This is a genomic window from Streptomyces sp. NPDC102279 (assembly GCF_044766365.1).
Taxonomy (GTDB): Bacteria; Actinomycetota; Actinomycetes; order Streptomycetales; family Streptomycetaceae; genus Streptomyces.
The window spans coordinates 168696-399381 of sequence record NZ_JBIWLU010000002.1; the positions used below are offsets into that span (position 1 = coordinate 168696).

The window sequence follows — 230686 nt, forward strand, 5'->3', positions numbered from 1 at the left end:
ACGCCGCCCCTTTTTTGGTTTTCGGGCGCACCGGGTCCCCCGGGCCCGTTCTTCGCTATTCCGGCGGGTTTAACCGCGGCCCCACCGCGGGGGGGGGGCGGGGGGGGGGCCCCCCCCCGGGCCCCCTCCGCCGTCGTGGTGCGCGCCCCGCAGGGCGCCCGCACCGCTCACCCCTGAACCCGTACCTCCCCCTCGCGCCGCTCGACCTCCCGCCGCACGAGCGGCAGCAGGGTGCGCCCGAACTCCTCGGCGTCCCGCACCGGTCGGTACCCGCGGAGCAGGAACGTCGTGACACCGATGTCGACGTAGTCCAGCAAGGCCCGGGCCACCGTCTCCGGTGTCCCCACCAGGGCTGTCGAGTTCCCCGCGGCACCGGTCGCCGCCGCGGGCGCCGTCCACAGGGCGCGGTCGTGCCTCTCACCCCGCTCCGCCACGGCCAACAGCCTTTGCGAGCCCGCGTTCTCGGGGCGCACCGACTGCCCGAGCGGCAGGGGCGGCCTGCTCCGGTCGAAGAAGCCGCCCGCGGTCCCCTTCCGGCGGAGCCCGTCCAGGATCGAGTACGCCCGCTCCCAGGCCTCGTCCTCGGTCGCCCCGAGCACCGGGCGGAACGAGACACTGATCCGCGGCATGACCGTGCGTCCCGCGGCGCGCGCTCCCGCGTGCACGGCGGCGATCTGCTCGGCGGTCTCGGCCAGGGGCTCACCCCACAGGGCGAACACGTCCGCGTGTCTGCCGCCCACCCGGTACGCGGCCGGCGAGGATCCGCCGAAGTAGAGCGGGACGTGCGGGTGTTGGACCGGCCGCACCTCGGAGCGGAAGTCGTCGAAGCGGTAGAAGCGGCCGTCGTGCCCGAACCCCTCCTCCTCGGTCCACGCCCGCTTCACCACGTCGAGGAACTCGTCCGCACGGGCGTAGCGGTCGTCCTTGGCCGCGTAGTCGCCGTCGCGCCGTTGTTCGGCGTCGTGGCCGCCGGAGATGACGTGCACGGCCAGCCGGCCGCCGCTGAACGCGTCGAGGGTGGCGAAGGTGCGTGCCGCCATGGTGGGGGCGACGCTTCCCGGACGGTGGGCGAGCAGCAGTCCGAGGCGTTCGGTGTGGGCGGCGACGTACGCGGCGACCTGGCCGCCGTCGGGTGAGCTGGAGCTGTGCCCGATCAGGACGCGGTCGAAGCCGGCCTCTTCGTGGACGCGGGCGAACATCCGCGTGAACCCGGGGTCCACGGCCGATCCCTGGCCGCCCTCGGAGTCCCTCGCCCCGATCATTCCGATGAACTCAACCGGCATGGAGGCCACCGTCCTTGGTCGTGCGGGGCGCGGTGCGCTCCTGGTCCGTACCGGCGACCGCCCCGGCCAGCAGGGCTTCCCGGTCCAGCTTGCCGTGCGGGGTGACCGGCAGGCGGTCGAGGTAGTGCAGTCGCTGCGGGAGCATGTGCGCGGGCAGTCGGCCGGCGAGCGCGCTCCGCACCTGGGCGGAGGGCATCGCGGCACGGTCGGCGACCAGGTAGGCGACGAGGGCGGGGGTGCTTCCGCCGTCGTCGAGGAGGCAGGCGGCTCCGTCCACACCGGGAAGCGCCCGCAACTCGGCCTCGATCTCGCCCAGTTCGACGCGGAAGCCCCTCAGCTTGACCTGGCCGTCCATCCGGCCCGCGTAGTACAGCAGGCCGTCGGCGTCGGCGACGGCCCAGTCCCCACTGCGGTAGCGCCGACCCGGGCTCCCGGGTTCTCCGGGGAAGCGCTCGGCGGTCAGCTCGGGCCGCCCCAGGTATCCATGACTCACCCCTGCTCCGCCGATCCACAGCTCCCCCGGTTCTCCGTGTCCGACCAACACGCCTTCAGCGTCGCGCAGTTCGACGTTCAGGTGGGGCAGCGGCCTGCCTATGGGGGTACGGCCCGGGCGGGCGTCGGCGAGGGTCTCGGGGGTCAGCGGGCAGTGCGTGACGTGGACGGTGGTCTCGGTGATGCCGTACATGTTGGTGACCGACGCGAGAGGCGCCGTGTCGGCCGCCCACCAGCGGCGGACGTCCTCGGGGACCATGGCCTCGCCGCCGAGGACGACATGGCGCAGGGCCGGCAGCCGGGTCCCGGTGGCGGACGTCTCGGCGACGAGGTTGCCGAAAGCGGACGGCACCTGGTTGAGAACGGTCACGGCTTCGTGCGCGAGCAGGTGCGCGAAGGCCTCGGGGTCGGCGGCGGTGTCGCGGTCCACGACGACCGCCCGGCCGCCGCCGAGCAGGGCGCCCCAGATCTCCCACACGCTGAAGTCGAAGCTCCAGGAGTGGAACAGCGTCCACACGTCGTCGGCTCCGGTGTCGAAGAGCGGGAGCGCGGCGTCGAGGAGGGCGAGGACCTGCCCGTGCCCGACGACGCACCCCTTGGGGAGACCGGTGGAGCCCGAGGTGTAGATGGTGTAGGCGGTGTCAGGGGGCAGGGCCGGCGCCCCCGGGACGGGCAGGCGGGCGGCGAGGCTCAGCGGCCCGACCTGCGCGAGCGATGATTCCCCCGGCGCCGGGGGCCCCTCCGTGAGCACGAGTGCCGTACCGGAGTCGTCGAGGAAGTGGCGCTGCCGGTCCTGCGGATAGCCAGGGTCGACCGGGAGGTAGGAGGCACCGGCGCCCAGGATGCCGAGCAGCCCGGCCAGCGCGTGCCGGGACCGTCCGGCCCGCACGGCGACCGGCTGCCCCGGGGACACGCGGCCCCGCAGAGCGCGGGTGACGGCGTCGGCCTCCTCGGCGAGACCGCCGTAGGTGACCGATCCCCGGGCGTCGGTGACGGCCGTGCGGCCGGGTGTGCCTGCGGCGATCGCACGGAAGCGGGTGTCCAGCCGGTCGTCGGGGCAGGCTCCGCCCGCCGTGGTGGTGCGGGCTCGTGTGTTCGCCACGGTCGCGGCAGAGCCCGGTGACGCGGGCGCGGAGAGGCGATTCATATGAGCCTCCCATCGGCGGACGCGGATGCGGATGCGCCAACCTCCGGTTCCACGTTCATGCTCGCCTCCACCTTCTCGCCCTCGCTCCCGCACTCGTCCACAGCCTCGTCGACGTCCAGCTCGCGCAGGCGGGAGCGTCCGACGGTCAGGGCGTGCACGAGATAGCTGGCGACGTCGTCCGGCGTGGTGCCGCGCCCGAAGATGCGGTCGACGCCGAGGTCGGCGGTCATGGCGGGGTCGAACCGCGGGCCGCCGACGACCAGGAGGGGCCGGGGGCGTCCGGCGTAGGCGGCGTCCAACTCCGCGCTCAGCTCCCGGACGTTGGCCAGATGGGCGTCGCGCTGGGTGACGGCCTGGGAGACCAGGACGGCGTCCGCGTTCTCCCGGACGGCCCGGTGCACGAGGTCGGGTACGGACACCTGGGCGCCGAGGTTCACGACGCGCATCGAGTGGTAGTACTCCAGGCCCTTCTGGCCCGCGAACCCCTTGATGTTGAGGATCGCGTCGATGCCGACGGTGTGCGCGTCCGTTCCGATGCAGGCGCCGACCACGACGCAGTCGCGCCCCAGGTTCGCGTGCAGGCCCTCGTCGACCTCCTGGGACGACAGCAGCGGGTACTCGCGCTCCATGACGTCCACGGAGTCGAGTTCGACCTGGTGCACGACGGGACCGTAGACCACGCAGAACGTGAACTCGGTTCCCACCGGGCGGGCGTGGACGAGGAGGGGCCGGTCCATGCCCATCTGGCGGGCGAGTTGGAGGGCCGCGCCCTCGACGAGCGCGCCGTGCGGCAGTGGGAGGGTGAACGAGAGCTGCACCATCCCGTCGTCGGTGGTGTCCCCGTAGGGGCGGACCGCGGGCGGCGGTCCGGCGGGCGTGTTCATCGCTGGTGATCTCCTTCACGGTCGTGGACCTGGGACGTTTCGAGAAGCTCGACGGCGGGGTTGCGGTAGCCGGGGGCGCACTCGGCCACCCCGTCCCGGCCGCGGCCTCCGTCGACGGGACGGCGCATGCCGCCGAAGGTGCCGGCGGCGATGGCGTCCAGCAGGCCGTGTTCACCGATCCGCTCCAGCAGGTCGAGGGCCTCTCGCAGCACGACCTCGGCGCGCCGGGTGATGGCGCCACCGGGTGCGGGGTGGAAGTCCTCCTCCAGGGAGCCGGCGGCGTCCATCACGTACCGGACGTTCTGCAGCGCCAGGTCGCGGTCGGACAGGAACGGGGTGACGACGGCCTCGGTCATCATGCCGACGAGCAGGATGTTCTGCCGGGTGAGTGCTCCGGCGAGGTTGAAGAACCCGTTGAGCAGATAGCCGCGGAAGATGTCGCCGGTCATGTGGCGGGTCGGTGGCATCCACTTGAGCGGGGCGTCGGGGAACAGCTCGCGGGCGAGGAGTGCGTGGGCGAGTTCCATGCGGAAGGAGTCGGGCAGTTCGGGGTCGATCTCGAAGGCGTGGCCGAGGCCGAGTTGGGCGTCGGTGAGCCCCGCCTCCTTGCCGAAGTACTCGTTGAGGAGCTGGCTCGCGGTCACCGTGTGGGCCGCGTCCATCGCGTCGGCGGTGGTGAGGTAGTTGTCCTCGCCGGTGTTGATGACGATGCCGGCGCGGGCGTGCAACTGCCGGGAGAAGCGCTGGTCGACGAATGTGCGGACCGGGTTGATGTCGCGGAAGAGGATGCCGTACATGGAGTCGTTGAGCATCATGTCGAGGCGTTCCAGGCCCGCGAGGACGGCGATCTCCGGCATGCACAGGCCGGACGCGTAGTTGGTGAGCCGGATGTAGCGGCCGAGTTCGGCCGACGCCTTGTCCAGGGCGGCCCGCATGAGGCGGAAGTTCTCCTGGGTGGCGTAGGTGCCCGCGTATCCCTCGCGGGTGGCGCCGTGCGGGACGTAGTCGAGCAGGGACTGTCCCGTCGAGCGGATCACCGCGATGACGTCGGCGCCGCCCCGGGCGGCTGCGACCGCCTGCCGGACGTCCTCGTGGATGTCGCCGGTGGCGACGATCAGGTAGATGAGGGGTCCGGTCGGTTCGCCCCACTGCCTGATCAGCCGGTCGCGTTCGTTGCGTCGGCCGTCGATCAGGTCGAGGCCGCCGGCCATGGCGCGCCGGGCGTCGGCGACCGCGCTGTCCGCCGCGGCGCCCTCGGGCAGCCGGAAGGAGACGTCGCGGGCGGTGGCGCGCGAGGCCAGTTCGGTGAGGTCGCGGCAGGATCCGGTGCGCAGCGCGTGCCAGACCGGCAGGGCGACGCCGTGTTCGAGGCCGACCTGGTCGCGTACGGCGTCGACGAGCCGGTTGGCCCAGGGGATGCCCTCGGCGTCGGCGCCGGACAGCCCGGCCAGCCGCAGCGCGGCCCGTTCCACGGCGACGGTGGTGTGGGACCGGGCCATGTCCACGACGGCGCCCCCCGCGCGGGCCGCCAACTCCCTTGCTCGGCTGATCAGTCGGGGGTCGAGGCCCAGTTTTCCGGCGGGGGCCGTGGTGACCCGAGGGGTGTGGCCCGAGTCGGCGGCACCGTCGGAGGAGCTCTTCGTGGCCACGGAGGCGGCGCCATCGGTGGCGGGGGCGCGGGCGGGCACCGCGGAGTCCTCGGACCGGACCGACCGGACCGACCGGGCCGACGGGGCCGTCGGGGTGATCCGGCGGTCGAAGAGGGCGCGTACGCCGGGTTCGGTGCGGATCAGGTCGAGGGCCTGCTCGGCGTGGCCGGGCTGGTAGCCGTTGCCGATGAGCATCGTGACGTCGGCGCGCAGTCCCTCGGCGCCGAGCGCGGCGGCCGGGAAGGAGGTCGCCATGGAGAAGAAGACGACGGTGCCGCCGTCCTGGGTCGCCAGCACGGCGGCGTGCTCGCAGCCGGGCACATCGGTGCAGACCACGGTGATGTCGGCCGGGCCGCCGTGGGCGGCCAGACCGTCGTGGAGTGCCACGGCGTCGCGGGCGTCGGCCCGCAACACCGAGCCGGCCAGGCCGGATTCGGCGAGGGCGGTCGCCTCGGCCGCGTTCGGGACGACTCCCACCAGCCGTCCGGCGCCCGCGCGGCGTGCCGCGGCCAGCGCGAGGCTGCCGGACTTGCCGGCCGCGCCCAGGACGGCCACCGAAGGGGCGCGGCCGGTCCGCGCGGCGTACTCGGCGACGGTGCGGCCGGTCAGGGCGGGCGCCCCGCAGACGTCCAGGACGGCGAGGGACAGTTCGTCGGGCAGGTCGGCGGGCAGGACCGCGGCGACCGACCGTCCGAAGAGGATGGCGTGTCCGCGGGCCGGCACCTGTTCCCCCAGGCCGTCCCAGTCGCGCAGGCCGTCGGTGAGTTCGAGCGGGGTCAGGGTGAGGGAGACCAGGGTCGCCACCCGTTCACCGGGCTTGAGTCCGAGGGGTGTCTCGGGGCCGGCCTCCGCGACGGTGCCGATGAGCATGCCGCCGGAGCCGGTGACAGGGTTGTGCATCTTGCCGCGTTCACTCACGATCGCGCGGACGGCCTCACGGATCGCGTCGCCGTCGCCGTCGTGTTCCTCGTGGAGCTGGCGGTAGGACGCCGCGTCCAGGTTGAGGTACTCGACGTCGATGCGGAGTTCGTCGTCGCGCAGCCGTGGGTCGGGGTCGAGGCGCAGAGCGGCCTGCGGCAGCACCCCCTCCGGGGCGAGCACGCGGTGCAGGCCGAGCGGTGAACCGGGCGTGTGGCAGGGCGTGTTCACTGCTCGTCCCCCGGCTGCCACTGCGCCCAGTGGGCCTGACCGGACGGGGGCAGGGTGTGCAGCGGGTCGTAGTAGTGGTGGGTGCGCTTCAGTGCGTCCGGGGCGTCGTGCTCCACGGAGGTGAGGTAGTTCTTCGACCAGTCGGAGATGCCGAGTTCACGGTCGTACGCGTCGGCCTGGTGCACCCAGCGCTTGCCGACGTAGGGGACGTCGCAGACGAGGCGGGGCGTGGCGAAGCCGGGCAGGTAGCCCATGATGGCGTGCTGGAGCCGCTGGGCCTCGGCGAGCGGCAGCCGCCAGTGCTCGGCGCCGGGGACGAGGTCGCAGAGGTAGAAGTAGTAGGGCATGATCCCGGCGGAGTCGAGCAGGGCGAAACACAGGTCGAGCAGCGCCTCGGGCGTGTGGTTGACGCCGTGCAGCAGCACTCCCTGGTTGCGTACGTCGCGCAGTCCGGCGGAGAGCAGCGCGCGGGAGGCCTCGGCGACGAGCGGGGTGATCTGCTGCGCGGTGTTGGCGTGGGTGTGCATGGCGAGGCCGACGCCGCGTGCTGAGGCCTTGGCGGCGAGTTCGGCCATGCCGTCGAGCACGTCGGGTGCCAGCCAGTGCTGCGGGAGCCCGATGAGTCCCTTGCTGGCGAGCCGGATGTCGCGGACGTTGTCCAGGTCGAGCAGCCGGTCGACGAAGGAACGCAGGCGCGGCCAGGGCACGTTGGCGACGTCTCCGCCGGACACGACGACGTCGCGGACGGTGGGTGTGGCACGCAGGTAGGCGATCATGCGGTCGAGGCGGTCGGCGGGCCGCAGCACGAAGCGGTACTTGTCGACCTGCGGGGTGGAGGTGCCGACGAGGTCCATGCGGGTGCAGTGCCCGCAGTACTGCGGGCAGGTGGTGACGAGTTCGGCGAGCACCTTGGTCGGGTAGCGGTGGGTGAGTCCCTCCACGACCCACATCTCGGCCTCGTGCAGGGAGTCGCGGGAGGCGAGGGGGTGGCTCGGCCAGCGCGGATGCCGGTCGCTGGCCACCGGCAGCATGTAGCGGCGGACGGGGTCGGCGTACCAGTCGGTCGTGCCGGGGGCGGCGGTCGGGGCGATGGTGTTGAGAACCTGCGGGGTGAGCAGGATCGGCATCGTCGCGAACTGCTTCTGGTCGGCGGCGAGATCCTCGTAGAAGGCGTCGTCGAGCCCCGTGCCGGCCAGTTCGCGCAGCTGGCGGACTCCCTTGACGCAGTGGGCGCGCTGCCACTGGGGGTCGCGCCACTGGGCGGAGGTGACGTCCCGCCAGCCCGGGAAGCGCCGCCAGTCGGGCTCGACGGCTTCGTGGCGTCGGTAGCCGTAGGGCTGGGCGAGCGCGTCGGCGGATGCCCGGGTGGGCGGCGCGGTCGGCGGGGGTGCGGTCTTCACGAGGTGCCTCGGTTTCTCCCGGCCGCCGCGGCGGGTGGGGATTCGGGACGGGACACCGCACGGAACGGCCGTGCGGTGCCGCCGGGTTGAGTGGTCTCGGTCAGCGGGTGAGGGCGTAGGCGAGGACGCCGTCGCGGTCCGGGCGGCGCTCGAAGCCGGCGCGTTCCATGACCCGCTGGGAGGGCACGTTGTCCGCGGTGGTCGTGCAGACGACCGTGTCCACGCCGGGCTGCTGGAGCGCCCAGTGGGCGAGCGCGGCGAGTGCCTCCGTCGCGTAGCCGTGGCCGCGGGCGTCCGGGTGCAGGTCGAAGCCGATCTCGGCGGCGGCGTCGTGCGGCGGTCCGTGGAAGCCCATGCCCCCGACGACGAGCCCGTCGGCCTCGCGGACCAGCACGTACATGCCCCAGCCGGAGCGGTGCAGGCCGGCCGTGTGGGCGCCGGCGAGCATGCCCGCGGCCTCCCGCGATCCCTCCCCGGGGGTGCCGCCGAGCCAGGGCAGGTCCGCGGTGCGGCCCTCCCGCAGTTCGAGCGCCTCGGCGGGCAGGACCTCGCGCAGCCGGAGCCGCTCGGCGGCGAGGACGGCCGTCGGGCGGGCGGCGACCTGGCGGCGGCAGGTCTCCTCGTCGCCGGTCCAGCCGGTGGTGCGCCAGCCGTCGGGGAGTTCCCCGGTGGATGGCAGCACGGCGAACGCGTCGTGCGGGTCGAGGGCGATCACATGGGTCACTGCTGCTCCTGTGCTGTGGTGGTGCGGGACACGGGCAGCTCGCTCGCGCGGTGCCGGTGGGTCATGGGGTCGACGGCGTCCAGCGCGTCGAGCAGGCGGTCGAGATGGCCGGCGGGGCCGACGGAGATCCTGAGGTGCCCGGCCAGGCCGAAGCGGCCCGCGTCGCGGACGAGGATGCCGTGGTCGTCCTCAAGAAGCCGTTCGGCGCGGGCGGAATCCCCGACGGGTACGGCGAGGAAGTTGGTCACCGAGGGCAGGGCGTGCCGGCCGCGGGCGGCGAGTGCGGCCCGGAACCCCTCCCGGGCGGCCGTGTTGCCGCGCCGGACGTGCTCCAGGTGCTCACGGTCGGCGAGGGCGGCGACGGCTGCCGCCTGGGCGGCCCGGTTGACGCTGAAGGGCATGGTGCCCTGGACCTCGCGCAGCCGGGCGACGAGGTCCGCGTCGCCGACGGCGTAGCCGATGCGCAGACCGGCGAGGCCGTGCGCCTTGGAGAAGGTACGCAGGGCGAGGACGGGCGCGCCGGAGCCGAGATGGTCGAGGATCTGCGGGGTGCCGGGCGGCGCGAAGTCGAGGTAGGCCTCGTCGACCACGAGGGGCGTACCGGTGGCTGCGGCGCGCTCGACGAGGAGGTCCAGGTCGGCGCGGTTCAGGGTGCCTCCGCTGGGGTTGTGCGGGTTGCACACGTAGGCGATGCCGGCGCCCTCCATGGCGTCGGCCAGGGCCGCGACGCCCGGGGAGGTGCCGTCGAGGGGGACCTCGTGGCAGCCGCGCCGGGCGTTCTCCAGGCAGATCCGGTAGCCGGGGAAGGTGCCGGCGGTCGTCACGCCGGGGCGGCCGAGGTCGCCGAGGCACAGCGCGGTGAGCAGGACCAGTTCGTCGCTGCCGTTGGCCACGGCGACCTGGTCGGGCCTGACGCCCAGCAGGTCGGCGATGGCCCGTGCGGGGGCGGTGCGCGTGGGGTCGGGGTAGGTGCCGGTGTCGTCGACGGCTGCGTGGGCGGCGCGCAGGGCGTGCGGGCTGGGTCCGAACGGGCTCTCGCTGAGGTGCAGCCGCAGGGGCGCGGCCTCCGCGGTGCGCGCGACGGTCGGGGCGGTCATCGTTCGCTGCCGAGGAGGAGGCCGAAGCAGTAACTGCCCGGCTCCGCCTCCAGGGTGAGGAAGCGGTGCTCGGCTCCGGCGGGGACGCGCAGCAGCGCGGGCGAGGTCAGCTCGTGCCGTTCGCCGTCCACGAGGACGTCGATGCGGGCGCCGCCGGGGTTCGGCGAGACCAGGAAGTAGATCTCGTCGACCGCGTGCCGGTGCGGGTCGGCGACCGGCTTGCCGACGAGGTGGGTGATGGGTCCGCCGGCCAGCTCGACGGGCACACCGCCGAACATGTCGGCCGTCAGGTAGAACGGCGCGGGCTCGTGGTGGCCGGCGACCGGCAGGAACCGCGGGATGTCGGTGCGGATCTCGGCGGCCCGGGCGGCACGGTGCACGACGGCGCCGGCCGCCGCGTCCTTGCCGGAGTCGGTGGCGCTCAAGTCCGTTGTGTGGGCGTGGAGTTCGGTGGTGGCCGGCTCGGTGGTCATCAGGAGGCCTTTCGTACGTCGATGGGGGCGGGGTCGGCGGCAGGTCCGGGTCCGGCCGGGACCAGGTCGCGGGCGCGCACGGTGCGCCCCTCGGGTGTGCCGGGGGTTCCGGCGAAGGTGTAGGTGAGTACGTCGAGCGCCCGGTCCAGGACGGCGAGCATGGCGTCGTGGTCGTCGGCGGTACCCCAGAGCACGGCCAACTCCCCCGTTGCGACGCCTGGTTCGACCACCCGGCCGGGCTGCACCCGGGTCTCGTAGGCGTCGACCCCCGGCAGGCCGCGCACCTCGCCGACACCGCTCACGCCGGTGAGCAGTCCGCCCTCGGCGGGCGTCGGCAGCGCGCGGGCGTAGGTCACGCGGTCGTCAGGCACCCAGGCGGGCGGGAGGGGGTGTCCGAGGGCCACTTGTGCGGCGAGGAGCACGGGGTCGAGTCCGCCGGCCAGGTTGCCGAGGCCGCTCTGGAAGCCGCCCAGCCTGCCGTTGACCTCGATCAGCCGGGGGCCGTCCGGGGTCAGTTTCACCTCGGTGTGGGTGATGCCGGTGCGTACGCCGAGCGCCTCGACGGCGTTCGCGGCCAGGGCGAGGACGGCGTCCCGCTCGGAGCCGGTGACCGGGGCCGGCCAGAAGTGGCCGACCTCGCGGAAGGGGGGCGCGAGCGGGAACTTGCCGGTCACCGCCCAGTGGGTGACCCGTCCGTCCTGGACGGCGCTCTCCACGGAGACGTGGTCGCCGAACGGGCCCGCGCCGGCGCCTTCCAGGTACTCCTCCAGGACGAGGGCGTCCTCGCCGCCCTCGGATGCCGAAGCGGTCAGCAGGCGTGCGGTGAGCGCGGCGCCCGCGGCCGCGTCCCGCACGAGGTGGGTGCTGCGACTGCCCTCGCCCCGCACCGGTTTGAGGACGGCGGGCAGGCCGACGGCGGCGAGCGCGGGCACCCACTCCCCCGGGGTACGCAGCAACCGTCCGCGTACCGGGTCCACGCCCCGTTCACGGAGCCTGCGTCGCTGCTCGTGCTTGTCGGTGAGCAGCCGTACGGTCAGCGCGTCGTGGAAGGGCAGACCGAGCCGGGCGGCGAGTTCCGCGGTGGTGCCCAACCGGCGTTCGCTGTAGGTGAGTACGGCGTCGGGGCGGTGTTCGCGCAGGAGGTCGGCGGACGCGTCGAGGGCGTGCGAGTCGCCTTCGCGGACGGGAACGACGGGCGCCAAGTCGGCGAGCAGCGAGGCCAGTTCATCGGTGTGCCGGGAGTGGCACACGGCGAGGACGACGTCGCCGAGCGGTTCGAGCCGGTCCACGATGTCCGCGGGCGCGACGGAGCCGAAGTCGTAGACGACGGCGATGACGGGGCGTGGCATGGCCGTTTCCTCAGACGTCGGCGTGGTCGGGTTCGGGCGCGTACCGGACGCCGGAGAGCGTGGCGGCCAGGGCGGGAGCCTCGTCGGCCACCCCGGAGGCCGCCGGCACCGGCCGGGGTGCGGATGCGGCGCCGAACAGGGCGAGGGCCGGTTCGAGGCCGGCGATCTCGGCGGGGACGGTCCGGGCGGCGGCCCAGTCGGCGCGAGCGAGGCGGTAGCGGTCGCTGACGGCGCGTTCACCGCGTACGGCGTTGACCTGCGTACCGTCGTGGGTGAAGCCGAACTTGCGGCACACGGCCTGGGAGGCGGTGTTTCCCCGGCGGACCACGGAGAAGGCGTCCTGCGCGCCGAGGCCGGTGAACGCGAGCTCCAGGGAGGCGGCCCGCGCGTGTCCGCCCAGCCCGAGACCCTGGTGGCGCAGTCCGAGCCAGGACGTGAGGAGCACCTCCCCGGTCACCGCGAAGTCGCGGGCGCCCAGCGACTGGGACCCGACGACCTCGCCCTCGTGCACCACGACGAGGTACAGGGTCCAGTCATCGGCACTCCAGTCCGCCATCGCCCGCCAGTGACGCTGGAGGACGCGGCGGGCGACCGTGGCCCGGTCCCCGTCGGTCCACTCGGAGAAGAAGGGCATGAAGCCGGGTGTGTGCACGCCCTCGGCGCCCAGGTCGGCGAGCGCGTCGAGGTCCTGCGGGGTGGGATGGCGCAGTTCGACGAGCGGGGTACGCACGGTGATGCCGGTCAGCGGCCAGTTGTGCATGGCGGGTGCCTCCTTGGGGGCTGCGGCTGGATGGGGGGCGCCGGTTACGGGGCGGCGGTCACGGGGGCGGAGCCCTTGCCGCCCGCCGCGACGGACCCGGCATCGGCGGCGACGGGCGTGGTGGCAGCCTGCGTGTCGCCGGACTCGGCGGTCCCGTCCTGCGTATCGGTCTCCGCGGGATCGGGCAGGTCGGCGGCCGACGGCAGGACGCCGCGGAACGCGGTTCCCACCAGGGCCACGGCCGCGCAGACCACGATGAGCGAGACGACCAGGGGCAGGCCGTCGGCCAGCGGCAGAGTGGCGCCCGCGAGAAGGGGGCCGGCCACGGATCCGGTGGACACGGCCACCGACAGCATGGCGTTGACGCGGCCCCGGGTGCGTTCGTCCGCGAGATCGTTCAGCAGGCCGGTGATCACCGGGAAGACCAGGGCCTCACCAACCGACAGCAGCAGCACACCGGCCATCGCGGTGACCGTGGCGGCGATGCCGTGCTGCCGTCCGGCGACCAGCACCAGGGCCCAGGCCGCGGTCCACAGGGCGCCGGTGGTGGCGAGGACGGTGCTGCGCCGGATGCGCTGGATCCGCTCGCCGAGGAGCACCTGGGTGAGCACCGCGACGACGATGTTGACGGCGAAGGTGCCCGAGAGCCCTTCGGGTCCGACGGCGCCGCCGGCCGTCAGATAGCCGGGCAGGCCGGACCTGAGCTGCCCGTACGACACGAGCGAACACAGCGTCAGGGTGGCGAGGAGGACGACGATCGTCCGCTGCCCGAGGACCTCGCGGTAGCCCACGGGGCGCCGTGCGGTGTCGGCGACGGCGGGGGTGCCGGAGCGGGCCGTGGCACGGTCGAGCCGTGGCAGCAGCAGGAAGAAGGCGGCACCGGCGGCCAGGAAGGTGCACCCGTCCGCGAGGTACAGGGCCGCGAACCTCGCCGCGTCGGAACCCGGCCCCGACGCGGCGACCAGGCCGCCCACCAGCACGCCGAGGCCGGTCATCGCGTTGAACACGGCGTAGTCGGCGGAGAAGGCGAGCCCGCGTTCCCGGGCGGTGGCGGCGCCCGCGTACAGGAACCGCAGGACGGTGCCGACGCCGCTGATGCCCAGGCCGTACACGACGGCGGCGGTGAGGGCGGTGGGCGCCGAGGTGGCGAACGCGTACAGCCCGGTGCCCGCGCCCGCCACGCACATCACCAGGGTGACGACGGAGCGGGGTGCGAGCCGGTCGAGGACGGCACCCCAGGCGAGGCCGCCGAAGACCGCGGTGGTGGCCTGGACGGCCAGGGTGGCGGCGGGGATCCAGGCGGCGAGGCCGCGGACCTCCCCCAGATAGATCCAGAGGAAGGGCAGGACCAGGCCGCCGCCGAAGGAGTTGACCGCGTTGACGGCCAGCACCGCGCGGGTCCGTGGGGAGAACTCCCGCACGACCGCGAAGGGGTGGGCGTTCACCGGGCCTCCAGCACGTACAGCCACGAGTGCGGGGTGCCGAACGCGACGGTGCGGACGGGGTGCAGTCCGGCGCCGGCGAACAGTTCCTCGTAGGTCTCCTTGGTGTGCAGCGGTACGCCCATCAGCGCGTGCGCGAGCTCGTAGCCGAGGGAGAACACCGGCAGCGTCGAGGAGCCCTCGGCGTCGGGGCGGAGCATGGTGTCGGCGAGGACGAAGGTGCGGGCGGCGGGGAACGCCTCGCGCAGCCGGGTGAACAGGTGTGGCCGGGTGTCGGGGTCGGCGAGCAGGTCGTGCAGGAGGAAGAAGCTCATCACCGTGTCCACCTCGGCGATGGCGTCGCGGTGGGCCTCGCGGTGACAGACGTCGAGCACGTCGGCCTGTACGGCCCGCACCCGGTCCTCCAGGCCGGCGTCGGCGATGGTGCGTCGGCCCAACTCGGTTGCGGGAGCGCTGATGTCGAGTCCGAGACCGCGGGTGCCGGGCCTGCCGCCGACGATCCGGCTGACCCGGGCGGAGATGCCGCTGCCGAGGTCGGCAAGGGTGTGGAAGTCGATGCCGGCGAGGACGTCGTCCAGGGTGTTCGCCATGAACGAGCGGTCGTTCTGACCCGAGCCGAGGGCGACCATCGCCTCGTCGCGCAGCAGGTCGTCGCCGAACGTGGCCTGGCCGGTGGCCAGTCGGGCGGCGCCCGAGAAGAGGTCGCTGTAACCGCCGACCGCCCAGGTGAAGTAGCCGCGCATCCGGACGGTCTCGCGTCCGGCCTCGGTCAGGACGGCCGTGTCGCCGTCGTCCTCCAGCCGCAGCCAGCCGCACACGGCGGCTGCCCGCAGCACCTCGCGGACGATCCGCTCACGGACGCCGGGGCCCGCCCCACGGACGAACTCCGGGATGTTCAGGCGGGGGTTGTCGGCGAGCCGGTCCAGGACGCCGAGCCGGTCGAGGGTGTGCACCACGGTGGCGGCGACATAGCCGTTGAACGCCTGGTCGACGCCGATCGGGGCCGGTGCGGCCCCGTACCAGTCGGCAGGCAGCTCGGTGGGCGGGGTGTGCAGGAGGGTCATCGTGACTCCGAGTCAGGAAGGAACGTGCGACGGAGAGGGGGACGGAGGGAATGGAGAGGGAGGAGAGAGCGGCTGCTCCGGGGTGAAGTCGGTTCGTGGTCAGGCGGGTTCGGGCTCGGGGAGCGGTGCGGCGGGGACGGGAGCTTCGGCGCCGAGCAGCGCGCGGAGTTCGTCGAGCAGCAGCCGCGGGTCCGCGGTGGCGGAGAGCGGCTCGTAGAGCCCGAGGGACAGGGCCCAGTGGGTCGAGCCGGCGCGGACACAGCAGCGCAGGAGCGGCTCGTCGCGCAGCCGGAGCGGCTGTCGGGCCGCGTCCCGTACGGCGGCCCGCAGCTGCTCCGGACCGGCGTCCGGTTCGGTGGTGAGATACGTGGGCCGGACGGTGGCCGTGGGCAGGGTGCGGGCCCGCCAGCGCCCGGCCGGGTCGCTGAGCACGGTGCGCAGGACGGGGTGGCGGCGCTGGATCTCGTCGAAGGCGGCGGCGATCTCGGCGGGCGCGGGCACCGGCCCCGGAAGCACCGTTTCGACGGTCACGTTGTGGTCGCCGGAGGAGCCGTGCCGCACCAGATCGTAGAACAGCCAGCGCTGTTCGAAGGGGGTGAGGGCACGGGTCGTGGGTCCGTCGGCCGGTCCCGCACCGCCCGGTTCGCGGCGGCGGAAGGGATGTCCGGGCAGCCGGATCCGCCTGCCCTCCCGTCCCAGCGTGGTGTCGACGTCGAAGCCGAGGCGCCACAGCTCGGCGAGCAGCCGGGCGTAGGAGGCCCCGTCGGCCGTGTCGAGCCGGAGTGGGTCGACGTGACCCGTCCCGTCGAGCGCCAACTCAGCCGCTGCTGAGGCCATTTGCGAGCCGATGACCACCACCGGCGTCGTCCGCTGCTCCGAGTCGGCCGGAGCGACGATCGGGGTCCGTTGCGCTCCGGCCGGAGGTGTCGCGTTCTCTGCGGCGGCTCGCAGGGCGGCGGGCAGCGGGAGTTCACCGCGTGCCGCGGCGGCGGCCCAGGCGCCGGCACCGTGGCCGTGCACCGCGTACGGCGTGACACCTCGGGCCCGGAGCCAGGCCACCACGCCGTACTGCACGGCGGCGGCACGGGCCGCGGCGTCGTCCGCGCCCTCCCGGCAGGCGTCCTCGGCCCGCCGCAAGGCATCGGTGATCTCGGGCAGGTCGGGGACCGACGCGGGGGCGGGCGACCCGTAGAGCACGAGCACGGGTCCGGCACCGGGCTCTCGTACCGGAGAGGTGTCGGCCTCGTCCGACTTCCGCAGCAGACGGGCGAGTTCGGCGGTGTCGGTGCCGATGACGGCGTCCCGGCAGGCGAAGCGTTCGCGTCCGGTGTGCAGTGTGCGGGAGAGGTCGTCGGGGGCGGTCCGGGGCTCGTGCTCCAGACGATCGGCGAGCCGCCGGCGCAGTGCGGCGAGGGCCTCGGCGTCGCGGGCGGACAGGGCGAGGACGCGGGGCAGGTCCGCGAGGGTCGCGGGTCGGATCAGGGAGTCGGCCACGACGGGTCACACCCTTTCGAGCTGAGGGACGGGGACCGTGACGGGCGCGGCGCAGCGGTGCTCCTGGACGACCACGTGGGCGTTGGTGCCGCCCACGCCGAAGGAGCTGACCCCGGCCGTACGGGGGCGGCCGGTCTCCTCCGTCCACGGGCGCCCCTCGTCCAGCAGGGACAAGCGGGTTCCCGCGGTGGTCAGTTCCTCGATGGGCTCGCGCACGTTGGGCGTCGCGGGCAGGTGAGCGTGGTGCACGGCGAGTACGGCCTTGATCAGTCCGGCGATGCCTGCGGCGGTGTTGCAGTGCCCCACGGAGGCCTTCACGGACCCCACCGCGACGCCGGGGCCGTCCGGGCCGAGCGCGTCGGCCAGGGCGGTGGCCTCGATGGCGTCGCCGAGGCGGGTGCCGGTGCCGTGTGCCTCGATGAAGCCGACGTCGCGTCCGCTGACACCGGCGTTCGTGAGGGCCTCGCGGATGACCCGGGACTGGCCCTCGACGCCGGGGGCCGAGTAACCGATCCTGGCCCGACCGTCGTTGTTGACGGCGCTTCCCCGGATGACCGCGTACACGGGATCGCCGTCGCGTTCGGCGTCGGCGAGCCGGCGCAGCAGGACCGCTCCGGCGCCGAAGCCGCCCACGGTTCCGGAGGCGCGCCGGTCGAAGGGCCGGCACACACCGTCGTCGGCGTAGAGGAAGCCGGGTCGGTAGCGGTAGCTGCCGTCCGAGGCGGGGTCCAGCGAGACCGCGCCGGCGAGGGCGTAGTCGCTGCTGCCGGTGAGCAGGCTGCGGCAGGCGAGGTGGACCGCGTAGAGGCCGGTGGAACAGGCGGTGTCCAGCAGCAGGGCCTCGCCCCACAGATCGTGGAGGTAGGCGAAGCGGGAGGCGACGAAGGTGGGGTCGGCGTTGACGACGTCGTCCACCCGGGCCTCGGGGTCGGTGTCGACGACCTTGGCGCAGCCGGCGTAGAGGCTGGTGCGGGAGGCGATGTCGGACAGGCGCAGGGAGGCGTCCTCGACGGCGGACCACAGGACCTCGTGGAGGACGCCCTGTTGGGGGTCGCCGTCGCGCAGGTCGTCGGGTCCGAAGCCGAGGAAGTCGGCGTCGTAGCGGGCTCCTTCGGCGGCCATGCCCCAGCGCGCCACCCGCCGCTGCCCGTCGGGCAGTTGGGTGATCACCGGTCCTGGTCCCTCGCTGAAGCAGTCGCGTCCGGAGCGCAGGTTGTCCCAGAAGGACGGGAGGTCGGCGGCGCCCGCGAACCGGGCGGCCATGCCCACGACGGCGATGGCGTCGTCGTCCGCGGTTGCCCTCCGTACCGCGGTGGCCGCGGCGGCCGGACGCGAGGGTGTGTCCTCTCCGCCGAGCAGCCGGGTCTGCGACCGTACGGTGCCGTGCCGCAGCAGGTCGGCGATGGCGGGCTTGGTGCCGGTGGCCCGGCGCAGGGCCGCCTGGAGCCGGACCAGGAGCAGCGAATGTCCGCCGACGTCGAAGAAGTTGTCGTCGAGGCCGAAGGTCCGCTCGCCGAGGAGTTCGCGCCAGGCGCCGTGGACGGCTCGCTGGAGGTCGGTGCCGTCCACCGCCGTCCGGGTGGTGCGGGGTTCGGGGGCGGTGAGGTCCGGGGCCGGCGCGGGGGCCGCCGTGTCCTCGGGCCGGGGCAGTCCGCGCCGGTCGATCTTGCCGTTGGGGGTCAGGGGCAGCTCGTCGAGGACGACGAGATGGGCGGGGACGGCGAAGGCCGGGAGGCAGGCCCGCAGATGGCGCATGACGTCGGGGTGGGCGCCGGGCCGGCCGAGGACGGCGTAACCGACGATCTCCTTCTCGTCCCGCTCGTTGCGGCGGGCGGTCACGAAGGCGGCGGTGACGTCGTGGTGGGCGCGCAACGCGGACTCCACCTCGCCGAGTTCGACGCGCTGGCTGCGGATCTTGATCTGGTTGTCGGCGCGTCCGATGAACTCCAGCTGTCCGTCGGCGGTCCGGCGCACCCGGTCGCCGGTGCGGTAGAGCCTGCGGCCCGGTTCGGCGCTGAACGGGTCGGCCCAGAACCGCTCGGCCGTCCGGGCCGGGTCCCCGAGGTAGCCGAGTGCCACGCCCGTGCCGCCGAGGACGAGTTCGCCCGGCATGTACGGGGGTGCGGGGATGAGGGTGTCCTCGAAGACGACGTGCGCGACGGTGCCGGGGACGGGGCCGCCGATGGGCAGGGTGCGGGCACGGTCCGGCACCTCCTCCACGGGACACCAGGTGGAGGTGAAGGAGTTCTCCGTGGGGCCGTAGCTGTGCAGCAGGGTGCCGGGCCGGGCCCAGCGCAGCGCCTTGCGCAGATGCGGTACGGAGACCAGTTCGCCGCCGAAGTACACCCGGCGCAGGGTCTGGAGCAGGTCGGGCGCGTCCTCGATGAGGCGGTTGAGGAGCGGGGTGGTGACCAGCAGCGTGGTCACGCCGTGGTCGCGGACGGCGGTGCGCAGGGCGGTGGGGTCGAGGACGAGTTCCTTGTCGAGGACGACGAGCCGGGCGCCGTGGGTGAGGGCGCCCCAGATCTCGTAGGTGGCGCCGTCGAAGTTGAGCGGCGACAGGTGGGAGACCGTGTCGTCGGGGCCGAGCGGCAGGAAGTCGGGCCGGTGCATCATGCGTACGACGCCGCCGTGGTGGAGCAGGACGCCCTTGGGCCGGCCGGTGGAGCCGGAGGTGTACAGCACGTTGAAGACGCTGTCGGGGCGGACCGTCACGGCGGGCGGGACGGCCGGGCATGACCTCGCGGCTCGGGCGATGCCCTGCGGGGTGTGCACGGCCAGGCCGTCGGGCGTGCGCCCGGTCTCCGACGGCTCGGCGATCAGCAGTCGGGGACGGGCGTCCTCCAGTACCAGACGGAGCCGGGTGTCGGGGTGGTCGGGGTCGAGCGGCAGATAGGCCGCTCCGGCCATGGCGACGGCCAGCATCGCGGTGACGGTGTGCGGGCCGGGCCGCAGCAGCAGGGCGACCAGGTCTCCCTCACGGACGCCTCCTTCGTCCCTCAGCCAGTGGGCGGCCCGGGCAGCCGTCTCCGCCAACTGACCGTAGGTGAGGGCTACTTCGCCATGTACCACGGCGACGGCGGCGGGATCGCGGCCCGCCTCGCGCAGGACGAGTTCGGGCACGCTCGACGCGGCGACCTCCTCCGTTGCGGACGGGTCACCGGCTCGGGAACCAGCGGGACCCTCCTCGGCCGCGGTGGAGTCCGTGAGGCCCGCGAGCAGTTCGCGGCACCGCGCGCCGGGGCGTTCGGCGGCCGCGAGCAGCTGATCGAGCTGACGCACCATCAACTCGGCGGAGGCAGAGGCGTACAGGGCCGTGTCGTAGTCGATGCGCAGGACCAGGCGCTCGGGGTACTCCAGCGCCGCCAGCGCCACGTCGTACTTGGCCGAGGCGGTGTCGAGGTGCAGGACACGGACGGTCGCGCCGGGCACCGCCTGGGGGGCGGTGGTCCGGGGCTGGTGCAGGAACACGGCCGTGTACGCGGGGCCGGCGCCGGGGGCCGGGGGTCCGCCCGCGGCGAGGGCGTCCATCGAGTCGAGGACCTGGTCGCCCAGGCGTCCGGCGTGCTCGCCGAACTCCTCGTCGGGCACCATCCGGCTCCGGACGGGCAGGACCCGGGTGAACAGGCCCACCGCGTCCACGGCGTCCGGCTCGTCCCGGCCCGCGAACGGCATGCCCAGGACCCCGTCCCGCTCTCCGGACCAGGCGTGCAGCAGCAGCGCCCAGGCGCTCAGCAGGACGGTCGCGGGAGTCACCCCGAACCGGACCGCCATCCGCCGTACGGAGTCCAGGCGTTCGGCGGACAGGGTGCGCTCGGCCCATCCGGGGGCGCCGCGCAGCCGGTCCTCGGCACGGACGAGGTCGGGCAGCGGCCCGAGCGTGACGGGTTCGTCGTCGAGCAGTTCCTCCCAGTACGTGCCCGACGCCCGCTCCTGTGTGTCGGCTCCTGGGGTCGTCCCCGCGGCGGGGCCTTCGGATGCGGGGCCGCCGACGCCGGTCGGCGCGGGGGCGAGCGGCGGTGTCCCGGCGACGCGGGCCCGGTAGGCGGTGAGCACGTCGGCCGCGACGAGGTCCAGCGTGCGGCCGTCCGCGACGATGTGATGAACCGTCAGCACGAGGAGGGCGCCGTCGTCGTGGAGCAGTACCTCGGCGCGCAGCAGGGGTGCGGTGCCGGGGTCCAGGGGGCGCTCTGCGGTCCGTACGGCCTCGCGGTGCGCGGCGTCGGAGCGGCACGAGCCGGTCCGGCGGGCGACGCCGAGCGGGGCCGGCGCCCCGGGCTCGGGGCAGAAGCGCAGCTCACCGTCCTCGCCGTCGAACCGGCCGGCCAGCTCCGTTCGCCGGGCGAGCAGGTCACCGAGGGCGAGACGCAGCGCCGGCACGTCCAGGTCGCCGAGGAACTCCAGCGCCACCGGCACGTTGTAGCGGCCGGACTCCGGTTCGCAGCGGTCGGCCAGCCAGATCTCCGTCTGGGCGGCCGAGGCGGGCCGCCCGATGTCATGGCCGGTCATGAGCTCTCCTCCCCCGTCGCCGCGACGGACACCGCGGGGGAAGGCGTGACCACCGCCGACGGCGCCGGACGCCCCGTCACGGCCGCGGATCCCGCTGTGCCCGGCGTGGCGACGGTTCCGGTGTCCGCGGTGCGCGGGAACGGTTCGCAGGCGTCGGCGGCGAGCGCCTCGGCGAGGGACAGCACGGTGGGGTTGCGGAACAGCACTCGCACCGAGATCCGGCGGCCCAGTGCGGTGCCGAGTTCCCTGACCACCTGAAGGGCACCCAGCGAGTGGCCGCCCACCTGGAAGAAGTGGTCGTCGTCGGTGAATTCGTCGTGCCCGAGCGCCTCGGCCCAGGCGCGGCGCACCAGCGCCGCGGTCCCTGCGGGGTCACCGGTGCCGCGTGTCGCGGATTCGGTCGCCATAGCGGCAGTCGTGTCCTTCCGTCGTTCGTCCTGACAGCGGTCGGCCGTGCCCTCGCGGGCAACGGTGCCGTTGCGTTCTCAGGCGGGTGTCTGCTCGTCGGGCACGAAGGCCCGGTAGGTGTCGTCCACGGAGTCCCACAGCCGGGGGAACAGACTCCGTTCGGCCATGGCGCGTACGCCCGAGGTGGACTGGCCGCGCAGGCTCTTGGGCAGGCCGTCGCGGGTGTCCTGCGCCGGGGCTGTTCCGGCCTCGGGGTGGCCGCCGAGCTGGGACCACACCAGGCGCAGGTGGTGGTGCTTCCAGGCGGCGACGGCCCCGTCGAGCCGCAGGAGCGCCTGGCGGACGAGGGCGAGGTCGGGCGCCCTGTCCTCGCGGTCCGGGACGACGCCCCGGCCCTGGGCGACGACGAGTTGTCTCAGGTCGAGGCCTTCCCGTGTCACGGCGGCCTCGGCTTCCTGCCACAGCGCGGCGGCCGCGCGGCGCAGGTTGCGGGCGCCGGGCGAGTCGAGCCCGGTGGTGTTCTCCGGGAACGTCTCCCGCATCGTCAACAGGCTCTCCTGCGGCAGGAAGTCCAGGAGCACCCGGACGGCCCCGACCGCGACCTCCCCCAACGCGGCCGCTCGCTCCAGGAGTTGCGCGGCAAGAAGGTAGTCGCGGTCGCGCAGCAGGCCGGCCGCGCGGCGCATCTCGAAGTGCATGTCGCACCAGGCGTACTCGGTGATCAGATGCACGGTCTGGAACAGCCGCTGGTCCGGGTGGACGAGCGTATCCTCGGGCAGCAGCGCGGACAGGGCGGCGGTGAGCCGGGTGTCCTGTTCGTAGTTGCTGCCCCGGTCGTACTCGTAGACGAAGAGCCGGTTGCTCTCCTCGGGGTTCATCACCCGGCGGGCCGATCCGGGCCGCCCGGTCTGGACTCGCTTGCTCATCGTGTGGACGCCTCCGGGCGCGGGGTCGGTGCGTGGGCGGGCGGGGAACGGGGCGTCGGCGGTCAGCCGACGAGGGCGCCCTGGCGGTCGGGCGCCGGGAACAGCCGGTTCTCCAGGACCGCCGCGAGGTAGGGGACGCCCTGGGTGTAGCCGGTGCCTGAGCGTTCGCCGATCATGCGGACGGCCAGGCGGTAGTGGGTCTGCTTCCACCGCTGGTGGACGCCTTCCAGCCGGTCGGCGGCGGCCTGGAGCGCGGCGCCCTCCTCGGCCGGCAGCCGCCGTTCGGCGATCAGCTCGTGCCAGGTGCCCTGGACGGTGGGCCGGCCGTTCACGACCCGTTCGCGGACCGCGGGGACGGAGGTGTAGGCGGCGGAGGCGAGCCGGGCGAGGCCGGGGGTCGAGCAGAGGGACTCGAAGGTCTTGTAGCCGGCCGACTGGATGGCGCTGGCGCCCTCGGTGAAGTCCCGGAAGACACGGAAGGCTTCGGGCCGCATGGTCGCCAGCAGCGAGAAGAGGGGCAGCGACTCCTTGAGGATGCCGGCCACGGCGTCGACGAGGTCGGCCGCTTCCCGCACCCGGTTCTCGTCGAGCCGCCGCACCGCCGAGGCGAGGGCCGCCGACATGAAGGTGAACGTCGCCTCGAACGACTGGAGCGTGCGCAGGAACAGGTACTCGTCGTGCAGCACGTAGACCGGCTGGACGCTCGCCGACAGCAGCAGGGACTGGGCCGGGGAGGCCGCCCGCAGGATGTCCGCCGCGAACCGTCCACCGGGTGTGCGCCCCGGGACGGCTGCCGCGGCGGCCGCGTCCACGATCCCCTCGGGCAGCGCGCGCAGCGCGGCCGGTTCCATCACCCGGACGGCCAACCTCACGCGCTTCGAGACCAGTTGGGTCTCGGGTGGCATGCCGTGCGGGTCGGCGGGGGTGTCGGTCAGCGCCCGCTGTTCGAACCGGACCAGGTCGGCGAGGAGAAGCAGCAGGACCTCGTCGCGTGCCTTGCGGGCCGCGCGCCAGTCGGCCGTGGCGGGACGGGCCAGCAGGGAGAGCGCGGTGTAACTGGGGTAGTCGTACCGGTCGTCGTACTTGTCCAGGACGACGTCGAGGAACCCGCGCAGGAAAGCCGTTCCGTCCTGCGGGCGGATGCCGTCCGGCGTCTCCTCGCCGTCCTGCCGCCCGCCACCGGGTGCGGCTTCGGGGTGGACGGGCAGCGCCGCGCGGATCTCGTCGAGCCGGGCGAGCAGGTCACCGGTCAGGAAGTGCTTGCCCACGGACCGCAGGTGCGTGAGGAGCGTGTCGTAGGGGAACGCGACCGGTTCCGCGGCCTTTGCCCAGGTGCCGAGACGCTCCAGGACGGTGGCCACGCCAGGCGATACGACGGTGGACATGCCCGGGGCGAGGTCCGCCGGGGCGGATTCGGCGGAACTCATCGGGAAATCCACAACGCGGGTATCGAGGGTGCGTTCATCACTCGGTGCCGGGGAATTCGAGCGAACATGGAAGGAAGTCCTCATCTCGGTGACGACAGACGATCGGGTCTGCGTGACGACTGACGATCGGGCGTCCACGAGGAATTGCACCTGGCGACCCTGGAACCGACCGCAATCACTTTCCGAGAGAGATCCTGCGCCGTACGCCGGGAACTCCCAAGTCACCGGTATCCGGTCACGTCCACCCGGTCACGGCCCCCCGTTCCCGCCTGCACGGCACCGGGATCCCGTGACATGACACGGGACCGGATCCGTGCACTGCGGAAGGGAATTGCCTCCGGCTCGGCTCGGGCTTTCCCCGGGCCTTTCTCGCGTGCCGGGAGACGCCGTCCCAACACCTCTGGAACGATGGGGGTCATGGACAGAATCAGCAACAGCGAGATTCTCGCGGCGATCGCCGACTCATTGCCCGACTGGCGCAAAGTGGCCCAGCCGCTCGCCGCCCGTTATCGCACCGGGGACGCCGTTTCGGGGGCCGCCTTCGTCGCGGCGGTCGCGCAGGCCTCGGTCGCCGCCGGACACGCCGTACCGGAGATCAGGCTGGGGCCCGGGGCGGTCGACATCAGCCTCTACGGTGTAGACGCGGCGGGCGCCCGGTGGGTCACACCGCAGGACCTCGAACTCGCCCGTGTCATCACGGGAGTTGCCCGCGAGCACGGGCTGGGTGCCGCTCCGGACGAGGTGACCCAGGTGGAGATCGCCCTCGACACCGCGGACGACACGGTGGCCGGCCCCTTCTGGGCCGCGCTGCTCACCGGGGACGCGGGCAACACGGTGCACGACTCGGCCTTCGACCCCACGAACCGCGTCCCCTCCGTGTGGTTCCAGCGGACCGACCCCCACGAAACGCCGCGCCAGCGCTGGCACATGGACCTGTGGCTGGCTCCCGAGTCGGCTCAGCCCCGCATCCGGGCCGCCGTCGCCGCCGGTGGCAGCGTGATCGACGACTCCGGCTCCCCGTCGTACACCGTGCTGGCCGACCCGGAGGGAAACAGGGTGTGTGTCTGCACGGCTGTCGGCCGCGACTGACCTCCAGGCCGCATGACCGCACGGCTTCACGGCTTCACGGCTTCACGGCCTGACGGCCTCTGCCAGGCGAACACCGGTCGTTCACAACGCTGTTGCGTGGGCGAGGTACGGCTCAGCAGAGCCTGGACGTCTCCGTGACCGGGTACGCCTCCAGACCGGGGGTCGCGAGCAGTTCCGCGACACAGGCCGCGGAGGCTCCGACATAGGTGCTCACGAGGTCCACGTCACCGCCCACGCACCAGGTCCGGTCCTCCGGCCACCACAGGTCCGGGATCTCGGGCACCTCGTTGTCCGACCCCCGCTGCGGCGAGTCGGCGTCCGCGAGGGCGCCGGAGAGCAGGATCTCGTCGCGTCCGGGCGTACGGAAGACGGGGACGCCGTCCCAGTCGTAGTGGCCGTACCCCTCCCAGAGCCCGTACCAGCAGCGGTCGGGCGTGCCGGTGTGCCGGGCCAGCACGCCGGTCAGTACCCGGGCCACGTCGGCGGGCACGGGGCCTTCCTGCGGGTGCTCGTCCCAGACTCCGGGGACCGCCGGCGTGTCCTCGTTGCGGTGGACGAGACGGTCCTCGTCCCGCACGCCGATCAAGGTGTGCCAGGACGTCGTCGCGGACACCGGCCGGCCGTACACCGGGGCCACCCGGTCCCAGCGCACCGGTTCCGTGCCGAGGCGGGCCGGGTGGAGGATCCGCGCGTACGCCTCGAAGCCGGGTGCGCTCACCCCCGCCGCCGTGCCGAACCCGCCCGCCCCGGGCGGCCGTTGCTCCAGCCAGTCGGCGGGCGTGAGGTCGTTCCGCTCGACGCGGAGGGTGCCGTAGACGGACGGGGGCGAGGACCGGTGGACGTACATGGGTGCAGTGTGACCCGCGTCCGGTCGCCCGCGCACCTCGTGCGGCCGCGGTCCGGTCACGCGTCGCCGGCGCCGCACGGATGTTCCGCCGGTCGGCCGAGGGACCCGTGGTGCTCCCGTGCCGTCGGCGGAACAGAATGACTCATCACCGAACGAAGGAGTACCCCATGATCTTTATCACCGCCAGGTTCAGCGTCCGCCCTGAGTACGCCGACCGGTGGCCGGAGATCACCGCCGACTTCACCGCCGCCACCCGCGCCGAGCCCGGCTGCCTGTCCGTCGACTGGTCCCGCAGCGTGGAGGATCCGACGGAGTACGTCCTGGTCGAGGCCTTCCGCGACGACGACGCCGGGGCGGCCCATGTCCGGTCGGCCCACTTCAGGGCAGCCCAGCAGACACTCCCGCCCCACCTGTCGGCGACGCCGCGCATCGTGAACATGAAGCTCCCCCAGGACGACTGGTCGCTCCTCGGGGAGATGGCCGTCGAAGGGGACTAGGACCTGCCGGTCAGGGCCCGGACGCTCGAAGTCGGCCGGGCCGTCGTGGAGTTCGGGGGACCCGAATACGGTCCCCCGCTCCGCGGACGGAGGCTGTGCGTTCCGCGTTACCACCGCCCGTACCGCATAGCGGGCGAATGGCACCACAGACCCTTACATCCTGGACGTCCCGGGGCTGAAGTCCGGGTTGCACCATCGGCGCCCGCAGCGATGGGGACGCACCGGATCGTCCGAGAGCGGCCATCGGGCCGTATCTGCGGAACCGCAAACCGTTCGCTCGCGGGGGAACGGACGGGGCCGCCGGGCGGTCAGCCGGCGAAGTCCTCGACGGGCTGGGAGAAGTCGGACCCGAGCTGCGACATCAGGTTCCCGAACTCCTTCTCGCTGATCGCGTCGCGCAGGGTCACGAGGACGGCCCTGACGCCGCTGTCGGCCTCGCTCTTCTTCAGCATGTTGCGCTCGGCGACCCGTCGTACGGTCTCGGCGTAGCTGAAGGCCTCGATGGCCGAGGTGGCTCCCCGGCGGACGGACTCCGCCAGGCCTTCCGGCAGTTCCAGGGCCAGGGCCCGGTCCTCACCCCCGCTCAGCCGGTGGGCGAGCGTCTCCAGCGTGGCGCGCGTCAGGTCGGCCGACTCCTGCCGCGACAGTCCTGTGCGCTCCGACACCGCTTGGACGAATTCCCGCTCCTCCACGCGCTGTCTCCTTCTTCTGCGCCGGTGGTCCGGCGGCACGGCGTCTGGCGGGGGCGGTGCCCCGGAGCCCTCACGGTCTCGCGGACCCGCGGCCCTGGATCCACCCTGACACGCGACCGCCGGGCCCGCGCGGGCAAGCCACGGCCGCCTCACTCCGCGCCGCCGACCGCCCCCGCCGCACCCGGGCGCGCGCACTGTCGACCGCCCCCGCCGGACCTGGGCGCGGGCCCTGTCGACCGAGGCGGCTCACCGGACCCCGAGCTGGGCGAACAGGTGCAGCATGTCGGAGTTGACCCAGTACTCGGCGTACCTGCCGTCACGGGTCCGCAGGGTGTCCGTGCCGGTGAAGGCGACCACCGTGCCCGGGGCCGCCTCGGCGCCCGGGAAGCCGCCCGCGTAGGTACCGCCCGCGGTCCAGCGCACGGAGGTGAAGGCGCCGTCCACCAGGGGAGCGACCTCAATCGCGAAGTGGAGGTCGGGGAATGCCGCGCGGGTCTGTCCGATCCAGGCCGCGAGGCCGTCGGCGCCCCGGACGGCACTGCCGTCGCCACCGTCGAGCAGGGCGGCGTGGAGGCGGAAGTCGGGCGTGACGGCGTCGGGCGCCAGGGTCAGGTCGCCGTTCCACAGGCGCAGCCACACGTCGAGCAGTGCGTGCGCCTCGCCGCGGGTCGAAGTGCCGCTGGGAGGGGTGGTGTTGGTCATGACGGGTCCTCGCGTTCTCTGGTAGGGGGTACGGCGACGGGTTCCGGACTCGTGGATGCGGGCCTTGGGCCTACGGGTTGAGGACGACCTTCCCGGCGACGGTGCCGGACTCGGCGAGCCGCAGGGCCTCGGCTGCGCTGGCCAGGGGCAGTCGGGCGGCGATCTGCGGGGTGACCTCACCGCGCCGGAGGGCGGCGAAGACCTGTGTGAGGTCGGCGCGCAGCCGGGCCCGGAACCTGTTCCTGGCCAGCGCGCGGCCACCCCAGACGTTGAAGAAGTAGGCGTGCCGGCCGTTGGGCAGGGTGTTCCACAGCCATACGCGGCCGAGCAGCTTGAGCACGGGCCACTGCTTGGACCCGGTGTCGTCGCGGGTGGAGGCGCTGCCGTACGAGACGAGCGTGCCGCCGGGCGCGAGGAGCTGCCAGGAGTCGACGGTGCTGCGGCCTCCGACGTGGTCGAAGACGGCGTCGACGCCCCCAGGGGCGATGTCCCGGACGCGCGCAGGGATGTCGTCGGTGCGGTAGTCGACGGGGGTGACGCCGTGCTCTCGGAGGGTGTCGTGGTGGCGGGCCGAGGCCGTGCCGATCACCTTCACGCCCGCGGCCTGGGCCAGCTGGACCAGGACGGAGCCGACACCGCCGTTGGCGCCGTGGACCAGGATGGTCTGCCCGGCCCGGACATGCGCCTTGCGGTGCAGCATCTGCCAGGCGGTGATGCCGTTGACGACGACGGTCTCCGCCTCCGCCGCTCCGATCCCGTCGGGCACCGGCACGAGGTCGGCCGCCTCGACGCGTACGTGGGTGGCCCAGCCGCCGACCTTCAGCAGGGCGGCCACGCGGGTGCCGGTGAGGGCCGGGTCGACGCCCGGGCCCGTCGAGAGGACGGTGCCGACCAGGTCGTAGCCGGGCACGAAGGGGAAGGGCGGCTGGTCGTAGTACCGCCCGCGCCGCATCTGCTGCTCGGCGAAGGACACCCCGGTCGCCTCCATCCCGATCACGACCTCGCCCGGGCCGGCGACGGGGACGGCCCCGTGCCGGATCTCCAGGCCCTCCGGCTCCACTTTGCCCGGCAGGACGACCTCGACGAGTCCTTCGGCGTTCATGACGACCTCCGCTTGGTTCCGCGCTTGTTACTGACCTTCGCTTTAGTTATAGGTTATAACTCGATTGCGTGAGGGTCAAGAGGTTTCGTGACAGGGTCTAACGAACGCGCGCTCCGGCGCCCACTGAGCCGCGTGGCACCCGTCGGCGCTCACCCCGACGGCGGACGACCGGCGGCACGCTCGGGCCGAACACTATGAACACAACGATCACGGCCATGGCTCTCGCCGGGCGGGCTTCCTAGCATCACGGCCGACGGCGCGACGACGCGCCGCCGAGGACAAGGAGCCGCGCCGTGAACAGGTCCAGCACGCCCGTACGCCTCCCCCGCCGGTCCCGGTCACGCGGACCGCGCCGCGCGACCGTGGCCGCCCTGGTCGCCGGTGCGGTCGCCGGAACACTCACCCTCGCTCCGCCGGCCACCGCCGTCACCGCGCCGCCGGCCACCGTCGCCTGCCCGGCCGACCTTGCGGGAAAGGCGACCTGTTACACCGGCCGGGACGGCAACGGCGCCTACTACGCGATGGCCGTCCCCACCGCCTGGAACGGCTCCCTCGTGATGCACGCCCACGGCGGCCCCGACCTCGGCGTGGAGTCCGACCCCGCCCGCAGCGTCGGTGACCTCGAACGGTGGTCCGTGATGGTCGACCAGGGATACGCCTGGGCCGGGTCGTCGTACCGCCGCGGAGGCTACGGAACGCGCATGGCCGCCGCCGACACCGAGAACCTGCGACGCCTGTTCGTCGGTACCTTCGGCACCCCGGAACGGACCTACGTGCACGGCCAGTCCTGGGGCGGGAACGTCGCCGCCAAGGTCGTCGAGACCTACGGCGGCCGGCACGGCCCGTACGACGGCGCGCTGCTCACCAGTGGTGTCCTCGGCGGCGGCTCGCGCGGCTACGACTACCGCGTGGACCTGCGCGTCGTCTATCAGTACTACTGCCGCAACCACCCCCGGCCCACGGAACCGCAGTACCCGCTGTGGCAGGGGCTGCGCGCCGACTCGACGATGACCTCGGCCGGACTGCGCACCCGGCTCCAGGAATGCACCGGCTTCTCGTCCGCGCCCGAGGACCGCACGGCGCTCCAGCAGCGCAATCTCGACGACATCCTGGCTGTCACGCACATCCCCGAGCGGACCCTCGAATCACACCTGCGGTTCGCCACCTTCACCTTCCGCGACATCGTCCGCGACCGGCTCGGTGGCCGGAACCCCTTCACCGACCAGGGTGTGCGGTACACCGGTTCGCACGACGACAAGGCGCTCAACGCCGGTGTCGAACGCTTCGCCGCCGACTCCGGCGCCCGGCGCGACCTGTCCTACGACAGCGACCTGACCGGCGAGGTCTCCCTGCCCGTGCTGACCCTGCACGCGATCGACGACCCGACGGCGTTCGTCGAGCACGAGGCCGCCTACCGGGCCACCCTCCAAGGCGCCCACCGCGCCCACCACTTGGTGCAGACGTTCACCCGGGAGACCGAGCACAGCGAACTCAGTGACGCCGAGTACGCCAACTCCCTTGCCGCACTGGACTCCTGGGTCCGCACCGGGCGGAAGCCCACCGCGCGGTCTGTCAGTTCGAGCTGCGCCGCCTTCGACCGTGTCTACGGCACCGGCTGCTTCTACGCCCCCGACTTCCACCCGGCCCCGTACGCGTCACGCGTCGGGCCACGTCCCGGCGGTCTGGCCTGGCCCGCGATGACCGCTGCCCAGGAGAGGAGCTGGAGCCGGATCGACGGAATCGGGATCGCGCCCTGAGTCCGGCCACGGAACGCGCGGACCGGCTACGCGGCCGGTTCCGCCGTCCAGGTGATCTGGGGCGGCACCACCCGGGCGCAGCGCGGGTGGCCGGACTCGTCGGTCAGACCGAGGCGGGCGACGAGCAGTCCCTCGCGCGCGGCGGCGGCGAGGACGTCGGCGGGAACCGCGTCGAGCATCAGCTTGGCGCGGCGGAACATACTGAAGACGCCCGCCTCGTCGACGGTGCCCCAGGACAGGTAGATGAAGCGGTGGCCCAGCCGGTCCTGCACGTAGGGGCCCTTCACGTCGATGCCGGTCGGTGACGGCGACGTCGTGCAGTCGAGGGACCAGGTCGCGGTCGCGCCGTCGCCCGGCTGGGGGTCGAGCAGCTCGGCCGGTCGGTCGCGGCGCTGGACGGCCACGTGGATGTTGTCGTACGCCGAGACGGCGCGGCCCTCGGGGGCCGGGCACGTGCGGCCGGGCAGCTCGACGGCGTCGATACGGATGCGCATGCGAGCCATCATGCCGCCCAGCGGCCGACGGCCGGGATGCGCGGTGGTCGAGGGAGGCGGGTCGAGGAGTGCCCCGAGGCGCCTTCGGCTCCTCGGGCCTGCCCGACCGGGACGGGACCGGGGGCACCCCACCGTGTCTCGCGGTGTGATGCCCCCGGCCCCCGCGCACCGCGCGGACGCCGCGGCTCAGCCGGACAGGGCCGCCGAGACCACGGCCTTCGCCTCGTCCTGCACCTGACGGAGGTGATCCGTCCCGCGGAAGGACTCCGCGTAGATCTTGTAGACGTCCTCGGTTCCCGACGGGCGGGCCGCGAACCAGGCGTTCTCCGTGGTCACCTTGATGCCGCCGATCGGCGCGCCGTTGCCCGGCGCCTCGGTGAGAACGGCGGTGACGGCTTCACCGGCGAGGGTGTCCGCGGTGATCTGCGCCGGGGACAGCTTGGCGAGGAGGGCCTTCTCCTCGCGGGTCGCGGGGGCGTCGATGCGCTCGTAGGCGGGCTCGCCGAACCGCCCGGTCAGCTCGGCGTAGTGCTCGGAGGGTGTCTTCCCGGTCACGCCGGTGATCTCGGAAGCGAGCAGGGCCAGGATGATCCCGTCCTTGTCGGTGGTCCACACCGAGCCGTCGCGGCGCAGGAAGGACGCGCCGGCCGACTCCTCGCCGCCGAACCCGATGGAGCCGTCGACCAGCCCGTCCACGAACCACTTGAACCCGACGGGTACCTCGATCAGCTCGCGGCCGAGATCGGCGGCGACCCGGTCGATCATGCTGGAGGACACGAGCGTCTTGCCGATCCCCGTGCCGGCCGGCCACTGGTCCCGGTGGGAGTAGAGGTAGCCGATGGCGGTGGCGAGGTAGTGGTTGGGGTTCATGAGCCCGGCGTCCGGGGTGACGATGCCGTGGCGGTCGGCGTCGGCGTCGTTGCCCGTGGCGATCTGGTAGTGGTCGCGCTGAGCGATGAGCGAGGCCATCGCGTACGGCGACGAGCAGTCCATACGGATCTTGCCGTCCCAGTCCAGCGTCATGAAGCGCCAGGTGGGGTCCGTGAGCGGGTTGACCACGGTCAGGTCGAGCCGGTGCTGCTCGGCGATGCGCCCCCAGTAGGCGACCGAGGCCCCGCCGAGCGGGTCGGCGCCGATACGGACCCCGGCCGCGCGGATCGCGTCCAGGTCCACCACGTTCGGCAGGTCGGCCACGTAACTGCCGAGGAAGTCGTAGCGACCGGTGCCCGGGGCGGTCAGCGCCTGGGTGTAGCTGACGCGTCGTACGTCCTTCAGACCGTCCCTGATGAGTTCGTTGGCGCGGTCCTGGATCCAGGAGGTCGCCTCGGAGGCCGCCGGGCCGCCGTTCGGCGGGTTGTACTTGAAGCCGCCGTCACCCGGGGGGTTGTGGGACGGCGTGACCACGACGCCGTCCGCGAGGCCGGTGGTGCGGCCCCGGTTGTGGGTGAGGATGGCGTGCGACACCGCCGGGGTGGGGGTGTAGCCGTCCTCGCTGTCGAGGAGGACCGTCACGCCGTGCGCCGCGAACACCTCCAGGGCGGTGACCTTCGCGGGTTCCGAGAGCGCGTGGCTGTCGACGCCCAGGAAGAGCGGGCCGTCGGTGCCCTGACCGTCGCGGTACTCGCAGATGGCCTGGCTCGTCGCGGCGATGTGGTCCTCGTTGAACGCGGTCGCCAGGGACGAACCGCGGTGTCCGGACGTGCCGAAGGCGACGCGCTGGCCGGGGTCGGCCGGGTCGGGGTGGAGCGCGTAGTACGCGGTGACCAACCGGGCTACGTCGACGAGGTCCTCGGGGCCGGCCGGCTTGCCCGCTCGCTCGTGCTGCATGTGCCCGCACCTCCACATCGGTGGTTCTTCGCTTGTGGTCTCATCTTTCCCCACCGGGGTCCGCGGCGGCACGGTGCCCTCATGGCCGCGGCCGTCGGAGGGGCCCTTCCGCGGTCATTTCAGACGGTCGTCGTCGTCCGGGGGCGGCGAACGGGGTGGCGGGTTCCCTGCGGTCAGGTGCTCCAGCACCTGGACCAGTTCCTGACAGGCCTGTTCCACGGAGCGTCTCGTGTTGCGCTGTTCGGTGATCACCGCGGACAGCAGCAGGGCCGTCAGGGCCATGGACCCGTTGAACGCCTGCAGCTTGATCATGACCGAGGTGTCGCTCAGTTCCAGGAAGGGGCCCGCGTGGTCCGTGGCGGCGACGGTCGCCATGACCGACGCGAACAGGGCGCACACCATGCTGCCCGCCAGCTCGAAGCGCAGCGCAGCCCAGATCAGCAGGGGGTACACCAGGTAGAGCAGGCTGAGGCTGCTGCGGGTGGCGTACGGCACGATGACGCAGACCGCGACCAGCAGGAGCACGGCCTCCTTCCACCGCGACGCGTGCAGCGGCCTGCGGAGGTTGTACGCGATGAGCAGGACCGGGGTGATGATCAGAACGCCCATCGCGTCGCCCACCCACCAGGCCAGCCAGACGGGCCAGAAGTCTCCCGAGGCGAGCTTGCCCGTGGCGACCAGGAGGCCGACGCCCGACGTCGCGCTGATCGCCATGCTGCCGAGGGCGGCGAGGAAGACCAGCGCCACACCGTCCCGCAGACGGCTCAGATCGTTCCGGAAGCGCACCTTGCGCAGCAGGAGGTAGGCGCACACCGGGGCGATCGTGTTGCCGGCGACGATTCCGATCACGGACACCGTGATCGAGGAGAACGCGGAGAGGGACAGGACGACCAGGAGGGCACCGAGGGCGATCCCGAGCCAGCAACGGATCCCGAGGATCAGCAGGGCCGCGACGGCCACTCCGGTGGGCGGCCAGATGGGGGTGAACACCGCTCCTTCGACGGAGAGCCGCCGCACGAGTCCGAGCCGTCCCGCTCCGTAGTAGCAGGCGGCGATCGCCAGCGTCTGGAGCGCCAGGACAGCCGGCCTGCGCAGCTCGCGTGTACCCACCACACGAGCCATCAGACACCTACCCCGCCCTCTCGGCGAGGCGAGCGGCCGTTCGGCGCCGAGGGCTCTCTGCCGATCGGGCCGGACGGGGGAGCGGGGCGCGCCGGACCGACGCGACCGGCGGGTCCCTAGAGGTGCGCGCCTCGTCCGTCGTGGCCGACGACGAGGACGGCCGCGTCGTCCTCGTGCCCCACACGCTCGGCCCCCTTGATGACCGCGGCGGCCAGCGAACCGGCCGACAGGCCCGCCACTGCGGCTACGCCGGCGAGCCGCACCACCTGGTCGAGGCCCTCGTCGACGCTCATCGACGGTCCCTCGACGACCCCGTCGGTGAGCAGCACGAAGACACCGCCGGTGGTGAGCCGGTGCCGGGTCACCGGGTACTGCGTCCCCGGGGCGATGCCGAGCGGGGGTCCCCCTTCGTCCTCGGTGATGCCGGACTTTCCGTCCGCCGTGGCCCAGACGCACGGTATGTGCCCCGCCCGCGCGCTCTCCAGCAGGCCGGTCGTGGGGTCGAGGCGCATGAAGGTGCAGGTCGCGAAGAGGTCGGCGCCGAGCGACAGGATGAGCTCGTTCGTGCGGGCGAGCAGCGCTCCGGGCTGGCTCGTCACCGAGGCGAGGGCTCGCAGGCCGACCCGGACCTGGCCCATGAACGCCGCGGCCTCGATGTTGTGGCCCTGCACGTCGCCTATGGACAGGCCGATCCGGCCGTCGGGCAGCGTGAAGGCGTCGTACCAGTCGCCGCCGACGTTCAGGCCGTAGCAGGCGGGCGCGTACTGCACGGCCAGCTCGAATCCGGGGGCGGAGGGCATGTCTCCCGGAAGCATGCCGCGTTGCAGCGCGATGGCCAGCTCCACCTGCGAGCGCTGGAACTCCGCGCGTTCACGCGCCTGAGCGGTCAGCGACCCGAGCCTGGCCAGCAGCTCGTCGTCGTCGTCCGTCGGGGGCTTGCGGGACATCGACCACCCCGGGAGGAGGAACACAACATGAGAAAAGGTTAAAAACGCTTCTATCGGATGATAACGACCTCGGCGGCGGGACCTGACATCGTGCGTTCCCGGCCGGGGGTCACCCGGAGGCCGCGGGGCTCAGGCGGGGGAAGAGCCGCTGGGCGTTTCGGGTGGTCAGGGCGTGCCAGGTGTCGCCCGCGGGCTGCGCCGCCCCGGCCAGGGAGGCGATCTGCGCGTCCACGCCGAACGCCGGGGTCCAGCAGTAGTCGCTGCCGTACAGCACGCGCTCGCTGCCGAAGGCGGCGGTCAGAGCGGGTGCCTGGTGGGGGAAGGGGGTGCCCGCCAGGTCGTACCAGAGGCGCCCGAGCCGCTCGGGTACGGAGGCGGACTCCGTGGCGCCGGAGGGGAGCATCGCGCGGAACAGCTCCATGCGCTGGGCCAGCAGCGGCAGGGCTCCGCCGCCGTGGGTGATGATCCACGGGATGTCCGGATACCGCGTGAGGACGCCGGCGAACAGCAGGTCGCTCACGGTACGGGCCGAGTCGAAGACGAACTCCAGCATCGGACGGGGCCGGCCGAGCGCGAGGTCCTCGGCGTGCGGCGGGGAGGTGGGGTGGACGAAGACGGGGGTCCGCCTGCGGTCGAGTTCCGCGTACAGCGGCTCGTAGCGCGTGTCGCCGAGGTAGACACCGTGGGCGTTCGTCTCCACCGTCACGCCGTCGGCGCCCAGGTCGTCCATGGCGTGGGCGAGCTCGTCGAGGGCGCCCGCCACGTCGGGAAGGGGCAGCGAGGTTCCACCAGAGCCTGCCAGAAGGCTGCGGCAACGACCGGCTGCTCGCGGTCGCCCTCTCCCTCCGGGACGCGGCGACCCTCTACCGCCGCTGGTCCGTGCCCGTCGGCCACGACTACGACCGCGACGTCGCCGGGGAGCACCGGGCGCTGACCGACGCGGTCGTCGCCCGGGACGCCGCGACGGCCTCGCGCCTCCTTGCCGAGCACATCGACCGCACGTCCGCCTCACTGCGGGCGGTCGTCCAGAACGTGAGCGAACACGCCGGATGATCCGGCACCGCCGACGGCCGCGCCGTCATCTCCCGCACCCCGAGCGGTGGCCGGCCGTCCGGGAGCCGCTCGTCAGGCCTCTCGGCCCGCCGGTCCGGGACCCGGCCGGCGCAGGCCGTCGACGATCAGGTCGAGGATCCGCACGGCCCGCGCCTCACCGCCGCGCGCCGGATCGAGCCGCCACAACACGCTGAGCTGCAGCAGGACGTCCTCGGGATCCAGCCCCTCCTTCAAGGTGCCGTCCGCGGCTCCCGCGTCGAGCAGTGCGGCGATGGCCCGCAGGAAGGGGTCGTAGTACTCGTCGTCGAGGCCGCCGCCGGCCGCGGCGTGGATGACCTCGGCGACGCCGTACTTCAACTGCCCGTACCGGGCGACCTCGTCGAACCACTCCCGCAGCGCCTCCAGCGGCGGGCGTGACGCCGCGAGCGCGGGCGCGAGGTCGATGAGGTGCTGGATGTCGTGCCGGTACAGCTCGACGATCAGCGCCTCCCGGGTCGGGAAGTGCCGGTAGAGCGTGCCGATGCCGACGCCCGCCCGCTTGGCGATGGCGGTCAGGGACGCACCGCCCGCCTCGGCCAGCGCCTCACGGGCGACGGCGAGGATCCGCTGCCGATTGTCGAGCGCGTCCCGCCGGGTCGGCTTCGAGTGCTGCGCGTTCACGAGTGATGGCCGTCCGTCTCGTACGAGTTGATAAGCGGAGGCCCCTCCGGTAGCTTGGATTCGTATCGGAGGGCCCTCCGTTTCATTTTCCCACATCATCGTCGACACCGTGGAGGACATGTCATGGCCGAGTTGGTTCTGGTCACCGGGGGCAGCGGCTACATCGCGGGCTGGTGCGTCGCCGAGCTCCTGGAGCGGGGCTACGACGTTCGGACGACCGTGCGGGATCCGGGGAGGGCGAGGAGCGTCACCGACGCGGTGTCCACCGTCGCCGACCCGGCGGGCCGGCTCTCCTTCGCCGTAGCGGACCTCACCTCCGACGAGGGCTGGGAGGCGGCTCTGAAGGACGTCGACCACGTCCTGCACGTCGCCTCCCCTCTGGGCAACACCTCCGGCGGCGATCCCGACGCCCTGATCGCTCCCGCGCGCGACGGTGCCCTGCGCGTGCTGCGCGCGGCGACCGCGGCCGGCGTGCGGCGTGTGGTGATGACGTCGGCCGCGAACGCCGCGAGCCCCTCGTCGTACGCGACCGAAGGCGTGACCGACGAGACGCTCTGGACCGACCCGGACGATCCGACCCTGATCCCCTACCGGCGCTCCAAGACCCTCGCGGAGCGCGCCGCCTGGGACTTCATGGACGGCTACGACGGTCCGACCGAACTGACCACCGTGCTGCCCGGAGCCGTGTTCGGGCCGGTCCTGACGACGGAGAACATCGGCTCCGTCGGCATCGTCGCGCGGATGCTCTCCGGCGAGATGCGCGGCATCCCGAGGATCGGACTGGAGGTCGTCGACGTCCGTGACCTCGTCGACGTGCACATCAGGGCCATGACGTCCCCGGCGGCCGCGGGCCAACGCTTCCTCGCCACCGGGGAGTTCGTCTGGATGGCGGAGATGGCGCAGACGCTTCGCGAGGAGCTCGGCGCGGCGGCCGGCCGGGTGTCCACGCGCGTCGTCCCGGACTTCGCCGTGCGCCTGGCGGCCCGGTTCAAGGACCGGTCGCTGCGCGACATCACCCCGGCCCTCGGCCGGCGCAACCGCCACAGCACCGAGAAGGCCCGCACCCTCCTCGGCTGGCAGCCCCGTCCGGCCCGTACGACGGTGGTGGACTGCGCCAGGAGTCTCATCGCCCACGGCGCGGTCCGCACCTGAACCGGAGGACGGCCCCTGCCGCCGTCAGACGGTGGCGTGCGGGAGCACGCGGTCCAGCCGGCGCGGGAGCCACCAATTGGCGCGCCCCATCAGGAACATGAGGGACGGGACCAGGACGAGGCGGACGACCGTCGCGTCCAGGATGACGCTGATGGCGAGGCCGAGCGCGAGCATCTTGACCACGACGGTCGGTGAGCCCGTGAAGGAGAGGAACACGACCGTCATGATGAGCGCGGCGCAGGTGATGACCCGCCCCGTCAGCGCGAGCCCGGTGCCGACCGCCCGCTCGTTGTCATGGGTGGCGTGCCACTCCTCGGCGATGCGGGAGAGCAGGAAGATCTCGTAGTCCATCGAGAGTCCGAAGACGATGGCGAACATCATCATCGGCACGTAGGACTCGATCGGGACGGGTTCGCTCATGCCGAGCAGGCTGTCGCCCCAGCCCCACTGGAAGACGGCGACGAGGACGCCGTAGGACGCGCCGGTCGTGAGCACGTTCAGGACGACCGCCTTGAGGGGGATCACCAGACTGCGGAAGACGACCGTCAGGAGCAGGAACGCGGCCACGAGCACGATGCCGATGATGAGCGGCAGGCGTTCGGTGACGGTGTCGCGGAACTCGAGCTGGCCCGCGGTGGTGCCGGTGACGTGGCCGCTGGCTCCGGTGCCCTTGAGTGCCGCGGGGACGGCCGTGTCGGTGAGCGTGGCGAACAGGGCTCCGGTGGCGGCCGATTGGGGCCCCGTGGTGGGGACGACCGTGGCGACGAGCAGTGTGCCGTCGCGGCTCGGCCGCGGCGGGGTGACGCGGGCGACGCCGTCCGTCGTCGCGAGGCCGTCGGTGATCCGGTCAGCGACCCGGTCGGCGGACTCGGTCGCGCGGGCGAGGTCGACGACGAGGGTGAACGGGCCGTTGGCGCCCGGGCCGAAGCCGGGTCCGTCGGCGTCGGCCAGCCAGTCGTAGGCGGTGCGCGTGGTGCTGCCGGCCGGGTCCGCGCCGTCGTCGATGTGTCCGAGGCGCAGGGAGAACAGGGGGACGGCGCACAGTGCCACGAGCAGGAGTCCCGCCGTGAAGAACGTCCAGGGACGGCGGGCCACGGCACGGGCGTAGCGGTGCCAGCCGTCGTGGTCCCCGGCGCTCTCGGCGACCGGCCTGCGGCGTACGCGCAGCAGGTCGACGCGGCGGCCGACGAGGCCCATGGCGGCGGGCACCAGCGTGAGCGCGGCGGCCGCGGTGACGACGACGGCGATGGTGGCGGCGAGGCCGAGCCGCCCGATCATGGTCAGTCCGCAGGCGTACAGGCTGAGCAGGGCGACGGCCACGGTGACCGCGGCGACCAGGACGGCCTTGCCGCTGACGGCGGTGGTCCGCCCGACGGCGGTCTGCGGGTCCTGCCCGTCGATCAGGTACTGCCGGAAGCGTGTGATGAGGAAGAGCGCGTAGTCGATGCCGACACCGAGGCCGATCATCGTGGCGAGGGTGGGTGCCGCGGTGGCGAAGGTGAGGGTGCCGGCCACGATGCCGATGACGCCCATCCCGACGCCGACACTGATCAGGGCGGTGAGCAGCGGCATGAGCGCCGCGGCGACGCTGCCGAAGGCGAGCAGCAGCACGACGAGGGCGGCGCTGACGCCGATGGACTCACTGACGACGTCGTTGGCGGGAGCGCGGACGACATCGTGGAGGTCGCCGCCGTAGGCGACGTCGATTCCGGCGTCCCGAGCCGGGGCCGTCGCCTCGTCGAGGCGGTCGGTGTAGGCGTGGCCGAGGGACTTGAGCTTCTCGTCGAAGGACACCGTGGTGTAGGCGGTGTCCCCGTCGGAGCTGGTCACCAGGGCGGAGACGGCGGTGACGTGGGGCAGGTCCCGGAGGCGGTCGAGTGTCGCGCCGAGCCCGGTGTCGTGGTCGGACACCTTCCCGGAGCCGACGTGGAGGACGACCTTCCCGTTCGGGGCTCCCGCCGCCGGGTCGGACCGCTCCAGCAGGTCCGCGCCGACGCCGGTCTGGCTGCCCGGGAGGGTGACCTCGTCCCCGTAGGACGCCCCGACCGCGTGCCGCCCCGCGAACGCGGCGGCGAGCAACAGCAGCCAGACGGCGATCACCCACACGGGGTGGCGGGCGCAGAAGGCGCCGGTGCGGTGCAGTGCCGACGGACGCGGGGCAGGGGGAAGGGACACTGCGCCTCCAGGAAAAGTGACAGGACTGCCACAACCTAACCCGGAAGATGGCAGCGCCGTCAATTGTCAGTCGTGCCATTTTATTTGCGCTCCGGAAGTTCCCAGGAGTTCCAGGGCGTTCCCGGGAGGTCCGGGAAACGGAGAGGGCGCCGGAGTCCTGAGGACTCCGGCGCCCCGCATACGGCACGACCGCGGTCAGCCGTCGATCCGGCCCCCGCCCGAGGCGCAGTCGGATGTCGCCGACGCCTTCCCCGCCTGCGCCTTGAGACCTCCGGAGGCCACCTCGAAGTCCAGGACGAGACCGTCCTCACCGGCGTGGGCGCCGGCCAGTGCGGCTCCCTCGGGAAGCTTCTCGATGTCGATGGTGCGCGGCTTCAACTTGTCCGCGAACTGGCCGGCGCCCGGCAGCGCGGAGAGCGCCGACACCGGCACGTCCCGGCCGAGGATCTCGACCGTCGCGGGGGCGATGGTGAGGCTGTGCGCCGTGGTGGTCAGCTTCGTCACGACGGTGACGGGCATTCCGGTGCCGCCCGCCGTACCGCTCAGCGTGAGGTGCGTACCGTCGGTTCCGGTCTTCAGCCCGTCCGCCCCGCCGGCCGCGCTCTTCGCGTCGGCGGTCTTGTCGAGGGCCCCGTAGGCGATGGTCGCGGTGGCGGTTCCCCCGGCGGAGGAGCCGCCGGTCGACACGTCCCGCAGGTACACGTCGACGTCCATGTCGGTGCCCTGACGGCGTACACCCTCGGCGCTGACGTGGACGGTCCCGACCGTGCCGGTCAGCGCCTTGAGTCCGGCGAGGGTGTCGTCCAGCTCCACCTGCACTCCCCGCGTCGCGCCGAGGCGGCACGCGGCGGTCTCCGCGGCCCGGCCCCGCACCTTGTGCTCCACGACGAGGTCGGTGGTGACGGCTGCCGCGACGGCGGCGGTCAGACATATCGCGGTGATGACGACGCGACGGCGATGGCTCACGAGCTGGTGGCTCCGATCAGGGAGAGGAAGGTGAACGCCTGCGGGAGCAGGTGGTCGGGTTCGGCGGGGACTCCGGCGGTACGGCGGTCGCGCAGCGTCCGCAGGACGGCACGTGCCGCCGACAGCGCGCAGTTGGCGATCACGGCGGCCTGCAGGTCGGCGTCGGGCGCCCCCTGCGGGAGGCGTTCCAGGACGAGTTCGGTCAGGCGCGCCTCGAACTGCTGGAACTGCCGGGACAGACCCTCACGCGCCTGCTCCCGGATCTCCCCGAGGGGATGCGCGAGCGCGGTCAGACTGCTGGTGGCGAAGTAGGCGACGGCGTCGGTGATCGCCCCGCAGGCCGCTTCGAGGGGTGCCTCGTCGCGCGGCCGGGCCAGGAAGGCCTCCTCGATGCGCGCGTAGAGCTCGACCCCGTCGGGCAGGAGCAGGGCTTCCTTGTTCTCGAAGTAGCGGAAGAACGTCCGTTCCGACACGTTGGCCTCGGCGGCGATGTCGGCCACGGTCGTCTGGGCGAACCCCCGCTCGGCGAAGAGCCGCCCGGCGGCCTCACGCAGTCCGCGCCGGGTCTCGTCCTTCTTCCGCTCCCGCAGACCGGGCCGCTCGCTTCTCTCAGACATGGAGCCACCCTCACCACCGGCGCCTCGTCTGTCAATTGTCAGCTCTGCCATTTCAGCGGGTGGCGCTCCTCGCGAGCGGCCGGTTCAGTGCGCGGGAGCCGCGCCGCCGGGCGCGAGGAGTCCGCCCACCCACCAGTCGTGCGGTGCGCCGTCGACCTTGCTGCGGTTGCGCAGCGTCCCCTCGACGACGAAACCGAGCCGCTCGGCGAGCGCGCGGGACGGTACGTTCCCGACCATCGCCCACCATTCGAGCCGGTGGGCGTCGAGGGCGTCGAAGCCCCAGTCGCACAGGGCCCGCGCCGCTTCCAGGGCATAGCCCTTGCCGCGCTGCTCCTTGTCCGCCCAGTAGCCGAGTTCGTAGACGCCCTCGAAGAGTCTCGTCAGGCAGAACGAACCCACCAGGGCCCCGTTGTCGGAACGGAACGCCCCGAGGATGTGGTCACGGTCCTCGGCCCAGCCCCGCGCCGCGATGACCTCGACATAATTCTCGGCGTCCGCGCGACGGTACGGCGTGGGTGCCGGCGTGTAGTGCTGGATGTCGGCGTCCTGACAGGCCGTGTACACGGCATCCGCGTCCGAGGCGACGAACGCCCTCAGCACGAGCCGCTCGGTCTTCAGCGTCACGGGTTCCATGCGGGGAGTATGGACACCGCCCACCAGGACGAGCCAGCGAATTCGGTGCGGCCCGCCCCTGCCCGACCGCGGCCATGGCCCCGCTGACAGTACGGCGCGGCCCCGTCCGCGGACCGGAACCGCTCCGCGTCGAGGCGCAGGCCCTCCTCGGCTCCCTTCGTTCCCTGGAGTCGACCTGAGGCGCTCGCCGCTCCGGGACCTTAGGGTCGGTTCCATGAGTGACAACAATCAGCGGCTCGCCACCGTCGAGCGGACCGGGGCCGGGCGGTTCGTCGCGACGAACGCGCGCGGCGGGACCATCTCGTTCGGCACGGGAGCCGAAGGCGACGACACGTTCACGCCCGTCGAGCTGCTGCTCGCCGCCATCGGCGGCTGCACCGCGGTCGACGTCGATGTGGCGACGACCCGGCACGCGGAGCCCGAGCAGTTCACCGTCACCGTGACCGGCAACAAGATCACCGACGAGCTGGGGAACCGGCTGACCGACCTCGCGGTCGCCTTCGCCGTGGCGTTCGCCGACGGAGAGTCCGCCGACCGTGCCCGCGCGATCCTCCCCCGCGCGGTCAAGACCTCTCACGACCGGCTCTGCACGGTCAGCCGTACGGTCGAGGTGGGCACACCCGTCACGGCAACGGTCACGGACGTCTGACCTGGCAGGGACGAGGGCGGGGCCGTGGGACGACATGCGGAAGACGATCGCGCGACGGGGTGGAGTGAAGCGTGGTTTTCGGGGAAGACGCCCGTACGTCGGAGCGGGCGGATGCAGGACGGGACGTATGGGCCGATCGGTGAGTGAAGCGGAACAGCGGAAGCAACGGGGTGCGCTGATCGAGGCGTCCGTCGCCTACGACGGCGACTCCGCGTGCATAGCTGAGGCGCGGGCGTTCGCCCGTGCCTTCCTGACGGAGGTGCAGGCCGTAGCCGGACTGCCCGTCTCGGGACGGGTCATGGGCATGGTGCCCCTGGTCGTCAGCGAGCTGGTGACGAACGCCGTCAAGTACGCGGGCGGCCCCTGCCTGCTGTCCCTGGAGGTGGACCAGGGTGCCGTACGGGCCACGGTGTGGGACTCCGATCCGACGCTCCCGGTGGCCCGTGCCGCCGACGTGGGCCGGGTCGGACAGCACGGCCTGGAGATCGTCATGGGTGTGTGCCAGGCCTTCGAGGTCCACCGTGAACCCGTCGGCAAGCGCATCACCGCGGTCGTGGTGCTGGCCGACGCCCCCGGCAGCGACGTGACGCAGCCCGTCGCCTGATCCCGCGCTCCCTACCGCACACCCGGATTCCGACACCCGGATCCCGCACCGCCCGGCGCCGAGGCCGACGACGTGAGCCGAGCCCCTTCACCGGTGACGCATCCCGGTGGAGCGGGCGGCCGTGCGGGTCGCCCGGCGCCGCCACGTGCGAGGCAGCCATGGGACGCCCGGACAGCCGTGACGACATCGTGTCGCGCCTCCGGATGCGACGTGCGGGAGAATGACGAGTTCGGCCATCTCTTCCAGAAAGAAAAACGGGGGTTCTCACGTGCGGCAGGCAGGTGTACTCGACGTCGGGTGTCACAGCGCGTTGCTCACCGTCGCGCGCCGTCGCGGCGGGACCGACATGGAACCGGTGCTGTCCCGCAAGGTACGGCTCCAGCTCCACGAGACCCTCGACGCCCACGGCCGCTTGGACAAGACGGGCGTGCGCAGCGTCCAGCTGGCCGTCGCCGAGACACTCGCCGAGGACGGCGCGAGCCTGCCGGACGTGTACGCGTTCGCCACCTCCGTGATCCGTGACGCGCCCAACCGCGAGGAGGTCCTCGCCCAGGTGGCGCGCGCCACCGGCACCCGGCTGCGGGTGCTGTCCGGCGAGGAGGAGGCCCGGCTGGCGTACGTGGCCGCACGCCACTGGGCGGGCGCGAAGCCCGGCTCGCTGCTGGTCCTCGACATCGGCGGCGGGACGGTGGAGATCGCGTCCGGCACCGCGAGACAGCCCCGCACCACGCTCTCGCTCCCCCTGGGAGCCCGTACCGTCACCCGCGAGTGGAAGCTCGGCGAGGCCGTGTCGTCGAAGCGGCGGCTGGCCGAGGTCCGCGACCACCTGGGCGACCGCCTCGCCGCGGTGACCGACCTGCCGCAGGCCGATCCGGACGGACGCGTCCTGGCCTGTTCCAAGACCTTCACGCAGCTCGCCCGCTACACCAGCGCCGGCCGCCCTCGTCCGCTCGCCCAACAGCGGCTGTCCATCGACGAGGTACGGACCGCGGTGCGTGTCCTCGCCAAGCAGGGGTCCGCGGGCCGCAGCAGGCTGCCCGGCATCTCGCGCCACCGGGCCGGACAGTCCCTGGCCGGTGCCCTGGTCGCCGAGGCCCTGATGGACGCGTGCCGCGCCACGAGCGTGGAGATCTCCCCGTGGTCCACCCGCGAGGGTCTCCTCCTGGAACGCCTCGGTGCCCTGCGCACCAAGGGTTCCACCCGCCGCTGAACCCGGGGGGCCGCCTTCGGTGAGCGCGCCGGTACCCGCACCGGCACGCACGAACCGAGCCGGCAGGCATCACCGGTGGTCCGTCCGGTCGAGGCTGTCCCGGGGTGGCCCGCCCGGCGAGCGGAGCGCTGATCACTCGCCGGGCGGGCCGTTCACCGGCTGGCGCCGTCAGCCGGTCAGCGGGCCGCTCGGCCGGCGTCCACCTTCGCCGGTCGCGGTGCGGGGCGGCGGGGGTTCCGGCCGGTGGCCAGGGCGACGATCAGCGCGGTGAGGGCCACGAGTGCCGTGGCCGCCGAGGCGACACCGGCCGCCCACGGCGGGGCGGCCGCGATGTCCAACGCCTGGGACAGGGACGTCGAGTGGAGCCGGCCTTCGAGCAGTTCGAGGGCGGCGAGAGCCGACGGAACCAGGACGGCTGCGACGAGCAGGGGGACCGCGCCGCGCAGCAGCAGGGCCGCCGCGAGCAGGAGGCACAGCGCGAACACGGCCACGCCGAAGCCCTGGACCGGCAGCGTGGCGCCGTCGTGCCGCAGCGGCAGGTACATCGCGCCGCACACGACGAGGGCGACGGCCGCCACGCGGCGCGGCCAGTCCGGGGGTGCGGCGGTCCTCACGGGATCACGCTCCCGGCGTGCCCTGGGCGCGAGTTCGGCGCGCTCCCGCGGTGCGTCACGCTCCGGTCCGGTCGCGGGCCACTCCCCGGGACCGGCGCTGTCCGCGGCCGACGACGGCGCTGTCGCTGTCGCGGCGGAGTGGTCGTGCTCGGGGTCGCCGACGGCCGGGACGTCCTGGCGGGTGCGCTCGTCGGACAACCGGCCGATGAGTTCGACGAGTTCCTCGACGGGGCGGTGCGCGGCGACGGCGCGGACGGCCTCCTCGGCACAGTGGGACTCGACCGACGGGCTGTGGAGCAGCGCCATCAGGCGGCTGACGTCCTCGACGGGGCGGGACTCGGCCGCCGAGCGGATCACCTCGTCCGCGCTGTCGGGGCTGCGGGGCGGGCTGGCCAGCTCGGCCACGAGCCGGCCGACGTCGTCGACGGGTCGGTTCACCGCCACGGCTCTGAGCGCGTCGACGGCGGCGCGGGCGTGGTCCGGTGACTGTTCCAGCAGCGTGATGAGCTGGATGACCTCCGCCAGGGGCCGATCGGCGACTGCCGCGTGCACGAGGCCCTCGAACGGGTCGGGGCGCTGCGGCGCGGGCGGGGTGTCGTGGGTGTCGAGGGATATGCCGGAACGGTCCGGGGCGGGAGAGGAAAGGGGGGTACTCATCTTCTTTGCTCCAAATGCTTCGCTGCGGCCGCGCAGGCGACGCACGGTGCGACCGCTCTCCGGTCCCCGAACTCCGTTCGCGGCCCGCTGACCATTACTAGGGGCGCCGGTGGCCGCCCGCCACTCGGACGGGGCATCGGTGTGAGGCTCCGGTCACCCGCCCGGCCCGACGTTCCGCAGCCGCCCCAGCCGCCGCCGTGTCCCTCGCGAACGCTCGTGGCCTGCGGAGGGCGGGAACAAACCCGGGCCCACCGACGCTGATTCGGACAGCTGACGAGTACCGGTGGACGGGGTCCCACCTCGGACGGTGGACCGGTCCGACGGGACTGTTCGTGGAAAGGCGTGAGAGCGATGACGAGGTTCGGACAGGGGCGAGCGGACGGGACGAGGGCGGCCGACGCACCGCTGGTGACGTCCTGCGGCCGCAGGATCGCCGTGAAGGAACTGCGGCTGTTCTCCCCGGACCGGCCGGTCGGCCGCGTCACGCTGGACGTGGGTCCCGATCAGGGCGACGAGCACGGGGCATGGGCCTCGCTCACTCCGGCCGAGGCGCGTGAACTGGCCCGCCTCCTCGTGGCACACGCGGCGTTGGTGGAGCCGGCCGGCCCGCCCGACCACGAGGGCGCCCGAACCCACGACGAGGCCTTCGGCAGCGTGCCCGACAGCGTGTCGGCCCGCCCCGGACGGCTGGGCCGCCGGACGTTCTGAGAAACCGGGAGCCGCGGGCGCACCCCTCACGTGAGTGAGGTCGCGGGCGCCGGCGCCGGGAAACGTGATGCGGGTGCCGGGTTCCCCTCCGAGGAGGGGAACCCGGCACCCGCGTCGTCTCATGCGGTGCCGTCAGGCCGTCAGGCCGTCACGGTCACGGTCACGGTCACGGGAACTGTGTGATCTTCGAGGGAACGGTGTCCGTCCCCGACGTGGGTGAACCGGTGTTGTTGACGACGTGGGCGTACTGACCCTTGCCGCCCAGGGAGATCACCAGGATGTCGTGCAGCTTGATCCCTGTCTTGACCGGCACCTGGAAGCCGTGGGCCTGCACGATCGACGGGTCCGAGGTGAAGTTGCAGTAACTTCCCAGGCCCCATGCCTCATGCACGTCGACGGAGTCGGCGACCTTGTAGGCCGCGTATCCGACGATGCCGTCATGGGTGATGGCGGCGGAGTTCGGCACGTCGTACGCCTTCTCGTTCTGGAAGAAGATCGTGCGACCGCGTTCGCCGTTCCACAGCACGTCGTACTTGTTGAAGTGCTCGACGAACAGACCGGTGGTGAGGACGTCGTCGCCGTTGACCACGAGGCCGTAGTCGGCCCGGTTGGTCTCCCAGCCGACGCCTTCGCCGTGGTCGGCGCGCCAGAGCCAGGTGTGGTCGACGACGACGTCGTCGCTGTTGACCACGACGGAGTTGGTGGCGAGGCCGGGGCCGGCACCACCGATGCGCACGAACACGTCCTGCATGGTGGTGGGGTTGGCGGCGTGGTCTGCGGAACTGCCGGCCGGGCCGATCTGCAGCAGCGTGTTGGAGTTGGAGCGGCCGGCGTCGATGAGGAACCCGGCGAGCCTGACTCCGTCGACGTCCGCCACGTGCATGGCATCGACGCCGTTGTCCGGAATGATGGTCGCCAGACCGAGACCGAGGACGACGGTGTTCGCCCGGGTCACGTTGATGGTCTGGTCGAGGTGGTAGACGCCCGGGGTGAAGAGCAGGTTCAGACCCTGGGCGAGAGCGGCGTTGATGGTCGCCGCGGTCGCACCGGACTTGACCACGTAGAACTGGTCCAGCGGAATCGACGAACCGGGCGTGTTGGGCCAGGAGACGCCGCGGGCGTTGGTGCGCTTGGAGGGCACGAACACCTTGTACGCGTTGCCGTCCATGTAGAGGTACGGCTTCTCGCGCGAGACGGGGGTGTTGTCCAGGGTGGTGTACGGGCCGGAGTCGAAGTTGGTGGCCGGGGCTCCCTGCACGCCGGAGAACGCCATGTTCCAGACGCCGTTGGTCCAGCCGCCGACGGAGCTGTCACGGGTGTACCACTGCTGCTGGGAGTACGGGCCGACCGTACCGTCGATCTTGGAGTCGGCGATGTAGCCGCCGGAGGCCCAACCGTAGCCGTTCGGGGCCAGGTTGAGGCCGCCCTGCACGTGGATGCGGCGGAAGGGGGCCGCCTGGGCCACGGCCCAGCGGTCGGTGCCGTTGGAAGGCGTGATCGACAGGTTCTCCGCCGAACGCCAGAAGTTCTGGGTCGCGTTGCCGTTGAACCAGCCCGCGTCGACGGTGATGTCGCCGTTGATGTGGACGTCGTCGGGGTTGAGGCCGAGGCCCGAGACCGACGTGTAGAAGCCGACCTGCGCGTTGATCCCGTTGTAGGTGCCGGGCTTCATCAGGAACTGGTAGCGGCCGGTGCCGAACTGGTTCGACTCCTGCTGCGCGAAGACCTGGTCGAACTTGGCCTGGAGGTTGGGCGTCGAGGGGTCGACGACGATCACGTTGGGGCCGAGGTCGCCGCCGCCCTGCACGGGCCCGCTGCCGCCGCCCGAGCCGGTGTGGACGGCCACCTCCCAGAGCGAGTAGCCGTATCCGGTGCCACGGGTCGTCCCGTTGATCCGCACGTAACGGCCCTGGCCGGAGACGTCGTAGGACGTCGAGCCGGCGGTGCCGTCGGTGACGGACTTGAGCGTGGTCCAGCTCTGCCCGTCCGCGGAGGCCTGGATCTGGAAGGCCTTGCCGTACGCGGCCTCCCAGTTGAGGTCGACGCGGCACAGGTCCTTCGACGATCCGAGGTCGACCTGGATCCACTGCGGGTCGGAGGCCGCGCTGGACCAGCGGGTACCGGTGTTGCCGTCGAACGCGGCCGACGCCGGGGTGCCGGCGTTCTCGGTCGAGGAGGCGCTCGCCGTCTTGCCCTGGGCGGCGTTGGCCGTGTCACAGCCCGCGGGCGGGGTGGTGGTGCCACTGCCGAACACCTGGAACTCCCAGAGGGAGTAGCCGTACTGGGTGGCGCGGTGGACGCCGTACATCCGGACGTAGCGGCCCTGGCCGGTGACGTCGAGGCTGTCGGTGCCGCCGTCGCCGCCGGTCACGCTCTTGATGTCGGTCCAGGTGTTCCCGTCCGGGGAGGTCTGGATCTTGTAGTCGCTGCCGTACGCGGCCTCCCAGTTGAGGGTGACCTTGGTGATGGTGGCCGAGGAGCCGAGGTCGACCTGGAGCCACTGGGTGTCCAGGGCGGCGGAGGACCACCGGGTGGCGGTGTCACCGTCGACGGCGTTGGCGGCGGCGGTGCCCCCGTTCTCGTCGGAGGACGAGGTGGCCGTCTTGCCCTGGGACAGCGGCAGGTCGGCCGCGGCGGCCGGGCTTTGCAGGGGCAGGGTGACGAGCGCGGCCATGGCGGCGAGCGCGACACCCAAGGATCTCAGTTTCATGCCGTGACTCCATGCGGGTGGGGTGACGAGCGGAGCGGACGCACGGGAATGAGGACGCAGGAGCGGGCTCTGCCCCGTGCGACCGGTGAGCGTGAACCAGCCCTGGGAGGCGCTTAGTTCACGGTTTGATTTAAGTAATGAACCATTGGGGTGGCAAGAGCCGTGACGCGAGTTTCTTCAACTCGCTTTCACAGCGGCCTGATCGGTGGACCACCACGAACGGCGTGACCTGGACGGAGACGCCGAGGACGGGCCGGGCACGGCGGGAGTCCCGTCAAGGCTTGAAGGCACGACCGCGCCCGAGGCGCCTCCGCGCATCGCCGCGGTCAGTGGAGAAGCCCGTCAAAGGCGTTCCTTGAACGAGTACTTGACGAATCGTCAGCAGCAGTCGTGTTCCGCCGCGCCGGTGACGGGAGTTGTCGCCGATGTCTCCAGGCGGCAGAAGCAGGACGCCTCGATCCGTACGTCCGCCTGCGCGAGCGCCGTCCGCAGCTGCTGACCCACGATCTGCGCCTCCCCCGTCCTGCCGAGCCTGACCAGGCACTCGTGGAACCCGTGCAGGGCCCAGACGTTGCCGGGGTGCTGGGAGGGGCGGGGCAGCGTGTCGTCGATGCCGAGGTCGGCGCGGTAGACGGCTTCCGCCTCCGCCACCCGTCCCTGTTCGAGCAACAGGGCTCCGTAGGCGTGCCGGGTGGGCTGCATCCAGCCCCATGGCTCGTCGTAGGGCAAGCCGTCGTCCAGGGCGATCGAGCGCTCCAGCGCGGCGAACGCGCCGTCGTGGTCGCCCTCGCGGTAGGCCAGTTCACCGTCGAGCATCGCCGACGCGATCGCGAGGATGTCCGCGCAGGTGTTGTTGAAGAGCATGCGGGTCTCGGGGACCCGGGCGACAGCGTCGCGGAACAGTTCGCGCTCCGTCCGGGCCTCGGCGGTGAGGCCGGTGGCGGACAGGGCGACACCGCGGGCGTAGTGGAGCATCGCGGTGGTCACGCAGTGGAGCCGCGGGTCGGCGGGGAGCGGCAGGCGCAGGATGTCGTCCCAGCGGCCGAACCGGATCAGCACGTGGACCCGCATGGCGAGGAAGCTCTCCAGCCAGTCCGCCATGGGCGGGCTCTGTACGCGCAACAGCTCCTCGGGGATGGAGGCTTCGAGCTGCGCGGCGGTCTCCAGCGCGGTCCTCGCCCGGCCGAGGAACATCGCTCCGTAGATCCGGAAGTGGTAGTTGTGCGAGCGGTACAGGGTGTAGAAGTTCATCGCGCCGCCCCGCGCACGGTACTTCTCGTCCGCGGCGATCGCGGTGCCGTTGTCCGCCACCACCCTTCGGTAGTCGCCGCACAGCACGTCCAGATGTGTGGGCATGTGCTGGAGGTGGCCCGCGTCGGGCACGAGGCCGCGCAGCCGGTCCGCGACGGGCAGCGCGGTCTCGGGCGTGGGTGACATCTCCATCAGGTGGATGTACAGGTGCAGGAGCCCGGGGTGCCGCTCCCCCGCCTCGGTGGCGATTGCCCGTTCCAGCACCGCCCTGGCCTCGGCCGTCCGGGCGCCCTCGGCCGGTTCACCGGTCCGCAGATCCCACAGCTGCCAGGGGGTGAGGTTCATCAGCGCGTCGGCGTACAGGGCGGCGATGTCGAGGTCGTCGGGGGCGCGTTCGTACGCGACGCGCATGCCGTCCGCGTAGGGCGCGTTCCACACCGAGCAGTCCTCGACGGGTTCTGCGCGTGGGTAGCGCAGCTCCAGCGCGCCGATCAGGGCCTGTTCGGCCGGAGTCGCGGCCTCCGCCTTCGCGCGCGCGAACCGCACCGCGGCGTGCGTGCGCTCGACCGTACGGGTCAGGTCGTCGCCGTCGAAGAACTCCCACGGCTTGTTGTAGTTGGGCCCCAGGGCGTAGGCGATGCCCCAGTACGCCATCGCGCAGTCGGGATCGGCCGCCGCGGCGGCCTCGAAGCAGGAGACGGCCTCCTCGTGGTGGAAGGCGTAGGACCACACCAGGCCGCGGTCGAACCACCGTTGGGCCTCGGGTGACGTGGTCGTCACCGGACGGCTGTGGGTGCCGAGGTCGTAGTAGTCCATCCCGCGCTCCTCAGACTGCTGCCGAAAGCGTGCCGTCCTCTCCATCGTGGGGCATCCGGGGAGCGCCCCGCCGCCGAAACGGCGGGACGCCCGCGTGGGTCCAGGGGTCAGGGTGTGATCCGCCACTGCTGGATGTAGCCCACGTCGATGGAGGCGAGGTCCCGGACGCGCAGCTTCCAGGTGCCGTCGACCGGCTGGGCCGAGGCGTCGACCGTGAACGTCTGGTCCACGTTGTCGGCCGAGCCCCCGCTGCGGTTCAGCAGCGAGTACACGGTGCCGTCGGGGCCGACCAGATCGACCGTCAGGTCACCCCGGTAGGTGTGCACGATGTTGACGTAGACCTCCGTGGTGGCCGAGGCGTTGCCCGGGCGGCCCGTGATGGTGACGGGCGACTCGACCGCCGCGCCCAGGTCGGGGATGTCCACGCGGGTGCTGTTGGCGTACACGTACGCGACCCGCCACGTGAAGCTCACCGAGACGGTGGCGCCGGTGCTGTCGGTCACGGTGACGGTGGTGTCGCTGGTCCCGGTGGTGGTGGGGACCCCGGAGACCAGCCCGGCCGCGCTGATCGTCAGGCCGTCCGGCAGGCCGGTGGCGGTGTAGGTCAGGCTCGCGTCGGCGTTGGTGGTGTACGCGTCGACCTGGAGCGAGACGTCCTGGCCGACCCCGGAGGTCTGGTCGGCGATCGGGGCGATGTTGACGCCCAGGGCGATGCGGTCACCGACGTCGATGCCGGCCCAGGCGTCCGCGACGGCGAGGTAGGTGGCGCTGTAGGCGCCGAAGAGATCGGCCGCGGCCTGGAGGGTGGCGACCCTGGCACCCGCGTAGTTGGTCGTCGACGTCATGTACGTGGTCAGCGCGCGGTACCAGATACGGGAGGCGTTCTCGATGCCGACGCCGGTGACCGGCAGCCCGTCGGCGGTCGGGCTGTCGTACGCGACGCCGTTGACGGTCTTCGCGCCGCTCCCCTCGGAGAGCAGGTAGAAGAAGTGGTTCGCGGGGCCCGAGGAGTAGTGGACGTCGATGCCGCCCAGCGAGGAGTCCCAGTAGTCGCGGGAGGACCCGTCCCTGGAGGGCTTGTCCATGTAGCGCAGCGGCGTGCCGTTGCCGCGGATGTCGATCTTCTCGCCGACGAGGTAGTCGGGAACGTCCGCCGCGAGGTTCGAGTGGAACTCCACGGCCGCGGCGAAGATGTCCGACGTCGCTTCGTTCAGGCCACCGGACTCGCCCGAGTACGTCAGGTTGGCGGTGGCGCTGGTGACGCCGTGGCTCATCTCGTGGGCCGCCACGTCCAGTGCCGTCAGCGGGTGGGCGTTGCTCGCGCCGTCGCCGTACGTCATGCAGAAGCAGCTGTCGGACCAGAACGCGTTGACGTAGTTGTTGCCGTAGTGGGCCCGGCTGTACGCGGCGACGCCGTCGTTGCGGATGCCGTTGCGGCCGAAGACGTCCTTGTAGTAGTCCCAGGTCGCGGCGGCACCGTAGGCGACGTCGACGCCGGCGGTCTGCCGGTCGCTCTGGGTGCCGTCGCCCCAGACATCGTTGTCGTCGGTGTACAGCGTCCCGGTGCCGGTCGTCCCCTGGTTGAGGTCGTAGGTGCGGTGTCCCGCCCGGTCCGCGTCGACGAGTTGGTACGTCGAGCCGGAGGGCGTGGTGGAGAGCGGGACCGTGCCGCCGTACTGGCCGGTGCCCGTGCCGGTGTGGACGTCCTCGTAGCGGGAGGCGACCTTGCCGGTGGACGCGTCGGTGACGACGTGCAGGGCGCTGGGCGTGCCGTCGTGCCGGACCCCCTCGACCACGGACTCCCAGGCCAGGACGGGCCGGCCTTCGGCGGCCCATACGACGAGCCGCGGCGACGCGTCGACGACGGAACGTCCGACGGCCGCCTTCCTGCTGACCGAGAGGGCCTTGGCCCTGGCGTCGGCGGCGGACCTGCGGGGCGTCGTGCTCGGGACGGTGATGGTGGAGCGGGTGGCCTCCGACACCGTGGTCCGGTGGCCCTTGAGGTGGACGACCAGATCTCCGCCGAGCACCGGCAGTCCGGCGTACGTCCGCTCGTACCGCGTGTGGGTCGTGCCGTCGGCGTCCCGGACGACGTCCTTGACGACGAGCTTCTCCCGGGCGCCGAGTCCGAGCCGCAGCGCGGTGGCGCCGGCCTCGGCCGTGGCGCTCTTGACGAGGGCCGTGCGCCGGGCGGGCGACAGTGGCACCTGGGCGGCGGCCGCCCGGGGCTCGGCGGTGATCCGCGTCGTGGCGGGGCCCGGGTCCGCCGGGGCGGCGGCCGCCGAGCCGGGCTGGAGGGCGAGTGCGAGTAACGAGCCGGCGGTGGTGAGGGCGAGGGCGGCGGCACGTCTGCGGCGACGCGCGGAACCATGGTTCCCGTTCAAGGTCGTCTCCTTCTGCGGGGGTGGCCCGGGGGACGCCCGGGCTGCCGGGCCGGCAGGTGAGGCCGGTCCGGGGCGGGGGCGGGAAGGAGCGCCGCACGACGGACCGCACGAGGACACACGCGGTTTCGGCGGCGCCTGGAGCGTGAAGGTGCGCGAGCACGGGTGGGGGGATCGTGGTGGGGGCGAGAGATGTGGGGGTGTGAACGAAGCGTGAACGTTCGTCAGCAGAGTGACATCAGGTCGGTCACGTTGTCATGGAGATGACAAGACAACGGCTGGAATTGACCATGGCACGCTGGGCGTTCGTCACCCGCGTCAGACCTTTTCGGCCGCTGTGCGTCCGCTGTGAGCGGGGCCGTTCGTGGTGACGGGTCCGACGACGGGTCCCGGCCGCGGGTGACGGCGGCGGGTCGGCGCCTGGCGCGGAAGTCGCGGTACGCCGCACCGGCCGGTCCGGAGCGCGGTGGCGGGACGCCGGAAGGCTCCTGCCTCAGGGCTGACTGGCGTGCGTGTGACCGTGGGACCACTCGGGTGGGCAGGGCGGCTGCTCCTGATCGGGTTTGCGGTCGCGCAGCCAGTCGTACACGGCGAGAGCGAAGGCGCAGAGGATGGCCAGCGTCCCCGATCCGACGGCGATGGACACGGCGGCTCGGTAGTCGTGGTGCTCCGTGCCGAGCACCATGTAGAAGAGGCCCGGCAGTGCGGCCGTCCCGACGGCGCCGCCCAGGCGCTGCGCCGTCTGCAGAGCGCCGCCGGCCGCGCCCGCCATCCGTACGGGCACGTCCCGCAGGGTCATCGTGACGTTGGGCGAGATCACGCAGCCGCTACCCAGGCCACCGACGAACAGGGCCGGAGCCGCCCACCAGACGGCGCTGTCGGAGGGGCCGAAGCGCAGGATCAGCACGGCACCGCCCAGTCCGAGGGCGACGCCGGCGAGGCCGCAGACCGTCAGCAGCCGCCCGAAGCGCTCCACCAGCCGTCCGGCGATCACCGCCGCCGCGGCCGAACCGATCGCGAACGGCGTCACGGCGAGCCCCGAGCGCAGCGGGGAGAAGCCCTCGCCGTCCTGGAAGTACAGGGCGAACACCAGCCACACCCCGCTGAATCCGACGAAGTACAGGGCCGCGATGACGGCGCCGGCGGCGTAGCCCCGTGTGCTGGTCACCAGGCGGGGATCCAGCAGCGGCTGCCCGCCGCGCGCCGCGAGACGCCGCTCCCAGCGGGCGAACGCCACGAGCAGGATCAGCCCGAGGAGGAAGAGCCACCACAGATTCCGTACGCCGCCCGACTCGGCCATCACCAGCGGCAGCATCATCGCGAGCACCCCGCAGCCGAGCAGCAGCACGCCCGCCAGGTCGAGCCGTTCCCTGCGCCCCCGGGCGACCTTGGGCAGCATGCGCGCTCCCAGCAGGAAGGCGACGGCGCCGACGGGCACGTTCACGTAGAAGATCCAGCGCCAGCCGCCGGGGCCGTCCGCGAGTTTCAGGATGAGCCCGCCGACGACGGGTCCGACCGCGCTGGAGATGCCGACGGTGGCGCCGAAGAGGCCGAAGGCGCGGCCGCGCTCGGCTCCGCGGAACATCTGCTGGATGAGGGCGGAGTTCTGCGGCGCGAGGCAGCCGGCCGCCACACCCTGCGCCAGGCGGGCCACGATGAGCAGGGTGATGGTCGGTGCGGCGCCCGCCGCGGCGCTGCACAGGACGAAGCCGGCGAGCGCCAGCAGGAAGATGCGCCGTCGGCCGATCGCGTCCCCGAGCCGGCCGGCCGTGACGAGGACCAGGGCGAAGGTGAGGGCGTAACCGGAGACCACCCATTGGATGGACGGGGCCGAGGCGTGCAGGTCCCGCTGCATGGAGGGCAGGGCGACGGCGACGATCGTGACGTCGAGCAGGCTCATGAACCCGGCGGCCAGCGTCACCCACAGGGCGTGCCACCGCCGCGGATCGGCTCCCTCGGCCGCCCCCTTCGAACTGTCTCCTCGTCCTCCGTCTGCCTGCGTGTGCAGTGCTCCCACGCCGGGGGCTCCTCTCCGCCGCTCACCCCCATCTTGGGTACGCGCGGCCGTCCGGCAACAGGAACAGCGCGTACGGCCGGTCCCGTCCCCCACCGGCAGGGGGGAACGGCCGCTTTCGCGTCCCCTGCCGGTGGACACAGACCAGTGGGGCCCGTTCCGAGGAACGGGCCCCACCTGGTTCGCCCTCACCACCGCGCCGGCTCTGCCTGGCCCGGCAGGCGTCCTTCGACTCCGCACCGAAGAGTTTCCGCACCGGAGGACGTCCGTGCGGCCGTATACCGGGCGCCGTCGCGCGGGCGGGCGCGGGAAGTCGTCCCGGCGTCAGTGCTTGAAGGCGTCCTTCGTCTTCTCCTTGGCCTGACGCGCGTCGCCCTTCGCCTTCTCGGCGCGGCCCTCGGCGGTCATGCGCTCGTTGCCCACGGCGCGCCCCGCGGTCTCCTTGGTCTTGCCCTTGGCCTGTTCCATCTTCGCCTTGGCCTTCTGGTCGCCAGCCACAACTGCTCACTTCCCCATCAGGATCGACATCAGCTGCTGGAACCTCGGGTGACCGCCCAGGCCGGGATCAAACGTGAAGACCCGGATCACCACCGGCCGGACGGTCACTCTCCGTGTCGCCGTGTCGTTCCGGCGTGCCGGAACGGGTGGGCTGGGCGAGCCTGGGTACGCGGGGCGATGACACACATCGAACCATCCGGGAGGTCGCTGACGACATGGGCAGCCAGAGCGAGGACGACGTCATGGGTGACGAGGTCTACCAGCCGGAAGGCCTCGACGACCGCGAGGACGAGGGCATCCTGGACGCGGAGGACACCCTGGAGGACCGGGGTGCCGACCCCTACGACGAGGGCTGGTCTCCGCCCGAGCGCCCCCTCGGCGTGGAACACCAGGGCACCACGGAGCGTGAACAGCGCGAAGGGGAGACGCTCGACGAGCGGCTCGCCGAGGAGCGCCTGGACCCCGCGCTGGAGGAGCCCGACGCCGACGACGACGGTGTGGGCGATCTGGAGGGCGGGGACGGGGAACCGCTGGACGACGAGGTGGGCACGGATCGCGCCGGCCGCCTCGTGGCGTACGACGGGGACGCCCTGGAGGACGCCGAGAACGACATGCTCGCCGAGGACGTCGGTATCGACGGTGCCGCGGCCTCCGCTGAGGAGGCGGCCGTCCACCTGGTCCCGGACGACGTACCCGGGGACGCGGCGGGCGAGGACCTCCGCCAGGCCCGGGAGGACGAGGTCCGCCGACTGCGTTCCGAGACGGACACCGCTCCCTGACCTGCCCCGGCCGGCCCCGGGGCGCGACACGAGGGCGCGGATCCCTCTGCGGGATCCGCGCCCTCGTCGTACGAAGCCCGGTTGCCGGCGGTGGTCAGTCCTCGCCCCGGACTATGTTCCCCTCGGGGGCGGACCCGTCCTGGCGGGTCGTCCGCTCGGTGGTCGCAGGAACACAGGTCCGCGGACCACTCCCCCGACGGCGCGCCTCGGCCCACTCCGTCTCCGTCCGAACAATGGTCCTGCTCCTGCTCCTGCTGTCCGCGGTCACAACGCTCATCTTCCTTCTGTGTTGGGCCCGTTCGGGACCTGACTTCCCTGCGGCACTGGGCTTTCCCTACCGGGTCCCCGTAGGCGGCGCGGAGAAACCCGGCCGTTCCCCGCGAGAACCGGACACCGGCCGGTTTGCGCGGCCGTCCGCGGGCCAGACGGTGGGTAACGCCGCAGCGCGGCACGGAGCCCCGGAGAGGACGACGACGATGAGGTTCAAGGGCAACGCGAAGGTGAGACAGCTCAAGGGCAAGGTGACCGAGTCCGTCGGGAAGGCCATGGGTGACCCGTCCGTCCGCCGGGCCGGGCGCCGCGAGCAACTGCGGGGCAAGGCACAGGAGATGACGCAGACGGCGACGGACCGCGTGCGCAAGTGGACCAAGCGCTGACCATGGTTCTCCAGCATCCCGCCGACCGCGGCGGCGACGACCGCGGGAGGTTCGAGCGGCTCGCCGAGTCGGCGTCGCGCTTCACCAGTTCGCCGGTCTTCTTCGCGATCTGCGTCGTGCTGGTGTCGCTCACGATCGCCGTGCACTTCGCCGGGCTCTCCCTGGAGTGGCTGCTGCTCGCCGGAGACGCGATGACGACGGTGACGCTGCTGCTCCTCGCCCTCCTGAAGAACTCCGAACTGCGGGGCGAGCGGGCCCTTCAGCGCAAACTGGACGCCATCGCCGCGGCGCTGCTCGAGGCGCAGGAGGGCGCACCTGGCGTGGCGCACAAGAACCTCAGGAGCGTGATCCGCATGGAGGACGAGACCTGAGGAGACCCGCAGGCTTCGCACGAGGGGACCCGCACCGGCATGGTGCGGGTCCCCTCGTGCGAAGTCCTGCTGCCCTCAGCCCTTGTTGGCGCCGAGGGTCAGTCCGCTGACGAACTGGCGCTGGAGCGCGAAGTACACGATCAGCGTCGGGATCGCGGTGAGCAGGGCACCGGCGGCCACCAGGTTGGGGTCGGTGAAGTACTGCCCGGAGAGGTTGTTCAGGGCCGAGGTGATCGGCATGTTCTCACCGGTCGATATGAGGACGATGGCCCAGAAGAAGTCGTTGTAGATCCAGATGGACAGCAAGGTGCCCAGGGCGGCCATCGCCGGCTTGCACAGCGGCAGCACGATCTGCCAGTACATGCGCCACACCGAGGCGCCGTCGACCAGGGCGGCCTCGGTGAGTTCGTCGGGGAGCATGCGCATGTAGTTGCTCAGCACGAACGCGCAGAAACCCGACTGGAAGGCCACGTGGATGAGCACCAGGCCGAGCGCGGAGTCGTAGAGCTTGCCGCTCTCCGTGATGCCGGGCAGGTCGACGAGCAGGTAGATCCGGTACAGCGGGGTGATGATGACCTGCTGGGGCAGCAGGTTGCCCGCGGTGAAGACCAGCAGCAGGAAGACGTTGAGCCGGAAGTCGAAGCGGCTGACGTAGAACGCGACCATCGACGACAGCAGCAGCGTCAGCAGCACGGACGGAACCGCGATGACGAGCGTGTTGACGAAGTAGTGCGTCATGTCGGACTGCTCGAACGCGTTCTTGAAGTTGTCGAGGCTCAGCGTGTCCGGCCAGGAGACGTAGCCCTTGTCGCTGGTCTCCCCGTACGGGCGCAGGGCCGCGAACATCGCCCACAGCAGCGGGGCCAGCCAGGCCAGCGACGTGACGACGAGGAACACGTGCAGCAGGACCCGGGCCGGGCGGACCGGGGGCCGGGGTCGCTGCCGGTCGAGCGCGGCGGTCGGGGTGCTCATGCGCGCCGCTCCTTCCGGAAGGTCGCGATCAGGTACGGGATGATGACCGCGAGGGAGATGACCAGCAGGACGACCGCGATCGCGGACCCGTATCCGATCCGGCTGGACTCACCGATGATGTTGTTGGTGATCAGGATCGACAGCAACTCGGTGCCTTGGGCGCCCTTGTTGAAGACGAAGACCAGGTCGAAGGCGCGCAGGGCCTCGATGATCGTGACGACGAGGACGACGGTGTTGGTCGGCCGCAGCGTCGGGAAGATGACGCTCTTGAACGTCTGCCACTCGTTCGCGCCGTCCAGCGCCGACGCCTCGCGCAGCGACGGGTCGACGCCCTTCAGGCCGGCCAGGTACAGGATCATCATGTAGCCCGTGTGCCGCCAGGACGCGGCGATCAGCACGGCCCACAGGTTGAGGTGCGGGTCGCCGATCCAGTCGATGTAGTGACCCGGCTTGTTGGCCCCCACGAGGCTGTTGATCAGGCCCGTGTCGGGGTTGTAGACGAGTTGCCAGACGAAGCCGGTGACGGCCAGCGAGACGACGACCGGGAGGAAGAACGCCGTCTGGTAGACCCGGCTGAACCGGATCCGCTTGTCGAGCTGCACGGCGAGGAACAGACCCATCGGGGTCGGGACCAGGATGAGCACGGCGAACCAGATGATGTTGTGCTGGACGGCGGGCCAGAACTGCGGGTTGTTGGTGAACAGTTCCCGGAAGTTGTCCAGGCCCACCCACTTGATGGAGTCGAAGCCGATGCCGTCCCAAGTGGTGAAGGCCAGGGCGATCGAGGCGAATGCGGTGACCCAGACGAGGGCCACGTGCAGGACCGTGGGCACGCCCGCCATGAAGGCGAGCGTGATGCGGTCACGGCGAGTCAGCAGACGTCGGCGCCCTCGCGGGGCCCGCTTCTGCTCGTGCGCGGGCCCCGGAGGCGGCACGGCGGCGGCCTCCGGGGTCTTCGTGTCGGTCTCGGCGGTCATGCGGAGGCGAAGATCGTCTTCTTCTGGCGCTCGATCGAGGACAAAAGACTGTCGACGCCCTTGGGGTTCTGGAGGAACTTCTGCAGACCGGGCTGCATCACCGTGGAGGTGAAGTCCGGGCGCGAGTCGCGGTCCATGAACTGGGTGAGGCTCTTGGCACCGCTGATCATCTCGTAGGCCTTCTTCTGCAGCGCGCTGTACGAGGAGGTGTCGGCCTTGGAGGAGGCGGCGACCACGCTGGAGTCGGCCTTGAGGTAGATCTGCTCGGCGGCGGGGGTGCCGAGGTACTCGAGGAGCTTCACGACACCGCTGTGGTTCTTCGGGGACTTGCTGACCATGAAGCCGTCGGTGGGCGCCTCCACGGTGTCCTGGCCGTAGGCCGGGTTCATCTCGGGGAAGGCGAAGAAGTCGAGGTCGTCGAGGTCGGCCTTGTTCGTGAACTGCTGGGCCACGAAGGAGCCGAGGAGATACATGCCCGCCTTCTTCGCCACCATGGTCTGGGCCGCGTCCTGCCAGGTGCGGCCCATGAAGCCGTCCTGGTGGTACGGGAGCAGCTCGGCCCAGTGGTCGAAGACGGCCTTGACCTTGGGGTCGGTCCAGGAGGCCTTGCCGCCCATCAGCGCGACGTGGAAGTCGTAGCCGTTGAGGCGGAAGTTGATCTGGTCGAAGGTGCCCATCGCCGGCCAGGCGTCCTTGTCGGCGAAGGCGATCGGGACGAGGCCGTCCTTCTTCATCTTCTTGCAGAGGGCGACCAACTGGTCCCAGGTGGTGGGGACTTCGTAGCCGTGCTGCTGGAAGACGCTCTTGCGGTAGAAGATCGCCCAGGGGTACGTGTAGAGCGGCACGAAGTAATACTTGCCGTCCTGGCCCTTGCTGAGCTTCTTCATGGCGTCCGGGAAGTTGCCGCCGATCTTGTCCCACACGTCGTCGATGGGCGAGGCGAGCTTCTTGGACGCGAAGAACTGCATGCGGTAGCCGGCGAACCAGTTGAACACGTCGTCCGGGGTGCCCTGGAGGTAGGAGTTGATCTGCTCCTGGAAGGTGTTGTGGTCCTTCGTGTTCACGTCGACCGTGACGCCGGACTGCTTCTTGAACGCCGCGTAGATCTCGGCGAAGGCCTTCTTCGGCACAGCGTCGGAGGCGTTGGAGCCGAGGGTGACCGTCTTGGGGTCGGCCGCGCTGCCGCTGTCACCGCAGGCGCTGAGCAGGGGTATGCCCGCGCCGAGCGCTGCCGCGCCGCCGATTCCTCGCAGCAGCGTGCGGCGACTGGGAGTCGGGGCGGACGGACCCGGGAGATGAAGGTGCATGACGGCTCCTGTGGGCAGGGTTCGGTCAGGGCGGACGACCGGCCCGGAGGCCGGAAAATCGATCAAAAACCAACTCGACCGAACAACGTGGGCGTAATGACAGCCGGATGTCACCATTGTCGTCAAGACCCCGCACCTCACGTGCCCGAAACGTGACCGACACGCCTCGACGTCAACCACGCGGACGGTCAAGGAAGTTGTCGAGTTCCCCAACGAAGATGACCATAAGTCAACAACGGGAGAAGGGAATTGGGCACAGCCCGGTCCCGAGCCGGACTCGCCGATGGCCACCCGGCGGTCACCCGCCCCGAGCCGCCGAACGGCGCCCACGCCCGCCCGCGGCCGGCCACCGGCAGGCGTCCCGCGCTCGCCGGCGCAAACGGAAAAACCCCGATCCTCCGCAAACCGCGCATATTCACGCGAGGGCGGAGGTCCGTGATCTCCGAGGGGGCCTTGTCTCCGGATCATGGTGCGAGGTGACCATACTGGGAAGGCACACCACACCCCACCAGCAAAGTGACTCATGCCGAAGTCCTCCACAGACCGTCCCACCGCGCCGGACACCGTCTGGCTGGCCGCCGGGCGCCTCACCGGCCCCGCCCCGCAGAACGCTGTCCGGGAGCATCTGCGGGAACTGAAGAACAGCGAACGCATCCAGGACTTCCTGGAGACGGAGAGCGCCTCGACGCCCGGTGGCCACGTCTTCGAGGCCCGCTGGTTCGTCGCCGACGGCGTCACGGTGCGGGCGCGGCTCGTCACCGGCGGGCGCGAGGAGGCGGACGGCGACGGGTACTGGACGCTGGCGGCCGAGGCGGAGCAGCCCTGGGACCTGGCGTGGGCCTCCCCCGCCGACGTGTTCTGGCCCGCCGGGAGCGACATCGTCTGGGACCGCGACGCCGCGGCCGGACTCCGTCTGCAGGACATCAGTCCGCTGCCGAAGGACGACGCGGCTCTGCGCCGGCTGATCAAGGACAGCGGACGGCACAGCTGGAGCATCAACGTCGTCGTCCACGAGGCCATGACGCCCGACCGCGACGGGCGGATCCCCCTGGTCCGCCGGCTGCCGCCGGGACTGCGGCACCGTGTCGTGGAGCACCGCGCCACGCCGGAGCAGTACCACGCGGTCAACTGGGCGCTCGGCGACCTCGACACGTCCGTGCCGCGCGGCGGAGCCGTCATCCTGTCGGGCACGCCGGCCCGGCTCGGCTACGACCAGGAGGACTTCAGCGTACGGAGCGTCTTCCTCGACGGCTCCGAACCGACGGAGCTCCTGGACAAGGTTCTGCGCTTCGCCGCGCTGCCCTGGCCGCTGCCGGACGACGCGGCGGCCGCACTCACCGAGCTTCGCGAGGACTGGCGTCTGCTGACGCTGGAGGAGGAGCTGGCCAAGGCGCGCGCGCAGGCGGCCTCCTACGCCGAGGCGCTCGACGTCATGACCAAGTCGCGCGACCTGTACCGCGAGGCGACCGAACTGGCCCACGCCGCGCTCGCCGAGATGGAGGGGTTCCGTGACGCGGCGTCCGCCGTGCGCGCCGCCTCCGAAGGGCAGGAGAAGAACCCTCTGACGAAGACCCTGCAGCGGGTCTCCGGCACGCTGCGCGCCCGGCGCGCGCCCCGGGTCGAGGCACACCTGCAGGAAGCGCGCGACAGCGTGCAGCGGGCCCGCGAGTCCGGCTGAGCGGCCCCGCCCCTCTCCCGGGGGCGGGCCCGGCGCGCCCGGTCCCTCAGCCTCGCCAGATGTTGGCGAACGCGGCCTTCTCGATGGACCGGCGCTGACGGACGGCCTCCAGCTCCATCACCGCGTCGTGCACGGCGACCAGCACGGTCGTGACGCCCTCGTCGACCACCGCCGGGGGGTCCTCGCTCTGCTCGACGGGAATCCCGACGACTTCCGCGAGCGCGAGGAGGACGGGTTCGTCGGCCGCCCAGCGGTGCAGGGCACGGGTGCGCGCCGGCGAGTCCACCAGTTCCATGCGCTCGCCCTTGAGCGACAGCCGGCCCCGCTTCTGCCGAACGAGCTGACCCGACTGTTCGAGGTCGCTCTGATAGGCCGCCGCCAGGTCACGCCCCCGGCGCCACAGCCAGTCCTCGACCCGCTCGTACGGCGCGTCACCGCTGAGGTTCGACGCCGCCGCGTCCAGCAGCCGGTCGTCCGTGGCCGTACCCGGCTTCGGCACGATCAGGTCGCCTTCGAGCACGAGTGCCTCGGCGCCGACGAGATCGATCACCTCGGCCCCGGCGAGGGCCAGCGACAGATCCCCCTGTCCCACCGGACGGTCCGACTCCCTGTCCATCGCGATGACGAACAAGTCCCTGGCCGTGGTCACGAACGGCTCCCCTCGGAGTTCTGCGCCGGCGCGACCCTCACGCATCGGTTCCCGTCACCGGCGCGCCACCGCCCGCGGGCGATCCGGTCGTCCACGGGGGAAAGGCACGTCACAGACGTGATCGTAACGCCAGGGAGGTCCGGGAACGGTGAGCCGCGGGCCGGGCGGGCAGGTCGGCGACGGGCCGTGCGGCAGCGTCCACGTGATCGCGGCTCCGGAGAGGGTGCCGGGCTCGGAGTCCCGGCCGCCGATGACGGTGTCCGGCGGGGCGACGAGGGCCCGCACACACGGCCGGCCCGGCCCACGCGGATGCGTGAACCGGGCCGGGCTGTCTCCCCCGGACGTCCGTCAGCCCTGGCGGGCCTTGAGGCGCGGGTTCTTCTTGTTCACGACGAAGACCACACCGCGCCTGCGGACCACCTGGGCGCCGGGCTTGGACTTCAGCGAGCGAAGCGAATTGCGTACCTTCATGGTCGGACTCTCCTCCTGCCGAACGCGACGGACTCCTGGACTCAGGTCCGGTTCGCCGCGGCGCGACCGTAGCGGCGCTCGAAGCGCTCCACCCGGCCGGCGGTGTCCAGGACCCGTGAGGTCCCGGTGTGGAACGGGTGGCTCGCCGACGAGATCTCCACGTCGATGACGGGGTGGACCGCGCCGTCCTCCCACTCGATCGTCCTGGCCGACTCCGCGGTCGACCGCGTCAGGAACGCGACGTCCGCGGCACGGTCCCGGAAGACGACCGGACGGGATACGGGATGAATGTCGGGCCTCATGGGGTTCCCTCCTCGGTTGCGGCAGGTAGGTCCGTGGATACGGCGGCCACCCCTGCTGGGCGTGGCCGGCGTACGGTCAGCGCTCCTCGCGGAACGTGACGTGCCTGCCCGCCTGCGGGTCGTACTTGCGCAGGACCAGCCGGTCGGGGTCGTTCCCGCGGTTCTTGCGCGTCACGTACGTGGCACCGGTGCCGGCCGTCGACTTCAGCGTGACGACGGGGCGTGCGCTGCTGCGTGCCATGAGGTCCTCCTTCGCCCACCATGCGCGAGCCTTGACTCGCGCATGCCAATCAGTTACGTGAGCTGTAACAGCACACCCCCCGTCCGCATTCCCGGTGCGCGTCGAGGCTCCCTGCAAGGGCGGAACGGGGCACCGGCCGCACACGGTCGCCCTCCCAGTGGGCCTCAGGCTTCGCGCAGGACCCCGGCGACGACCGAGTCCACCATGCGGCGGACGGCCTCCGGGTCGGGCGTCGCGTCCTCCCGGCCCGCGAAGAGGAGGTGGCCGGTCCCGATCAGGGTGAGCGCGAGCGTGTCGGTGTCCGCGTCGGGCGCGATACGGCCCAGGTCGCGCTCGGCGCGCAGGTAGGTGCCGATCATGGCCGCGGCCTCCGTCAGGACGGGCAGCCCCATGGGGGTGGTGAGCCGCAGCCGGGCACGGAGCACGTCCCGGGCGACGACGAGGCCGAGCATGCCGAGGGCGAGAGGACCGAACACCTCGGCCAGCGCGGCGGTGAGGCGGTCGGGCACGGTGCCGGTTCCCGCGGCCGCGCGCAGGGCGCCGGCCTGTTCACCGATGAGGGCGATCCGGTCCCGTACCAACGCGGCGAGGAAGTCGTCGAAGTCGGCGAAGTGCCGGTGCAGCACACCCTTGGCGCAGCCCGCCTCGGCCGTCACGGCCCGGCTGGTGAGCGCGTTCGGCCCGTCGCGCAGCAGGATCCGCTCGGCGGCGGCGAAGAGCTGCTCACGGGCGTCACGCAGGGCCACTCCGGTCGGCATGAACCGTCCACCTTCCTGTGCCGGGCGCCTACGCCCGCTCCGCCGCCGCGCCAGGCGGGTGCGCCCGCGCCGTCGGCGTCCGGGGCGGCCGCCCTGTCCCGCACCGGGCGGGTCCGCACGGTGCCCCCACCCGAGCATTGACGAGTGGGCATGCGCCCACTCATAGTGGGCGCATGCCCACTGTACCGGCGGGAGGGCCGCTCCCGTCACCGCGAGAACCGCATGAGCACCGGCGGACGGCGGAGTCCTTCGGCTCCGACGCCGAGCGCTACGACCGGGCCAGGCCCGCCTATCCCGAGGACCTGGTGCGGCGGATCGTCGCGGGCAGCCCCGGCCCCGACGTGCTCGACGTGGGCTGCGGCACCGGGATCGCCGCCCGGCAGTTCCGTGCCGCCGGATGCGCCGTTCTCGGGGTCGAGCCGGACGGGCGGATGGCCGAGGTCGCCCGCCGGCTCGGCACGGAGGTCGAGGTGTCGACGTTCGAGGCGTGGGAGTCCGCCGGGCGGGAGTTCGACGCCGTCGTCGCCGCGCAGTCCTGGCACTGGGTCGATCCGGTCGCCGGAGCGGCCGGGGCGGCGCGGGTGCTGCGGCCCAGAGGTCGGTTCGCCGCGTTCTGGCATGTGTTCGGTCCGCCGGCCCAGGTGGCGGAGGCGACCGCGGCGGCCTGCCGGAGGGCGATGCCCGACGCGCCCTTCGACTTCGCGGCGATGGCCCGGCCGTCCGCGGACCCCTACCGCCCCCTGCTCGACAGGACCCGGGAGGGGCTCCACGAGATCGGCGGGTTCGGTGCACCCGAAGAGTGGAACTTCGCCTGGCAGCGGTCGTACACCCGGGACGCGTGGCTCGACGTCCTGCCGACACAGGGCGCGCTGACCAGGCTCCCGGCGGACGCCCTCGCGGGCGTCCTGCACGAGGTGGGCACCACGATCGACGCGATGGGAGGCCACTTCACCCTGCGCTACACGACCGTGGCAATATCGGCGGTACGGACGGACGGCTCGGTGAGCTGACCGGCGCCCCGGACCGCCGCGGAGGCCGAACGGCCGTCGCGCGGCCCGATCACCCGCTGTCGCCTTCGTGAGCCCTCTCCGGCCCGTCGGTCTCGACGCGAGGACCGGCATACCGCCGCCCCGGACCGGCGACGACGGCGTGCCGGGCCTGGTGCTGTCAGGAGGGCTCGGTGGCGGTGACGGCGGTCGCGGTCACCGTGTCGTCGCATTCGGCCACCACGCCGTCGTCCAGGGCCACTTGGTGCGCGCCGGCACCGGGAAGGCCCACCACGAGCGTCGGATAGGTGGCGGGGTCGGCCCCGGAGGCACAGTATCCGTCGCCCTCGCCCTGGACCTGCTTGAACGTCAGCTTGATCCAGGCCTTCCCGCCGGGCGCGAGGACCACCCGGGCCGCGGCGCCCGTCGGGGTCACCGCGAGTGGACGCCCCTTGTCCGGGGAGCCGTTGGCCGCTCCCGCCACGGTCGGATGCCCCTGGAGGGAGCACGACGCGCCGGAGGTGTTGGTGAACTCGACGACCGCCGCGCCCGTTCCGGTCCCGTCCGGCCGGACATCGGCCTGGCGCATGGACGTCTCCAGCGCCTCCGCGGCGCAGGGCGAGGCCGCCGGCGCCGAGGACGCGCCGCCCGGACCAGGCTTCCCGGAGGTGGAGCTCGCCGACGGCTCTCCCGACGATCCCGTACCTCCCGTGGGCGCCGAGGAAGCGGCCGACGACGCGGAACCCACCCCGTCGTCGCCCGGCTGGCAGGCCGTCATGAGAAGTACGGCGGCCGACAGGCCCGCCGTCGCCAGAGCGGCCCTGCGGGCAGCCGACCCGTACCGCGTCCCGTTGCGCATGGAGTCCCCCGATGAGTTGGTCGAGCGCCGGTCACTCACCGGCGCCCGTCGCTACAGAGCGCGCAGGGGCCCCCGGAGGTTCGCGTCAGGACGAGGCTGTGACGTGACGGTGACGGGGCGGGCACGGGATTGGCCCGGACAAGGGCGCCCGTGGACCCGGAGTGCCGCCCCGCGCTGTCCGGCCGGGCGCCTCACGAGGCCGTTCCGTCGAACCGGAGGCGGAACGCGATCAGGCCGTCGGTGCTGCCGCCCTCCGCCGTGAGCGACGCCGAGGAACGGCCGAGCCGCCCCGTGAACATCGTGCCCGAGGCCGGCGCGTGTGGGTCACCGCCGGGCGGCTCACCGAGGCCGGAACGGCAGGCGACCGACGAGCGGCCGCCACGGTCTCGTCCTCCGAGGACTCCGTGACCGGCTCCGCCGCCGGCGTCGGCGTGTCCGTCGGCTCCCTCGTCGGCCGAGGGCGTCGCATCGGCCGACGGGGCGGTGGCGGATGCCCGCGGACCGCACGCGGAGCCGCTCACGGCGGCCGTCGAGGCGGCGGCCGGCGGATCGCCCGCACGCCGGCACGCCCGCACGCCCGCACGCCCGCACGCCCGCACGCCCGCACGCCCGCACCCGGACAGCGTCGCGCACGGCAGCCCAGGCAGAGTGCCGAGACCAGTCGCGCCCGGGCTCTCCCGCGCGTTCCTCGTGCATGTGTCATGGCAGGCATGACCTTCTCTCCCCCACACACCGGGATACTCCCCCACGAACACCACAGAAAGGTGGCATTACGGTGCGCCGTAGGCCCGTTACGCAACAGAAGGGAGTTCGTGCCCGATACGTACCTGGCGTCCGTGACGGTCGCGCCAGGGCCCTGGGCAGGAGGCCGGAGCGGCGGCTGGTGCACCATGGTCGGCGACCGGGCCGACGGCGGCCGGTCAACGGGCCGGGAGGGTGGCGATGGGGCGAGATCGGGGCCGGGTCCTCGTCGTCGACGACGACGCGGCGATACGGCGTTCACTGGAGCGCGGTCTGCGACTGGGCGGGTTCACCGTGGATCTCGCCGACGGCGGCAGGCCCGCGCTGGAGGTGGTCCGGCGGACTCCGCCGGACGCGATCGTGCTGGACATCTCGATGCCGGACCTCAGCGGCATCGATGTCTGCAGGACACTGCGCGGCGAGGACAACGACGTACCCGTCCTGATGCTCTCCGCGCTCGACGAGACCGCGGACCGGATCGCGGGGCTGCAGGCGGGCGGCGACGACTACCTGGTGAAGCCGTTCGCCCTCCAGGAACTGGTGCTTCGCCTGGAGGCACTGCTGCGGCGCAGGCCGCCCAAGGACACCGACACCGTGCGGGTCGGCGGCCTGTCGCTGGATCCCGCGGCCCGGCGGGTCAGTCTCGACGGACGCCGACTCGACCTGACCCGGCGGGAGTTCGAGCTGTTGCATGTCCTCGCGCTCAACACCGGCATCGTGCTGGGCCGCGACCAGCTCCTCGACCGGGTCTGGGGCTACGACTTCGACGTGCGCACCGACGCGGTGGACACCTTCGTGAGCTATCTGCGGCGCAAACTGGAGACGGCGGGCCGCGCCCGGATCATCCACACCGTGCGAGGCGTGGGGTTCGTACTGCGCGACGACGGGCCGGAGGCAGGACGATGAGGCTGTCCACCCGCATCGCGCTGGCCGTCGGCCTGACCGTGCCGCTCCTGGTGCTGGCCACCGGCTGGCTGCTGCTGCGGCTGGTCGCGACGGACCTGCACCACCAGCAGGACACCCACCTGAGGCAGAGCGCGGCGGCCGTGGCGAAGGACGCCCGCGGACTGCTGCGCGCGAGCGCCGCCGACCGGTCGGCGGCGGTCGAACGGGCCCGTGAACGGCGGCTGTTCACCTCGGCCCTGGATGTCGGCGTCCGGCTGGTCGGCCCCGAGGAGACGTTCACCGGCGGCCCGCAGCCGGACCAGGCGGTACCGCTGCCCGCCGGCGCGCCGGCGCCGGTCACCCTGCGGGCCGGCGGGGACACCTGGCGGGTCCTGTCGACGCGGGTGTCCGTCGGCCGGGCCGGAGCGCGCGGAACCCTCTGGCTGTTCGCGCCCGACACCGCGAGTGACGCCCAACTCCGCCTGGTGCGCAGGCGCGTGGTGACCGTCGCACTGCTCGCCGCACCGTTGTCCGGACTGCTGGCCGGGGCGGTCGCCGGGCGGGCGAGCCGTCCGCTGCGGCGGCTGCGGGACGGCGCGAACGGCCTGGATCCGCGGACCAGCACGGCCCGCCTGGACCACACGCCGACGCGGATCGTGGAGGTCGACGACCTGGCGCACACCCTCCAGACGGTCCTCAGCCGCTACGACGAGCAGGCCGCACGCACGGCGGAGGCGCTGGCCACGGCGCGTTCATTCGCGTCGGCCGCCGCGCACGAACTGCGCACTCCGCTGATGAGCATGCAGACCAACCTGGAGATCCTGAGCGAGCACCCGCACCTCCCCGCGCCCGACCGCGGAGAGGTCCTCGACGACCTGCGTCGTGAACACGCCCGGCTGCTGGGGCTGTTGCTCATGCTGCGCGAGCTGGGCCGCGGGGACCTGGTCGAGGCGGACGCCTTCGGTCCGGTCGACCTCGCGGACGTCGTCGAGGCGAGCGCTCGGGAGCAGCGGCACCGCCACCCGCTCGCCCACCTCACCGGCGCCTGGCCGCCGGGGCTGCGCGTATACGGCTGGGAGCCGGGGCTGCGGACGGTGGTCGACAACCTCCTCGCCAACGCGCTGGTGCACGGCAGCGTTGACGGGCGGCCCGCGCGGGTAGACGTGATGCTGCGCGCTAGCGGCGGCGACGCCGTTCTCGTCGTCACCGACCAGGGTCCGGGCATCGCGCCCGCGCGCCGGACCGAGGTCTTCGAACGGTTCAAGCGCCGCCCGGACAGCCCCGGTTCGGGCCTCGGCCTGACGCTCGTGGCCCAGCAGATCGACCTGCACCGGGGCGGTGTACGGATCGTCGAGCCGCCCGCCGGCGCCGGTACCCGGATCGAGGTGGTGCTCCCGCTCCTCGACGGCACGGCGGAGACGGAGGCGACGCTCCCCCTCCAGCGGAACTGGATGATCACGACCGCCGGTGGCCGGCCACAAGAATTCCACAAAGAGGACTCCTAGCGTGCCCGGGGAACAGGCAACCGCCCCGGAAGGAAGAGGAGTTCAGCATGCCGAAGACGCCGAGGATGCCGACGGCATCGAGGACCAGGACGACCGTCGTCTCGCTGATGGCCGTCGGAGCGCTGCTCGGCGCGGCCGGCGCCGCGTCGGCCGACGACTCGGGGAAGAAGCCGTCGAGCGCGCCGACCGGTGACGGCGCCCATGCGCTCTGCAAGCGGGCACCGAAGATCGACAAGCGGATCGGCCGGATCCTCGACCGGCTGAACGGGGCCGTCACGGAGCGCGGCTCGGTCGCCCGGCTGGAGAAGCGCGTCGCCAACGCGAAGTCCGCGGGGCACACGGAGATCGAGAAGTACCTCGACAAGCGGCTCACGCACCGCCGCTCGCTCGTGCCGACCCTGGAGAGCCGTCAGAAGGATCTGGCGTCCGTGGTGAAGTGGTGCAAGGCCAACAAGAACGGGGCCGGCGCCTGATGCGCGCCCGGCACCTCGCCCTGGCCGTGGCCACCGCGGCGCTGCTGCTGACCGGGTGCGGCGGCCACACGGACACCTCGGACAGCCCTTCGCCCGCTTCCTCCCCCACGGACCTCGCGCACCTGCGGAAGCTGGTCGACGGCGCGGAGTCGGCGGCGAGTTCCGCGGAGTCGGACATGGCCAAGGACTGACGGGACCGGGAGTCGGGACCGCCGCCCGAACCCGCGTACACGGCTGCCGCGCCCCTTGCTCAGTGACCCTGGGTGAGGGGCGCGGTGCGTGGGGGCGTACGGCTGTCGACGCGCCCCGCTCTGGACGAGGTCCTACATTGGAAGAATCGGTGCTCGGTGGACCGATGAGCACACGGTTCGCGACATGACCTCCTCCGGTGAGAATCAGCCGCCGAATCCCTCCCCCGACGCGGAGGTGCGCAGCCGGACCCACAGCAGAGGTGATTCCGGTGACTGGTGAGGCACCGCTGATCGTCGTCGACGGCGCGGGTGTCGTCGTCAGGTGGAGCCCGCGGGCGCAGGAACTCTGGCGGCGTCCGGCGTCCGAGGCCGTGGGAAGGACAGCCCTGGACATGGTCACGCCCGATGGCGAGGATCCCGACGACCCGGCGGAGCCGGGTCCGGGGCCGTCCGGTGTCCGGGACCACGAGGGCAACCCCGTCGACCTGCGCGTCCGGCCGGTGCCGCTGCCCGACGGAGGCGCGGCCTGGGGGATCTTCGAAGCGTCCGCCGACACCCCGGCCACCGGACCGCGGGGAGAGACGCCCGACACCAGGAACGCCGTGTTCGACGCCCTGCGCGCCAACACCTTGGAGGCGTTCTTCGTCCTCGACGCGGACCTGCGCGTCCTCAACCTCAACAACCCGGCCGTCGTACTGTGCGGCATCACGGCGGACGAGGCCCGCGGCAGGCCGGTCGGCGAGGTGTGCCGGCCCTCGCGTCCGCAGGAGTTCGACGGCATCCTGCGGGAGGTCGTCGCCTCCGACACGCCCGTCACGGGCTACGTCGTACGCCTCGATCCCACGGACGGTACGGGCCCGGAACGGTTCGTGCGGGCCTCCGCCTTCCCGCTCAAGCACGGGCGCGGAGCGGTCGTCTCCCTGACCGAGATCACCGAGCACATGCGCACCGAGCGGCGGATCGAGACGCTCGCCTCGGTGCGGGAGCGGGTCGGGCGGAGCCTCGACGTCGTCGCCACCTGCGAGGAGCTGGTGGACGCCCTGGTGCCGGGGTTCGCCGACATCGCGGTGGTCGAGGTGGTCGACGCGGTGGTGCGGGGCGAGGATCCCCCGCTCAGTCCGCTGGGCCGCGAGGTCCCGCTGCGCCGGGCCGCGTTCCGCAACGCCGGCCCCGACCAGGCGGCTCAGGCCCATCCCCTGGGTGACGTCCGTGCGCTGCCGTCGCCGACTCCGTACTCACAGGCGCTGAGCGATCTCAAACCGCGGGCCGTCGCCCTCGACGAGGACACCCCCTGGCTCGTCGCCGATCCGGAACGGGCCCGTGCCATCCGCGCCTCCGGGGCCCGCACGCTGCTCACCGCACCACTCGCCGTGCGCGGCGCCGTCCTCGGGCTGCTGAGCCTGTACCGGGTACGGCCGAGCGACGCCTTCGACGCGAACGACGTGGCCCTCACGCACGAGCTGGCCACCCACACGGCGCTCAGTCTCGACAACGCGCGCCGCTACACGCACGAGCACACCATCGCGGCGGCGCTGCAACGCCATCTGCTGCCCCCGGACCCGCCCTCGCAGACGGCCATGGAGTTCGCGCAACTGCACCTGCCGGCCGACGCGGGCGCGGGCACCTGGTTCGACGCGTTCAGCCTCCCCGGCGCGCGTACCGCGCTGGCCGTGGGCGAGGTCGCCGGGAACGGCATCGACGCCGCGACCACCATGGGTCAGCTGCGCACGGTCGTCCGCTCGCTCGCCGCGCTCGACCTGGGCCCCGACGAACTGCTCGCCCGCCTGAACGACACCGTCGTACGTCTCGCCTACGAACGGCAGGCACTGCCTTCCGGTGATCCGCTGCACCAGGAGCCGCTCAGGGCCAGCTGCGTGTACGTGGTGCACGATCCTCTGCGCGGGGTGTGCGCCATGGCCTCCGCCGGGCACCCCGCGCCGGTCGTCGCGCATCCCAGCGGAGTGATCCACGTTCCGGAACTTCCGACGGGCCCGCTGCTCGGCAGCCGGGACGGGCCACCCTTCGCAACGGCGTCCGTGCCGATGCGGGACGGCAGCGTTCTCGCCCTGTGGACGCCGTCCTTCCCGGCCTCCGACCACCCGGGCGGACGCCCGTCGAAGCTGCTGCGCGAGGCGCTGACCCGGCTGGACCGGCCCCTGCCCGAGCTGCGCGACGACATCCTCTACCGGCTGCGCGGCACTCCGGGCACGCACGACGTGCTGCTCCTGCTCGCCCGCACCCGTGCGTTCCCCCCGGATCAGGTGGCGACCTGGCCGCTGGATCCCGTACCGGCGGCGGCCGCGACGGCACGGCACCACACCCAGCACCGGCTCAGGCTGTGGCAGGTGAGCGAGGAGACCGCGTTCGCGACCGAACTGATCGTCAGCGAGCTGGTGACCAACGCGGTGCGCTACGGAGCGCCGCCCATCCAGCTCCGGCTCATCAAGGACTCGACGCTCACCTGCGAGGTCAGCGACGCGGGCGGTGCGGCCCCCCGGATCCGGCACGCCCGCACGGTCGACGAGGGCGGGCGCGGTCTGTTCATCTGCCAGGAGATGAGCCACAACTGGGGCATCCGCTACTCGGGGAACGGCAAGACGATCTGGACGGAACAGACGCTCCCCTAGGCCTCTCCGGCCGGCGCGCCCTCGCCCGCGGAGGACGCGCGGCTCACTCCCGGGCGGCCCCCGCGGGCACGCCGTCGTTCGCGCAGTCGACGTCGGCCCAGACCGTGTGCCCCTCGCCGGTCGGGACGTCGCCCCAGCTCTCGGCGAGGGTGTCCACGATCAGCAGTCCTCGGCCTCCGTCGGCCAGGGAGAACGACGGATGCCGCCAGGTGGCGCGCACGAGACCGGCGTTCAGTCCGGTGCCGGCGTCGGCGACCTCGATGTGCACGAGGAGTCCCTCGGCCGTGCGGCTCCGGGTGAAGACCACCCGGACCGGTGGCGTGCCGTGGCCGAGGGCGTTGGCGAGCAGCTCACCGGTGACGAGAAGGATGTCCTCGGCGGCCGTGCGACCCAGACCCCATTCGGTCAGCTTGCGGCGGAGAGCGCCACGCTGCCCGCGCAGAACGGCCGGTCCCGCCGACGGAACCACACATTGCATATACGTAGATTTCATGATGTTTCATCCCTTACGTTCCCTCAAGGGAGATCCGTAGCCGCGGCGCCCGTGGATGGGCCGGAACCGGCGCGGCCACCGAACGTGACGGTGCTCGGGCGGCTCGGGCGGTTCTTCACAGCTGTCCTGCGAGGTCCCGCGCGACTTCGCGTGCGGCGCGTGCTCCGGACGCGAGAGCGCCCTGCACCGAGCCCGTCGTCCGATGGTCCCCGCACACGTAGCGGCCCGCGGACACCCGGGCGGTGCGGGTGAGCGGCTGGGGCGGGGGCATCGCGGGCAGGGCATCGGGAATCGTCCGGACGGTCAGCAGTTCCCAGCCGGCGGTGTCCGTGCCGTACGCCTCGGCGAGCGCGTCGCGCAGCCACACCTCCTGGCCCTCCTGGTCCGGGCCGAGGACCGAGGTGGCGATCAGCGACATCCCGGGGGGCGCGTAGCCGGGAACCACCTCACTGAGGACACAGGTGTTGAGGAAGCGCCGACGGGTGTCCGTCATCAGCGTGGCCTCGGCCAGCGGCGTGCGGGGCGCGGCGTGGTAGTACGTCGTCACGACACGGTAGGCCGGGAGGTCCAGGCCGGGCAGCAGACGGCCGGCGGGACCCGGCCCCGTCGCCACCACCACGGCGCGCGCGGCGAGTTCGGAGCCGGCGTCCAGTTCCACTCCGTCGTCGGTGAGGCGCGCGACCGGCGTGTCGAGGCGCACGGTGTCCGGGGGGAGCGCGTCGGCCAGAAGGCGCGGCACCGCCCCGATGCCCGCGTCCGGCAGGCACAGAGTGCCGCGGAGCATGCTGCGCCAGACGAGGTGGAACACCCTGCCGGAGGTCTCCAGTTGGTCCTCCAGGAAGACTCCGGACAGGAAGGGCCTGAAGAACCGTTCGACGAACTCCTCGGAGAATCCCGCCGACGCCAGCGCGGTGCGGGTGGTGCGGTCCTCGCCGCGCTTCAGGGAGCGCACGGGGGCGAGCATGTCCCGGCCGGACAGGACCGCCAACGCGATCAGGTCGCGGGTTCCCGCGAGCCGCCCCGGGCGCAGGTCGCCCAGCTGCCTGGGGCCGCGGGTCGGGTCGCTGAAGCGCAGCGGCCCGTCCGGGGTGTGGACCAGGACGCCGGGCGTGAAGGGCCGCAGGCGCAGGTCGCGCAGCGGGAACCGGCGCCGGACCTGCGGATAGGACGTGTTGAAGACCTGGAAGCCCCGGTCGATGACGAATCCCTCGTGCGGGTCGGAACGCATCCGGCCGCCGACCCCGTCCGACGCCTCCAGCACCCGGACGTCGAAGCCGTTCCCGGCGAGATCGCGGGCGCACGCCAGACCGGCGAGTCCGCCGCCGACGACCAGGACATCGGGCACACCGCGCTTCGCGGTCATGGACATCATCCTCCGAGCAGCCGGTCCGTCCGCGCGTCGGTGGGCGCGGTGTGGTCCGGGCGCGCTCCGGCGTCCGTACGGCGACGGCCGCGCCCTCCTCGACCGATCTTCCCGTCGGGTCCGCCGGGCGGATGCGGGGCCACGCCGGGGCGGCCGTAACCGCCCCGGACGAGGAGGACGCCGGTGTCGCCCGTTCCGGGGGCGGCACCGGCGCTCACGTCCGGGTCAGTGGCCGGATCCGTAGTGGCCGCCGAGCTGGTCGCGGTAGTGCGGATCACCGAGGTGCTTCTCCTTGTCGAACTCCGGTGCCGACTTGATCTCGTCCTTGGTCCGCGCGACCTGGATGGTCCTGTCCTCGTGGCTGATCGACGTGATCGTCCCGGCGGGCAGCAGGACCTCCTTGCCGAAGATCCAGACGCCGGTGTCGACGACGATGTACTGAGAACCGACCTCGTCGGAGTGCTTGTCGACCTTCCCGATGTGGCCGTCCGTGGCCTCCACCTTGTAGCCGGTGAGGTCCGCGTCAGGCGTGTGACCGGCGGTCGGGCCGTAACCCCAAAGGTTCTCGTTCACGAAGAATTCCTCCAACTCCTGTGCGGGTACGCGCCTCGGTCTCGTGCGGTGCGCGCCCCGGTGACCGGAGTCCGGTCACCCTTTCTCAGCGTGTCGTCCCGCTGGAGAGGACCGGGTGTCCCGTTCCTGAAGGCCGACACCCCTTGTCCGGCGATTTCTCCATTGCGCCACACCGAGGGCGGCCGGCTCGCCGCGGACACGCGTGTTCGCGGGTTTCGCGGGCATCCGGATGCCCTTGGGCCATGAGCCTCCCGGAGGAGAGCTGTCATGTATCTGGCACGTATGCACGGTGGTGGGGCAGCTGACGGGCAGGCGTGGCTGTGGGCTCTGGGAGCTCTCGCGCTCTACTGCCTGATCAGCTACGGACTTCAGTACCGGACACGGGCCCGGCGCGGCTCGCGGCGTCCCGCCCGGGACGCCCTGCACGACCTCAAGGACCGCGAGGAGCCGCAGTCCCCCGGGCAGCACTTCGCCAGCCGCATGATCATGCTGGGCGGCGCCCTCCTGGTCGGGCTGGTCGCCTTCCTGACCTCCGGGGGTCTGCGCGTAGGCGCCGTGGCGGTCACCGCGGTGGTGGCCGTGACGGCCTGGGCCTACTACGACCACCGCGCGGAGTCCCGTTCGCTGGAGCACGGCTGACGTGACCGGCCGCCTCCGCGCCCGCCCTCGCTCGGGGCGTGGGAGGCGGAGGCACGGGCGGGGGGCCGACGATTGCGGCCCCGCCTCGCGGTCCAGGGGGGCGGGACGGCGGGCGGGGCCGAGCGCTCGGGGGTGCCGGGGGGGGAGGCATCCACGAGCTGACCTTCTTGTGCCCTCCCCCTCCCGATTCATGCACACGAATCCCGGGGTCCGTTCGAAGCGTCCGTCGACAGGGGGCCCGACCGGCCGGAACGCCACACTCTGGCCGGATTCGCCGCAGCCGCAGAGCCTTCGGCGAGCCCCGCACGACCGGGCCCGGCACACGGTATCCGCCAATAGCGACGGCTCGGCCGGACCGGCGGGCGCTCGACGGCCTCCCCCGCGTGCCGGTTCCCCGTCGCCCGGTCACCGCAGGGGAGTCCACGAAAACGACAGCCCCCCACGACGCCTCCACATCAAGCACACCAGTCGTCCACTTCCGGCCGCCCGTCACCCCCCGTGCCCGATCGGGGGCAGACGGTGCGTTCGACGCCTGCCTAGCCTCCGGGGCCATGCGATCAACACAGCTGAGACGTCTCGGTCTCGCCTCCGCCCTCGCCCTTGTCGTCGCCCTGTTCGGCCTGGCTCCCACCGCGAGCGCGGCCGACCCGACCCCGGCCGACCTGACGTTCACCAGCGACAGCGCCACGACCACCCCCGGCGGCACGGTGAACCTCTCGATGACGATCACCAACCACCGGACGTACGACGTCTGGTTCGTCTACCAGACGATCGAACCGACCTGGCTGACCACCCAGCGCCCCGACCTGAAGTACTCCTTCAGCGGCTGCAACCTGGCGACGGCCACCGGCAGCGTCCCGTGTTCGGGCACCGGGCCCACGAACCTCGGCCCGAACTACGGGTCCACCATCCCGCCCGGGCAGAGCCGTACCGTCACACTGACCCTTCAGGTCGCCGCCGACTCCGGCTGCAACGGGAACATCGGCTTCTACTCGTACTACTACGCCGAGTTCAGCGACAGCACGAGCACCAGCGGCGGGCCGGCGTACACGCCCGAGACCCGCGTGCTCTGCGCCTGATCCCTCACCCTCAGGGGCGGCCGGTCCGCGCGAGCCGCGCGGACCGGCCGCCCCTCGGCGTCGGTTCACCCGCGGGAGCGGGTGAGGGGGACGGTGACCTAAAACCGATCACTCGCCCTGATGACCGCGGTGGTCTGGACCACTGGCGCCACGCACGGGCGGACTCCGGTGTTCCAGATCCGCCACTCCTCAAGGCGGGTCCAGCGCAGGCGCCCCCGCGGGCTCGTCGCCGCGTGCGCCCCCGCGGTCAATGCATCCTCAACTGGCCTTCTCGTGGCGTCTGTTGGATACCTGCTCTTTTCCGTCATGTTTCGCAGCAGGCGCACGAAAGCTACACAGAGACCTCACTATGTGACGCGACGAGAGCGTTGACGACCGTCATCTGAGGGGGGCGACGGCGTCACGCCAGGGGGTGGTCCGCTCCATGGGAGCCGTACTCACCCCTGCCCGGGGAGGGGACTTCACCGCATGAAGCGGACCATTCGCACGACCGCGCTCACGGTCGGCGCGCTCATTGCCTCGCTCGGCTTACCCGCCGGCACGGCACACGCCGATCCGGTCGCGCCCCGCATCGATCTGCGGGTGCTGATCGTGAGCGACGGCGGACCCGCGACCGACGCCATCGCCGCCGAACTGGACGCCGCCGGAACGCCGTACACCGAGGTCGACCTGGCACAGCCGGGCCGGCCGGTGATCGACGCCGGGTTCCTCGCGGACACGGTCGACGGCATCCCGCGTGCCCGGTTCCAGGCGGTCGTGCTGCCCAACGACAACCCGTTCGCGGCGAACTCCGCCGAGATGGCGGCCCTCGCGGCGTACGAGCAGGCGTACGCCGTCCCGCAGGTCGACGCCTACACCTACGCCCGTCCCGAGGCCGGGCTCCAGTACCCGGTCACCGGTGGCTACTCGGGCAGCCTCGACGGGGTACGGGCCCAGGTCACGCCGGCCGGCAGGGCCGGGCCCTTCGGCTATCTGGACGGGGCGGTGCCGTTCGAGGACAACTCGCCCGACGTGGGCGAGAGTTACGCCTACCTGTCGACGCCGGAGGCGGGGGCCGACTTCACCCCGTACGTCGACGCGCCGATCCCCGGAGGGTCCTCGCGCGGCTCCCTCGTGGGCGAGTACCGGCACGACGGACGCCGCGAGCTGGTCGTCACGTTCGTGTACAACCAGTACCAGCAGCAGTTCCGGCTGCTGGCGCGCGGCATCGTGGAGTGGATGACCCAGGGCGTGCACCTCGGCGCCTCGCGCAACTACTTCGCCGTGCACGTCGACGACGTCCTCGCCGGTGACGACCGCTGGGACACGACGCTGAACTGCACTCCGGGCGACATCGACTGCCCGCGGGGCGAGGGCGTCGCCCACCCGATCCGGATGACGCCGGCGGACGTCGACCACGCCGTCGACTGGCAGAACAGACAGAACTTCACCCTCGACCTCGCGTACAACGGCGCGGGCAGCGTCGACCAGCGCGAGGACAACGACGGCGCCGACCCGCTCGCCGACAAGCTCGTCGCCGACCGCGACCGGTTCCGCTGGATCAACCACACCTTCACGCACGCGTTCCTCGGCTGCGAACAGGACGTCGGTGTGCTGCCCTGGAAATGCGCCACCAACACCGACGGCAGCACCAAGTGGGTCTCACGCACCGCCATCTCCGACGAGATCGCCGCCAACCGTGCCTGGGGACAGACGGCCGGACTGCCGCTGGAAAGCCAGGAGTTGATCACCGGTGAGCACTCCGGTCTGAAGCTGTCTCCGCAGCAGCCCGTCGACAACCCCAACCTGGGGCCGGCGCTCGCCGACAACGGCGTCACCTGGCTCGGCTCCGACAACTCCCGTGAGACCGGCCAGCGTCAGGTCGGCCCCGCCACCACCGTCCCCCGCTACCCGATGAACGTCTTCTACAACGCGGGCAGGGCGGCCGAGCAGGTCGACGAGTACAACTGGATCTACACCGGCCGCGCCCAGGGTGGCAGCGGCATCTGCGAGGACCACCCGGACACCTCGACCTGCCTGACCGCGCCGCTGAGCACCAGCACGGGCTACGCGGGCCACATCGTGCCGCTGGAGACCCGCATCGACCTCGGGCACGTGCTCTCCGACGACCCGAAGCCGCACTTCATCCACCAGTCGAACCTCGCCGAGGAGCGCATCGCCTACCCGGTCCTCGACGGGGTCCTCGACGGCTACAAGGACCTGTTCGCGGACGACACCCCGGTGGTGAACCTGCGGATGAAGGACATCGGCGTCGAGCTGCGCCGCCGCGCCGCGTGGAAGGCCGCCGTCGGCTCCGGCCAGGTCGCCGCCTACCGCGTCGGCGACAGCGTCACCGTGCGGGCACCTGACGGTGTCGCGATCACCGCCACCATGCCCACCGGCACCACCTCGGGCACCGCGGGCTTCGGCACCGCGTACGCGGGCGCCGCCTCGGGATGGACGGCCTCGGCCGGCTCACCCGTCACGCTCGGCCTGCCGTCGGGCACGCCCGCCCCGACCGCGGCAGTCCACGCGAAGCGGCAGCACGCGACCAGCGGCGCGCCGCGCACCCGCGTACCGGCGGGCGTCACCGAACAGGTCCCCCTCGCCCCGGACAACTGAGCGACGCACCGACCGGAGGTCCCGGCCGCACCCTGGGCGGCCGGGACGGGCACCACCACCCCACACCTCGGCCGTGGAGCACACCGATGCACGTTCCCCGCGGCGCGCGAGATCCCAACGCAACGCGCGTCACCCTGCTCACCGAAGGCACCTACCCGCACAGTCACGGCGGCGTCAGCGTCTGGTGCGACCAGCTCGTCGGCGGGATGCCCGACATCGACTTCGACGTCGTCGCCGTGACCGGCACCGGCCGCGAGCCGATCGTGTGGGACATCCCCGCGCACGTCGCGGACGTCGTGGCGGTCCCCATGTGGGGGCCCGCACCCGACGGCCGGCCGCCCCGCGGCCGCCGACGCAACCAACTCGTCGCCGCCTACGAACAGTTCCTGACCTCTCTGCTCGACCCGTGCGCGGAGGAACGGTTCCCCGCGGCGCTGTACGCGATGGCACGGGCCGCGGCGGACGGGATGCTGAGCCCCTTCCTGCGCGGCGACCACGCGATCCGCGTGCTGACCGGGGTGTGGAACCGGCCGGGCCTCGCCGTCCGGGAGGCCCGGCCGACCCTGCACGACGCCCTGACCGCGACCGCCCTGCTGGAACACGCGCTCCGCCCGCTGGCCGCGCCGCTGCCCGAGCGCGGAGTGGCCCACGCGGTGAGTGGCGGCGTCGCCGCGCTGCCGGGCCTCGCCGCCCTCGAACGGCACGGCGTCCCCCTCCTGTTGACCGAGCACGGCGTCTACCTGCGGGAGCGTTATCTCGGCTACCGCACCCGGCCGTACCGCTGGCCGGTGAAGGCCGTCGTCCTCGGCTTCTTCCGGCTGCTCGCGGAGGAGACGTACCGGCGCGCCGCGCTGATCACCCCCGGCAACCGGTACAACCGGCTGTGGGAGGAGCAGGGCGGTGCCGCGCCCGAGGCGATCCGCACGGTGTACAACGGCGTGGACCCTGCGGCCTTCCCGCCGGCCGGTCCCGAGCCGCAGCCCCCGACCCTCAGCTGGGCCGGCCGGGTCGACCCGATCAAGGACCTGGAGACGCTGATCCGCGCGTTCGCCCTCGTCCGTGAGCAACTCCCGGACGCACGGCTGCGGTTGTTCGGCGGCACACCAGGAGGCGGTGAGGCGTACCGGGAACGGTGCGAGGCGCTGGCCGCCGAACTGGGACACGCGGACGCCGTCACCTTCGAGGGCCGGGTCGACGACATCAAGGACGCCTATGCCGCGGGCAACGTCGTGATGCTCTCCAGCATCAGCGAGGGCTTCCCGTTCACCCTGATCGAGGCCATGTCGTGCGGGCGGGCGACGGTGTCCACGGACGTGGGCGGGGTGCGCGAGGCGGTCGGCGACAGCGGGCTCGTCGTACCGCCGCGGGATCCGGGCGCCATGGCGGCCGCCGCGCTGGAACTGCTCGGCGACCCCGCACGCCGGCACTCGATGGGTGAGGCGGCCCGGCTGCGGGTCATCGAGCAGTTCACGCTGCGCCAGACCGTCGACACCTTCCGGTCCATCTATATGGAGCTGTCGGCACTCGGCCGGTACGTCCCAGGTGTCGCCGAGACGGCCGAAGCCCCGCTCGCCGCGGCGGTCCCCACGAGACCGAGGAGCCTGGCCGGATGAGCGGACCGATGGCCCTCGAACCCGGCAGCGTGCAGGGCACCCTGTCCTTACGGATCGCCGGTGACCGCCCCTCCCCGCGCGCGCCCGGCGAGGGCGGCAGCCGGAACGCGGTCGACCTGCTCGCGGCCGAACTGGCCGACGGCATCGGGCCGGCCGTCCACCCGTACGAGGTGGCCGCTCTGCTGGAGTCGGAGGGGCTGACCGCCGAGGTCATCCAGGAGCGGTACGGACACCCGAACCTCTTCTCCCTCGCCTCCGCCCTCTACGAGCGAGTGCCCCGCACGTTCCCGGAGCCGCCCGGGACCGCCGACCCGTGGCGACCCGATCATGTGCGCTGCGCGCTGCGCGGGGCCCTGTTCGCCCTGCCGGGCCTCGCCTATCTCCTCACGGGACGGCTGTGGCACGCCGGCCGTGACCTCGACGTCCTGGTGCTGGCCGGCCTGGTCTCCTGGGCCTGGGGCCAGGCACTGGGGCACCGCGCCTACCTGCGGATGACCACGGGGCGCCGTGAGGCGGGCCGCACGCTCCTCAAGGGAGCGCCGCTCGGCGCGCTCGCCGCGACCGCGGCCGGATCGCTGATCGCCGGATCCGGCACGGCGGTCGCGGTGGCGGCGGCGCAGTCCGTGTATCTCGCGGCGGCCGGGGCGCTGCTGGTGCTGGGCGGGGAGCGGCTGCTGCTGGCCGCGCTGACCCCGCTCGTCGCCGGCGCCCTCGCCCTGCCCTGGTGGGAACCGGGAGACGCGTTGCGGCTGACGCTGCCGCTGCTGTCCGTGCTCGGCGCGGTCGCGGCGGCGGGCTGGGCCCTGCGGGCCGTGCTCACCACCGCCCCGGCCCCCGGCGGCGCCCGCCCCGCACTCCTGCGCTCCGTGCCGTACGGCCTGTTCGGGCTCTCGGCCGGGGTCCTGGTCCTGCTGGAGGGGCGGCAGCATCCGTACGCCGTGATCGTGCTGACGGTCAGCATGGGACCGGCGGAGTGGCTGCTGTACCGGTACCGCGGGATGTCGGTCGCGGCCTTGCGGGCGACCGCGACCCCGGCCGCCTTCCTGCTGCGCTCGACGGGCATCCTCGGGCTCTGCCTGCTCCTCTACGTCCTGCCCCTGCTGCCCGCCGCCCTGCTGACGGGCGCGGAACCGGCCGCACTGCTGCTGCTCGCCGCCACCCTCTGGACCGCACTGCTGCTCCAGGCCTTCGGGGTGGCCTGGCCACCGGCCGCGGTCTGTCTCGCGGCGGCCGGCGGGGCCGCCGCGGCGGGGGTGCTCCGCTCCCCGCCCACCGGCCTCGCGCTCTCCCTGATCTGCGGCGCCGCCGCCCTGTGTCTGACGGCCTGTGCCGTGCGGCTGCTGGGGCGGCCCGCCCCGCACGCCTGACCAGCGGCCCGCGGGACGCCCGGACCACCGCGTGCGCGGGACCGTCACCCAGCACCGGGAACACCTCCGTAACACCGAGCAACCGACCGGAAGGAAACACGAGTTGACCTCCGCACCGCTCGCCGCCGTCACCGGAGCCGAGGGATTCATCGGCTCCCACCTCACCGAGGCACTGGTCGCCTCCGGGCACCGGGTGAGGGCGATGGCCCAGTACAACTCCTTCTCCTCGTACGGCTGGCTGGAGACCCTGAGCCCCGACGTCCTGGAGCACGTCGAGATCGTCCTCGGCGACGTCCGTGACCCGGGCTCGGTCCGCGGGCTCGCCGAAGGCGCGGACTGCGTCTACCACCTGGCCGCGCTGATCGCGATCCCGTACTCCTACCGGGCGCCGCACAGTTACGTGGACACCAACGTGACCGGCACCCTCAACGTCCTGGAGGCCGTGCGCGCACTCGGCACGCCCCGGCTGGTGCACACCTCCACCAGCGAGACCTACGGCACGGCGCAGACCGTGCCGATCACCGAGGACCACCCCATCAACACCCAGTCCCCGTACGCCGCTTCGAAGGCCGGTGGGGACCGGCTCGCGGACAGCTACCACGCGAGCTTCGGCACACCGGTGGTCACACTGCGGCCGTTCAACACCTTCGGTCCGCGTCAGTCGATGCGCGCGGTCATCCCGACCGTCATCGGCCAGGTGGCGGCGGGCGAACACACCATCACCCTCGGCGACCTGCGGCCCACCCGCGACTTCACGTTCGTGCGGGACACCGCGCAGGCGTTCCTCGCGGTGGGCACCGCGCCCGCCGAGCGGGTCGTGGGCCGCACCTTCAACGCCGGTACGGGCGGGGAGATCTCGGTCGGCGACCTGGTCGCCCTGATCGGCAAGGTGATGGACACCGCCCTCGACGTGCGCGAGGACGCACAACGCGTCCGGCCGGCCAACTCCGAGGTGATGCGCCTGGTCGCCGACGCGACCCGGCTCACCGGGGCGACCGGCTGGAGCCCCGCCCACCAGCTCGACCAAGGGCTCGCGCACACCGTGGAGTTCTTCCGCGACCCCGCGAACCTCGCCCGCTACAAGACCGGCATCTACAACATCTGACCCGTCCGGCACGACCACGAAGGAGGAGCCCCATGCACGCAGTGATTCTCGCGGGAGGCAAGGGCGTCCGGCTGCGGCCCTACACGACCGCACTGCCCAAGCCGCTCGTGCCCATCGGCGACCAGCACGCGATCCTGGAGATCGTGCTCCGCCAGCTCGCCACGGCCGGGTTCACCGGCTGCACCATAGCGATAGGTCATCTCGGCGAGATCATCCGCGCCTATGTCGGCGACGGCTCCCAGTGGGGCCTGGCCGTCGACTACGCCACGGAGGAGAGTCCCCTCGGCACCATGGGGCCGCTGCTCACCATGCGGGAACGACTCCCGGAGTCGTTCCTCGTGATGAACGGCGACGTGCTGACCGACCTCGACTTCGCCGACGTCCTTGTCCGGCACCGGAGTTCGGGGGCGCCGCTGACCATCGCGACGTACGAGCGCAAGGTGCACATCGACTTCGGTGTGCTGACCACCGCCGACAGCAAGGTGGTGGCCTTCACGGAGAAGCCGAGCATGGACTACCGCGTCTCGATGGGTGTGTACGGTCTGTCCCGGTCCACGCTCGACGGATACACGCCGGGACTGCCCCTGGGCTTCGACGAGTTGGTCCTCGACCTGCTGCGGAGCCGGAACGAGCCGCACGCCTACGAATTCGACGGGTACTGGCTCGACATCGGCCGCCCGGACGACTACGACCGGGCGAACGCCGAGTTCACCACCCGCAAGTCGCTGCTGCTCAAGGGGGCCTGACCGCCGTATGCGCATTCTCGTCCTGGGCCTCACCGGCTATCTGGGCGGCCATGTCGTCGAGCACCTGCGCGCCCTGCCGGGCGTGCGGGTGTTCGGCGCCGGCCGCTCGCCCGGCGCGGAGTTCGGCGTCGACCTCGCCACCGACGGCCGGGATCGGCTGGCGACGACGCTGGCCGAGGCCGCGCCCGATGCCGTGATCAACTGCGCCGGGGCCACCGGCGGTGACGCCGTGACCCTCGCCGAGGTCAACTCCCGTGGCCCCGCCGTACTCTGCGCGGCGCTGCGCGAGGCGGCGCCGGCCGCACGGCTCGTGCATCTGGGCTCGGCCGCCGAGTACGGCCCCGGCGTCCGTGGCACGGCCGTCACCGAGTCGGCGGCCACCCACCCCATCACCCCCTACGGAGCCACCAAACTCGCCGGGACGGTCACCGTCAGCATGTCCGGGCTGGACGCGGTCGTGCTGCGGGTGGGCAACCCGGTGGGACCCGGCGCGCCGTCGGCCGGCCTTCCGGGCAGGATCGCCGGTCTGCTGCGCGCGGCCGGTCCGGACCCGGACGCGGTGATCCGGCTGGGCGACCTGTCGGCGTACCGCGACTTCGTGGACGTACGGGATGTGGCGCGGGCGGCGGTGGCCGCGGCCAAGGCGCCGGGGCCGCTGCCCCGGATCCTCAACATCGGTGCGGGCAGGGCCGTTCCGGTGCGGGACCTGGTGGGCGGGCTGGCCCGCGCGTCCGGGTTCCGGGGGCGGATCGAGGAGAACGGCGGCGGGTCCGAACGCTCGGGCGCGGTGTCGTGGCAGTGCTCCGACATCACGGCCGCCGGTGAATCGCTCGGCTGGCGACCCGCGTTGGCCCTCGACGACTCGCTGACCGAGCTCTGGGCAGCCGTGTCTGAGGCCGCTCGGGCCGAGCGGCTGAAAGGCGACCGGGTGCGATGAGCCTGCTGATCCCGCTGTACGTGCACCCGAGTGAGGACCCGGGTGCCTGGCATCGTCTGATCACGTCGGCCGACCGTACGTACGGTGTCGTCATCAACCCGGCGGACGGGCCGGGCGCGGGCCCTGACCCGGCGTTCACGGCGGCGACCGGCGCGCTGCGCGCGGCGGGCGCCCGGCTGCTCGGGTATGTCGACACGGACTACGGCGCGCGCGATCCGGACGAGGTGGTGGACGAGGTCCTGCGGCACCGCGACTGGTACGGCACCCAGGGCTGTTTCCTCGACCGGGCGGCCTCGGCCTCCGAAGCGTTGCCCGTCTTCAAGAGGCTGGTGCGGAGCATCCGCCGGCTGGGCGCGGCGCCCGTGGTGCTGAACCCGGGCGTCCATCCCGCCCCGGGGTACGCGCGCCTGGCGGACCTGCTCGTCACCTTCGAGGGCCACTGGTCCACGTACGTCGCGGCGTTCAGCAGACCGGAGTGGACCGCCCGTCATCCGCCCGAGCGGTTCTGCCATCTCGTCTACGGCGTCCCGGAAGCGCTGGTCCCGCTCGCCGTACGCACCGCCCGCGACCGCGGAGCAGCGGTGACCGGCCCGGTCACCGGCGAACTCCCCAACCCGTGGACCCGATTGACCCCGGCACTGAGCACGACGGAGTCCTGAGGGACCCGACGGCCGGCGCCGCACCCGCGCCGCACCCGGTGACGGGCGCTCTCCCGGAGCGGACCGGGTCCCGCATCCCCCTCCTTCATCGAACCGCCTCCTTTCCCGCACTTTGATGGCATGTCTCGGTCAAATCTGCCACGCTTCCGGGAGCCGTCGTCCTGACCCCAGGGCGGCGGGACGGACATCTCACCAAGCGATCGCGCGTACCCGCGCGCGGCCCGCGGCCGTCCACCCGGCGCACCCCAGTCGTCGCGGACGGCCACCGAGCAGGCCGGAATCCGGCCGCCTCAAAGGAGTTTCGTGTGAGACCAACCCCCCGCAAGGCCATCGCGGCACGCGTCCTCGCCGTCGCCGCCCTGGCCGCCGTCTGCCTCCCCAGCACCCCCGTGGCGGCCGCGCCGCACGCGGCCCCGGCGGCGGCAGCCGCCTGCACCCCGGCCCAGGTCGTCACCAACGGCGGCTTCGAGAGCGGAACTTCGCCCTGGACGCAGTCGTCGACGAGCGTGATCACCAGCCGCTCGGGGCAGACCGCCCACGGCGGCAGCAGCTTCGCCTGGCTGGACGGTGTCGGCAGCACCCACACGGACACGCTCTCGCAGAGCGTGACCATCCCGGCCGGGTGCAGCAGCGCCAGCCTAACCTTCTGGTTGCACATCGACACGGCCGAGACGACCGCGTCGACCGCGTACGACAAGCTCACCGCCAAGATCGGCAGTACCACCCTGGCGACGTACTCGAACCTCAACAAGGCCTCGGGGTACGCCCAGAAGTCGTTCGACGTGTCGGCGTTCGCCGGCCAGACCGTGACCGTCGCGTTCACGGGCACCGAGGACTCCAGCCTTCAGACCAGCTTCGTCCTCGACGACATCGCCCTGAACACCTCGGGTGACACCACCCCGCCCGCCGACTCCGCGCGCACCCCCGCGGCCCCCGCCTACACGGTCAGTCTGAGCAGCAACACCAGCGGCACCGTCTGGACCGGTCATGAGAGCGCGACCTTCACCAACGCCTCGTCCACCGCGCTCAGCGAGGTGTACCTGAGGCTGTGGGACAACTACCACGGCACGTGCACCGCGCCGCCGATCACCGTCAGCAACGTCACCGGTGGCACCGCGGGAGCCCTCTCGGTCGCCTGCACGGCCCTCAAGATCACGCTGGCGTCTCCCCTGGCCCAGGGCCAGAGCACGTCGATCGGCTTCGACCTCGGCATCACCGTGCCGAGCGGCGCCGACCGCTTCGGCTACGACGGGGCGTTCAGCTTCATCGGCAACGCCCTGCCGGTGCTCGCGGTGAAGGACGGCGCGGGCTGGCACCTCGACCCGTACACGAACAACGGCGAGTCCTTCTACTCACTGGCGGCCGACTTCAAGGTCACCCTGGACCACCCGACGAGCCTGCTCGTCCCGGCGACGGGCACCTCCGTCGACACCCCCGGCTCCAGCGGACGCACCGTCACCACGGCCACCGCGTCCAAGGTGCGTGACTTCGCCTGGGCGGCGGGACCGTTCACCAAGATCTCGGGCACCTCCCCCGCAGGCACGGCCATCAACGTCTACTCCGTCTCGGGCATCAGCTCCGCCAACGCCCAGTCGATGCTCACCACCGCCAAGTCCGCGGTGGACGCGCACGCGGCGCGCTTCGGGGCCTACCCGTACGGCGAGCTGGACGCCGTGATCGACAACAACTTCTGGTTCGGGGGCATGGAGTACCCCGGGTTCGTCCTCGACCTGGTGAGCACCACGGCGCTGACGCACGAGATCGGTCACCAGTGGTTCTACGGGATCGTCGGCGACGACGAGTACAACAGCCCCTGGCTGGACGAGGCGTTCACGGACTACGCCACCGACCTGGCGCAGAACAAGACCGGCGCCAGTTGCTGGAACAGCGTCTCGTGGGCCTCGTCCGCGGAGAAGATCACGAACTCGATGGCGTACTGGGACGCTCACTCGTCCCGCTACTCCACCGTCATCTACGGCTACGGGAAGTGCGCCCTGCACGACCTGCGGCGTCTCCTCGGTGACACCGCCATGGCCAAACTCCTGAAGGACTACGCCACTTCACACTGGTACGGCGTCTCGACGACGGCCGAGTTCAAGGCTGCCGCGCAGGCCGCCACGACCACGGACCTGACGTCCTTCTGGACGACCCACCGCATCGAGGGCTGACCCTCGCGCCGATCCGTCGCGGTGGCTCCCCCGGGTGTCGCCGCGGCGGGACGGCACGTGCGTCAACTCGCCCCACCCACCTGGGCGTTGCTCAGGATCTTTCCGGCCAGGGCCGTGACCTGGGCGCGCTCGGCGCCGGTCAGTGACGCCGTCAGGGTGGCGATCTCGCCATCCATCTCCGCGGTGCAGCGGCCCGTGAGTTCCCGGCCCGCGTCCGTCAGTTCGACCAGAACGGCACGGCCGTCGTCGGGGGACGGGATCCGCCGGACCAGGCCGCGCTTCTCGGCGCGGGAGACCAGGCCGGTCATCGAGGACTTGTCCAGGCCCAGCAGCCGGGCGAGTTCGAGCATGCCCGGCCTGCGATCGCGCAGGATGCCGAGCAGGCGGACCTGGATCAGGGAGAGGTCGTGCTCGGACGCCATCCGGCCCAGCACGCCCTGCACCAGGAACGACAGTTGGACCAAGGCGTCGACGGTGCCCGACAGTTCGTCGGCCCCCGACTCGCGGGCCGGCTCGCGGGTGTGACTGACGGGCATGGCGGCTTCCCCTGCTGGTCCGGGCACGAGGTGCCGGTGCGGCGTTCAGGACGACGGCCGGGCCGGGCGCCAGGACGGCGTCCACGGAGTTGGCCGCCCCATCAAGTACGCGACCCAAACTACCTTGACTTAGTACGCGCCGCAAACTACTGTCGAAGTAGTACGTGACGCAAACCAAATGACCGAGTCCTCTCGTGCCGGTCTGCCCTCATTCCTGACGTTCCGGCCCCGCCCAGGAGGCACCCCATGCATGCCGCTGTCGTCCACTCCTTCGACACTCCGCCCCGCTTCGACGTCTTCGACACCCCCGAGCCCCACGGTGAGCACGAGGTGCTCGTCGACGTCCTCGCCGCAGGTCTCCACCCTCGCGTCCGCTCCGCCGCCGACGGCTCCCACTACACCTCGGACGGCGTGCTGCCCCTCGTCCCGGGCGTCGACGGCGTCGGCCGCACCGCCCGGGGAGAGCTGCTCTACTTCGTCGCCACGGACGACGCGCCGGGCACCATGGCCGAGCGGGCCGTGGTCGACCGCCGCCGCGCCATCGTCCTGCCGGACGGCACCGACCCCATCGCCGTGGCCGCCGCGATGAACCCGGCCATGTCCTCCTGGATCGCCCTGCGCCGCCGGGTCGCACTCCGGCCGGGCGCCGGTGTCCTGGTGCTGGGCGCTACCGGCAACGCGGGACAGCTCGCCGTCCAGATCGCACGCCACCTCGGCGCGGGCCACGTCGTCGCCGCCGGACGTGACGGCGAGCGGCTCGACCTGGTGTCCCGGCTCGGAGCGGACGAGACCGTCTCCCTGCTGGGCGAGCCCAACGAGGTCGCCGACCGGCTCGCCGCGAGCGCCGCCGACGTGGACGTCGTCGTCGACTACCTGTGGGGACCGGCCGCCGAACAGGCCATGCCCGCCCTTCTCACCGCGCGCGCGGAGCGCGGCAAGGCGCTGACCTGGATCCAGATCGGGTCCATGGCCGGGACGGAGATCACCCTGCCGTCGTTCCTGCTGCGGGCCGCCAATCTCCAGATCATGGGCAGCGGTCAGGGCTCGGTCACCGCCGCCGGGATCGTCGCCGAACTCCCCTCCCTCGCCGCGGAGATCGCGTCGGGCACCTTCGCCGTCGACCCGCTCGTCCTCCCTCTCTCCGAGGTCGAGCGCGCGTGGAGCGCACCGACGGCCCCCGGACAGCGCATCGTGCTGGCCCCGCGCTGACCGCGCCCGGCACCCCCCGGCTCTTCCCGCAAGGCGCGGGGCGGGCATGGGCCGCCCCCTCGGGGGCAGGTTCCGCCACACGGCGGCTCCCGGTCCGGGGGCGCGGCGCCGATCATGGTCGAACGAGCCGCCGGGCTCAGCACGAGGAGACGTCATGCTGCTGGTACCGCCCCCGTTCGACCCCGATCTCGCCGCCGCCCTCGCCGCGGTCGGCCCGTCGATGCCGTCCGGACTGAGCCTGGAGGACATCACCGCCCTGCACGCCGGACCGGACATCGCGGTGCCCGCGTTCGACCTCACACAGGACGGCGCCTTCGTGACCACCGACCGGACGGCGCCGGGCCCCGAAGGCGCCCCCGACGTCTCGCTGTTCGTGGTCACGCCCGCCGCGCCTTCCCAGGACGGACCGCGTCCCGTGATCTACCACGCCCACGGCGGCGGCATGATCCTCGGCAACAACCGGGCCGGGGTGGAGGTCGTCCTGGAGTGGGCGCGGGAGCTGGACGCGGTCGTGGTGTCCGTGGAGTACCGGCTGGCGCCCGAACACCCGTATCCCGCGGGGGTGGAGGACGTCTACGCCGGTCTGCTGTGGACGGCGCGGCACGCGGCGGAGTTCGGCGGCGATCCGGAGCGGATCGTCGTCGCGGGCGCCAGCGCGGGCGGCGGACTGACGGCGGCGCTCGCCCTGCTCAGCCGGGACCGCGGGGGCCCACGGCCGATCGGCCAAGTCCTGATGTACCCGATGCTCGACGACCGCAACGACACCCCCTCCGCGCACCAGATGGCGGGCGTCGGCGCCTGGGACCGTACGGCCAACGAGACGGCCTGGACCGCCGTGCTGGGCGACGCCCGCGGTGGCCCGGACGTCCCCGCCTACGCCGCTCCCGCCCGGGCCACCGATCTCACCGGGCTGCCGCCGGCCTTCCTCGACGTCGGCTCCGCCGAGACCTTCCGGGACGAGGTCGTCGACTACGCGTCACGGATCTGGCAGGCCGGCGGCGTCGCCGAACTGCACGTGTGGCCCGGCGGCTTCCACGGCTTCGACTCCTTCGCCCCGCACACCCCGCTCTCCCGCACCGCCCGCGCCGCGCGCGTCACCTGGCTGCGCAGGCTTCTCGCCCCCTGACCGGCGGGCCGGAGTCCACGCGGGCCCGACGGGTCAGACGGGCAGGAGGCGGCCGACCAGGGCGCTGAGCTGCTCGGCGTTGCGGCACTCGTGCATCTCCACGAGTTCGGCGTAGGCCGGGGCCACCGAGTCACCCGTGCCCCACTGCGAACGCGCCTCGGGATTCAGCCAGTAGACACGGCGGGCCTGCCGGGTGAGCTCCCGGACCGCGGGCAGGTTCGGGTCGCTGTTGTTCGTCCGGGCGTCACCGAGCACGAAGACGGTCGTCCGGGCGCCGACCGCGCCGGAGTACCGCTCGGTGAACTCGCCGAACGGCACTCCGTAGTCACTGCTGTCGTGCCAGCCGGTGAGCGTGGCCTCCGCGCCGATCCGGGCGCTCAGCCCGTCCGGGTCGGCCGCGCCGTGCACGAGCAGCCCCGTGACCTCGTCGACCCGGTTGACGAAGGCGAACACCCGCACCTTGCTGAACTGGTCGTGCAGCGCCTGCACCAGCAGCATCGTGAAGTCGGAGAACCCCGACACCGAGCCCGACACATCGCACAGCAGCACCAGTTCGGGCCGCACGGGACGGCGCCGGCGCAGCACCGGACGCATCGGCACCCCGCCCGTGGACAGGGATCCGCGCAGGGTCCGCCGCAGGTCGATGGTGCCGCGCCGGGCCCTGCGGCGGCGCGCGGCGAGCCGGGTGGCGAGTTTGCGCGCGAGCGGCTGGACGACCCTGCGCAGTTCGGCGAGGCGGTCGCGGCCCGCGAACAGGAAGTCGACGCGGTCGGCGGTCGTGGCCACCGCGCGCCGGGCGATCTCGTCGCGGTCGCGCCGCTCGGCGACCCGGCGTCGCGCCTCCGACGCCACCAGCCGGCGGAACGCCTCGATGCGCCCCCTGATCTCGTCCTCCAGCAGCCGGTCGGTGAACCCCGGCGCTCCGCCCTCCGCGCGGACCGTGTCCCGTACCCGAGCCATCAGCGTCTGCGGACGGAGCCGGTCGAGTGTCTGGTACGACGACCAGCCGTCCGTGGCCGACGTGCCGCCGTATCCGCCGAAGCCGTCGACCGCGTCCATCGCCAGCCGTGCCATGAGCGCGCGGTCGTCGGCGGCCAGCGCGGCGGCGAGCCGGTTCCGGAGGTCGTCACGGTCCGCGGGCGCCGGGGCATCGGGTGCTCCGACGCCCCGGGGGAAGTACACGTCGAAGACGGGGTCGAACACCCGCCGCTGTCCCGCGTTGTGCAGGAGCGTGGCCGCGAGGCCCTCCCGCAGCCGGTCGCGGTCCGCGAGACCGAGCGCCTCGGCCGCCTGCGCGGCGTCCACGGTCTCCCCGGTGCCGATCCGCACGCCGTGCGAACGCAGCGCGCCGACCAGGCCGGTCAGCCGGTCCGCGACACCGGCCGCCGGGTCGGCGGCGGTCACACGGCACCCAGGTCGAGCTTGGCCGCCGCTTTCAGGATGTCGTCCTGGTGCTTGAGGATCACGCCGAGGCTGTCGCGCACGACGTCCTCGTCGAGGGTGTCGGCACCGAGCGCGAGCAACGTGCGGGCCCAGTCGATGGTTTCGGCGACGGACGGGACCTTGCGCAGGTCCATCTCGCGCAGCGCGCCCACGACCCGCACCACCGACTCCGTGAGCGCCCTGTCGAGGCCGGGCACCTTCAGACGGACGATGCGGCGCTCCAACTCCTCGTCGGGGAAGCCGATGTGGAGGAAGAGACAGCGGCGGCGCAGGGCCTCCGACAGTTCGCGGCTCGCGTTCGAGGTGAGCACCACGAAGGGCCGGGTGGTCGCGGCGATGGTGCCCAACTCCGGGACGGTGACCTGGAAGTCGCTGAGGACTTCGAGGAGCAGACCCTCCACCTCGACGTCGGCCTTGTCCGTCTCGTCGATCAGCAGGACCTTCGGGTCGTCGCCGCGGATGGCCGTCAGCAGGGGACGCGGCAGCAGGAACTCCTCGCTGAAGATGTCCGTCCGCGTCTCGTCCCAGCTCTCGTCACGCCCCGCGGTGATACGCAGCAGCTGCTTGGCGTGGTTCCACTCGTACAGCGCCCGGGACTCGTCGACGCCCTCGTAGCACTGGAGGCGCACCAGCCGGGCCCCGGCCACCTGGGCGACGGCCTTGGCGAGTTCCGTCTTGCCGACCCCGGCGGGGCCCTCGACGAGGAGGGGCTTGCCGAGCCGGTCGGCCAGGAAGACCGTCGTGGCGACGGCGGGCGAGGCCAGATAGCCCGTCCCTGCCAGGCGCGCGGAGACGTCGTCGACGGATGTGAACAGCAACGGTGCCTCCAGCGCGCGGACGAGCTCGGACTCACTATCTAAGCGCTTGTTCAGGTCACCTGTCACGTGTGACGACGCCCACGGCCGCACGCCCGGGCCCCGTCGCGCACTGCGCTGTGGAGACGTTTCGAGCACCGTCGAATCGTGTGGCGTCCGGGCGGAGTCGTATGCCATCAAGGAACCGGAGCCGGGCGGCCCACCCGAGGCGAACGGCGCCGAGGGACGCCCGACCCGTGTCCGGAGGAGATCGGTATGCGTGTGCGCAAGCGTGGGATCGCCGCGGTGTTCGTCGCCGCGGCCGCCTTCACCGCCGTCGGCCCGCGGGCCGTCGCGGTCCCGATGCCGTGGGAGACCAGCCGGGTTCCCGCCGTCGCGCCGCAGGGCGACCGGCCGGCGGCCACCGTCGACGGGACCGGCGGGGCCACCCCGTTGTGCGGGAACCCCTGCTACCAGTAGCGGCGCACAGCCCACGCCGCCCGGAACCGGCCCACCTCGTCCCTGCCACGGGGTGAAGCGGGCCGGCGCAGAGGTCTGGCCCGTCACCACGGGGGGAGTGACGGGCCAGACCCTGCGTCCACCGTGCCATGCGCGACCGGTCTCGCGCAGTCCCTTCGACAAGTCCCGTGCCGGACGGTCACCCGTCGTCCGTGCCGTGGCGCCGTCAGCTGCCCGGTCCTCCGCACGGTCCGCGGTGATCGCCTGCGACAATCGGCGGTAGCGCTGGTGTTCGGCAGACCGTGCCGCGACCGTTGGAGGAGCCCGTGCCCCTGCCCTCACGTCCCTTGCGGAAGCTGGGCTTCCTGACCATCGGGCTGTTCGACGGGAACGATCCCGGACAGGGCCACGAGTCGACACTGGAGATCATCGAACTGGGCGAACGGCTCGGCTTCGACAGCGCCTGGCTGCGGCACCGCCACCTCCAGTACGGCATCTCCTCGCCCGTCGCCGTTCTGGCCGCCGCGTCGCAGCGCACCCGCCGTATCGAGCTGGGGACGGCTGTCACCCCGGTGGGCTGGGAGAATCCGCTGCGGCTGGCCGAGGATCTGGCGACCGTGGACGTGCTGTCCGGGGGCCGTCTGAACCCGGGCGTCAGCGTCGGTCCGCCCATGCACTACGAGCAGGTGAAGCACGCACTCCACCCCGACACCGCCGAGTCCGAGGACTTCGGCTACGCGCGGGTGGAGCGGCTGCTGGACTTCGTGCGGGGCAAGCCGGCCACCGACTTCAGCGGGGTGGAGGGCTTCGAGGTGTTCTCCGACCGCGTGCAGCCGCACTCCCCCGGCCTGGGCGGCCGGATGTGGTACGGCGGAGGCAGCCTGCGGTCCGCGCGGTGGGCGGGCGAACACGGCATGAACTTCCTGACGAGCAGCGTCGTGAAGGCCGAGGAGTCCGAGAACTTCGCCGAGGTCCAGCTCAGCCACGTCCGGGCGTTCCGCTCCGCCCATCCGGACGGCGAGCGCGCCCGTGTCTCCCAGGGCCTCGTCGTGATCCCGACGGACGGCGCCACACCGGCGCAACGGGCGACGTACGAGGAGTACGCCCGCAAGCGGCTGCCGCGCACGACGGCGCCGCAGGGTCCGGCCCGCATGATGTTCGCGCCGGACCTCGTCGGGACGTCCGAGCAGATCGCCGAACAGCTCTACGCCCACGTCGCGTTCCAGGAGATCGACGAGGTCGCGTTCGCGCTGCCGTTCACCTTCGCCCACGAGGACTACGTGCAGATCCTCACCGACATCGCCACGAAGCTCGGACCCGCGCTCGGCTGGCGTCCGGCGGCCTGAACCCGGCGCGGACGGCGACCCCTGCTCCGGGTGCGCGGAAGATCGGTTGTTACCGTGCACCCGTGGCTCACTCTTCACGCGACACGGCAGAAGGCGCAGGCTGGGGGAACGCTCAACTCGGGACGTACAAAGGGCTGATGCCCGCCCGGGTGGAGAAGCTCTCCTGGCTGGACCCGAGGACGCTGTGGCCCGCCCGCAACGGCGTGCTGGCCTCGTGGTTCGGGGATCCGACGGGCCGGACCCGGCGGCGCTGGGTGGAGCAGCGCGTGGCCGCGGGCGCGCCCGCCGACGCGATCGTCCGCCGTACGGATTCCGACCACTTCTCGTTCATGGTCATCGGCGACACCGGCGAAGGTGACGATCCCCAATACGCGGTCGTCCCGGGCTTCCTGAGGGCCAGTCAGGGGACGGACTTCGCCGTCCTCGCCAGTGACGTGATCTACCCGGTGGGCAGCACCGAGGACTACGGTACGAAGTTCTTCCGCCCCTACCGGGACTACCCGGCACCCATCTACGCGATACCGGGCAACCACGACTGGTACGAGGACCTGCAGGGCTTCATGCGCGTCTTCTGCGACGCACCGCCACTGGCGCCGGAGGCCCGGCCACGCCCGCCGAGCCGGGCCTGGTTCAGGTCGCTGCTCTGGCATTCGGCGGGCGCGGCCGACGAGCAACGCCTTCTCGAGGCGCAGGCGTTGCGTGCGGAACCGCCCCAACGCGCCGTCCAGCCGGGCCCGTACTGGGCCATCGACGCCGGACCGGTGCGCATCATCGGCATCGACACGGGCCTGCTGGGGACCATCGACGCGGAGCAGGGGCGCTGGCTGCGCGAGGTGTCGCGGGGCGACCGGCCCAAGATCCTGGTGACCGGGTCCCCGCTGTACGTGGACGGCGAACACCACCCGTGCGCCATCGAGGGCGGCGGCACGGTCGACGCCATCGTGCGCGACCCGGAGCACCACTACGTCGCCGCGATCGGCGGCGACATCCACAACTACCAGCGCTATCCGGTACGGGTGGACGGCGGGCGCACGATCCAGTACGTCGTCGCCGGTGGCGGTGGGGCGTTCATGCACGCCACGCACACGGTCCCCCGGGTCTCCGTCGCCGACGTCACCGAGGAGGAGTTCCGCTGCTACCCGCTGCGCGGCGACTCCCTCGCGTTCTACAGCAGGCTGTACGGACGCCGGCTGCGGATGCCCCGTTTCTTCACGCTCACCGAGGCCGAGGCCACGGCGGTGATCGCCGAGCGGCTCGGCATCCCTCCGACCCGCACGCAGGGAGAGCCCGTTCGCGTCACCCGGCGCATCCGCCTCGTCGCCAGTCTGCTCGGCGCCGGCCGACGCCGAGACCGGAACTCGCACTTCCGGCTCCCGGTCCGCAAGACGTACACGCAGCTCTTCTCGCCCGGCTCGGCGACGTACAGCCCGCCGTTCTTCAAGTGCTTCCTGCGGCTGGACGTCACGCCGTCCTCGGTGCATCTGCGCTGCCACTCGGCGACCGGCACCCTCGACCACGAGATCGATCCGCCCGTCGAGGACGAGGTGACCATCCCGCTGCGCTGACATCGCCGCGCCGCGCGGGTCCGGCCGTCACGCGGCCGGACCCGTTCCGCCCCGGGTGCGATCAGTCCCGGAGGCGGTCGATCTGGCGGATCTTGTTGGTCGCGTCGAGTGCGGCGACCTTGTAGGACTCGGCGAGGGTCGGGTAGTTGAACACCGCGTCGACCAGGTAGTCGACCGTGCCGCCGCAGCCCATCACGGACTGGCCGATGTGGATCAGTTCGGTCGCTCCGGTGCCGAAGCAGTGGACACCCAGCAGCTTGCGGTCGTCGGGCGAGACCAGCAGCTTCAGCATGCCGTGCGAGTCGCCGATGATCTGTCCGCGGGCCAGTTCCCGGTACCGGGACACGCCCACCTCGAAGGGCACGCAGTCCTCGGTGAGCTGGTCCTCCGTCTTCCCGATGAAGCTGATCTCCGGAATGGTGTAGATGCCGATCGGCTGGAGGTCGTGCATCCGGTTCACCGGCTCACCACAGGCGTGGTAGGCCGCCGTACGGCCCTGCTCCATCGAGGTCGCGGCGAGCGCCGGGAAGCCGATGACGTCGCCGACGGCGTAGATGTGCGGAACCTCGGTGCGGTAGTGCTCGTCGACGGTGATCCTGCCGCGCCGGTCCGCGGACAACCCCGCCTTGTCCAGGTCGAGTTCGTCGGTGAGGCCCTGCCTGCCGGCCGAGTACATCACGGCGTCGGCGGGTATCTTCTTGCCGCTCTCCAGGACCGTGAGCGTGCCCCGGGCGTGCCGTTCGACGGCGGCGACGGTCTCACCGAACCGGAAGGTGACGGCGAGATCCCGCAGGTGGTACTTGAGCGACTCGATCACCTCGACGTCGCAGAAGTCGAGCATCCCCGAGCGCTTCTCGACGACCGTGACCTTGGATCCGAGGGCTGCGAACATGGAGGCGTACTCCATGCCGATCACACCGGCTCCGACGATGACCATGGAGCGCGGTACCTGCTCCAGGTTCAGCACGTTGTCCGAGTCCATGATCGTCCGCCCGTCGAACTCGACGGTGTCGGGCCGCGCCGGCCGCGTGCCCGTGGCGATGACGATGTGGTCGGCGCTCAACAGCCTCTCGTTGCCGTTCACTTCGACCAGGGCGACGGTGTGGTCGTCCACGAAGCGGCCGGTGCCGGCGAAGAGGGCGACGTGGTTGCGGGAGAGCTGGCTGCGGATGACGTCGACCTCACGGCTGACCACGTGCTCGGTGCGCGCGGTCAGGTCGGCGACGGTGATGTCCTCCTTGAGCCGGTAACTCTGGCCGTACAGATCCCGCTGGCTGAGGCCGCTGAGGTAGAGGACCGCCTCACGCAGCGTCTTGGAGGGGATGGTTCCGGTGTGGATGGAGACCCCGCCGACCATGTCGGGGCGGTCGATGACAGCGACCCGACGGCCGAGCTTGGCTGCGGCGATGGCAGCCTTCTGGCCGCCCGGGCCGGATCCGATGACGAGCATGTCGAAGTCTGGCACCTCCGGAGTCTGTCAGTCGGAGGCCTCTCCTCGAAAGGGCGAACGGAGGATAGTTCAACGGAACACGGACACCGGGGCGGCCTCGGGGGTTCTCCGGGGACGCCACCGATCACTCGGGTCGCTCCCGGCTCCGCCCCGCCCACGACGCCGTACCGGGCACGCCCGCCCCGGGCGCGCCATCATGGCCGGTGACGACCTGGACCCGCTCGTGGAGGCCTGGATGCCGAGGAACGCGTTGCCGTACGTCGACGACCACACGACCGTCGTCGCGGCGGCCCCCGACGTCGTCTGGCGGGCGCTGGGCGAGGTCCTCGACCGGTCCGGCGCGCGCCCCGGCGCCACCGGGTACGCGCGGCTGGTGGGCTGTACCGACCGCACGGCAACGGGCCCACGCCCCCTCGCGGCGGGCTCCGCGCTCCCCGGCTTCCACGTGACCTCGGCGCTCCCGGAGCGCGAACTCGTCCTCGAAGGCGGTCATCGGTTCTCGTCCTACGCCCTGGTCTTCCGCGTCGAGCCCACCGGCGGAGGCCGTTCCGCGCTGACGGCGCAGACCCGGGCCGCGTTCCCCGGCGCCGCGGGCGGCCTCTACCGCCGGCTCGTCGTGGGAACGGGCGGTCACGCGTGGGCGACCCGGCGCCTGCTGGCGTCCGTCCGCCGAAGGGCCGAACGCGGGACCGGTCCCGCGACGTCGTGAACTCCGGCCGTCCGAACCCGCCGGTGCGCAAGGCCTTCTCCGGCCGCCCTTCGCCGAAAAGAGGCCGTGCGGAGAACGAATTCCGGGTGCCCGTGGCACGGCTGCCGGAACAGGGCCCGGCCGTCGCCCGTGTGGGCTACATTCGGGAACCCTCGACATCGGCGCCTCCGGGGGTGAGGCCCTGTCGAGGAGAATCCCGGAGCGGCGAATGCACCAGCCCCACCTTTCTCCAGCGCCGGCCGCACGCATGCAAGGGGGACTCGCCGACAGCCTCTACGCCGCGGCGCGGGACACCCCTGACCTTCCGCAGCTGGCCCGCCGGCCCGACGGCCGCTCGACCGCCTGGACACAGGTGACGGCCGCCGAACTGTGGGACGAAGTCGTCGACGTGGCACGGGGGTTCGTGCGCTCCGGCATCCGGCCCGGGGACCGGGTGGCCATCATGTCGCGCACCCGCTACGAGTGGACGGTCTTCGGCTACGCCCTGTGGGCGGTGGGCGCGGAGATCGTGCCGGTCTACCCGACGTCCTCGCACGACCAGGTCGCGTGGATCCTGCAGGACGCGCACTGCGTCGGCGTGGTGGTCGAGGACGAAGAGGGAGTCATGACCGTCGGCTCCGCGTGTGCGGCGCTGCCCTTCCTGCGCCACGTCTGGCAGTTCGACGCCGGAGCACTGGACCAGCTCGCGGAGCGCGGACGGGCGATCCCGCTGACGGCCGTCGACTCCCTGCGCAGGATCGTGCTGCCCGACTCCACCGCGGTCGTCGCCTACACCTCCGGCACGACCGGACAGCCCAAGGGCTGCGCCCTCACCCACCGCGGCCTGGCCAGTCCCTGCGACACCGTTCTCGAAGGCTGGCGACACACCGCGGCACCCCCCGGAGAGCAGCCGGCCGTCCTCGCCTTCCTGCCCTTCTCGCACGCGTACGGCCTGATGGTCCAGGGCGTCTGTCTGCGTGGCGGCATCCTGATGGGGCACGAGCCCGATCTGCGGGAGGAGTCCCTGTCCGAGGCCATGCTCTCCTTCCGGCCGACCTATCTGTACGCCGTCCCGTTCGTCTTCGAGAAGATCTACAAGAACTTCCTGCGCGCGTCCCAACGGGCGGGCCGCGGGGCGCTGTTCGAGCGGGCCGCACGCACGGCGCAGGATTTCGCCCTGGCCGAGGAACGCCTGCGGCTGGGCACCGGTCCCGGCCCCGGCCTCGATCTGAAGCTCCAGCACTCGCTCTACGAGAGGACGGTCTACCGGCGGCTGCGCGGCGCGCTCGGCGGCCGGGTGTGCGGCGCGGTGTCGGGCGGCTCGCCCCTCAATCGTGAACTCGCCCTGTTCTTCGCCGGAATCGGCATCCTCGTGCACGACGGGTACGGACTCACCGAGACCAGCGGCGGGATCACCGCCCAGCCGGTCGGGCGGGAGAAGTTCGGCACGGTCGGGCGCGCGCATCCGGGCACCCAGATCCGGGTGGACGACGACGGCGAGATCCTGGTGTGGGGGCCCTCCGTGTTCCAGGGCTACGTCAACGACGCCGAGGCGACGCGGGCGGCGTTCCGGAGCGGCTGGCTGGCGACCGGGGACGTCGGCCGGATCGACACCGAGGGCTATGTGACCATCACCGGCCGCAAGAAGGACATCATCATCACCAGTGGGGGGAAGAGCGTTGCTCCCGCCGCCCTGGAGGAGCGGCTGCGCGCCCACCCGCTGATCCACCAGGCCGCCGTCGTGGGCGACAACCGGCCCTGTGTGGGCGCCCTCATCACGCTGGACCCGGAGTTCGTGACGCACTGGCGGGCCTCCCGCGCCAACAGGGACGCGACCGCCAGGGACGCGCGGGAGGAGAACGAGCTGCGCGAGGAGGTCAGACGGGCGGTCGCCGGGGCCAACAGCTCGGTGTCCCGCGCCGAGGCCATCCGCGTCTTCCGTGTCCTGGCCGAGCCGTTCGACCTGGCCAACGGACTGCTGACGCCCTCGCTGAAGCTCCGCCGGGACGCGATCGCCCAGCGGTACGCGGCCGAGATCGAGGCGATGTATCAGACGTCGTCGCGGATCCCGCGGGAGTCCGCGCTCACCGAGCCGTCGATCTGGGAGGAGTCGGACGACGTCTTCCGGTGAAAGGGGCGGGCCATGGTGCGGCCCGGGGTGTACGTGCCTCCCAGGAGAGACTTCAGTGGCGTGACACGGCTCCTGGTCGCCGGCTGTTGCGTGCGGTTCATGCGTCCACTGTGCGCCGGGGCCCGGGGTACAACCAGATCCCTCCTGTGCGCAGGACCACCGGTCCTGGTACCGACTCCACCACCATGACCGGGAATAGACCCGCCGCCCCCGACGGAACCGGTCGACAGGCACGCGGGCGGGCCCGGGCCGACTCCATCATGCCGCACGACGCCCACGCCCGCCGGCGTCAACCGCCCGTGCCGGTATGCACCGCCGCGGGCCGGTCGGCGGTCGGACGGGAGACGACCCAGGCGAGCAGGGCCACCGAGCCGACCGCCGCGAACGCGCACCACGTGGAGACGAACTCCAGCTCCCACAGGGTCCAGCAGACCACCGCGCCCCCTCCCATCAGGACGCCGATCAGCAGCAGGCCGCGGTCACCGGAGAGCAGCAACGCGCCCACGGTGGCGAACAGATAGCCGGCGATGACGAGTTCGGGCCGGCCCAGGCGGACGGCGTACCCCATGGTGTGGCCGCGGATCTCGGCCGTCACGGGGTGGGCGACGAGGGCGTACGTGAGCGCGGCCGCGGTCGCGATGCCGGAGGCGAGCGGCAGCAGGAGACGGCGCCGGGCCCGGGGCGGGGCCGCGCACAGCACACCCACCGGCAGCCACAGCGCCAGCAGGGGCAGGGCGATCACGGCCCAGACGACGGTGGCCGGACCCGTACCGCCGCCCGCGTCCCAGACCCGGGACTCGACGATCTGGTGCGCTCCGAGCAGCAACGGCAGTGCGGCGAGCGGAAGGTCCGCCCTCCTGCGCACGCGGGCCACACAGGCCGCGCCGACCGCGGCGATCCCGGCACCGGCCACCAGATCGGCCGTCGCACTCCAGCACATCGCCGCCATCCCCGGTCCGCCGTCGCATGATCCCGTCCAGGGCTCACGCTAACCCGGCTCCCTCCTGGCATGCTGCCTCCATGCCGACACCCACGCAGCCGAGTCCGCCCGTCGCCGAGGACGGACCTGCCCCGCCGGTCGACGGTCTTCGGGTACGGGCCCGCCGCATCTCCCAGGAGGTGCGCGGCGCCGGGCGCGTGCTGCGCGACGTGTCGTTCGACGTGGCGCCGGGGCGGCTGACCGTGATCGCCGGAAGCAGCGGCGCGGGCAAGACGGTCCTGCTCCAGACGCTCGCGGGGCTGCGTCCGGCCGCCGCGGGCGAGGTCCTGCACGACGGTGCCCGGCCCGGGACGCCCGGACCGGAGTTCGGCTTCGTGCCGCAGGAGGACATCATCCACCGCGAGCTGCCGCTGCGCCGCACGCTCCGGTACGCGGCAGGGCTGCGGATGCCTCCGGGCACATCTGCCGAGGCTGTCGCCGCGGACGTGGACCGGGTCCTGGAGACGCTGGGGCTGACCCACCGGGCGGCGACACCGGTGCGCGCGCTGAGCGGCGGCGAGCGCAAACGGGCCTCCATCGCCGTCGAGTTGCTCACCCGGCCGCGGGTCCTCTTCCTCGACGAGCCGACCTCAGGACTCGACCCGGTCACCGCAGCGGCACTGCTGCGGACCCTGCGCGCACTCGCCGAGGACGGCACCACCGTCGTGCTGACCACGCACGTCCTCGCCGACCTGCTCCGCTGCGACCAGGTCGTGTTCCTCGCGCCGGGCGGACAGGTCGCGTACGCGGGTGAACCGGCCGCTCTGCGCGACGCGTTCGGGGTCGGCACGGTCGAGGAGGTGTACGAGGCGGTGGCCGACGGCGGGCGCGTCGAGGACACCACCCCGGAGGAGACGTCGCGCGCCGAGCCTGCCTCAACTCCCGTACGAGGCAGTCGCGTCGGCGCCCTGCGGCAGTGGGCGCTGCTGACCCGGCGGGGAACCGCGCTGATGCTGCACAGCAGGCTGTCGGTCGCCGTGCTGGCGGGTTCGCCGGTGATGATCGTGGCGATGTTCGCGGTGCTGTTCCGGGCCGGTGCCTTCGATCCGGCGTCACCCGATCCGGGCTCGACCGCGATGATCATGTTCTGGATCGCGTTCGGGGCCTTCTTCTTCGGGCTGACCTACGGCCTGCTCCAGATCTGTGCCGAACTGCCCGTGCTGCGCCGGGAATGGCTGGCGGGGCTGCGGATCGGCCCGTACATCGCCTCGAAGCTGACCACCACACTGCCCGTGCTCGCGGTCGCGGACGCGCTGCTGCTGGTCGTGCTGCGCGCCCTGGACCGGCTGCCGCCGGCGGGCTGGGACACCTACGGCTCGCTGTTCGTGACGAGTGTGCTGGCCTCGGCCGCCGCTCTGGCGCTCGGGCTTCTCGCCTCGGCGGCGGTGTCGGAGCCGGGCCAGGCGACGCTCATGCTGCCCCTGCTGTGTTTTCCCCAGGTGCTGTTCTCGGGGGCGTTCGTGCCGGTCCCCCGGATGACCGGTGCCGGGCAGGCCGTCAGCTGGGCGATGACGAACCGGTGGGCGTTCGAGGCGCTGGGCGGCGGGGTGGGGCTGGAGCGGCTCTGGCGCACCGGCGACTCGCCGCTCGGGCCTCCGCTGCTGGCCTCCTACGGGGACTCGTTCGGCCATCCGGCGACCCGAGGCTGGCTGATCCTGGCCGGCTTCGCGCTGCTGTTCATGACGCTGACGTGGGTGGTACTGGTCCGCAGATGCCGCGAGGGAGCGGTCCGCAGCCGGGACGGCCGGTGAACGCCGCCCCGGGCCGCGTCCGGCCGCGGGCACCCGGCCACCTGGGATGCCTGCCGAATCCGCCAACGGGCCCGGTTCGGGGCGGGGTTGTCCTCTCCTCGCCCCGGCTCCGGCCGCGTCGGCAGGGCTCCGGAATCAGCACCCCACCCGCGCCGCCAGGCCCGTGATCCCCGGCACGCGGTCGCGGTAGGTCTCCGTGACGAACGTCAGGAAGGTCGCGATGTCGGCGGGCTGGGACGACACCCCGACCGAGACGCGGACGGCTCCCGCTGAGGGGAGTCGCAGGAGATCCAAATACTCCTCCAGGGAGCGGGGTCGCCCGCGTGCCGCCGAGCGGAGCCGGCGGAGCGGCAGGGCGAACGCCGCCTCGCCGGCCCCGGGGTTGCAGAAGCAGCCGGTGCGCAGGGAGATGCCCCGCGCCGCGCTGTCCCGGGTGACGACACGCTCGTCGATGACGGCGCCGTCCGCGGCGAGCAGGTTCAGCGCGACCGTGCCGCCGCGGCTCACACCGGCGGTGTCGTCGGGGCCGTACACCCGGACCATCGGGGAGCCGTCGCTGTGCCGCAACGCGCGCAGTCCGGCGAGGAGCCGGCCGGTCAGGGCGGTGACGTGGGCGTGCACCCGGTCCACTCCGACGTCCGCGATCCAGCGCAGTCCCGCCGTCACGTCGGGCACGGAGAGGAAGTTGACCGTGCCGTCCTCGAAGGCCGCCTCGTCGTCCGCGAGGACGTGCCACTGCGCCAGGGCGCTGACCGCGTGGACGGTGCCGCCCGAGAACCAGGGCCGGCGAAGCCGGGAGAGGGCTTCGCGGCGCGCTATCAGGCTGCCGATCCCTGTCGGGTGCCCGAACACCTTGTACCAGCTGACCACGGTGAAGTCCGGGTGGAACGTGGATAGGTCGAGGCGGTTGGCGGGCACGAAGGCGGCCGCGTCGAGCAGGACGTCGTACCCCTCGCCCTGCGCGCGCTCGATCCACTCCAGGGAGTGCTGGACGCCGGTGAAGTTGCTCTGGGCCGGGTAGGCCAGCAGTCCCCGTCGGGCGGCGGCGCCGCTCGTCCCGCGGCGCAGGCCGAGGCGCCGGCGTAACAGGCCGCCGCCGGTGTGCGGCAGGACACCGCGGCCCGGTGCGGACAGGGCGGCGCGCAGCAGCTCCTGGTCCATCTGGAGGCCGCTTCCGCTCACCGGCACGTAGGCCGTCGTGGCGCCGCGCACCCGCGCGTACTCGCGCAGTCCGTTGACGGAGTTGTGGTTGTCGAGCGACATGACCAGGCGGCCGCCGCGGGTGAACGGGTACGCCTCGCCGACCAGGCGCAGGGCGCCCGTCGCGTTGGGGGTGAAGATCACCGCGTACTCGGCGGGGTCGGCGTCGAAGTGGCGCAGGACGGCCCGGCGTGCCTCCGAGAGCAGGAGGCCCGAGGCGCGGGAGGCCGGGCTCTCGGAGTGCGGGTTGCCGAACAGCCCGCCGGTGATGCGCTCCGCGCTGCCCGTGACGAGGGAGCGCGGCGGCAGCCCCGCGCCCGTGTGGTCGAGGTAGGTGTGGCCGCCCTCGTCGAGGTAGCCGAACTCCCGCGCGCGCAGTTCCGCGAAGCTCACGGACGTGTCCGCCGCATCCGGTATGGAGCCCTCGGCGTGTGCCTTTTCCATCGTTGTCCCCCTCCGCCCGGCCGGACCGGCACGTGGACCACCGACCGGCACTTCATGAAGTTTCAACAAAGCTCTGCGTACGGTCCGGTTCGTCCCTGTGCCGGGCCCCCGATCGGTGGTTGGGTGGGCCCCGGCCATGCCATCCAACACGCAGGAGAGCCCCGCAGCCATGAGCAACCCCTACACCTACGAGTACAAGGTCGTCACCTTCCGTGAGTCGCTGATCGGCGACGCGCTGGACAGCGGCAAGCTGGAGAAGGTCCTTAACAAGCACGCCGAGGACGGCTGGGCGCTCAAGGCGATCACCTCCGCCGACGTCAAGGGGCGTATAGGCCCCGGCGCCGTGGAGGGCCTGCTGCTCACCCTGGAGCGGCCGCGCGGCTGACGTCCGCGTCGTGCGCGAAGCACCGAGCCGGGGGATGCTGGAGCCGATGGGACAGCGGATCCGCAGGTGCTACTGAGCCGTCGGAGGCCTTCCGGCACGGAGGGCCTCCGACGGCTGGGCCGACGTCCGGGGCCCGACGAGGGCCCGGCACCCCCCGCGACCGCTGCCGGCCAGACGTCAGGACGGTCACTCGATGCAGAGCGATGGAACACTCACCCCCGATGTGGTCACCAGCAGATCGGTGTCCGGAGCGCCGTGCTGGGTCAGCCTGACCACACGCGACCTGAAGGAAGCCCAGGACTTCTACACCGCGGTCCTCGGCTGGCACTGGTCCTCGGGCACCAGGATGGGTGACGGGTACCGGGTCGCCCGCGCGCACGGCATCCCGGTCGCCGGTGTCTCGGAGGTCGACTTCGTGGCCCGCACGGCGGTCGCCTGGATCCCGTACTTCGCCGTGGCCTCCGCGGACGAGACCGTGGCTCGCAGCCAGGAGCGCGGTGGCACCACCGCCGTGGGCCCGATCTCGCTGTCGCCGGGCCGGGCAGCGCTGCTGGCGGACCGCGACGGCGCGGTCTTCGGCATCTGGGAGGGCCAGCTCGTGACCGGCTGGGAGCGCTGGCGGGAGGCGGCACCGTCGTACGTACGGCTGCACACCCGGGACGCCTTCGACGCGGCCATCTTCTACGGGGAGGTCCTGCGGTGGGCGTCCGCGGCCTCCGGCGGCTGCGAGGTGCACTACGAGGGCAACGAGGTCGTCCTGCGCAGCGGCGAGGACGTGGTGGCCCGGATCTACTCCGGGGCGGTCGGGTCGGCCCCCGACCCCACGGTCCGGCCGCACTGGCAGGTCCACTTCGCGGTGGACGACGTCGAGGCCTGCGTCCGCGCGGCCCGGGCCCACGGCGGCACCGCCCACCAGCAGGGGATCGGCTCCATGGAAGCGATCCTCACCGATCCGGACGGAGCGCGCTTCACCGTGACCTCCCGGGACGCCGGGTGACCCGGCGGAGCGACCGATGACCGGGCTGGACGTCGGTATCACCTGACCGACGGGCCGGCCGCCGACCCGGCGGCCGGCCGGCTCCCGAGAATCCGGACCCGCCACGACGCGACGGATTACTCCGTTCGGGCTCCAATGGAAGATGACGGGATACCACCGGAACGACAGGTGCCGCCGACCCCCGCGGATTCGCGGCGGCCCGATGGAGGTCCGCGATGCCCACTGCTCTCCGGCTCCTGCCCGCCCTCTCCCCCGAACACCGCGAACGGCTCATGGGGGTGGCCCGCGAGGTCTCCTTCCCCGCCGACGGGCCGATCTTCGAGGCGGGCGGCACCGCCGACCGCTTCTGGGTGGTCCGCTCCGGGACGGTGTCCCTGTACCAGCGGGTCGTCGGCGAACGCCGCATCACCGTCGCGCAGCTCGGCCCAGGTGACCTGCTGGGCTGGTCCTGGCTGTTCCGCCCGCACACCTGGGACTTCGGCGCGGAGGCGTTCAGCCCCGTCCGCGCCTACGAGTTCGACGCCGCCGAGGTGCGGGCCCTGTGCGACCAGGACCCGACGCTGGAGCTGTCGCTGACCCGGACGATCGGCGCCATCCTGGCACATCGCCTGGAGACCACCCGGGCGGCCCTCATCGAGCACTACGCGCGCCACGGGGGCAGCAGCTAGGGAGTGCCGCCGCACCGACCGGTCCGATCGAGCCCCCCCCCGGGGGGGGCTGTCGGCCGGGCCGGCACGGGAGCACCTGCCCGGCCTCCACGCGACGGACCGGCCGGGCTGGGATAGGAAGTCCGTATGGACGACACTCTCGACTCCGCGGCCTCCCCCGACTCCTTCGAGCTGCTGCCCGGCGCGGTCCACTCGCCCGTGATCCTGCATATTCCGCATTCCTCCCGGGAGATCCCGACGCCGGTCCGCGCCGGCATCGTCCTCGGCGACGCGGCGCTGGAGGGCGAACTCGACCACATCACGGACGCGCACACCGACGAGCTGGCGGCGGCCGTGGCCGAGGGCGCCGGGCTCACCCCGTGGCGGTTCACCAACCGGCTCTCCCGGCTCGTGGTCGACCCCGAACGCTTCCCGGACGACCGGGAGGAGATGCTGGCGGCCGGGATGGGCGCCGTCTACACCCGGACCACGCACCGGGCGCCGCTGCGGCCCGCGGACACCGATCCAGGGCCCCTGGTCGACCGTTACTTCCACCCGTACGCGCAGGCGATGACCGACGCGGTAGCCGGCCGGCTCGCCGCCACCGGGCGGGCCGTGGTCGTCGACATCCACTCCTATCCGACGGCACGGCTGCCCTACGAGCTGCACGGCGACGGACCGCGCCCGGCGGTCTGCCTGGGGACCGACTCCTTCCACACCCCGCCCGAGCTGGTCGCGCTCGCGGAGAAGGCGTTCGCGGGCCTGGGCGGGGTCGGGATCGACAGCCCCTTCTCGGGCGCGTACGTGCCGCTGCGGTACTACGAGCGGGAGCCGGCGGTCACGGCGCTGATGGTGGAGATCCGCAGGGACACGTACATGACCGAGCCGGGCGGCCGGCTGCGCCCCGGGTTCGCGCGTCTCGTCGCTGCGCTGACCACGCTCGTCGACACCGCGGGCGGGTAGCCCCCGGCGACGGTCACCTCTAGGGTCGCGTCGAACGAACGCTCAGCCGCGGGTCCAGGGAGGGCACGAGATCATGCCGGTCGTCGACGCGTGGATGCAGCACCCCACTCTCCGTCACTCCAACCACGAGATGTTCGCGTCGCTGCGGCGCTGGACCGGTATGGAGGTGCTGGACAAGGAGCTGCCGGTCGAGGTCACCCTGGCCGCGCTGGCGGAGGCCGACGTCGACATCGCCCTGTCCTCGGCCTGGTACGGGCCGCAGGGCGCCCTGACCGACAACGACGAGCTCGCCGCCTTCGTCGCCCGGTCCGGCGGACGGCTGCGCGGCGTCGCGGGCGTCGACCTCACCCGTCCCGTCGCGGCGGTGCGGGAGCTGCGCCGGGCCGTCGGGGAACTCGGCTTCGTGGCCCTGCGGATCGTGCCCTGGCTGTGGCAACTGCCGCCCACCGACCGCCTCTACTACCCGCTGTACGCCGCCTGCGTCGAACTCGGTGTCCCCTTCTGCACCCAGGTCGGGCACACCGGGCCCATGCGCCCCTCCGAGACCGGCCGGCCCATCCCGTACATCGACCAGGTCGCTCTCGACTTCCCCGAACTGACCATCGTCTGCGGGCACATCGGCTATCCCTGGACCACGGAGATGATCGCGGTCGCCGACAAGCATCCGGGCGTGTACATCGACACCAGCGCCTACACCACCCGCCGCCTATCCGCCGGAACTGGTCGACTACCTGCGCGGCCGGGGCCGCCGCAAGGTCCTCTTCGGCTCCAACTACCCCATGATCACGCCCGCTCGGGCACTGGAACACCTCGCCGAGCTGGACCTGGACGAGGAGACCACCGCGCTGTTCCTCTCCGGCAACGCCCGGCGCGTCTTCCGCCTCGGCGGTCATTCGTAGATGCTGGAGCCGCATCAACGTTCGATCATGAGGTGAAGGCGGCTCATTCATGGCTCTGCAGATCAGCGCCACCAACGCGGAGCACCCCGCGCTCCTGCTCGAACTGCCGTGGCAGCTGCCCCTGGAGGAGTGGCCCGAACACCATCTGGTGCCGCTGCCGCGCGGTATCTCCCGGCACGTGGTGCGCTACGCGCGGGCCGGCGAGGAGGTGGTGGCCGTCAAGGAGCTGGCCGAGCGCCCCGCGGTGCGCGAGTACGAACTGCTCCTCGGCCTTGACCGGTTGAGGATCCCCGCCGTCGACCCGCTCGCCGTGGTCACCGGGCGCACCGACGCGGCCGGTGAGCCACTGGAGCCCGTGCTGATCACCCGGCACCTGGGTGGCTCACTGCCGTACCGGTCGATGTTCGAGACGACCATGCGGCCCGCCACCATGCACCGGCTGATGGACGCGCTGGCCGTCCTGCTGGTGCGGCTGCACCTGGCCGGGTTCGCCTGGGGCGACTGCTCGCTGTCGAACACGCTCTTCCGGCGGGACGCGGGCGCGTACGCCGCGTATCTGGTGGACGCCGAGACCGGTGACCTGCATCCCCAGCTCAGCACCGGGCAGCGGGAGTACGACCTCGATCTCGCCCGGGTGAACATCAGCGGGGAACTGCTCGACCTGGAGGCGGCCGGCGCGCTGCACCCCTCGGTGGACCCGATCGAGTTCGGCACGGAGATCTGCGCGCGCTACCGGGGCCTGTGGGAGGAACTGACCCGCACCTCCGTCTATCCGGCGGGCAAGTACCACTACATCGACCGGCGAATCCGCCGGCTGAACGATCTCGGCTTCGACGTCGCCGAGATGCAGATCGCGCACTCCTCGGGCGGCGACCAGGTCACCTTCGTGCCCAAGGTCGTCGACGCCGGCCATCACCAGCGTCAGCTGCTGCGGCTGACCGGCCTCGACACCGAGGAGAACCAGGCCCGGAGGCTTCTGAACGACCTGGAGAGCTGGATGGCGACCCAGGACGACTACGTGCCCGGCGGCCCTCCCGCCGGTTCCGGTCACCGCCCGGGCGGCGGGCCTGCCGGGGCCGCCCGGCCCGAGGTCCTCGCCCACCGCTGGGTCCGGGACGTCTTCCGGCCGACGGTCCGGGCCGTGCCGCCCGAGCTGCGGGGATCGATGGACCCGGCCGAGCTGTACCACGAGATCCTCGAGCACCGCTGGTTCCTGTCCGAGCGCGCCCAGCACGACATCGGCCTGGACACGGCGGTCGCGGACTATGTCGGCACCATCCTCCCGAAGGTCCGTGAACCCCTGTCGCCGCAGGTGGACGCCCTCGGGTCGCCCCCTGCCCACCCGGTTCCTGAGCAAAGGTGACCGATCGTACATACGATTGGGGCTGTGTCCGCCCGGCGTGCCTCGCGGCGTCCGTCGGGCGGCGTCGCAACTGACCTCTCGGGGTGGGAGACCAATGACCCAGGCCGCCAGTCCAGCGCGGACCGTCATTCTGACCGTCGATGACGATCCCGGGGTGTCGCGCGCCGTCGCCCGTGACCTCAGGCGGCGCTACGGCGAGGAGCACCGCATCGTGCGCGCCGAGTCCGGGGACGCCGCCCTCGACGCCCTGCGCGAGCTGAAGCTCCGCGGTGACCAGGTGGCGGTGATCCTCGCCGACTACCGGATGCCGCAGATGGACGGCATCGAGTTCCTCGAACAGGCCATCGACGTGTATCCGGGTGCCCGTCGTGTGCTGCTGACCGCGTACGCGGACACGAACGCGGCGATCGACGCGATCAACGTGATCGACCTCGACCACTACCTGCTCAAGCCCTGGGACCCGCCGGAGGAGAAGCTCTATCCGGTGGTCGACGACCTCCTGGACGCCTGGCGGCTCAGCGACTACAAGCCCGTGGCGTCCTGCAAGGTCGTCGGGCACCGCTGGTCGGCCCGCTCCTCGGGCGTACGGGAGTTCCTGGCCCGCAACCAGGTGCCGTACCGCTGGTACGCCTCCGACACCGCCGAGGGCGAGCGCCTGCTGAAGGCCGCCGGGCAGGACGGGCAGCGGCTGCCCCTGGTGATCACCCCGGACGGCACGCCGCTGGTCGAGCCGGACGACCACGACATCGCGGCGCACGTCGGGCTGGCCACGACACCCACCTCGGAGTTCTACGACCTCGTCGTGATCGGCGGTGGTCCGGCCGGGCTCGGCTCGGCCGTGTACGGGGCGTCCGAGGGCCTGCGGACCGTGCTCGTGGAGCGGTCGGCGACCGGCGGGCAGGCGGGTCAGAGCTCCCGGATCGAGAACTACCTCGGCTTCCCCGACGGCGTCTCCGGCGCCCAGCTCACCGACCGGGCGCGGCGGCAGGCGGCCAAGTTCGGCGCCGAGATCCTCACCGCGCGTGAGGTGACCGGACTGGAGGTGACCGGCGCGTCGCGGACCATCCGCTTCTCCGACGGCTCCTCGATCTCGTCGCACGCGGTGATCCTGGCGACCGGCGTGTCGTACCGGCAGCTGGACGCGCCCGGGCTGCACGACCTGACGGGCTGCGGAGTGTTCTACGGCTCGGCGCTCACCGAGGCGGCGGCCTGCCAGGGCCATGACGTGTACATCGTGGGCGGCGCGAACTCGGCCGGACAGGCCGCGATGTACCTGGCGCGCGGCGCCAAGTCCGTGACCATCCTGGTGCGCGGTCCCTCGCTGGCCGCGTCGATGTCGCACTACCTGATCGAGCAGATCGACAACGCGCCCAACATCACCGTCCGCCCGGGCACGGTCGTCGAGTCCGCGCACGGCGGCGACCACCTGGAGCAGCTCACGCTGCGCGACGTGGAGAGCGGCCACACCGAACTCGTCGACGCGCAGTGGTTGTTCGTGTTCATCGGCGCGGCGCCGCTCACCGGCTGGCTGGACGGCACGGTGCTGCGGGACAGCCGCGGATTCATCATGGCAGGCCCGGACATGACGCCCGACGGCCAGCCGCCGCGCGGCTGGGAACTGGACCGGCCGCCGTACCACCTGGAGACCAACGTGCCCGGCGTGTTCGTGGCCGGCGACGCCCGCGCCGAGTCGGCGAAGCGGGTCGCGTCCGCGGTCGGAGAGGGAGCCATGGCCGTCATGCTCGTCCACCGTTACCTGGAGCAGTCGTGAGCGCGCAGCAGCAGCCGTGCGACGTCGCGGAACTCAGCACGCTCTTCCTCTTCGAGAAGCTCGACGACGACCAGCTCGACCGGCTGTGCCGGGAGGGCCGCGTCGAGTTGTTCGAACCCGGACCGGTCTACGCCGAGGGCGACCCGGCCACCTGCTTCTACGTGCTCCTCGAAGGCACCGTGGTGATGTCCCGGCGCGTCGGCGCCGACGACGTCGAGATCAACCGGACCTCGCAGCGCGGGGTGTACGCGGGGGCGATGCAGGCGTATCTGAGCGGCCGGAACGAGGAGCTGTACAAGGGGTCCCTGCGGGTCACCGAGCCGTCCCGGTTCTTCGTCCTGCCCTCGGAGACGTTCGCCGCCATCCTGCGGGACTGGTTCCCGATGGCCGTCCACCTGCTGGAGGGCATGTTCTTCGGCAGCCAGAACACCCAGCGCGCCATCGGACAGCGCGAGCGGCTCCTGGCCCTCGGCTCGCTGTCCGCGGGGCTCACGCACGAGCTGAACAACCCGGCCGCGGCGGCGGTGCGGGCCACCTCGGCGCTGCGTGACCGGGTGGCGCACATGCGTCAGAAACTCGGCGTCATCGCGTCGGGACCCTACGCCCGGGACACGCTGGAGACGCTCGTCGAGATCCAGGAACGGACCGCCGAGCAGGTCGCCAAGGCCACGCCGCTGACCCCGATGGAGGCGTCCGACCGTGAGGACGCGCTCGCCGACTGGCTCGACGACCACGACATCGCGGGCGGCTGGCAGCTGGCGCCGACGTTCGTGCAGGCGGGGCTCGACACCGACTGGCTCGACCAGGTCGCGGCGGCGGTGGACGGGCCGACCCTCGAAGGCGCGGTGCGCTGGCTGAACTACACGGTCGAGACCGAGCTGCTCATGAACGAGATCGAGGACTCGACCAGCCGTATCTCGCACCTGGTGGACGCGGCCAAGCAGTACTCGCAGATGGACCGCGCGCCCTACCAGGTCGCCGACGTGCACGAACTCCTCGACAGCACCCTGATGATGCTCACCGGCAAGATGGGTTCCGGCATCAAGGTGGCCAAGGAGTACGACCGGTCGCTGCCCCGGATCCCCGCCTATCCCGGCGAGTTGAACCAGGTGTGGACGAACCTCATCGACAACGCCGTCTCGGCGATGGACGGCGAGGGCAAGCTGACGGTGCGCACCGCGCTCGACGGCGACAACGTGCTCGTCGAGTTCCACGACACCGGCTCCGGGGTGCCCGACGAGATCCGTGACCGCATCTTCGACCCGTTCTTCACCACCAAACCGGTGGGTGAGGGTACCGGTCTGGGCCTGGACATCTCCTGGCGGATCGTCGCCAACAAGCACCACGGCAGCCTGTCGGTCCAGTCCGTGCCCGGAGACACCCGCTTCCAGGTCCGCCTCCCCCTGACCGTTTCGGACACCACTGAGGAGTCGCCATGACCACGCCGAACGGAATCGACCCGTCCGTCCCGCCGAGCGGCAGCGGCTGCACCGAGTGCGACGCGTCCGGCGGATGGTGGTTCCATCTGCGGCGCTGCGCCCAGTGCGGTCACGTCGGCTGCTGCGACGACTCCCCGTCCAAGCACGCCACCTCGCACTCTCAGAGCACCGGGCACCCGGTCATCCAGAGCTTCGAGCCCGGCGAGAACTGGTTCTGGGACTACGACACCTCGGAGCTGTACGACTCGGGTCCCGAGCTCGCTCCGCCGGCGAGCCACCCGCTGGACCAGCCCACTCCGGGCCCGGCCGGGCGGGTCCCGGCGAACTGGGCCGAGACCCTGCGCTGAGTCCCGTGCCCGAGGTTCGCCCGTCCGGATGCGCGGCGCGGCGTGGAGGACGATCCTGGAAGTATGTCCGGACGGGCTCCTTTGGTCGTGCATCCGGCCCTGAACACCAGCGGCCGTCAGGTGACCGCGCGCGGCGAGAGCCTCGGCGTGGCGTTCTCGGACGAGGATCTGCTGGAGTTCCTCAGCCGGGCCGGGCTGCCGGACGCCGAGGATCTGCTGGACGATCCGGCCTGGGTCAAGTGGCGTGGCGGTCAGGCGCACTTCTACGGGGGCGGATAGCGGCGGCCGCCGGTCCGGGGCGCCAGCACGGCGAGGGTGCCGTTGGCCTGGCGGAGCGCCAGTTCCAGGGGCAGGGCAGGATGCAGCGCGCCGGTTCCGTCCGGCGGAATGACCCACTCCAGCGGCCCGGCGGACCGGTAGGGCGGCGGTACGGCCACCCAGGTCCCCTTGCCGAGGTGCCGCAGGCCGGCGCCCACCCATCGGCTGGCCGGGTCGGGGGGCAGGAAGAACCCGACGCGGTGGGCCGCGACGTCGAGCAGGGTGGGGCCCGGAGGTATGTCCGGATCACACCACAGGATGTCGAGGGCGACCAGGCCGAGCGGCTCGGGGACGCTGAGCACGTCCCAGTAGCGCCCCGCTTCCAGGAGTACTCCGCCGCTCCCCCGGTCCCACTCGCGTTTGCACACCTTCGGGTCCGTCGCGGCGGCCGCGAGCCACTCCACACTCTGGGTCCACGTCGCGTTCGTCATGGCTCACCCCGGGGTCGTCCGCTCCGTCCTGCGGCAGCGGAGTCGGGCACGGGCCGGGGGCCCGCGATCGCGCCTCAGGCCCTCGGCATATGCATGGTGGTGGACTTCGCCCTGTGGCGGAAGGGGTGGCGCGGCATGGCGTTCCGCTATGGCCGGTTCACGCCGGGGACGAGGGTGCGCGGAGGGAGTGCAGGGACCGGGCGTGCAGGGGGGTCGTGTGCCAGCGCACGGTGAACGTGCGGTCGGGGAGCGAGCAGGTCACGGTCAGGCGGTGCGGGGTCTCCACGAACAGCACGTCGACGCTCAGGGTGTCCGGGCCGGTCCAGCCTCCGCAGACCGCCGTGGGCACCGGTCCCTCTTGGAGGGTCCAGCCGGTTCCCAGCCGCAGGTCGAGTCGCGTGTCGCCCTCCACCAGCGTGACGCGCCGGCCCTGGTCGCCGTCGGCCACGAGCACCTGCGTGAGGGTCGGCACCGCGTCGCAGTGTCCGCCCGCCGGGACGAACGCGGTGTCCGACCAGGCGCCGGCCTGTCCGGCCGGCCCGGGGGCCGCGTCGACCGGCGGGAGGGCGAGCCGGGCGAGGCGCTGCCGCAGTGCCTCGTCGGCCTCACCGTGGTCCCCGGGCGGCAGCGGCGCCGTTCCGAATGCGGGCAGGAGGTGCCGCCACATCAGGTGCAGCAGTTCCTGCAACTGCTCGGTCGCCGCGGTCGTGGCGATCACCGCGTCGTGCTCGGGCAGGACGACGCAGAACTGCCCGTACGCGCCGTCGCCCCGGTAGCCGTGCCGTGACCGCCAGAACTGGAGCCCGTATCCCTGCTGCCAGTCCGAGCGGGCGCCCTCGGGGCTGCCGTCCGCGGTCGCGACGTGCGCGCGGGTCGCCTCGGCGATCCATGAGGCCGGCAGGATCCGCCGCTCCTCCCAGACGCCCTGGCCGAGATACAGCTGCCCGAGGCGGGCGATCGCGTCGGTCGCGGCGTACATCCCGCTGAAGCCGATCTCGCGGCCCACCCTGTTCCGTGTCCAGGCCGTCTCCGCGATGCCGAGCGGGTCGAACAGCCGCGTCCGCAGGTACCCGGTCAGCGACTGGCCGGTCACCCGCTGGACGATGCTCGCGAGTGCGTAGGTGGCCGACTGGTTGTAGGCGAACACCGTCCCGGGTTCGCGGTCCGGCGGGATCAGCAGGAAACCCCGGACGGTCTCCTTCGGGTCGAGGAGGACGGCGTCCCCCCAGGTGTCGACGAGATGCCCGGAGGCCATGGCGGCGACGTGCCGGACGAGCAGCGCGCGGCTGCGCGGATCGGTGATGTCCGCGTCGAACTCGGGGAAGTACGAGAGCACCGTTTCGTCGAGGTCCAACAGGCCCTCGGACGTGGCGAGTCCGGCCGCCGTGGATGTGAAGCTCTTGCTGAGCGAGTAGAGCAGCTGAAGGCGCTCGGGCGTGTACGGGGCCCACCAGCCGGAGGCGACGAGGTGCCCGTGCCGCAGGATCATCAGGCTGTGCGGCTCGATGTCCGGGGCGGACTCGACGGCGTCGAGGAACGCGGCGATGCCTTTGGCGTCGACTCCCTGCTCGGCGGGCGTGCTGACAGGCAGCGGACGGGCACTCATACGGGCGGCCTCCGAACGGCTCGGGCGGTGGAAGACTCGGCCACACGGCGCCCACGAGGAGACACTGTGTGCAGATGGCATCTTTCCCGGGCGCCTCTCCCGTGTCCATGGCCGGCGAGCACGGAGGGCCGGAGCACTCGCCCCGTGAGCGACGACTGACGCGTGTCCCTCTGACGACTGCGCCGGTTCGGCGGGTGCTCGCCGACGCGGGGTTCCGGACTCTCCCGCGACGGCGAAGCCCTGCGTGAACTCCCGCGTGAGCCGGGAGATCGTACGGCGCACGGCCCGGGAGCCGCGGCCTGAATTGTTCGTACGCGCACGCGACTTCGGCGAAGCCGCGAAAAAACAGGCATCTCGACCCGCTCCGCGTTGAACACTCTTCGTCACCTCTCGCGTACTTCCGGGAAAGGTGAGAGCCGGGTGAGCAGCGAGGGATGGCGATGGTGGTCACGGTGCACGACTCCGCGGGCGAGCTGGTCGCCGGGAGATACCTGCTGCTCGAAGTCGTCCTGCGCGAGGAGGGCCGGACCTGCTGGCTCGGCCAGGACTCCGCCCTGTGCCGGCCGGTCGTCCTGACCTGGTCGCGCGTGGCGGCACGGGCCGCGGTGCGCGAGCAGTCCGCCGCAGGATCCGCGGAGGCGGAGACCGGGGACGCTCTACGCGGGGAGACCGGGGAGCGGGTTGCCGACCGCATCCTGCGCGCGGCCCGGCTTCTCGGCGCCGCCTGTCCCGGCCGGGTGGCCGCGGTCCTCGACGTGATCGAGGAGCCCGGCTCCGTGTGGACGGTCACGGAGCGGCCCCCTGGTGTCCCGCTGACCGAGCTCCTCTCGGGCGGCCCCGTCGGGCACGTCCGGGCGGCCCGCATCGGACTCGGCGTCCTCGATGTCCTCGCGGCGGCCCACGGCGAGGGCCTGTCGCACGGGGAACTCGGTCCGGGGCAGGTGTGGACCGACGAGTTCGGCGCGGTCACGGTGACCGGCTTCGGTCAGAGCGGGTCCGACGACGCGCCACGCCTCACCGCGCCCGCGTACGCCTCCCCCGAACAGGCCCGCGGTGAGGGCGGCGCAGCGGCGGCCGACCTGTGGGCGCTGGGCGCGATGATGTACGCGATGGCCGAGGGTCGGCCCGCCGTCCGGGACCGCGGCAGGCTGGACGCGACGCTCCGGGCTGTGGACCGGCTGCCGATCAGGGCGCCGCTGCGCGCCGGTCCGCTCGCGCCAGCCGTCCAGGGCCTGCTGCGCTGGGACCCCGTGGAACGCATTCCGGAAGCCGTCGTGCGGGAGGCTCTGACCCGTTTCCTCCGCCAGGATCTCGAAGAGTCCGAGGCGCCCGGGCCGCCGACCGCGTTCTTCGGTCCCGGTGGTGACGTCCCGGACCGGGAGGGGGACGCGCGACGGACGGGGCGCGCACGGGGAGGTCGGCTAGCCGGCCGGCCCGTGCTGCTGGGCGGGGCGCTGGTCGCCACGGTCGCGGTCCTCGCGGTGCTCGCGGTGGTGGGCGGGCTGCCGGGTGGGGACACCACCGGCGCGTCCGCATCCACGTCCGCGCCCTCGCGCTCCACCGGCGCGCTGCCGCCCGGCCCGGTCCCGACCGCCCCCGTCGCGCCCTCCGGAAGCGCTCCCACGGCCTCACCCTCGCCGTCCGGCAGCGGCGCCGGGAAGCTGCCGGCCGGCTTCTCCACCTATCGCGCGGCCCAGGGCTTCTCCGTCGCCCTTCCCCGGGGATGGAAGCCCGTGGACACCCAGTCGTCCGGCGATCTCTCGTACCGGGTCACCCTCGGCGCGAGCGGCGACCCGCGCACCCTGGCCGTCACGTACAGCACACAGCTCGGTCCGGACCCGGTCGCCGTGTGGAGCGACCTGGAGCCCGCCCTGCGCGCCGGCACGGCCGGATACCGACGGGTGGGCGCCATCCGGGCCGTGAGCTACCGCGGTATGAAGGGCGCCGACATGGAGTGGTACTCGGGGTCGGGGGACGAGCGGCTGCGCACCTTCGGCCGTGGTTTCCTCCTCGGCGGCCACCGGGGCTTCTCGCTGCGCTGGACGACCCCCGCGGCCGACCGGGGCACGGCGGCGGACCGGCGGGCCCTGGACATCGTGCTCACGTCCTTCCGGCCCCCGGTGAGCTGAGACACCGTCATCAGGGTTTCACGTAAATGTCCTCAGTGTTCTTAATGTCCTTCCGGAATCCGGAAGTCGGGTCTTCGCAGCGCCAGCCACAACGCGACCTCCTCGGCGATGGGCTGACCGGTCTCCAGTTCGACGAAGCCGAACTGGCCGCCCTGGTTGCACTCCAGGAACCACCACACACCGTCCGCGTCCTCGGCGAAGTCGAAGGCCGCGTAGGCGAGTCCGGTGAAGACGAGGTAGTCGTGGACCGAGCGGGCGATGCGCTCGGGCACCGCCGCGAGCGGCTCCCAGCCGTTCCCCGTCTCGCCGAACCGGCCGTCCACCTGGCCGGGCTCGGCGGTCTTGCGGGCCGCGAAGATCCGGTTGCCGATAGCGGTGAGCCGGATGTCGGCCCGCTTGGGGATGTAGCGCTGGAGCAGTGCGGGGCCGGCCGCCACGCCGGAGAAGTCCGTGTCCGGTCCGACGAGTGTGGTCGGCAGGGCCACCCGGGGCTCGCCCGGCGGCGGCCCCGAGGCCGACTTCACCACGACGTCCCGGTACTCCAGGACGAACTGCTGGGCCACCCGGGGAGCGGTCGTGATGACCGTGGGCGGCACCGCGAATCCGCTGCTGTGCGCCACCCGCAGCTGCCAGGGCTTGTGCCGCGCCTGTTCGGCGCGGCGCGGGTGGTTCATCCAGCGGGTCGAGGCCGAGTAGAGCATGCCGAACAGGGCCTGCCGCGTCTCGGCGGTGAGCCACGCGGAGGGCTCGGCGGCGTGCGCCGCCGGCTCGCCCGGCCTGCGCACCCAGACGGAGCGCAGGCCTCCCATGCTCAGCACATGGCCGTTGACCGACAGGTAGCCGTCGAAGTCACCGTGGGCGTAGTCGGCGGAGAGCACCGCCTTGCCGGGCAGGTCGGCAGGGTCGAGGCGCACCATGGGCACGCCCCGCTCATGCAGTTTGGCCACCACCATGTCGGCGGTGACGTCCTGCTCGGCCGTGAGAATGAGAACCGTCATGCGCGCGTTTCCGTCAGTCGTCGAAGTGCGTCTGGGAACCGGCCGTCGACGTCGTGGTGCCCGTCGCCAGCAGCAGCGCGCGATCGGTGACGGCCGGGCGGCCGTCGGGCAGCACGTTCAGTTGCAGGGCCGCGTCGAAGTGGTACGGGGGTATTGCGGCCGACTGCCCTGAGGGCAGGGCGTAGTTGAGAGTGAACGGTCGCACGAAAAATCCTCCCGCGGTCGCACGATGGTCGGCACCCACCCGTACGGGACACAGCTGTAAGGAATTCATCACTTTCCGCCACATCGGGGTGAAGGCCATCACATCGCGTCGTTTCTGGCTTACTTGTTTCGGATTTACTTGGGTGTCCGCTTGGTTCCGCTCTACGCGTGGTTACTTGATTCCCACGCAGAGCTTGGGCCAATGCTTCATTCTCCGTGACATCAACGCCCCACCATCCCAGGAGAGTTCCCGGTGACCGTTGCCATCGCCCCGACCGAAGATTTCGTCGTGCGCCCCGACGTTCCGAACCCCGTCGAGCGGGACGCCCGCGACTTCGGCGCCTACGCGCGGACCGGCGGCTGGGCCTTCGGGCTCAAGGTCGCGCGCAGCGTCCGCCCCGGCGGTCAGTCCGCGGACGAGACGCGCAAGGTGTCCGCGAAGGACTTCGCCGAACTCGCCGGATGCTCACCGGAGCGGGTCATGCGCTACTACAAGGCGTGGGACAGGGCCGCCGACGACGGTCTGGTCCCGCACTTCGAGATCCTGCTGCCCGGTGAGGACATCGAGCTGCCGGACGCCGAGGTGTGGTCCTCGTACTACGTCTCCCGCTCCAGTGCGGCCTCGGAGCGCGGCACCGCGATCGCCGAGGCAGCGGAGGCCGAGGGCATCCGTCCCACGAAGGCGCTGGAGGTGGCGGAGAACCCGACCGCGCTGCGGGCGGCCATCCTCGCCGACCCGTCCACGGCCCAGGCGGCCCGGGCCGCGCTGCTGGACCGGGTGAAGGAGGATCCGGCCCTCCAGACCGAGCTGGCCCGCGACATCGCCCGCACGGAAGAGCTGAAGAAGGCGGTCGCCACCGAGAACAGGGCCGCCGACCGCATCGGATACGTGCGCCAGATCGCGGAGAAGGGGCAGATCAGGACGCCGGCCGGGCAGACGCTCGACGCCCCGGCCGAACTCCGCTCCGAGGCCGAACGGCACCTCTCCCTCCTCGACGAGCTCGACGACGGCGAGGACTCGGGCGAGTGGGCCACCGAGGCGTACGACACGATGAAGAACCTCGTCGTCGAGACGGTGGAGGCCGACCCCGAACTGCGCGTCCAGGAGCGGCGGACGAAGTTCTACAGCAGCCTGCAGAAGGCGACGAAGGTCTTCGAGGAGCTGACCTTCGACGACGCCGACGACATCTACGAGGACGACATGGTGCAGCGTCTGGAGGAACTCCAGGAGGCGATCGGCACCGCCATCACGGCGCTGCGCGGGGCGGCGGCCCGGGACTGAGCCGGCCCCGCACGGCCGCCCGGGCGAGGCTCCGGCGCAGCCGTGCGCTCACTCCGGCAGGCCCCGCCGGCGGGTGCCCGACGACCGCCGGGTGTCGAGGAGTTGCCACACCCGTCGGGATGATGGTCCGTCACACACGGTGCCGTGTACGTCAGCCGGCGTCGGGGCCGTAGGAGTCCATGAGGTCGAGCAGGCTCTGCGGGGTGCCCGGGCCGAAGCAGACCTCCAGGTTCGCGGCGGACTCGGCCGCCGCCTGCTCCGAACGCGGGAACAGCGCCTCCTCGTAGGCGGTCAGGGCCTTCTCGGTGTCGTCCGGGTGGGCGGCGATGGCCTGGGCGAGTTCGGCGCCGTCGAGCATCGCGAGGTTGGCGCCCTCACCGGCGAACGGGGACATCAGGTGGGCGGCGTCTCCGAGGAGGGTGACGCCGGGCACCCGGGCCCAGCGCACGCCGACCGGCAGCGCGTGGATCGGCCGGGCGACGAGCGCGCCGTCCGCCTCGGCGACCAGGGACCGCAGGCTGTCGTCCCAGCCCTCGAAGTACTCCAGCAGGTTCCGCTTGGCCGCCTCGGTGTCGGTGAAGTCGACCGGGCCCGAGACCGCCCAGTCCGCGGGGGTCCGCAGGGCGGCGTAGACGTGCAGGGAGCCGTCCGGGTCACGGTGGCCGAGGAAACCCTTGCGGTCGGCGAGCGCGAACAGGAGACCGCCGCCGACCACGGCCGCGCCCTTCGGGTGCCGGGTGTCCGCGTCTTCGAGGTGCATCTCGACGAACGACAGGCCCGCGTAGACCGGGGTGGCGTCGGTGAGCAGCGGCCGCACCCTGGACCAGGCCCCGTCGGCGCCGATCAGGAGGTCCGCGGTGAAGGTGCTCCCGTCGGCGAGCGTCACCTCGTGACGTCCTCCGTCGAGGGTCCGTACGGCGGCGGCCTTGGCGCCCCAGCGGACGGTGCCCTCGGGCAGCGAGCCGAGCAGGACGTCGCGCAGGGCGCCCCGGGAGACCTCCGGGCGCTGCCCGTCCTCTCCGGAGTCCTCGCGCAGGAGCGTGCCGTCCTTGTCGACGATGCGGGTGGCCTCACCGCCGGCGTGGATGATCGCGCGGAACGCGTCGTAGAGCCCCGCCGCGCGCAGCGCGGCCTGTCCGGACTCCTCGTGCATGTCGAGCATGCCGCCCTGGGGGCGGGCGGTCGGCGAGGCGTCGAGGTCGTACACGGCGGCCTCGATGCCCTTGAGGCGCAGGACACGGGCGAGCATGAGGCCGCCGAGTCCGGCGCCGATCACGGCGATGGGGTGGTGGAGGGTCGTCATGGCTTTCTCCTTGCGCTGGGGCGGGCGTCACCGTGGGCGACGCCGCGAAGTGGTCGTGTCCGGAGGCCGGCGGCGGTCACGGGGTGTCGGACGCGGGCGGGGCGCCGGGCACGTCCGACGCTCCCGGGCGGGGTGTGTGCAGGACGCCGTTGATCAGGACCTCCAGACCCCAGTGGAGGCGGGCCTCGCCCGGTCCGGAGAGCAGGTCGGTGCCCAGTTCCGCGATGTGCGGATGCCGTTCGGCGGAGGCGCCGCGTACCGCAGCGGAGAGCGCCGCCCACTCGCCCTCGCTGTCGGCCGGGTCCTTCTCCCCCGCCGCGTGCTCCGCCGCGGTGGCGGTGGCGAACTGGAGCAGCGCGTCGATGCCCCAGGCCGCCCGGGGCCCGGGGACCCCGCCCTCGTCGAGCAGGGACAGCAGCGCCTCGACCAGGTCGAGGTAGCGCTCGCCGCAGGGGCGGGCCACCAGGGCGGACCGGGCGAGCCCCGGGTGCTCGAACAGGACCTCGGTGTAGGAGGTGAGGACTCGAACGAGCCGGTCACGCCAGTCACCGTCACCGCGGACCGGGCTCAGGTCCACCCCGGCGAGGAGGTCGTCGAGCACGGCGGCGTGCAGCTCCCCGGTGTTGCGCACGTAGACGTAGAGCGAGGCCGGGCCGGTGTCGAGTTCCTGAGCCAGGCGGCGCATGGTCACACGCTGGAGGCCTTCGGCACGCATCAGCGCGACGGCGGTCCGGACGATGCCGTCCCTGGTGAGGGCCGGCTTCGCGGGCCGTTCACGACGGCTGGGGCGGGGGGCGTGGTGTGCTGTCACTCCTCCACGGTAACGAACATGTTCGTTGCGAACAAGTTCGGCACGAACATGTTCGCCATTTTTCATGGCGTCGCATCGCAGGCGTGGCATCACACGCGTCGCATCCGCCCGTCGTGACGGCGCAGGCCGTCCTCGCGTACACAGCGCGCCGGTGAGTAGCCGTACTCATGTCCCCGCCCCGGCGCTCCCCGACCATGGGAGCACCTGAGTCAAGGAGCCCGCTCATGCCCGGATCAGCTCTCGCCCCGTCCTCCCGGCACCCGCTCACCCCGGAGCACGCCCGGCGCCGCGCGCTCCCCGCCGTGCTCGTCGGCGTGGTGGTGCTGGGCATGGCCGCCTCCGCGTGGCGTCCGCACGACCTGACGACCTGGCTGCTGGAGACGGTGTGGGTGCTCGTCGGGCTGCCGCTGGTGCTGCTGACCTGGCGCCGCTTCCCGCTGACGAACCTGCTCTGCTGTCTGCTCGCGGCGCACGCGCTGGTGCTCGCGGCGGGCGGCCACTGGACCTACGCGCAGGTACCGCCGGGCGACTGGGTGCGTGACGGACTCGGACTCGACCGCAATCCGTACGACCGGTTCGGGCACCTGATGCAGGGCTTCGTGCCGGCGGTCCTGGTGCGGGAGGTGCTCAGCCGGACGTCACCGCTGCGGGGCAGCCGGTGGCTCGCGCCGCTGACGGTGTGCGCCTGTCTCGCCTTCAGCGCGCTCTTCGAGCTGTTCGAGTGGGCGGCGGCGGTGATCGGCGGGCACGCGGCGGACGACTTCCTGGCGACGCAGGGCGATGTGTGGGACACCCAGTGGGACATGTTCTGTGCCCTGATCGGCGCGGTCGTCTCGGTGCTGGTGCTGAGCCGGCTGCACGACCGGCAGCTCGGCACGCTCCCGGCGACGGAGCGGCCCTCCAGGGCCTGACGTCCGCCGCCGGGTACGGAACGGCCTGCTACCAGCGCCCCTCGACCTGCTCCTTGATCCGTCGCTCGTACAGCTCCTCGACGGCGTCCAGCGTCGCGCGCGACAGTTCGGGGAGCTTCGCCGCCGTCGCGTTGAGACGCGCCTGCTCGGGGGAGCGCGCACCGGGGATCACCGTGGTCACCCCGGGCTGCTGCACGATCCAGCGCAGCGCCAGTTGGGCGGGCGTGTAGCCCTCGGGGGCGAGCGCGGAGAACTCGGCCGCCGCCTCCACGCCTGTGGCGAAGTCGACCCCGGAGAAGGTCTCTCCCTGGTCGAAGGCCTCGCCGTGGCGGTTGTACGTCCGGTGGTCGTCGGCCGCGAAGACGGTGTCCTTGGTGTACTTGCCGGACAGCAGACCGGAGGCGAGCGGAACCCGGGCGATGATCCCGACGCCCGCCTCCCTGGCGGCCGGGAGGACCTCCCGGAGCGGCTTCATCCGGAAGGCGTTGAGGATGATCTGCACGCTCGCCACGTTCGGGCGGGCGATCGCTGTCAGCGCCTCGGCACACGTCTCGACACTCACGCCGTACGCCGCGATCCGCTCCTCCTCGACCAGGGTGTCGAGGGCGTCGTAGACCGCGTCCGAGGAGTACACGGGCGTCGGCGGGCAGTGCAGCTGCACCAGGTCGATCCGGTCGACACCGAGGTTGCGGCGCGAACGGTCGTTCCAGGCACGGAAGTTGTCGAGGACGTAGCTCTCCGGGACCTGGTCGACGCGGCGGCCCATCTTGGTGGCGACCTCGACGTGCAGGTCCGGCCTGGCGCGCAGGAACGTCGCGATGGTCTCCTCGCTGCGCCCGTCGCCGTACACGTCGGCCGTGTCGAAGAACGTCACCCCCGACTCCGCCGCCGCCTCCAGCACGGTGAGGGCGTCCTTCTCGCTCACCTCGCCCCAGTCGGCACCCAGCTGCCAGGTGCCGAGACCGATGACCGAAGCATGCTGACCCGACCTGGGGAATTCGCGCTCGTCCATGGCGTCAGTCTGACACTTCCCCCCGGCCGGACCGGACGCTCCCACTCCGCGCGTCCCGCGCCGGTGGCGCCCTCACCCGGTGGCGGCACGTGCGTACCGCCGCCCGACCCGGCGCCAGATGGCTCGCTGGCTCCTGAGGGTGAGCGCGCCGACCACGATCAACACCGTCACGTTGATGAGGAGTTGGAGGATCGATCCGCGTGCCTCGGCCCAGCTGCCGAAGGCGGCGGAGACACTGAAGTCGGCGGCCGCGGGGATGGTGGTCACGGAGATGAAGACGCCGAGGAGCGCGCTCGTGCGCGCCTCGGTCAGCGACACGATGCCCACGATGCCGGCCAGGGTGGCGACCGCGATGGAGAAGAAGTCGGGTGTGTCGATGAGGCTGGACACGGGCCGCACCCCCTTGGCGAACGCCGTGGACTCCAGGCCGCATCCGCGGATCACCAGCGCGAAGAGGAAGGTCGCCACGATGGCCAGCAGGAACCCGGCCAGCAGCGCGGTCAGCCCCTTGCGGATCCGCGGGCCCGAACGCCGGTCGATGCCCAGCGCGACGCTGACGATGGCCCCGTACTCGGGGCCGACGACCATGGCCGCGACGATGAGGATCTGCGAGTTGGTGACGATCCCGACGGCGCCGATGAGTCCGGCGACCACGAGATAGAGGTAGAAACTCGGCGCGTAGGTGCCCTGCGCCCGGATGCGGGCCTCCACCTCCTCCCAGACCGGTGCCCTGGACAGCGCCCCCAGCGGGTGGGTCCCGGCCTCCCGCGCGGCCCGTCCCGACAGGGCCATGTCGACGGGTTCGATGACGATCGAACCCCGCTCGTCGAGGCGCAGGTCCCGCAGTTTGCGCAGCAGACCGTTCGCGCCCCCGGTCAGCACGTCGCAGGCGAGGGCGTCGCCGTCAGGGTGCCGGGCGATGCCGGGCTGCACGACGAGGTTGAGGACGCACGGGTCGGCCGCGAGGAGCGCGACCACGGCGTCGGTCAGCTCGGCGGGACTCACCATCCGTACGTGGATCATGTCCATGCGCGGACCTCCCCGGACGCGGGCGGACCGAGCAGAACCGCGGTGTCGCCTGCCCCCGGTCGGGGGGTGCGCGTCCCCGTGACCGGGTCGAGCCGTCCGTCGGGTCGCACGAGGAACAGCAGCGCGTGGCCGTCCGGGACGCCCTCGCCGGCCGGGCGGCACACGATCCGGGCGCCCGCCTCGTAGCGGCGGCCCAGTTCCGGTCTGCTCAGTCCCCGTCCGAAGAGCGTGTCGCCGGGGGTGTACGGCGCGACCACGCCGTGACTCGAGCTGGGCGGCCCGAGCCGGTGGACGAACCCGTCGACCGTGCCGCTCAGGTTCGCCGCGGCCAGCGCGTTGAAGTCGTCCTCCTCGGTGAGCAGCAGCACGCCGGTGATCCCTTCGAGTTCGGCGCCCTCGCCGGTGGCGGCGGCGAGCAGTTCACCCGACGCGAGCGGCAGCCCGGCGGCACGGATCAGATCGCGCTGCCGCTCCAGTCCCGCCCACATCAACACGTCGAGTCCCGCCGTCCGCAGGGCCCGTCCGAGGTCCACCGCCCAGGGGTCCCCGCCCACGAGCAGGGGACGGGCGCGCGCGGGCCGCAGCACGCCGAGCCGACGGGCGACGGGGTGGGCGCTCAGCCCGTACAGCGTGACCGTGGTGACGATGACCAGGAACGTGGCGGGCAGGATCTTCTGGGCTCCGCCGACGTGACCGGCGACCAGGGTGGCGGAGAAGGTCGAGGCGGTGGCCGCGGCGACGATGCCGCGGGGGGCCATCCAGCCGATGAACACCCGCTCACCGCGCGGGACGTCCGTCCCGACCGTGGACACGAACGCGACGAGCGGTCTGACCACCAGGACGAGCGCGGCGACGAGGACGAGGGTCGGCAGGACGACGTGCCGCAGGGAGGACGGTGTGACCGTGGCGGAGATGGAGATGAACAGCAGCCCGATGATCAGCGACACCAGGGTCTCCAGGAACGGGCGGCGCGCGGGGAGGTTCACGCCCGGCAGGTTGGCCAGGGCCATGCCCATCACCACCGCGGCGATGAGCCCGGTGTCGTCCCGGATCGCGTCGCAGGCGGCGGCCACTCCCACCGCGGCGGCCAACTGCACGGTGGTGCCGAGCACCTCGCCCAGGTTCAGCCGGCGCAGGAGCAGCCACAGCACTCCGGCCCCGACGGCTCCCCCGGCGAGTCCGATGGCCGAACTCGCCGCGAACTGGCCGACCTTGCCGGCCAGGCCCCTGCCGTCGTCGGCGACGACGGCGTGGAAGACGAGCGCCCCGAGGATGCCTCCGACGGCGTCGATCAGGGATCCCTCCCAGATCAGGATCCGCTGCAGCCGCTCGGTCGGGCGCACGAAGTTGAGCAGGGGGCCGACGACCGTGGGGCCCGAGACGACGAGGATCACGCCGAGCATGACGGCCGCGCTCCTCGACATGCCGAGCAGCGGCACGGCGAGCACGGCCGCGCCGGCCCAGGTGATCAGCGCGCCCAGCCAGATCAGCCGTACGACCACGCGCCGCATGTGCCCGTGCAGTCTGCGGATGTCCAGGCCCAGCCCGGCCTCGTAGAGGATCACCGCGACGGCGAGCGAGACCATCGGCGAGAAGGCTTCGCCCAGCAGGTTGTTCGGGTTGACGACGTCGGTGAGGGCGCCCGCGGCGAAGCCGACCGGCAGCAGGACGATCAGGGCGGGAATGCGGAGCCGGCTCGCCAGCAGCTGGGAGCCGACGGCCAGGACGACGATCAGTCCCAGGCCTTCCAGCACCTGATTGTCCGTCACGGCAGCCTCCTGGCCGGTCGGCTGGACCGGCGGTCGATTCCTCGGGGTCGTGGGACGGCCGGTCAGCTCTCGCCGGACGGCCGGGCGCCGCCCTCGACGTCCGCGTCGGTCTGGGCCTCGAGCAGACCGCGGGTGTCCAGGCGGTACAGCACCACCAGGGCGGGTCCCACCAGGACGGCCGCGACGGCCGTGACGATCAGCAGCCACTGCAGCGACGCCGGCGCGCCGGCAGCCTGCTGGACCGTGAGGGACGTCGGCACCAGGTAGGGCCGCTGAGCGGCGCCCCAGCCGGCGATCACCAGCGCCACGGCGGCCACCGAGGTGAAGCGGGCCCAGCCCGCGGCCCGTCCGGCGACCAGCCAGGCCGTGGCCGCCGCGGCGGCCGCCGCGAGGATGACCAGCAGCAGCCCCAGGCCGTGGGTGAGGCGGTCGTACACGTACGTGGTGTGGTCGCGGGTCTCGGCGAGTCCGATGAGGGCCAGTACGGCGACGGCGGCGAGGCTGCACCAGGCGCGGCGCCGGAAGTACACGACCATGTCGGGGGCGTCGAAGCGGTGGGCGTCCGCCGTGAGGAAGACGGCTCCGAGGAACGCGGTGGCCGCGACGGCGAGGAGCCCGGCGACGACGGAGGTCGTACTGGCCCAGACATGAGCCGAGGCCGTCGTCCCCGGGGCTGCCCTGCCCGTGGCGACCCCGCCGACCGCCGCGCCCAGGAAGAACGGGGTGAGCAGCGAGGCGAGGGCGAACACGGCCCCGAAGAACCGGCGTTGTGCCGGGCGCCGGCTGGGCTTGCGCAGGGCGAACCCGGCTCCGCGCAGCACGAGCCCGACGGCGGCGAGGGCGAGCGGCAGCCACATCGAGCTGAACACCGCCTCGAAGAAGGCGGGGAAGCCGGTCCACATGAGGACGAGGACGAAGATCAGCCAGACGTTGTTGACCTCCCAGACCGGCTCCATCGCGTGGTCGATCAGGCCGCGCGGCCGGCTCCCCCGCCGGGTGCCTCCCGCGGTCAGGTCCCAGAACCCGGCCCCGTAGTCGACGCCGCCGCCGCAGGCGTAGGCCGCTGTCGCGAGGAGCAGGATCCAGGCGGCCACCGTGGCGGTCATCGGGTGTCTCCCCGCTCAGGGCGGGACTTTGGTGGCGCGGCGCCGGCGCCCTGGGTCGCCTCGACCGTCTCCCGGCGGGGCCCGTACGGCGTGTCGAGTTCCGGGTCGTGCCCGGCCCCGGCCCCGGCCCCCGGGTCCGTACCCGCGAGCCGCCACCGCCGGCTCATCTTGAGGATGATCCCCAGGAACGCGCCGAACATGAGCACGTAGACGACCACCACGATCCCGAACATGGTCCACAGCGAGGCGGCCGGGGTGGACGTCACCGCGTCCGAGACCCGCATGTGCTGGTAGACGATCCAGGGCTGGCGGCCCACTTCGGTGGTGATCCATCCGCATTCGACGGTCACCACGCTGGCCACGCCCGCGAGCGCCGCGCAACGGAAGAACCAGACCGAGCGGGGCAGGTCGCGGCGGCGGAGCCAGCACCAGCCGTACCAGAGCGCGAGGAGGATCAGCACACTGCCGATGCCGGCCATGATGTCGAACGTCCAGTGCACGATGGTGGCCTGGGTGGGTGTGGGCCGGTCCGCGGCCGGCACCGTCGTCAGCCCGTTCACCTTGGTGCCGGGGCTTCCGCCCGCCAGGATCGAGTCCAACTGCGGGACCTTGATGCCTCCGGTGACACTGCCGTCGGAGTGGAGCCGGCCGAAGAGGTACTCGGGGACGTGGGTGTCCGTCTTCCAGACCAGTTCCGCGGCGGCGAACTTCACCGGCTGCTTCTGGTAGACCTGCCGGGTGATGTTGTCGCCGAGGAAGAACTGCACCGGGGTGAGGATCGCCGCCACGGTGAACGGCACGCAGAACCCGAGCCGGTGGTACCGGTCCCGGCGCCCCCGCAGCCAGCCGACCGCGTACACGCCTGCCACCACGTAGCCCGCCGTCAGGAACATCGCGACGACGAAGTGCCAGTACTGGGGGCCGAACATCGGGGTGAACACGGCCGAGCGGATGTCGACGTCGGTGGGCCTGCCCTGGGAGTCGAGCCGGAAGCCCTGCGGGGTGTTCATCCACGAGTTCGCGCTGATGATGCCGAAGGCTCCGAGCAGCGCGGCGAGCGGCAGCGGGGTGGCGAGCCAGAAGTGGGGCCACGCCTTGAGGCGCCGCCAGCCGTAGAGGTAGATGGCGATGAGGACGGCCTCCAGGAAGAACGCCCACGCCTCCACTCCGAATCCGAGGCCGAAGACGTCGCCCCAGGTGCCCATCATCTTCGGCCACAGCAGTCCGAACTCGAAGGACAGCACGGTGCCGGTGACGATGCCGACGGCGAACTGCACGGCCATGACCGCGGACCAGCGCCGGGCGAGCAGCAGCGCGACGGGGTCGTTCCTGCGCAGGGCCCGGTGATGCATCACGAGCGTGATGAACGGCAGGGCCACGCCGAGCGGCACGATGATGATGTGGGTGGCCAGGGTAAAAGCCATCAGCTCGCGCGCGGGGAGGAGTTGCGCGGGGCCGTCCGCCAGGAGGGTCAATGCCTTGTTCATGCTGGCCTATCGGCTGGTGACGACGGTGGGAGGTGCCGGGCCGCCGTCTCAGCCGCCGGTGGCGAAGCCGGGGAAGAGGGTCATACCGCCGTCGACGAACAGGGTGGTGCCGACCACGTAGTCCATGAGGTCGGAGGCCAGTACCGTCACCGCGGTGGCGATGTCCTCGGGGTCGCCGACCCGCCGGTAGGGGATCAGCCGGAGGAGTTCCTGCTCGGCCTCCGGGGTGTCCCAGGCGCTGCGGTTGATCGGGGTCTTGATGGCGCCGGGCGCGACCGCGTTGACGCGGATGCCCCGGGGACCGAGTTCCTGCGCGAGGGTCTGCATCAGCATCAGGACGCCACCCTTGGAGGCGGCGTAGTTCAGGTGGCCGGACCACGGGATGATCTGGTGCACCGAGCTCATGCATACGATCTTCCCGGCGGAGCGGGAGACGTCCGGCACGACGCCGCGCCGCAGGAACTCCTTGGCGGCCTCCCTGGCGCAGAGGAACTGGCCGGTGAGGTTCACGTCGATGACCTCGTGCCACTGCGCCATGGTCATCTCCGTGACCGGGGCGTCCCGTTGCAGTCCGGCGTTGGCGACCAGGATGTCGATGGTGCCGAACTCCTCCAGCGTGCGCGCGAACATGCCGACGACCTGGCCCTCGTCGGAGACGTCCGCCTCGTGCGCGAAGGCCCGTACGCCGAAGGCCTGGATCTGCCGGACGACGTCCTCGGCCGCGTCCTGTCCGGACACGTAGTTGACGACGACGTCGGCGCCCGCGCGGCCCAGCGCGATCGCCGTGGCCAGTCCGATGCCGGAGTTCGCCCCGGTCACCAGGGCCTTCTGGCCCCGTAGGAGCGGCAACGCCGCAAGCTGCCGACCGCTGTCCACGCCTGAGGTCACTGCCGTCTCCCGTTCGTCGGTTCGCCGTGGCAGGGAACCACCCCGCAGGGTGGCCGGAGAGGGCGGACTCGCCCGGCTCGGCCGTTGGGAGTAACGGGGTCCCTCCGGCGGCGCAACGGCGCGGCGTCGTGTGCGACCGTCCGCGGGGGCGTGGCGCGCTCGGGCCTCCCGATGTGATCGGCGCGTCGGTCCTGTCGCGACCGTCGGCGCGGACGCGCTTCAAGAAGTGAACCGCGGGACACGACCCCATCGCGCCCGAGGGATGAATACCCGTTGAACCGGGTCGAGTTGGCCGAACCTCGCCCCTCGGAGCCCTTCAACTCCTCGTGCACTCCTTCAATTTCGAACGGTTCCTTGTTTCATCTCTTGACGCCTCTGGTTCAGACCTTTAGGTTCACCGATCACCACGACTCCATGAATGCAATTGCTGTTCATGGACATGAACACCCCCCACCATCAGCCATCTGCGAAGGGCTGTGATCCCCCAGATGATCCATTCATCCCTCGCGCGCTCCACCGCGCTCCGACTCACCCTCTCCACCGCCGCGCTCACGCTCTCCGTCGGCGCCCTGAGCGCCACCCCGGCGGCGGCTGCCACCGGCACGATCACCGGGCTCGGCGGCAAGTGTCTCGACGTCGCCTCCGCGAGTTCGGCGAACGGCGCCGCCGTCCAGCTCTACGACTGCAACGGCACCGCCGCCCAGCAGTGGACGGTCGGCTCGGACGGCACGATCCGCGCACTCGGCAAGTGCCTCGACGTCACCGGTAACTCCACCGCCAACGGGGCGCGCCTCCAGCTGTGGGACTGCGGCGGCGGCGCGAACCAGAAGTGGACGGTCACCGCCGCCCGCGACCTCGTCAATCCGCAGTCGAACAAGTGCGCGGACGTCACCGGCAACACCTCGGCCAACGCGACCCCGGTCCAGATATGGAGCTGCACGGGCGCCGCCAACCAGAAGTGGACCGCGCCCGGCAGCGGCGGCACCGCTCCGAGCGCGCCGATGGCCGTCGCCCCGTACCTCTACAACGGCTGGGGCAGCCCGCCGAACCCGGCGACGGTGATGAACGCGACCGGGGTGAAGTGGTTCACCCTGGCCTTCGTGCTCAGCAACGGCTACTGCAATCCGCAGTGGGACGGCAGCCGCGCGCTGACCGGTGGCGTCGACCAGCAGACCGTCAACACCGTCCGCGCGAACGGCGGTGACATCATCCCGTCGTTCGGCGGCTACAGCGGCAACAAGCTGGAGAGCTCCTGCTCCAGCGCGGGCGAACTCGCCGCCGCCTACCAGAAGGTCATCAACGCCTACGGTCTCAAGGCCATCGACATCGACATCGAGGCCGACGCCTACAGCAACGGAACCGTCCAGCAGCGAACGGTCGACGCCCTCAAGACCGTGAAGGCCAACAACCCCGGCCTCAAGGTGTACGTCACCATCGGCACCGGCACGAGCGGCCCCGACACGAGCCTCATCAACCGGGCCGCGAACTCGGGCCTGAGCATCGACAGCTGGACCATCATGCCGTTCGACTTCGGCGGCGCCGGCCAGAACATGGGAACGCTCACCACGCGGGCCGCGGAAGGCCTGAAGACCGCGCTGAAGAACGCCTACGGATACAGCGACGACCAGGCGTACCGGGACATGGGCATCTCCTCCATGAACGGGATCACCGACCAGAACGAGACGGTCACCGTCGCCGACTTCCAGACGATCCTCGGCTACGCGCAGCAGCACCATCTGGCACGTCTGACCTTCTGGTCGGTCAACCGGGACCGCCCCTGCACGAGCGGGGTCGCCGACAGCTGCTCCGGCGTGGGCCAGTCGGACTGGGACTACACGCGCGTCCTCGCGAAGTACACCGGCTGATCTTCGTCACCCCCCACCAGCGCAGGAGTGCTCCCATGTCCAGATCCACCCTGTCCAGAAACAGAAGAACCTCCGGCCGGCGCCGGATACCGAGACTGCTCACGGTGACCGCCCTCGTGGCGACGACACTGTCGGGCCTCTCCGTCGCGGCGCAGGTCGACGCGGTGGCCGCGACCGGCGCGGCCGCCGGGGCCACGGCCCTGCCGACCGGCTGGGCCACCGTCGTCAATGCGGGCAGCGGCAAGTGCGTCGACGCCCGCGCCGCCGGCACGGCCGACGGAACGGCCGTCCAGCAGTACGCGTGCAACAGCAGCCAGGCGCAGCAGTGGCGCCTCACGGCCACCTCGGGCGGCTACTACCGGGTCGACAACCGCGCCGACGCGACCAAGGCCTGGGACGTCACCGGCGTCTCGGCCGCGGACGCCGCACCGGTGCAGCTGTGGACGTACAGCGGCGGCACCAACCAGCAGTGGCAGGCCGTGGCCGAGTCCGGCGGCGCCTACCACTTCGTCAACCGCAACAGCGGCAAGTGCCTCGACGTGCCGAGCGCGTCGACCGCCGACAGCGTGCAGCTCCAGCAGTACCCGTGCAACGGCTCGGCGGCTCAGTCCTTTTCCGTCAACCCGGTGGACGTCCAACAGCCGCCCGGCACACCGGACCTCGGCCCGAACGTCACCGTCTTCGACCCCTCGACGCCGGCGGCCACCGTCCAGAGCAGCCTCGACGCGGCGTTCTCACAACAGCAGACCAACCAGTTCGGCACCGCGCGCAAGGCCTTCCTCTTCAAGCCCGGCACGTACGACGCCAACGCCAACGTCGGCTTCTACACCCAGGTGGCGGGCCTCGGCCTGTCCCCCGACGACGTCTCGATCCGGGGTGCGGTGCACGCCGAGGCGGACTGGTTCCAGGGCAACGCGACCCAGAACTTCTGGCGTTCGGCGGAGAACCTGTCGGTCACCCCGACATCGGGTTCCGACCGGTGGGCGGTGTCGCAGGCGGCGCCGTACCGGCGGATGCACCTGCGGGGCAATCTCGCCCTCGACGACGGCGGCTGGTCCAGCGGCGGCTACATGGCCGACTCCAGGATCGACGGCCAGGTCAACTCCGGCTCGCAGCAACAGTGGCTGTCGCGGAACACCGAGTGGTCCAACTGGACGGGCTCGAACTGGAACATGGTGTTCGTCGGCGCGAAGAACGCTCCCGCGAACAGCTTCCCGAGCCCGCCGTACACCACGGTGAACCAGACTCCCGTCTCCCGTGAGAAGCCGTTCCTGTACGTCGACACCGCGGGTGCCTGGAAGGTGTTCGTGCCCGCGGTCCGCACCAACTCGACGGGTGTCTCCTGGGGTTCGGGGACACCGGCCGGTACGTCTCTGCCGCTCTCGGACTTCTTCGTCGTGAAGCCGGGCGCCACGGCCGCGCAGCTGAACGACGCGCTGGCCCAGGGCAAGAACCTGCTGGTCACGCCGGGCGTCTACCACCTCGACCAGACGCTCAAGGTCACCCGGCCCGACACGGTGGTGCTGGGTCTCGGCCTCGCCACCCTCATCCCCGACAACGGCATCACCGCCATGACGGTCGCCGACGTGGACGGCGTCCAGCTCGCCGGACTGCTGATCGACGCGGGCACCACCAACTCCGCGCAACTGCTGGAGATGGGGCCGAACGGTTCCTCCGCGGACCACGCCGCCGACCCCAGTTCACTGCACGACGTGTTCTTCCGCATCGGCGGCGCCGGTGTGGGCAAGGCCACCACCAGTCTGACGATCAACAGCGACGACGTCATCGGCGACCACCTGTGGCTGTGGCGCGCGGACCACGGCAGCGGAGTCGGCTGGACCAGTAACACGGCCGACACCGGGCTCGTCGTGAACGGCGACGACGTGACCATGTACGGCCTGTTCGTCGAGCACTACCAGAAGTACCAGACCATCTGGAACGGCAACGGCGGGCGCACGTACTTCTACCAGAACGAGATGCCGTACGACCCGCCCAACCAGGCGGCCTGGATGAACGGTTCGACGCAGGGCTACGCCGCCTACAAGATCGCGCCGTCCGTGACGAGCCATCAGGTGTTCGGGTTCGGCAGCTACTGCTACTTCAACGTCAACCCGTCCGTCGCCGCCGAGCACGCCATCGAGGCACCGAACAACGCCAACGTGCGCTTCAAGGACATGGTGACGGTCTCGCTGGGCGGCACGGGCACCATCCGGCACGTGGTCAACGACCGGGGCGGGCCGTCCAACTCCTCGACCAATGTCGCCAACCTCGTCAGCTATCCCTGACCCCTCCAGGAAGGACCGTCCGATGCACATCAGCAGATCCGGTCCGGCACGCGGGATCCTCGGGGTTCTCGTCCTGCTGGCGACCCTGCTCGGCCTGGCCTCCCCGCCGGCCGCGCAGGCGAACACCACGGCGGCGCCGTTCAAGGTGCTCGCCCTCTACAACGGCACCTGGGACGCGGCGCACATCAGCTTCGTCCACGAGGCCAACGACTGGTTCCCGAAGCAGGCCGCGGCGAACGGCTTCACCTACACGGCCAGCAACAACTGGGACCTGCTCAGCAACGGGGGCGTGAACGCCTACCAGGTCGTGCTGTTCCTCGACGACCTGCCGCAGACCGCGGCCCAGCGCACCGGTTTCGAGCAGTACATGCGCGGCGGCGGTGCCTGGATGGGCTTCCACGTCTCGGCCTTCACCACCGACGCGCAGAGCTGGCCCTGGTACCACAACCAGTTCCTCGGCACCGGGAACTTCCGCTCCAACACCTGGGGGCCGACCACGGCCGTCCTCAAGGTGGAGGACCGGACCCATCCCTCCACCGTGAACCTGCCGGCCACGTTCACCTCGTCGGTCAGCGAGTGGTACAGCTGGTCCAACGACCTGCGGCAGAACCCGGACATCCGGATCCTCGCCTCGATCGACCCCAGCAGCTTCCCGCTGGGCACGGACCCGAACCAGACCTGGTACAGCGGCTACTACCCGATCCTGTGGACGAACACCAACTACCGGATGCTGTACGCGAACTTCGGCCACAACGCGATGGACTACGCGACGAACACCACCCTGTCGTCGACCTTCGCGAGCGCGACCCAGAACCGGTTCCTGCTGGACGGGCTGAAGTGGCTCGGCGGCGCGGGCGGATCGGTGCCGCCGGCCGATCCGATCTCCGAGACCACCTGGTACTCCCTGGCCAACGCGGGCAACGGAACCTGCGTGGACGCGCGGGCGGCCGCCACGGCCAACGGAACCGCGATCCAGCAGTACGCCTGCAACGGCACGCAGGCGCAGCAGTTCCAGTTCCGCTCGACGGACAGCGGCTACACGCGGATCACCATCCGTCCGAATCCGCAGCAGGTCGTCGACGTGACCGACCGGTCCACGGCCGACAACGCGGCGCTCCAGCTGTGGAGTTGGTCGAGCGGCCAGAACCAGCAGTGGCAGCCGGTGAAGGAGAGCGACGGTCGCTACCACTTCACCGCCCGGCACAGCGGCAAGTGTCTGACCGCCGCGGGTTCGGCGACGAACAGTGTGCAGCTCACCCAGCGGGCCTGTGACGGCTCGGCGGCGCAGAGTTTCGCGCTCACCGCACAGCCCTGACCGGCCTCGGTCACTCAGGTGCCCCCGTCGCGTGCGCGCGGCGGGGGCACCTGTGCGTCCTCGGTCAGCGCGCCAGCCGGGCCAGTTCGGTGCCGGCGAGCAGGAAGGCGCCGACGCCGAAGTCCGCGGTGCTGTCGTACGTGACGGGCTGACTGGACTCCGGGCGGTCGCCGACGCCCTGCACGTAGCCCAGGAAGCCGTCGGGATGCACGGCGGTGGCCACGAGGCCGTTCCACGCGCGGGCGGCCACCGGGAGGTGGACCGACCGGTCGACGAGACCGGCGGCGACCGCGTACGCGGTGCCGTACAGGAAGAAGGACGTGCCGCTGGTCTCGGCGCCGGGCAGGTGGGCCGGATCGGCGAGGTTGACGTTCCAGAAGCCGTCCGCGCGCTGCACCCCGGCGACAGCCCGCACCAGGCGGGTGAGCGTGTCGCGGTACTCGGCGGTGTGGGCTTCGGTGGAGGGCAGCGCCTTGAGCGTCTTGACGTGGCCGCCGGCCACCCAGCCGTTCCCGCGGGACCAGACGACAGGCTTGCCGGAGGGCGAGACGACACCGCCGGGCAGAAAGCGTTTGTCGCGGTACCAGAGACCGCTCGTGGCGCCGTACAGACCGGGGCCGCCCTCGGCCCGTTTGGTGTGGTCGTAGAGGGAGTACAGCTTCTGCCAGTACCGCGGTTCCGCGCGCAGGGCGCCGATGCGGGCGGAGGGCGGCATGGCCATGTGGAGGGCGTCGTCCCACCACCAGTCGTCGTTCTTGTCGGGCTGGTCCTCGAAGACCATCCGGTGCAACGACGTCTCGATCGCGGTGAGTTTGCGTTCCTCGGGCTCGCGCTCGTAGAGGTCGAGGTAGGCCTGCCCCGCGCAGTGGTTGTCGGCATGGCGTGTGGTCACGCCGCCGCTGAGGCCGTACGCGTGCTCCTCCGCCCAGCTCCGGGCGTAGGTGAGGTAGCGGGAGCTGCCCGTCAGCCCCTGCAGGGCGAGCAGTCCGCTGAAGAAGGTGGCGTTGGCCCAGCCGTTGTCGCCGGGGTCGGTGTGGGCGCCGATCCACCGGTCGGCCACGCGGCGCAGGACGGCGGTGATGGCGGCCCGTGACGGCAGGATCGGTGCCGCGGCCCGTGGGGAGCCCTGCGCGGTGCCGGAGAGGGTGGGGAGGAGAGCCGCGGAGGCCGTGAGAGCGGCCGCGCCGGAGAGCAGGCGTCGTCTGTCCATGTGAACAACTCCTACGGATGGGGACTCCCATCCTCAACTCCCGTCACCTCGACTGTCCATGACCGGACGTCAACTTGTCGTGAAGTGCCGGTTGTTCAGAGGAGCGAACGTGCTTCGCTCACGGAAATCGCGCTCGCCCGTGCGGTCGGTGCGGATTCCTGGCGCGGACGGGCGGTGGCGGCACTGCGGGCGGTGCCCCTCCTGGGGCACCGCCCGTATCGCCGCCGCGGGATGGCGGCCGGGGGCCGCCGCGCCGCGTCACACCTTGCGCCACCGTGCCATCGCGAAGGAGAACACGCCGAACAGGATCAGGCCCACGGCGATGAGCGCCAGCAGCCAGGGACCCATCGGGGTGCCCGCGAAGGAACGGAGCGTGTCGTCCATCCCCTTGGCCTTGTCGGGCTCGTACTCGACCGCGGCCCGCACGGCGAACACACCCGCCGCGGCGAACACGGCGCCCCGCGCGGTTCCGCCTCCCACGCCCGTCACGTCGACGACCTGACGGACCCTCCTCGACATCTCGCCGAGCTTCAGGTGCTTGTGGTACTTGCGCATGATGGCCCGTACGGCGATCCACACGCCGGCCGCGACCAGCCCGAGGCCCACGGCGCCGACGATCCACTGGCCGCCGGGGAGACCGAGCGCCTTGGCCGTGACGTCGCGGGACTTCTTGTCGCCGGCTCCGCTGCCGCGCGAACCGGCCGCGAAGGAGAGCACCGAGTAGGCGACGAACCCGTAGAAGACACAACGTCCGGCCGCCATCAGGCGCTTGGCCGGCTTGCCGCCGTCCTCGCCGGCGGAGCCGAACACCGCCTCGGACAGCCGCCACAGCGCCATGCCGACGACTCCGACACCGAGGGCCCACAACAGCACGGCGCCGAAGGGCTTCGAGGCGATCTCCTGCAGGGCGCCGCCACGGTCCGCCTGGTGCCCGCTGCCGCCGAAGGCTATGCGCAGGGCGAGGACGCCGACCAGGGCGTAGATCACGCCGCGCGCGGTCAGTCCCGCCCGGGCCGCACCTTCGCGTGCCGTTCCGGTGGCCGCCCGGCGGGCGCCGACCTGGCCCTCACGGGCCACCGCTCCGGCGTTCACGCGGACACCGCCTCGTACGTCGCGCTCGTGTCCAGCAGCACCTTCATCACACCCTCCATGTCACCGGTCGCCGCGCCCGACTCCTGCGGGGCGAAGGCGGCACCGGAGGCGTCCCACCGACGTCGCGTCGCGAGGTGGCCTCCCCGTGCCTCCACCGTCGGTTGCCCCGAAAGTTCCCCGGCAGACGCCGTTTTCCGTCCGGGATCATCGCCGCGCCGAACCGTCCGGTCCACATCGGCGTGCGGACGGGCACGGCCCGCGCGATCCGGTGACCGTCTCCCGACGACGGCCCGCCGAGGGGCGGAGCAGGCCCCACGCGCACCGCCGCCCGCCCAGGCCAACACGGTCCGTGAGCTATGTTGAGGTCTCGTGGGAGACGAAGGAGGCGCACCGGTGCCATCGCCGCAGCAGGCACGCGCACAGGCATCCGCGATCACCTCGGGCCGCACGGCACCCGAGGCGGGCGCGGCTCCCATGTCCCAGCTCAGGGAGCTGTTCGACGGTCCCCGGCTCTCCCCCGGCCAGCGCCGGATCGCCCAGTACCTGATCGAGCACATCACCGAGGCGGCGTTCCTTTCGATCACCGATCTCGCCGAGCGGGTGGGTGTGAGCCAGCCTTCGGTGACCCGTTTCGCGGCGGCGGTGGGCTTCAGCGGTTACCCCGCGCTACGGGAGCGGCTCCAGTCGATCGCGCTCAGCGCCCTGGGCAGCACGCCGGGCACTCCGGCCGAGGTCACCAGCAACGAACTGCAGGCCGCGGTGGACGCCGAGATCGAGAACCTGGAGAACCTGCGGCGGGACTTCGCCGACCCCGACGAGGTGATCCGCGTCGGCCGGGCGCTGTCGGAGTCGACCCCCCTGACCGTCCTCGGGCTGCGGATCTCCGTCTCGCTCGCCGAGTACTTCACGTACGCCGCGCGCCGTATCCACCCGGACGTCCGGGTGGTGACGCGCGGCGGCTCGGTCGCCTACGACGCGCTGCTCCAGTCGCGGGAGGCCGGCGGCACCTGGGTGCTGGCCTTCGGGATGCCCCGGCACGCGCACGAGACGCTCACGGCCATGCGGGTCGCGCGCAGCGCCGGCCTCCAGGTGGCGCTGATCACCGACCTGGGGCTCGGACAGCTGGCCGACGAGGCGGACGTCACCTTCGCCACCGGGACCGGCTCGCGGCTCGTCTTCGACTCCTACGCGGCGCCCGTGGTGCTGTCGGCCGCCCTGCTCCAGGCCATGACCGACGCGGATCCGGAGCGGACCCAGGGGCGCCTGGAGGAGTACGAGCAGATCGCCGAGCAGCACCAGTTCTTCCTCAGGGACTGACCGCATCGGCCCCTGGCCGCCCTTCCCGTACCGGCTGTCACCACGGCATCACGGGATCAATCACATCAAAGCGTGCATGAATGTTTTCATGTCCTTGCGCATCCGGCGGTATATATAAATACTTCTTGCGGATCGTGACCCGGAGGCCTCCAGGTCACGACCCTGACCACCCGGGGCCCACCGCTCCTACCCGCATCGGGTCCCGGGTGTTCGAGCGGGACTCGCCCCGGCGAGACCCGTGGTGGCGGCCCCGGTCATCCCCTATGCCGGGGCCGCCCCAGAGTCCCCCGCCGACGTAACCCGGAAGCGATGAACATGGCCCTGACGTATTCACCGATCACCTCGGACTGGCCGTGCCAGGTCAAGACACCCGGCAGTTTCGACTGGGAGCGATCGGCGGTGAAGTGGCTGCGCGAGCTGGTGCCGAGCCGCTATGCCAGCTATCCCGTCCTGCACAAGCATCCCGTGCTGCTCGCCCGCCACGCACAGCTCCAGGTGCAGCAGGAGATACGGGTCGCGCGCACCGCCCTGCAGACCGCCCGTTCCGAGCTGCCCGGCCTCGGTCTGCACGAGGGCGTCATCGAGCACACGATCAAGCTGTACGCCGCCGAGCTGATGCAGCTCCAGCACATCGCCCGGAGCATCCGCACCGTGTCGCAGGCCCTGGTGGACCACCCCCACCCGCGGCACTGAGCCCCCGCCGAGAAACGGGGAGCGTCGTACGGATGGCCGAACCGGGTGCGATAGCCGGGGCGCGAGCGGGCACACGGAAGGCAGTCACATCCCGACGAGAGCCCTGGACGGACGCATGGATACGACCTCATGGACCGTGGTCATCATCGTCGCGGTCCTCGCGGCCGCCCTGCTCGGCGTGGCACTGGTCCTGCTGGGCCGCCTCGTCCGCACCCGACGCGATCTGCGGCGGGCCGGACTGCCGACGGGGTCCAAGTGGGTGTTCTGGGGCGCCGTCCTCTATCTGGTGCTGCCGACCGACCTGGTACCCGACCCCGTCTACCTGGACGACATCGGCGTCATGCTGCTGGCCCTGCGCTCGATGCGCTCGGCCGCCGCGCCCGTCGACCCTCTCGCCGAGCGCGGGAACCCGAAGGATCGGGCGGTCCGTTGAGCGTCTGACGGCCCGCGCCGCACCTCCTCCGGGCGGGCGGCGCGGATCATCCGACCGACGGGCGGTGGCATGAGCGAGCTGGTTCCCGGGGGCAACACCCCCTTGCCGGGCGGTGCCCTGACGCTCAGGGTGCCGGGCCCCTTCGACGTGTCCGCGCTCGTCACCGACGCCGACGGCCAGGTCCGTGGCGACGGGGACTTCGTGTTCTACAACCAGACGTCCGCGCCCGGTGTCCGGCTCGACGGCGACCGTCTCACCGTGGACCCGGCGCGGCTGCGGCCGGGAGCGGACCGTGTCACCGTCGTCGTCAGTCCGGCCGATCCCGGGACACCCCTCGGGCGCCTGCCCTCCCCCGCCCTGCTGGTCAGCGCGTCGGACGGCCGCGCCGTCGCCCGCTTCACCCCTCCCCGGCCCCAGGCGGAGACGGTACTGCTGCTCGCCGAGCTGTACCGGCGTGGCACGGCGTGGAAGCTCCGCGCCCTCGGCCAGGGGTACGCGGACGGCCTGGCCGGTGTCGCACGGGACTTCGGCATCGAGGTGACCGAGGACGCCGTTCCCCCCGCCGCGCCGACGAGCACTCCGCCTGCCCCGGGACCGGGCGCAGGACAGGGCGTGGCTCCGGTCGGCCGGACCCCGACCCTCCTGGATCTCGGAGCGATCGGCGCGGGCGCCGGTTTCGGCCGGACGTCCGGCGACAGCACCGGCACCCGCGCTTTCCTGGAGGCCGCGAACTCCGCGCGCGCGGCGGCCGGTTCCCCGCCCGTCGCCCCCGACGCCCGGCTCATGTCGGCCGCGCGGGCCCACGCCGCCGGCATGGCGGCCGGCGGCCTGCTCAGTGCGGAGAGCCCGGACGGCGTCTCCGTCTACCAGCGCGTCGTCTCGTCCGGATACACCTACCTGACCATCGGCGAGCACCTGGTCTCCGGGCCGCGCACCGAGCGCGAGTTCGTGGAGTACTGCCTGTCCTCCGAGCGGTCCCGGGGCACTCTGTGCGATCCCGGGTTCGAGGAGGCCGGCCTGGCCCATGTCGCCGACACCCGCTCGGGCGACCTCTACTGGACCGCCCTGTGGGCACGGCCGTTCAGCCCCACGGGCCTGGAGCGCACGGCTTGGGAGGTCATCGCGCTCACCAACACCGAGCGCACCGCGCACGGCCTGCCGCCCCTCTCCCCCGACGCCCCGCTCACGGTGGCCGCCCAGGGCCACAGCGCCGACATGGTGGCCCGCGACTTCTACGCGCACACCTCCCCGGAGGGCCGCCACCCCTGGGACCGGGCCGCCGCCGCGGGCTCCGGCCGGCGCACCATCGGGGAGAACATCGCCTGCGGCCAGCGCTCCCCCGCCGAGGTGGTCCTCGGCTGGATGAACAGCCCCGGCCATCGCGTCAACATCCTCAAGCGCGACTTCACCCACATAGGCATCGGCCTCGCCGGCGGCGGTCGGGCGGGGACGTACTGGACGCAGCTCTTCGGCGGCTGATCCACTGTCAGCCGCGGTGCGCCCCCTCACGGGCGACCGCCGGCACGGCACGCGTCGGCCGCCGGTCACCCGTCCCCGACCGGCTGCTTTCCGCCAATCCACCGATTCCCGTCCACCGATTCCGGTTCACCGGCGGGCAATGCGGCCCCGGCGCGTCTTCAGCGCGTACAGATGGGGGCGACACCCGCATCCGCGGCACGGTCCGGGCCGGTACGGCGAACCGGCAGACGGCACAGGGGAGAAGAATCAGATGGTCTCAGGAACGGTGGGTACGGGCACGGCGTTGGGCGCGGTTCTGGTGTCCCTGCTGGTGGCCCCGGCCCAGGCCGTGACACCGGCGGACACGGACGGCACGGGCGCCCGGGCGGTCACGACGGCCGCGGCGGCGCCCGACGACGCGGGGCTGCGCGCCATCCTGCGCACGGCACGCACGCAGGGCGCCCCCGGGGCGATGGCGAGAATCGACGACAACGGCACGGTGCACCGGCTGGTCGAAGGAGTGGCCGACCGGGCCACCCGGCGGACGATCAGCACGAACGACCGCTTCCGCGTCGGCAGCATCACCAAGACCTTCTCGGCCGTCGTACTCCTCCAACTGGTCGACGAGGGCAAGCTGAAGCTCGACACGTCGGTCAACAGCTACCTGCCGGGGCTGCTGCCCGACAACCGCATCACCGTGCGGCACATCCTGAGCCACCGAAGCGGTCTGTACGACTACACGAACGACCTGTTCGCGCGGACGGTCCCCGGTTTCGAAGCCGTCCGCACCAAGGTGTTCAGCTACCGGGACCTGGTCAAGCTGTCCCTCAAGAAGGCCCGCACGAACGCCCCCGGTGCCGCCTACTCGTACTCGAACACCAACTTCGTCGTCGCCGGCCTGCTGATCGAGAAGCTCACCGGGCACGGTGTCGGTGCCGAGTACAAGAAGCGGATCTTCACCCCGCTGAACCTCGCCGACACCGTCTACGTCCATCCCGGCGCCACGATCCCGGGCCGCCACGCCAACGGCTACCTCACGCCCGACGCCGCCGGCGCCGCACTGGTCGACTCCACCCGGCAGACCGCCTCCTGGGCGCAGAGCGCGGGCGCCATCATCTCCACGCCGCACGACCTGGACGTGTTCCTCTCCGCCCTGCTGCGCGGCAGGCTCATGTCCGCCGCCCAGCTGACGGAGATGAAGAAGTGGACGCAGGTCAACAGCAACACGGCCTACGGCCTCGGGCTGCGCCGCCGTGACCTGTCGTGCGGGATCTCCGTGTACGGCCACACCGGCACCGTGCAGGGCTACTACTCGTACGCGTTCACCACGAAGGACGGCAAGCGCAGCCTCACCGCGCTCGCCAACACCTCCAACAACACCAAGGTGCTGAACACCATGTACCGCACCCTGGAACCGGCGTTCTGCGGCAAGGCCGCCGTCACGTCAGCCCTGCGGGGCGCCACGCGGGCCGCAGCGCCCGGCACGGCACCCCTGGAGCGGCACGAGGACATCGCGCCCGGCATCACCCGCCACTGAGTGCGCCGGCCCCCTCCGCGGCCTCGTCCCGCCCCTGGCTGTTCGGCCGCCGGTGGGCGGGCTGGTCCGGGGCGGGGCGCGACCGTTGCGCCGGGATCGGCAGGCTGTGGGGCTTGTCGGCGTCGACGGTGAACGGCTCCCGGTAGTGGTGGATCTCCAGGGGCTCCCCGCTCGCGAGCGTGTACGTGGCCACGTCCTGATGGATCTCCACGCGCAGCCGGCGGCCGAGGAGTTCCAGGGAGAACGCCAGACGGCTGAACCGCTCGGGCAGCCGGGGCGCGAACTCCAGGGTGTCGCCGTGATGGCGCAGCCCGCCGAACCCGGCGACCAGCGCCATCCAGGTCCCGGCGAGCGAGGCGATGTGCAGCCCGTCGCGGGTGTTGTGCTCCAGGTCCTCCAGATCCATCAGCGCGGCCTCGACCAAGTAGTCGTAGGCGAGCCCCGGGTGACCCGTCTCGGCGGCGATCACCGCCTGGCAGCAGGCGGACAGGGAGGAGTCCCGGACGGTGAGGGGCTCGTAGTAGGCGAAGTTGCGGACCTTGTGCTCGTCGTCGAAGTACGGGCTGCACTTGTACATGGCGAGCACCAGGTCGGCCTGTTTGACGACCTGCTTGCGGTAGATGTCGAAGTACGGGAAGTGCAGCATCAGCGGGTACTGGTCGGGCCGCGTGGCGGCGAAGTCCCAGCGCTGGTAGCGGGTGAAGCCCGCGCTCTGCTCGTGGACGCCGAGTTCGTCGTTGTACGGGATGTGCATCGCGTCGGCGGCGTCGCGCCAGGCGGTGCTCTCCTCCTCGTCGACGCCGAGTTCGGCGGCGCGGCGCGGGTGCCGCTCGACGACGTCCGCGGCGGCGAGGAGGTTCGCGCGGGCCATGAGGTTGGTGTACGTGTTGTCGTTCGCGACGGCGCTGTACTCGTCGGGGCCCGTCACCCCGTCGATGTGGAACCGGCCCTGGTGGTCGTGGTGGCCGAGCGAGCGCCACAGTCGTGCCGTCTCGGTCAGCAGCTCGACCCCGGTGTCGCGTTCGAAGTGCGTGTCACCGGTGGTGGCCGTGTACCGGACGACGGCGTCGGCGATGTCGGCGTTCACGTGGAACGCGGCGGTGCCGGCCGGCCAGTACGCGGAGCCCTCCGGGCCCGCTATGGTCCGCCAGGGGAACGCGGCGCCCCGCAGGCCGAGTTGGGCGGCCCGCTCGCGTGCGGCGGACAGGGTGCTCTGGCGCCAGCGCAGTGCCTCGGCGACGGCGTCGGGCGAGGTGTAGGTGAGCAGGGGCAGCACGAACGTCTCGGTGTCCCAGAAGGCGTGGCCGTCGTACCCGGACCCGGTCAGTCCCTTGGCGGGGATGGCGCGCCGTTCGGCGCGGGCGCCCGCCTGCAGGACGTGGAAGAGGGCGAAGCGGACGGCCTGCTGGATCTCCTCGTCGCCGTCCACCTCGACGTCGGCGCGTGCCCAGAAGTCGTCCAGGAAGGCGCGCTGTTCGTCGACGAGTCCCTGCCATCCGTCGTGCTGGGCGGCGGCGAGCGCGGCGTCGACCTGGTCGCTCACGGCGGGCAGGGAGCGGTTGCCCGACCAGCCGTGGGCGACGAGCTTCTCGACGCGCAGGGTCTGACCCGGTTCCAGGACGGAGGTGACCGTGAGGCGGGCGAGGTCGTCGCTGCTCTCGCTGGTCATGGTGGTCCGGTCGGGCCCCTTGACCGCGTGGTCGGCCGCCGCGGCGACGCGCAGGGCGCTGTGCCGGGTGCGGTGCACGAGGCGCAGCCTGCGGCCCGTCGCGAAGTGCTCCTCGGACTCCAGCGGCGACTCCAGCGCGACCGCGGCGCGCGGGTCCCCGGAGCGGCCGGGCAACTGCTCGTTGGCCACCAGCTCGGACTGCACGACCACCCGGGTCCGGCTGTCGAGGGGCTCCACCTCGTAGGCGACGGCGGCGATCGCCCGCTGGGTGAAGGACACGAGCCGGGTGGAGCGCACCCGGACCGTGGAACCGGCCGGTGACGTCCACTCGCAGGTGCGGGTGAGCAGACCGCTGCGCAGATCGAGGACGCGCTCGTGGGACCGCAGCTGCCCGTACCGCAGGTCGAACGGCTCATCGTCCACGAGCAGCCGGATCAGCTTGCCGTTGGTGACGTTGATGACGGTCTGCCCGGACTCCGGATAGCCGTAGCCCGCCTCGGCGTAGGGCAGCGGATGCACTTCGTGGACGCCGTTGAGGTAGGACCCGGGCAGGCCGTGGGGTTCGCCCTCGTCGAGGTTTCCGCGCCAGCCGACGTGGCCGTTGGACAGGGCGAACACGGACTCGCTCTGCGGCAGCAGCCGCAGGTGCAGTTCGCTCTCGCGCAGGGTCCAGGGCTCGACGCCGTACGACGTGTGGGTGATCACGCCTTCTCCGTCAGTTCGGCCAGATCCTGTACGACGATGTCGGCGCCGTGGTCGCGCAGCGCGTCGCCCTGTCCGACCCGGTCGACACCGACGACGTACCCGAAGTGGCCCGAGCGGCCGGCGTCCATGCCGGCCAGCGCGTCCTCGAAGACGGCGGCAGCGGAGGGGTCGGCCCCGAGGTCGTGGGCCGCGGCCAGGAACGTGTCCGGGCGTGGCTTGCCCGGCAGTCGCCGCTCGGCGGCGACGACACCGTCGATCCGTACGTCGAACAGGTCCTCGGCGCCCACCGAGCTCAGGATGTCCTGGCAGTTGGCGCTGGAGGAGACGACCGCGGTGCGCAGACCGCGAGCCCGGACGGCCTCGATGTAGCGGAGCGTGCCGTCGTAGGCCTCGACCCCGTCGGTGCGGATCATGTCGAGCAGCAGGTCGTTCTTGCGGTTGCCCAGCCCGTGGACGGTGACGCGGTCCGGCGGGTCGTCCGGGGTGCCCTCGGGGATCTCGATGTCGCGCGAGGAGAGGAAGGTGCGCACGCCGTCGGCGCGCTGCAGCCCGTCCACGTACTCCGCGTAGTCGTGGTCCTTGTCGAAGGGCCGGAAGTCCTCTCCGTCACGGTCGCGCAGGAAGTCGTCGAACGTCCGCTTCCAGGCGGCCGCGTGGACCACGGCGGTCTTGGTGATGACGCCGTCGAGGTCGAAGAGGCAGACCAGGATCTGTTTCGGCAGGCCGAGCTCAGTCATACCGACAGTGTTCCCCCCGTTGCGTCGTCCAGCGGGTGTCGAGCGCCACACAACTCGGTGTCGGCTTCACGGCGCGTCCGCGACAGCGGTCACGGAGTGTCGTGCGGGAACGAGTGGTGTTCGTGGGCGACGCTCCAACGCCCCTGTTCCTTGCGGAGTCCGACGGTCAGGCGCAGCCGTACGGCGGGCTTCTCCGCGAAGTCCTGCGGTGTGCCGCAGAGCAGCAGGGCGTGCGCGTACGCCACGTCGGCGCCGGCGACGACGTCGAGGGACTCGATGGTGAACGACGCCCCCTGAGCCTGCCAGGTGAAGAACGGCGGCCAGGTCTCCCGGTAGGCGTCGAGGCCGCGGACGCCGTCGTAGGGCGGCGGCACGTCGTACATGACGATGTCCGGCGCGTGGTCGGTGAGGACGCCGTCGAGGTCGCCCTCGTGGACGGCGGCGGCCCAGCGTTCGATGAGGGCGCGGATCTGCTGTTCGTCCTGGTTCACGGTGCATCCCTGCCCCGTCCGGCACGGGACGTCACCCGTCTCCCCCGAGGCCGATACTGGAGGGCATGGACTTCGTCTCCCTCGGCCCCCTGTCGGGGCGCGCATGACCTTCGACGACCTGGTGGAGCGGGCCGCCTCGCTGGTACGGCCCGGCAGGCGCGCCCTCCTCGGCATCGCGGGCGGTCCCGGCTCGGGCAAGTCGACGCTCGCGGAGCGGCTGGTCCGGCGGCTCGACGCGACGGGGGCCTTCGGGGTCGCCCACGTGCCGATGGACGGGTTCCATCTCGCGGACGCGGAGCTCGACCGGCTCGGCCGGCGGGACCGGAAGGGCGCGCCGGACACGTTCGACGCGGCCGGGTACGCGGCGCTGCTGCGCCGGCTGCGCGAGGACGAGGATGCCCTGGTGTACGCGCCCGGCTTCGAGCGCGTTCTCGAACAGCCCCTGGCCGGTGCCGTTCCGGTCCCCCGCTCCGCCCGGCTGATCGTCACCGAGGGCAACTACCTGCTGCTCCGGGACAGGGCCTGGGCCCGGGCACGCGAGCAGCTCGACGAGGTGTGGTTCTGCGAGCTGGAGGACGCCGAGCGTGTCCGGCGACTGGTGGCGCGCCACGAGGAGTTCGGCAAGGACCACGACACGGCGGTGGCGTGGGTGCTGGGCCCCGATCAGCGCAACGCCGAACTGATCGCCGCGACACGGGATCGCGCCGACCTGATCGTGGACACGACGGCGGTGGGACGGTCCCGCGCGCGGGAGGGGCCGTGGTCGCGGGCGGAGGGGGAAAGCGGCGTCGCACGGTGACGGACACGCCGCCCGCGCGGGGCGATGTCACACCCGGCCTCCGCCGCCCCTCCTGAGGAAGGACACACCCCTCACAGGAGGTTCCATGAAGGTGATCGAACTGTCCGCGGGCACGGTCGAGTACGAGGACAGCGAAGGGTCCGGACCCGTGCTGGTCCTGCTGCACGGACTGCTGATGGACTCCTCGTTGTGGGACGGGACGGTCGCGGAGCTGTCGGCGGATCACCGGTGCGTCGTGCCGACCCTGCCGATGGGCGCGCACCGCAGGGCGATGCGGGAAGGTACCGACCTGTCGCTGCCGGGGGTGGCGGCGTTGGTGGCCGAGTTCCTGGAGCGTCTCGGACTGCGGGACGTCGTGCTCGTCGGCAACGACACCGGCGGGGCCCTCGTCCAGCTGCTGCTGGGTGACGGCGGGGACCGGATCGGCCGGGCCGTCCTCGTCTCGTGCGACGCGTTCGACAACTTCCCGCCGGGTCTGACGGGCCGCACTCTCGTGCTCTCCGGCAGGCTTCCGCCCCGGGCCTTCGGTCTGTTCGTGCGGCAGATGCGGCTGCGCGCCCTGCGCCGGCTGCCGGTGGCCTTCGGTCGGCTGACCAAGCGGGGGGACGACACCACCGCCCGGTGGATCGGCCCGGTGCTGCGACAGCCCGAGATCCGCCGGGACGCCGTACGGGTGCTGCGCGCGGCCGGAGCCGACACCGGGCTGCTGGTGCGCGCGGCCGAGCGCCTCCCCGGATTCGAACGCCCGGTGCTCGTGATCTGGGCGGCCGACGACCGGGTGATGCCTCCCGAACACGGCCGTCGTCTGGCGGCGCTCCTGCCGTACGGCGAGCTGGTCGAGGTCGCGGACAGCTACACCCTCGTCCCGCTGGACCAGCCGCGGGAACTCGCCCGGCTGCTCCGGGGGTTCGCACGTGCGCAGGGAACGTCCGAGACGAACGGCGCGGACGCGGCGAGGTGAGGACGCTCACGGCGGCGGCGTCCGGGACTCCAGGTCGGCCCGCGTGTCGTCGCCGTAGACGCCGGACTCGTCGCCGCGGATGCCGTACCAGAGCTGGAAGCGGGCCACCGCGTCGGCGAGCGGGGCGTCGAAGGTGCCGTCGGTGCTGCCGTCGTCGTACACGTTCGGGATCCGGAGCAGGCGTTGCTGGAGTGCCGTCACCTCCGGTCCGCTGTCGCCCTGTCGGAGCGTCCCCGCGCCGTCGGGGTCCGCCGCGCCGGAGGCGGCGCGGCCCGCGGGTGCCGTCGAGGACCGGGCGCCGGCTCCGGTCCGGGACGTGTCGTCGTTGTAGGCGCCCGACAGCAGGAGCGCGAGGGCGAACCCGGTCAGGGCCGCCGCGGAGACACCGACCACGAGGGCGGTGCGGCGTCGGGTCCGGCCGCCGGTCCGCGTCCTCGCAGCAGGGACCGGCGACAGCTCCTCGGTGTCGTCGTCCGCGGCGGGCGGCAGGGTGCGGCGTGCCGGCACGGGGACCGACTCGTAGCCCTCGTCGGCGTCGCGCCCTTCGTCGTCCTCGCGCACCTGCCGGACCAGTTCCGCCAGGGCCTCGGTGCGGCGGCGGCGCTGGATGTGGGTGGGTTCGATGGCGGAGCGGCCGGTGGATCGCCCGCGTTCGAGTGGTGTCGGCACACTGCTCCCCTTCCGTGCGCGTGGTCTGGGGCCGTCTGCGGGGAGTGATACGCGAGTGCGGGACGCAGCGTTCAGCCGGGCGGAAACACTCGCCACAGCAAACGATCGATACGTTCAATTCGGTAAGGGTTGTTGAGCGTTTGAACGTAGGCATGCTAGAAACCGCCGTCATGACGACTCGTTGGTCACGCCGTGGTTTTCTCGCCGCAAGCAGCGGCACCGCTCTCGCGCTCGGGGCGCACAGCGCCGCCGAGGCCGCACCCGCCGCTTCCGCCGCGAGATCCGGTTCCCCGGCGAGGGCGGAGGCCGCCGACGAGTTCGCGACGCTGCGCGCCAAGTGGCGCACCCTGATCCTGGGCGAGGGGTTCAGCCCGACCGCCGAGCCGTTCAGGAGCCGGCTCGCCGACCTCGGCACCACGGCGGGCGGACTGCGGTCCACGATGGCACCGGCCACCGGATCGCTCTGGCCCGACCTGGTCTACGCCGACCCGGACCCCGACACCGACCAGGAGTCGTACGGCTTCTCCGGCAACCTGAACACCAGCTACACCCGGCTCGCCACGCTCGCGCAGGCCTACTCCCAGCAGGGCACCGGGCTGACCGGCGACAGCACGCTGCGCGACGCGATCCTCACCGGCCTCGACCACCTCCACGACGAGGCCTACAACGCGACCCAGGCCCGCTACGGCAACTGGTACAGCTGGCAGATCGGCGCACCGCAGGCGCTGCTCGACGTGTGCGTGCTGATGTACGACCAGCTGTCGGCCGCGCGGATTAGCGGGTACCTCGCCGCCGTGGACCACTTCGTGCCGGACTCCGCGGTCGCCGCGTACACGGGGACGAGCACCGGCGCCAACCGGGTCGACCTGTGCCGAGTGCTGGCCCTGCGCGGGGTCGTCGGGGCCGACGCCGCGAAGATCGCGCTGGCCCGGGACGCCCTCTCCCCCGTCTTCCCGTACGTGAGTTCCGGGGACGGGCTGTACACGGACGGCTCGTTCATCCAGCACACCACCGTCCCCTACACCGGGTCGTACGGTTCGGTGATGCTCGGCGGACTCGGAATGCTGTTCGCCCTGCTGGCGGGGTCCACGTGGGCGGTCACCGACGCGGGCCGGCAGATCGTGTTCGACGCGGTGGAGAAGGCGTGGGCGCCGTTCCTCTACAACGGCCTGGTGATGGACGGCGTGTCGGGCCGGGCCATCAGCCGCGGGGTGTCCGCCTCGGACGCGCAGCACGTCCAGCAGGACGACCATCTGCGCGGCCACCCGATCCTCGCCTCGATCGTGCTGCTCGGGCAGGGCGCGAGCAGCACGGAGAACGCGCTCTGGCGCGGACTGGTGAAGGGCTGGATGCAGCGCGAGTACTACAGCCCGCCCCTGAGCAACCCCGCCCTCGGCCTGACAAGTCTCGCCCGGCTCAAGGGCGTTCAGGACGACACCTCGGTGTCGGCGATCGCCGAGCCGACCGGGCACCGCCTGTTCACCAACATGGCCCGGGCCACCCACCGCCGACCCGGCTGGGCCGCGTCGATCAGCATGGCCGACCGCCGGATCACCTACTACGAGACGGGCAACGGCGAGAACCTGCGCGGCTGGCACACGGGTTCCGGGATGCTCTACTGGTGGGGCGACACGTATGCCAACGGCCAGTACAGCGACGCGTTCTGGCCCACCGTCGACCCGTACCGGCTGCCCGGCGCCACCGCCTCCCGCAAGGCGCTCGCGGACGGGGCCGGCGGAGACTGGGGCGCGTCCCTGCCGGACGTGAACTGGGTGGGGGGCGCGACGGACGGAGCGCGGGCCGCGATCGGCCAGTACCTGAAGGGACTGCAGAGCACGCTGCTGGCGAAGAAGTCGTGGTTCTGCCTCGACGACGCGATCGTCTGCCTGGGCGCGGGCATCACCTGCACGGACGGTGCGGCGGTGGAGTCGACGGTCGAAAACCGTAATCTTGGGCCCACCGGCAGTTCCGCCTTCACCGTCAACGGCAGCGTCAAGCCGTCCACTTACCCCTGGTCGGCCACACTGTCCGGCACCTCGTGGGCCCACATCGCCGGCCACGGCGGCTACGTCTTCCCCGGTGGCGCCACCGTCAAGGCGCTGCGCGAGGCCCGGGACGGCAAGTGGAGCGACATCAACAAGGGCAGCTCCACGACCGTCGTGAACCGCAAGTACCTGACCCTGTACGTGGATCACGGCACCGCTCCCACGGCCGCCACGTACGCCTACGTGCTCATGCCGGGCGCGTCCGTCGCCCAGACGCAGGCCAGGGCGGCGGCGTCGACATGGCTGACCGTGCTCGCCAACACCGACGACCAGCAGGGCGTCACCGTCCCTTCGCTGGGCTTCACCGGGGTGAACTTCTGGTTCGCGGGCACGGCGGGCGCCCTCACGGCGAGCAAGCCGTGTTCGGTGATGATCAGCGAGAAGAGCGACGGCACCGCCGTCATCTGTGTCAGCGACCCGATGCGCGCGCAGACCGGCCTCACCCTCACCTGGAACAGGGCGGTCGCCTCCGTGACGTCGAAACCCTCGACCGTCACCTCGGCGACCACCGGTTCCGCGCTCACCCTCACCTTCGGCGACCTCAGCGCCACCGCGGGTGTCACCCAGAGGATCACCGTCAAGACGGTCTGAGGACGAGGAGCCCGGGCCCGCGCGCGGCGGGTCCGGGGCTCCCCCGAGCGCTCCCTCAGAGGGCGACAACCGTCGAGGGCCGTGCGTCCCGGTCTCCGGGCGTCCCCTCCGACGGCCGGAGACCCGGGGTCCCGGCAGCCGTGAACGGCCGGCCGTCGAGGGTCCAGTGCCGGTCCGCGTCGCGGCCCAGCGCGGTGAACACCTGCGCGGCGACGTCGACATGACGCACGGTGGCGGGCGCCGGGCCGATGCCCGGACCCGCGGCGATCACCCACGCCGTGCGCTCCCGCGCCGAACGGCCGCCGTGGCCACCGGCGTCGACATGCCCGTGGTCGGTCACGGCGAGGACCGTCCAGTGTTCCCGGTCGTACGTCGGCCGGCCGCGCACCGCGTCCAGCAGTCGGCCCACCCGCGCGTCCGCCCGCCGCACCGACTCCTCGTACGCCTCCCCGCAGCCCAGGTGGTGCGCGGTCTCGTCGGGTGCGCCCAGGTAGACGAAGGACGCGTCGATGTCGTCGGCGGCGTCGGCGAGGACGCGCGCCGCCTCCGCGGTGATCCGTTCGTCGCAGCGTTCCCAGGCCTCGGGGGTGTCCTCGACCGGGGCGACGTAGACGCTCCTGGAGGGAGCGCGGAAGAGCGGGCCTCCGTCGCGCGCCTGCATGAGCGGCTGCCAGCCGGCCGCGACGAACGTGCGGCGGCCGTACTGCTGCGCCAGCCGGGTGGCGAAGTCCGGGAAGACGTCGAGCCGGTGGCCCCCGAAGTCGTTGCTCCACACCCCGTGCTTGTCGACGCCGACGCCGGTGACGACGGTCGCCCAGCAGGGGCCGGACATGGTGGGGGTGCGGTCGTCGACCTCGACGGGCGCGAGGAAGCCCTCGGCGGCGAGGGTGTCCAGGTGCGGCGTGGGCAGCCGGCGCAGCGTGTCCAGGCGGACGCCGTCGATGCCGACGACCAGGACACGGCGGTCGGCGGGGGCGGGCGCGGGCATGGGCGGTCCCTTCGGGGTGGGCGGTCAAGGGCGTGGTGAGGAGGCCGGGTCGGCGCGCACGGCCGGCAGCCGGCCGCCGACCCGGGCGCGTCGGCCCGGGTGGGCGGCGTCGACGAAGGAGTCACCGAGGCGGTCCGCCGCTGCCCGTGGGCACGGACAAGTCGGCGGCACGGGTGGCCTGTTCAGGCCGAGCGGGTCAGCTCGTCGGGGCCGACCCCGTACGCGAACGGCAGGCCCTGGGCGTAGCGCTGCACCTCGTCGACGGCCCAGTCGGTCATGCGGCCCAGCTCGTTGCCGAGGGAACCCGCGATGTGCGGGGTGAGCAGCACGTTCGGCAGGGTGTAGAGCGGGGACGAGGCGGGCAGCACCTCGGGTTCCGTCACGTCGAGGACGGCGCGCAGGCGTCCGGCGACGAGGCACTCGGTGAGCGCCTCGGTGTCGACCAGCGAGCCACGTGCGGTGTTGATGAGCGTCGCGCCGTCCCGCATCAGCCCGAGCCGCCGGGCATCGAACATGTGGCGGGTCTCCGGGAGTTGGGGTGCGTGGATGCTCACCACGTGGCTGCGCCGGACCAGGTCGTCCAGCTCGACTGGCTCGACGCCGAGGGTCCGGGCGTCGGCCGGGTCCAGGTAGGGGTCGTGCAGCAGGACGTTCAGGTCGAAGGGGCGCAGCAGGTCGATGACGCGCCGTCCGACGCGGGAGGCGCCGACGATGCCGACGGTACGACGGTGGTTGCCGTAGCCGGTGAAGTACGGCAGCAGCGCGGGCTGTTCGCGGGATGCCGCGTAGTCGTGAGCGATGTCGAGGACGCGTTTGTTCGCGAACAGGATGGCGGCCAGCGTGAACTCGGCGACCGGCACCGCGTTCGCGTCGGCGGCGGACGACACGGTGATGCCCTGCTTCCAGACCGATGCGGTGACGTGGTGCTTGACGGAGCCGGCCGCGTGGACGACGGCCCGCAGGCGCGGCATGCGGGCGAGCGCCCCGTCGGTCAGGAGCGGTGCGCCCCAGTGGGTGAACAGGACCTCGACGGAGCCCAGTTCGGTGGCGTCCGCCGCGTCGAAGTCGGTGATGGGGGCGGATGCGTCGACGGTGGCGATCCGGGCCAGGCGGTCCAGTGCGCCCTCGGCGACCAGGGAGCGGTGGATCTCGCGTCCCATGGCGAGGGCGGTCCTCGGGCTGCGGGCCGCCGCCGGCCGGTCCGAACCGTTCGGGAGGGTTCCTTCCGTTGCGAGCATGGTCACTTCACCGCGCCCGCGGTCAGGCCCGAGCGCCAGAAGCGCTGGAGGCAGACGAAAGCGACGATCAGCGGGACGACGGCGACGAGCGAGCCGGTGATCACGAGCGAGTAGTACTCGGGCTGTTGCTGCGTGACGCTGTTCCACATGAACAGGCCGAGGTTGACGGGGTAGAGCTTCTCGTCGTTCAGCATGACGAGGGCGCCGAAGAAGTTGTTCCAGCTGGCGGTGAACGAGAACAGGAAGATCGTCATGAAGGCGGGGGCGAGCATCGGCAGCGCGATCCCGGCGAAGGTGCGCACCTCTCCCGCGCCGTCGACTCGGGCGGCCTCCAGGACCTCGTTCGGGACGTAGCCCTCGGAGAAGACACGGGCCAGGTAGACACCGAAGGGGTTCACCAGCGCGGGGAGCAGCAGGGCCCAGTAGGTGTTGACGACGCCGACCTTGGTGGCGAGCAGGTACATCGGGAGCTGGATCACGGTGGTGGGGACGAGGACGCCGCCGAGGACCGCCGCGAACAGCTTCTCCTTGCCCTTGAAGTCGTACTTGTCGAAGGCGTAGCCGGTGGCGACGGACAGGAACGTCGAGGCCGCCGAGCCGACGACCGAGTACAGGACGCTGTTGCCGAACCAGCGCAGGTAGATGCCGTCGTTGAGGGTGAGGACGTGATGCAGGTTGGTGAACAGGTTGAAGTCGCCGAGGGCGAAACCGGACGTGCCGAACAGGTCCCGGGGGTTCTTCGTGGCGGCCAGCAGCAGCCAGCTCACCGGCATCAGGGTGTAGAAGGCCGCGACGATCAGCAGGCCGTTGACCACGCCCTTGGAGAGCAGCGTGCCGGGTGAGGTGCGGCGCCGGGGGCGCGGCGCGGCCGTGGGCCCGGGGTCGGTCCGGGGGTGGGCCGGGCCGGTGGTCCGGGTGAGCGTGCTCATGAGGCGGCCTTCCACCGGTTGCCGAGCCGGGTGACGATGTAGGAGAGGATCACGCCGAGCAGGGCCAGCAGCAGGGACGCGGCGGCGGCGAGTCCGTAGTCGTGCTGCACGAAGCCGGCCTTCCAGATGAACAGGGTCGGCGACCACGCGGTGTCGACGGAGGGCGCTCCGCGCTGGTTGAGCAGCTTGGGCTCGGTGAAGATCTGGATGGCGCCGACGCAGGTGAACAGGACGGTCATGACGACCGCGGAGGCGATCAGCGGGACCTTGATCTGCAGGGCGGTGCGGATGGCGCCGGCGCCGTCCACGACGGCCGCCTCGATCGTCTCGCGAGGGACGGCCTGCAGCGCGGCGTAGAAGATGACCATGTTGTAGCCGATCCACTGCCAGGCGCACAGGTTGACCATGGAGGAGAGCACATGGTCGTTGCTGTAGAAGTCCCATGAGCCGCCGAGTGCGCCGATCCCGTCGAGCACGGGGCTGAGGCCCGGGGTGTACAGGTAGATCCAGATGATCGAGGCGATCAGTCCGGGGATCGCGTGCGGCAGGAACAGGGCGAGCTGGAAGAACCGTTTGGCGCGGGCCATCGCGGAGTCGACGAGCAGCGCGAGGACGAGCGAGCCGCCGATCATGACCGGGATGTACAGGGCGCAGTAGAGCGCGATGTGGGCGAAGGAGGCGCGGAACCCGGCGTCGGACAGGGCCTTGGTGTAGTTGCCGAGCCCGGAGAAGACGCGGTCGGTGCCGCCGAAGCCGAGTCCCGAGGAGCGTTCCTGGAAGAGGCTCATCCATACGGCGTAGCCGATGGGCGCCGCCATGACCGCGGCGAACAGGACGAAGAACGGGGTGACGAGGAGGGCCGCCGCCCGGCGCTGGCTGCGCCGGAGCTTCGAGGGACCCGGGGGTGTCGCCGGGGAGGTGTGCCGGGCCTTCACGGCCGGGGCGAGAGGTGCTGCCACGGTGGGGCTCCTTGGCGGGCTGGACGCTTCGGGGAGAGTGCGCGAAGAGAGGACGGTGACCGGGTCCGGCCGGGTCGCGTGATGCGAACGGCCGGACCCGTCAGCTCACTTGGCGAGCTTCAGACCGCGCTCGGTGATCCCCGACTCGGCGTTGCGCTGGCCGGCCTCGATGCCGCCGGCAAAACCGGACTTGGCCGTGGCGTCCTGGACTGCGGTGTAGACGTCGAGCTGGTCGGGGCCCCAGGTCCAGCCGGGGACGATCGCGTCGACCTGCTCGGAGGCGAGCTTGTAGAGGTCCTGGCCGTGCAGGTACGCGGTGTCGAACCGGGCCGCGGCCACCTCGCGCATCGCGGGGTCGGCCGGCACGGCGCTGCTGGGCGACTCCAGGTCGGCGAGCCGGGCCTCGACGCCGGCCTTGTCCGTGGTGAGCCACTTGATGAACTCGGCGGCCTGCTCGGCGTGTTCGCTGCCCTTGAGGACGCCGTAGGAGGTACCGCCGTAGTTGCCGGTGGCGGAGGTGCCCCAGTTCGGCATGGGCGCGGCGGCCCACTTCCCGGAGAGGTCCGGCATGGCGGTCTTCAGACCGCCGGCCGACCAGGAGGCGCCGAGGAAGGAGAGCGTCTTGCCGGACGTGCGGGCCTTGGTCTCCTCGGGGCTGTACGCGGTGTACGACTGGACGAGGCCGTCCTTGACGAGGCCGTCCCAGTAGTCCGCGACCTTCTTGCTGGGCGCGTCGTTCACGGCGGGCTTCCAGGCGTCGCCCTCGGTGGTGAACCACTTGCCGCCGGCCTGCCAGGCGAGGGCCGCGAGGAGCGCCGCGTCGGACTTCGGCATGGAGGCGAGCCGGACGTTCTTGTCCTGCTTCTTCACCGTGGCCGCCGCGGTCTTGAAGTCGGCCCAGGTCTTGGGGACTTCGATGCCGTACTTCTTGAACAGGTCGGTCCGGTAGTAGTAGAGCTGCGGCGCGACGTCGTAGGGGACGGTCCAGGTTCTGCCGCCGAAGGTGACCAGGCTCTGCACGGCGTCGGGGAACTTCGACTTGACCGTTTCACCGGCGTACTTGGTCAGATCGATCAGGTTTCCCTGGCTCGCGAACTCCGGGACCATCTGGTACTCGATGGTGGCCACGTCGGGTGCGTTGCCGCCCTTCACCGCGTTGGACATCTTGCTGTATCCCTCGGTGCCGCTGGGGATCTCGGTCAGCTTGACCTGGATGTCCTTGTGCGTCCTGTTGAACGCCTCGACGGTCGACTTGGCCCCGAGCGTCCAGGTCCAGTAGGTCAGGGTGACCGGCTTGCCGTCCGAAGCGGCGGCGGAACCGCCGTCGTCGCCGCCGCACGCGGTGGCGAGCAGGCCGAGGGCGGCGACGGTGGCGGTGGCGGCTATACGGAACGAACGTGAAGTGCGCGACATTGCACGGCTCCTACGAGACCTCGTACGGGAAGAGGCGGATGCAGGACATCATTTGTGCGCACACGATCAGAGTCAAGAGCGTTCGACCAAGACAATCAAAACGATCGCAGAACGCTCAGTTCTTGGACGTCGCGCCACCGCACGACGAACGGACCCTCAACTCAGGGAGGAGTTCCAGGTGTTGCCGGGGCGTCGGATGCTGCCCGCCCGCGCGCTCCGCGAGCCGCTGGAGCAGCAGCTTGGCGGCCAGCTCCCCCACCGACCGCTTCGGCGGCGCGATGGCCGTGAGCGGGACGTCGGCGAGCCCGGCGACCTCGTCGTCGTAGGCGATCAGCGCGAGATCCCCGGGCACGCCGATGCCGCGTGCCTGGAGCTTGGGCACCAGCACGATGGCGTCCTCGTCGCTGTGCACCAGGGCCGCGGTGACGCCGCGCTTCTCCACCGCCTCCACGAGGTAGTCGATGCTCGCCTCGTAGTCCCCGTGCTCACGGACGGACGGCGCGCCCGCGTCGACGTCCAGGCCCAGGGAGCGCACGGCGGCCAGGAACCCGGAGGAGATCTGCGCCGCGTGCGGGCCTTCCTGGAGGACGGCGGTGATCCGCCGGTGCCCCAGGGAAGCGAAGTGCCCGACCGCCACGGCCGCGCCGTGCGCCCGGTCGGTGCGGACCCGGTCGAGGCCGGCCGCGGGGTTCCCGGCGGGTGCGGACCGCTCGACCAGGACGGCAGGCACCGGGCAGTCCAGGAGCCACTTCTCCTGCCCGTCCACGGGCACGCCGCCGAACCAGCTCGGCGCGACGAGGAGTCCCTCCGCACCGCCCGCCACCAGGTGTTCCGCCTGGACGGCGTCCTCGGAGTCGACGTATCCGGTCATCCCGAGGACGAGCCGGCCGCCCTGGGCCCCGACGGCCTCACGAGCTCCGCGGACGATGTCGGCGAAGATGTAGTTGGTGGTCGGCACGATCATTCCGATCACGGTGCCTTCGGCGGACACCGGACGGGGCCGCTCCTCCCCCGCGGTCTCCCCCGGCCACACCACCGCCCCGTGCAGCCGCTGCACCCGGCCCTGCGCCGCCAGGGTCTCGACGTCGCGCCGCAAGGTCACCGCGGAGACACCGAGTTCGGCCGCGAGGTCGGCGACCCGCAGACTGCCGCGCTCCCGGACGAGTTCGAGCACCCGCTCATGACGCTGGTCGACGTGCAGTCGCATGGCTCCCCCTGGGGCAAGGCCGGACGGACGATCTACGGGCGAACGCGGAGCGTGATCCCGTGAGGTCACTGTACGCCCACCATCGTATCGATCGCTTTCGCTCAATACGATCGAGCGGCGGGCTCGCACGGAGCGATCAGACGGACGTACACGCGCTGTGCCCGTCGGGCGGCGCCCCGGGACGGTCGCGACAAGGCCGCCGAGTTGACGGAAGGTTGACCAACCCCACGGAAGGTTGACCAATTCCCTGGAGATCGCTGACACATGCATCAATATCGTCGGCCGCATGCCCCCACAACCTCCGAGAACACCCGCGCTCCCGGTCCTCCCCTACCGGAAACCAACGCGCGACAGGGACTACTGGGTCTTCGACGACGTGCTGCCCGACCCCGACGCCGTACGGTCCCGGTGCGTCGCCAAGGACGACTGGGTCAAGGGTCATCCCTACACGTCGGAGAGCTGGCCCGGTCTGCGCACCATGCCCGGCCTGGAGCCGGCCGAACTGGGGCGGGTGGAGCGGCTGGTGAAGAAGGCGACCGGCTCCCGCGGGCTGTGGCAGCAGACCACGCCCTCGGGCGCCACCCTCAACCACAACTGCGTCCAGGTCGTCGGCAAGGACGAGGGGGAACCACGCCCGCACACAGACTCCCGCGCCCTGTGCCGGTACGCCGCGGTGCTCTATCTGAACCCGAACGTCCCCAAGGACTGCGGGACGAGCTTCTTCCGGCAGAACCTGCCCGGCGGCCGGCTGGGCGGCAACGTCGTCGCCGCACCGCACAACAACCTGGTCGAGGCGCTCGGGACCCGCTTCGTGCCCCCGGACTCCTTCGTCGAGGACATCCGCGTGCCGCACCGCTACAACCGGCTGCTCCTCTACAACGCCAACCTGATGCACACCGCCACCGACTACTGCGGGACCACCATGGAGGACAAGCGGATGACGGCCGTCTTCTTCTGGATGGCGTGAACGCGGGCTGCTTCCCGGCAGGAGCGGCCGCGGACCGGGAGGTCCGGGCCGCTCCTGGCCGTTCGGAACAGGAGCGGCCGGCGAGGGGGCGTCGGGGAGTCGGGGAGTCGGTGCCAACGGGACATTTCCGCGCTACGACTGGGTTACGTCCTGCTCAAGTTCTGGTGGCCGAGCGGTGATCTGGTCATGATGGGCATATGACCTTGGCCTCCAGAGCCATGACGCGACTGGCCGTATGGCCCGACCTCGCGGAGACCCGGCCGAGCTGCGGCACGGGACGGGCCCTGGGCGCGGCCCGGTGCGAGATCCTCCACTTCCACTCGGACCAGGACGTGGACCTGCACCTCACCGACCGGGCGATCCGGCGGTTCGAGGACCACCTCAAGGACTCGACGGCCGTCCGGATGGTACCCGGCTCCCGCTGGGTGACCATCCACCTGGAGGTCGACTCCGACATCGACCTGCTGCTCACCCTGGTGAGCGTCGCCCTGCAGGCCCATATGAACGGTCACCTCATGGGCGATGACGCCCTGACGACCGCCTGCAACGACCACTGACATCCCGGGCAAGGCACTCAGTTCCCTCCGAGATGGGTACCGAGTGCCACCGTGTCCGTTTCGGTGCTAGTTTCCGAGCATGAACGAGGCACCTGGGCGCCGTGCTGCCGCCGACCCGTCCACCGTCCGGCCGCCGATGCGGGACGCCCTGGTCGGGGCCGCCTTCCGGCTCTTCCTCGAACGCGGCTACGAGGGGACCACCGTCGACGACATCGTGTCGCTCGCCGGCGTCGGACGCCGTTCGTTCTTCCGCTACTTCCCCTCCAAGGAGGACGTGGTCTTCCCCGACCACGAGCGCTGTCTGGCCGACATGAGGGCGTTCCTGGACGAGAGGGAGGGCACCACGGACGACCCGGTGCGGCGGGTCTGCGACGCCGCGCGGCTCGTGCTGCGCATGTACGCGGAGAACCCGACGTTCTCCGTCCAGCGATACCGCCTCACCAAGGAGGTCCCGGGGCTGCGCGCCTACGAACTGTCCGTCGTCTGGCGTTACGAGCGCGCCCTCGCCGAGTACCTCCGCGGCCGCTCCGCGGGACGGCCCGGCGGCACGCTGCGCGCCGACGTGGTCGCCGCCGCCGTGGTCGCCGCGCACAACAACGGCCTGCGGTCCTGGCTGCGTTCGGACGGCAAGGGCGACGCAGGGGCCGCCGTCGACCAGGCGCTCGGGTACGTGCAGGAGACGTTCGGCGGATCGCCCGGCGCGGCGGCCGCCGAGACGCCGGAGGACGTGGTCGTGGTCGTCTCCCGGCGCGGGGCGCCGATGTGGCGCGTGGTGCAGGAGATCGAGTCGGCGTTCGCACGGGACTGACCCTCTCCGTATCCTCACATTCCGAGGGTACGGAGTGCCTTTACGGGTGACACTCAGTGCCATATCCTGTCGGTGTGCCCGGCGCGCCGGGCACCTCAGATTCCGGCCGAGCGCAGGGAGTTGACATCGTGTACCACCCAGGAAGCGCCTTCCCCCCGGGCCTCGGCCACGCGACCGACGTGCTGGACGCCGCCGCCGACGAACACCCCGGAGACCGTCTCCTCTTCCAGCGGTGCCGCTGGTGCGCCACCGCCATGTACAGCCGCCTCATCTGCCCCGCGTGCGCGGGCAGTGAGCTGCGGACGGAGGCGAGCGCGGGTATGGGCATCGTGCGGCACTCCACCGTGATCCACCGCAACACCCCGGCGGCCCGCAACGTCTCCCTCATCGAGATGGCGGAGGGGTTCACCGTCCGCGGCCGCGTGATGGGTTCGCCCGCGACCATCCACAGCGGTGACCGGGTCCAGCTCTCCAACGCCCAGGACCCGGTGCGCCGTCAGCCGGTCTTCCAGCTCGTCGACGGCCCGTACAGCGCCTGGAGTTGAGGCGGGTTCAGCGCCGGGCCGACGGCGTCGGCGCGGCTTCACGATTCACGCGCGCACGGGGGTTCCGGCGCGTCAGGCTCCCCGGACCCGCGCGCTGTTCACGGTGTCCGCGTGATCCGGATGCCGACCGTGCCGCTCTCGCCTCGGCGCAGGCGGCTGCCGAACAGGGTGAGCCGGCCGATCAGCCCGTACTTGCGGGCGATGAGCTTGCGGTAGCGGGCGGTGTCCTCCGGGCCGAGGATCTCCGCCGTGGCCGCGACCGGCTCGCCCGTCGGCCTTCCGCGTACGTCGCAGGATCCGATCAGCACGTCGGCCCGGTTACGGATCCGCTTCACCTTCCAGCTGTCGGTGGTCGTCCACGCGCCGAGCGCGGGACCGTCCCGCACCACCCAGACCGGCGTGGCGACACCGGTGCCGTTCTTGCGATAGCTGGTGATCAGCAGGTACTTGCCCGAGCCCAGGGTGTCAAGCGAGACCTCGTCCATGGCGGAAGTGTATGCGCGCGGCACGGCTCGGCCCCGGCGGGGCCGAGCGGGCGGCCGGGGATTTCCTAGGACAACTGACCGTCGTAGTCCGGCAGCTTGTAGGTGCGCTCGGCGTGGCCGCCGACCAGGTCCGTCATGTTGTTGCCGACGTTGGCGACGATCGTGTAGCCGAGGGACTCGATCCGGGCGCGCTTGCCGGTCTTGTAGGCGCTCACCTCGTCGAAGAGGTCGGGCAGGTCACGGACGTAGAGGCCGTCCACCGGGTAGCCGACGCTCTGCAGGTTCCACTTCGTCTCCGAGGCGATGATGCCGGGACGCGCGGTGACGAAGAAGACGGCGACACCGCGGGAGTGCGCGTACCGGGCGAGCTCCAGGGACGCCTTCACCGCGGGCGTGGGGAGCTGGTACCAGGGGTGGAAGTCGGTCTCCAGCGTGGTGTTGTCGATGTCGAAGACGAGGGCGAGCTTCTGTCCGCCGGCGTTCGCGGCGCGCTGAGCGACGTACGGCGTCGCCTGGTCGACGACCCCCTGGACGTCACGCTGCCAGGTGGCGTAGTCGACGTCGGCCGTCGCCGTCGTGCTCGCGACCGCCCGCACCGGTGCCGCCGTGGCGGACCCCGCCGCCGTGACCGTCCCTCCCACACCCAGTGCCACGACCGCCGACACCGCGCCCAGCCGGCGTCCCACACCGCGTCCCGTCATGCCAGTCCCCTTTTCACGTCTCACGATTCACGTCTCAGGTCTGTCTGTGGAGTGCGCGCACAGCGCGACGGCGACGGTGCCTGGCCCGTCGCCGCGGCTGACATGATCCTGGCAGTGCGTGTACGGAGAGGGAAGAGACAGTTACTGATCGGTAGAGATACGGGTGGCCGGTCCGGCGGTCCTTGGTGCGGTGGCAGACGTCCGCGTCCCGTGTGAGCCTGGGCTCGCGGCGGGGCAACAGCGGAGAGAGGGCTGCTCGGATGCACGGACCGAACATCGTCATCGTCGGCGGCGGTTTCGCCGGGGTCGAGGCCGCCCGAGGTCTGGAGCGGACGCTCGCCCAGGGCGAGGCCCGGATCACCCTGGTCAGCCCCACGGACTATCAGCTGTATCTGCCCCTCCTGCCCCATGTCGCCGCCGGAGTCCTGACACCCCAGTCCGTCGCCCCCTCCCTTCGCCGGATCCTGCGCCGCACCGTGCTGGTGCCGGGCGGGGTGATCGGCGTCGACACCGGGGCCAAGGTGTGTGTCGTCCGCAAGATCACCGGTGATCTGGTCAACCTGCCCTACGACTATCTGGTCCTCACGCCGGGCAGCGTGACCCGTACCTTCGACATCCCCGGCCTGGCCGACGAGGCGCGCGGCATGAAGACGCTCTCCCAGGCGGTGTACCTGCGCGACCACGTGATCGCCCAGCTCGACCTGGCGGCGGCCACGACCGACGACACCGAGCAGGCGGCGCGGCTCCAGTTCGTCGTGGTCGGCGGCGGATACGCGGGCACCGAGACGGCGGCCTGCCTGCAGCGGCTGACCACGGCGGCCGCGAAGCGCTACCACCCGCGCATCGACCCCGGTCTCATCAAGTGGCATCTGGTGGACGTCGCGCCGAAACTGCTCCCCGAGCTGGGCGACAAGCTGGGCGCGAGCGCGATGCGGATGCTGACCGAGCGGGGCCTGCACATCTCGCTGGGAACCACCGTCGCCTCCGTCACCAAGGACGAGATCACCCTCACCGACGGACGGGTGCTGCCCTCCCGGACGCTCGTGTGGACGGCCGGTGTCGCGGCGAGCCCGCTGGTGGACTCGCTGGGCGCGGAGACCGTGCGCGGCAGGATCGTCACCGAGCCCGACTTCAGGGTGCCGGGGCTGGACGGCGTGTTCGCGCTGGGCGACGCGGCGGCGGTGCCCGACCTGGCCAAGGGGGACGGCTCCCCGTGTCCGCCCACCGCGCAGCACGCGGCCCGGCAGGGACGGCACGCCGCCAAGGTCCTCGCGGCGAAGCTGCGCGGGCAGCCCACCCTGCCGTACCGGCACAAGGACCTCGGCCTGGTCGTCGACCTCGGAGGCCACGACGCCGTCTCCAAGCCGCTCGGCATCGGCCTCAAGGGTGTACCCGCGCAGGTCGTGGCCCGCGGCTACCACCTGTTCGCGCTGCCCACCGGGACGGCCCGGTTCCGTACGACCGCCAACTGGCTGCTCAACGCCGTCGCGGGCGACGACTTCGTGCGCACCGGGTTCCTCGCGGGCCGCAAGGGCACCCTGCGGGACTTCGAGCGCACGGACGTGTACCTGACGCGGGAGGAAGTGACCGCCCGGACGCGCGCCCGCACGTAGCGGCGACTCGGGCCCTCGTCGGTCCGTCGGTCCTGCGGGGCGACCCGGCCCGAGGAGCGCCGCGTCCTCGCGCCCGCCCGCGCACACCGCCCTTCACGGTGGCGGTGAACGCGCGGGCGGGGGCGCACGTATGAGGGGAGGGCTCTCGACCGGGGCTCCCGGCGGCGGTGACGCCGTCTCCGCTCGGCTTCGGGAGCCCCTGCATGAGGCACGCACGACGACGGATCGTCCGACGGGGGGCACGGTTCGCGGCTGTCGGCGGCCTGCTCTGCGGAGGCCTGATGGTGACGCACGCGATGGCGAGCGAACCGTCCGACACGTCGCCTGCCACGGGGAGTTCGGTGCGGACGGCCGTCACGACCGGGGCGGGGCTGGTGTCCCGGCTGGGTGCCACGCGCACCGCCGGGACGTGGGTGGCCGGCGACGGGCGCCCCGTCGTCGCGGTGACCGACGCGGAAGCGGCGGCCGAGGTGAAACGGGCCGGTGCCCGCCCGAAGGTCGTGCCGCACAGCATGCGTGACCTCAAGTCGGCGACGCAGGAGCTGAGTTCGGCGCCGAGAGTGCCGGGCACCGCCTGGGCGGTGGACTACACGAAGAACGAGGTCGTCGTGCAGGCGGACAGCACCGTCTCGGCGTCCGACTGGTCGCGCATGACGAAGCTGGCCGACGGCATCGGGGACGAGGTGCGGATGCGGCGCACCCAGGGCACGTTCACGACCCGCGTGAACGGCGCCACGGCGATCTTCTCCACGGGAGGACGCTGCTCGGCGGGCTTCAACGTCACCAACGCAAGCGGTGAGTTCATCCTCACGGCCGGGCACTGCGGTCCTGCCGGATCGGTGTGGTTCTCCGACAACTCGGGCCGCCAACAGGTGGGTCGGACCGTCACGACGGCCTTCCCCGGCAGCGACTTCTCCCTCGTGCAGTACGACGCCGGGCAGGCGCCAGCCGGGGGGACCAACATCGTCGCGATCGGCGGCGGCAACGGCGTACGGATCAATGGCGCCGCCGATCCGGCCGTCGGACAACGCGTCTTCCGCAGTGGCAGCACCAGCGGCCTGCGCGACGGGAAGGTGACCGCGCTGGGCGCGACGGTCAACTACCCGGAGGGGACGGTGACCGGGCTGATCGAGACCACGGTGTGTGCCGAACCGGGCGACAGCGGAGGCCCGTTGTTCTCCGAGGGCATCGCGCTCGGGGTGACCTCGGGCGGCAACGGCGACTGCACGAGCGGCGGTACGACGTTCTTCCAGCCGGTGACGAAGGCGCTCACGGCGCTGGGGGTGAAGCTCGCCGGCCAGGCGCAGGGCGCCGGCGGCGCGGCGGCGGCCTCGTCGCTCGCGCCCTCCGCGCAGGCTTCGGCGGCCCCGCAGGGCGCGGCTGCGGCGCCGGGTTCGGCGGCGCCCGGCGCGGTGGAGGCGGTGGGCGGTACGGGGACGGCGCAGACGTTCGTGTCACGGATCACGGACCCGCGGAACGTCGGCCCGGGCCTGCTCGTCATCGCGGGAAGCATCATCGCGCTGGTGGCGACACGCTTCGTCCGCTCGGAGCAGGACCGCAAGGCCTATCGGAGGCAGTATTCCCAGAGTTGGGGGTGAGTCAGGCGGCCTGTGTGGCCGAGGGGGAGTCGGCTTGTGCCCATTCGAGCACGAGCCGCTGGTACTCCCGCCGCTCTTCCATGCTCAGCGTCCCGCCCGCCCGGAACCACAGGGCCCTGATCTCCTCGTTGACCTGGTCGGCAGAGCGCCGGGTCTCGGTGTCAGGAGTGGTGGACATGGTGTGAAGCATACGGTCCTTGCCGTGAAGACGATGTGAGTAAAGGTACACCGGACGACATTACGGACCGTGAAGCTCATCACTCAGGTGCCGGGCTTGCGTCCGTACACGTAGACGTCGTCGCCGTTCTTCAACAGCGACCAGTACTTCTTGGCGGTGGTCGAGGTCATGTTGACGCAGCCGTGCGAGCCGGGCGGGTTCCACATGCTGACGCCCACCGAGTGGAACGCCTGGCCGCCGTCGAAGAACTGGCTGTACGGCATGGCCACGTGGTAGATGCTCGACACGTGGTCGATGTGCCGCCAGTAGATCTTCTTCAGACCGGTGCGGGTCTCGTAGCCGTTGCGGCCGGTGCGGACCGGGACCGGACCGTAGACCAGACGGCTGCCGTCCTGGATCCAGCTGATCTGCAGCGTGAGGTTGACGCAGGCGATCCGGCCCTTGTTCACCGGGCACTTGCCGTCCTTGTTGGGCTTGTCGCCCACGGCCTTCTGCTTGTTCATGAGATCCATCACGCCCCAGGTGACGGGTCCCGCGTAGCCGATGTTCGGGGTGATGCCGTGCTTCGTCTGGAAGGCCTTGATCGCCTTGCAGTCGGCGCTCGACTGCCGGCCGTCGACCGGACGCCCGAGGAACTTCTCCACCTGCTTCTGGTTCGGGCCGGTGGATGTGGTGCAGCTCGCGGCCTGTGCGGGCGTCGCGCCCAGGGCGAGGGTCAGCGGTGCGACCAGGCCGGTGATCCCGAGCGCGACGGCTCCTCGTCTGCGTATGTCCCCCATGGCGGGCCTTCCGTGTCGTGTCCATCGTGTTGTCTGCCTGCTAGACGGCGCATGGGGGTATTTCGTTGTGCTGCGGATCGGGATGGGACCGAACGGTGACATTCCTCGCCGATCGGCGCCCCTCGACACCGGTCCAGTTCCTCCGGATTGGACCGGGGACCGGGCGGGGTGACGCGCCTACGCTGCGGTCATGCATCCCGCTCTCGCCGACGACCTCGCGCGTTTCCCCGAACTCCTCCAGGCCGCCCGCGACGTCGCCACCCGGGAGCTGAGCGGTCTGGGCGACCGCCCGGTCGCCCACCCGGACGGCGCACCCGGCCCCGCGCCCCTGCCCGTCGAGGGAGAGGGCGCGACAGGTGCCCTCTCCCGGTTCGCGGAGCAGTGGGCACCGGGATTCTCCGGCTCCGCCGGTCCGCGCTACCTCGGCTTCGTCACCGGCGGCGCGACGCCCGCGTCCCTCACCGGGGACTGGCTGACCGGCGCCTTCGACCAGAACGTGTCCGGGAGCACCGGTTCCGTCGCGAGCGCCCTGGAGCACGAGACGCTCGGGTGGCTGCGCGAGCTGTTCGGGCTGGGCGAGGAGCACCGCGGGGCGTTCGTGAGCGGGGCGACGGTCTCCAACACGGTGGGGCTCGCCGTCGCACGGGAGTGGCTCGGCGAGCGCCGGGGTGTGTCGGTCGAGCGCGAGGGCGTCGCCGCGCTGGGCCCGGTGACCGTGCTGTCGGGAAGCCCGCACTCCAGCGTCGCCAAGGCGCTGTCCGTGCTCGGTCTCGGCCGGGACAGCCTGCGCCCGGTGCCGGTGCTGCCCGGCAACCGGGAGGCTGTCGACGTCGCGGCGCTGGACGCCGCGCTCGGCGCACTCGACGGCCCGGCCGTCGTCGTGGCGAACGCCGGGACGGTGAACACGGTCGACTTCGACGACCTGAGGGCGATCGCGGCGCTCCGGGAGCGCCACGACTTCTGGCTGCACGTCGACGCCGCGTTCGGCGGCTTCGCCGCCCTGTCCCCCGCCTACGCCCCGCTGGTCGCGGGCCTGGACGCGGCCGACTCCGTCTGCGTCGACCTGCACAAGTGGCTCAACGTCCCCTACGACGCGGCCGTGCAGTTCACCCGCCGCCAGGATCTTCAGGTGAAGGTCTTCCACAACGCGTCGCCCTATCTGGGACTCCCCACCGGTGAACCGGACTTCCTGCATCTGACGCCGGAGAACTCCCGCCGGCTGCGGGCGCTCCCGGCCTGGTTCTCCCTGGCGGCGTACGGCCGGGCGGGGCATCGGGAGATCGTCGAGCGCAACGTCGCGCTCGCCCGGCGTCTCGGCGAGCGGATCGCCGGCGTCGCGGGACTGCGCCTCCTCGCGCCGGTCCGACTGAACGTCGTCTGCTTCACGCTCGCCGACGATCCGACGGAGCGGCGCGTCCACGCGTTCGCCGATGCCGTCGCCGCGTCGGGCGAGGCGTTCGTGACCCCGACGTTCTACGCGGGGACGCACGGGCTGCGTGCCGCGTTCAGCAACTGGCGTACGACGGAGGAGGACACGGACCGCGTGTTCGAGGCACTCGTGCGCTGCCGCGCTGACGCTCGCTCCTGAGGCCGGTTCAGCCTTCCTCGCCGTCGTCCCCGGGGCGCCGGCGAACCTGCCGGAACCCGGTGTTGACGGCCAGCACCCCGCCGTCGACGCGCAGGGTCGTGCCGGTGATCCAGGCGGCGTCCGCGGAGGCGAGGAAGGCGACGGCGGCCGCGATGTCCTCCGGTTCGCCGACCCGGCCGAGGGGGTACAGCCCGGCCGCGACGGCGAGATCGTCGTCGCGGCCCTCCCACGCCGTGGTGCGGACGGTGCCCGGTGCCACCAGGTTGACGCGGACACCGCGCTCCGCCGCGTGCCCGGCCAGCGTGCGCGTGAGCGACATCAGCCCCGCCTTGGCCGCGCTGTAGGCGTGGTTGCCGAAGTCCTGGATGCCGTTGACGGAACCGATGGTGACGATGGCCCCGCGGCCCGAGGCCACCAGGTGAGGGAGGGCCGCGCGGGAGCAGCGGTAGGCGCCGCTCAGCGTGACGTCCAGGTCCAGGGCCCAGTCCTCGTCCTCCTCGTCCTCGAAGAGCGGGGCGTCCGGGGTGCACCGGTAGGCGTTGTTGACCAGCACGTCGAGGGAGCCGAAGGCCTCAACCGCGTACGCCACCGCGGCCTCGACCTGGGTCCTGTCCGCCACGTCGCACGTGAACGCCTCCGCGCGGGCGCCGAGTTCGCGCAGCGTGCCCACGGTCTTCTCGGCCGCCGCCAGGTCCACGTCGGTGACGAGGACCCGTGCACCCTCCTCGGCGAAGCGTCGGGCGGTCGCCGCGCCGATGCCCCGGGCCGCGCCCGTGATCAGAACTCCGTGTCCTTCGAATCGCCTCATCGCAGTCATGGCAGGGAACGTACTGCCATGATCGCCGCCGCGACAGACGTCGTACGACCGCGATCTCGTCCGGGCGGGCGCGTACCTCCGCCTCCCGGATCCGGGCGCCCGCCGTCCTCATGGGCAACTCCGTCACCGGTAGCCGGTCACGTCCGCGGGCCTCCCCTTGTCCTGGACCTCGACCATGTAGCGCCAGGCGTCCGGGCGGCTGCCGTCCCGGTCGGTGAAGCCGTACTCCTGGGCGAGCCGACCGCCGGAGAGCGACTGCCCGTTCCAGCGGGCGACGTCCGGGTCACCGGCCAGCGCGGCGACCGCTCGCCCCACGTAGAAGGGTGTCTCGGAGATGGAGAAGTGCGGGACTCGCTCCTCGGCGTCGTGCCAGTTCTCCTCGGTGACGCCGAAGGCTTCGAGCATGATCTCCGAGCGCATCCAGCCGGGGGTGAGGGCGACGGCCGTCGCGCCGCGGGGGCCCAGTTCGTGTCCGAGGGCGAACGCCATCCGCAGGACGGCCGACTTGGCGATGTCGTAGAAGAAGGAGACCCGGTAGGTGTCGCGGTTGTACTCCGCCGTGCCGTCCGTCATCTCGACGACCAGGCCGCCGGGCCGGCGCAGCAGCAGGGGCAGCGCGTGGTGGCTGGTGACGGCGTGCGTCTCGACGGCGAGCCGGAGCAGGCGCAGGCCGTTGTCGAGGTCGTGCTCCCAGACGGGGGTGTCCCACTCGAAGAGCTTCTCGGAGCCCCAGATGTCGTTCACCAGGATGTCCAGGCGCCCCTGTTCGTCCGCGATGCGGGCGACGAGCGCCTCGACCTCGGACGGGACGAGGTGGTCCGTGGGGACGGCGATGCCCCGGCCGCCCGCCGCGGTGACCAGGTCGGCGGTGTCCTCGATGGTCTCCGGACGGTCGTACTCGGAGCGCCGGGCGCGTGTGCTCCGCCCGGTCACGTAGACGGTGGCGCCCGCCGCGCCCAGTTCCACCGCGATCCCGCGACCCGCTCCCCTGGTCCCTCCCGCGACCAGCGCGACCTTGTCCCGCAGCGTGTCGTGCGACGACCCCGACATGTCCGACCTCCGTACCGTGGCGCACCCGGGCTGTCCCCGCCCGTGTGTCGCTACGAGCTTCTCCTGGAAGCCGGACACCTTCTGTCAGGTATTTGGGAGCGTTTCGGCTGTGTCGCCGGACGCCTGCCCGGCGGTCCCCCACAGGGGCCGCCGGGATCCCGCTCGCGCGGGCGTCAGTGCCCGCGGGCGATCCACTCCTCCAGGTGCGGGGCCTCCGCGCCGATCGTGGTCGTGTCGCCGTGTCCCGTCCGCACGACCGTCTCGGCCGGCAGGGCGAGCAGCCGGTCACGGATCGAGTCGATGATCGTCGGGAAGTGGGAGTAGGACCGGCCGGTCGCGCCCGGCCCGCCCTGGAAGAGGGTGTCGCCGGAGAAGAGGGTGCCGAGACCCGGGTCGTAGAGGCAGACCGCGCCCGGTGCGTGGCCCGGGGTGTGCAGCACGGTGAGGTCCGCGCCCGCCGCCTCGATGACCTGCCCGTCCTGGAGCCAGGCGTCGGGCAGCCGGTCGGGATGGGTGACCTTCCACAGCGGCAGGTCGTCGGGGTGCAGCCAGATGGTGGCGCCGGTGCGCTCGGCCAGGGCGGGGGCGGCGTCGATGTGGTCGTTGTGGGCGTGTGTGCACACGATCGCGGTCAGCCGCCGGTCGCCCACCGCCTCGGCGATGGCGTCGGCGTCGTGCGCGGCGTCGATGACGATCGCCTCGTGGTCGTCGCCCACGATCCACACGTTGTTGTCGACGTCCCAGGTGCCGCCGTCGAGGGAGAACGTGCCCGAGGTGACGAGGTGTTCGATGCGGGCGGTCATCACAGCATCACCACCGAGCGCAGCACGTCACCGTGGTGCATCCGCTCGAAGGCGGCCTCGATGTCGTCCAACGCGATCGTCTCGCTGACGAACGCGCCGAGGTCCAGTCGGCCCTGGAGGTGCAGGTCGATCAGCATCGGGAAGTCGCGGGAGGGCAGACAGTCCCCGTACCAGGACGACTTGAGGGAGCCGCCGCGGCCGAAGACGTCGAGCAGCGGGAGTTCGAGCTTCATCTCCGGGGTGGGGACACCGACGAGGACGACCGTACCGGCGAGGTCGCGGGCGTAGAAGGCCTGCTGGTACGTCTCCGGGCGGCCCACGGCGTCGATGACGACGTCGGCGCCGAAACCGCCGGTGAGTGCGCGGATCGCCTCGACGGCGTCGTTCTCACGGGAGTTGACGGTGTGGGTCGCGCCGAGCTTCTCGGCGGTCCTGAGCTTGCGGTCGTCGATGTCCACGGCGATGATCTTCGCCGCGCCGGCGAGGCGGGCCCCGGCGATCGCCGCGTCGCCGACTCCGCCGCAGCCGATCACGGCGACCGTGTCGCCCCGGCCGACGTTGCCCGTGTTGATGGCGGCGCCGATGCCGGCCATCACCCCGCAGCCGAGGAGACCGGCCACCGCCGGGGAGACGGAGGGGTCGACCTTGGTGCACTGGCCGGAGGCGACGAGCGTCTTCTCCGCGAAGGCGCCGATACCGAGTGCCGGGGACAGTTCGGTGCCGTCCGTCAGCGTCATCCTCTGCTTCGCGTTGTGGGTGTCGAAGCAGTACCAGGGCCGCCCGCGCAGACAGGCACGGCACTGCCCGCACACCGCGCGCCAGTTGAGGACGACGAAGTCGCCGGGTGCCACGTCCGTGACACCGTCGCCGACCGACTCCACGATCCCGGCGGCCTCGTGACCGAGCAGGAACGGGAAGTCGTCGTTGATTCCGCCCTGCTTGTAGTGCAGGTCTGTGTGACAGACGCCGCAGGCCTGGATCTTCACCACGGCCTCGCCGGGCCCCGGATCCGGCACGACGATGGTCTCGACACGCACCGGCTCGTTCTTGCCCGGTGCGATCACGCCCCGTACTTCCTGCGCCATGTGACTGAGCCCCTTTTCCTGGTCGACGTTCCGTCGACCGACCCTACGGTGTGACCGGCCGGTAGAAGGCCAGGTGGCCCCGGCGTCCCGGGTCCCGTCGCCGACGTAGCCTGAGCGTCCCGTCTCAACTCCCGCGAGGAGCGCCGTGAGCCTGACCGACACCGCGGGGCAGGTGCCCCCGTGGCGCCTGCTGCTCGGGTACGTACGACCGCACCGCTGGGCGCTGTTCGCGGGCGCACTGCTCGCGCTCGCCACCGGGGCGACCGGTCTGGTGCTGCCGCTGGTGGCGCGCGGGCTGATCGACGACCTGTCCCACGACCGGGCGATCGGCCGCGCGCTGCTCGGGATGGCTGCCCTGGTGGTGACCAACACGGCCGTGGGGGCGCTGGGTTCGTTCGTGCTGCGGCGCACCGCCGAGTCGGTGGTGCTCGGCGCGCGGCGCGCCCTTTCGTCGTATCTGCTGCGGCTGCGCATACCCGCGGTGGACCGCAGCGAGCCCGGCGACCTGATGGCCCGCATCACCTCGGACACGACCCTGCTGCGCGAGGTCACCACCGATTCGCTGGTCGGTCTCGGCACCGGCGGTCTCACGCTGGTGGCGACGGTCGTGATGATGGGGCTGGTCGACGTGGTGCTCCTGGGCGTCACCGTGGGCGTGATCCTGTGCGCGGGGACGGTGCTCGCACTGATCGTTCCGCGCATCAACCAGGCCGGCAGGCGGGCGCAGGACGCGGTCGGGGCGATGGGGGCCGCGCTGGAGCGGACCCTCGGAGCCCTGCGCACGATCAAGGCGTCCGGCGCGGAGCACCGCGAGGAGGCGGCCGTCCACGCGGCGGCGGAGGAGTCCTGGCGGCAGAGCGTGCGGGCCGCCAAGTGGGCGGCGGCGGCGGGCAACACGGCCGGTCTGGCCATGCAGACCGCGTTCATCACGGTCCTCGCGGTGGGCGGCGCCCGCGTCGCGACGGGCGCCATCGACGTGGGCACCCTGGTCGCCTTCCTGCTCTACGTGTTCTATCTGATGTCGCCGATCCAGCAGGTGGTGGGAGCGGTCACGCAGTACCAGTCCGGCGCCGCCGCCCTCTCCCGGATCGAGGAGGCCCTGCGGCTGCCCGCCGAACCGGCCGCCCGGCCCGTGCCGCTGCCCACCCCGGGCGCCGAGCCCGCCGCACTCGCCTTCGACGACGTCCGCTTCCGGTACGCGGACGACCTGCCGTACGTCCACCACGGGGTGACGTTCACCGTTCCGGCCCGTGGACTCACCGCGTTCGTCGGCCCCTCCGGCGCGGGCAAGACCACGGTGTTCTCGCTCATCGAGCGCTTCTACGACCCCGAGGCCGGCCGGATCACGGTGGACGGCCGGGCGCTGGAGGACTGGGACCTGCCGCTGCTCCGGTCCGCCATCGGCTACGTGGAGCAGGACGCCCCGGTGCTGTCGGGCTCGCTGCGCGACAACCTTCTGATGGGCAATCCCGAGGCCGAGGACGGCGAGCTGACCCGGGTGCTCAGGACGACCCGCCTGGACGGTCTGGTGTCCCGGCTGCCGCGCGGGCTCGAGACGCTCGTCGGACATCGCGGCACGAAGCTGTCGGGCGGTGAACGCCAGCGGGTCGCGATCGCCCGGGCCCTGCTGCGCCGTCCCCGGCTGCTGCTCCTCGACGAGGCCACCTCGCAGCTCGACGCCGTGAACGAGGCCGCGCTGCGGGACACGGTCGCCGACGTGGCGCGGACGACGACGGTGCTGGTGGTAGCGCACCGGCTGTCCACCGTGACGACGGCCGACCGCATCGTGGTCATGGACGCGGGCCGCGTCCGCGCCGTCGGCACGCACCGGGAGCTGGTGGCCGCCGACCCGCTGTACGCCGAACTGGCCACCACCCAGTTCCTCGCGACCGCCGTCTGAGTCGGGCAGGACGGGACCGGCGTAGCGGAGCCTGAAGAGGCTGGTGGAGGGAGGGCCCGAGGCCGGCGCCGGAGCCGGCCGAGGCCGGTGCCGTCCCTTCCGACGGGGTCACGGTCATTCGCCCCGGACGGGGCCGAGCTTCTCGCCCCGGACCGCGCCAGGGTCCGGAACAGGGGAGCTGTCGTGCGGATCGGCGCGAAACAGCGGTGATCCACACGACACCCCCCGAACCGCCACCGTTCGCTCACGGGGAGCGATGTCCTGGAATTCCTTGGCCACGGACCGCCTCTCCTTTAGGGTGATGCCCTCCTTCCGCCACTCGGGGCGCCGTCCGCTCGGCGTCCGTCCCTCACCGGGCGGCAGGGCACGTCCCACCCGGATACACAGGCGACTCATGACGGTCAAGAACGGACACCCGGCCGGGCAGGCCATCCCCGAGGACATCTCCGCGGACTCCGTCGGCACACCCGCCGGACTGGAAGTGATCCCGCTGGCCGCCCTGCGCGCCGCGTCCCGCAGCCGCGGGACCGGCCCGGACGTGCCGCAGCGCCCCGCCTGTCACCATCTGCTGACGCTCGCCTCCGGCACCGCGCGGCCCGCCGTGGACTTCACCGCCTACGACGTCCGGCCGGGCTCCTGGCTGTGGGCCCGCCCCGGGCAGGTCCTGCAGTGGGGGGACCTCACGCACGCCGAGGGAACACTGATCGTCTTCGAGCGCCACGTCCCGGACCCCGCCACGGTGTGCGCGGCGGGACTCGATGATCCGCACGCGCGCGTGCTGCGCACCCCGGATGCCGAGGACGCCGTGTCACTGCGGGCGGCGGTCGACCACCTGCGGCAGGAGTTCACCGGCCGCGGCGGACTGCCGGCCGACGCGCACGCCACCGTGCTGCGCCAACTGCTGGACGTGCTGATCCTGCGCGTGGCCCATCTCGGCACGCCGGGCGACCCGGGCCACGCACCAAGCGAAACCTTTCTGCGCTTCCGTGGCGCGGTCGAGCGGGACTTCGCACACACCCGCCGCGTGGACGACTACGCCGTGGCCCTCGGCTACTCGACGCGCACGCTGTCCCGGGCCACCCTGGACACGGCGGGGGTCGGCGCCAAGGAGTTCGTCGACCGCCGCGTCGTCCTGGAGGCGAAGCGGCTGCTCGCCCACACCGACCTGGCGGCCGCCCGTATCGCCGCGCAGCTGGGCTTCTCCAGCGCCACGAACTTCGCGAAGTACTTCCACCAGCGGGCCGGTCAGGCCCCTATCGCGTTCCGCACGGCGGTCCGGGGCGAGCGGCCGGCCGGGGTGTGAGTCCCGGGCCCACGGTGCGCGACGACTCCCGCGGCGGGGGTGACGCCCCGGGTGAACACGAACGGCGGGCCCGCCACGGAACGTCTTCGTCCGTGGCGGGCCCGCCGTCGCCGCGCCGGAACCGGCGCACGCTCCGCTAGCTCTCGATGCCGCCGAGGAGCCCGGTGACGGGCGCGGCCAGGTCGGTCACCTGGTGGAGCTGGTACAGGTCGTTCAGCCCGTTGAGACCCTTGAGCTGCGCGGAGGGCCGCGGGAGCTCGGCCTGGTGCTCGGCCGGGATGTCGCTCAGGGCGAGCGAGTCGAGCGTGGCGATGGGGTTCAGCTTCCCGGCGGTGTGGGCCTCGGAGCCCGCCGCGGCCGCCATCGGCGCGGCGAGTCCCGTGACGCCGACGGCGAGACCAACGGCGGCGGCGATACGTCGTGTTGAGATCATGCCTTCAGCAACGGCCGCGGCCACCGGGCGGACACGGCCCGCCCGCCGGGCTCACCCGAGAGGCGGATCGTGGGGCTGCGTTTGCCGTGCGCCCCGCGGCGGAGGAGTCTCGGTACAGAGGCCCTTCGCGGTCGGCTCCTGGCCGGTCGCGGACTTCCCGAGGAGGTCACCATGGGCACAGCGACAGCCCCCGCCTTCGACACCGAAGCGCTGCGCCGGGGCATTGAAGGACACAGGGCGGCAGATCTGCTGTCGCTCTACGCCGACGACGCGGAACTGCGTGTCGTCGACCGGAACACCCAGCCCAGCCATCCGATGGTCAAACACGGTCGCGCCGAGATCGGCGACATGCTCGACGACGTGTACAGCCGGGACATGACGCACAGGATGGACCAGTGCGTCGTCCAGGGCGACCACGTCGCCTTCACCGAGTCCTGCGAGTACCCCGACGGGGTCCGGGTGATGAGCACGTCGATGATGTCGCTCCGCGACGGGAAGATCGTCGACCAGACGCTGGTCCAGGCATGGGACGAGTAGAAAGGAACTGGCCGAAGGTCCAGATCAGGTCGAGTCTGACCTGGACCTTCTCGGCGACCGCGGGCATGGGCCGGTCGCGGCCCACGCGGACGCGGCGCCGGCCGGTCTCCGCGGCGGGTCTGCGGGTGTCCGCCTCCCTGCTGGACTCGGTCCTCAGAGCGGCGCGTTCCCAGCCGCCGCCCGGAACCTCGCGTACCGTCCGTAGGCTGCGTATCCGACGGCGGTGAGCCCTTGGTGCCGGTGGGCGGGACTCGCCCGTGCGGACCGGCCCGACGACGACGCCGCGACACCGGTGCGGACCGGGACCGACAAACGACCCGCGCGCCGCTGGTGTGTCGGCGCCCGGCCCCGAGGCGGAAGCGGTCAGCGCAGCCAGGCGGAGTAGGACATCACGTCGCCCGTCCTCACGCCGAACTCGCGGTCGCCCCGGGTGACGGTGTCCTCCAGCCCGAGAACCGTTCCGGCGGCCGGGTCCAGGATGAGCATCCGGCGGACCGAGTGCGCCTTGTCGTCGTACACGTACGCCTGCCCGGGGCGGCCCAGCCGGTCGGTGACCGCCCCTGCGGGGCGCAAACCCGGCGCGTCGGCGAGGAGGCGGGTGAGCGCGGCGGTCTCCCTGCTGCCGAGCGTCCAGTTGCCCAGCAGGTCGCTGACAGCGTCGAGGAGTCCGCCGGTGTCCATGGCGTCGCGGCGGTCGATCTCCTCCAGGTAGGCACGCAACCGCCGTGTGTCGTGCGGGGGCCGGGCGCTCGGCGGGGCGTCGCTCCAGCTCGGAGGGTACGTCCGACGGCTGATGACATGGCCGTCCTCGACCGTACGGGGGACGGGGTCGGCGTCGGTGACGACGGGCTTCCCGGGGTGGCTCGGGTCGGTCGCCACGACCAGTTCCGTGTGACTGTCGTCCGCCGCCCAGCGCACGACGCGTTCCTCGGGCAGGGTGACGGGCGGGCGGGCTCCGGGCCCCGAGACCATGCTCAGGCTCCAGGTCTGCACATGGGTGCCCTGGCGGAGTCCGAGTCGCGCACCCTGAGCGGCGGCCCGGTCGGCGAGCACGTCCAGGGGCAGCGGGGCGGAGCCCGTCTCGACGACCAGGGGGCGGGGGGCCGCGACCGCGGGGACGGTGGCGGGGCCGGACAACGTGAGGCCGAGGACGACGGCACCGACGGCGGCGGCCGCCGTGACGGTCCAGGCCCAGTCGCGGGGACGGCGCTGCCGGAGGGCGTCGAGCAGCGGGCCGAGGTGGGGGCGGCGTCCGGTCCCGGCGGGATGCGCGCGGCCGGTGCGGGTCAGGACGTGGAGTCGGTGTTCGGCCCCCGGGTCGAGCGGGCGCTCGTGGAAGCGGGGGTCGTCGGCGGGCACCGGGTTGGCGCGGCGCAGCAGGTCGAGTTCGTCAGCCATGGCCGTGTTCCTTCGGGGTGTCGCGACGGGTCGTTGCGGGGCCGACGGCCACGCTGGTCCGCAGGCCGTCCATCTCGGCGGCGAGCCGGCGGCGGGCGCGGTGCAGACGCATCGCCGCGGCGCGGCTGCCGCAGCCGAGCGCGACGGCGACCTCTTCGGCACCGAGTTCCTCCCAGGCCGTCAGGCGCAGGACTTCCCTGTCGGCCGGGGAGAGCCGGGCCAGCGCCTCGTGCACCCAGTCGGCGGGCGACCCGGCATCGGGGCCCTGGACGACGTGCCTGCCCTGCGCGCTCTCGTCGTTGCCGATCCGGTCGAGGAGCCTGCGGCGGCGCCCGTAGCCGCGTACGGCGTTGGCCACGCAGTGGCGGGCCACTCCGTACAGCCAGGGAAGTGCGGTGGCCGGAAGGTCGTTCCGCCGTCGCCAGGCGACGGTGAAGACCTCGGCCACCACCTCCTCGACATCACTGCTCCGGCCGTCCAGTCGCCGCGCAACGTAGCGGCTGACCGCCCAGTAGTGCTCGCGATAGGCAGCGGCGAAGCTCTCGTCGTTGCTCATGATCGGTAGGTGTCCGGCACGTCCTCCGTGGTCACACCCGTGTGGTGTGACGCTCGTCGCAGGACTTCAGTGTGACGGCCGTACGGGCGCCGGACACAGGCGGGGCATGGAGAGCAACACTGTCACGGCGCTGCCCGCGCCCCCTCCGGTGCGCGTACGCCGCCGGGGAACCGCCGCGGTGAGATGGCTGACCACCACGGACCACAAGACGATCGGCACGCTCTATCTGGTCACGGCGTTCGGGTTCTTCTGCCTGGCCGGGGTGATGGCGCTGCTGATGCGCGCCGAACTGGCGCGCCCCGGGCTGCAGATCATGTCGAACGAGCAGTTCAACCAGGCGTTCACGATGCACGGCACCGTCATGCTGCTGATGTTCGCGACGCCGCTGTTCGCCGGGTTCGCGAACTGGATCATGCCGTTGCAGATCGGTGCGCCCGATGTGGCGTTCCCGCGGTTGAACATGCTGGCCTACTGGCTGTACCTGCTCGGTTCGCTCATCGCGGTCGGCGGGTTCCTCACCCCGCAGGGCGCGGCCGACTTCGGCTGGTTCGCCTACGCCCCGCTGTCGGACGCGGTGCACTCGCCGGGTGTCGGCGCCGACATGTGGATCATGGGTCTGGCCTTCTCCGGCTTCGGCACGATCCTCGGTTCGGTCAACTTCATCACGACGATCATCTGTATGCGGGCGCCCGGCATGACGATGTTCAGGATGCCGATCTTCGTGTGGAACGTGCTGCTCACGGGCGTCCTGGTGCTGCTCGCCTTCCCCGTTCTCGCGGCGGCGCTGTTCGCTCTGGAGGCGGACCGGAAGTTCGGTGCCCACGTCTTCGACGCGGCGAACGGAGGGGCGCTGCTCTGGCAGCACCTCTTCTGGTTCTTCGGGCATCCGGAGGTGTACATCATCGCGCTGCCCTTCTTCGGGATCATCAGCGAGGTGATCCCGGTGTTCTCGCGCAAGCCGATGTTCGGCTACACGGGACTGATCGGAGCGACCATCGCGATCGCCGGTCTTTCGGTGACCGTGTGGGCGCACCACATGTACGTCACCGGTGGTGTGCTGCTGCCCTTCTTCTCGTTCATGACGTTTCTGATCGCGGTGCCGACGGGGGTGAAGTTCTTCAACTGGATCGGCACGATGTGGCAGGGTTCGCTGTCCTTCGAGACGCCGATGCTGTGGGCGGTCGGCTTCCTGGTGACCTTCGTGTTCGGCGGCCTGACCGGTGTGATGCTGGCCTCGCCCCCGATGGACTTCCCCCTCTCGGACAGCTACTTCGTGGTGGCCCACTTCCACTACGTGATCTTCGGTACGGTCGTGTTCGCGATGTTCTCCGGATTCCACTTCTGGTGGCCCAAGTTCACCGGCCGGATGCTCGACGAGCGCCTCGGGAAGATCACCTTCTGGACGCTGTTCATCGGCTTCCACGGCACCTTCCTCGTCCAGCACTGGCTGGGTGCCAACGGCATGCAGCGCCGGATCCCGGACTACCTGGCGGTGGAGGGGCTCACCACGCTCAACACGGTGTCCACGATCTCGTCGTTCCTGCTCGGCATCTCCTTCCTGCCGTTCCTCTACAACGTCTGGAAGACCGCCCGGTACGGGGAGAGGGTCGAGGTCGACGACCCGTGGGGGTACGGCCGTTCACTGGAGTGGGCCACCTCGTGTCCGCCGCCCCGGCACAACTTCCGTGTCCTGCCGCGCATCCGGTCGGAGTCCCCGGCGTTCGACCTGCACCATCCCGGCATCGGGGCCGCTCGCTCCGTACGGGCGGAGCCGGCCCGCAAGGAGCTGCGGTGACGGCCATGGACGACCGTCCGACGGCGGCGGGTGCTCTGATCCGGGAACTGGAGGGCCATCTCCTCATCGCGGCCGCGCGGGCCGAGGGCCGCGCCGAGGCGGTCCGCTTCGCCGGTTCGCTGGTATGGCTGACGGACAGTCAGCGGGAGGAGGTCGAGGCCCGTTACGAGGAGGCCCACCTCGCGCTCGCCCGGCGGTCCTGGGAGCGCACCGCCCGCCGGGGCAGCGAGCTGCGGGCCGAGTACGAGGAGAGGTACCGCGCCCTGCGCAGGCGTTGGTGGGCGACAGCGCTCGTGGGCGCCGCCCTCGTGCTGGCGGCGCTCGCGCTGACGACCGTGCCGGGCGCGTAGCCCCGTCAGTCCCGGGCCGGGACCGCGCCGGCGACGGCCTCCTCCGGGCGCAGCAGCACCGGGGAGGCCAGGTCCACCAGGTCGTGCAGGAGGGAGAGATGGGCGGCGTGCCCGCCGAGTTTGTCGAGGAGGCCGTGCGCTCCGTCCCGGAAGCGGATGAGGTCCTCCTCGTACTGGCGGAGCACGTGCGGCGCGAGGAGAACCGCGGTGAGGGCCGCACGGGCCTCGGGTGAACTGCGCGCGTCGGCGTGCAGCCGGAGGATCTCGTCGGCGCCGCCGGGCGCGGCACCGTCCAGGGCGCACGCCAGCAGATAGGTCACCGTGCCGTTGGCCAGGTCCTCGTTGCGGCCGGTCAGGATGTCGTGCTGGTCGTTGAACAGCTGCCACAGGATGCCGAAGGCGTTGCCGAACTCCCGCCACAGTTCGACTCGTTCGTCCGCCCGGCACGCCAGTACCGCCGCCATGGCGGTGACCATGCTGAACGGCGCGCCGGACTTCCCGAGGTACGCCGCGACCACCGCCTCGCGCGTGGCGGCCCCGACGTCCGCGCGCAGGTCCCTCAACTGTCCTTCGGTCGCGCTGATCCAGCACCGGACGACCTCGGCGGACAACGGACCGCGCGCCGCCTCGGGTATCCGCGGGGACTGAACGACGAGCAGCGGCAGCATGGTTCCGCCGATGACGGTGGCGAGCAGTGCCTCGCTCTCGTCGAGGGCTCCGGCGGCGGAGGCGGCCTGGCCGTCCGCGAGGTCGTCCAGGTAGCACGCGGCGGTCCACCACAGGTCGCTGACGACGGCGAGCGGAACGGCCGGCCCGGGCGCACCCGTCTCCACCCCGTGGACGATCAGCGGCAGCACGCCGAGGGGATAGGTGAACGTCCTGTTCTCCAGGAGTTCGGCCACCACCGCGCGGACCGACCCGGCGGACGCTCCCAGCAGATCGAGCACGGTCTCCCGCTCCGCCCGGATGTCCGAGGACATCTCACGATGCAGATCCATGTACGACATCACCTGCACGGGCCCACCCCCACCACCGAGATTAATCGAGCACTGATTCGATCATTCGGCATCATCGGGAGCTAGGGCGAATTCGCGCCATGGCCGGATGCCCGCCGCCCGACCCTGTGCGCCACCGGTCGAACGGCGGCCCGCCCACCGGTCGAACGGCGGCCCGCCCACCGGTCGGGCTTCGGCCGTTCGGTCGTCGATCCGTGATGCGCGCGGGGCCTGGCGGGGTCGTGACGGCCGCGCGAGCGCCATACTGTCCGTCGTGCGAGTAGCGATCATGACCGCGGGTTCGCGGGGCGACGTGGCGCCGTTCACCGGGCTCGGACACGGTCTGGTGCGGGCCGGGCACGACGTCACCCTGGTGTCGCACGGATGCTTCGAGCCGCTGGTCGCCGGTTCGGGGGTCGGGTTCCACGCTCTCCCCGTCGATCCCCGGGCCGAGCTGGAGTCGGCGCGCGGGCAGCGGCTGCACCGCAGTGTCACCGGGGTCGGCAAGATCCTGCGGCTCGTCGAGATGGCCCGGGCACTCGTCGGCAGCCTGACCGAGGACCTGATCGCGGCCGCCCGCTCCAGCGACGTCCTCCTGCTGTCCGGTTCACTGGGGCCGCTCGGACTTGCCGTCGCGGAGGGGCTGTCCCTGCCGAGCATGGGCGTTCACCTCCAACCACTGTCCCCCACACGTGAGTTCGCTCCTCCGGTGATGGCCGTCCGGTCCTGGGGACCGACCGTCAACCGGGCGGCCGGGACCGGGGTGAGCCTGGCCGTCGAGCGGGTCTACGCGGACACCGTGCGGCACCTGCGCGCCCAACTCGGGCTGCCGCCGCTCGGCCCCCTCGCGGCACACCGCTCCCGCGAAGCGCGCAACTGGCCTGTCCAGCACGGCTTCAGCCCGCTGGTCGTCCCCCGGCCGCGCGACTGGCGGCCCGGTCTCGACGTGTCCGGCTACTGGTGGCCCCACGACCGTGAGGACGCACAACTCCCCACCGCTCTGCGGGACTTCCTGGACGCCGGGCCGCCGCCGGTCTTCGTCGGTCTGGGCAGCGCCACCGTCCCCGATCCCGGTCGGCTGAGCGCCGAGATCGTGCGCGCGCTGCGGGCCGCCGGGCTGCGCGGCGTGATCCAGCGGGGGTGGGGCGAACTGCGCGCCACCGGCGACGACATGATCACGGTCGGCGAGGTCCCGCACGCGCTGCTCCTCCCCCGCATGGCCGCAGTGGTGCACCACGCCGGAGCGGGCACGACGGCCGCCGGGCTGCGGGCCGGAGTTCCCGCCGTGCCGGTACCGATCCAGTTCGACGAGGGCTTCTGGGCCGCCCGGCTCGTGTCGCTCGGCGTCTCACCGGGCGGACTCACCCTGCGAGGACTGCGCGCCGACCGCTTGGCGGCGGCGTTGGTGAGGGCGACCACGGAACCCGCGTACCGTCGGCGCGCCCAGAGCCTCTCGGAACGGCTGCGCGCCGAGGACGGCATCACTCCGGTCGCACGGGCCCTGGGCCGTCTGGGGAACTGAGCAGGCCGCCCGGGGCCCTACTACAGACCTCGGGCGACCGGCGCGCTCATCTCCCCCGAGCGTCAACCACCCGTCCTGCGCGTCACGTTCAGCAGGTACTCCTTCCGGTCCAGCGGGTTCATGTCCGTACGCGGGCGGTCCGGGATCGCGCCGTGCGCGACGGGCGCGTAGTGGTCGAAGGCGCACTCCAGCTCGCCCTCGCCCCGCGTCAGTCCCGGGAGGAGCTGCTCCAGTCCGTGCGTCTCCATGACGGGCAGGACGCCCTCCAGAACGCAGGTGGCGCCGAGCATCCGGGTGGTCTGCGGCACGGCACGCTGCCGGGCGAGCACCGGCAGCACGGCCGCCAGGGTGTCCGTGGGGGCCTCCAGACGGAAGCGGTTCATCGGCTCGTTGACCTGGCTGCCGGCCGCCCGCAGGGCGTCCATCAGCACGAGGGGGGTGAGCCCTCGGAAGTCGGCGCCCGTGCTGGACATGCTCTTGTCGAACCGCTGGTGGGCGTGGCTCTGGCGTGGCGAGTAGCCGGAGTGCGTCATCGTGACCGTGCAGTCGGTGACCTGCCAGCCGTGCACGCCCTGCCCCAGCGCCTCCTGGACGGTGTCCTCGACCGCCTTGAAGAACGCGTAGGGCATCGACCCGAGTTCGACCTCCAGCCGGAAGGAGACACCCGAGCCGACCGGCGCGGCGTCGACGCGGAGTCCGACGGTCGCGAGGAAGGGGTTGGGGTCCTTCTGGTTGAACTCGACCGCCGCGCCCGAGCCGACCGGTCGTTCGACACAGAGCGGAGTCGTCTCACGGAACACCACGTCGATGCCGAACTCGTCGGCCAGCGTCGCCTGGATGACCTCCTTCTGCACCTCTCCGTAGAGGGAGACGGAGACCTCCCCCCGCACGTCGTCCTGACGGAGGTCGATCAGCGGGTCCTGCTCGGCGAGTCGGGTGAGCGCGAGATGCAGCGCCCCCCTGTCGCCGGTACGACGGGGAGAGACGACTGTCTCGAGGGTCGGCGGCGCGAAGTGGTGTCCGTCCGCGGACGAGGTCCGCGGCGCGCCGAGGGTGTCGCCGATCCGGACCGCACCGAGTCCCCACAGCCGGGCGATGCGCCCCGCGGTCACGGACTCCGCCCGGACGGCCGAGCCCGCGTCGAAGACGCTGATCCCGGTGACCTTCCCCTCCTCTCCGCCGTGGAGGGGCAGCCGGTCGCGGGTGCGCAGGGTTCCCGAGAACATGCGCGCGTACGCGATCTTCTCCCCGGCCGCTCCGCGTTCGACCTTGAACACGGTTCCCGATACGGGGGCTTCGGCGTCCGCCTTGGCGGCGGGCAGCAACTCCCGCACCCCAGCGATCAGTTCGGTGACGCCGGCGCCCGTCACGGCGGATCCGAAGAAGACCGGATGGACCAGGGCCGCCCCGGTCTGCTCGACGAGCGCGGAGCGCAGACGGTCGTGCGACATGCGGTCCTCGACGTACGCGGCGAGGAGCTCCTCGTCGTGGTCGGCGAGCGGGTCGAGGAGGTGGGGCCGCAGCCGGGCCGCGGGGTACGGGGTGAAGTAGGCGTCGCGGGTGCCCTGTTGGCCGACCTCGCCCATCGGGACGATCGCCGGGGTGAGCCGCTCGGAGATCCGCTCCAGGACCTCCGCGCAGCGCGCGCCACGGCGGTCGATCTTGTTCACGAAGATCAGCGTCGGGATGCGCAGGCGCTGGAGCGTACGCATGAGGACGCGGGTCTGCGCCTGTACGCCCTCCACGGCCGAGACGACGAGGACGGCACCGTCGAGCACGCCGAGGACCCGCTCCACCTCGGCGATGAAGTCCGGGTGTCCGGGGGTGTCGATGAGATTGACCGTGGTGTCGTCGACCGCGAAGGAGACGACGGCCGATTTGATGGTGATGCCGCGCCGGCGCTCCAGCGCGAGGGAGTCGGTCTGGGTGTTGCCGTCGTCGACGCTGCCGATCTCGTCGATGACCCCGACCGTGTGCAGGAGGCGCTCGGTCAGGCTTGTCTTACCGGCGTCTACGTGCGCCAGAATTCCCAGGTTCAGCAAGTGCACCGCGAGTCATGTCCTTCGAAATGGGAGTGGTTCCTTCCTGGGGGGACATGAACGGTGCGCGCATGGGTGCTCCTCGACGGTGCTGGTGGACGCTTCCTGCTCACTCCAGCAGGAGGCACCGCCCGGCAGCAACGGATTAACGCTCAACCAACTGCCGTCTCCGGCTCGTCGAGGCGACGCGGCGGCGGTCGGGCGTCAGCCGGTGCGCGGTGGCAGGCGGTGCAGGGTGACGTCGGCGAGCCGGCTGTCGTCGGTCACCGTCGCGGTCATGTACGTGCAGTGCGGCCGGCGGCGCCGGTCGGTCGGGGAACCGGGGTTGAGCAGGCGCAGGCCCGTCGGTGCGGTGGTGTCCCAGGGGATGTGGCTGTGGCCGAACACCAGGACGTCGAGGCCGGGGAAGCGCTCCGCGCAGCGCCGCTCCCGGCCCTGAGCGGCGCCGGTCTCGTGGACGACGCCGAAGCGCAGGCCGCCCAGGTCGGCGCGGGCGATCTCCGGGAGGCGGGCCCGCAGCTCGGGGCCGTCGTTGTTGCCGTACACCCCGATGACCCGGCGGGAGCGGGCCTCCAGCAGGTCGAGGGTGGCGGTGTCGACCCAGTCCCCCGCGTGGATCACGACGTCGGCGAGCGGGAGGTCGGCGAGCAGCGGGGCGGGAAGTTCCCTGGCCCGCTTCGGGAGGTGAGTGTCGGACAGCAGCAGAAGGCGCACCCTCCCAGCGTGTCACCCCGTCCTTCACTCCAGCGAGAGTTCGCTCCAGACCTGCTTGCCGCCGCTCACCGGCACCGTGCCCCAGGTGTCCGACATCGCCTCGACGAGGAGGATGCCGCGCCCGCCGGTGGCCTCCCAGCCGATGCTGGTGGGCTTGATCGGGGTGCGTGGCGAGTTGTCCGCGACGGCGATGCGCAGGCGCTGGTGGACGAGGGTGAGGTCGAGCCTGACCTGCCCGTCGGTGTGCACCAGGGCGTTGGTGACGAGTTCCGACACGATCAGCAGGGCGGCGTCCGTGTGGTCGGCGACGCCCCAGCTGCGCAGGGCGCGCCGGGTGTAGCGGCGGGCGTGCCGGACCGCCTCGGGTACCCGCCAGACGGTCCAGCTCTCGCGCAACGGCAGGACGTCCATGCCGTCGAAGCGCATCAGGAGGAGGGCCACGTCGTCGGAGCGGTTGGCTTCCGTGAGCAGTTCGTCGGCGACGAGACCGAGGTGGGCGGGGTCGGATCCGGCCAGGCCCGCCGCGAGCCGGTTCAGGCCGTCCTCGATGTCGACCTCGACGGACTCGACCAGGCCGTCCGTGGTCAGCGCCACGATGGTGCCGGGCTGCAGCCGGAGGGGACTCATGGGGAAGTCGGTCTGCCGGATGACGCCGAGCGGCGGGCCGGGTTCGGATTCGGGGACCTCGGTTCTGCCGTCCGGGTGACGCAGCACGGGCGGGAGGTGTCCGGCGCGCACGTACCAGGCGGAGCCCTCCTCCATGTCGACGTCGACGTAGCAGCAGGTGGCGAAGAGGTCGGTCTCCAGATCCAGCAGGAGCCGGTTGGCGAGCGAGACCACCACGTCCGGCGGGTGACCCTCGACGGCGTAGGCGCGCAGGGCGGTGCGCATCTGGCCCATGAGCGTCGCGGCCGAGGCGTTGTGTCCCTGGACGTCGCCGATGACGAGGGCGACGTGGTTGTCCGGCAGCGGGATGACGTCGTACCAGTCGCCGCCGACGTCGAGGCCCGAGGTGGTCGGCAGGTAGCGGGCCACGGCGACCGCGCCGGGCAGCTTGGGCAGACGGCGCGGGAGCAGGGTCCGCTGGAGCATGCCGATGAGCTCGTGTTCGGCGTCGAAGGCGTGGGCGCGCACCAGTGCCTGCCCGGCGAGGCCGGCGGACGCGGTGAGCAGGGCGCGCTCGTCGGGGCCGAAGTCGTGCGGGGCGTCCCAGCCGATGAGACAGGCGCCCGCCATACGGCCGCCGGCGGGCAGCGGCAGCACGGCGAGACCGCCGGGGCCGACGCCGGCGAGGGCCGGTTCCAGGGGTGCGCCCGCGGGCCAGATCGCCGGGCGGCCCTCGCTGAGAGCGGCCTCGAGGGTGGGCATGGAGCGGACGGGCGCGTCGGGCCACTCCGAGCGCCACTCGGTGCGCCACAGTTCCGGCCAGGAATCCGGTTCGGGCGGGTCGAGGACCGTGACGACGAGGCGGTCGCCCTCCAGCTCGGCGAGCGCGATCCGGTCGGCCTGGAGGGGGACGCGCAAGGCGTCGACGACCGCCTGGCCGACGTCGCGGACGGTGCCCGCCGTGGCGAGGGCCGAGGCGAGCCGCTGGACGCGGGCCACGTCGTTCAGGCCGGAGCGCAGCTTGGAGGCGTCGGAGACCGTGCCGACGAGGCGGGCGGGGCGGCCTTCTCCGGAGGGGAGCAGGCGGGCGCGCAGCCGGAGCCACTGGTGTCCGCCGGAGGGCTGGAGGATACGGAACTCCAGCTCGCGTTCGCCGAGCGACATGTGGTCCGGTTCGACCGCGGACATCAGCGAGGGCAGGTCCTCGGGCACGGTCATCGAAAGGAGGGTCTCGACCTTGCCGTCGAAGTCCTCCGGGTCCAGCCCGAACAGCTCGAGCACCTCGTCGTCGACGTCGACGTGTCCGCTGTCCATGGAGAGGGTGAACGAGCTGGCGGGCAGGTCGTCCGCGTCGTCAGGCAGCGGGGTGGGCGGGCACACGGCGGCCTCGGCGAGCATCGCCAGGCAGACCCGTTCGTCGGAGCCGAAGCCGCCGGGGCGCTCACTGACGGCGACCATGCAGCCGTTGTCCCGCAGGGGCAGCACGGCCAGGGAGAAATCCTGGGACGGCAGCCGCCGGGCGTCGGCGCAGCGGGCCACCTCGTCCGGTCCGAGCCAGCTCGGGTGCCCGGTGCGCAGTGCCTCGGCGGCCGGGGAGGTGCCGGACAGGGGGTAGCTGTCCCGCAGGCCGTACAGCGTCCGGGGTACGCCCGCGGAACCGGCCAGGTGGAGTTCGTCGCCGTCAGCGCTCGGGGCGTACGCGGCGGCGACGGCGGCACCGCAGAAGACGAGTGCCTGTTCGAGCAGCCGGTGCAGCCGTTCGCGGGGGTCGAGGTCCGCGGTGAGCGTCTTCAGGGCAATTTCGGCACGCGAGGTTCGCGTTTCGCGTTCCGTTGCGCCCTCACTGACCACGTCCGCAATTACAGCGCTTCCGGGGCCCCTGCGCAGCCCCTGTGACCGTTCCGAACGCGTCGGGCCTGCGCAGGGGCCTCGCGGGCGGGACTGGTCGAACACCTGCCGAACGGAGTCGGCGGTGTCCGACGGGGGCGTACGACGCAGTGGTCCGGCCCTCCCGCCGGAGGGCCGGACCGTCCACCACCGGCCGGAATCCCTGTTCCCTTGGCCGGATCAGTGGCCCCGCGTCACCGGGGGCACCGGCGGCTGGGGGTTCAGCCGGGTCAGGGGGTGGTCACCATCCCCGAGCCGTCGTCCATGCCGGAACCGGACTGATCGTCGGCCGCGCCGCCCTGGTCGGCAGCGCCCTGGTCGTCAGCAGCTCCGCCGGCCTGGTCGTCAGCAGCTCCGCCGGCCTGGTCGTCGGCAGCTCCGCCCGCCTGGTCGTCGGCAGCTCCGCCCGCCTGGTCACCGGCGCCCGCGCTCGGGTCCGCGGCACCGCCGGCACCGGCGTCGCCCGCCCCCAGCGTCGCGCCGACCGCCTGGAGCGCGGTGGTCACCGGCTGGAAGAAGGTCTCGCCGCCGACGGTGCAGTCGCCGCTGCCGCCCGAGGTGAGGCCGATCGCGCTGCCGTCCTGGGTGAACAGGGAGCCGCCGCTGTCGCCCGGCTCGGCGCACACGTCGGTCTGGATGAGGCCGGTGACTGTGCCCTCGGGGTAGTTCACGGTGGCGTCGAGGCCGGTGACGTTGCCGTCGTTCAGACCGGTGGTGCTGCCCATCCGGAAGACCTGCTGGCCCACGGCGGCGTCGGCCGCCTGGTTGATCTGGACGCTCTGCCCGTTGCCCACGTCGACCGCGCTGTTGGCCTGGGTCGCGGGGTCGTCGTACTTGACGAGGGCGAAGTCGCCGTCACCGGGGAAGGTGGCCTGGTCGACGGTGGCGATCGGCGCGCCGTCCTGCGCGTCCGACCACTGGGCGGCGGCTACACCGCAGTGACCCGCGGTGAGGAAGGCGGGGCTGCCGTCGCTCGCGGTCACGTTGAAACCGAGCGAGCAGCGTGCGCCCCCGCCGAAGATGGCGTCGCCGCCGTCGACGAAGGTCTTGAAGGTACCGGCCGACTTCTTGACGGTCGCCACCCCGGAACCGAGGTCCTTGACGGTCGACGTCAGCGTGTCCCACTTGGAGCCCGTGACGGTGGAGTCGGCGGTCACGCGGATCTCGTTGGTCTTCGGGTCGACGGACCAGGCCGTGCCGGGGATCGTCGCGTCCGTCTTCAGCGTCTTCGCGGCGGCCCGGAGGTCGGACGTGCTGTTCTGCACCTGGTGGGCGACGGCGCCGGCCTTCTCGATCCGGTTGACGACGTTGCTGTTGTTACCGACGACGTTGATGACGAGCTGCTTGTTCCCGGCGTCGTAGTACGAGCCTGCGAAGGCGTCGCCGAGCTGGGAGGCTAGCTGCGCGGCGACGTCGGAGACGTCGGTCGCCTTGAACGTTCTGGGGGCGGCGTCATCCCCGTTCGACTGCGAGGCATTGGCGTTGGGGAGCAGGAGAGCCGCTGCTCCGAGCGCTGCCACGCTGCCCGCCGCGATCGCGGCCTTGCGCTTGGGTATCCGTTTGTGACTCAACTCTTGACCTCCTGGGGACGGGGCCGATGCCACCGTCCGGCGGCTGACTGGGGGCGCCTGGTTGCCCGTTGATACGCGAGTGCCGGGCGGGGTGTTCAACTGCCATTGCAAACTGCTGGAGTTGACGGGTCCATAGGCGTGGATTGCGCGACAAACAGACCCTTCCGCGGCACGGTCCCCGGCGCGGGACCCCGGCGCGAAGCAGGGATGGCGGGCCACTCGCGGACGTGCGCGACGCTCCGCTTCCGGGCGGCGACCCTCCGTCGACAATCGGTAGCGGAATCCTGGATTCAGCGAATCTGCACATCCCGCGCTCACGGGAGTCACGGCATCCCGGGGATCTGCACACTCGCGCGCCCCCCTCCGCACCATTGGGCCGGACTGTCCGATTCGGCCCGCGGGCGGCAACCAAGGGTGTGCGCCGATACCGCGCACGGTGTGAAGAAGTCGCCGCAACGTGGTGTGGAGACCTGCACGCTTCACCGCACTCGGCGCTCAAGTTCCCAGGTGGGAGCCCTGGTTGATTGGAAGCGTGCGGCGCGCCCGTGCTTTGATCCGTTGCACCGCGGAGGTCGCAGCAATGCTCCCGGCAACGGGATCCGCGCTTCCGCGGTGGCGGCCGCGTCTGTCCCCAGAGGGGGCCGCTCTCCCCCTTGTGAATATCCATATGAAGGGAAGTTCCACCATGAACTCCACCCCCCGTTTCCAGACCGCCGAGATCTCCGACGCCGACCTCGACAACGTCTCGGGCGGCCTCGCGCTGAACGCCGTCGGCACCGTCACCGACCTGGTCGACGGCGTTGTCCCGGTCTCCGGCGTCGTGGGCACGGTCGTCGGCACCGTCGAGGGTGCGACCGGCCTGAACACCGGCGCGGTCACCGGCCTGGTCGCCGGTCTCTGACCGACCCTGGATCGCGCTTCACACCGCGGAGTCCCGGAACCGCCCCCCGGTTCCGGGACTTCCGGGTGCCGTACCTCTCTCGAAACAGGTGAGGGAAGCTCCGTGCAGTTCCGTCAACAGGCCCTCGCCAAGCTCCAGTCGCCCGAAGAACTCGACCTTCCGGTGCGCTTCGCCCGCCCTCAGGGCTGGCTCGTGCTGTCCGTGACCGTCGTCGTCATGGCCGCCGCCTCCGTGTGGGCCGTGACCGGCACCGTCTCCTCCACGGTGAGCGCACCCGCCGTCCTCACGCACGGCCAGGGCAGTTACCTCCTGCAGAGCCCCGTCGCCGGCCAGGTCACCTCCGTCGTCGCGAAGGAGGGCGAGCGGCTGCCCGCGAACGCTCCCGTGGTCAAGGTCCGTACCGCGCAGGGCGGAACGACCGTCGTGCGCACCGTCGCCGCGGGCCGCGTCACCGCGCTCGCCGCCACCATCGGCGCCATCATCTCGACCGGCGCGAACGTGGCGTCCGTGGAGAAGGTCGCGCACGCCGACGACCCGCTGTACGCGACGGTCTACGTCCCCGCCGAGAGCGCCGCGACCCTTCCCGCGAACGCGTCCGTCGACCTCTCCGTCCAGTCCGCGCCCACCCAGCGGTACGGCGTACTGCGCGGCCATGTGGCGACCGTCGGCCGAAGCGTGCAGACCCGGCAGCAGATCGCCGCCTACCTCGGTGACGACCAGCTCGGCGAGCAGTTCAGCAAGAAGGGCAGGCCGGTGGCCGTCCTCGTGCGGCTCGACCGCTCCTCGCGCACCAAGAGCGGACTGAAGTGGTCCTCTGCGGACGGACCCCCCTTCCCCCTCACCTCGATGTCCCTCGCAACGGGTTCGATCCGGCTGGCCGACCAGCGCCCCGTCGATTGGCTTCTGCCGTGACCACCACCCCCGACACCCGGGGCAGACGCCGCTCCGCCCCGCCCCGGCGCACCGTGCCCAAGAGCCGCGTCCGGGCCGTGCGCACCCCCACGGTTCTCCAGATGGAGGCGGTCGAATGCGGCGCGGCCTCCCTCGCGATGGTCCTCGGCCACCACGGCCGGCACATCCCGCTCGAAGAGCTGCGCATCGCGTGCGGTGTCTCGCGGGACGGCTCGCGGGCGAGCAACCTGCTGAAGGCGGCGCGCGGTTACGGCCTCACCGCCAAGGGCATGCAGATGGACACGGCCGCGCTCGCCGAGGTACGGGCGCCCGCGATCCTGTTCTGGGAGTTCAACCACTACGTCGTGTACGACGGCATGGGCCGCCGGTTCGGGCGGCGCGGTGTGCACATCAACGACCCCGGCAAGGGCCGCCGCTTCGTGCCGATGGAGGACTTCGACACGAGCTTCACCGGTGTCGTCCTCGTCATGGAGCCGGGCCCGGAGTTCCGCACCGGAGGCCGCAAGCCGGGCATCCTGGGCGCGATGCCGGCCCGGCTGCGCGGGACGTCGGGCACGATGCCCGCGGCCGTGCTGGCGAGTCTGCTGCTGGTGGCGGTCGGTGCGGCGGTACCGGCACTCAGCCGGACGTACATCGACCAGTACCTGATCGGCGGTCAGAGCTCGCTGCTCGGCGTGCTGTTCGCGTCGATGGGCGCCTCGGTGCTGCTCACCGTGGTGCTCACCTGGCTGCAGCAGGCGAACCTGCTCCGGGGGCGCATCATCTCCTCGACGCTCTCCAGCGCCCGGTTCCTGCGCCATCTGCTGCGCCTGCCCGTCACGTTCTTCTCCCAGCGCAGCCCCGCGGACCTGGTGCAGCGTCTCCAGTCGAACGACGCGGTGGCCGAGACCCTGGCCCGGGATCTCGCGGCGGCCGGCGTGGACGCGATCGTCGTCGTCCTGTACGCCGTGCTGCTCTACACGTACGACCCCCAGCTCACGGCCGTCGGGATCGGTGTCGCGCTGCTGAACGTGGTCGCCATGCGTGTGGTGATCAGGCTGCGCGCGACCCGTACCGCCAAGCTCCGCGCCGACACCGCCCGACTGACCAACACCGCGTACACCGGGCTGCAGTTGATCGAGACGATGAAGGCGACGGGCGGCGAGGACGGCTACTTCCGCAAGTGGGCCGGGCAGCACGCCACCACGCTGGAGGAGCAGCAGCGCCTCGGAGTGCCGAGCGCCTGGCTGGGGGTCGTCGCACCGACTCTCGCGACGCTCAACAGCGCGCTGATCCTGTGGATCGGCGGCCTGCGGGCGGTCGAGGGGCACATCTCCGTGGGTCTGCTCGTCGCCTTCCAGGCGCTGGTCACCCGCTTCACCGCGCCGCTCACCCGGCTGAACGGCGTCGCGGGCCGCATCCAGGACTTCGCCGCCGACGTGGCCCGGCTCAAGGACGTGGAGAACTTCCAGACGGATCCGCTGTACACCCGGCCCGGCGACGGGGAGTCCACCCGGCGCCTGCAGGGCCATGTCGAGCTGGAGAACATCACGTTCGGCTACAGCCCGCTCGACAAGCCGCTGCTCACCGGCTTCACGCTGACCGTGGGCCCAGGCCGGCAGGTCGCGCTGGTCGGCGGGTCCGGCAGCGGCAAGTCGACCGTCTCCCGACTGATCTCGGGCCTGTACGCGCCGTGGGAGGGCACGATCCGCATCGACGGACGGCTCCTTGAGGACATCCCGCGCGGCGCGCTCGCCTCGTCCGTGTCCTTCGTCGACCAGGACGTCTTCCTCTTCGAGGGGACCGTGCGGGACAACGTGGCACTGTGGGACCCCTCCATCACGGACGAAGCGGTGGTCACCGCGCTGCGGGACGCGGCGCTGTACGACGTCGTGACGCGCCGTCCCGGCGGTATCCACAGCAGGGTCGAGCAGGACGGCCGCAACTTCTCCGGCGGCCAGCGTCAACGCCTGGAGATCGCGCGGGCGTTGGTCCGCAGGCCGAGCATCCTGGTGCTCGACGAGGTGACGAGTGCACTCGACGCGGAGACCGAACAGACGGTCATGGACAACCTGCGGCGGCGGGGCTGCGCGTGTGTGGTGATCGCCCACCGGCTCAGCACCGTGCGGGACAGCGACGAGATCGTCGTGCTCGAACACGGCACGGTCGTCGAACGCGGCCGGCACGACGCGCTGGTCGCCGCCGGCGGACCCTACGCCACGCTGGTCAAGGAGCGATGACATGACCACGGTTCACGAGGGCGTGCACGAGGGGGACCTCGTCCTCGGCGCGCTCGGCGGCATGGGCACACCGGTCGACTGCACCGGGCTCAACCGACTCGACCTGGAAGGCCCTCAGGTCCTGTGGCTGGTCGCCGCGGGAGCCATGGACCTGTTCGCGGTGGACGCAGCGCAGCAGGGGCACTGGCACCACCTCGGCCGGCTGGAGGCGGGCTCACTGCTGCTCGGTCCGGTCGCCGGGCCGCAACACACGCTGGTCGGGCGGCCGTTGCGGGACTGCGTGGTGCACCGCATCGCACTGCGGGAGCTGTACCAGCAGGCCGACACGGCGACCTGGTCCTACGACACGTACGGCAATCCGCAGTATGTCCCGCCGACGGAGAGCCCGTTGGAGTACGCCCTCGCTCTCGGGGTCGGGCGCAGTCTGTCCATCCTCTTCCAGGCGCCGATGGCCACCGAGAACGCGGCCGCGCTCACCGACGACGACGTGTTCTGGATGCGGGTGCCCCCGGGCAGCGTCCAGTACGGCTCGCTCTACGGGGCCGAGGCGGCGGCCGACCTGCTGATGGACCCGGGTGTCTGGCAGGGCATGGTCGACCAGCAGTACCGGCTGCTGTCCACCCTCGACCGCTGGATCGAGCAGCTGGAGGCCGGTCACGAGGACCGAACGGCGGCCGGTATCAGGGCGGGTGAGGCCGTCCGCGTCCAGGCCGACCGCGCGCTGCTCGCCTCGATCGGCAGGCCTTCCGACAAGCGCCCGACCGCGGCCGACACGGACGCCACCCATGCGGCCTGCACGCTGGTCGCCCGCGCGGCGGGGATCGCCCTGGCCGGGCCGGCGCAGAGCGGCACGGAGAGTGACCGCCTCGACCCCGTCGAGCGGATCGCGCTCGCCTCGCGGGTCCGCACGCGCGCCGTACGTCTCGACGGGCGCTGGTGGCGGGACAACATCGGCCCGCTGGTCGGCCGTCGGGCCGTGTCCGGCGCGCCGGTCGCGCTGCTGTGGCGGCGCGGCGGCTACATGGCCGTCCATCCGTCGTCCGGGCGGGAGACGCCGGTCGAGAAGGCCAACGCGGCCGAGTTCGAGGCGCGGGCCGTGATGTTCTACCGTCCGCTGCCCGAGCGGAGGCTGAGCCCGCTGCGGCTGCTGCGATTCTGCCTCGGGGGCACGGCCGGCGATCTGCGCAACCTCGCGGTCAGCGGACTGGTGACCGTGGCGATCGGAGCCCTGGTGCCGATCGCGACCGGCCGGGTGCTCGGCGAGTACGTGCCGAAGGCCCAGCACGGGCTCATCGTGCAGGTATGTCTCGCGCTCATGGTCACCAGCGTGGTGTCGGCCGCGTTCATGCTGCTGCAGAACCTCACCCTGCTGCGGATGGAGGGCCGGATCGAGGCGAGCCTGCAACCGGCGGTCTGGGACCGTCTGCTGCGGCTGCCGACGACGTTCTTCACCTCCCGCTCGACCGGTGAACTGGCCAGTGCCGCGATGGGCATCAGCGCGATCCGCCGACTCCTCGCGGGCGTGGGCCCGACCCTCGCGCAGGCGGGCACGGTCGGCGCGATGAACCTGGGGCTGCTGTTCTGGTACAGCGTGCCGATGGCGCTCGCCGCGATCGGCATGCTCGTGGTCATCGCCGCGGTGTTCCTGGGTCTCGGTCTGTGGCAGGTGCGCTGGCAGCGCCGTCTGGTGGTGCTGAGCAACAAGCTCAACAACCAGGCCTTCCAGACCCTGCGCGGCCTGCCCAAGCTGCGGGTCGCGGCGGCCGAGAACTACGCGTACGCGGCCTGGGCGGGCGAGTTCGCCCGCAGCCGCGAGCTACAGCAGCGGGTCGGCCGTATCAAGAACCTCACGACGGTGATGGGCGCGGTGTACCTGCCGCTGTGCTCGCTGCTGATGTTCATGCTGCTCGCGGGTCCCGCGCACGGCTCGCTGTCCGCGGCCGAGTTCCTCACCTTCAACACGTCGGTGACGATGCTGCTGACCTCGGTCACGCAGATCACCGGCGCGTTCGTCTCGGCGGCCGCCGCACTGCCGATGTTCGAGGAGATCAGGCCCGTGCTCGACGCGGCACCCGAGGTCAAGGTGGCGAGCACCCGGCCCGGCCTCCTGTCCGGCGGCATCGAGGCCCGCAGGCTGTCGTTCCGGTACGCCGACGACGGCCCGCTCGTCCTCGACGACGTGTCGTTCGCCGTCCGTCCCGGCGAGTTCGTGGCGGTCGTGGGCCCGAGCGGCTGCGGCAAGTCCACGCTGCTGCGCCTGCTGATCGGCTTCGACAAGCCCGTGTCGGGCAGCGTCCTGTACGACGGCCAGGACCTGTCGGCGCTCGACCAGTCCGCGGTACGGCGGCAGTGCGGTGTGGTCCTCCAGCACGCGCAGCCGTTCACCGGGTCGATCCTGGACTGCATCTGCGGCACCGAGCCGTACACGCCGGAGGAGGCGATGGCGGCCGCGGAGATGGCGGGTCTCGCCGAGGACATCCGGCGGATGCCGATGGGCCTGCACACGCTCGTGTCGGGCAGCGGCGCGATCTCGGGCGGCCAGCGTCAACGCCTGATGATCGCTCAGGCGTTGATCCGCCGGCCGCGCATCCTCTTCTTCGACGAGGCCACCAGCGCCCTCGACAACGAGACGCAGCGCACGGTGATCGAGAGCACCAAGGCGCTCAACGCCACCCGGGTCGTGATCGCGCACCGGCTGTCGACGGTGCTGGACGCGGACCGCGTCATCGTGATGGAGGACGGCCGGGTCGCCCAGCAGGGCACGCCCGCGGAGCTGCTGGCGGACACGCGCGGGCGGCTGCACGAGCTCGTGCGTCGCCAACTCGCCTGAGGGGTCAGTCGGTTCCGGGCACCGGGGCGCCCGAGGGGACACCCGCCGCGAGGTACGCGCGATAGATCTCCTGCCAGCGCGTGAGCCCTCCGGCGTGCGGTCCGCCCAAGGGCTCGTCGCGCGCGAGCGCGCCGAGGGCGGTGAGGCAGACGTCCCAGCCGGCGCCGTTGCGGGCGGCCGTGTCCCGCGCGGCCAGCACGTTGGTGAGCGTGAACCGGGTGCGCCCGCCGTCGAGGGCATCGAGGTCGAAGTGCAGCTCGTCGTCGCCCCACGCGAAGGAGAGGTGGCGGTGGGGATCGACGGCGAGGACGCGGCCCGTCGACTCCGGCATGTTCGGATCGCCGGTGAACGTGATGGTGCCGCCGGGGCGCAGGTCCATCTCGGCGCGCGAGGGGAACCAGGCGGCCAGCTCGTCCGGGTCGGTGACGAACCGCCAGACGCGCTCGGCGGGGTGGTCGTAGGTACGGGTGAAGCGGACGGCGGGGCGGCCGTCGTCGAGGGTGAGGAACGTCCCGGTGGGGGTGGCGGCTTCGGCGGACATGGCGGCTCAGTCCTTCGGTGAGGGTGCTGGGGGTGGTGTCGGGTCGCGTGGGGTGCCGTCCGGTGGGGTCGCGTCGGCCGGCGGAGCTTCCCTCCGCGGCGCTCCCGGGGTCGGGGGGAGCGCGTCCCGGAGCGGCGCCTCGTCCAGGCGGCGACCGAGGGTGTCCAGGCTCTCGTTCCACAGCGTGCGGTACGGGGCGAGCCAGGCGTCGAGGGCGGCGATCGGGGCGGGGTCGAGGGCGTAGACCCGGCGTTGCGCGTCCTGCCGTACCCGGACGAGCCCCGCGTCGCGCAGCACCCGCAGGTGCTTCGAGGTGCTCGGCTGGCTCAGACCGCAGGCCTCGACCAGCTCGCCGACGGCCCGCGGCCGCTCCAGAAGCAGCGCGACGATGGCCCGCCGATGGGGGTCGGCGAGCGCGGCCCAGAGGGAGGCGTCGGACATGCTCATAATATGCCTCCAGAGTTATATGCCCGTCAAGGAATGAAGGGGCGATGGACGTCACACGTGTCGGACTAACGAAACGTTGCCGTTTCGCTCGGCGCGGTCTAATCTCGAAACGTCGATGTGTACGAAACCGTTTCGTTTACGTACACGTAACGTCGAGCAACTTCCCTGGAGTGCTTCTCCCATGTCTCAGACCCTGACCGAAGGCACCGGCACGGGTGCCGCGGACGCGACGTCCGCAGCCACGTCGAAGCGGCGGTGGTGGATCCTCTCCATCATCGGGATCGCCCAGCTGATGGTGGTGCTCGACGCCACCATCGTGAACATCGCCCTCCCCTCCGCCCAGGCCGACCTCGGCTTCTCCGACGGCAACCGGCAGTGGATCGTCACCGCCTACTCCCTGGCCTTCGCCTCCCTGCTGCTGCTCGGCGGGCGCATCGCGGACCTGTTCGGACGCAAGACCGCGTTCCTCGTCGGTGTCGTCGGGTTCGCCGGCGCCTCCGTGCTGGGCGGCGCCTCGACCAGCTTCGGGATGCTGGTCACCGCCCGCGCCCTGCAGGGTGTGTTCGGAGCGCTCCTCGCGCCCGCCGCCCTGTCCCTGCTGAACACGACGTTCACCGACGCCAAGGAGCGCGCCAAGGCGTTCAGCGTCTACGGCGCGATCGCCGGTGCCGGCGGCGCCGTGGGCCTGCTGCTCGGCGGTGTGCTGACCGACGCGCTCGACTGGCGCTGGACCCTCTTCGTCAACCTCGTCTTCGCGGTCGTCGCCTTCGCCGGCGGCTGGGTCCTGCTGAGCAACCACCGCGACGCGGCCGGCTCCAAGCTCGACCTGCCGGGCACGCTACTGGTCTCCACCGGTCTGTTCGCCGTGGTCTTCGGCTTCTCCAACGCCGAGACGCACGACTGGAGTTCGCCCGCCACCTGGGGCTACCTCGTCGCGGGCGGCCTGCTGCTGACCGCTTTCGTCTGGTGGCAGACGCGCGCCAAGCACCCGCTGCTGCCGATGCGCGTCCTGCTCGACCGCAACCGGGCCGCCTCGTTCCTCGCCGTGCTCATCACCGGCGCCGGCATGTTCGGTGTCTTCCTCTTCCTCACCTACTACCTTCAGCTGAACCTCGGCTTCAGCCCCACCAAGACGGGTGTGGCCTTCCTGCCGATGATGGCGACGCTGATGGTCATGGCGCAGATCTCCACCACGATCCTGGTGCCGCGGATCGGCCCGAAGGCCGTCATCCCCGCCGGCTTCGCGGTCGCCGCGGTCGGCATGGCCTGGCTGACCGGAATCGGCATCGGCTCGTCCTTCTCGACCGACGTCCTGCCGCAGGTGCTCCTGATCGGCGCCGGACTCGGCATGGTGATGCCGCCCGCCATGTCGCTGGCCACCAGCGGCATCGCCGCCGAGGACGCGGGTGTCGCCTCCGCCACCGTCAACACGATGCAGCAGGTGGGCGGTTCGATCGGCACCGCGCTGCTGAACACGCTCGCCGCGAGTGCCGCCGGCAGCTACCTGGTCGGCAAGGACGCGACGAACAAGCTGGTCCAGGCCCGGTCGACGATCGAGAGCTACACCACCGCGTTCTGGTGGTCGGCCGGCTTCTTCGCCGCCGGAGCGCTCATCGCGCTGGTGCTCTACACCCGCGGCAAGCCCGCCCAGGACCCGGAGGCGGCACCGGTCGTCCACATGTGATCGCGCGCCGAGCCGATCACCGTCAGACCGAGGGGCCGCCGTCTGCAGGGAGACGGCGGCCCCTCATCCGTCTCCGGTAGCGCGCCGTCGCGACAGCCCGGCGCGCCTCCGCGCGCACCTCGTCGAGCGGCCGGGCGGGCCGGTACACCACCAGCGCCCGGCGCTCCTTCTCCAGCCGCAACCCGGCGGCGCCGGGGGCGACTTCACCGTCGTAGGCGAGGGTGTCCGTGCCGGAGACGCCGGTCAGTTCCACCCAGGGGACATGCTCCGCCCCGTAGACCCGTGAGTGACGCAGCGCCCCGACGAGTGCGGAGGCGACGACCCGGGTCCGGGCGAGGCGGCGCTCTCCGTCGACCATGCGCAGGTCGAGGAGTCCGTCGTCCAGGCGGGGCCGGAACGCCGGGGCGAAACCCTCCGGGACGTACCGGCCGTTGCCCGCGAAGAGCAGCCACAGTCGGCGCGGCCGGCCGTTGACCTCCAGCTCGATCGGGTGGGCGGTGCGCAGCACCCGGGCCAGGGCCATCGCGGCGGCCGGCCACTTGCCCCAACGCGGCTCCAAGTGCTGTCGGATGCGCACGAGTTCGGGGTAGAGACCGATGCTGAAAGTGTTGAGGAACCGCACGTCCTGCCCGGTGCCCGGGCGGGCCGCGCCGATGTCGACCGCCACCGCTTCTCCCCCGCTCACGGCGACGGCGGTGGACTCGAAGTCGGGTACGCCGACGTCGAGGGCGAAGTGGTTGAGGGTGCCGCCGGGGAACACGGCCAGCGCCAGGCCGCGTTCGGCCGCCGCGCGGGCCGCGGCGTTCACGCTGCCGTCGCCGCCGCAGACGCCGAGTGCGCCGCCCGCTTCGGCGGCCCGGTCGGCGGCTTCGCCGAGCAGCGCCGCGAAGTCGCCGTCGGCGCCTCGCTCGACCAGTTCGGCCTCCGGCAGGAGGTCACGCAGCCGGTCGGCGGGCGGCATCGCCGTCGCGGGCGCCCCGGAACCGGCGTGGCCGTTGACGAACACGACCAGTCCCCGGCCCAGCGGCAGGGCCGGCGCGGGTGCCACCGGCCGGTCCCGCTCCGGCAGGGCGGCGCGTGGCGGCCACCAGCGGCAGGTCAGGAAGGCGGCGCCCGCCCCGATGGCCGCACCGGCCAGCACGTCTCCCGGGAAGTGCACCCCCACGTAGACGCGGGAGAAGGCGACGGCTGTGGCCACGGGCGCGACCACGGCGCCGTACCTCGTCGACTCCAGGGCGACCCCGATGGCGAAGGCCGCGGCGGAGGCCGAGTGCCCGGAGGGGAAGGAGGTGGTGTGCGGCTGGCGTTCGAGGAGGCGGCCCCGGGGGACGCCGTCCAGCAGGGGGCGGGGCCGGCGGGCGCTCCACTTCACCAGCGTGTTGACGGTCAGCGAGGCGAGCGCCAGGGAACCGAGTCCCCGCACTGCCGCACGCCGCGCGGTGTGCCCGCCGACGAGGGAGAGCCCGGCAGCGGATCCGAGCCACAGGCGTCCGTGGTCGGCCGCGTGACTGAGCCGCCGCAGCGCCGGATCGGCGCCCGGGACCCGCGCCGCGGCGACCCGTGTGAACAGCCGTTGGTCCAGTCCGCCGAGTGCACCCATGGTCCACGGGTACGCCGCCCGGCCCCGGTCGGCATGCCGGGTGACTCGGAATGGTGAGGAGCTTGCGCCGTGCGGCGCACGACCGCGGCCCGCCGCACGGCGGACTGCGCCCCACCATCGGCATCAGGCGGCTCCCGGATGGTGGGGCGTGCGGCTGCTGCCGTCCGGCGGAACATCCCCGGCCGCCGGGCACGGCGAAGGGCGGACGGCGCACGCGGCGGAACGCGGCGCGCGGCGGCGACGGTCTTGCACGGGTACGCGACGGACGCCGGTACCCGGACATGCCGAAGGTCGGCCGACAGCCCCACTCCGTCGGCCGACCCTCGGTGCGAAATCACATGGCACCCCCGCGACGGGGTCCGCACTCCCCAGCAACGGACCCCGTTCGATATCCACGGGGGCCACGCGATCCCGGTCTCAGAACGCGAAGACCGTCATCCCGTAGGAGCTCTTCACGCACTCGTTGGCGAAGGTGTGCTCGTACGCCACGCGCTTGCCCTGCCAGACGCCGGCCACCGTCACCACGACAGGGTCGTACTGCCTGGTACAGAAGACGTCGTTTCTGGCGGTCAGTCCTTCCAGATCCCCCTTGATCCCGCGGAGTTCGGCGCAGGCGTCGACGGCGGCCGGGTGCGTCCCGGAGGCCGTCGGTGCGCAGTTGAGGGTGACGGCGCGTTCCGGCGTGGCGTCGGTCGCGCTCTGGCCGTGGCCCGTGGTGAGCACCAGGGCGGAGGGGGCGTAGAGCCCGGACGGGGCGAGGCCGGGGGCTGCGGTGGCGGACCCCATGAGGGGTCCGCAGACGGCGGTGGCCGTCAGGGTGAGAGTCGCTGCCCAGCGTGCGGTGTTCGGCATTGTGTGCATCCTTCCGCTCGATCGAATGCGATACCGGCTCGGTCGGTGCCGGTTCGGCGAGCGCGAGTCTGCCGAGTCCGCACCGGAAACACACATCGACCCCATGCGTTTCGGTAACTTTGAGTATTGAAGTAGTGGCGCGAAGTTACGGAATTCGAACGCGTGAAGCCCACGCCTGTGCGGTTGTTGATCGTCGGCGACCACCCCCTGGCCGGATTGGCACGGCTCGGCAATAGGCCTGAAACATTCCGGTTCAACCCGCGAGGCGCCTCGACTTGGGCCCGCCGCTTCCGCCCACAGCGGACTTCCGCCCCCACGCTTGCCCTTGGCCTGCAGTCGCGTAAGGCTGATTACATGATTACAACAGAGCAGAACGAGAAGCTGCGCGGCTGGTTCGCCGGCCGGCTGCCCGACGATCTCTTCGAGAGCCTCGCCGAGGTGACGGTCGACCGTGAAGAGATCACGGTGGTCGGCCGCATCCCCGAGCCGAAGCTCGCCGAAGGCGCCTCGGACGCGGAGAGGGCGGCGGCGCTGAAGGCCCGCGTCCAGGAGTTCCGCGAGCGCACCCGCGAGGAGCGGGTCGCGGTGGCCAGGGAGGCGGAGCACCGCTTCCGCCGGAAGGTCTCCTGGGGTGTGGAGTGCGGCACCGAGCGCGCCCTGTTCACGCACGTGGCCGCGCCGGTGATGACCCGGCTGCGGCAGCCGGAGCGCGAGGTCCTCGACACGCTCGTGGAGGCCGGGGTGGCCCGCAGCCGCAGCGACGCCCTCGCCTGGTGCGTGCGCCTCGTACAGCGGAACACCGACGATTGGCTCGCCGACCTGCGCGTATCCCTGGAACACGTGCGGCGGGTCCGCTCCCAGGGCCCGGACACCACACCGGAGGAGGCCGCGGGCGACGAGGAATGACCCGTCCGCCCCGGCCTTGAACTGCCCGCAGCGGGGTATCGCTTCACACTGGCAACAGATGCCGACGAGACGAGGTGGTCGCACATGAGGTTCGGGGTGTCGACGTTTCTCACCGACGAGGGGATCGGACCCGTGGCGCTGGGCCCGGCCCTGGAGGAGCGCGGGTTCGACGCGCTGCTGCTGGCCGAGCACTCGCACATTCCGGTCGGCCGGGAGACCCCCTATCCCGCGGGCGGCGAACTGCCGAGGGTGTACTACCGGACGCTCGACCCGTTCGTGGCGCTCGGCGCCGTCGCCGCCGTGACGAGTGAACTGCTGCTGGGCACCGGGATCGCACTGGTGGTCCAGCGCGATCCGATCAGCACGGCGAAGGAGGTCGCGTCCCTCGACCTCGTCTCCGGCGGGCGCGCCGTGTTCGGGGTCGGCGCGGGCTGGAACCGTGAGGAGATGCGCAACCACGGAACGGAGCCGACCCGCCGCGGACGGCTCATGGACGAGCGAATCCGCGCCATGATCGAACTGTGGACGAAGGAACAGGCGGAATTCCACGGCGAGTTCGTCGACTTCGACCCGGTCTTCCAGTGGCCCAAGCCCGTTCAGCGGCCGTATCCGCCGATCTGGGTCGGGGGCGACGGGGAGCACGCCTTCAGCCGGGTCGCCGAGTACGGCGCGGCCTGGATGCCGAGCGGGGTACCGGCCGACCAACTGGGCAGCCGCATCGAGCGGTTGAGGAAGACAGCGGGAGACGGGCCGGCCGTGGTGGTGTACGCGGGCCGGCACGACCGCGAGACCCTCGACCGGTACGCGGAACTCGGCGTCGACCGCGTCCTGCTGTACCTTCCGACCCGGCCCGAGGACGAGACCCTGCGCACCCTCGACGAACTGGCCGCCGCGGTGTCCGCTCACCGCTGACGGCCTAGGGCCCCGCCGCCGGACGACAGGAGCCGATCGTGCCGGACATGGACGAGGAGGAAGCGCGCCGCCGCTTCCTGGCGGCGCGGGTGGCGCGGCTCGCGACGGTCGACGCGGAGGGACGTCCGCATCTGGTGCCGCTCGTGTTCGCGGGGTGTGGTGGCGGGCTCGTCAGCGCCGTCGACCACAAGCCCAAGCGGTCGCAGCTGCTGCGGCGGCTGCGCAACATCGCCGTCCGTCCCGGCGTGTGTCTGCTCGTCGACCGCTATGACGAGGAGTGGGAACGGTTGTGGTGGGTGCGGGCGGAGGGGGACGCGCGGGTGGTCGCACCCGGGGGTGCGGGGATCTATCCGGCCGCGGTGGGCGCGCTGCGGGAGAAGTACCCCCAGTACGAGGAGCGGCCCCCCGACGGTCCGGTCATCGCCATCACCGTCCACCGCTGGCGCGGCTGGCAGGCCACAACCGGCGCCTGACCAAAGGGTTTTCGCCCCCCTCCGCCCCTACCCGTCCTGTCCTTGGGGCTGCCGCCCCCAGACCTCCGCCTCGGCCTGAACGGCCTCGTCCTCGAACGCCGGACGGGCCGGCTGTCGGTCTCCGGCGTTCGAGGTGCGGGGGTCCGGGGGCAGCGCGCCCGGGTCAGTCGCGGATCGTTCGGGCGATGTCCAGGGTGAGGCGGTGCCAGGGGGTGCGGGGGTCGCGGCCGGTGAGGTCGTGGATGCGGCGCAGGCGGTACCGGAGGGACTGCGGATGCAGGTGCAGCACGCGTGCCGCCGCACTCGCGGACCCGGCGTCGACGTACGCCGTCAACGCCTCCAGGAGATGCCGCTGACCGGCGTCGGCGAGCGGCCCGAGCACCAGCCGGGCGATGTGGTCCGGCGCGGCGGCGGGCCGCCCGGCGAGCAGGGCGAGGACGTGCGCATCGGCGTCGGTGAGGACGTGCCCGGGCCGGTGGGCGTGGGCCGGCGCGGTGTCGAGCGCGTCGGCCGCGAGCCGGTGCGCGACGGCGATCCGGTCGAGGCTCTCCCCGGTCACGGCGCACCCGCGCCAGCCCCGCTCCCCCAGCACCGCCCCCGCCCGCACGGCCGCCGCGACCGGCAGCAGCAGTACGGCCCGCGGCCCCCGCACCGTCGCGAGGGACGTCACCTCGCCGGCGGGCGGAGCCAGCGCGTCGAGCAGTGCCGTCGCCGTGTCCTGGGCCAGGTCGGGCCGGTCCGGGGCGAGGGGCTCGGCCACCAACAGACAGCACGGGTCGGGGAGGTGGATGCCGAGCCGGGCGGAGCGGTCGGTGAGCGCGCCCACCGAGGCGTGCCGTCCGGCGATCAGGTCGTCGAGCAGCAGCCTCAGCGCCCGCTCCCGGTCACCGGACAGGTCCTCGCTGGTGGCGGCGTACGCGGTGGCCATCTCCTCGGAGAGCGTGTCGAGGGTGGCGAGCAGCATGCGGGCGAGCGCGAACGCGTCGGAGGCGGCGAGGAGCGGAGCGCGGGCCGCGACCTCGTCGGTGAGGACGGTGCCCGCGACCCGGTAGGCGCGCAGCACCGCCTGTACCGGCCGCCCGTCCGCCGCCCGGGCCGACGCGATACCCCGGAAGCGCCGCAGATCGGCCGGGTCCAGGGCCCCGTCGGTCGCCCAGAGGTGGAGGAGCCGCTCCAGGCCCCAGGCCGCGATGGCCCGTACCTCGGGAAGGCGGGTGTCGTCGAGCGCCGCGTACACCGGGACCTGTTCGTGGACCGCCGCGACGATCGCCTCCACGACGCGCGGGTCGGCGACCATGTCCTGCCGGACCCGCTCCCGGGCCTCGGACGGTTTGTTTGTCACAGGGTGATGATTCCAGGCGCGTGATGTGCGCACCACAGTGGACGGGACTTGTCACAGTCGCCAGGATCGACGTCGTACAGCGCGGTCTCAGGGACGAGAGGCGGGACGTACGGATGGCGAAGCACTGGGCCGATTTCCAGTACGAGATCTATCTGAACGGGATGACGGGGGCCGTACCGCGGCTGCCGACGGATCTGACACGGCTGGAGGAGCTCACCGAGCAACGGCTCGGACCGGGCCCGGTCGGCTACGTGGCGGGCAGCGCGGGCAACGGCAGCACGGCGCGGGCCAACCGGGAGGCACTCGACCGGCGCCGCATCGTGCCGCGCATGCTGCGTGACGTCCGCGAACGCGACCTGTCCGTCCAGGTGTTGGGGCGTGCGCTGCCCGCGCCGATGGCGCTCGCACCGGTCGGTGTGCTGTCGATCATGCACCCGGACGCGGAGACCGCCGCCGCCCGCGCCGCCGCCGCGCAGGGCGTGCCCTACATCCTGTCCTCGGCGTCCAGCACCCCCATGGAACAGGTCGCCGAGGCGATGGGCGATGCCGAGCGCTGGTTCCAGCTGTACTGGGCGAAGGACCGCGAGGTCACCCGCAGTTTCCTGGACCGCGCGAAGGCGGCCGGGTTCACCGCCCTGTTCGTCACGCTCGACACCCCGCTGCTGGCGTGGCGGCCGCGCGACCTGGACCAGGCCTATCTGCCGTTCCTGCATGGTGTGGGTACCGCCAACTACTTCTCGGACCCGGCGTTCCAGGCCGGTCTGGCCAAGCCGGTGCACGAGGACCCGAACGCGGCCGTGATGCACTTCGTGAGCATGTTCGCGGACCCCGGGAAGACCTGGCCCGACCTGGCGTTCCTGCGGGAGAACTGGGACGGGCCGATCGTCCTCAAGGGCATCCTGCATCCGAACGACGCCCGGCGCGCCGCCGAGGCCGGGATGGACGGCGTGGTGGTCTCCAACCACGGCGGGCGGCAGGTGGCGGGGTCGGTGGCGGCCGCCGACGCGCTGCCGCGGGTGGTGGAGGCGGTGGGCAAGCGGCTGACCGTCCTCTTCGACAGCGGGATCCGCACGGGCGACGACATCTTCAAGGCGCTCGCGCTCGGCGCTTCGGCCGTGCTCGTCGGCCGCCCGTACGCGTACGGGCTCGGCCTCGACGGACAGGCCGGCGTCGAACACGTCGTCCGCTGTCTGCTCGCCGAGTTCGACCTGACCCTCGCCCTGTCCGGGCACGCCCGCCCCGGCAGCCTCGGCCCCGACGACCTGATCGAGGAAACCGCATGACCGTCACGAAGAACGTCCTGGCCGTCGTCTCCCCGCACGTCGGCGGGCGTACGGCGGGGGCCGCGCTCGCCACCCTCTTTCCCGGCCAGGTCCGCGTCACCGTCGTGGAGTCGACGGACGAGGACCCGGCAGCGCTGCGCGCGGCGCAGGTCATCATCACGGGGCTCGGCCCGGTGACCGCCGAACACATCGCCGCCGCACCGGACCTGGAGCTGGTGCAGTGCGCGAGTCACGGCTTCGACTACGTCGACCTGGACGCCGCGCGCGGCCGGGGCGTACCGGTGTGCAACATCGGCTCCAGCGGCGCCGAGAAGCAGAACGTGGCCGAGCAGACCTTCGCCCTCATGCTCGCCCTCGCCAAGCAACTGGTGCCCGCCCACACGGCGTTGACCGAGGCGGACTGGGCGCTGCCGCGGCTTCAGCGGTCGATCACCGAACTGTCCGGCAAGACACTCGGCATCATCGGACTCGGCCATATCGGCGAGGAAGTCGCGCGGCGGGCCGTCGCGTTCGACATGAGCGTCGTGTACGCCGGTCCGAAGCCGGTCTCCGCCGAGACCGAGGCCCGGCTCGGCGCCCGCCATGTCGAACTCGACGAACTGCTGCGCACGTCGGACTACGTGAGCCTGCACGCGCCGCTCACCGGGGCCACCCGGCATCTGCTGAACGCGGAGCGGCTCGCGCTCCTCAAGCCGACCGCGTTCGTCGTCAACACCGCGCGGGGCGCCCTGATCGACCAGGACGCCCTCGCGGACGCACTGCACGCGGGCGCCCTGGCCGGGGCGGGTCTCGACGTCTTCGACCCCGAACCGCCCACTCCCGCCCTGCGGTTGCTCAAGGCGCCGAACGTGGTGCTCTCACCGCACGTCGCGGGTGTCACCCGGGAGACGCTCGTACGGATCGCGCTGGCCGCCGTGCAGAACGCCGCGGACTTCGTGGAGGGCAGGCCGCCGCGGGACGTCGTCTCCTAGGACCCGCCGGACAGCCCGGACGCCCCGAGGAGGGCAGGCCCCCACGGCGAGGCCGGCCCGAGCGCGTTCGGGCCTACGGGCGCGCTCCGCCCACGAGGTCGACGACAACGTCGGTGACGCCGACGGCCGTTCCCGTCGGATCGGCGCCCCCCACGGTGTCGGTGAGTTCAGGGGTGTCGGGCAGCCGGACGGGCAGCGCGCCCGGAACGGCGGGACCCGGTGCGGCGGGGCCCGGTGCGGCGGGCCGCGGGGCCGGAGCGGAGCGGTGGCCGTCGTCGACGGTCAGCGTCTTCGGCTCCCCCCGATACGTCTGCGGCCCGGTCGTCCGCGGGTCGGCGGAGACACCGGCCGGGGGCGCCTCGGTGGGTTCGCCCGGCGCTTCGGAGGCGCCGCCGTCGACGGACGGGCCCCGGCTCGTGGCCCCGGGCAGGGGATCCGTCCCCACGACGGACAGCGAGTCGGGGCGGGGCGACGAGCCGTCGGTCTGCCACCGCTGGGCGTCGGATCCGTCACGGACCTTGACGAGCACGTCGCCGTCCGGGTCCGTGGACTCCGGCGTGACCGCCAGCCCCTCGTGCCGGCGGGGCAGCAACTCCCCCTGCACCGTGAGGTCGTAGCGCATGTCCTTGCCGCGCTTCGCGTCCTCGGCGACGCAGCGGACGAGGAAGACGACACCGTTGTCCGCGTTCGAGTCGAGGCACAGACCGGGATCGGCGACACTGCGCAGCAGCCCGTCCTGCTCGTACGACCACTGCTGGGTCCAGGCGGACGAGCACACCGCGAGCCTCGTCCCGACGCCCTCCTTGAGCGTGTCGCCCCGGATGTCGAGGCACAGGTCGGCGGTCAGGTTCCGCAGCCGGGTGTGCTCCGCGGTCCCCGGCACGCCGGCCGAGGTGGAAGGGCCGGACGTCACCGGCGGGACCGGGGAGCCGGGGACGGCCGACAGGGTGCGGCTGCTGCTCGCGCCGGTGGTCGCCGCCGGGTCGGCTCCGCCGTCGTCGTTCGACCACAGGCTGACGGCCAGCACGGTCGCCAGCAGAGCCGCGGAGACCCCGGCCCCGGCGAGCAGCGCCTGCGAGGGACGCTGTTCCTCCGAACGGGCCGCCCCGCGTCCCGGCGCCGGGATCTGGGACAGCAGGCGATGACGTCCGCCGGGTCCCGGCTCCGCTCCCGATGCCGGGACGGGACGGGCGCCCCGTCCCGGACGGCCGCTCCTCACGGGGCGTACGGCGGCGCTCTGCCGCCGCGCACCGAACGGGGAGACGGTTCGGGGGCGTAGCGCTTGCCCCGCGCGGCCCGGGCGGGACTCGAGATAGCGCCGTGCGCCCCACCCGAGTACCGCCTCCGCGAGGAGGACTCCCAACCCCTCCTCGAAATCGCCGAGTTGCTCGGCGGCCTGTCGACAGTAGGCACACTCCCCGAGATGCAGCCGGACATCCGGCAACAGAGTGCCTCCCCGGCGAATCTGCACATCGAGCAGCCGGTTGTAGAAACCGCATTCCCTGGTCGGCGCGAGTTCCCGGTGGGCGCGCACCAGGCCTTCCCGGAATTGGTCGCGGGCCTGTTCCAGCGCGGCCGAAGCGGTGTCGGTGTCCATGCCCGAAAGGCCGGCCGGCACGGATAGCGACTCGGCTTCCACCTCGGTGTGCCAGAGCAGGCATCGGGCGAGTCCGGGAAGAGCCAGGAATGCCCGCTCGGCGAGCTTCCGGTTTTCGGCCGTCAGGGTCTTGGCCGTGCGCATACCGCGGCCTCCCGCGGGTTTCCGCAGATCCGGAAGCACGGCGGATATCCGCTCGTCCCCCACCCAGCCCGTGACCGTGTCCCGAACGGTCACGAGAAACCGGGGCCGCAGCGCGAGACCCGGCTCGCCCTCCCCCAGCCGGCCCAGCACCCGGTGGAAGGCGGTCGCGGCCACCATGGCGGCGACGTCGGCCTGCGTGGCGAGGCAGATCACCGCGTAGTCGTACGTCGGCTGCCAGTGGCGGGCGGTCAGCAGCGCGACGGGACGGGTGGCCTCGCCGTGCGGCCGGCCCCTCAGCAGCGTGGCGAGGTCCTCGTCGGACTCGCCGGGAACGCCACTGGGCGGATACGGGGGAAGCGGTGGGCGGGGGGTGTGCACGGAGCGGGTTCCTTCCGAGGCGCGTGGGGGCACGCAGAAAGTGCCGGCCCGTCGAAAAGGAGTCCTGATTGGTGTGTACCTTTTCGACGGAGCGCCGGGAAAACGGCCGGGGACGAAGGCCGTACGGCGACCGTCGGACAGGAGCCTTTCGAGCCCGTCGACAGCCGGGGATGACGAACAGCGATTCAGCCCCGGGCATTGACCAGGCGCAGGGGGATCACCCTCGCACAACACGCTCGTGACCAACAAGACACATGGGCCACGGCAGCCTTATTGAGAGGATGTCAAAAGGCACGTCGACAACATGTCCGGATCGCACCGGCATTCGCTATTCATGCGCCCCGTGTGAACCGTACGCACGCACCGGTGCCGCTCGCACGCTCCCGGCACGCACGACCCCGTAGTCCACTGAGGACCGGCCCTTCTCGGAGGCCCCGCGCGGAACGGCGGCTCTCCCGCGCGAAACGGCCGCCGACCCCGTTCCTCCCGCCCTCGGTCGGCGGCCCGAGAGAGCCTCGCCCGGCGCGGTGACCGGCGCGCGCCGGTCGTCAGGCGACCTTCCTGCCCGTCAGGGCGAGCAGGCGCTCCAGTGGCGTGGCGTCCGGAGCGGGTACGGCCTCGGGTCCGAAGGCTCCCGAGGCGCGGGCGCCCTCGGCGATCTGCGCCGCTGCGGCCGCCGCGGTGGCGACGACGTCGTCGTCCGCCGTGAACGGCCGGCCGATGGCGGTGGCCAGGTCCCAGCCGTGCACGGTCAGCTCCATGATGGTGATCATCCCGGCGAACGGCGCGGGACGCGTGCTCCCGAAGAACGGCGTCTCCCCCTCCCACGCGTCCGGCTCGGCCCACGCGTCGGCGAGCCGTCCGACGAGCGGTGGGAAGACGATCCACGGAGCTTCGGTCAGGGGCCCGGGGGCACCTGCCGGCAGCTGCTCCTTGGCGGCGGCGTACGCGCCGGCGACCAAGGTGCCGAGCAGGTGCTCGCTGAGCCGATGGACGTCGAAGTCGGCGCAGGGCGTGGGAAGTTCACGCTTCCCGGTGAGGGCTTCCTGCCCGGTGTGGTCCTGGAGGGTGCGGGCCGCGCGGGCCAGTTGGCCGGCGAGGTCCACGGCGTCGGTGTCCATGGCGGTCTCTCCTGTTCGACGCGGCGGTCCGAGGAGGGACGGACCGCTCACCAGGAACAGACCGGGCCCGGCCGGGAAAGGAATCGGTCCGATCACCCGGGGAGCGCGTGGGAGCGGGGTGACCCCCGGGGACAGGCCTCCCCGGACGGGTCGAGCCGAGGACAGGCCTCCCCGGACGGGTCGAGCCGAGGACAGGCCTCCCCGGACGGGTCGAGCCGAGGACAGGCCTCCCCGGACGGGTCGAGCCGAGGACGGGGCTCCCCGGCGGGCCGAGCCGGGGAGGGGCGCCCCACGGCCGGACGGGTCCCGGAGCCTCCCGACGAGCAGGGGCAGGGGCAGGGGCAGCGGCAGGGACGGGCAAGGTCCCGGGGCGAGGCCGACGCCTGTTTCGGCGGGGCCGCCCGGGACCTCTCTCTCCCCGGGTCAGCTCGCCCAGAGTCCCTTCCTGCGGTAGCCCGGCTCCCAGAAGAGGCGGTTGAGGACGCGGACCGGCGGGGGCAGTGCGCCGAGGAACGTGGCGCGGTCGGCGGGCGCCACTCCGTCGACGATCCACGGCACGAACACCGCCGCTCCCCTGAGACCCTGCGTCTTTCGGATCCGGCCGGTGAAGGCGCCCCAGTCCTCGGGGGTGAGCACCTCCTGGATGAGCGGCAGGGCGCTGTGCTCCTCGTGCGCGAGGTGGTCGTCGAGTGTCGTCGCCAACGCGTGTACCAGGGAGGCCAGTTCGGCGGACTCGTCCCGCAGCGCCCGCTCCACGTCCGTCAACCGGGGGTCGAGCCGGGCGTGTTCGGCCGCCATCTCCGCGAGCAGGGCGATGTCCCGGGGACGCCCCCCGACCCGGCGCTCGACCCGCGGCCACAGGTCGCTGTCCTCCGCGGTGTGGTGGATGTGCAGCTGACGCGTGAAGTTGGCCCAGCCGGCGCGGACCGCGGGTGTGCCGGCGGTGCCGTCCGCGGCCGCCTTGCCGAGGCGTTCCAGGTCGCGCCGGAAGGCGTCGTGGGCGGCGTACATGACGGTGAGGTCGATGCTCATGAACTCGCTTCCTCCAGTTCGGACTCGTACACGGGCAGCGCGTGCGGGTTGGCGGACGGGCCGCGGTGCCGGGCGACGGCGAGGCAGGCGAGCGCGCCCGTCAGCAGGACCGCCGCGGAGACCAGGACCGCGGGGCCCATGGCGTCCACGAAGCCGTGGCCGAACACCTGGCCGCCGAGCGCGCGCATGCGGTCGGCGACGTCGTGCGGCACCCCGGCGGGGGTGGGGGCCGTCTGCCGGGCGGACACGTCGGTCTCGGCCCGGGAGAAGGCGGCGACGAAGCCGGTGCGGTAGTCCGCCGGGAGCTGTCCGGCGTGCTGTCGCGCCTGGTCGGTGAGCGACTGGGCCAGCTGTGCCTGGAGTACGGCGCCGACGACGGCGCCCGCGAGGACCGAACCGACCTGCCGCAGGGCGTTGTTCACGCCCGAGGCCGCGCCGGAGAGCCGCGCCGGGACGTTGCGCATGACCTCGGTGGCCATCGGCGCGAACGTGCAGCCGGCACCGAGACCGGCGAGGAACAGCGGGAAGGCGACCGCCGTCCAGCTCGACCCGACGTCGGCGGCGGCGACGATCCAGACCAGGGCGCCGGTCCAGGCGAGCAGCCCGGTCATGAGGATGTACTTGCCGCCGATCCGGTCCGCGAGGACCCCGGCGGGCCCCGCCATGACGAACGATCCGAGGGCGAGCGGCAGCAGGACGAGGCCGGACTTCAGGGCGCTGAACCCGAGGACGGACTGGAGGTAGATCGTGAGTGGCAGGAACATCCCGATGACCCCGAACGACACGGTGACGCCGACGAAGTTGATGAGGGTGAAGCTGCGGTCCCGGAAGAGCGAGAAGGGCACGAGCGGATCGCCTTCCTGCTGACCGCGCTCGTGGAGGAGGAACCACGCGAAGAGCACCGCGGCGGCGCCGAGCAGGGTCCGGATCCAGCCGTTCCAGTCGTAGCGCTGTCCCTCGGTCAGGCCGAAGGCCAGGCAGAAGAGGGCACTTGAGGCGAGCAGCACGCCGACGGTGTCGAACCGGTGCCGTACCGAGCGGCGAGAACCCGGGATGATCGCGACGGCGAGGAGCAGCACCAGGGCGCCGAGCGGCAGGTTGACGTAGAAGATCCAGCGCCAGTCGAGGTGCGTGATGAGCGCGCCCCCGACGATCGGGCCGAGGGCGCCGGAGATGCCGGCGACGGCGCCCCAGACGCCCATCGCCGCGCCCCTCCGGTCGGCGGGGAACACCTCGGCGATGATCGACAGGGTCTGCGGCATGAGCAGCGCGGCGCCCAGTCCCTGGACCGCGCGGAAGGCGATCAGCTGGGGCGGGTTCTGCGCGAGGCCGCAGGCCAGGCTGGCGAGGGTGAAGAGGGCGACGCCCGCGAGGAAAAGGTTGCGTTTGCCGCGCAGGTCTCCGAGGCGTCCAGCGGTGATCAGCAGGACGGCGAGGGCGAGGCTGTAGGCGTTGACGACCCACAGGATCTCGTCGAGGGAGGCGTCCAGGTCCTGGCCCATGTCGGGGATGGCGATGTTGACGATCGTCAGGTCGAGGAGCGTCATGAAGAAGCCCAGGGACAGCGTGACGAGGATCGCCCAGGGGTTGCCGTGCCATTTCTTGAACACGATGTGTGTCTCCTTGTGCCGGAACAGCGGAGTGCGGGGAGACCGGACTCGCGTTCAAGAGGGCGACCGGCGCGAGCGGTGTGACGCCCAGGACCAGTCGTGAGACGTACGTCACAATCGGGGCGCCTGCTGTCACACTCGGCCCGCCTTTTCCCTCGCTGTGGTGAGAGCCAAGGGAGGCGAGCCATGTCCGAAAGCCCCGAGCCGGACGCCGACGGCGCGACGCGGGTCTTCGTCGAGCACCGCGAACTGCTGTTCGCGATCGTCTACAACGTCCTCGGCACCGTCGCCGACACCGAGGACGTGCTCCAGGAGACCTGGCTGTCGTGGACGGGCCGCGCGCACCGCGCACCGCTGGACGACATCGTGAATCCGCGTGCCTATCTCGTGCGCATCGCGGTCAACCACGCGCTGGCACGCCGCGCCGCCATCAGCCGGCGCCGTGAGACGTATGTGGGCCCCTGGCTCCCGGAGCCGCTGCTGGACGAGCCAGGGGACGGCGAGCGGGCCGACGACCGCACCCTGCGCTCCGAGTCCGTCTCCCTGGCGATGCTCGTCGTCCTGGAGTCACTGACCCCGCTGGAGCGCGCGGTGTTCGTCCTCAACGAGGTGTTCGGTTACGCGCACACCGAGATCGCGCAGGTCATCGACCGCAGCCCGGCGGCGGTCCGGCAGCTCGCGCACCGGGCCCGCGGCCATGTGCACGCCCGCCGTCCGCTGTACCGGGCGCATCCGCGGGTGCGCCGGCAGGCGACCGAGCGCTTCGTGGCGGCGGCGCTGGGCGGTGACATCGCGGCGCTGATGGAGATCCTCGCGCCGGAGGTCACGGTGTGGACGGACGACGGCGGCAAGGGCCGCGGGGCGGCGGGGCTCCGGCCGGTCCAGGGCCGGGACAAGGCGGCACGGCTGCTCGCCGGCTACGCCACGCGCCGGAGTGCGGGGCTCGACATCCGCTATCGGCGGGTCAACGGCGACGACTCCGCGGTGGTCTTCGAGGACGGGTCGCCGTACGCGGTCATGGTCATGGACCTCACCCCGGACGGCGAGCAGGTGTCCGACGTCTACATCGTGACGAACCCCGAGAAGCTCACACACGTACGGCGTGACGAGGCGGCCGACGCGAAGCGGCCCGAGGGGACGGCGGAGGGAAGCCGCGCGTGAGCGGCTCCCCCTCCGGGGCCGGGGTGGTCAGGCGGCCGGGACCTCCAGTCGGCTGATCCGCAGTCCGCCGTCGTCCGCGCCCGGGTGTCCGCTCGTCATGGCCAGCCTCAGCCGTGAGCCGCGGACACCGTCGAAGGTGATCACGGTCGGCGCGTCGGACGCGTCGGCCCAGTCGACCGTGGTCTTCCGCACGGGCGTACAGCGGTGCCCGTCCCACACCGACACCTCGACGGTCGCCGGCCGGGTGTGGGTCGCGTCGACGGTGAAGGAGACCTCGACGCGGTCGATCCGGCGGGGGCGCGCCCAGGCGACCGAGACCCAGTCGCCGGCCCGGGCCCCACCGAAGGCGGGGAGCAGGGCGGTCGCCGACTTGTAGAAGGCGTTGGACCACCCGGTGGTGGGGTCGCCGTCGAGCATCGCGGCCGGAAGGCTGTCCGTCCGGCCCGAGTAACTGGAGTCGGGCAGCGGGTAGTTCGGGGCGGCGGGGTGCTCGGGGGCGAAGCGTGCCGCGGGGGTGGTGGCGCCCTGTCCGGCGGCCGTGGCGCGTACCGTCGCGGTGCCCGCGTGGAGCCCCTCGGCGCGGCCGGTCACCTTCAGCGCGCCCGCCCGTGTTCCGGACCGGACGATGGCGAGTGCCCTGCCGTGGAAGGCGGTTCGGGTACTCGCCTGGTAGCGCTCGGCGCTCTCCTGACGGCCGTTGTCGAGACCGGCGAGCGATCCGCCGTCGGCGTCGAACGTGATGAGGTGCTCCGCGTCGGGCACCACGACTCCCCGGGCGTCGACGACCTCGGCGGTCACGAACACCAGGGACCGGCCGTCCGCCGCGAGCGACGGACGGTCGGGGGTCAGACGGACGGCGTGCGGGGCTCCGGCCGTCCGCAGCACGTCGGTCGCGACGACGCGGCCCGCACGCCGGGCCACCGCCTTCAACTCCCCCGGACGGTAGGGGACTTTCCAGGCGAGGTGCAGTTTTCCGGCGCTGCCGTTCGGGCTGGTGTAGCTCCCGGGATACGGGCCGTCGGTGAACGTCTTGTCGTCACCGGTCGCCTCCGTGGTCTCCAGGTAGGCCCGCCCGTCGGTGGTCCTCTTGGTGTCGAACGCGCGCGTGCCGAGGGACGTGCCGTTGAGGAACAGTTCCACGGTCTCGACGTTCGCGTAGGCCCAGACCTCGACGGTCTCCCCCGCCCGGTGGTTCCAGCTCATGGGCAGCAGGTGGACCATGGGCTCGCTCGTCCACTGGCTCCTGAACAGGTGGTACATGTCCTTCGGGAAGCCCGCCGTGTCGACCGCGCCGAAGAAGGACGCCTTCACCGGGAACACGTCGTAGGGCGTGGGTTCCCCGATGTAGTCGATACCGGACCAGAGGAACTGCCCCGCGAACCACCGGCGGTCACGGTCCTTCTTGTGCCCGTACTCACCGCTCATCGTCCAGGAGGCGAGGTTGTTGTCGTAGGAGGAGACGGCCCGCCGGCCCGGGGTGTGGTTCTCCCCGGTGTTGAGGTGTTCCGGCTCCTGGTACGTGGAACGGGTGGACGTCTCGGACGACGACTCGGACTCGAAGAGGAACAGGTGCGGGTAGGCGGCGTGCAGGGCGTCGACGGACCTGGCGGTGTTGTAGTTGAGGCCGAGGCCGTCGAGCTTGGCGAGCATGAGGTCGGCCGCCGACCCCTTCGCCGGCAGCCGGCGGTACTTGTCCGAGCCGATGACGAGCGGACGGGTGTCGTCCGCCGCCTTCACCGCCCCGATGATCCGGTCGGCCATGGCGAGGCCGGCGGTGGAGGTGGAGTCGGGTATCTCGTTGCCGATGGACCACAGCACCACGGCGGGCGAGTTGCGGGCGGCGAGGACCATCTCCGTGGCGTCCTTCTCGCACCACTCGTCGAAGAAGCGCCCGTAGTCGTGGGTCGTCTTGCCGCTGCGCCAGCAGTCGAAGGCCTCCACCATCATCACGATGCCGAGCTCCTCGCAGACCTCGACGATCTGTGGCGAGGGCGGATTGTGCGAGGTACGGAAGGCGTTGACTCCCATCGACTTCATGATGGTCATCTGGCGGCGCACCGCGTCGACGCTGATCGCCGCGCCGAGCGCGCCCTGGTCGTGGTGCAGGTCGACGCCCTTGATCTTGGTGTGGGCGCCGTTGAGGTGGAAACCCTCGTCCGGGTCGAAGCGGAAGGTGCGGATGCCGAAGCGGGTGCTGTACGTGTCGACGACGGTGGCCCCGACCCGTAGTTCGGTCTCCAGCGTGTAGCGGTGCCCGGGGGTCGCGAAGTCCCACAACCTGGGCTTCTCGACCGCCAGTTCGTGGGTCACGTCGGCGCGGTCACCGACACCGACCGTGCTCCCGGCGCGAGCCGCGGTACGCCCGTCGGGACCGACGATCCGGGACGTCACCCGGACATCGGCGGCGGCTCCGGAGTCGTTGACGACCGTCGTGCGGGCCCGGACGACCGCCCGTTCCCCGTCGACCTCGGGCGTCGTGACCTGCGTCCCCCACCGCGCCACATGGACCGGACCGGTCACGACCAGGCGGGCCTCACGGTAGATGCCGCTGCCCGAGTACCAACGGCTGCTGGGGAGTTGGTTGCGCACCTGGACCGCGATCACGTTCTCGGTGCTGCCGTCCGTGTGCAACAGCCCCGTCAGGTCGAAGGCGAATCCGGTGTACCCGTACGGGTGACGGCCCACCTCTTGGCCGTTGCAGTACACGGAGGCGTCCATGTACACGCCGTCGAACTCGACGGAGATCCGCAGGCCGGTGACGGCGGAGGGCAGGGTGAAGGCGGTCCGGTACCAGCCGAGGCCGCCGGGGAAGAAGCCGGTGCCGCTGGTGGTCCCGTGCTCCGTGGTGGGCGTCCGCTCGATGCTCCAGTCGTGCGGCACGGCCACCGAACGCCACGCCGAGTCGTCGTACCCGGGCCGCTCGGCCCCCTCGTAGGCGCCGGAGGGGTCGGTGACACCGCCCGCGTCGGCCAGCGCGAAGCGCCAGCCGTCCCGCAGCGCGATCGTCCGCCGCCCCGTGCCGCGGCCGGGGACCGCCGCGGCGCCGTCCGCTCCCGCGAGGGCCCCGACGGCGGGGACAGCCGTTCCTGCGATCAGTACCGACCGTCGAGTGACCGTCATGGCGGCTCTCCCCCATCAGGGCGCAGAAGTCATCACTATTGATCGTGAACAAACAGATTCTGACGGGAGGCAACACGGGACCGTCAAGGGTCCTGACACCACTTCCCCCCCGGCCTTCACATCGGCCGAAAACCTCCGTACGAATGGCTGTCGGGAGCATCCCCGTTCGGGGGTGCCCGTGCCGTACAGGCCCTAGGCTGGAAGCGGAATGACGCGCTTGTTCACTGTGGGTGTGCGCAAGGGAAAGTGGCGACGATGAGCCCGGTCCATCCTCTCGACGAAGCCGCCACTGCACGGGCGGTCATCGACGGGAACGGCATCCTGGTCCGCTGGAGCGAAGGCGCCCGGCGGCTGCTGGGGCACGCCTCCGAGGAGGTCGAGGGACGCCCGGCCGCCGAACTGCTGGCCCCCGGGGTGGAGATCGAACCGCCCGGCCCCGCGGGCCGCCGCTGGGACGGCGTGCTCGCTCTGCGTCACCGCGACGGACGGGTCGTCGACGTCTGGCTGCTCGCCCACCACCTCGACGGCACCGACGACTGGCTGCTGGTCACCCCGCTGGACGGCCTGCGTCCCCGCGCCCAGGACGACTCCCTGATCCGCGCGGTACTCACCCAGTCACCCTGCGCCATGGCCGTCTACGACGAGCGGCTCCGGCTGTACGGGATCAACGACGCCATGTCCCAGGTGATGGGCCTCCCCGAGGACCGGATCCGGGGCCTGACCGTCGCGGAGATCGGCGGGAAACCTGCCAGCAGGGAGATGGAACGCGAGATGGCCGACGTCCTCGCCTCCGGCCGGGGACGCGACGTGGAGACGTACGCGCGCGCCGGCGGTGAGGACCGGGCGCACGCCTGGCTCGCCAGGATCGCCCCGTTGACCGACGCCGAAGGGCGGGTGCGCGGGGTGTGCGTCGCCGTGCACGACGTCAGCGAGCAGCACCGGGCCCGCGAGCGGCTCCAGTTGGTCAACGAGGCGAGCGTGCGGATCGGCACCACCCTCGACGTCACCCGGACGGCTCAGGAACTCGCCGACGTCTGCGTGCCGGCCCTCGCCGACTTCGTCAGCGTCGATCTCCTGGACCCGCCGGAGAACGGCGGCGAGTACCGCTCCGAGCCGCCCACCGCCCCGGTCACGCTGCGCCGCGCCGCCCACCGGTCGGTGAACCCGGGCTCGCCCGAGGCGGTCGTGCCGCCCGGCACCCTCGACGTCTACCCGGCGTCCTCCCCGCAGGCCGACTCCCTGGTCGCCGGCCGACCGCTCGTCGCACCGAACGCCGACGGCACGCTGGAGCAGTGGCTCGCCTGGGACGAGCGCCGCGGCAAGCGCGTCGCCGAGTACGGCGTCCACACCACCATGTCGGTGCCCATCGCGGCCCGCGGCAAGACCCTCGGCGTCGCCGTCCTCAGCCGGTTCTCCCGGCCCGAACCGTTCACCGCCGACGACGTACTGCTCGCCGAGGAGGTCACGGCCAGGGCCGCCGTCTGCATCGACAACGCCCGTCGCTTCTCCCGGGAACGGGAGACCGCGCTGGCACTGCAGCGGAGCCTGCTCCCCCAGTCCCTGCCTCGGACCGCCGCCCTGGAGGCGGCCTCCCGCTATCTGCCCGCGGCGCGTGCCGGGGTCGGAGGCGACTGGTTCGACGTCATCCCGCTGTCCGGGCTGCGGGTCGCCATGGTCGTCGGCGACGTCATCGGCCAGGGCATCCAGGCGTCCGCGACGATGGGCCGGCTGCGGACCGCCGTCCGTACCCTCGCGGACATCGACCTCGCCCCGGACGAACTGCTCACCCACCTCGACGACCTCGTCGTCCGGCTGTCCACCGAAGCCGGCTCCGAGGGCACCACCGGCGAGGTCGGCGCCACCTGTCTGTACGCGGTGTACGACCCGGTCTCGCGCCTCTGCACGCTCGCCCGGGCCGGCCATCCGCCGCCCTTCGTGCTGCCGCCGGACGGGCCGCCCAGTCAGATCGACGTGCCACCGGGACCGGCCCTCGGGCTCGGCGGACTGCCCTTCGAGTCCGTCGAGCTGGAACTGGCCGAGGGCACGGTGCTCGCGCTGTACACCGACGGTCTGATCGAGAGCCGTGAACGCGACGTCGACGCCAGCCACCGGCTGCTGTGCGGGGCCCTGAAGGAGTCCGCGCAGTCCCTGGAGGGGGCGGCCCACGCGATCCTGCGGGCGCTGCTCCCCGCGGGCGGCGCGCCGGACGACGTGGCGCTGCTGCTCGCCCGGACCCACGGACTCGCCGCGTCCAACGTGACGACCTGGGACATCCCGGCCGATCCCGCGCTCGTGGCGCCGGTCCGCAAGCAGGTCGCCGACCAGCTGGACCTCTGGGGGCTGACGGCGGCCACGTTCACGGCGGAGCTGGTGGTGAGCGAACTCGTCACGAACGCCATCCGCTACGGCGACCCGCCCATCCGGCTGCGGCTCATCCACGACGACGAGACGCTGATCTTCGAGGTGTCCGACAGCAGCCACACCGCGCCGCACCTGCGCCGGGCGAAGACCTTCGACGAGGGCGGACGCGGGCTGCTCCTCGTCGCGCAGCTCACGCAGCGCTGGGGCAGCCGGCACACAGCGGAGGGCAAGACCATCTGGGCGGAGTTGTCCCTCCTCGGCGAGGAGTGAGAGCACTCGCGGGGAAAGGGGTGTCACGTCTGATGTGATGGGCCGCGCAGCCATCACCGCCCGGAGGACCGAACCCTGAACAGCCCGCTCACGCCCAGCGTCGTCCCGCTCCTCCCCGGCGGCACCGGTGCGGACGGCACCCCCGTCGCCGACGCGTTCTCCACCGGTCCGGGCGCCCACCTCGCCGCGCCGCTCGCCGCCGCTCTCGGCAGCCCGTTCGCCGAGGCGATGTCCGTCGTCCTGCTCGTGGCCGTCCTCGTCTGCGCCGTGGTGCGGCCGTTCAACTGGCCCGAGGCGGTCGTGGCCGTGCCCGCCGCGGGCCTCGTCCTCGCGACGGGGGCCATCTCCTGGGACCACGCGCGGGCCGAGGCGGGACACCTGGGGCCCGTGATCGGCTTCCTGGCGGCGGTACTCGTCCTCGCCAAGTACTGCGACGACGAAGGGCTCTTCCGGGCCTGCGGCGCGTGGATGGCCCGCTGGGCCGCCGGACAGCCCGGCCGTCTGCTCACCGCGGTCTTCGTGCTCGCCTCGGCGATCACCGCGGTCCTCAGCCTGGACGCCACGATCGTGCTGCTCACCCCGGTCGTGTTCGCGACCGCCGCGCGCATGGGGGCCCGCCCCAAACCGCACGTCTACGCGTGCACGCACCTCTCGAACACGGCCTCGCTCCTCCTGCCGGTCTCCAACCTCACCAACCTGCTCGCGTTCACCACCAGCGGGCTGAGCTTCACCCGGTTCGCCGCGCTGATGGTGCTGCCCTGGCTGGTCGCGATCGGCGCCGAATACCTGGTGTTCCGGCGCTTCTTCGCCCGCGACATCGCGGCGGGCGCCTCCTCCCGGACCGTCGGGGACGCGCCGGAGCTGCCGCTGTTCGCACTCGTCACCGTGGGCTGCACGCTGGCCGGGTTCGTCGTCGCCTCGGCGGTCGGCATCGACCCCGCCTGGTCCGCCACGGCCGGGGCCCTCGTCCTGGCGACGCGCGCGCTCGTCCGCCGCCGCACCACCCCGCTCGCCGTGGTGCGGGCCACCGCGCCGTCGTTCCTCGCCTTCGTCCTCGCGCTCGGCATCGTCGTGCGCGCGGTGGTGGACAACGGACTCGCCGACGCGCTCGGCCGGCTCCTCCCGGACGGCTCCTCCCTGGCCTCGCTGCTCGGTATCGCGGCGATCGCCGCCGTCCTGGCCAACCTGATCAACAACCTGCCGGCGGTCCTCGTCCTGCTGCCGCTGGCCGCCGGATCGGGGTCGGGCGCGGTGCTGGCCGTCCTGCTCGGCGTCAACATCGGGCCCAATCTGACGTACGCGGGTTCCCTGGCGACGCTGCTGTGGCGGCGTATCGTCCATCAGCACGAACACGGCGTCGACCTGAAGGAGTTCACCCGGCTGGGCCTGATCGCCGTGCCCGCGGCGCTGGTGCCCGCCGTACTGGCCCTGTGGGTCTCGCTCCAGGTCATCGGAGGCTGATGGACATGCGGGTCGTTGTCTGGCTGGTCGAGGGAACGTGGCACGCGTGCGTGGACGCCGTCCGCACGCACGCCCCCGGCGCCACCGACGTCGTGCTGCTGCACGTCGCCGACCCGGGTGTGCCCGGGCTCGCGCACGGCGCCTTCGCGGGCCTCCTCGGCCGCGGGCGCTCCGAGCCCGACCCGGGCGACCTCCTGGAGACCCTCGGAACGGCCTCCGGCGCGGAACTCCTCGACGCGGCGGCCGAACGCCTGGGCGGCCGGGCGACGCGGATGGAGCGCGCGGGCCGCGCCGAGCGCGAGGTGGTCGCCGCGGCCGAGGGCGCCGATCTGCTCGTCGTGGCCCGTGACGGGGACCGGGCGCGGCTCGGTCCGCACAGTCTGGGACCGGCCGGGCGCTTCGTCGTCGACCACGCTCCGTGCCCGGTCCTGCTCGTCTGGCCCGAACCGGCACCGGACGTCGCGACGATGCCACCGCCTCCCCCGCACCCGCCCGAGCCCCCGCGCCCGCCGCACCCCCCGCGTCCATAGCCCGCCGCTCGGCGGGTCCCCGAGCGCGCTCCGGAGCCGGCCCCCGCGGGGTGCTGCCGGCTGCGGGGCCGGTCCACGCGGTGATCAGGGCGTACGTGGCCGAAGGGCGACCCCGTGACGCAGGGGCCGCCTTGACGGATCAGGGGCCCACGCGCTTTGATCCTGGCGTGCCGTGGTGCGACCCGGCACGCAGAGGTACGCCCAGCCGGTAGCGGACTCGGTTCAAGTCCGGCCAAAGTCGCCAGGATCGCTCTCAGCGTCCGAGGCGGGGACGTACTCGCGATTGATGGAGCGGACATGCCCCCCGTCAAACGTGCTCTCCGCGCCGGAGTTCTGGGTACTGCCACGACTCTGGCCGGTCTTCTCGCGCTCACCGGCTGCGGTTCGGGGAAGGACACCGACGCCTCGCCGAAGAACCCGCGCAGGACCACCGGCGCCACGGCTCCGTCGTCGACACCGAAGCCGTCCCGGACCTCGGACGAACCCTCGGCCGACGCGGGCAGCCGGTCGTCCGGCTCGCCGAAGCCGACACGCCGTACCGACCCGAAACCGGCCGCCGTCGAACTGCCGCCGCTGCACGCGGGCTTCGACTACCAGATCGGCGGCGCCTACCGCCCGGCCGCGGGGGTCCGCATCGTCAGCCGCGACCGTTCCTCGTCGCCGGCGCCCGGCCTGTACAACATCTGCTACGTCAACGCCTTCCAGGCGCAGCCTGAGGAGCGCGGCCAGTGGCCCGCCGACCTGCTGCTGCGGGACGCGGACGGCAAGGTCGTCGTCGACAAGGACTGGGACGAGGCGCTGCTGGACATCAGCACGCCGGACAAGCGCCGCCGGGTGGCCGCACGCGTCAACCGGTGGATCGACTCGTGCGCCGACAAGGGCTTCGACGCGATCGAGCCGGACAACTACGACAGCTACACGCGCTCGCGGAAGCTGCTGACCGCGGACGACGCGACCGCCTTCATCTCCCTGCTGTCGGCGCACGCGCACGCCCGGCATCTGGCGATCGGGCAGAAGAACACCGTCGAACTGTCCGGGGCCAGGTCCCGGGCCGGGCTCGACTTCGCGGTGGCGGAGGAGTGCGGCGAGTACGACGAGTGCGGCGAGTACGCGAAGGCGTTCCACGACCGGGTGGTCGTCATCGAGTACACCGACCGCGGTCTGCGCAAGGCCCGGGCGGCCTTCGGGAACCGGCTGAGCATCGTGCGCCGGGACGTGCTGGTCTCGACGCCCGGCAGCGCGGACTACGTCCGCCGGACCCGCTGACAGGGGGCCGGGATGACCCGCGCGATACCGCGGCGCCGGCTGGTCCTGGGCGCGGCGGCGGCCGGCGCTCTCGCCGGCTGCGCCGGCCCGTCGGACGGCGTCGGCTCGGACGGCCGAGTGACCGTCGAGCTGTGGCACGGCCAGAACGACACGGCCCGCAAGGCCGTGGAGGCTCTCGTCGCCGAGTTCAACCGCACGCATCCGCGCATCCGCGTGGACAGTTCGGGCGGCGGGGTGCTGGCCGACGCGATGCTCCAGAAGGTGACGGCAGCGCTCGCCGCCGGCTCCTACCCCGACATCGCCTACGTCTTCGGCTCGGACCTCGCGAGCGTCGCCCGCAGTCCCCGGGTGGTCGACCTGACGTCCGCACTGCGTGGCGGCAGCCCGCCGTGGAACTCGTTCTGGCCGCCGGTCCGGGACGCCGTCACCGTCAACGGCGCCGTGCGGGCGGCTCCGGCGGCCCTCGACTCGCTGGCCGTCGTCTACAACAGGAAGCTGTTCCGGCAGGCCGGGATCCCCTTCCCCGAGGCCGGTTGGACCTGGGACGCGTTCGTCGACACCGCGCGCAGGCTCACCGACTCCGGTCGGGGCGTGTTCGGCACGGGCTGGCCCGGCACGGGCGACGAGGACACCGTCTGGCGGCTGTGGCCGATGATCTGGGACCTGGGCGGCGACGTGGTCGCCGCCGACGGCAAGGGCATCGGGTTCGCCGGACAGGGCGCCCGGGCCCTTGGGACCCTCGCCCGGCTGGCCCGCGACAAGAGCGTCTACATCGACCCGAAGACCGGCAGCGAGCAGATGTACCAGGTGTTCCTGGGCGGCCGCATGGGCATGGTGGCGACCGGGCCCTGGCAACTGCCCGACATCGGCGCCGCGAAGGTCGACTACGGCGTCGTCCCGCTTCCGTCGTACAGCGGCAGGCCGGTCACCATCTCCGGCCCGGACACGTGGACCGTGTTCGACAACGGCTCGGCCCGCTCGCGGGCGTCCGTCGAGTTCGTCCGGTGGATGGTCCAGCCGTCGCAGGACGCCCGCTGGGACATCTCCGCCGGCGGACTGCCGCTCAGCTCGGCCACGGCCCGCCGGGCCGAGTGGCGCCGGCACGCGGAGACGACCACGGGCCTCGACGTGTTCACCACCGCGCTGGACTCCGCCCGGGTCCGGCCGGTGCACGCGGCCTACCCACAGATCTCCCAGGCACTCGGTGAGGCCGTCGTCTCGGTCCTGCTCGGCAAGGACTCCCCCGCGCACGCCATCCGCCGGTGCGCGGACCAGGCCGACGCGGCCCTGCTCATCCCCCGGTGACGTCTCCCCGAGACGCTCCCCCGCTGACTTCCAGGTGAAGGAGGCCGTCATGTCCACTCTTCCCCGCGCCCTCACGCTCCCCCCGGGCGCCACCGTGAACCCCGCCGCCGCCCGACGTGCCGCCCGTCGCCGTTCCCGTCGCGAGACCGCCACGGCCTGGGGCTTCGTCAGCCCGGCCGTCGTCGTCATCCTCGGGCTGAGCATCGTGCCCGTCGTGTGGTCGCTGCTGCTCTCCTTCCGCGCCGACGACCTGGTCACCCCGGGCCGCTGGGTCGGCCTCGACAACTACCGCGCACTCGCCCAGGACCCCAACTTCCGTACGGCGGTGGGCAACACGCTGGTGTACACCGCGCTGTACGTGCCGCTCAGCCTGGTCGGCGGGCTCATGCTCGCGCTGGCGCTGAACCGCCGTATCCGTTTCATCGGCCTCTACCGCACCCTCGTCTTCGTCCCGTTCGTGGTGTCGGCCACCGCGCAGGGCGTGCTGTTCTCCTTCATCCTCGACCCCGAGTTCGGCGTCGGGAACGCCCTGCTGCACCAGCTCGGCATCTCCTCGCAGGGTTTTCTCACCGACCCGGACCAGGCGATCTACCTGCTGGTTCTCATCTCGCTGTGGAGCGGCGTCGGCTTCTGCGTCGTGGTCTACCTGGCCGCGCTCCAGGACGTGCCGCCCGAACTCGTGGAGTCCGCACGGATCGACGGGGCCGGCCGCTGGCGCGTGCTGCGCCACATCACCCTGCCGACCCTCACGCCGGTCACCGTGTTCCTGCTGTTGTGGCAGCTGATCACGGCGCTCCAGGTCTTCGACCTGATCTACGTGACCACGAAGGGCGGCCCCCTGGGCTCGACCGCCGTGGTCGTCTACTTCGTCTGGCAGCAGGCGTTCCAGATGTTCACGGCGGGCTACGGAGCCGCGGCGGCGTACGTCCTCGCGGTGGCCCTGCTGCTGGCGGGCGGCGCCCTGCGACTGGCCCGGCGCCGGCAGGGACGTACGGAAGGAGCTGTCCGATGAGTTCACCCGGGACCTCGCGGCGGCCGAGCGGCTGGCATCTGGCGCTGGCGCCGCTGGCGCTGGCCTTCGCGCTGCCGCTGCTGTGGCTGGTCCTCAGCTCGGTGATGTCCGACGCGGAGATCAACCGGTTCCCGCCCGCTCTGTGGCCGAAGGGCATCGACCTGGGCGGCTACCGCTACGTGCTCGGGAACGCCATGTTCCCCCGCTGGTTCGCCAATTCGCTGATCGTCGCGTCGGTGGCCGTCCTGTCGAACCTGCTGCTCGGGGCGCTCGGCGGCTACGCGTTCGCCCGGATGCGGTTCGCCGGATCGCGGCTGCTGCTCGGTCTGATGCTGGCGACGATGGTGATCCCCTTCCAGCTCACGATGATCCCCACGTTCCTGGTGATGAAGGAGTTGGGGCTCATCGACACGCTCGGGGCGCTGATCGTGCCGTCACTCGTCACGCCGTTCGCGGTCTTCCTGTTCCGGCAGTTCTTCCTCGCCCTGCCCAGGGAGATGGAGGAGGCGGCCTGGATCGACGGGTGTTCGCGGCTTCGGGTGCTCTTCTCGATCGTGCTTCCACTGGCCCGGCCGGCCCTCGCCACGGTCGCCGTGCTCACCTTCCTGAGCACCTGGAACGACCTGTCGTGGCCGCTCATCGCGATCAACCACGACACCCAGTACACCCTGCAACTCGGCCTGACGACGTTTCAGGGGCAGCACCACACACGGTGGTCCGCGGTGATGGCGGGCAACGTGATCACGGTGCTGCCCGTGCTGGTGGCGTTCCTGCTCGCGCAGAAGACGTTCGTCCAGTCGCTCACGTCCAGCGGTCTGAAGGGCTAGGCCATGACGAGATCCTTCGATCTGCTGGTCGTCGGCGACGCCAACCCGGACGTCGTGGTGGGTCCGCTGCGGGGCCCTCTGCGGTTCGGCCAGCGCGAACAGCTCGTCGAGCACGGCGGGTTGGTGCTCGGCGGCTCCGCGGCGATCATGGCGTGCGGGGCGGCGCGGCTCGGGCTGCGGGTCGCGTTCGCGGGCCGGGTCGGCGACGATCCGGCGGGCGCCTTCGTACGCGCCGCGCTCGCAGGGGGCGGCGTCGACGTCGGCTCCCTGGTGACGGACCCGGCTCTGCCCACCCCGCTCACCACCGTCGTCACGGCCGGGGACGGGGACCGGGCCATCCTCACCGCGCCCGGCTGTCTCACGGCGACCGGACCCGAGGACGTACCTCGGGATCTCCTCGCGGCGTCCCGGCACGTGCACGCGGCGTCGTTCTTTCTGATGCCCCGTCTGGCACTCTCCCTCGGCGGGCTGTTCGCCCTGGCCCGTGATCTGGGCACGACCACCTCGCTCGACACCAACGACGACCCGGCCGGGCTCTGGGACAGGGAACTCCTGGACCCGGTGCTGAAGGTCACCGACGTCCTGCTGCCCAACGCGGCGGAGGCGTGCGCGCTGGCCGGGGAGTCCGAACTGGGCCTGGCCGCCGTCTTCCTGGCCGGACAGGGGCCGACGGTCGTGGTCAAGGACGGTGCCGAGGGCGCCCTCGCCTGCGTGGCGACCCGGCTGACGCGGGTCCCGGCGACACCGGTCGACCCCGTGGACACGGTCGGCGCCGGCGACAGCTTCGACGCCGGGTTCGTCGCCGCGACCCTGCGCGGTCTCGACCTGCCCGCCTCGCTCGCGGTGGCCGCGTCCTGCGGTTCGCTGTCGACGCGCGCCCACGGCGGGACCGCCGCCCAGCCGACGTGGGACGAGGCGACCGCCGCGGCCGGGTACACCTCCTCGGACCCGAACACCCCTCTGCCCGGCAGCACTTCGCAGGACCTCAGCACCCCCGACACCTGGAGCCGTACATGAACGACGTCACCGCCCCGAAGATCGCCTTCATCGGAGCCGGGAGCGTGGTGTTCACCCAGGGACTGCTGGCCGACCTGTTCACCTTCCCGGAACTCGCGCACGCGCGGATCGCGTTGCACGACATCGACGCGGAACGGCTGGACACGGCCGAGGGCGCCGCCCGGTACATCGCGGGCGTCCGGGGCGCCAAGCCCGTGATCACCACCCACCGCGACCGGCGGGCGGCGCTCGCGGACGCGGACTTCGTCATCAACATCATCCAGGTCGGGATGGACAGCGCCACCCGGACGGACTTCGACATCCCCGCGCGCTACGGCCTGCGCCAGACCATCGGGGACACGCTCGGCATCGGCGGCATCTTCCGCGCCCTGCGCACCTTCCCCGTGCTCCGTTCCCTCGCCTCCGACATGGCCGAACTCTGCCCGCAGGCGCTGCTGTTGAACTACACCAATCCGATGGCGATGAACGCCCTCTACCTGAACCGCGTCGCGCCCGCCCTGCGGGTGACGGGTCTGTGCCACTCGGTGTACTGGACGATGCACGACCTCGCCCAGCTCGTCGGGGTCCCCTTCGAGGAGGTCACCTATCTGGCGGCCGGGGTCAACCACCAGGCGTGGGTGCTGCGGTTCGAGCGCGCGGGCCAGGACCTCCACCCCCTCCTGGACGAGGTGATCGCGCGGGACCCGGAGCTGCTGCGCCGGGTGCGT

The 230686-nt window shown here is 72.2% G+C and carries 199 protein-coding genes and 2 pseudogenes (1 of these 201 running past the window's edge); 94 read left to right on the top strand and 107 right to left on the bottom strand.

Features of this window, described 5'->3' with window-relative positions; translation table 11 throughout:
- Positions 1–167 precede the first annotated feature (167 nt).
- The 17 genes from ACIRQH_RS04290 to ACIRQH_RS04370 all read right to left on the bottom strand — a co-directional run bounded on the left by ACIRQH_RS04290 (position 168) and on the right by ACIRQH_RS04370 (position 23677).
- Entirely contained in the window at positions 168–1283 is a 1116-nt protein-coding gene (locus ACIRQH_RS04290; RefSeq protein ID WP_404224146.1) for an LLM class flavin-dependent oxidoreductase, read from the bottom strand.
- On the bottom strand, positions 1273–2877 hold the full coding sequence (locus tag ACIRQH_RS04295; protein ID WP_404224148.1) for an amino acid adenylation domain-containing protein: 1605 nt from the start codon (positions 2875–2877) through the stop codon (positions 1273–1275). Before ACIRQH_RS04295 ends, ACIRQH_RS04290 begins: the two co-directional genes overlap by 11 nt.
- Before the next feature lie 41 nt (positions 2878–2918).
- Positions 2919–3806: an OAM dimerization domain-containing protein gene (locus ACIRQH_RS04300; RefSeq protein WP_404224150.1), complete on the bottom strand. Its 888-nt coding sequence runs from the start codon at positions 3804–3806 to the stop codon at positions 2919–2921.
- Positions 3803–6604, bottom strand: coding sequence for a lysine 5,6-aminomutase subunit alpha (locus ACIRQH_RS04305; RefSeq protein ID WP_404224152.1), 2802 nt, complete (start codon positions 6602–6604; stop codon positions 3803–3805). The genes ACIRQH_RS04300 and ACIRQH_RS04305 overlap by 4 nt, the downstream gene beginning before the upstream one ends.
- A complete protein-coding gene (locus ACIRQH_RS04310; protein WP_358821716.1) occupies positions 6601–8004 on the bottom strand; it encodes a lysine 2,3-aminomutase in 1404 nt (467 codons plus the stop codon). The genes ACIRQH_RS04305 and ACIRQH_RS04310 overlap by 4 nt, the downstream gene beginning before the upstream one ends.
- Positions 8005–8104: 100 nt before the next feature.
- Positions 8105–8728: a GNAT family N-acetyltransferase gene (locus ACIRQH_RS04315; protein WP_388877297.1), complete on the bottom strand. Its 624-nt coding sequence runs from the start codon at positions 8726–8728 to the stop codon at positions 8105–8107.
- Complete coding sequence (locus tag ACIRQH_RS04320; protein ID WP_388877300.1) at positions 8725–9825, bottom strand: pyridoxal phosphate-dependent aminotransferase; 1101 nt, start codon at positions 9823–9825, stop codon at positions 8725–8727. The genes ACIRQH_RS04315 and ACIRQH_RS04320 overlap by 4 nt, the downstream gene beginning before the upstream one ends.
- Positions 9822–10298: a cupin domain-containing protein gene (locus ACIRQH_RS04325; protein ID WP_388877303.1), complete on the bottom strand. Its 477-nt coding sequence runs from the start codon at positions 10296–10298 to the stop codon at positions 9822–9824. The genes ACIRQH_RS04320 and ACIRQH_RS04325 overlap by 4 nt, the downstream gene beginning before the upstream one ends.
- On the bottom strand, positions 10298–11647 hold the full coding sequence (locus tag ACIRQH_RS04330; RefSeq protein ID WP_404224155.1) for an ATP-grasp domain-containing protein: 1350 nt from the start codon (positions 11645–11647) through the stop codon (positions 10298–10300). The genes ACIRQH_RS04325 and ACIRQH_RS04330 overlap by 1 nt, the downstream gene beginning before the upstream one ends.
- A gap of 10 nt (positions 11648–11657) precedes the next feature.
- Entirely contained in the window at positions 11658–12407 is a 750-nt protein-coding gene (locus ACIRQH_RS04335; protein ID WP_388877309.1) for a GNAT family N-acetyltransferase, read from the bottom strand.
- Positions 12408–12451: 44 nt separating this feature from the next.
- Entirely contained in the window at positions 12452–13852 is a 1401-nt protein-coding gene (locus ACIRQH_RS04340; protein WP_388877312.1) for an MFS transporter, read from the bottom strand.
- Positions 13849–14913, bottom strand: coding sequence for an SAM-dependent methyltransferase (locus tag ACIRQH_RS04345; protein WP_404224158.1), 1065 nt, complete (start codon positions 14911–14913; stop codon positions 13849–13851). Before ACIRQH_RS04345 ends, ACIRQH_RS04340 begins: the two co-directional genes overlap by 4 nt.
- A gap of 99 nt (positions 14914–15012) precedes the next feature.
- Complete coding sequence (locus ACIRQH_RS04350; RefSeq protein WP_404224160.1) at positions 15013–16407, bottom strand: hypothetical protein; 1395 nt, start codon at positions 16405–16407, stop codon at positions 15013–15015.
- Between the two features lie 6 nt (positions 16408–16413).
- Positions 16414–20916: an amino acid adenylation domain-containing protein gene (locus ACIRQH_RS04355; protein ID WP_404224162.1), complete on the bottom strand. Its 4503-nt coding sequence runs from the start codon at positions 20914–20916 to the stop codon at positions 16414–16416.
- Positions 20913–21323, bottom strand: a complete 411-nt coding sequence (locus ACIRQH_RS04360) for an acyl carrier protein (protein WP_388877323.1) — start codon at positions 21321–21323, stop codon at positions 20913–20915. The genes ACIRQH_RS04355 and ACIRQH_RS04360 overlap by 4 nt, the downstream gene beginning before the upstream one ends.
- Positions 21324–21401: 78 nt before the next feature.
- A complete protein-coding gene (locus ACIRQH_RS04365; RefSeq protein WP_358821706.1) occupies positions 21402–22250 on the bottom strand; it encodes a hypothetical protein in 849 nt (282 codons plus the stop codon).
- A gap of 62 nt (positions 22251–22312) precedes the next feature.
- Positions 22313–23677, bottom strand: coding sequence for a tryptophan 2,3-dioxygenase (locus ACIRQH_RS04370; protein WP_404224165.1), 1365 nt, complete (start codon positions 23675–23677; stop codon positions 22313–22315).
- A gap of 417 nt (positions 23678–24094) precedes the next feature.
- On the opposite strand from ACIRQH_RS04370, the gene ACIRQH_RS04375 reads away from it, so the two are divergent.
- Entirely contained in the window at positions 24095–24766 is a 672-nt protein-coding gene (locus tag ACIRQH_RS04375) for a VOC family protein (protein WP_358821704.1), read from the top strand.
- 112 nt (positions 24767–24878) lie between these two features.
- Here the strand turns inward: ACIRQH_RS04375 and ACIRQH_RS04380 are convergent, their stop codons facing one another.
- Positions 24879–25613, bottom strand: coding sequence for a hypothetical protein (locus ACIRQH_RS04380; protein WP_404224167.1), 735 nt, complete (start codon positions 25611–25613; stop codon positions 24879–24881).
- A gap of 167 nt (positions 25614–25780) precedes the next feature.
- On the opposite strand from ACIRQH_RS04380, the gene ACIRQH_RS04385 reads away from it, so the two are divergent.
- A complete protein-coding gene (locus ACIRQH_RS04385) occupies positions 25781–26110 on the top strand; it encodes a putative quinol monooxygenase (RefSeq protein WP_404224169.1) in 330 nt (109 codons plus the stop codon).
- 308 nt (positions 26111–26418) lie between these two features.
- Here the strand turns inward: ACIRQH_RS04385 and ACIRQH_RS04390 are convergent, their stop codons facing one another.
- From ACIRQH_RS04390 to ACIRQH_RS04400, 3 genes are all read right to left on the bottom strand, one after another.
- Positions 26419–26802: a DUF2267 domain-containing protein gene (locus ACIRQH_RS04390; protein ID WP_355864564.1), complete on the bottom strand. Its 384-nt coding sequence runs from the start codon at positions 26800–26802 to the stop codon at positions 26419–26421.
- Positions 26803–27048: 246 nt separating this feature from the next.
- A complete protein-coding gene (locus ACIRQH_RS04395; protein ID WP_388877336.1) occupies positions 27049–27504 on the bottom strand; it encodes an ester cyclase in 456 nt (151 codons plus the stop codon).
- Between the two features lie 70 nt (positions 27505–27574).
- Complete coding sequence (locus ACIRQH_RS04400; RefSeq protein ID WP_358821700.1) at positions 27575–28606, bottom strand: medium chain dehydrogenase/reductase family protein; 1032 nt, start codon at positions 28604–28606, stop codon at positions 27575–27577.
- Between the two features lie 293 nt (positions 28607–28899).
- Here ACIRQH_RS04400 and ACIRQH_RS04405 point away from each other — a divergent pair, with 293 nt between their 5' ends.
- Positions 28900–30363, top strand: coding sequence for a hypothetical protein (locus ACIRQH_RS04405; protein WP_388931454.1), 1464 nt, complete (start codon positions 28900–28902; stop codon positions 30361–30363).
- Between the two features lie 26 nt (positions 30364–30389).
- On the opposite strand, the gene ACIRQH_RS04410 is transcribed toward ACIRQH_RS04405, so the two are convergent.
- From ACIRQH_RS04410 to ACIRQH_RS04430, 5 genes are all read right to left on the bottom strand, one after another.
- Positions 30390–30857, bottom strand: coding sequence for a DUF5990 family protein (locus ACIRQH_RS04410; protein WP_388877342.1), 468 nt, complete (start codon positions 30855–30857; stop codon positions 30390–30392).
- 186 nt (positions 30858–31043) lie between these two features.
- On the bottom strand, positions 31044–32684 hold the full coding sequence (gene pgm, locus ACIRQH_RS04415) for a phosphoglucomutase (alpha-D-glucose-1,6-bisphosphate-dependent) (protein WP_358821697.1): 1641 nt from the start codon (positions 32682–32684) through the stop codon (positions 31044–31046).
- Positions 32685–32798: 114 nt separating this feature from the next.
- Positions 32799–33806 carry an MASE1 domain-containing protein gene (locus ACIRQH_RS04420; protein WP_358821696.1) on the bottom strand — a complete coding sequence of 336 codons (1008 nt, stop codon included), beginning with the start codon at positions 33804–33806 and terminating at the stop codon, positions 32799–32801.
- A 116-nt stretch (positions 33807–33922) separates the two neighbouring features.
- A complete protein-coding gene (locus ACIRQH_RS04425; RefSeq protein ID WP_358821695.1) occupies positions 33923–34753 on the bottom strand; it encodes a PP2C family protein-serine/threonine phosphatase in 831 nt (276 codons plus the stop codon).
- A gap of 109 nt (positions 34754–34862) precedes the next feature.
- Positions 34863–35516 (bottom strand): amidohydrolase family protein, encoded by a 654-nt coding sequence (locus tag ACIRQH_RS04430; RefSeq protein WP_388931458.1) that lies wholly within the window; start codon positions 35514–35516, stop codon positions 34863–34865.
- 59 nt (positions 35517–35575) lie between these two features.
- Between ACIRQH_RS04430 and ACIRQH_RS04435 the strand changes: the two genes are divergently transcribed.
- Positions 35576–35806 (top strand): FCD domain-containing protein, encoded by a 231-nt coding sequence (locus ACIRQH_RS04435; RefSeq protein WP_388877389.1) that lies wholly within the window; start codon positions 35576–35578, stop codon positions 35804–35806.
- 72 nt (positions 35807–35878) lie between these two features.
- Here ACIRQH_RS04435 and ACIRQH_RS04440 read toward each other — a convergent pair whose 3' ends face one another.
- A complete protein-coding gene (locus ACIRQH_RS04440) occupies positions 35879–36466 on the bottom strand; it encodes a TetR/AcrR family transcriptional regulator (protein ID WP_388877352.1) in 588 nt (195 codons plus the stop codon).
- Between the two features lie 123 nt (positions 36467–36589).
- Here ACIRQH_RS04440 and ACIRQH_RS04445 point away from each other — a divergent pair, with 123 nt between their 5' ends.
- Positions 36590–37618 carry an NAD-dependent epimerase/dehydratase family protein gene (locus ACIRQH_RS04445; RefSeq protein ID WP_404224174.1) on the top strand — a complete coding sequence of 343 codons (1029 nt, stop codon included), beginning with the start codon at positions 36590–36592 and terminating at the stop codon, positions 37616–37618.
- A gap of 24 nt (positions 37619–37642) precedes the next feature.
- On the opposite strand, the gene ACIRQH_RS04450 is transcribed toward ACIRQH_RS04445, so the two are convergent.
- The 4 genes from ACIRQH_RS04450 to ACIRQH_RS04465 form a co-directional block, all read right to left on the bottom strand.
- Positions 37643–39793, bottom strand: coding sequence for an MMPL family transporter (locus ACIRQH_RS04450; RefSeq protein ID WP_404224176.1), 2151 nt, complete (start codon positions 39791–39793; stop codon positions 37643–37645).
- Between the two features lie 195 nt (positions 39794–39988).
- A complete protein-coding gene (locus ACIRQH_RS04455) occupies positions 39989–40759 on the bottom strand; it encodes an LmeA family phospholipid-binding protein (protein ID WP_404224178.1) in 771 nt (256 codons plus the stop codon).
- Positions 40756–41376 carry a TetR family transcriptional regulator gene (locus ACIRQH_RS04460; RefSeq protein ID WP_358822478.1) on the bottom strand — a complete coding sequence of 207 codons (621 nt, stop codon included), beginning with the start codon at positions 41374–41376 and terminating at the stop codon, positions 40756–40758. Before ACIRQH_RS04460 ends, ACIRQH_RS04455 begins: the two co-directional genes overlap by 4 nt.
- Positions 41377–41460: 84 nt before the next feature.
- Entirely contained in the window at positions 41461–42009 is a 549-nt protein-coding gene (locus ACIRQH_RS04465; RefSeq protein WP_388931467.1) for a GNAT family N-acetyltransferase, read from the bottom strand.
- Between the two features lie 214 nt (positions 42010–42223).
- On the opposite strand from ACIRQH_RS04465, the gene ACIRQH_RS04470 reads away from it, so the two are divergent.
- The 3 genes from ACIRQH_RS04470 (at position 42224) to ACIRQH_RS04480 (ending at position 44472) form a co-directional block, all read left to right on the top strand.
- Entirely contained in the window at positions 42224–42658 is a 435-nt protein-coding gene (locus ACIRQH_RS04470) for an OsmC family protein (protein WP_358822480.1), read from the top strand.
- 127 nt (positions 42659–42785) lie between these two features.
- Positions 42786–43262, top strand: coding sequence for an ATP-binding protein (locus ACIRQH_RS04475; protein WP_388931472.1), 477 nt, complete (start codon positions 42786–42788; stop codon positions 43260–43262).
- 268 nt (positions 43263–43530) lie between these two features.
- A complete protein-coding gene (locus ACIRQH_RS04480) occupies positions 43531–44472 on the top strand; it encodes a Ppx/GppA phosphatase family protein (protein ID WP_388877369.1) in 942 nt (313 codons plus the stop codon).
- 176 nt (positions 44473–44648) lie between these two features.
- Here ACIRQH_RS04480 and ACIRQH_RS04485 read toward each other — a convergent pair whose 3' ends face one another.
- A complete protein-coding gene (locus ACIRQH_RS04485) occupies positions 44649–45743 on the bottom strand; it encodes a hypothetical protein (RefSeq protein WP_404224182.1) in 1095 nt (364 codons plus the stop codon).
- A 351-nt stretch (positions 45744–46094) separates the two neighbouring features.
- Between ACIRQH_RS04485 and ACIRQH_RS04490 the strand changes: the two genes are divergently transcribed.
- Positions 46095–46451, top strand: coding sequence for a hypothetical protein (locus tag ACIRQH_RS04490; RefSeq protein ID WP_388931477.1), 357 nt, complete (start codon positions 46095–46097; stop codon positions 46449–46451).
- A gap of 166 nt (positions 46452–46617) precedes the next feature.
- On the opposite strand, the gene ACIRQH_RS04495 is transcribed toward ACIRQH_RS04490, so the two are convergent.
- From ACIRQH_RS04495 to ACIRQH_RS04515, 5 genes are all read right to left on the bottom strand, one after another.
- Entirely contained in the window at positions 46618–49161 is a 2544-nt protein-coding gene (locus tag ACIRQH_RS04495) for a discoidin domain-containing protein (RefSeq protein ID WP_404224184.1), read from the bottom strand.
- 378 nt (positions 49162–49539) lie between these two features.
- Entirely contained in the window at positions 49540–51228 is a 1689-nt protein-coding gene (locus ACIRQH_RS04500) for a tetratricopeptide repeat protein (protein WP_404224186.1), read from the bottom strand.
- Between the two features lie 107 nt (positions 51229–51335).
- Positions 51336–53612, bottom strand: a complete 2277-nt coding sequence (locus tag ACIRQH_RS04505) for a M4 family metallopeptidase (RefSeq protein ID WP_404224188.1) — start codon at positions 53610–53612, stop codon at positions 51336–51338.
- Between the two features lie 490 nt (positions 53613–54102).
- On the bottom strand, positions 54103–55617 hold the full coding sequence (locus ACIRQH_RS04510; protein ID WP_404224549.1) for an MFS transporter: 1515 nt from the start codon (positions 55615–55617) through the stop codon (positions 54103–54105).
- Between the two features lie 330 nt (positions 55618–55947).
- Positions 55948–56121, bottom strand: a complete 174-nt coding sequence (locus ACIRQH_RS04515) for a CsbD family protein (protein WP_388877385.1) — start codon at positions 56119–56121, stop codon at positions 55948–55950.
- Between the two features lie 215 nt (positions 56122–56336).
- On the opposite strand from ACIRQH_RS04515, the pseudogene ACIRQH_RS04520 reads away from it, so the two are divergent.
- The 3 genes and pseudogenes from ACIRQH_RS04520 to ACIRQH_RS04530 all read left to right on the top strand — a co-directional run.
- Positions 56337–56819 (top strand): annotated as a pseudogene (locus ACIRQH_RS04520) (DUF5709 domain-containing protein); the annotation flags it as partial.
- 557 nt (positions 56820–57376) lie between these two features.
- Positions 57377–57556 carry a CsbD family protein gene (locus ACIRQH_RS04525; protein WP_355864469.1) on the top strand — a complete coding sequence of 60 codons (180 nt, stop codon included), beginning with the start codon at positions 57377–57379 and terminating at the stop codon, positions 57554–57556.
- A gap of 2 nt (positions 57557–57558) precedes the next feature.
- The gene (locus ACIRQH_RS04530; protein WP_358816008.1) at positions 57559–57927 is read left to right on the top strand and encodes a low affinity iron permease family protein; all 369 of its coding nucleotides are present in this window, start codon (positions 57559–57561) and stop codon (positions 57925–57927) included.
- Positions 57928–58002: 75 nt separating this feature from the next.
- On the opposite strand, the gene ACIRQH_RS04535 is transcribed toward ACIRQH_RS04530, so the two are convergent.
- The 3 genes from ACIRQH_RS04535 to ACIRQH_RS04545 are packed head-to-tail and all read right to left on the bottom strand — an operon-like array spanning position 58003 to position 61183.
- Entirely contained in the window at positions 58003–58899 is an 897-nt protein-coding gene (locus ACIRQH_RS04535) for a carbohydrate ABC transporter permease (RefSeq protein WP_358815993.1), read from the bottom strand.
- A complete protein-coding gene (locus tag ACIRQH_RS04540; RefSeq protein WP_358815992.1) occupies positions 58896–59876 on the bottom strand; it encodes a sugar ABC transporter permease in 981 nt (326 codons plus the stop codon). The genes ACIRQH_RS04535 and ACIRQH_RS04540 overlap by 4 nt, the downstream gene beginning before the upstream one ends.
- Positions 59873–61183, bottom strand: coding sequence for an ABC transporter substrate-binding protein (locus ACIRQH_RS04545; protein ID WP_358815991.1), 1311 nt, complete (start codon positions 61181–61183; stop codon positions 59873–59875). The genes ACIRQH_RS04540 and ACIRQH_RS04545 overlap by 4 nt, the downstream gene beginning before the upstream one ends.
- A gap of 523 nt (positions 61184–61706) precedes the next feature.
- On the opposite strand from ACIRQH_RS04545, the gene ACIRQH_RS04550 reads away from it, so the two are divergent.
- Positions 61707–62861 carry a hypothetical protein gene (locus ACIRQH_RS04550; RefSeq protein WP_404224191.1) on the top strand — a complete coding sequence of 385 codons (1155 nt, stop codon included), beginning with the start codon at positions 61707–61709 and terminating at the stop codon, positions 62859–62861.
- Between the two features lie 46 nt (positions 62862–62907).
- On the opposite strand, the gene ACIRQH_RS04555 is transcribed toward ACIRQH_RS04550, so the two are convergent.
- The 5 genes from ACIRQH_RS04555 to ACIRQH_RS04575 form a co-directional block, all read right to left on the bottom strand.
- A complete protein-coding gene (locus ACIRQH_RS04555; RefSeq protein WP_388882480.1) occupies positions 62908–63510 on the bottom strand; it encodes a GPP34 family phosphoprotein in 603 nt (200 codons plus the stop codon).
- 348 nt (positions 63511–63858) lie between these two features.
- Positions 63859–63981: a type B 50S ribosomal protein L36 gene (gene ykgO / locus ACIRQH_RS04560; protein ID WP_081220789.1), complete on the bottom strand. Its 123-nt coding sequence runs from the start codon at positions 63979–63981 to the stop codon at positions 63859–63861.
- A gap of 41 nt (positions 63982–64022) precedes the next feature.
- A complete protein-coding gene (locus ACIRQH_RS04565; RefSeq protein WP_388882483.1) occupies positions 64023–64283 on the bottom strand; it encodes a type B 50S ribosomal protein L31 in 261 nt (86 codons plus the stop codon).
- Positions 64284–64359: 76 nt separating this feature from the next.
- On the bottom strand, positions 64360–64524 hold the full coding sequence (rpmG, locus tag ACIRQH_RS04570) for a 50S ribosomal protein L33 (protein ID WP_355864447.1): 165 nt from the start codon (positions 64522–64524) through the stop codon (positions 64360–64362).
- A gap of 164 nt (positions 64525–64688) precedes the next feature.
- Positions 64689–65282 carry a TetR family transcriptional regulator gene (locus ACIRQH_RS04575; RefSeq protein WP_388882487.1) on the bottom strand — a complete coding sequence of 198 codons (594 nt, stop codon included), beginning with the start codon at positions 65280–65282 and terminating at the stop codon, positions 64689–64691.
- A gap of 173 nt (positions 65283–65455) precedes the next feature.
- Here ACIRQH_RS04575 and ACIRQH_RS04580 point away from each other — a divergent pair, with 173 nt between their 5' ends.
- On the top strand, positions 65456–66292 hold the full coding sequence (locus ACIRQH_RS04580) for a class I SAM-dependent methyltransferase (RefSeq protein ID WP_388882490.1): 837 nt from the start codon (positions 65456–65458) through the stop codon (positions 66290–66292).
- A gap of 157 nt (positions 66293–66449) precedes the next feature.
- Here ACIRQH_RS04580 and ACIRQH_RS04585 read toward each other — a convergent pair whose 3' ends face one another.
- Complete coding sequence (locus ACIRQH_RS04585) at positions 66450–67127, bottom strand: DUF4232 domain-containing protein (RefSeq protein ID WP_404224195.1); 678 nt, start codon at positions 67125–67127, stop codon at positions 66450–66452.
- Positions 67128–68069: 942 nt separating this feature from the next.
- Between ACIRQH_RS04585 and ACIRQH_RS04590 the strand changes: the two genes are divergently transcribed.
- From ACIRQH_RS04590 to ACIRQH_RS04610, 5 genes are all read left to right on the top strand, one after another.
- Positions 68070–68774, top strand: coding sequence for a response regulator transcription factor (locus ACIRQH_RS04590; RefSeq protein ID WP_358815985.1), 705 nt, complete (start codon positions 68070–68072; stop codon positions 68772–68774).
- Complete coding sequence (locus ACIRQH_RS04595; RefSeq protein WP_388931484.1) at positions 68771–70258, top strand: sensor histidine kinase; 1488 nt, start codon at positions 68771–68773, stop codon at positions 70256–70258. The genes ACIRQH_RS04590 and ACIRQH_RS04595 overlap by 4 nt, the downstream gene beginning before the upstream one ends.
- 47 nt (positions 70259–70305) lie before the next feature.
- A complete protein-coding gene (locus ACIRQH_RS04600; RefSeq protein WP_404224198.1) occupies positions 70306–70731 on the top strand; it encodes a hypothetical protein in 426 nt (141 codons plus the stop codon).
- Complete coding sequence (locus ACIRQH_RS04605) at positions 70731–70922, top strand: hypothetical protein (RefSeq protein WP_388882502.1); 192 nt, start codon at positions 70731–70733, stop codon at positions 70920–70922. Before ACIRQH_RS04600 ends, ACIRQH_RS04605 begins: the two co-directional genes overlap by 1 nt.
- Positions 70923–71191: 269 nt before the next feature.
- Positions 71192–73549: a SpoIIE family protein phosphatase gene (locus ACIRQH_RS04610; RefSeq protein WP_404224200.1), complete on the top strand. Its 2358-nt coding sequence runs from the start codon at positions 71192–71194 to the stop codon at positions 73547–73549.
- Positions 73550–73592: 43 nt separating this feature from the next.
- Here ACIRQH_RS04610 and ACIRQH_RS04615 read toward each other — a convergent pair whose 3' ends face one another.
- The 4 genes from ACIRQH_RS04615 to ACIRQH_RS04630 form a co-directional block, all read right to left on the bottom strand.
- Positions 73593–74042 carry an ATP-binding protein gene (locus tag ACIRQH_RS04615; RefSeq protein WP_404224202.1) on the bottom strand — a complete coding sequence of 150 codons (450 nt, stop codon included), beginning with the start codon at positions 74040–74042 and terminating at the stop codon, positions 73593–73595.
- A 115-nt stretch (positions 74043–74157) separates the two neighbouring features.
- Positions 74158–75405: an NAD(P)/FAD-dependent oxidoreductase gene (locus ACIRQH_RS04620; RefSeq protein ID WP_404224204.1), complete on the bottom strand. Its 1248-nt coding sequence runs from the start codon at positions 75403–75405 to the stop codon at positions 74158–74160.
- A gap of 5 nt (positions 75406–75410) precedes the next feature.
- The gene (locus ACIRQH_RS04625) at positions 75411–75623 is read right to left on the bottom strand and encodes a hypothetical protein (RefSeq protein ID WP_358815978.1); all 213 of its coding nucleotides are present in this window, start codon (positions 75621–75623) and stop codon (positions 75411–75413) included.
- Between the two features lie 7 nt (positions 75624–75630).
- A complete protein-coding gene (locus ACIRQH_RS04630; protein WP_081221959.1) occupies positions 75631–75978 on the bottom strand; it encodes a PRC domain containing protein in 348 nt (115 codons plus the stop codon).
- A gap of 267 nt (positions 75979–76245) precedes the next feature.
- On the opposite strand from ACIRQH_RS04630, the gene ACIRQH_RS04635 reads away from it, so the two are divergent.
- The 10 genes from ACIRQH_RS04635 to ACIRQH_RS04680 all read left to right on the top strand — a co-directional run bounded on the left by ACIRQH_RS04635 (position 76246) and on the right by ACIRQH_RS04680 (position 88892).
- Positions 76246–76617, top strand: coding sequence for a hypothetical protein (locus ACIRQH_RS04635; RefSeq protein ID WP_388882515.1), 372 nt, complete (start codon positions 76246–76248; stop codon positions 76615–76617).
- Positions 76618–77168: 551 nt separating this feature from the next.
- A complete protein-coding gene (locus ACIRQH_RS04640; protein WP_358815975.1) occupies positions 77169–77696 on the top strand; it encodes a hypothetical protein in 528 nt (175 codons plus the stop codon).
- A gap of 468 nt (positions 77697–78164) precedes the next feature.
- Positions 78165–80297, top strand: coding sequence for a hypothetical protein (locus ACIRQH_RS04645; RefSeq protein ID WP_404224207.1), 2133 nt, complete (start codon positions 78165–78167; stop codon positions 80295–80297).
- An 86-nt stretch (positions 80298–80383) separates the two neighbouring features.
- On the top strand, positions 80384–81910 hold the full coding sequence (gene pelF / locus ACIRQH_RS04650; protein ID WP_404224209.1) for a GT4 family glycosyltransferase PelF: 1527 nt from the start codon (positions 80384–80386) through the stop codon (positions 81908–81910).
- Complete coding sequence (locus tag ACIRQH_RS04655) at positions 81907–83277, top strand: hypothetical protein (protein WP_404224211.1); 1371 nt, start codon at positions 81907–81909, stop codon at positions 83275–83277. Before pelF ends, ACIRQH_RS04655 begins: the two co-directional genes overlap by 4 nt.
- 103 nt (positions 83278–83380) lie before the next feature.
- Positions 83381–84382, top strand: a complete 1002-nt coding sequence (locus ACIRQH_RS04660; RefSeq protein ID WP_388877139.1) for a GDP-mannose 4,6-dehydratase — start codon at positions 83381–83383, stop codon at positions 84380–84382.
- 32 nt (positions 84383–84414) lie between these two features.
- Positions 84415–85128, top strand: coding sequence for a sugar phosphate nucleotidyltransferase (locus tag ACIRQH_RS04665; protein WP_358815970.1), 714 nt, complete (start codon positions 84415–84417; stop codon positions 85126–85128).
- Positions 85129–85135: 7 nt separating this feature from the next.
- On the top strand, positions 85136–86065 hold the full coding sequence (locus tag ACIRQH_RS04670; RefSeq protein ID WP_404224213.1) for an NAD-dependent epimerase/dehydratase family protein: 930 nt from the start codon (positions 85136–85138) through the stop codon (positions 86063–86065).
- The gene (locus tag ACIRQH_RS04675) at positions 86062–86724 is read left to right on the top strand and encodes a spherulation-specific family 4 protein (RefSeq protein ID WP_388877133.1); all 663 of its coding nucleotides are present in this window, start codon (positions 86062–86064) and stop codon (positions 86722–86724) included. The genes ACIRQH_RS04670 and ACIRQH_RS04675 overlap by 4 nt, the downstream gene beginning before the upstream one ends.
- A 305-nt stretch (positions 86725–87029) precedes the next feature.
- A complete protein-coding gene (locus tag ACIRQH_RS04680; RefSeq protein ID WP_388877130.1) occupies positions 87030–88892 on the top strand; it encodes a M1 family aminopeptidase in 1863 nt (620 codons plus the stop codon).
- 62 nt (positions 88893–88954) lie between these two features.
- On the opposite strand, the gene ACIRQH_RS04685 is transcribed toward ACIRQH_RS04680, so the two are convergent.
- A complete protein-coding gene (locus ACIRQH_RS04685; protein WP_388877127.1) occupies positions 88955–89428 on the bottom strand; it encodes a MarR family winged helix-turn-helix transcriptional regulator in 474 nt (157 codons plus the stop codon).
- A 246-nt stretch (positions 89429–89674) separates the two neighbouring features.
- On the opposite strand from ACIRQH_RS04685, the gene ACIRQH_RS04690 reads away from it, so the two are divergent.
- A complete protein-coding gene (locus ACIRQH_RS04690; RefSeq protein ID WP_404224216.1) occupies positions 89675–90637 on the top strand; it encodes a zinc-binding alcohol dehydrogenase family protein in 963 nt (320 codons plus the stop codon).
- Between the two features lie 154 nt (positions 90638–90791).
- The gene (locus tag ACIRQH_RS04695) at positions 90792–91763 is read left to right on the top strand and encodes an alpha/beta hydrolase (protein ID WP_388877121.1); all 972 of its coding nucleotides are present in this window, start codon (positions 90792–90794) and stop codon (positions 91761–91763) included.
- A gap of 33 nt (positions 91764–91796) precedes the next feature.
- Here the strand turns inward: ACIRQH_RS04695 and ACIRQH_RS04700 are convergent, their stop codons facing one another.
- Together ACIRQH_RS04700 and ACIRQH_RS04705 are read right to left on the bottom strand one after the other, a co-directional pair.
- A complete protein-coding gene (locus ACIRQH_RS04700) occupies positions 91797–93167 on the bottom strand; it encodes a VWA domain-containing protein (protein ID WP_404224218.1) in 1371 nt (456 codons plus the stop codon).
- Positions 93164–94021 (bottom strand): AAA family ATPase, encoded by an 858-nt coding sequence (locus ACIRQH_RS04705; protein ID WP_388877167.1) that lies wholly within the window; start codon positions 94019–94021, stop codon positions 93164–93166. Before ACIRQH_RS04705 ends, ACIRQH_RS04700 begins: the two co-directional genes overlap by 4 nt.
- Positions 94022–94276: 255 nt before the next feature.
- Between ACIRQH_RS04705 and ACIRQH_RS04710 the strand changes: the two genes are divergently transcribed.
- The 3 genes from ACIRQH_RS04710 (at position 94277) to ACIRQH_RS04720 (ending at position 97370) form a co-directional block, all read left to right on the top strand.
- A complete protein-coding gene (locus ACIRQH_RS04710) occupies positions 94277–94480 on the top strand; it encodes a hypothetical protein (RefSeq protein WP_358815962.1) in 204 nt (67 codons plus the stop codon).
- Positions 94481–94785: 305 nt separating this feature from the next.
- Positions 94786–95805 (top strand): LLM class flavin-dependent oxidoreductase, encoded by a 1020-nt coding sequence (locus ACIRQH_RS04715; RefSeq protein WP_404224220.1) that lies wholly within the window; start codon positions 94786–94788, stop codon positions 95803–95805.
- Positions 95806–95867: 62 nt separating this feature from the next.
- Positions 95868–97370, top strand: a complete 1503-nt coding sequence (locus ACIRQH_RS04720) for a metallophosphoesterase family protein (RefSeq protein WP_404224222.1) — start codon at positions 95868–95870, stop codon at positions 97368–97370.
- A 61-nt stretch (positions 97371–97431) separates the two neighbouring features.
- Here ACIRQH_RS04720 and sthA read toward each other — a convergent pair whose 3' ends face one another.
- Positions 97432–98835 carry a Si-specific NAD(P)(+) transhydrogenase gene (gene sthA, locus ACIRQH_RS04725; RefSeq protein WP_081220762.1) on the bottom strand — a complete coding sequence of 468 codons (1404 nt, stop codon included), beginning with the start codon at positions 98833–98835 and terminating at the stop codon, positions 97432–97434.
- A gap of 181 nt (positions 98836–99016) precedes the next feature.
- Between sthA and ACIRQH_RS04730 the strand changes: the two genes are divergently transcribed.
- On the top strand, positions 99017–99529 hold the full coding sequence (locus tag ACIRQH_RS04730; protein WP_388877112.1) for a hypothetical protein: 513 nt from the start codon (positions 99017–99019) through the stop codon (positions 99527–99529).
- A gap of 208 nt (positions 99530–99737) precedes the next feature.
- Positions 99738–101639 (top strand): AMP-dependent synthetase/ligase, encoded by a 1902-nt coding sequence (locus ACIRQH_RS04735; protein WP_404224224.1) that lies wholly within the window; start codon positions 99738–99740, stop codon positions 101637–101639.
- Between the two features lie 289 nt (positions 101640–101928).
- Here ACIRQH_RS04735 and ACIRQH_RS04740 read toward each other — a convergent pair whose 3' ends face one another.
- The gene (locus tag ACIRQH_RS04740) at positions 101929–102579 is read right to left on the bottom strand and encodes a DUF6629 family protein (RefSeq protein ID WP_404224226.1); all 651 of its coding nucleotides are present in this window, start codon (positions 102577–102579) and stop codon (positions 101929–101931) included.
- A gap of 80 nt (positions 102580–102659) precedes the next feature.
- Between ACIRQH_RS04740 and ACIRQH_RS04745 the strand changes: the two genes are divergently transcribed.
- Positions 102660–104369, top strand: coding sequence for an ATP-binding cassette domain-containing protein (locus tag ACIRQH_RS04745; protein ID WP_404224228.1), 1710 nt, complete (start codon positions 102660–102662; stop codon positions 104367–104369).
- Between the two features lie 135 nt (positions 104370–104504).
- Here ACIRQH_RS04745 and ACIRQH_RS04750 read toward each other — a convergent pair whose 3' ends face one another.
- A complete protein-coding gene (locus ACIRQH_RS04750) occupies positions 104505–106013 on the bottom strand; it encodes an aminotransferase class V-fold PLP-dependent enzyme (RefSeq protein ID WP_388877099.1) in 1509 nt (502 codons plus the stop codon).
- 169 nt (positions 106014–106182) lie between these two features.
- Here ACIRQH_RS04750 and ACIRQH_RS04755 point away from each other — a divergent pair, with 169 nt between their 5' ends.
- The 10 genes and pseudogenes from ACIRQH_RS04755 to ACIRQH_RS04800 all read left to right on the top strand — a co-directional run bounded on the left by ACIRQH_RS04755 (position 106183) and on the right by ACIRQH_RS04800 (position 115103).
- The gene (locus ACIRQH_RS04755) at positions 106183–106398 is read left to right on the top strand and encodes a DUF4177 domain-containing protein (protein WP_081220757.1); all 216 of its coding nucleotides are present in this window, start codon (positions 106183–106185) and stop codon (positions 106396–106398) included.
- A gap of 193 nt (positions 106399–106591) precedes the next feature.
- The gene (locus tag ACIRQH_RS04760; protein ID WP_388877096.1) at positions 106592–107395 is read left to right on the top strand and encodes a VOC family protein; all 804 of its coding nucleotides are present in this window, start codon (positions 106592–106594) and stop codon (positions 107393–107395) included.
- A 215-nt stretch (positions 107396–107610) separates the two neighbouring features.
- Positions 107611–108063: a cyclic nucleotide-binding domain-containing protein gene (locus ACIRQH_RS04765; protein WP_358815952.1), complete on the top strand. Its 453-nt coding sequence runs from the start codon at positions 107611–107613 to the stop codon at positions 108061–108063.
- 126 nt (positions 108064–108189) lie between these two features.
- Complete coding sequence (locus ACIRQH_RS04770) at positions 108190–109005, top strand: N-formylglutamate amidohydrolase (RefSeq protein ID WP_388877093.1); 816 nt, start codon at positions 108190–108192, stop codon at positions 109003–109005.
- A gap of 160 nt (positions 109006–109165) precedes the next feature.
- A pseudogene (locus ACIRQH_RS04775) lies at positions 109166–109904 on the top strand (amidohydrolase family protein).
- 49 nt (positions 109905–109953) lie between these two features.
- Complete coding sequence (locus ACIRQH_RS04780; RefSeq protein ID WP_388877087.1) at positions 109954–111267, top strand: DUF4032 domain-containing protein; 1314 nt, start codon at positions 109954–109956, stop codon at positions 111265–111267.
- Positions 111268–111361: 94 nt separating this feature from the next.
- Positions 111362–113038 carry an FAD-dependent oxidoreductase gene (locus ACIRQH_RS04785; RefSeq protein ID WP_388877085.1) on the top strand — a complete coding sequence of 559 codons (1677 nt, stop codon included), beginning with the start codon at positions 111362–111364 and terminating at the stop codon, positions 113036–113038.
- Positions 113035–114477 (top strand): ATP-binding protein, encoded by a 1443-nt coding sequence (locus ACIRQH_RS04790; RefSeq protein WP_388877082.1) that lies wholly within the window; start codon positions 113035–113037, stop codon positions 114475–114477. Before ACIRQH_RS04785 ends, ACIRQH_RS04790 begins: the two co-directional genes overlap by 4 nt.
- Positions 114474–114824: a UBP-type zinc finger domain-containing protein gene (locus ACIRQH_RS04795; RefSeq protein ID WP_358815946.1), complete on the top strand. Its 351-nt coding sequence runs from the start codon at positions 114474–114476 to the stop codon at positions 114822–114824. The genes ACIRQH_RS04790 and ACIRQH_RS04795 overlap by 4 nt, the downstream gene beginning before the upstream one ends.
- Positions 114825–114887: 63 nt before the next feature.
- Positions 114888–115103 carry a hypothetical protein gene (locus ACIRQH_RS04800; protein WP_358815945.1) on the top strand — a complete coding sequence of 72 codons (216 nt, stop codon included), beginning with the start codon at positions 114888–114890 and terminating at the stop codon, positions 115101–115103.
- On the opposite strand, the gene ACIRQH_RS04805 is transcribed toward ACIRQH_RS04800, so the two are convergent.
- Both ACIRQH_RS04805 and ACIRQH_RS04810 read right to left on the bottom strand, forming a co-directional pair.
- Entirely contained in the window at positions 115088–115573 is a 486-nt protein-coding gene (locus tag ACIRQH_RS04805) for a hypothetical protein (RefSeq protein ID WP_388877078.1), read from the bottom strand. The genes ACIRQH_RS04800 and ACIRQH_RS04805 overlap by 16 nt on opposite strands.
- Before the next feature lie 157 nt (positions 115574–115730).
- Complete coding sequence (locus tag ACIRQH_RS04810; RefSeq protein ID WP_404224233.1) at positions 115731–117179, bottom strand: serine hydrolase domain-containing protein; 1449 nt, start codon at positions 117177–117179, stop codon at positions 115731–115733.
- Positions 117180–117613: 434 nt separating this feature from the next.
- Here ACIRQH_RS04810 and ACIRQH_RS04815 point away from each other — a divergent pair, with 434 nt between their 5' ends.
- Positions 117614–119308, top strand: a complete 1695-nt coding sequence (locus ACIRQH_RS04815) for a serine/threonine-protein kinase (RefSeq protein WP_404224235.1) — start codon at positions 117614–117616, stop codon at positions 119306–119308.
- 41 nt (positions 119309–119349) lie between these two features.
- Here ACIRQH_RS04815 and tgmB read toward each other — a convergent pair whose 3' ends face one another.
- Together tgmB and tgmA are read right to left on the bottom strand one after the other, a co-directional pair.
- Positions 119350–120306, bottom strand: coding sequence for an ATP-grasp ribosomal peptide maturase (gene tgmB, locus ACIRQH_RS04820; RefSeq protein ID WP_358815941.1), 957 nt, complete (start codon positions 120304–120306; stop codon positions 119350–119352).
- A gap of 13 nt (positions 120307–120319) precedes the next feature.
- A complete protein-coding gene (gene tgmA, locus ACIRQH_RS04825) occupies positions 120320–120511 on the bottom strand; it encodes a putative ATP-grasp-modified RiPP (protein WP_164372190.1) in 192 nt (63 codons plus the stop codon).
- A 252-nt stretch (positions 120512–120763) separates the two neighbouring features.
- Between tgmA and ACIRQH_RS04830 the strand changes: the two genes are divergently transcribed.
- Entirely contained in the window at positions 120764–121792 is a 1029-nt protein-coding gene (locus ACIRQH_RS04830; RefSeq protein WP_404224237.1) for a hypothetical protein, read from the top strand.
- Positions 121793–121943: 151 nt separating this feature from the next.
- Here ACIRQH_RS04830 and ACIRQH_RS04835 read toward each other — a convergent pair whose 3' ends face one another.
- Together ACIRQH_RS04835 and ACIRQH_RS04840 are read right to left on the bottom strand one after the other, a co-directional pair.
- On the bottom strand, positions 121944–123095 hold the full coding sequence (locus tag ACIRQH_RS04835; protein ID WP_404224239.1) for an FAD-dependent oxidoreductase: 1152 nt from the start codon (positions 123093–123095) through the stop codon (positions 121944–121946).
- Positions 123096–123171: 76 nt separating this feature from the next.
- A complete protein-coding gene (locus tag ACIRQH_RS04840) occupies positions 123172–123906 on the bottom strand; it encodes a TetR/AcrR family transcriptional regulator (RefSeq protein ID WP_404224241.1) in 735 nt (244 codons plus the stop codon).
- Positions 123907–124130: 224 nt separating this feature from the next.
- Between ACIRQH_RS04840 and ACIRQH_RS04845 the strand changes: the two genes are divergently transcribed.
- Entirely contained in the window at positions 124131–124817 is a 687-nt protein-coding gene (locus ACIRQH_RS04845; protein ID WP_404224243.1) for a DUF2238 domain-containing protein, read from the top strand.
- 28 nt (positions 124818–124845) lie between these two features.
- On the opposite strand, the gene ACIRQH_RS04850 is transcribed toward ACIRQH_RS04845, so the two are convergent.
- From ACIRQH_RS04850 to ACIRQH_RS04875, 6 genes are all read right to left on the bottom strand, one after another.
- Positions 124846–125829: an aldo/keto reductase gene (locus ACIRQH_RS04850; RefSeq protein ID WP_404224245.1), complete on the bottom strand. Its 984-nt coding sequence runs from the start codon at positions 125827–125829 to the stop codon at positions 124846–124848.
- A 72-nt stretch (positions 125830–125901) separates the two neighbouring features.
- The gene (locus ACIRQH_RS04855) at positions 125902–126858 is read right to left on the bottom strand and encodes a DUF389 domain-containing protein (protein ID WP_388931526.1); all 957 of its coding nucleotides are present in this window, start codon (positions 126856–126858) and stop codon (positions 125902–125904) included.
- Positions 126849–128627, bottom strand: coding sequence for a cation:proton antiporter (locus ACIRQH_RS04860; RefSeq protein WP_388877053.1), 1779 nt, complete (start codon positions 128625–128627; stop codon positions 126849–126851). The genes ACIRQH_RS04855 and ACIRQH_RS04860 overlap by 10 nt, the downstream gene beginning before the upstream one ends.
- 62 nt (positions 128628–128689) lie before the next feature.
- Positions 128690–129733 carry a cytochrome d ubiquinol oxidase subunit II gene (locus ACIRQH_RS04865; RefSeq protein ID WP_388877051.1) on the bottom strand — a complete coding sequence of 348 codons (1044 nt, stop codon included), beginning with the start codon at positions 129731–129733 and terminating at the stop codon, positions 128690–128692.
- Complete coding sequence (locus ACIRQH_RS04870) at positions 129730–131220, bottom strand: cytochrome ubiquinol oxidase subunit I (protein ID WP_404224248.1); 1491 nt, start codon at positions 131218–131220, stop codon at positions 129730–129732. The genes ACIRQH_RS04865 and ACIRQH_RS04870 overlap by 4 nt, the downstream gene beginning before the upstream one ends.
- 48 nt (positions 131221–131268) lie before the next feature.
- The gene (locus ACIRQH_RS04875; RefSeq protein WP_388877045.1) at positions 131269–132108 is read right to left on the bottom strand and encodes an SDR family oxidoreductase; all 840 of its coding nucleotides are present in this window, start codon (positions 132106–132108) and stop codon (positions 131269–131271) included.
- 488 nt (positions 132109–132596) lie between these two features.
- On the opposite strand from ACIRQH_RS04875, the gene ACIRQH_RS04880 reads away from it, so the two are divergent.
- The 3 genes from ACIRQH_RS04880 to ACIRQH_RS04890 are packed head-to-tail and all read left to right on the top strand — an operon-like array spanning position 132597 to position 137573.
- Positions 132597–133973, top strand: coding sequence for a ricin-type beta-trefoil lectin domain protein (locus tag ACIRQH_RS04880; RefSeq protein ID WP_388877042.1), 1377 nt, complete (start codon positions 132597–132599; stop codon positions 133971–133973).
- A gap of 35 nt (positions 133974–134008) precedes the next feature.
- Complete coding sequence (locus ACIRQH_RS04885) at positions 134009–136258, top strand: RICIN domain-containing protein (protein ID WP_404224250.1); 2250 nt, start codon at positions 134009–134011, stop codon at positions 136256–136258.
- A 22-nt stretch (positions 136259–136280) separates the two neighbouring features.
- On the top strand, positions 136281–137573 hold the full coding sequence (locus ACIRQH_RS04890) for a ThuA domain-containing protein (protein WP_358815929.1): 1293 nt from the start codon (positions 136281–136283) through the stop codon (positions 137571–137573).
- A 64-nt stretch (positions 137574–137637) separates the two neighbouring features.
- Here ACIRQH_RS04890 and ACIRQH_RS04895 read toward each other — a convergent pair whose 3' ends face one another.
- The 3 genes from ACIRQH_RS04895 to ACIRQH_RS04905 form a co-directional block, all read right to left on the bottom strand.
- Positions 137638–138783 (bottom strand): glycoside hydrolase family 88 protein, encoded by a 1146-nt coding sequence (locus ACIRQH_RS04895; protein ID WP_404224253.1) that lies wholly within the window; start codon positions 138781–138783, stop codon positions 137638–137640.
- A 258-nt stretch (positions 138784–139041) separates the two neighbouring features.
- Complete coding sequence (locus ACIRQH_RS04900) at positions 139042–139875, bottom strand: DUF1206 domain-containing protein (RefSeq protein WP_388877033.1); 834 nt, start codon at positions 139873–139875, stop codon at positions 139042–139044.
- Positions 139872–140030, bottom strand: a complete 159-nt coding sequence (locus tag ACIRQH_RS04905) for a hypothetical protein (RefSeq protein ID WP_358815926.1) — start codon at positions 140028–140030, stop codon at positions 139872–139874. The genes ACIRQH_RS04900 and ACIRQH_RS04905 overlap by 4 nt, the downstream gene beginning before the upstream one ends.
- A 238-nt stretch (positions 140031–140268) precedes the next feature.
- Here ACIRQH_RS04905 and ACIRQH_RS04910 point away from each other — a divergent pair, with 238 nt between their 5' ends.
- The 5 genes from ACIRQH_RS04910 to ACIRQH_RS04930 all read left to right on the top strand — a co-directional run bounded on the left by ACIRQH_RS04910 (position 140269) and on the right by ACIRQH_RS04930 (position 145313).
- Positions 140269–141192, top strand: a complete 924-nt coding sequence (locus tag ACIRQH_RS04910; protein WP_388877030.1) for a MurR/RpiR family transcriptional regulator — start codon at positions 140269–140271, stop codon at positions 141190–141192.
- Between the two features lie 309 nt (positions 141193–141501).
- A complete protein-coding gene (locus ACIRQH_RS04915) occupies positions 141502–141885 on the top strand; it encodes a hypothetical protein (RefSeq protein WP_081220728.1) in 384 nt (127 codons plus the stop codon).
- Between the two features lie 115 nt (positions 141886–142000).
- Positions 142001–142318: a YkvA family protein gene (locus ACIRQH_RS04920; protein WP_358815924.1), complete on the top strand. Its 318-nt coding sequence runs from the start codon at positions 142001–142003 to the stop codon at positions 142316–142318.
- Positions 142319–142387: 69 nt separating this feature from the next.
- Positions 142388–143797, top strand: coding sequence for a CAP domain-containing protein (locus ACIRQH_RS04925; RefSeq protein WP_404224256.1), 1410 nt, complete (start codon positions 142388–142390; stop codon positions 143795–143797).
- Between the two features lie 250 nt (positions 143798–144047).
- Positions 144048–145313, top strand: a complete 1266-nt coding sequence (locus ACIRQH_RS04930) for a serine hydrolase domain-containing protein (protein WP_404224258.1) — start codon at positions 144048–144050, stop codon at positions 145311–145313.
- On the opposite strand, the gene ACIRQH_RS04935 is transcribed toward ACIRQH_RS04930, so the two are convergent.
- The 3 genes from ACIRQH_RS04935 to ACIRQH_RS04945 form a co-directional block, all read right to left on the bottom strand.
- Positions 145300–147687, bottom strand: coding sequence for a glycoside hydrolase family 65 protein (locus tag ACIRQH_RS04935; protein WP_404224260.1), 2388 nt, complete (start codon positions 147685–147687; stop codon positions 145300–145302). The two genes, ACIRQH_RS04930 and ACIRQH_RS04935, sit on opposite strands and share 14 nt — an antisense overlap.
- A complete protein-coding gene (locus ACIRQH_RS04940) occupies positions 147684–148424 on the bottom strand; it encodes a beta-phosphoglucomutase family hydrolase (RefSeq protein ID WP_388877018.1) in 741 nt (246 codons plus the stop codon). Before ACIRQH_RS04940 ends, ACIRQH_RS04935 begins: the two co-directional genes overlap by 4 nt.
- Before the next feature lie 89 nt (positions 148425–148513).
- Positions 148514–148915: a YybH family protein gene (locus ACIRQH_RS04945; protein WP_404224262.1), complete on the bottom strand. Its 402-nt coding sequence runs from the start codon at positions 148913–148915 to the stop codon at positions 148514–148516.
- Positions 148916–149018: 103 nt separating this feature from the next.
- Here ACIRQH_RS04945 and ACIRQH_RS04950 point away from each other — a divergent pair, with 103 nt between their 5' ends.
- Both ACIRQH_RS04950 and ACIRQH_RS04955 read left to right on the top strand, forming a co-directional pair.
- Positions 149019–149714, top strand: coding sequence for a nucleoside/nucleotide kinase family protein (locus ACIRQH_RS04950; protein WP_388877013.1), 696 nt, complete (start codon positions 149019–149021; stop codon positions 149712–149714).
- Between the two features lie 85 nt (positions 149715–149799).
- Positions 149800–150675: an alpha/beta fold hydrolase gene (locus ACIRQH_RS04955; protein ID WP_404224264.1), complete on the top strand. Its 876-nt coding sequence runs from the start codon at positions 149800–149802 to the stop codon at positions 150673–150675.
- A 6-nt stretch (positions 150676–150681) separates the two neighbouring features.
- Here ACIRQH_RS04955 and ACIRQH_RS04960 read toward each other — a convergent pair whose 3' ends face one another.
- Complete coding sequence (locus ACIRQH_RS04960; RefSeq protein ID WP_388877007.1) at positions 150682–151344, bottom strand: peptidoglycan-binding protein; 663 nt, start codon at positions 151342–151344, stop codon at positions 150682–150684.
- 170 nt (positions 151345–151514) lie between these two features.
- On the opposite strand from ACIRQH_RS04960, the gene ACIRQH_RS04965 reads away from it, so the two are divergent.
- Positions 151515–153980 (top strand): polysaccharide lyase 8 family protein, encoded by a 2466-nt coding sequence (locus tag ACIRQH_RS04965; protein ID WP_404224266.1) that lies wholly within the window; start codon positions 151515–151517, stop codon positions 153978–153980.
- A 55-nt stretch (positions 153981–154035) separates the two neighbouring features.
- On the opposite strand, the gene ACIRQH_RS04970 is transcribed toward ACIRQH_RS04965, so the two are convergent.
- The 6 genes from ACIRQH_RS04970 to ACIRQH_RS04995 all read right to left on the bottom strand — a co-directional run bounded on the left by ACIRQH_RS04970 (position 154036) and on the right by ACIRQH_RS04995 (position 160714).
- On the bottom strand, positions 154036–154968 hold the full coding sequence (locus ACIRQH_RS04970) for an alkaline phosphatase family protein (protein ID WP_388877001.1): 933 nt from the start codon (positions 154966–154968) through the stop codon (positions 154036–154038).
- A gap of 182 nt (positions 154969–155150) precedes the next feature.
- Positions 155151–156206, bottom strand: a complete 1056-nt coding sequence (locus tag ACIRQH_RS04975; RefSeq protein WP_388876998.1) for a hydroxyacid dehydrogenase — start codon at positions 156204–156206, stop codon at positions 155151–155153.
- A 2-nt stretch (positions 156207–156208) separates the two neighbouring features.
- The gene (locus ACIRQH_RS04980) at positions 156209–157135 is read right to left on the bottom strand and encodes a carbohydrate ABC transporter permease (protein ID WP_404224269.1); all 927 of its coding nucleotides are present in this window, start codon (positions 157133–157135) and stop codon (positions 156209–156211) included.
- Complete coding sequence (locus ACIRQH_RS04985; protein WP_358815912.1) at positions 157132–158094, bottom strand: sugar ABC transporter permease; 963 nt, start codon at positions 158092–158094, stop codon at positions 157132–157134. The genes ACIRQH_RS04980 and ACIRQH_RS04985 overlap by 4 nt, the downstream gene beginning before the upstream one ends.
- Positions 158095–158199: 105 nt before the next feature.
- Positions 158200–159507, bottom strand: a complete 1308-nt coding sequence (locus ACIRQH_RS04990; protein WP_388931557.1) for an ABC transporter substrate-binding protein — start codon at positions 159505–159507, stop codon at positions 158200–158202.
- Positions 159508–159622: 115 nt separating this feature from the next.
- Positions 159623–160714, bottom strand: coding sequence for a substrate-binding domain-containing protein (locus tag ACIRQH_RS04995; protein WP_404224272.1), 1092 nt, complete (start codon positions 160712–160714; stop codon positions 159623–159625).
- A 286-nt stretch (positions 160715–161000) separates the two neighbouring features.
- Here ACIRQH_RS04995 and ACIRQH_RS05000 point away from each other — a divergent pair, with 286 nt between their 5' ends.
- The 4 genes from ACIRQH_RS05000 (at position 161001) to ACIRQH_RS05015 (ending at position 163591) form a co-directional block, all read left to right on the top strand.
- Positions 161001–161681, top strand: coding sequence for a DUF6445 family protein (locus tag ACIRQH_RS05000; protein WP_388876987.1), 681 nt, complete (start codon positions 161001–161003; stop codon positions 161679–161681).
- 197 nt (positions 161682–161878) lie between these two features.
- Positions 161879–162238: a luciferase family protein gene (locus ACIRQH_RS05005; protein WP_388876984.1), complete on the top strand. Its 360-nt coding sequence runs from the start codon at positions 161879–161881 to the stop codon at positions 162236–162238.
- Positions 162239–162374: 136 nt separating this feature from the next.
- Positions 162375–163046 (top strand): TetR family transcriptional regulator, encoded by a 672-nt coding sequence (locus ACIRQH_RS05010; RefSeq protein WP_388877164.1) that lies wholly within the window; start codon positions 162375–162377, stop codon positions 163044–163046.
- 125 nt (positions 163047–163171) lie between these two features.
- Positions 163172–163591, top strand: a complete 420-nt coding sequence (locus tag ACIRQH_RS05015) for a Zn-ribbon domain-containing OB-fold protein (protein WP_388877161.1) — start codon at positions 163172–163174, stop codon at positions 163589–163591.
- A 98-nt stretch (positions 163592–163689) separates the two neighbouring features.
- Here ACIRQH_RS05015 and ACIRQH_RS05020 read toward each other — a convergent pair whose 3' ends face one another.
- The gene (locus ACIRQH_RS05020; protein WP_388931563.1) at positions 163690–164076 is read right to left on the bottom strand and encodes a PPOX class F420-dependent oxidoreductase; all 387 of its coding nucleotides are present in this window, start codon (positions 164074–164076) and stop codon (positions 163690–163692) included.
- A 65-nt stretch (positions 164077–164141) separates the two neighbouring features.
- Positions 164142–164777, bottom strand: coding sequence for an HAD family acid phosphatase (locus ACIRQH_RS05025; RefSeq protein WP_404224275.1), 636 nt, complete (start codon positions 164775–164777; stop codon positions 164142–164144).
- A 260-nt stretch (positions 164778–165037) separates the two neighbouring features.
- On the opposite strand from ACIRQH_RS05025, the gene ACIRQH_RS05030 reads away from it, so the two are divergent.
- Together ACIRQH_RS05030 and ACIRQH_RS05035 are read left to right on the top strand one after the other, a co-directional pair.
- Positions 165038–166390 (top strand): NAD(P)/FAD-dependent oxidoreductase, encoded by a 1353-nt coding sequence (locus tag ACIRQH_RS05030; protein ID WP_358815905.1) that lies wholly within the window; start codon positions 165038–165040, stop codon positions 166388–166390.
- A gap of 203 nt (positions 166391–166593) precedes the next feature.
- Positions 166594–167988 carry a S1 family peptidase gene (locus tag ACIRQH_RS05035; RefSeq protein WP_404224277.1) on the top strand — a complete coding sequence of 465 codons (1395 nt, stop codon included), beginning with the start codon at positions 166594–166596 and terminating at the stop codon, positions 167986–167988.
- A 1-nt stretch (position 167989) separates the two neighbouring features.
- On the opposite strand, the gene ACIRQH_RS05040 is transcribed toward ACIRQH_RS05035, so the two are convergent.
- Entirely contained in the window at positions 167990–168178 is a 189-nt protein-coding gene (locus ACIRQH_RS05040; RefSeq protein WP_081220706.1) for a hypothetical protein, read from the bottom strand.
- 71 nt (positions 168179–168249) lie between these two features.
- The gene (locus ACIRQH_RS05045; protein WP_388876973.1) at positions 168250–168945 is read right to left on the bottom strand and encodes a L,D-transpeptidase family protein; all 696 of its coding nucleotides are present in this window, start codon (positions 168943–168945) and stop codon (positions 168250–168252) included.
- Between the two features lie 190 nt (positions 168946–169135).
- Here ACIRQH_RS05045 and ACIRQH_RS05050 point away from each other — a divergent pair, with 190 nt between their 5' ends.
- Entirely contained in the window at positions 169136–170533 is a 1398-nt protein-coding gene (locus ACIRQH_RS05050; protein ID WP_404224279.1) for a pyridoxal phosphate-dependent decarboxylase family protein, read from the top strand.
- 7 nt (positions 170534–170540) lie between these two features.
- Here the strand turns inward: ACIRQH_RS05050 and ACIRQH_RS05055 are convergent, their stop codons facing one another.
- The 4 genes from ACIRQH_RS05055 to ACIRQH_RS05070 form a co-directional block, all read right to left on the bottom strand.
- Positions 170541–171350, bottom strand: coding sequence for an SDR family NAD(P)-dependent oxidoreductase (locus ACIRQH_RS05055; RefSeq protein ID WP_388876969.1), 810 nt, complete (start codon positions 171348–171350; stop codon positions 170541–170543).
- A 123-nt stretch (positions 171351–171473) separates the two neighbouring features.
- The gene (locus ACIRQH_RS05060; RefSeq protein ID WP_388876966.1) at positions 171474–172400 is read right to left on the bottom strand and encodes an SDR family oxidoreductase; all 927 of its coding nucleotides are present in this window, start codon (positions 172398–172400) and stop codon (positions 171474–171476) included.
- 173 nt (positions 172401–172573) lie between these two features.
- Positions 172574–173203, bottom strand: coding sequence for an MBL fold metallo-hydrolase (locus ACIRQH_RS05065; protein WP_358815899.1), 630 nt, complete (start codon positions 173201–173203; stop codon positions 172574–172576).
- The gene (locus ACIRQH_RS05070; protein WP_388876963.1) at positions 173203–174288 is read right to left on the bottom strand and encodes an S-(hydroxymethyl)mycothiol dehydrogenase; all 1086 of its coding nucleotides are present in this window, start codon (positions 174286–174288) and stop codon (positions 173203–173205) included. Before ACIRQH_RS05070 ends, ACIRQH_RS05065 begins: the two co-directional genes overlap by 1 nt.
- 145 nt (positions 174289–174433) lie before the next feature.
- Here ACIRQH_RS05070 and ACIRQH_RS05075 point away from each other — a divergent pair, with 145 nt between their 5' ends.
- Positions 174434–176188, top strand: coding sequence for an ABC transporter ATP-binding protein (locus tag ACIRQH_RS05075; RefSeq protein ID WP_404224282.1), 1755 nt, complete (start codon positions 174434–174436; stop codon positions 176186–176188).
- A 394-nt stretch (positions 176189–176582) separates the two neighbouring features.
- Positions 176583–177491 (top strand): helix-turn-helix domain-containing protein, encoded by a 909-nt coding sequence (locus tag ACIRQH_RS05080; RefSeq protein WP_388876956.1) that lies wholly within the window; start codon positions 176583–176585, stop codon positions 177489–177491.
- A gap of 136 nt (positions 177492–177627) precedes the next feature.
- Here the strand turns inward: ACIRQH_RS05080 and ACIRQH_RS05085 are convergent, their stop codons facing one another.
- Positions 177628–177924, bottom strand: a complete 297-nt coding sequence (locus ACIRQH_RS05085; protein ID WP_388876953.1) for a hypothetical protein — start codon at positions 177922–177924, stop codon at positions 177628–177630.
- A gap of 171 nt (positions 177925–178095) precedes the next feature.
- On the opposite strand from ACIRQH_RS05085, the gene ACIRQH_RS05090 reads away from it, so the two are divergent.
- Positions 178096–178461 (top strand): nuclear transport factor 2 family protein, encoded by a 366-nt coding sequence (locus tag ACIRQH_RS05090; RefSeq protein ID WP_358815894.1) that lies wholly within the window; start codon positions 178096–178098, stop codon positions 178459–178461.
- 363 nt (positions 178462–178824) lie between these two features.
- Here ACIRQH_RS05090 and ACIRQH_RS05095 read toward each other — a convergent pair whose 3' ends face one another.
- Together ACIRQH_RS05095 and ACIRQH_RS05100 are read right to left on the bottom strand one after the other, a co-directional pair.
- Entirely contained in the window at positions 178825–179859 is a 1035-nt protein-coding gene (locus ACIRQH_RS05095; protein ID WP_404224285.1) for a CU044_5270 family protein, read from the bottom strand.
- Positions 179852–180415, bottom strand: a complete 564-nt coding sequence (locus ACIRQH_RS05100; RefSeq protein WP_388931576.1) for an RNA polymerase sigma factor — start codon at positions 180413–180415, stop codon at positions 179852–179854. Before ACIRQH_RS05100 ends, ACIRQH_RS05095 begins: the two co-directional genes overlap by 8 nt.
- A gap of 106 nt (positions 180416–180521) precedes the next feature.
- On the opposite strand from ACIRQH_RS05100, the gene ctaD reads away from it, so the two are divergent.
- Both ctaD and ACIRQH_RS05110 read left to right on the top strand, forming a co-directional pair.
- On the top strand, positions 180522–182210 hold the full coding sequence (gene ctaD, locus ACIRQH_RS05105; protein WP_388876944.1) for a cytochrome c oxidase subunit I: 1689 nt from the start codon (positions 180522–180524) through the stop codon (positions 182208–182210).
- Between the two features lie 5 nt (positions 182211–182215).
- A complete protein-coding gene (locus tag ACIRQH_RS05110; RefSeq protein ID WP_388931869.1) occupies positions 182216–182560 on the top strand; it encodes a hypothetical protein in 345 nt (114 codons plus the stop codon).
- Between the two features lie 5 nt (positions 182561–182565).
- Here the strand turns inward: ACIRQH_RS05110 and ACIRQH_RS05115 are convergent, their stop codons facing one another.
- Positions 182566–183558, bottom strand: a complete 993-nt coding sequence (locus tag ACIRQH_RS05115; protein WP_388876941.1) for a polyprenyl synthetase family protein — start codon at positions 183556–183558, stop codon at positions 182566–182568.
- Between the two features lie 286 nt (positions 183559–183844).
- Between ACIRQH_RS05115 and ACIRQH_RS05120 the strand changes: the two genes are divergently transcribed.
- Positions 183845–185077, top strand: a complete 1233-nt coding sequence (locus tag ACIRQH_RS05120) for a glycosyltransferase (RefSeq protein WP_404224552.1) — start codon at positions 183845–183847, stop codon at positions 185075–185077.
- A 62-nt stretch (positions 185078–185139) separates the two neighbouring features.
- Here the strand turns inward: ACIRQH_RS05120 and ACIRQH_RS05125 are convergent, their stop codons facing one another.
- From ACIRQH_RS05125 to ACIRQH_RS05140, 4 genes are all read right to left on the bottom strand, one after another.
- Entirely contained in the window at positions 185140–187125 is a 1986-nt protein-coding gene (locus ACIRQH_RS05125) for a translation factor GTPase family protein (protein WP_358815889.1), read from the bottom strand.
- 195 nt (positions 187126–187320) lie between these two features.
- Positions 187321–187830: a metallophosphoesterase family protein gene (locus ACIRQH_RS05130; protein ID WP_388876935.1), complete on the bottom strand. Its 510-nt coding sequence runs from the start codon at positions 187828–187830 to the stop codon at positions 187321–187323.
- A 24-nt stretch (positions 187831–187854) separates the two neighbouring features.
- A complete protein-coding gene (locus ACIRQH_RS05135) occupies positions 187855–190287 on the bottom strand; it encodes a SpoIIE family protein phosphatase (protein WP_388931582.1) in 2433 nt (810 codons plus the stop codon).
- Between the two features lie 266 nt (positions 190288–190553).
- The gene (locus ACIRQH_RS05140; protein WP_404224289.1) at positions 190554–191894 is read right to left on the bottom strand and encodes a S1 family peptidase; all 1341 of its coding nucleotides are present in this window, start codon (positions 191892–191894) and stop codon (positions 190554–190556) included.
- Between the two features lie 685 nt (positions 191895–192579).
- Between ACIRQH_RS05140 and ACIRQH_RS05145 the strand changes: the two genes are divergently transcribed.
- The 4 genes from ACIRQH_RS05145 (at position 192580) to ACIRQH_RS05160 (ending at position 198756) form a co-directional block, all read left to right on the top strand.
- A complete protein-coding gene (locus ACIRQH_RS05145; protein WP_081220685.1) occupies positions 192580–192795 on the top strand; it encodes a hypothetical protein in 216 nt (71 codons plus the stop codon).
- 102 nt (positions 192796–192897) lie between these two features.
- Positions 192898–193707 (top strand): HlyD family efflux transporter periplasmic adaptor subunit, encoded by an 810-nt coding sequence (locus tag ACIRQH_RS05150; RefSeq protein WP_388931587.1) that lies wholly within the window; start codon positions 192898–192900, stop codon positions 193705–193707.
- The gene (locus ACIRQH_RS05155; RefSeq protein WP_388931590.1) at positions 193704–195926 is read left to right on the top strand and encodes an NHLP family bacteriocin export ABC transporter peptidase/permease/ATPase subunit; all 2223 of its coding nucleotides are present in this window, start codon (positions 193704–193706) and stop codon (positions 195924–195926) included. The genes ACIRQH_RS05150 and ACIRQH_RS05155 overlap by 4 nt, the downstream gene beginning before the upstream one ends.
- A 1-nt stretch (position 195927) precedes the next feature.
- Positions 195928–198756: an NHLP bacteriocin export ABC transporter permease/ATPase subunit gene (locus tag ACIRQH_RS05160; protein WP_388876920.1), complete on the top strand. Its 2829-nt coding sequence runs from the start codon at positions 195928–195930 to the stop codon at positions 198754–198756.
- Between the two features lie 4 nt (positions 198757–198760).
- Here the strand turns inward: ACIRQH_RS05160 and ACIRQH_RS05165 are convergent, their stop codons facing one another.
- Together ACIRQH_RS05165 and ACIRQH_RS05170 are read right to left on the bottom strand one after the other, a co-directional pair.
- Complete coding sequence (locus tag ACIRQH_RS05165) at positions 198761–199297, bottom strand: SRPBCC family protein (protein ID WP_404224291.1); 537 nt, start codon at positions 199295–199297, stop codon at positions 198761–198763.
- Between the two features lie 6 nt (positions 199298–199303).
- Entirely contained in the window at positions 199304–199738 is a 435-nt protein-coding gene (locus ACIRQH_RS05170; RefSeq protein ID WP_358815881.1) for a metalloregulator ArsR/SmtB family transcription factor, read from the bottom strand.
- 187 nt (positions 199739–199925) lie between these two features.
- Between ACIRQH_RS05170 and ACIRQH_RS05175 the strand changes: the two genes are divergently transcribed.
- On the top strand, positions 199926–201428 hold the full coding sequence (locus tag ACIRQH_RS05175) for an MFS transporter (protein WP_388876914.1): 1503 nt from the start codon (positions 199926–199928) through the stop codon (positions 201426–201428).
- 22 nt (positions 201429–201450) lie between these two features.
- Here ACIRQH_RS05175 and ACIRQH_RS05180 read toward each other — a convergent pair whose 3' ends face one another.
- Together ACIRQH_RS05180 and ACIRQH_RS05185 are read right to left on the bottom strand one after the other, a co-directional pair.
- Positions 201451–203028, bottom strand: a complete 1578-nt coding sequence (locus ACIRQH_RS05180; RefSeq protein ID WP_404224294.1) for a bifunctional phosphatase PAP2/diacylglycerol kinase family protein — start codon at positions 203026–203028, stop codon at positions 201451–201453.
- A gap of 417 nt (positions 203029–203445) precedes the next feature.
- The gene (locus tag ACIRQH_RS05185) at positions 203446–203880 is read right to left on the bottom strand and encodes a protease inhibitor (RefSeq protein ID WP_358815878.1); all 435 of its coding nucleotides are present in this window, start codon (positions 203878–203880) and stop codon (positions 203446–203448) included.
- A 354-nt stretch (positions 203881–204234) separates the two neighbouring features.
- On the opposite strand from ACIRQH_RS05185, the gene ACIRQH_RS05190 reads away from it, so the two are divergent.
- The 3 genes from ACIRQH_RS05190 (at position 204235) to ACIRQH_RS05200 (ending at position 206171) form a co-directional block, all read left to right on the top strand.
- The gene (locus ACIRQH_RS05190; protein ID WP_358815877.1) at positions 204235–204786 is read left to right on the top strand and encodes a hypothetical protein; all 552 of its coding nucleotides are present in this window, start codon (positions 204235–204237) and stop codon (positions 204784–204786) included.
- Positions 204787–204870: 84 nt separating this feature from the next.
- Positions 204871–205698 carry an LLM class F420-dependent oxidoreductase gene (locus ACIRQH_RS05195; protein WP_358815876.1) on the top strand — a complete coding sequence of 276 codons (828 nt, stop codon included), beginning with the start codon at positions 204871–204873 and terminating at the stop codon, positions 205696–205698.
- Between the two features lie 38 nt (positions 205699–205736).
- The gene (locus ACIRQH_RS05200) at positions 205737–206171 is read left to right on the top strand and encodes a TIGR03668 family PPOX class F420-dependent oxidoreductase (protein WP_388870692.1); all 435 of its coding nucleotides are present in this window, start codon (positions 205737–205739) and stop codon (positions 206169–206171) included.
- A 163-nt stretch (positions 206172–206334) separates the two neighbouring features.
- Here ACIRQH_RS05200 and ACIRQH_RS05205 read toward each other — a convergent pair whose 3' ends face one another.
- The gene (locus tag ACIRQH_RS05205; RefSeq protein ID WP_404224297.1) at positions 206335–207513 is read right to left on the bottom strand and encodes a PucR family transcriptional regulator; all 1179 of its coding nucleotides are present in this window, start codon (positions 207511–207513) and stop codon (positions 206335–206337) included.
- 113 nt (positions 207514–207626) lie between these two features.
- On the opposite strand from ACIRQH_RS05205, the gene ACIRQH_RS05210 reads away from it, so the two are divergent.
- Positions 207627–208796: a lactate 2-monooxygenase gene (locus ACIRQH_RS05210; RefSeq protein WP_404224299.1), complete on the top strand. Its 1170-nt coding sequence runs from the start codon at positions 207627–207629 to the stop codon at positions 208794–208796.
- Positions 208793–209767: a 2-hydroxyacid dehydrogenase gene (locus tag ACIRQH_RS05215; RefSeq protein WP_404224301.1), complete on the top strand. Its 975-nt coding sequence runs from the start codon at positions 208793–208795 to the stop codon at positions 209765–209767. Before ACIRQH_RS05210 ends, ACIRQH_RS05215 begins: the two co-directional genes overlap by 4 nt.
- Positions 209768–209840: 73 nt before the next feature.
- Here ACIRQH_RS05215 and ACIRQH_RS05220 read toward each other — a convergent pair whose 3' ends face one another.
- The 4 genes from ACIRQH_RS05220 to ACIRQH_RS05235 form a co-directional block, all read right to left on the bottom strand.
- Positions 209841–211886: a ricin-type beta-trefoil lectin domain protein gene (locus ACIRQH_RS05220; protein WP_388870703.1), complete on the bottom strand. Its 2046-nt coding sequence runs from the start codon at positions 211884–211886 to the stop codon at positions 209841–209843.
- Positions 211887–212434: 548 nt separating this feature from the next.
- Complete coding sequence (locus ACIRQH_RS05225; protein WP_404224303.1) at positions 212435–213007, bottom strand: TIGR03086 family metal-binding protein; 573 nt, start codon at positions 213005–213007, stop codon at positions 212435–212437.
- Between the two features lie 423 nt (positions 213008–213430).
- A complete protein-coding gene (locus ACIRQH_RS05230; protein ID WP_404224305.1) occupies positions 213431–214039 on the bottom strand; it encodes a hemerythrin domain-containing protein in 609 nt (202 codons plus the stop codon).
- Positions 214036–215649 carry an MFS transporter gene (locus ACIRQH_RS05235; protein WP_388870712.1) on the bottom strand — a complete coding sequence of 538 codons (1614 nt, stop codon included), beginning with the start codon at positions 215647–215649 and terminating at the stop codon, positions 214036–214038. Before ACIRQH_RS05235 ends, ACIRQH_RS05230 begins: the two co-directional genes overlap by 4 nt.
- 186 nt (positions 215650–215835) lie before the next feature.
- On the opposite strand from ACIRQH_RS05235, the gene ACIRQH_RS05240 reads away from it, so the two are divergent.
- Positions 215836–216810, top strand: coding sequence for a sigma-70 family RNA polymerase sigma factor (locus tag ACIRQH_RS05240; RefSeq protein ID WP_358815868.1), 975 nt, complete (start codon positions 215836–215838; stop codon positions 216808–216810).
- A 27-nt stretch (positions 216811–216837) separates the two neighbouring features.
- Here the strand turns inward: ACIRQH_RS05240 and ACIRQH_RS05245 are convergent, their stop codons facing one another.
- Positions 216838–219930, bottom strand: coding sequence for a glycoside hydrolase family 2 TIM barrel-domain containing protein (locus tag ACIRQH_RS05245; protein ID WP_404224308.1), 3093 nt, complete (start codon positions 219928–219930; stop codon positions 216838–216840).
- A gap of 255 nt (positions 219931–220185) precedes the next feature.
- On the opposite strand from ACIRQH_RS05245, the gene ACIRQH_RS05250 reads away from it, so the two are divergent.
- The 9 genes from ACIRQH_RS05250 to ACIRQH_RS05290 all read left to right on the top strand — a co-directional run.
- Positions 220186–222561: a SpoIIE family protein phosphatase gene (locus tag ACIRQH_RS05250; protein ID WP_388870718.1), complete on the top strand. Its 2376-nt coding sequence runs from the start codon at positions 220186–220188 to the stop codon at positions 222559–222561.
- Between the two features lie 228 nt (positions 222562–222789).
- Positions 222790–224022: an arsenic transporter gene (locus ACIRQH_RS05255; protein WP_358815865.1), complete on the top strand. Its 1233-nt coding sequence runs from the start codon at positions 222790–222792 to the stop codon at positions 224020–224022.
- A 5-nt stretch (positions 224023–224027) separates the two neighbouring features.
- Positions 224028–224552, top strand: a complete 525-nt coding sequence (locus tag ACIRQH_RS05260; RefSeq protein WP_388870724.1) for a universal stress protein — start codon at positions 224028–224030, stop codon at positions 224550–224552.
- A gap of 297 nt (positions 224553–224849) precedes the next feature.
- Positions 224850–225818, top strand: a complete 969-nt coding sequence (locus ACIRQH_RS05265) for an endo alpha-1,4 polygalactosaminidase (protein WP_404224310.1) — start codon at positions 224850–224852, stop codon at positions 225816–225818.
- 12 nt (positions 225819–225830) lie between these two features.
- Positions 225831–227123, top strand: coding sequence for an ABC transporter substrate-binding protein (locus ACIRQH_RS05270; protein WP_404224312.1), 1293 nt, complete (start codon positions 225831–225833; stop codon positions 227121–227123).
- A gap of 49 nt (positions 227124–227172) precedes the next feature.
- Complete coding sequence (locus tag ACIRQH_RS05275) at positions 227173–228135, top strand: carbohydrate ABC transporter permease (RefSeq protein ID WP_404224314.1); 963 nt, start codon at positions 227173–227175, stop codon at positions 228133–228135.
- Positions 228132–228962 carry a carbohydrate ABC transporter permease gene (locus tag ACIRQH_RS05280; protein WP_081220663.1) on the top strand — a complete coding sequence of 277 codons (831 nt, stop codon included), beginning with the start codon at positions 228132–228134 and terminating at the stop codon, positions 228960–228962. The genes ACIRQH_RS05275 and ACIRQH_RS05280 overlap by 4 nt, the downstream gene beginning before the upstream one ends.
- 3 nt (positions 228963–228965) lie before the next feature.
- Positions 228966–229979, top strand: a complete 1014-nt coding sequence (locus tag ACIRQH_RS05285) for a carbohydrate kinase family protein (protein ID WP_404224316.1) — start codon at positions 228966–228968, stop codon at positions 229977–229979.
- On the top strand, positions 229976–230686 hold the 5' portion of the coding sequence (locus ACIRQH_RS05290) for an alpha-glucosidase/alpha-galactosidase (RefSeq protein ID WP_358815859.1). It continues 609 nt past the right edge of the window; 711 of the gene's 1320 nt are visible here — the first part of the coding sequence; the start codon lies at positions 229976–229978; the stop codon falls past the right edge of the window. Before ACIRQH_RS05285 ends, ACIRQH_RS05290 begins: the two co-directional genes overlap by 4 nt.

Coding starts and splice junctions, on each gene's coding strand:
- ACIRQH_RS04375 (WP_358821704.1), top strand. CDS start 24,095: ATGGACAGAATCAGCAACAGCGAGATTCTCGCGGCGATCGCCGACTCA.
- ACIRQH_RS04965 (WP_404224266.1), top strand. CDS start 151,515: ATGACGACTCGTTGGTCACGCCGTGGTTTTCTCGCCGCAAGCAGCGGC.
- ACIRQH_RS04470 (WP_358822480.1), top strand. CDS start 42,224: ATGAGTGACAACAATCAGCGGCTCGCCACCGTCGAGCGGACCGGGGCC.
- rpmG (WP_355864447.1), bottom strand. CDS start 64,524: ATGGCACGCAGCAGCGCACGCCCCGTCGTCACGCTGAAGTCGACGGCC.
- ACIRQH_RS05245 (WP_404224308.1), bottom strand. CDS start 219,930: ATGACGGTCACTCGACGGTCGGTACTGATCGCAGGAACGGCTGTCCCC.
- ACIRQH_RS04865 (WP_388877051.1), bottom strand. CDS start 129,733: ATGACCGCCACGGTGGCCGCCTGGATCCTGCTCCTCGCGACAGCGGCC.
- ACIRQH_RS04300 (WP_404224150.1), bottom strand. CDS start 3,806: ATGAACACGCCCGCCGGACCGCCGCCCGCGGTCCGCCCCTACGGGGAC.
- ACIRQH_RS05120 (WP_404224552.1), top strand. CDS start 183,845: ATGACCGCGGGTTCGCGGGGCGACGTGGCGCCGTTCACCGGGCTCGGA.
- ACIRQH_RS04565 (WP_388882483.1), bottom strand. CDS start 64,283: ATGAGGCCCGACATTCATCCCGTATCCCGTCCGGTCGTCTTCCGGGAC.
- ACIRQH_RS04980 (WP_404224269.1), bottom strand. CDS start 157,135: ATGAGCACGCTCACCCGGACCACCGGCCCGGCCCACCCCCGGACCGAC.
- ACIRQH_RS04400 (WP_358821700.1), bottom strand. CDS start 28,606: ATGAACGCCGAAGGACTCGTCGAGGTCGTCCTGCCGGGCAAAGTGGAG.
- ACIRQH_RS04955 (WP_404224264.1), top strand. CDS start 149,800: ATGAAGGTGATCGAACTGTCCGCGGGCACGGTCGAGTACGAGGACAGC.
- ACIRQH_RS04750 (WP_388877099.1), bottom strand. CDS start 106,013: ATGGAAAAGGCACACGCCGAGGGCTCCATACCGGATGCGGCGGACACG.
- ACIRQH_RS04800 (WP_358815945.1), top strand. CDS start 114,888: ATGTCCGGACGGGCTCCTTTGGTCGTGCATCCGGCCCTGAACACCAGC.
- ACIRQH_RS05020 (WP_388931563.1), bottom strand. CDS start 164,076: ATGGACGAGGTCTCGCTTGACACCCTGGGCTCGGGCAAGTACCTGCTG.
- ACIRQH_RS04485 (WP_404224182.1), bottom strand. CDS start 45,743: ATGAGTACCCCCCTTTCCTCTCCCGCCCCGGACCGTTCCGGCATATCC.
- ACIRQH_RS04290 (WP_404224146.1), bottom strand. CDS start 1,283: ATGCCGGTTGAGTTCATCGGAATGATCGGGGCGAGGGACTCCGAGGGC.
- ACIRQH_RS04345 (WP_404224158.1), bottom strand. CDS start 14,913: ATGACCCTCCTGCACACCCCGCCCACCGAGCTGCCTGCCGACTGGTAC.
- ACIRQH_RS04740 (WP_404224226.1), bottom strand. CDS start 102,579: ATGTGCTGGAGTGCGACGGCCGATCTGGTGGCCGGTGCCGGGATCGCC.
- ACIRQH_RS05260 (WP_388870724.1), top strand. CDS start 224,028: ATGCGGGTCGTTGTCTGGCTGGTCGAGGGAACGTGGCACGCGTGCGTG.
- ACIRQH_RS04915 (WP_081220728.1), top strand. CDS start 141,502: ATGAACATGGCCCTGACGTATTCACCGATCACCTCGGACTGGCCGTGC.
- ACIRQH_RS04665 (WP_358815970.1), top strand. CDS start 84,415: ATGCACGCAGTGATTCTCGCGGGAGGCAAGGGCGTCCGGCTGCGGCCC.
- ACIRQH_RS04605 (WP_388882502.1), top strand. CDS start 70,731: ATGCGCGCCCGGCACCTCGCCCTGGCCGTGGCCACCGCGGCGCTGCTG.
- ACIRQH_RS04385 (WP_404224169.1), top strand. CDS start 25,781: ATGATCTTTATCACCGCCAGGTTCAGCGTCCGCCCTGAGTACGCCGAC.
- ACIRQH_RS04465 (WP_388931467.1), bottom strand. CDS start 42,009: ATGGAACCCGTGACGCTGAAGACCGAGCGGCTCGTGCTGAGGGCGTTC.
- ACIRQH_RS04600 (WP_404224198.1), top strand. CDS start 70,306: ATGCCGAAGACGCCGAGGATGCCGACGGCATCGAGGACCAGGACGACC.
- ACIRQH_RS04940 (WP_388877018.1), bottom strand. CDS start 148,424: ATGACTGAGCTCGGCCTGCCGAAACAGATCCTGGTCTGCCTCTTCGAC.
- ACIRQH_RS04780 (WP_388877087.1), top strand. CDS start 109,954: ATGGCTCTGCAGATCAGCGCCACCAACGCGGAGCACCCCGCGCTCCTG.
- ACIRQH_RS05240 (WP_358815868.1), top strand. CDS start 215,836: ATGTCCGAAAGCCCCGAGCCGGACGCCGACGGCGCGACGCGGGTCTTC.
- ACIRQH_RS04365 (WP_358821706.1), bottom strand. CDS start 22,250: ATGAGCAAGCGAGTCCAGACCGGGCGGCCCGGATCGGCCCGCCGGGTG.
- ACIRQH_RS05070 (WP_388876963.1), bottom strand. CDS start 174,288: ATGGCGCAGGAAGTACGGGGCGTGATCGCACCGGGCAAGAACGAGCCG.
- ACIRQH_RS05060 (WP_388876966.1), bottom strand. CDS start 172,400: ATGTCGGGGTCGTCGCACGACACGCTGCGGGACAAGGTCGCGCTGGTC.
- ACIRQH_RS04495 (WP_404224184.1), bottom strand. CDS start 49,161: ATGAAACTGAGATCCTTGGGTGTCGCGCTCGCCGCCATGGCCGCGCTC.
- ACIRQH_RS05215 (WP_404224301.1), top strand. CDS start 208,793: ATGACCGTCACGAAGAACGTCCTGGCCGTCGTCTCCCCGCACGTCGGC.
- ACIRQH_RS04460 (WP_358822478.1), bottom strand. CDS start 41,376: ATGTCTGAGAGAAGCGAGCGGCCCGGTCTGCGGGAGCGGAAGAAGGAC.
- ACIRQH_RS04765 (WP_358815952.1), top strand. CDS start 107,611: ATGCCCACTGCTCTCCGGCTCCTGCCCGCCCTCTCCCCCGAACACCGC.
- ACIRQH_RS05210 (WP_404224299.1), top strand. CDS start 207,627: ATGGCGAAGCACTGGGCCGATTTCCAGTACGAGATCTATCTGAACGGG.
- ACIRQH_RS05160 (WP_388876920.1), top strand. CDS start 195,928: ATGACCACGGTTCACGAGGGCGTGCACGAGGGGGACCTCGTCCTCGGC.
- ACIRQH_RS04810 (WP_404224233.1), bottom strand. CDS start 117,179: ATGAGTGCCCGTCCGCTGCCTGTCAGCACGCCCGCCGAGCAGGGAGTC.
- ACIRQH_RS05265 (WP_404224310.1), top strand. CDS start 224,850: ATGCCCCCCGTCAAACGTGCTCTCCGCGCCGGAGTTCTGGGTACTGCC.
- ACIRQH_RS04730 (WP_388877112.1), top strand. CDS start 99,017: ATGGCCGGTGACGACCTGGACCCGCTCGTGGAGGCCTGGATGCCGAGG.
- ACIRQH_RS05275 (WP_404224314.1), top strand. CDS start 227,173: ATGTCCACTCTTCCCCGCGCCCTCACGCTCCCCCCGGGCGCCACCGTG.
- ACIRQH_RS05175 (WP_388876914.1), top strand. CDS start 199,926: ATGTCTCAGACCCTGACCGAAGGCACCGGCACGGGTGCCGCGGACGCG.
- ACIRQH_RS04760 (WP_388877096.1), top strand. CDS start 106,592: ATGCAGAGCGATGGAACACTCACCCCCGATGTGGTCACCAGCAGATCG.
- ACIRQH_RS04545 (WP_358815991.1), bottom strand. CDS start 61,183: ATGCACCTTCATCTCCCGGGTCCGTCCGCCCCGACTCCCAGTCGCCGC.
- pgm (WP_358821697.1), bottom strand. CDS start 32,684: ATGCAGCACGAGCGAGCGGGCAAGCCGGCCGGCCCCGAGGACCTCGTC.
- ACIRQH_RS04815 (WP_404224235.1), top strand. CDS start 117,614: ATGGCGATGGTGGTCACGGTGCACGACTCCGCGGGCGAGCTGGTCGCC.
- ACIRQH_RS05005 (WP_388876984.1), top strand. CDS start 161,879: ATGACCTTGGCCTCCAGAGCCATGACGCGACTGGCCGTATGGCCCGAC.
- ACIRQH_RS04325 (WP_388877303.1), bottom strand. CDS start 10,298: ATGACCACCGAGCCGGCCACCACCGAACTCCACGCCCACACAACGGAC.
- ACIRQH_RS04950 (WP_388877013.1), top strand. CDS start 149,019: ATGACCTTCGACGACCTGGTGGAGCGGGCCGCCTCGCTGGTACGGCCC.
- ACIRQH_RS04335 (WP_388877309.1), bottom strand. CDS start 12,407: ATGCACAACTGGCCGCTGACCGGCATCACCGTGCGTACCCCGCTCGTC.
- ACIRQH_RS04745 (WP_404224228.1), top strand. CDS start 102,660: ATGCCGACACCCACGCAGCCGAGTCCGCCCGTCGCCGAGGACGGACCT.
- ACIRQH_RS05230 (WP_404224305.1), bottom strand. CDS start 214,039: ATGAGCATCGACCTCACCGTCATGTACGCCGCCCACGACGCCTTCCGG.
- ACIRQH_RS04710 (WP_358815962.1), top strand. CDS start 94,277: ATGCGTGTGCGCAAGCGTGGGATCGCCGCGGTGTTCGTCGCCGCGGCC.
- ACIRQH_RS05050 (WP_404224279.1), top strand. CDS start 169,136: ATGCATCCCGCTCTCGCCGACGACCTCGCGCGTTTCCCCGAACTCCTC.
- ACIRQH_RS04635 (WP_388882515.1), top strand. CDS start 76,246: ATGTATCTGGCACGTATGCACGGTGGTGGGGCAGCTGACGGGCAGGCG.
- ACIRQH_RS04475 (WP_388931472.1), top strand. CDS start 42,786: ATGGGCCGATCGGTGAGTGAAGCGGAACAGCGGAAGCAACGGGGTGCG.
- ACIRQH_RS05190 (WP_358815877.1), top strand. CDS start 204,235: ATGATTACAACAGAGCAGAACGAGAAGCTGCGCGGCTGGTTCGCCGGC.
- ACIRQH_RS04885 (WP_404224250.1), top strand. CDS start 134,009: ATGTCCAGATCCACCCTGTCCAGAAACAGAAGAACCTCCGGCCGGCGC.
- ACIRQH_RS04640 (WP_358815975.1), top strand. CDS start 77,169: ATGCGATCAACACAGCTGAGACGTCTCGGTCTCGCCTCCGCCCTCGCC.
- ACIRQH_RS04695 (WP_388877121.1), top strand. CDS start 90,792: ATGCTGCTGGTACCGCCCCCGTTCGACCCCGATCTCGCCGCCGCCCTC.
- ACIRQH_RS05110 (WP_388931869.1), top strand. CDS start 182,216: ATGGACGACCGTCCGACGGCGGCGGGTGCTCTGATCCGGGAACTGGAG.
- ACIRQH_RS04880 (WP_388877042.1), top strand. CDS start 132,597: ATGATCCATTCATCCCTCGCGCGCTCCACCGCGCTCCGACTCACCCTC.
- ACIRQH_RS05115 (WP_388876941.1), bottom strand. CDS start 183,558: ATGGATCTGCATCGTGAGATGTCCTCGGACATCCGGGCGGAGCGGGAG.
- ACIRQH_RS05285 (WP_404224316.1), top strand. CDS start 228,966: ATGACGAGATCCTTCGATCTGCTGGTCGTCGGCGACGCCAACCCGGAC.
- ACIRQH_RS04420 (WP_358821696.1), bottom strand. CDS start 33,806: ATGGCTCGTGTGGTGGGTACACGCGAGCTGCGCAGGCCGGCTGTCCTG.
- ACIRQH_RS04590 (WP_358815985.1), top strand. CDS start 68,070: ATGGGGCGAGATCGGGGCCGGGTCCTCGTCGTCGACGACGACGCGGCG.
- ACIRQH_RS04675 (WP_388877133.1), top strand. CDS start 86,062: ATGAGCCTGCTGATCCCGCTGTACGTGCACCCGAGTGAGGACCCGGGT.
- ACIRQH_RS04500 (WP_404224186.1), bottom strand. CDS start 51,228: ATGGACTACTACGACCTCGGCACCCACAGCCGTCCGGTGACGACCACG.
- ACIRQH_RS04850 (WP_404224245.1), bottom strand. CDS start 125,829: ATGGACGAGCGCGAATTCCCCAGGTCGGGTCAGCATGCTTCGGTCATC.
- ACIRQH_RS04785 (WP_388877085.1), top strand. CDS start 111,362: ATGACCCAGGCCGCCAGTCCAGCGCGGACCGTCATTCTGACCGTCGAT.
- ACIRQH_RS04525 (WP_355864469.1), top strand. CDS start 57,377: ATGAGGTTCAAGGGCAACGCGAAGGTGAGACAGCTCAAGGGCAAGGTG.
- ACIRQH_RS04870 (WP_404224248.1), bottom strand. CDS start 131,220: ATGAACAAGGCATTGACCCTCCTGGCGGACGGCCCCGCGCAACTCCTC.
- ACIRQH_RS04970 (WP_388877001.1), bottom strand. CDS start 154,968: ATGCCCGCGCCCGCCCCCGCCGACCGCCGTGTCCTGGTCGTCGGCATC.
- ACIRQH_RS04975 (WP_388876998.1), bottom strand. CDS start 156,206: ATGCTCGCAACGGAAGGAACCCTCCCGAACGGTTCGGACCGGCCGGCG.
- ACIRQH_RS05280 (WP_081220663.1), top strand. CDS start 228,132: ATGAGTTCACCCGGGACCTCGCGGCGGCCGAGCGGCTGGCATCTGGCG.
- ACIRQH_RS04890 (WP_358815929.1), top strand. CDS start 136,281: ATGCACATCAGCAGATCCGGTCCGGCACGCGGGATCCTCGGGGTTCTC.
- ACIRQH_RS05090 (WP_358815894.1), top strand. CDS start 178,096: ATGGGCACAGCGACAGCCCCCGCCTTCGACACCGAAGCGCTGCGCCGG.
- ACIRQH_RS05080 (WP_388876956.1), top strand. CDS start 176,583: ATGACGGTCAAGAACGGACACCCGGCCGGGCAGGCCATCCCCGAGGAC.
- ACIRQH_RS05025 (WP_404224275.1), bottom strand. CDS start 164,777: ATGACGGGACGCGGTGTGGGACGCCGGCTGGGCGCGGTGTCGGCGGTC.
- ACIRQH_RS04645 (WP_404224207.1), top strand. CDS start 78,165: ATGAAGCGGACCATTCGCACGACCGCGCTCACGGTCGGCGCGCTCATT.
- ACIRQH_RS05180 (WP_404224294.1), bottom strand. CDS start 203,028: ATGGGTGCACTCGGCGGACTGGACCAACGGCTGTTCACACGGGTCGCC.
- ACIRQH_RS04990 (WP_388931557.1), bottom strand. CDS start 159,507: ATGTCGCGCACTTCACGTTCGTTCCGTATAGCCGCCACCGCCACCGTC.
- ACIRQH_RS05035 (WP_404224277.1), top strand. CDS start 166,594: ATGAGGCACGCACGACGACGGATCGTCCGACGGGGGGCACGGTTCGCG.
- ACIRQH_RS04320 (WP_388877300.1), bottom strand. CDS start 9,825: ATGACCGCCCCGACCGTCGCGCGCACCGCGGAGGCCGCGCCCCTGCGG.
- ACIRQH_RS04380 (WP_404224167.1), bottom strand. CDS start 25,613: ATGTACGTCCACCGGTCCTCGCCCCCGTCCGTCTACGGCACCCTCCGC.
- ACIRQH_RS04835 (WP_404224239.1), bottom strand. CDS start 123,095: ATGACGACCCTCCACCACCCCATCGCCGTGATCGGCGCCGGACTCGGC.
- tgmB (WP_358815941.1), bottom strand. CDS start 120,306: ATGACGGTTCTCATTCTCACGGCCGAGCAGGACGTCACCGCCGACATG.
- ACIRQH_RS05225 (WP_404224303.1), bottom strand. CDS start 213,007: ATGGACACCGACGCCGTGGACCTCGCCGGCCAACTGGCCCGCGCGGCC.
- ACIRQH_RS04795 (WP_358815946.1), top strand. CDS start 114,474: ATGACCACGCCGAACGGAATCGACCCGTCCGTCCCGCCGAGCGGCAGC.
- ACIRQH_RS04735 (WP_404224224.1), top strand. CDS start 99,738: ATGCACCAGCCCCACCTTTCTCCAGCGCCGGCCGCACGCATGCAAGGG.
- ACIRQH_RS05185 (WP_358815878.1), bottom strand. CDS start 203,880: ATGCCGAACACCGCACGCTGGGCAGCGACTCTCACCCTGACGGCCACC.
- ACIRQH_RS04845 (WP_404224243.1), top strand. CDS start 124,131: ATGCCCGGATCAGCTCTCGCCCCGTCCTCCCGGCACCCGCTCACCCCG.
- ACIRQH_RS04535 (WP_358815993.1), bottom strand. CDS start 58,899: ATGAGCACCCCGACCGCCGCGCTCGACCGGCAGCGACCCCGGCCCCCG.
- ACIRQH_RS04895 (WP_404224253.1), bottom strand. CDS start 138,783: ATGGACAGACGACGCCTGCTCTCCGGCGCGGCCGCTCTCACGGCCTCC.
- ctaD (WP_388876944.1), top strand. CDS start 180,522: ATGGAGAGCAACACTGTCACGGCGCTGCCCGCGCCCCCTCCGGTGCGC.
- ACIRQH_RS04550 (WP_404224191.1), top strand. CDS start 61,707: ATGCCGAAGTCCTCCACAGACCGTCCCACCGCGCCGGACACCGTCTGG.
- ACIRQH_RS04445 (WP_404224174.1), top strand. CDS start 36,590: ATGGCCGAGTTGGTTCTGGTCACCGGGGGCAGCGGCTACATCGCGGGC.
- ACIRQH_RS04690 (WP_404224216.1), top strand. CDS start 89,675: ATGCATGCCGCTGTCGTCCACTCCTTCGACACTCCGCCCCGCTTCGAC.
- ACIRQH_RS05065 (WP_358815899.1), bottom strand. CDS start 173,203: ATGACCGCCCGCATCGAACACCTCGTCACCTCGGGCACGTTCTCCCTC.
- ACIRQH_RS04530 (WP_358816008.1), top strand. CDS start 57,559: ATGGTTCTCCAGCATCCCGCCGACCGCGGCGGCGACGACCGCGGGAGG.
- ACIRQH_RS05000 (WP_388876987.1), top strand. CDS start 161,001: ATGCCCCCACAACCTCCGAGAACACCCGCGCTCCCGGTCCTCCCCTAC.
- ACIRQH_RS04770 (WP_388877093.1), top strand. CDS start 108,190: ATGGACGACACTCTCGACTCCGCGGCCTCCCCCGACTCCTTCGAGCTG.
- ACIRQH_RS04330 (WP_404224155.1), bottom strand. CDS start 11,647: ATGCCACGCCCCGTCATCGCCGTCGTCTACGACTTCGGCTCCGTCGCG.
- ACIRQH_RS04670 (WP_404224213.1), top strand. CDS start 85,136: ATGCGCATTCTCGTCCTGGGCCTCACCGGCTATCTGGGCGGCCATGTC.
- ACIRQH_RS04920 (WP_358815924.1), top strand. CDS start 142,001: ATGGATACGACCTCATGGACCGTGGTCATCATCGTCGCGGTCCTCGCG.
- ACIRQH_RS05030 (WP_358815905.1), top strand. CDS start 165,038: ATGCACGGACCGAACATCGTCATCGTCGGCGGCGGTTTCGCCGGGGTC.
- ACIRQH_RS04370 (WP_404224165.1), bottom strand. CDS start 23,677: ATGAGTTCCGCCGAATCCGCCCCGGCGGACCTCGCCCCGGGCATGTCC.
- ACIRQH_RS04355 (WP_404224162.1), bottom strand. CDS start 20,916: ATGACCGGCCATGACATCGGGCGGCCCGCCTCGGCCGCCCAGACGGAG.
- ACIRQH_RS05010 (WP_388877164.1), top strand. CDS start 162,375: ATGCGGGACGCCCTGGTCGGGGCCGCCTTCCGGCTCTTCCTCGAACGC.
- ACIRQH_RS05165 (WP_404224291.1), bottom strand. CDS start 199,297: ATGTCCGCCGAAGCCGCCACCCCCACCGGGACGTTCCTCACCCTCGAC.
- ACIRQH_RS05270 (WP_404224312.1), top strand. CDS start 225,831: ATGACCCGCGCGATACCGCGGCGCCGGCTGGTCCTGGGCGCGGCGGCG.
- ACIRQH_RS05100 (WP_388931576.1), bottom strand. CDS start 180,415: ATGAGCAACGACGAGAGCTTCGCCGCTGCCTATCGCGAGCACTACTGG.
- ACIRQH_RS04620 (WP_404224204.1), bottom strand. CDS start 75,405: ATGACCGCGAAGCGCGGTGTGCCCGATGTCCTGGTCGTCGGCGGCGGA.
- ACIRQH_RS05055 (WP_388876969.1), bottom strand. CDS start 171,350: ATGACTGCGATGAGGCGATTCGAAGGACACGGAGTTCTGATCACGGGC.
- ACIRQH_RS04755 (WP_081220757.1), top strand. CDS start 106,183: ATGAGCAACCCCTACACCTACGAGTACAAGGTCGTCACCTTCCGTGAG.
- ACIRQH_RS04585 (WP_404224195.1), bottom strand. CDS start 67,127: ATGCGCAACGGGACGCGGTACGGGTCGGCTGCCCGCAGGGCCGCTCTG.
- ACIRQH_RS04685 (WP_388877127.1), bottom strand. CDS start 89,428: ATGCCCGTCAGTCACACCCGCGAGCCGGCCCGCGAGTCGGGGGCCGAC.
- ACIRQH_RS04395 (WP_388877336.1), bottom strand. CDS start 27,504: ATGACCAACACCACCCCTCCCAGCGGCACTTCGACCCGCGGCGAGGCG.
- ACIRQH_RS04580 (WP_388882490.1), top strand. CDS start 65,456: ATGCCCACTGTACCGGCGGGAGGGCCGCTCCCGTCACCGCGAGAACCG.
- pelF (WP_404224209.1), top strand. CDS start 80,384: ATGCACGTTCCCCGCGGCGCGCGAGATCCCAACGCAACGCGCGTCACC.
- ACIRQH_RS04855 (WP_388931526.1), bottom strand. CDS start 126,858: ATGGACATGATCCACGTACGGATGGTGAGTCCCGCCGAGCTGACCGAC.
- ACIRQH_RS05095 (WP_404224285.1), bottom strand. CDS start 179,859: ATGGCTGACGAACTCGACCTGCTGCGCCGCGCCAACCCGGTGCCCGCC.
- ACIRQH_RS04410 (WP_388877342.1), bottom strand. CDS start 30,857: ATGCGCATCCGTATCGACGCCGTCGAGCTGCCCGGCCGCACGTGCCCG.
- ACIRQH_RS05170 (WP_358815881.1), bottom strand. CDS start 199,738: ATGTCCGACGCCTCCCTCTGGGCCGCGCTCGCCGACCCCCATCGGCGG.
- ACIRQH_RS05255 (WP_358815865.1), top strand. CDS start 222,790: ATGTCCGTCGTCCTGCTCGTGGCCGTCCTCGTCTGCGCCGTGGTGCGG.
- ACIRQH_RS04655 (WP_404224211.1), top strand. CDS start 81,907: ATGAGCGGACCGATGGCCCTCGAACCCGGCAGCGTGCAGGGCACCCTG.
- ACIRQH_RS04595 (WP_388931484.1), top strand. CDS start 68,771: ATGAGGCTGTCCACCCGCATCGCGCTGGCCGTCGGCCTGACCGTGCCG.
- ACIRQH_RS05085 (WP_388876953.1), bottom strand. CDS start 177,924: ATGATCTCAACACGACGTATCGCCGCCGCCGTTGGTCTCGCCGTCGGC.
- ACIRQH_RS04925 (WP_404224256.1), top strand. CDS start 142,388: ATGAGCGAGCTGGTTCCCGGGGGCAACACCCCCTTGCCGGGCGGTGCC.
- ACIRQH_RS05045 (WP_388876973.1), bottom strand. CDS start 168,945: ATGGGGGACATACGCAGACGAGGAGCCGTCGCGCTCGGGATCACCGGC.
- ACIRQH_RS04805 (WP_388877078.1), bottom strand. CDS start 115,573: ATGACGAACGCGACGTGGACCCAGAGTGTGGAGTGGCTCGCGGCCGCC.
- ACIRQH_RS05040 (WP_081220706.1), bottom strand. CDS start 168,178: ATGCTTCACACCATGTCCACCACTCCTGACACCGAGACCCGGCGCTCT.
- ykgO (WP_081220789.1), bottom strand. CDS start 63,981: ATGAAGGTACGCAATTCGCTTCGCTCGCTGAAGTCCAAGCCCGGCGCC.
- ACIRQH_RS05195 (WP_358815876.1), top strand. CDS start 204,871: ATGAGGTTCGGGGTGTCGACGTTTCTCACCGACGAGGGGATCGGACCC.
- ACIRQH_RS04575 (WP_388882487.1), bottom strand. CDS start 65,282: ATGCCGACCGGAGTGGCCCTGCGTGACGCCCGTGAGCAGCTCTTCGCC.
- ACIRQH_RS04360 (WP_388877323.1), bottom strand. CDS start 21,323: ATGGCGACCGAATCCGCGACACGCGGCACCGGTGACCCCGCAGGGACC.
- ACIRQH_RS04995 (WP_404224272.1), bottom strand. CDS start 160,714: ATGCGACTGCACGTCGACCAGCGTCATGAGCGGGTGCTCGAACTCGTC.
- ACIRQH_RS04930 (WP_404224258.1), top strand. CDS start 144,048: ATGGTCTCAGGAACGGTGGGTACGGGCACGGCGTTGGGCGCGGTTCTG.
- ACIRQH_RS05145 (WP_081220685.1), top strand. CDS start 192,580: ATGAACTCCACCCCCCGTTTCCAGACCGCCGAGATCTCCGACGCCGAC.
- ACIRQH_RS04425 (WP_358821695.1), bottom strand. CDS start 34,753: ATGTCCCGCAAGCCCCCGACGGACGACGACGACGAGCTGCTGGCCAGG.
- ACIRQH_RS04615 (WP_404224202.1), bottom strand. CDS start 74,042: ATGAAATCTACGTATATGCAATGTGTGGTTCCGTCGGCGGGACCGGCC.
- ACIRQH_RS05250 (WP_388870718.1), top strand. CDS start 220,186: ATGAGCCCGGTCCATCCTCTCGACGAAGCCGCCACTGCACGGGCGGTC.
- ACIRQH_RS04490 (WP_388931477.1), top strand. CDS start 46,095: ATGACGAGGTTCGGACAGGGGCGAGCGGACGGGACGAGGGCGGCCGAC.
- ACIRQH_RS04540 (WP_358815992.1), bottom strand. CDS start 59,876: ATGACCGCCGAGACCGACACGAAGACCCCGGAGGCCGCCGCCGTGCCG.